216 protein-coding genes, 5 tRNA genes and 1 riboswitch (2 of these 222 cut by a window edge) are annotated in these 227,019 nt (G+C 60.4%); of the genes, 131 read left to right on the top strand and 90 right to left on the bottom strand.

Annotated features, from left to right (window positions below):
* The 3 genes in view from C4J83_RS23685 to C4J83_RS23675 are tightly spaced (at most 59 nt apart) and all read right to left on the bottom strand, a layout consistent with a single transcriptional unit that may run on beyond the window.
* Positions 1–359, bottom strand: the 5' end (the start) of a protein-coding gene (locus tag C4J83_RS23685) for an NAD-dependent epimerase/dehydratase family protein (protein WP_106578472.1). The gene continues 379 nt to the left of window position 1, outside the view; 359 of the gene's 738 nt are visible here — the first part of the coding sequence; its start codon is at positions 357–359; its stop codon lies off the left edge, out of view.
* Positions 360–374: 15 nt separating this feature from the next.
* Positions 375–1,007: a glutathione S-transferase family protein gene (locus tag C4J83_RS23680; RefSeq protein WP_106578473.1), complete on the bottom strand. Its 633-nt coding sequence runs from the start codon at positions 1,005–1,007 to the stop codon at positions 375–377.
* Positions 1,008–1,066: 59 nt separating this feature from the next.
* On the bottom strand, positions 1,067–1,501 hold the full coding sequence (locus C4J83_RS23675) for a PACE efflux transporter (RefSeq protein ID WP_124418321.1): 435 nt from the start codon (positions 1,499–1,501) through the stop codon (positions 1,067–1,069).
* 109 nt (positions 1,502–1,610) lie between these two features.
* Here C4J83_RS23675 and C4J83_RS23670 point away from each other — a divergent pair, with 109 nt between their 5' ends.
* Positions 1,611–2,486: a LysR family transcriptional regulator gene (locus C4J83_RS23670; protein ID WP_119741524.1), complete on the top strand. Its 876-nt coding sequence runs from the start codon at positions 1,611–1,613 to the stop codon at positions 2,484–2,486.
* A 135-nt stretch (positions 2,487–2,621) separates the two neighbouring features.
* Here the strand turns inward: C4J83_RS23670 and C4J83_RS23665 are convergent, their stop codons facing one another.
* Positions 2,622–2,861 carry a DUF6124 family protein gene (locus tag C4J83_RS23665; RefSeq protein WP_124418320.1) on the bottom strand — a complete coding sequence of 80 codons (240 nt, stop codon included), beginning with the start codon at positions 2,859–2,861 and terminating at the stop codon, positions 2,622–2,624.
* 460 nt (positions 2,862–3,321) lie between these two features.
* Entirely contained in the window at positions 3,322–4,353 is a 1,032-nt protein-coding gene (gntR, locus tag C4J83_RS23660; protein WP_164487999.1) for an HTH-type transcriptional regulator GntR, read from the bottom strand.
* 212 nt (positions 4,354–4,565) lie between these two features.
* Here gntR and C4J83_RS23655 point away from each other — a divergent pair, with 212 nt between their 5' ends.
* Both C4J83_RS23655 and C4J83_RS23650 read left to right on the top strand, forming a co-directional pair.
* Positions 4,566–5,099 (top strand): gluconokinase, encoded by a 534-nt coding sequence (locus tag C4J83_RS23655; protein ID WP_017139216.1) that lies wholly within the window; start codon positions 4,566–4,568, stop codon positions 5,097–5,099.
* Positions 5,100–5,183: 84 nt separating this feature from the next.
* The gene (locus tag C4J83_RS23650) at positions 5,184–6,536 is read left to right on the top strand and encodes a GntP family permease (RefSeq protein WP_106578477.1); all 1,353 of its coding nucleotides are present in this window, start codon (positions 5,184–5,186) and stop codon (positions 6,534–6,536) included.
* 122 nt (positions 6,537–6,658) lie between these two features.
* Here the strand turns inward: C4J83_RS23650 and alaC are convergent, their stop codons facing one another.
* Complete coding sequence (gene alaC / locus C4J83_RS23645; protein ID WP_106578478.1) at positions 6,659–7,876, bottom strand: alanine transaminase; 1,218 nt, start codon at positions 7,874–7,876, stop codon at positions 6,659–6,661.
* Between the two features lie 197 nt (positions 7,877–8,073).
* Between alaC and C4J83_RS23640 the strand changes: the two genes are divergently transcribed.
* Entirely contained in the window at positions 8,074–8,556 is a 483-nt protein-coding gene (locus C4J83_RS23640; protein WP_106578479.1) for a GyrI-like domain-containing protein, read from the top strand.
* A 38-nt stretch (positions 8,557–8,594) separates the two neighbouring features.
* Here C4J83_RS23640 and C4J83_RS23635 read toward each other — a convergent pair whose 3' ends face one another.
* Positions 8,595–9,200 carry a pyridoxamine 5'-phosphate oxidase family protein gene (locus tag C4J83_RS23635; RefSeq protein WP_119741528.1) on the bottom strand — a complete coding sequence of 202 codons (606 nt, stop codon included), beginning with the start codon at positions 9,198–9,200 and terminating at the stop codon, positions 8,595–8,597.
* A 21-nt stretch (positions 9,201–9,221) separates the two neighbouring features.
* A complete protein-coding gene (locus C4J83_RS23630) occupies positions 9,222–9,710 on the bottom strand; it encodes a GNAT family N-acetyltransferase (RefSeq protein WP_124418319.1) in 489 nt (162 codons plus the stop codon).
* A 147-nt stretch (positions 9,711–9,857) separates the two neighbouring features.
* Here C4J83_RS23630 and C4J83_RS23625 point away from each other — a divergent pair, with 147 nt between their 5' ends.
* From C4J83_RS23625 to C4J83_RS23610, 4 genes are read left to right on the top strand one after another with little or no spacing between them, the layout of a single operon-like run.
* Complete coding sequence (locus tag C4J83_RS23625) at positions 9,858–10,277, top strand: YybH family protein (protein WP_124418318.1); 420 nt, start codon at positions 9,858–9,860, stop codon at positions 10,275–10,277.
* 42 nt (positions 10,278–10,319) lie between these two features.
* Positions 10,320–10,664 carry a YciI family protein gene (locus tag C4J83_RS23620; RefSeq protein WP_106578483.1) on the top strand — a complete coding sequence of 115 codons (345 nt, stop codon included), beginning with the start codon at positions 10,320–10,322 and terminating at the stop codon, positions 10,662–10,664.
* Between the two features lie 27 nt (positions 10,665–10,691).
* On the top strand, positions 10,692–11,168 hold the full coding sequence (locus C4J83_RS23615; RefSeq protein WP_106578484.1) for an SRPBCC family protein: 477 nt from the start codon (positions 10,692–10,694) through the stop codon (positions 11,166–11,168).
* Positions 11,165–12,388: an RNA polymerase sigma factor gene (locus tag C4J83_RS23610; protein ID WP_124418317.1), complete on the top strand. Its 1,224-nt coding sequence runs from the start codon at positions 11,165–11,167 to the stop codon at positions 12,386–12,388. The genes C4J83_RS23615 and C4J83_RS23610 overlap by 4 nt, the downstream gene beginning before the upstream one ends.
* A gap of 129 nt (positions 12,389–12,517) precedes the next feature.
* Here the strand turns inward: C4J83_RS23610 and C4J83_RS23605 are convergent, their stop codons facing one another.
* Positions 12,518–13,243 (bottom strand): SDR family oxidoreductase, encoded by a 726-nt coding sequence (locus tag C4J83_RS23605; protein WP_106578486.1) that lies wholly within the window; start codon positions 13,241–13,243, stop codon positions 12,518–12,520.
* A 111-nt stretch (positions 13,244–13,354) separates the two neighbouring features.
* On the opposite strand from C4J83_RS23605, the gene C4J83_RS23600 reads away from it, so the two are divergent.
* Positions 13,355–14,197: a LysR family transcriptional regulator gene (locus C4J83_RS23600; RefSeq protein WP_124418316.1), complete on the top strand. Its 843-nt coding sequence runs from the start codon at positions 13,355–13,357 to the stop codon at positions 14,195–14,197.
* A 144-nt stretch (positions 14,198–14,341) separates the two neighbouring features.
* On the opposite strand, the gene C4J83_RS23595 is transcribed toward C4J83_RS23600, so the two are convergent.
* Entirely contained in the window at positions 14,342–15,196 is an 855-nt protein-coding gene (locus C4J83_RS23595; RefSeq protein ID WP_119741536.1) for a LysR family transcriptional regulator, read from the bottom strand.
* A gap of 88 nt (positions 15,197–15,284) precedes the next feature.
* On the opposite strand from C4J83_RS23595, the gene C4J83_RS23590 reads away from it, so the two are divergent.
* Positions 15,285–15,725 (top strand): multidrug/biocide efflux PACE transporter, encoded by a 441-nt coding sequence (locus tag C4J83_RS23590; protein WP_106578489.1) that lies wholly within the window; start codon positions 15,285–15,287, stop codon positions 15,723–15,725.
* Here C4J83_RS23590 and C4J83_RS23585 read toward each other — a convergent pair.
* Both C4J83_RS23585 and C4J83_RS23580 read right to left on the bottom strand, forming a co-directional pair.
* Positions 15,712–16,617, bottom strand: coding sequence for a LysR family transcriptional regulator (locus C4J83_RS23585; protein WP_106578490.1), 906 nt, complete (start codon positions 16,615–16,617; stop codon positions 15,712–15,714). The two genes, C4J83_RS23590 and C4J83_RS23585, sit on opposite strands and share 14 nt — an antisense overlap.
* A 50-nt stretch (positions 16,618–16,667) precedes the next feature.
* Positions 16,668–17,426 carry an SDR family NAD(P)-dependent oxidoreductase gene (locus tag C4J83_RS23580; RefSeq protein WP_124418315.1) on the bottom strand — a complete coding sequence of 253 codons (759 nt, stop codon included), beginning with the start codon at positions 17,424–17,426 and terminating at the stop codon, positions 16,668–16,670.
* A 106-nt stretch (positions 17,427–17,532) separates the two neighbouring features.
* On the opposite strand from C4J83_RS23580, the gene C4J83_RS23575 reads away from it, so the two are divergent.
* A complete protein-coding gene (locus C4J83_RS23575) occupies positions 17,533–18,429 on the top strand; it encodes a LysR family transcriptional regulator (protein ID WP_119741538.1) in 897 nt (298 codons plus the stop codon).
* Here the strand turns inward: C4J83_RS23575 and C4J83_RS23570 are convergent.
* Complete coding sequence (locus C4J83_RS23570; protein ID WP_124418314.1) at positions 18,426–19,343, bottom strand: LysR family transcriptional regulator; 918 nt, start codon at positions 19,341–19,343, stop codon at positions 18,426–18,428. The two genes, C4J83_RS23575 and C4J83_RS23570, sit on opposite strands and share 4 nt — an antisense overlap.
* Positions 19,344–19,447: 104 nt before the next feature.
* Here C4J83_RS23570 and C4J83_RS23565 point away from each other — a divergent pair, with 104 nt between their 5' ends.
* The 3 genes from C4J83_RS23565 (at position 19,448) to C4J83_RS23555 (ending at position 22,483) form a co-directional block, all read left to right on the top strand.
* Positions 19,448–20,251, top strand: a complete 804-nt coding sequence (locus C4J83_RS23565; RefSeq protein ID WP_124418313.1) for a 5-oxoprolinase subunit PxpA — start codon at positions 19,448–19,450, stop codon at positions 20,249–20,251.
* Positions 20,252–20,633: 382 nt separating this feature from the next.
* The gene (locus C4J83_RS23560) at positions 20,634–21,512 is read left to right on the top strand and encodes a 5-oxoprolinase subunit B family protein (RefSeq protein ID WP_124418312.1); all 879 of its coding nucleotides are present in this window, start codon (positions 20,634–20,636) and stop codon (positions 21,510–21,512) included.
* Positions 21,509–22,483, top strand: a complete 975-nt coding sequence (locus C4J83_RS23555) for a 5-oxoprolinase subunit C family protein (RefSeq protein ID WP_124418311.1) — start codon at positions 21,509–21,511, stop codon at positions 22,481–22,483. Before C4J83_RS23560 ends, C4J83_RS23555 begins: the two co-directional genes overlap by 4 nt.
* A 123-nt stretch (positions 22,484–22,606) precedes the next feature.
* Here C4J83_RS23555 and C4J83_RS23550 read toward each other — a convergent pair whose 3' ends face one another.
* The 5 genes from C4J83_RS23550 to C4J83_RS23530 form a co-directional block, all read right to left on the bottom strand.
* Positions 22,607–24,223 carry an inorganic phosphate transporter gene (locus tag C4J83_RS23550; RefSeq protein WP_119741548.1) on the bottom strand — a complete coding sequence of 539 codons (1,617 nt, stop codon included), beginning with the start codon at positions 24,221–24,223 and terminating at the stop codon, positions 22,607–22,609.
* Between the two features lie 261 nt (positions 24,224–24,484).
* On the bottom strand, positions 24,485–25,507 hold the full coding sequence (locus tag C4J83_RS23545; RefSeq protein ID WP_106576083.1) for a transporter: 1,023 nt from the start codon (positions 25,505–25,507) through the stop codon (positions 24,485–24,487).
* 100 nt (positions 25,508–25,607) lie between these two features.
* Entirely contained in the window at positions 25,608–26,780 is a 1,173-nt protein-coding gene (locus C4J83_RS23540; protein ID WP_106576084.1) for a GAF domain-containing sensor histidine kinase, read from the bottom strand.
* A 184-nt stretch (positions 26,781–26,964) separates the two neighbouring features.
* On the bottom strand, positions 26,965–27,270 hold the full coding sequence (locus C4J83_RS23535; RefSeq protein WP_106576085.1) for a PepSY domain-containing protein: 306 nt from the start codon (positions 27,268–27,270) through the stop codon (positions 26,965–26,967).
* Positions 27,271–27,369: 99 nt separating this feature from the next.
* On the bottom strand, positions 27,370–28,497 hold the full coding sequence (locus C4J83_RS23530; protein WP_106576086.1) for a glycerophosphodiester phosphodiesterase: 1,128 nt from the start codon (positions 28,495–28,497) through the stop codon (positions 27,370–27,372).
* A 232-nt stretch (positions 28,498–28,729) separates the two neighbouring features.
* Between C4J83_RS23530 and C4J83_RS23525 the strand changes: the two genes are divergently transcribed.
* Positions 28,730–29,053: a DUF2025 family protein gene (locus C4J83_RS23525; RefSeq protein ID WP_119741550.1), complete on the top strand. Its 324-nt coding sequence runs from the start codon at positions 28,730–28,732 to the stop codon at positions 29,051–29,053.
* A 132-nt stretch (positions 29,054–29,185) separates the two neighbouring features.
* Here C4J83_RS23525 and C4J83_RS23520 read toward each other — a convergent pair whose 3' ends face one another.
* Positions 29,186–29,506, bottom strand: coding sequence for an antibiotic biosynthesis monooxygenase family protein (locus tag C4J83_RS23520; protein WP_124418310.1), 321 nt, complete (start codon positions 29,504–29,506; stop codon positions 29,186–29,188).
* Entirely contained in the window at positions 29,503–30,210 is a 708-nt protein-coding gene (locus C4J83_RS23515) for a CTP synthase C-terminal region-related (seleno)protein (RefSeq protein ID WP_124418309.1), read from the bottom strand. The genes C4J83_RS23520 and C4J83_RS23515 overlap by 4 nt, the downstream gene beginning before the upstream one ends.
* Before the next feature lie 80 nt (positions 30,211–30,290).
* Here C4J83_RS23515 and C4J83_RS23510 point away from each other — a divergent pair, with 80 nt between their 5' ends.
* On the top strand, positions 30,291–31,169 hold the full coding sequence (locus C4J83_RS23510) for a LysR family transcriptional regulator (RefSeq protein WP_119741556.1): 879 nt from the start codon (positions 30,291–30,293) through the stop codon (positions 31,167–31,169).
* Positions 31,170–31,446: 277 nt separating this feature from the next.
* On the opposite strand, the gene C4J83_RS23505 is transcribed toward C4J83_RS23510, so the two are convergent.
* The 4 genes from C4J83_RS23505 to C4J83_RS23490 all read right to left on the bottom strand — a co-directional run bounded on the left by C4J83_RS23505 (position 31,447) and on the right by C4J83_RS23490 (position 35,501).
* Positions 31,447–31,965: a DUF1003 domain-containing protein gene (locus tag C4J83_RS23505; RefSeq protein WP_119741558.1), complete on the bottom strand. Its 519-nt coding sequence runs from the start codon at positions 31,963–31,965 to the stop codon at positions 31,447–31,449.
* Between the two features lie 76 nt (positions 31,966–32,041).
* A complete protein-coding gene (locus tag C4J83_RS23500) occupies positions 32,042–33,361 on the bottom strand; it encodes a methyl-accepting chemotaxis protein (RefSeq protein ID WP_106576092.1) in 1,320 nt (439 codons plus the stop codon).
* 264 nt (positions 33,362–33,625) lie between these two features.
* Positions 33,626–34,684, bottom strand: a complete 1,059-nt coding sequence (locus C4J83_RS23495; protein WP_106576093.1) for a diguanylate cyclase — start codon at positions 34,682–34,684, stop codon at positions 33,626–33,628.
* Between the two features lie 193 nt (positions 34,685–34,877).
* Positions 34,878–35,501 (bottom strand): TetR/AcrR family transcriptional regulator, encoded by a 624-nt coding sequence (locus C4J83_RS23490; RefSeq protein WP_106576094.1) that lies wholly within the window; start codon positions 35,499–35,501, stop codon positions 34,878–34,880.
* 122 nt (positions 35,502–35,623) lie between these two features.
* Between C4J83_RS23490 and C4J83_RS23485 the strand changes: the two genes are divergently transcribed.
* Together C4J83_RS23485 and C4J83_RS30550 are read left to right on the top strand one after the other, a co-directional pair.
* Positions 35,624–36,682 (top strand): MBL fold metallo-hydrolase, encoded by a 1,059-nt coding sequence (locus C4J83_RS23485; protein ID WP_119741564.1) that lies wholly within the window; start codon positions 35,624–35,626, stop codon positions 36,680–36,682.
* Between the two features lie 167 nt (positions 36,683–36,849).
* Complete coding sequence (locus tag C4J83_RS30550) at positions 36,850–37,524, top strand: hypothetical protein (RefSeq protein WP_256660624.1); 675 nt, start codon at positions 36,850–36,852, stop codon at positions 37,522–37,524.
* Positions 37,525–37,548: 24 nt separating this feature from the next.
* Here the strand turns inward: C4J83_RS30550 and C4J83_RS23475 are convergent, their stop codons facing one another.
* Positions 37,549–38,340 carry an SDR family NAD(P)-dependent oxidoreductase gene (locus C4J83_RS23475; RefSeq protein WP_124418308.1) on the bottom strand — a complete coding sequence of 264 codons (792 nt, stop codon included), beginning with the start codon at positions 38,338–38,340 and terminating at the stop codon, positions 37,549–37,551.
* 114 nt (positions 38,341–38,454) lie between these two features.
* Between C4J83_RS23475 and C4J83_RS23470 the strand changes: the two genes are divergently transcribed.
* Together C4J83_RS23470 and C4J83_RS23465 are read left to right on the top strand one after the other, a co-directional pair.
* A complete protein-coding gene (locus C4J83_RS23470) occupies positions 38,455–39,387 on the top strand; it encodes a GlxA family transcriptional regulator (RefSeq protein ID WP_124418307.1) in 933 nt (310 codons plus the stop codon).
* A gap of 38 nt (positions 39,388–39,425) precedes the next feature.
* Entirely contained in the window at positions 39,426–39,983 is a 558-nt protein-coding gene (locus tag C4J83_RS23465; RefSeq protein ID WP_124418306.1) for an AAA family ATPase, read from the top strand.
* Here the strand turns inward: C4J83_RS23465 and C4J83_RS23460 are convergent.
* The 7 genes from C4J83_RS23460 to argH all read right to left on the bottom strand — a co-directional run bounded on the left by C4J83_RS23460 (position 39,913) and on the right by argH (position 46,893).
* Positions 39,913–40,293, bottom strand: a complete 381-nt coding sequence (locus tag C4J83_RS23460) for a helix-turn-helix domain-containing protein (RefSeq protein WP_106576099.1) — start codon at positions 40,291–40,293, stop codon at positions 39,913–39,915. The genes C4J83_RS23465 and C4J83_RS23460 overlap by 71 nt on opposite strands.
* 107 nt (positions 40,294–40,400) lie before the next feature.
* On the bottom strand, positions 40,401–41,348 hold the full coding sequence (locus C4J83_RS23455) for a hypothetical protein (protein ID WP_124418305.1): 948 nt from the start codon (positions 41,346–41,348) through the stop codon (positions 40,401–40,403).
* Between the two features lie 173 nt (positions 41,349–41,521).
* Positions 41,522–42,697, bottom strand: a complete 1,176-nt coding sequence (locus tag C4J83_RS23450; protein WP_119741577.1) for an MFS transporter — start codon at positions 42,695–42,697, stop codon at positions 41,522–41,524.
* A gap of 147 nt (positions 42,698–42,844) precedes the next feature.
* A complete protein-coding gene (locus C4J83_RS23445; RefSeq protein ID WP_124418304.1) occupies positions 42,845–43,666 on the bottom strand; it encodes an ABC transporter substrate-binding protein in 822 nt (273 codons plus the stop codon).
* A 25-nt stretch (positions 43,667–43,691) separates the two neighbouring features.
* Positions 43,692–44,456 carry an amino acid ABC transporter ATP-binding protein gene (locus tag C4J83_RS23440; protein WP_124418303.1) on the bottom strand — a complete coding sequence of 255 codons (765 nt, stop codon included), beginning with the start codon at positions 44,454–44,456 and terminating at the stop codon, positions 43,692–43,694.
* Positions 44,457–44,480: 24 nt separating this feature from the next.
* Positions 44,481–45,359, bottom strand: a complete 879-nt coding sequence (locus C4J83_RS23435) for an amino acid ABC transporter permease (protein ID WP_017134649.1) — start codon at positions 45,357–45,359, stop codon at positions 44,481–44,483.
* A gap of 106 nt (positions 45,360–45,465) precedes the next feature.
* Positions 45,466–46,893, bottom strand: coding sequence for an argininosuccinate lyase (gene argH, locus C4J83_RS23430; RefSeq protein WP_124418302.1), 1,428 nt, complete (start codon positions 46,891–46,893; stop codon positions 45,466–45,468).
* 228 nt (positions 46,894–47,121) lie between these two features.
* Between argH and C4J83_RS23425 the strand changes: the two genes are divergently transcribed.
* Positions 47,122–48,081: a LysR family transcriptional regulator gene (locus tag C4J83_RS23425; protein ID WP_124418301.1), complete on the top strand. Its 960-nt coding sequence runs from the start codon at positions 47,122–47,124 to the stop codon at positions 48,079–48,081.
* Positions 48,082–48,572: 491 nt separating this feature from the next.
* Here the strand turns inward: C4J83_RS23425 and C4J83_RS23420 are convergent, their stop codons facing one another.
* From C4J83_RS23420 to C4J83_RS23405, 4 genes are all read right to left on the bottom strand, one after another.
* Positions 48,573–49,217 (bottom strand): HAD-IB family hydrolase, encoded by a 645-nt coding sequence (locus C4J83_RS23420; protein WP_124418911.1) that lies wholly within the window; start codon positions 49,215–49,217, stop codon positions 48,573–48,575.
* 72 nt (positions 49,218–49,289) lie between these two features.
* Entirely contained in the window at positions 49,290–50,003 is a 714-nt protein-coding gene (locus C4J83_RS23415; RefSeq protein ID WP_124418300.1) for an HNH endonuclease, read from the bottom strand.
* A 174-nt stretch (positions 50,004–50,177) separates the two neighbouring features.
* Positions 50,178–51,428, bottom strand: a complete 1,251-nt coding sequence (locus C4J83_RS23410) for a ribonucleotide-diphosphate reductase subunit beta (protein WP_032879817.1) — start codon at positions 51,426–51,428, stop codon at positions 50,178–50,180.
* Positions 51,429–52,006: 578 nt separating this feature from the next.
* Positions 52,007–52,276, bottom strand: a complete 270-nt coding sequence (locus C4J83_RS23405; RefSeq protein ID WP_124418299.1) for a DUF2790 domain-containing protein — start codon at positions 52,274–52,276, stop codon at positions 52,007–52,009.
* A gap of 397 nt (positions 52,277–52,673) precedes the next feature.
* On the opposite strand from C4J83_RS23405, the gene acs reads away from it, so the two are divergent.
* The 7 genes from acs to argR all read left to right on the top strand — a co-directional run bounded on the left by acs (position 52,674) and on the right by argR (position 60,714).
* The gene (gene acs / locus C4J83_RS23400; protein WP_106576109.1) at positions 52,674–54,629 is read left to right on the top strand and encodes an acetate--CoA ligase; all 1,956 of its coding nucleotides are present in this window, start codon (positions 52,674–52,676) and stop codon (positions 54,627–54,629) included.
* A 693-nt stretch (positions 54,630–55,322) separates the two neighbouring features.
* Positions 55,323–56,108 (top strand): ABC transporter substrate-binding protein, encoded by a 786-nt coding sequence (locus tag C4J83_RS23395; RefSeq protein WP_106576110.1) that lies wholly within the window; start codon positions 55,323–55,325, stop codon positions 56,106–56,108.
* A 91-nt stretch (positions 56,109–56,199) separates the two neighbouring features.
* Positions 56,200–56,889, top strand: coding sequence for an ABC transporter permease (locus C4J83_RS23390; RefSeq protein WP_032886746.1), 690 nt, complete (start codon positions 56,200–56,202; stop codon positions 56,887–56,889).
* Positions 56,886–57,584, top strand: a complete 699-nt coding sequence (locus C4J83_RS23385) for an ABC transporter permease (RefSeq protein ID WP_124418298.1) — start codon at positions 56,886–56,888, stop codon at positions 57,582–57,584. Before C4J83_RS23390 ends, C4J83_RS23385 begins: the two co-directional genes overlap by 4 nt.
* A 1-nt stretch (position 57,585) precedes the next feature.
* A complete protein-coding gene (locus C4J83_RS23380) occupies positions 57,586–58,698 on the top strand; it encodes a succinylglutamate desuccinylase/aspartoacylase family protein (protein ID WP_124418297.1) in 1,113 nt (370 codons plus the stop codon).
* 27 nt (positions 58,699–58,725) lie between these two features.
* Positions 58,726–59,490, top strand: a complete 765-nt coding sequence (locus tag C4J83_RS23375; RefSeq protein WP_003214336.1) for an ABC transporter ATP-binding protein — start codon at positions 58,726–58,728, stop codon at positions 59,488–59,490.
* Positions 59,491–59,733: 243 nt separating this feature from the next.
* Complete coding sequence (gene argR / locus C4J83_RS23370; RefSeq protein WP_106576113.1) at positions 59,734–60,714, top strand: transcriptional regulator ArgR; 981 nt, start codon at positions 59,734–59,736, stop codon at positions 60,712–60,714.
* Between the two features lie 6 nt (positions 60,715–60,720).
* Here the strand turns inward: argR and C4J83_RS30830 are convergent, their stop codons facing one another.
* Both C4J83_RS30830 and C4J83_RS23365 read right to left on the bottom strand, forming a co-directional pair.
* Positions 60,721–62,241, bottom strand: a complete 1,521-nt coding sequence (locus C4J83_RS30830) for a leucine-rich repeat domain-containing protein (RefSeq protein WP_256660623.1) — start codon at positions 62,239–62,241, stop codon at positions 60,721–60,723.
* A gap of 38 nt (positions 62,242–62,279) precedes the next feature.
* Positions 62,280–66,644, bottom strand: a complete 4,365-nt coding sequence (locus C4J83_RS23365) for a leucine-rich repeat domain-containing protein (protein ID WP_256660622.1) — start codon at positions 66,642–66,644, stop codon at positions 62,280–62,282.
* Positions 66,645–66,930: 286 nt separating this feature from the next.
* On the opposite strand from C4J83_RS23365, the gene C4J83_RS23360 reads away from it, so the two are divergent.
* The 7 genes from C4J83_RS23360 to astE all read left to right on the top strand — a co-directional run bounded on the left by C4J83_RS23360 (position 66,931) and on the right by astE (position 74,795).
* Positions 66,931–68,151: an aspartate aminotransferase family protein gene (locus tag C4J83_RS23360; RefSeq protein WP_106576115.1), complete on the top strand. Its 1,221-nt coding sequence runs from the start codon at positions 66,931–66,933 to the stop codon at positions 68,149–68,151.
* A gap of 200 nt (positions 68,152–68,351) precedes the next feature.
* Positions 68,352–69,371 carry an arginine/ornithine succinyltransferase subunit alpha gene (gene aruF / locus C4J83_RS23355; protein WP_106576116.1) on the top strand — a complete coding sequence of 340 codons (1,020 nt, stop codon included), beginning with the start codon at positions 68,352–68,354 and terminating at the stop codon, positions 69,369–69,371.
* A 51-nt stretch (positions 69,372–69,422) separates the two neighbouring features.
* Entirely contained in the window at positions 69,423–70,448 is a 1,026-nt protein-coding gene (gene astA, locus C4J83_RS23350) for an arginine N-succinyltransferase (RefSeq protein WP_106576117.1), read from the top strand.
* Entirely contained in the window at positions 70,445–71,914 is a 1,470-nt protein-coding gene (astD, locus tag C4J83_RS23345; RefSeq protein WP_164487997.1) for a succinylglutamate-semialdehyde dehydrogenase, read from the top strand. The genes astA and astD overlap by 4 nt, the downstream gene beginning before the upstream one ends.
* A gap of 191 nt (positions 71,915–72,105) precedes the next feature.
* The gene (gene astB, locus C4J83_RS23340) at positions 72,106–73,452 is read left to right on the top strand and encodes an N-succinylarginine dihydrolase (RefSeq protein ID WP_124418295.1); all 1,347 of its coding nucleotides are present in this window, start codon (positions 72,106–72,108) and stop codon (positions 73,450–73,452) included.
* Between the two features lie 36 nt (positions 73,453–73,488).
* Positions 73,489–73,779: a hypothetical protein gene (locus tag C4J83_RS23335; RefSeq protein WP_003214319.1), complete on the top strand. Its 291-nt coding sequence runs from the start codon at positions 73,489–73,491 to the stop codon at positions 73,777–73,779.
* Between the two features lie 11 nt (positions 73,780–73,790).
* The gene (gene astE / locus C4J83_RS23330; protein WP_124418294.1) at positions 73,791–74,795 is read left to right on the top strand and encodes a succinylglutamate desuccinylase; all 1,005 of its coding nucleotides are present in this window, start codon (positions 73,791–73,793) and stop codon (positions 74,793–74,795) included.
* 5 nt (positions 74,796–74,800) lie between these two features.
* Here astE and C4J83_RS23325 read toward each other — a convergent pair whose 3' ends face one another.
* Both C4J83_RS23325 and C4J83_RS23320 read right to left on the bottom strand, forming a co-directional pair.
* On the bottom strand, positions 74,801–76,315 hold the full coding sequence (locus C4J83_RS23325; RefSeq protein ID WP_124418293.1) for a M91 family zinc metallopeptidase: 1,515 nt from the start codon (positions 76,313–76,315) through the stop codon (positions 74,801–74,803).
* A 147-nt stretch (positions 76,316–76,462) separates the two neighbouring features.
* A complete protein-coding gene (locus C4J83_RS23320; RefSeq protein ID WP_119741967.1) occupies positions 76,463–76,969 on the bottom strand; it encodes a 6,7-dimethyl-8-ribityllumazine synthase in 507 nt (168 codons plus the stop codon).
* Between the two features lie 113 nt (positions 76,970–77,082).
* Positions 77,083–77,252: riboswitch (FMN riboswitch) on the bottom strand.
* Between the two features lie 192 nt (positions 77,253–77,444).
* On the opposite strand from C4J83_RS23320, the gene ltaE reads away from it, so the two are divergent.
* The 8 genes from ltaE to mgtE all read left to right on the top strand — a co-directional run bounded on the left by ltaE (position 77,445) and on the right by mgtE (position 85,186).
* Complete coding sequence (ltaE, locus tag C4J83_RS23315; RefSeq protein WP_124418292.1) at positions 77,445–78,449, top strand: low-specificity L-threonine aldolase; 1,005 nt, start codon at positions 77,445–77,447, stop codon at positions 78,447–78,449.
* A gap of 146 nt (positions 78,450–78,595) precedes the next feature.
* Positions 78,596–81,214 carry an alanine--tRNA ligase gene (gene alaS, locus C4J83_RS23310; protein ID WP_106576124.1) on the top strand — a complete coding sequence of 873 codons (2,619 nt, stop codon included), beginning with the start codon at positions 78,596–78,598 and terminating at the stop codon, positions 81,212–81,214.
* A 97-nt stretch (positions 81,215–81,311) separates the two neighbouring features.
* Positions 81,312–82,553 (top strand): aspartate kinase, encoded by a 1,242-nt coding sequence (locus tag C4J83_RS23305; protein ID WP_056861669.1) that lies wholly within the window; start codon positions 81,312–81,314, stop codon positions 82,551–82,553.
* A gap of 175 nt (positions 82,554–82,728) precedes the next feature.
* A complete protein-coding gene (gene csrA / locus C4J83_RS23300) occupies positions 82,729–82,917 on the top strand; it encodes a carbon storage regulator CsrA (protein WP_003175645.1) in 189 nt (62 codons plus the stop codon).
* Positions 82,918–82,979: 62 nt separating this feature from the next.
* A tRNA-Ser gene (locus C4J83_RS23295) sits at positions 82,980–83,070 on the top strand.
* A 108-nt stretch (positions 83,071–83,178) separates the two neighbouring features.
* Positions 83,179–83,255 (top strand) — tRNA-Arg (locus tag C4J83_RS23290).
* Positions 83,256–83,327: 72 nt separating this feature from the next.
* Positions 83,328–83,404 (top strand) — tRNA-Arg (locus C4J83_RS23285).
* A 339-nt stretch (positions 83,405–83,743) separates the two neighbouring features.
* Entirely contained in the window at positions 83,744–85,186 is a 1,443-nt protein-coding gene (gene mgtE / locus C4J83_RS23280; protein WP_053257609.1) for a magnesium transporter, read from the top strand.
* 117 nt (positions 85,187–85,303) lie between these two features.
* Here mgtE and C4J83_RS23275 read toward each other — a convergent pair whose 3' ends face one another.
* From C4J83_RS23275 to C4J83_RS23265, 3 genes are all read right to left on the bottom strand, one after another.
* On the bottom strand, positions 85,304–85,630 hold the full coding sequence (locus tag C4J83_RS23275; RefSeq protein ID WP_003193592.1) for an Arc family DNA-binding protein: 327 nt from the start codon (positions 85,628–85,630) through the stop codon (positions 85,304–85,306).
* A 392-nt stretch (positions 85,631–86,022) separates the two neighbouring features.
* Complete coding sequence (locus C4J83_RS23270) at positions 86,023–86,202, bottom strand: PA3371 family protein (protein ID WP_106576125.1); 180 nt, start codon at positions 86,200–86,202, stop codon at positions 86,023–86,025.
* A 10-nt stretch (positions 86,203–86,212) separates the two neighbouring features.
* Positions 86,213–86,440: a hypothetical protein gene (locus C4J83_RS23265; RefSeq protein ID WP_106576126.1), complete on the bottom strand. Its 228-nt coding sequence runs from the start codon at positions 86,438–86,440 to the stop codon at positions 86,213–86,215.
* Positions 86,441–86,767: 327 nt separating this feature from the next.
* Here C4J83_RS23265 and C4J83_RS23255 point away from each other — a divergent pair.
* Positions 86,768–86,844, top strand: a tRNA-Arg gene (locus tag C4J83_RS23255).
* A 280-nt stretch (positions 86,845–87,124) separates the two neighbouring features.
* The gene (locus tag C4J83_RS23250; RefSeq protein ID WP_106576127.1) at positions 87,125–88,510 is read left to right on the top strand and encodes an MFS transporter; all 1,386 of its coding nucleotides are present in this window, start codon (positions 87,125–87,127) and stop codon (positions 88,508–88,510) included.
* Positions 88,511–88,571: 61 nt separating this feature from the next.
* Here C4J83_RS23250 and C4J83_RS23245 read toward each other — a convergent pair whose 3' ends face one another.
* From C4J83_RS23245 to flgA, 4 genes are all read right to left on the bottom strand, one after another.
* Complete coding sequence (locus C4J83_RS23245; RefSeq protein ID WP_119741971.1) at positions 88,572–89,321, bottom strand: flagellar brake protein; 750 nt, start codon at positions 89,319–89,321, stop codon at positions 88,572–88,574.
* A 96-nt stretch (positions 89,322–89,417) separates the two neighbouring features.
* Entirely contained in the window at positions 89,418–89,888 is a 471-nt protein-coding gene (locus C4J83_RS23240; protein WP_106576129.1) for a flagella synthesis protein FlgN, read from the bottom strand.
* Positions 89,889–89,936: 48 nt separating this feature from the next.
* Positions 89,937–90,260, bottom strand: a complete 324-nt coding sequence (flgM, locus tag C4J83_RS23235; RefSeq protein WP_106576130.1) for a flagellar biosynthesis anti-sigma factor FlgM — start codon at positions 90,258–90,260, stop codon at positions 89,937–89,939.
* 142 nt (positions 90,261–90,402) lie between these two features.
* Positions 90,403–91,161 (bottom strand): flagellar basal body P-ring formation chaperone FlgA, encoded by a 759-nt coding sequence (flgA, locus tag C4J83_RS23230; RefSeq protein WP_106576131.1) that lies wholly within the window; start codon positions 91,159–91,161, stop codon positions 90,403–90,405.
* A gap of 81 nt (positions 91,162–91,242) precedes the next feature.
* Between flgA and C4J83_RS23225 the strand changes: the two genes are divergently transcribed.
* The 7 genes from C4J83_RS23225 (at position 91,243) to C4J83_RS23195 (ending at position 97,717) form a co-directional block, all read left to right on the top strand.
* Positions 91,243–92,175: a chemotaxis protein CheV gene (locus tag C4J83_RS23225; protein ID WP_106576132.1), complete on the top strand. Its 933-nt coding sequence runs from the start codon at positions 91,243–91,245 to the stop codon at positions 92,173–92,175.
* Positions 92,176–92,218: 43 nt separating this feature from the next.
* On the top strand, positions 92,219–93,046 hold the full coding sequence (gene cheR, locus C4J83_RS23220) for a protein-glutamate O-methyltransferase CheR (RefSeq protein WP_119741973.1): 828 nt from the start codon (positions 92,219–92,221) through the stop codon (positions 93,044–93,046).
* A gap of 433 nt (positions 93,047–93,479) precedes the next feature.
* Positions 93,480–93,887, top strand: a complete 408-nt coding sequence (flgB, locus tag C4J83_RS23215) for a flagellar basal body rod protein FlgB (protein ID WP_010208346.1) — start codon at positions 93,480–93,482, stop codon at positions 93,885–93,887.
* 3 nt (positions 93,888–93,890) lie between these two features.
* Positions 93,891–94,343 carry a flagellar basal body rod protein FlgC gene (gene flgC, locus C4J83_RS23210; protein WP_106576134.1) on the top strand — a complete coding sequence of 151 codons (453 nt, stop codon included), beginning with the start codon at positions 93,891–93,893 and terminating at the stop codon, positions 94,341–94,343.
* A gap of 16 nt (positions 94,344–94,359) precedes the next feature.
* On the top strand, positions 94,360–95,094 hold the full coding sequence (gene flgD / locus C4J83_RS23205; protein WP_106576135.1) for a flagellar hook assembly protein FlgD: 735 nt from the start codon (positions 94,360–94,362) through the stop codon (positions 95,092–95,094).
* A 31-nt stretch (positions 95,095–95,125) separates the two neighbouring features.
* Positions 95,126–96,436, top strand: a complete 1,311-nt coding sequence (gene flgE / locus C4J83_RS23200) for a flagellar hook protein FlgE (RefSeq protein WP_106576136.1) — start codon at positions 95,126–95,128, stop codon at positions 96,434–96,436.
* A gap of 189 nt (positions 96,437–96,625) precedes the next feature.
* The gene (locus C4J83_RS23195) at positions 96,626–97,717 is read left to right on the top strand and encodes a hypothetical protein (RefSeq protein ID WP_177416159.1); all 1,092 of its coding nucleotides are present in this window, start codon (positions 96,626–96,628) and stop codon (positions 97,715–97,717) included.
* 89 nt (positions 97,718–97,806) lie between these two features.
* Here the strand turns inward: C4J83_RS23195 and C4J83_RS23190 are convergent, their stop codons facing one another.
* Positions 97,807–100,704 (bottom strand): ribonucleoside-diphosphate reductase subunit alpha, encoded by a 2,898-nt coding sequence (locus C4J83_RS23190; protein ID WP_106576137.1) that lies wholly within the window; start codon positions 100,702–100,704, stop codon positions 97,807–97,809.
* A gap of 716 nt (positions 100,705–101,420) precedes the next feature.
* Here C4J83_RS23190 and C4J83_RS23185 point away from each other — a divergent pair.
* Complete coding sequence (locus C4J83_RS23185; protein WP_106576138.1) at positions 101,421–102,146, top strand: response regulator; 726 nt, start codon at positions 101,421–101,423, stop codon at positions 102,144–102,146.
* Positions 102,143–103,753, top strand: a complete 1,611-nt coding sequence (locus tag C4J83_RS23180; protein WP_124418291.1) for an ATP-binding protein — start codon at positions 102,143–102,145, stop codon at positions 103,751–103,753. The genes C4J83_RS23185 and C4J83_RS23180 overlap by 4 nt, the downstream gene beginning before the upstream one ends.
* 83 nt (positions 103,754–103,836) lie before the next feature.
* On the opposite strand, the gene C4J83_RS23175 is transcribed toward C4J83_RS23180, so the two are convergent.
* Complete coding sequence (locus tag C4J83_RS23175; RefSeq protein ID WP_119741977.1) at positions 103,837–104,553, bottom strand: 4'-phosphopantetheinyl transferase family protein; 717 nt, start codon at positions 104,551–104,553, stop codon at positions 103,837–103,839.
* Between the two features lie 138 nt (positions 104,554–104,691).
* Between C4J83_RS23175 and C4J83_RS23170 the strand changes: the two genes are divergently transcribed.
* The 3 genes from C4J83_RS23170 to C4J83_RS23160 are packed head-to-tail and all read left to right on the top strand — an operon-like array spanning position 104,692 to position 107,039.
* Positions 104,692–105,000: a hypothetical protein gene (locus tag C4J83_RS23170; RefSeq protein ID WP_119741979.1), complete on the top strand. Its 309-nt coding sequence runs from the start codon at positions 104,692–104,694 to the stop codon at positions 104,998–105,000.
* A gap of 18 nt (positions 105,001–105,018) precedes the next feature.
* Positions 105,019–105,696 (top strand): response regulator, encoded by a 678-nt coding sequence (locus C4J83_RS23165; protein WP_017138377.1) that lies wholly within the window; start codon positions 105,019–105,021, stop codon positions 105,694–105,696.
* The gene (locus C4J83_RS23160) at positions 105,693–107,039 is read left to right on the top strand and encodes an ATP-binding protein (RefSeq protein WP_106576142.1); all 1,347 of its coding nucleotides are present in this window, start codon (positions 105,693–105,695) and stop codon (positions 107,037–107,039) included. Before C4J83_RS23165 ends, C4J83_RS23160 begins: the two co-directional genes overlap by 4 nt.
* Positions 107,040–107,169: 130 nt before the next feature.
* On the opposite strand, the gene C4J83_RS23155 is transcribed toward C4J83_RS23160, so the two are convergent.
* Positions 107,170–108,168 carry an AraC family transcriptional regulator gene (locus C4J83_RS23155; protein WP_119741981.1) on the bottom strand — a complete coding sequence of 333 codons (999 nt, stop codon included), beginning with the start codon at positions 108,166–108,168 and terminating at the stop codon, positions 107,170–107,172.
* A gap of 339 nt (positions 108,169–108,507) precedes the next feature.
* Here C4J83_RS23155 and C4J83_RS23150 point away from each other — a divergent pair, with 339 nt between their 5' ends.
* From C4J83_RS23150 to C4J83_RS23140, 3 genes are all read left to right on the top strand, one after another.
* Positions 108,508–109,839, top strand: a complete 1,332-nt coding sequence (locus C4J83_RS23150) for a dicarboxylate/amino acid:cation symporter (protein ID WP_124418290.1) — start codon at positions 108,508–108,510, stop codon at positions 109,837–109,839.
* 258 nt (positions 109,840–110,097) lie between these two features.
* The gene (locus tag C4J83_RS23145; protein ID WP_124418289.1) at positions 110,098–111,084 is read left to right on the top strand and encodes an XdhC family protein; all 987 of its coding nucleotides are present in this window, start codon (positions 110,098–110,100) and stop codon (positions 111,082–111,084) included.
* Entirely contained in the window at positions 111,081–111,671 is a 591-nt protein-coding gene (locus tag C4J83_RS23140) for a nucleotidyltransferase family protein (RefSeq protein ID WP_106576146.1), read from the top strand. Before C4J83_RS23145 ends, C4J83_RS23140 begins: the two co-directional genes overlap by 4 nt.
* A 122-nt stretch (positions 111,672–111,793) precedes the next feature.
* Here the strand turns inward: C4J83_RS23140 and rne are convergent, their stop codons facing one another.
* A complete protein-coding gene (gene rne, locus C4J83_RS23135) occupies positions 111,794–115,006 on the bottom strand; it encodes a ribonuclease E (protein WP_124418288.1) in 3,213 nt (1,070 codons plus the stop codon).
* A 759-nt stretch (positions 115,007–115,765) separates the two neighbouring features.
* Here rne and rluC point away from each other — a divergent pair.
* The 3 genes from rluC to C4J83_RS23120 are packed head-to-tail and all read left to right on the top strand — an operon-like array spanning position 115,766 to position 118,379.
* On the top strand, positions 115,766–116,725 hold the full coding sequence (gene rluC, locus C4J83_RS23130) for a 23S rRNA pseudouridine(955/2504/2580) synthase RluC (protein ID WP_058427510.1): 960 nt from the start codon (positions 115,766–115,768) through the stop codon (positions 116,723–116,725).
* On the top strand, positions 116,712–117,374 hold the full coding sequence (locus C4J83_RS23125; protein ID WP_124418287.1) for an HAD-IA family hydrolase: 663 nt from the start codon (positions 116,712–116,714) through the stop codon (positions 117,372–117,374). The genes rluC and C4J83_RS23125 overlap by 14 nt, the downstream gene beginning before the upstream one ends.
* Before the next feature lie 21 nt (positions 117,375–117,395).
* Positions 117,396–118,379, top strand: a complete 984-nt coding sequence (locus tag C4J83_RS23120) for a S49 family peptidase (RefSeq protein WP_106576151.1) — start codon at positions 117,396–117,398, stop codon at positions 118,377–118,379.
* 129 nt (positions 118,380–118,508) lie between these two features.
* Here C4J83_RS23120 and C4J83_RS23115 read toward each other — a convergent pair whose 3' ends face one another.
* Complete coding sequence (locus C4J83_RS23115; RefSeq protein ID WP_106576152.1) at positions 118,509–119,087, bottom strand: Maf family protein; 579 nt, start codon at positions 119,085–119,087, stop codon at positions 118,509–118,511.
* A 105-nt stretch (positions 119,088–119,192) separates the two neighbouring features.
* On the opposite strand from C4J83_RS23115, the gene C4J83_RS23110 reads away from it, so the two are divergent.
* The 21 genes from C4J83_RS23110 to C4J83_RS23010 all read left to right on the top strand — a co-directional run bounded on the left by C4J83_RS23110 (position 119,193) and on the right by C4J83_RS23010 (position 137,676).
* A complete protein-coding gene (locus C4J83_RS23110) occupies positions 119,193–119,723 on the top strand; it encodes a YceD family protein (protein ID WP_032886799.1) in 531 nt (176 codons plus the stop codon).
* A gap of 13 nt (positions 119,724–119,736) precedes the next feature.
* A complete protein-coding gene (rpmF, locus tag C4J83_RS23105) occupies positions 119,737–119,919 on the top strand; it encodes a 50S ribosomal protein L32 (protein WP_008152339.1) in 183 nt (60 codons plus the stop codon).
* A gap of 4 nt (positions 119,920–119,923) precedes the next feature.
* Positions 119,924–120,934 carry a phosphate acyltransferase PlsX gene (plsX, locus tag C4J83_RS23100; protein WP_124418286.1) on the top strand — a complete coding sequence of 337 codons (1,011 nt, stop codon included), beginning with the start codon at positions 119,924–119,926 and terminating at the stop codon, positions 120,932–120,934.
* Positions 120,935–121,078: 144 nt separating this feature from the next.
* Positions 121,079–122,017, top strand: coding sequence for an ACP S-malonyltransferase (fabD, locus tag C4J83_RS23095; RefSeq protein WP_106576154.1), 939 nt, complete (start codon positions 121,079–121,081; stop codon positions 122,015–122,017).
* 32 nt (positions 122,018–122,049) lie between these two features.
* On the top strand, positions 122,050–122,793 hold the full coding sequence (gene fabG, locus C4J83_RS23090) for a 3-oxoacyl-ACP reductase FabG (protein ID WP_106576155.1): 744 nt from the start codon (positions 122,050–122,052) through the stop codon (positions 122,791–122,793).
* A 192-nt stretch (positions 122,794–122,985) separates the two neighbouring features.
* Positions 122,986–123,222 carry an acyl carrier protein gene (gene acpP, locus C4J83_RS23085; RefSeq protein WP_016973676.1) on the top strand — a complete coding sequence of 79 codons (237 nt, stop codon included), beginning with the start codon at positions 122,986–122,988 and terminating at the stop codon, positions 123,220–123,222.
* Between the two features lie 144 nt (positions 123,223–123,366).
* A complete protein-coding gene (fabF, locus tag C4J83_RS23080) occupies positions 123,367–124,611 on the top strand; it encodes a beta-ketoacyl-ACP synthase II (protein ID WP_106576156.1) in 1,245 nt (414 codons plus the stop codon).
* Complete coding sequence (pabC, locus tag C4J83_RS23075; RefSeq protein WP_106576157.1) at positions 124,611–125,426, top strand: aminodeoxychorismate lyase; 816 nt, start codon at positions 124,611–124,613, stop codon at positions 125,424–125,426. The genes fabF and pabC overlap by 1 nt, the downstream gene beginning before the upstream one ends.
* Before the next feature lies 1 nt (position 125,427).
* The gene (gene mltG / locus C4J83_RS23070; protein WP_124418285.1) at positions 125,428–126,573 is read left to right on the top strand and encodes an endolytic transglycosylase MltG; all 1,146 of its coding nucleotides are present in this window, start codon (positions 125,428–125,430) and stop codon (positions 126,571–126,573) included.
* A 19-nt stretch (positions 126,574–126,592) separates the two neighbouring features.
* Positions 126,593–127,225 carry a dTMP kinase gene (gene tmk / locus C4J83_RS23065; RefSeq protein ID WP_119741997.1) on the top strand — a complete coding sequence of 211 codons (633 nt, stop codon included), beginning with the start codon at positions 126,593–126,595 and terminating at the stop codon, positions 127,223–127,225.
* Positions 127,218–128,207, top strand: a complete 990-nt coding sequence (locus C4J83_RS23060) for a DNA polymerase III subunit delta' (protein WP_124418284.1) — start codon at positions 127,218–127,220, stop codon at positions 128,205–128,207. Before tmk ends, C4J83_RS23060 begins: the two co-directional genes overlap by 8 nt.
* Before the next feature lie 63 nt (positions 128,208–128,270).
* Positions 128,271–129,056: a TatD family hydrolase gene (locus C4J83_RS23055; RefSeq protein WP_119741999.1), complete on the top strand. Its 786-nt coding sequence runs from the start codon at positions 128,271–128,273 to the stop codon at positions 129,054–129,056.
* Between the two features lie 443 nt (positions 129,057–129,499).
* Positions 129,500–130,168: a TetR/AcrR family transcriptional regulator gene (locus C4J83_RS23050; protein ID WP_106576163.1), complete on the top strand. Its 669-nt coding sequence runs from the start codon at positions 129,500–129,502 to the stop codon at positions 130,166–130,168.
* Between the two features lie 139 nt (positions 130,169–130,307).
* Entirely contained in the window at positions 130,308–131,276 is a 969-nt protein-coding gene (locus C4J83_RS23045) for a GTP 3',8-cyclase MoaA (RefSeq protein WP_124418283.1), read from the top strand.
* A 107-nt stretch (positions 131,277–131,383) separates the two neighbouring features.
* On the top strand, positions 131,384–131,989 hold the full coding sequence (locus C4J83_RS23040; RefSeq protein WP_106576165.1) for a DUF4823 domain-containing protein: 606 nt from the start codon (positions 131,384–131,386) through the stop codon (positions 131,987–131,989).
* 18 nt (positions 131,990–132,007) lie between these two features.
* Complete coding sequence (locus C4J83_RS23035; RefSeq protein WP_124418282.1) at positions 132,008–132,568, top strand: DUF1285 domain-containing protein; 561 nt, start codon at positions 132,008–132,010, stop codon at positions 132,566–132,568.
* 70 nt (positions 132,569–132,638) lie between these two features.
* Positions 132,639–133,352: a GntR family transcriptional regulator gene (locus tag C4J83_RS23030; RefSeq protein WP_106576167.1), complete on the top strand. Its 714-nt coding sequence runs from the start codon at positions 132,639–132,641 to the stop codon at positions 133,350–133,352.
* Positions 133,349–134,350 carry an ADP-ribosylglycohydrolase family protein gene (locus C4J83_RS23025; RefSeq protein WP_119742008.1) on the top strand — a complete coding sequence of 334 codons (1,002 nt, stop codon included), beginning with the start codon at positions 133,349–133,351 and terminating at the stop codon, positions 134,348–134,350. The genes C4J83_RS23030 and C4J83_RS23025 overlap by 4 nt, the downstream gene beginning before the upstream one ends.
* Before the next feature lie 195 nt (positions 134,351–134,545).
* Positions 134,546–136,012 carry a purine-cytosine permease family protein gene (locus tag C4J83_RS23020; protein ID WP_119742010.1) on the top strand — a complete coding sequence of 489 codons (1,467 nt, stop codon included), beginning with the start codon at positions 134,546–134,548 and terminating at the stop codon, positions 136,010–136,012.
* Positions 136,005–136,922: a PfkB family carbohydrate kinase gene (locus C4J83_RS23015; RefSeq protein WP_124418281.1), complete on the top strand. Its 918-nt coding sequence runs from the start codon at positions 136,005–136,007 to the stop codon at positions 136,920–136,922. Before C4J83_RS23020 ends, C4J83_RS23015 begins: the two co-directional genes overlap by 8 nt.
* 25 nt (positions 136,923–136,947) lie before the next feature.
* Positions 136,948–137,676, top strand: a complete 729-nt coding sequence (locus tag C4J83_RS23010) for a class I SAM-dependent methyltransferase (protein ID WP_119742014.1) — start codon at positions 136,948–136,950, stop codon at positions 137,674–137,676.
* 145 nt (positions 137,677–137,821) lie between these two features.
* Here the strand turns inward: C4J83_RS23010 and C4J83_RS23005 are convergent, their stop codons facing one another.
* From C4J83_RS23005 to C4J83_RS22990, 4 genes are all read right to left on the bottom strand, one after another.
* Entirely contained in the window at positions 137,822–138,202 is a 381-nt protein-coding gene (locus tag C4J83_RS23005) for a Rho termination factor N-terminal domain-containing protein (protein WP_119742016.1), read from the bottom strand.
* 50 nt (positions 138,203–138,252) lie between these two features.
* Positions 138,253–138,519, bottom strand: coding sequence for a hypothetical protein (locus tag C4J83_RS23000; protein WP_106576174.1), 267 nt, complete (start codon positions 138,517–138,519; stop codon positions 138,253–138,255).
* A gap of 50 nt (positions 138,520–138,569) precedes the next feature.
* Positions 138,570–138,923 (bottom strand): hypothetical protein, encoded by a 354-nt coding sequence (locus tag C4J83_RS22995; RefSeq protein WP_119742020.1) that lies wholly within the window; start codon positions 138,921–138,923, stop codon positions 138,570–138,572.
* An 84-nt stretch (positions 138,924–139,007) separates the two neighbouring features.
* A complete protein-coding gene (locus C4J83_RS22990) occupies positions 139,008–140,213 on the bottom strand; it encodes an MFS transporter (RefSeq protein WP_124418280.1) in 1,206 nt (401 codons plus the stop codon).
* A 191-nt stretch (positions 140,214–140,404) separates the two neighbouring features.
* Here C4J83_RS22990 and C4J83_RS22985 point away from each other — a divergent pair, with 191 nt between their 5' ends.
* The 6 genes from C4J83_RS22985 (at position 140,405) to C4J83_RS22960 (ending at position 147,522) form a co-directional block, all read left to right on the top strand.
* Positions 140,405–140,884, top strand: coding sequence for a GNAT family N-acetyltransferase (locus C4J83_RS22985; RefSeq protein ID WP_119742815.1), 480 nt, complete (start codon positions 140,405–140,407; stop codon positions 140,882–140,884).
* 1,337 nt (positions 140,885–142,221) lie between these two features.
* The gene (locus C4J83_RS22980) at positions 142,222–143,043 is read left to right on the top strand and encodes an SDR family oxidoreductase (protein ID WP_106576178.1); all 822 of its coding nucleotides are present in this window, start codon (positions 142,222–142,224) and stop codon (positions 143,041–143,043) included.
* 29 nt (positions 143,044–143,072) lie between these two features.
* Positions 143,073–144,053: a substrate-binding domain-containing protein gene (locus C4J83_RS22975; RefSeq protein ID WP_106576180.1), complete on the top strand. Its 981-nt coding sequence runs from the start codon at positions 143,073–143,075 to the stop codon at positions 144,051–144,053.
* Entirely contained in the window at positions 144,050–145,549 is a 1,500-nt protein-coding gene (gene araG, locus C4J83_RS22970; RefSeq protein WP_119742026.1) for an L-arabinose ABC transporter ATP-binding protein AraG, read from the top strand. The genes C4J83_RS22975 and araG overlap by 4 nt, the downstream gene beginning before the upstream one ends.
* Before the next feature lie 17 nt (positions 145,550–145,566).
* On the top strand, positions 145,567–146,532 hold the full coding sequence (gene araH / locus C4J83_RS22965; protein WP_106576704.1) for an L-arabinose ABC transporter permease AraH: 966 nt from the start codon (positions 145,567–145,569) through the stop codon (positions 146,530–146,532).
* A 186-nt stretch (positions 146,533–146,718) separates the two neighbouring features.
* A complete protein-coding gene (locus tag C4J83_RS22960) occupies positions 146,719–147,522 on the top strand; it encodes an IclR family transcriptional regulator (protein ID WP_106576182.1) in 804 nt (267 codons plus the stop codon).
* On the opposite strand, the gene C4J83_RS22955 is transcribed toward C4J83_RS22960, so the two are convergent.
* Entirely contained in the window at positions 147,523–148,575 is a 1,053-nt protein-coding gene (locus tag C4J83_RS22955; protein WP_124418279.1) for an NAD(P)-dependent alcohol dehydrogenase, read from the bottom strand. It lies immediately after the preceding gene.
* Positions 148,576–148,756: 181 nt separating this feature from the next.
* Here C4J83_RS22955 and C4J83_RS22950 point away from each other — a divergent pair, with 181 nt between their 5' ends.
* A complete protein-coding gene (locus C4J83_RS22950) occupies positions 148,757–149,647 on the top strand; it encodes an AraC family transcriptional regulator (protein ID WP_106576185.1) in 891 nt (296 codons plus the stop codon).
* A 177-nt stretch (positions 149,648–149,824) separates the two neighbouring features.
* On the opposite strand, the gene C4J83_RS22940 is transcribed toward C4J83_RS22950, so the two are convergent.
* Positions 149,825–151,489 carry an electron transfer flavoprotein-ubiquinone oxidoreductase gene (locus tag C4J83_RS22940; protein WP_106576188.1) on the bottom strand — a complete coding sequence of 555 codons (1,665 nt, stop codon included), beginning with the start codon at positions 151,487–151,489 and terminating at the stop codon, positions 149,825–149,827.
* Positions 151,490–152,021: 532 nt separating this feature from the next.
* Here C4J83_RS22940 and C4J83_RS22935 point away from each other — a divergent pair.
* The 14 genes from C4J83_RS22935 to C4J83_RS22870 all read left to right on the top strand — a co-directional run bounded on the left by C4J83_RS22935 (position 152,022) and on the right by C4J83_RS22870 (position 163,701).
* Positions 152,022–152,771, top strand: coding sequence for an electron transfer flavoprotein subunit beta/FixA family protein (locus C4J83_RS22935; RefSeq protein ID WP_124418278.1), 750 nt, complete (start codon positions 152,022–152,024; stop codon positions 152,769–152,771).
* 2 nt (positions 152,772–152,773) lie between these two features.
* Complete coding sequence (locus C4J83_RS22930; protein ID WP_053257535.1) at positions 152,774–153,703, top strand: electron transfer flavoprotein subunit alpha/FixB family protein; 930 nt, start codon at positions 152,774–152,776, stop codon at positions 153,701–153,703.
* 82 nt (positions 153,704–153,785) lie between these two features.
* Complete coding sequence (locus C4J83_RS22925; RefSeq protein ID WP_124418277.1) at positions 153,786–154,607, top strand: substrate-binding periplasmic protein; 822 nt, start codon at positions 153,786–153,788, stop codon at positions 154,605–154,607.
* Between the two features lie 9 nt (positions 154,608–154,616).
* The gene (locus C4J83_RS22920) at positions 154,617–154,979 is read left to right on the top strand and encodes a DUF4398 domain-containing protein (protein ID WP_119742034.1); all 363 of its coding nucleotides are present in this window, start codon (positions 154,617–154,619) and stop codon (positions 154,977–154,979) included.
* A complete protein-coding gene (locus tag C4J83_RS22915) occupies positions 154,976–155,791 on the top strand; it encodes an OmpA family protein (RefSeq protein WP_106576191.1) in 816 nt (271 codons plus the stop codon). The genes C4J83_RS22920 and C4J83_RS22915 overlap by 4 nt, the downstream gene beginning before the upstream one ends.
* A gap of 252 nt (positions 155,792–156,043) precedes the next feature.
* Complete coding sequence (locus tag C4J83_RS22910) at positions 156,044–157,483, top strand: aminotransferase-like domain-containing protein (protein ID WP_106576193.1); 1,440 nt, start codon at positions 156,044–156,046, stop codon at positions 157,481–157,483.
* Between the two features lie 117 nt (positions 157,484–157,600).
* Entirely contained in the window at positions 157,601–158,095 is a 495-nt protein-coding gene (locus tag C4J83_RS22905; protein ID WP_124418276.1) for a translation initiation factor 2, read from the top strand.
* A gap of 161 nt (positions 158,096–158,256) precedes the next feature.
* The gene (locus C4J83_RS22900) at positions 158,257–158,511 is read left to right on the top strand and encodes a YkgJ family cysteine cluster protein (protein WP_083357231.1); all 255 of its coding nucleotides are present in this window, start codon (positions 158,257–158,259) and stop codon (positions 158,509–158,511) included.
* Between the two features lie 41 nt (positions 158,512–158,552).
* A complete protein-coding gene (locus C4J83_RS22895) occupies positions 158,553–159,158 on the top strand; it encodes an START domain-containing protein (protein WP_106576195.1) in 606 nt (201 codons plus the stop codon).
* A 103-nt stretch (positions 159,159–159,261) separates the two neighbouring features.
* The gene (locus tag C4J83_RS22890) at positions 159,262–159,498 is read left to right on the top strand and encodes a hypothetical protein (RefSeq protein WP_124418275.1); all 237 of its coding nucleotides are present in this window, start codon (positions 159,262–159,264) and stop codon (positions 159,496–159,498) included.
* 213 nt (positions 159,499–159,711) lie between these two features.
* The gene (locus C4J83_RS22885; RefSeq protein WP_003193463.1) at positions 159,712–160,053 is read left to right on the top strand and encodes a ribonuclease E inhibitor RraB; all 342 of its coding nucleotides are present in this window, start codon (positions 159,712–159,714) and stop codon (positions 160,051–160,053) included.
* Positions 160,054–160,536: 483 nt separating this feature from the next.
* Positions 160,537–161,946: a circularly permuted type 2 ATP-grasp protein gene (locus tag C4J83_RS22880; RefSeq protein ID WP_124418274.1), complete on the top strand. Its 1,410-nt coding sequence runs from the start codon at positions 160,537–160,539 to the stop codon at positions 161,944–161,946.
* A 4-nt stretch (positions 161,947–161,950) separates the two neighbouring features.
* Positions 161,951–162,901 carry an alpha-E domain-containing protein gene (locus C4J83_RS22875; RefSeq protein ID WP_106576198.1) on the top strand — a complete coding sequence of 317 codons (951 nt, stop codon included), beginning with the start codon at positions 161,951–161,953 and terminating at the stop codon, positions 162,899–162,901.
* On the top strand, positions 162,898–163,701 hold the full coding sequence (locus C4J83_RS22870; protein ID WP_124418273.1) for a transglutaminase family protein: 804 nt from the start codon (positions 162,898–162,900) through the stop codon (positions 163,699–163,701). Before C4J83_RS22875 ends, C4J83_RS22870 begins: the two co-directional genes overlap by 4 nt.
* Before the next feature lie 145 nt (positions 163,702–163,846).
* Here the strand turns inward: C4J83_RS22870 and C4J83_RS22865 are convergent, their stop codons facing one another.
* Positions 163,847–164,653 (bottom strand): c-type cytochrome, encoded by an 807-nt coding sequence (locus tag C4J83_RS22865; RefSeq protein WP_124418909.1) that lies wholly within the window; start codon positions 164,651–164,653, stop codon positions 163,847–163,849.
* Between the two features lie 647 nt (positions 164,654–165,300).
* Between C4J83_RS22865 and C4J83_RS22860 the strand changes: the two genes are divergently transcribed.
* From C4J83_RS22860 to C4J83_RS22850, 3 genes are all read left to right on the top strand, one after another.
* On the top strand, positions 165,301–166,506 hold the full coding sequence (locus tag C4J83_RS22860; RefSeq protein WP_119742044.1) for an acetyl-CoA C-acetyltransferase: 1,206 nt from the start codon (positions 165,301–165,303) through the stop codon (positions 166,504–166,506).
* 16 nt (positions 166,507–166,522) lie between these two features.
* Positions 166,523–168,670: a 3-hydroxyacyl-CoA dehydrogenase NAD-binding domain-containing protein gene (locus C4J83_RS22855; RefSeq protein WP_124418272.1), complete on the top strand. Its 2,148-nt coding sequence runs from the start codon at positions 166,523–166,525 to the stop codon at positions 168,668–168,670.
* 215 nt (positions 168,671–168,885) lie between these two features.
* Positions 168,886–169,614 (top strand): amidotransferase, encoded by a 729-nt coding sequence (locus tag C4J83_RS22850; protein WP_124418271.1) that lies wholly within the window; start codon positions 168,886–168,888, stop codon positions 169,612–169,614.
* A 38-nt stretch (positions 169,615–169,652) separates the two neighbouring features.
* Here C4J83_RS22850 and C4J83_RS22845 read toward each other — a convergent pair whose 3' ends face one another.
* The 3 genes from C4J83_RS22845 to C4J83_RS22835 form a co-directional block, all read right to left on the bottom strand.
* The gene (locus tag C4J83_RS22845) at positions 169,653–170,624 is read right to left on the bottom strand and encodes a magnesium and cobalt transport protein CorA (RefSeq protein ID WP_058420797.1); all 972 of its coding nucleotides are present in this window, start codon (positions 170,622–170,624) and stop codon (positions 169,653–169,655) included.
* Between the two features lie 136 nt (positions 170,625–170,760).
* Complete coding sequence (locus tag C4J83_RS22840) at positions 170,761–171,501, bottom strand: lysophospholipid acyltransferase family protein (RefSeq protein ID WP_124418270.1); 741 nt, start codon at positions 171,499–171,501, stop codon at positions 170,761–170,763.
* Positions 171,502–171,714: 213 nt separating this feature from the next.
* Complete coding sequence (locus C4J83_RS22835) at positions 171,715–172,407, bottom strand: crotonase/enoyl-CoA hydratase family protein (protein WP_119742052.1); 693 nt, start codon at positions 172,405–172,407, stop codon at positions 171,715–171,717.
* Between the two features lie 336 nt (positions 172,408–172,743).
* On the opposite strand from C4J83_RS22835, the gene C4J83_RS22830 reads away from it, so the two are divergent.
* Together C4J83_RS22830 and C4J83_RS22825 are read left to right on the top strand one after the other, a co-directional pair.
* Positions 172,744–172,833: transfer RNA gene (locus tag C4J83_RS22830), tRNA-Ser, on the top strand.
* Positions 172,834–173,131: 298 nt separating this feature from the next.
* Positions 173,132–173,500 (top strand): hypothetical protein, encoded by a 369-nt coding sequence (locus C4J83_RS22825; protein ID WP_124418269.1) that lies wholly within the window; start codon positions 173,132–173,134, stop codon positions 173,498–173,500.
* Between the two features lie 256 nt (positions 173,501–173,756).
* Here C4J83_RS22825 and C4J83_RS22820 read toward each other — a convergent pair whose 3' ends face one another.
* The 8 genes from C4J83_RS22820 to C4J83_RS22785 form a co-directional block, all read right to left on the bottom strand.
* Positions 173,757–174,131 (bottom strand): c-type cytochrome, encoded by a 375-nt coding sequence (locus tag C4J83_RS22820; RefSeq protein WP_124418268.1) that lies wholly within the window; start codon positions 174,129–174,131, stop codon positions 173,757–173,759.
* A 192-nt stretch (positions 174,132–174,323) separates the two neighbouring features.
* On the bottom strand, positions 174,324–174,593 hold the full coding sequence (locus C4J83_RS22815; RefSeq protein ID WP_124418267.1) for a short-chain dehydrogenase: 270 nt from the start codon (positions 174,591–174,593) through the stop codon (positions 174,324–174,326).
* Between the two features lie 222 nt (positions 174,594–174,815).
* Entirely contained in the window at positions 174,816–175,856 is a 1,041-nt protein-coding gene (locus C4J83_RS22810; RefSeq protein WP_124418266.1) for a DMT family transporter, read from the bottom strand.
* Positions 175,857–175,924: 68 nt separating this feature from the next.
* Positions 175,925–176,260: a hypothetical protein gene (locus C4J83_RS22805; protein ID WP_106576263.1), complete on the bottom strand. Its 336-nt coding sequence runs from the start codon at positions 176,258–176,260 to the stop codon at positions 175,925–175,927.
* A gap of 100 nt (positions 176,261–176,360) precedes the next feature.
* The gene (locus C4J83_RS22800) at positions 176,361–176,714 is read right to left on the bottom strand and encodes a gamma-glutamylcyclotransferase family protein (RefSeq protein WP_106576264.1); all 354 of its coding nucleotides are present in this window, start codon (positions 176,712–176,714) and stop codon (positions 176,361–176,363) included.
* Positions 176,715–176,723: 9 nt separating this feature from the next.
* Positions 176,724–177,383 (bottom strand): M24 family metallopeptidase, encoded by a 660-nt coding sequence (locus tag C4J83_RS22795; protein ID WP_124418265.1) that lies wholly within the window; start codon positions 177,381–177,383, stop codon positions 176,724–176,726.
* A gap of 206 nt (positions 177,384–177,589) precedes the next feature.
* A complete protein-coding gene (locus tag C4J83_RS22790) occupies positions 177,590–178,168 on the bottom strand; it encodes a DUF4337 domain-containing protein (protein WP_119742060.1) in 579 nt (192 codons plus the stop codon).
* Positions 178,169–178,222: 54 nt separating this feature from the next.
* Positions 178,223–179,107: a LysR family transcriptional regulator gene (locus tag C4J83_RS22785; RefSeq protein ID WP_124418264.1), complete on the bottom strand. Its 885-nt coding sequence runs from the start codon at positions 179,105–179,107 to the stop codon at positions 178,223–178,225.
* A gap of 92 nt (positions 179,108–179,199) precedes the next feature.
* On the opposite strand from C4J83_RS22785, the gene C4J83_RS22780 reads away from it, so the two are divergent.
* A complete protein-coding gene (locus tag C4J83_RS22780; protein ID WP_124418263.1) occupies positions 179,200–180,168 on the top strand; it encodes an NAD-dependent epimerase/dehydratase family protein in 969 nt (322 codons plus the stop codon).
* Here C4J83_RS22780 and C4J83_RS22775 read toward each other — a convergent pair.
* Positions 180,155–180,511, bottom strand: coding sequence for a DUF2784 domain-containing protein (locus C4J83_RS22775; RefSeq protein ID WP_106576272.1), 357 nt, complete (start codon positions 180,509–180,511; stop codon positions 180,155–180,157). The genes C4J83_RS22780 and C4J83_RS22775 overlap by 14 nt on opposite strands.
* Before the next feature lie 30 nt (positions 180,512–180,541).
* On the bottom strand, positions 180,542–181,438 hold the full coding sequence (locus tag C4J83_RS22770) for a LysR family transcriptional regulator (protein WP_124418262.1): 897 nt from the start codon (positions 181,436–181,438) through the stop codon (positions 180,542–180,544).
* A gap of 97 nt (positions 181,439–181,535) precedes the next feature.
* Between C4J83_RS22770 and C4J83_RS22765 the strand changes: the two genes are divergently transcribed.
* Positions 181,536–182,384, top strand: coding sequence for an oxidoreductase (locus tag C4J83_RS22765; protein WP_124418261.1), 849 nt, complete (start codon positions 181,536–181,538; stop codon positions 182,382–182,384).
* 104 nt (positions 182,385–182,488) lie between these two features.
* Positions 182,489–183,178, top strand: a complete 690-nt coding sequence (locus C4J83_RS22760) for an HAD-IA family hydrolase (RefSeq protein ID WP_106576275.1) — start codon at positions 182,489–182,491, stop codon at positions 183,176–183,178.
* A gap of 108 nt (positions 183,179–183,286) precedes the next feature.
* On the opposite strand, the gene C4J83_RS22755 is transcribed toward C4J83_RS22760, so the two are convergent.
* Positions 183,287–184,033, bottom strand: a complete 747-nt coding sequence (locus C4J83_RS22755) for a 3-oxoacyl-ACP reductase family protein (RefSeq protein ID WP_106576276.1) — start codon at positions 184,031–184,033, stop codon at positions 183,287–183,289.
* A 106-nt stretch (positions 184,034–184,139) separates the two neighbouring features.
* Between C4J83_RS22755 and C4J83_RS22750 the strand changes: the two genes are divergently transcribed.
* Positions 184,140–185,063 carry a LysR family transcriptional regulator gene (locus C4J83_RS22750; protein ID WP_106576278.1) on the top strand — a complete coding sequence of 308 codons (924 nt, stop codon included), beginning with the start codon at positions 184,140–184,142 and terminating at the stop codon, positions 185,061–185,063.
* 106 nt (positions 185,064–185,169) lie between these two features.
* On the opposite strand, the gene C4J83_RS22745 is transcribed toward C4J83_RS22750, so the two are convergent.
* The 3 genes from C4J83_RS22745 to C4J83_RS22735 form a co-directional block, all read right to left on the bottom strand.
* On the bottom strand, positions 185,170–185,898 hold the full coding sequence (locus tag C4J83_RS22745) for an aspartate/glutamate racemase family protein (protein WP_106576279.1): 729 nt from the start codon (positions 185,896–185,898) through the stop codon (positions 185,170–185,172).
* 13 nt (positions 185,899–185,911) lie between these two features.
* Positions 185,912–187,441, bottom strand: coding sequence for an NCS1 family nucleobase:cation symporter-1 (locus C4J83_RS22740; protein ID WP_124418260.1), 1,530 nt, complete (start codon positions 187,439–187,441; stop codon positions 185,912–185,914).
* 468 nt (positions 187,442–187,909) lie between these two features.
* Positions 187,910–188,644 carry a phosphoadenylyl-sulfate reductase gene (locus C4J83_RS22735; RefSeq protein WP_124418259.1) on the bottom strand — a complete coding sequence of 245 codons (735 nt, stop codon included), beginning with the start codon at positions 188,642–188,644 and terminating at the stop codon, positions 187,910–187,912.
* Between the two features lie 152 nt (positions 188,645–188,796).
* Between C4J83_RS22735 and thrH the strand changes: the two genes are divergently transcribed.
* Positions 188,797–189,414: a bifunctional phosphoserine phosphatase/homoserine phosphotransferase ThrH gene (thrH, locus tag C4J83_RS22730; protein WP_124418258.1), complete on the top strand. Its 618-nt coding sequence runs from the start codon at positions 188,797–188,799 to the stop codon at positions 189,412–189,414.
* Between the two features lie 219 nt (positions 189,415–189,633).
* Here the strand turns inward: thrH and pabB are convergent, their stop codons facing one another.
* The 4 genes from pabB to rloA all read right to left on the bottom strand — a co-directional run bounded on the left by pabB (position 189,634) and on the right by rloA (position 194,215).
* Positions 189,634–190,977, bottom strand: a complete 1,344-nt coding sequence (gene pabB / locus C4J83_RS22725) for an aminodeoxychorismate synthase component I (protein WP_124418257.1) — start codon at positions 190,975–190,977, stop codon at positions 189,634–189,636.
* A gap of 177 nt (positions 190,978–191,154) precedes the next feature.
* Positions 191,155–192,141 carry an alpha-L-glutamate ligase-like protein gene (locus tag C4J83_RS22720; protein WP_106576284.1) on the bottom strand — a complete coding sequence of 329 codons (987 nt, stop codon included), beginning with the start codon at positions 192,139–192,141 and terminating at the stop codon, positions 191,155–191,157.
* The gene (rloB, locus tag C4J83_RS22715; RefSeq protein WP_106576285.1) at positions 192,141–193,673 is read right to left on the bottom strand and encodes an osmotic stress tolerance membrane protein RloB; all 1,533 of its coding nucleotides are present in this window, start codon (positions 193,671–193,673) and stop codon (positions 192,141–192,143) included. The genes C4J83_RS22720 and rloB overlap by 1 nt, the downstream gene beginning before the upstream one ends.
* A gap of 5 nt (positions 193,674–193,678) precedes the next feature.
* Entirely contained in the window at positions 193,679–194,215 is a 537-nt protein-coding gene (rloA, locus tag C4J83_RS22710) for a retropepsin-like aspartic peptidase RloA (RefSeq protein WP_119742081.1), read from the bottom strand.
* 270 nt (positions 194,216–194,485) lie between these two features.
* Here rloA and C4J83_RS22705 point away from each other — a divergent pair, with 270 nt between their 5' ends.
* From C4J83_RS22705 to prpD, 6 genes are all read left to right on the top strand, one after another.
* On the top strand, positions 194,486–195,181 hold the full coding sequence (locus tag C4J83_RS22705) for a GntR family transcriptional regulator (RefSeq protein WP_119742083.1): 696 nt from the start codon (positions 194,486–194,488) through the stop codon (positions 195,179–195,181).
* A gap of 11 nt (positions 195,182–195,192) precedes the next feature.
* Complete coding sequence (prpB, locus tag C4J83_RS22700; protein ID WP_025854214.1) at positions 195,193–196,086, top strand: methylisocitrate lyase; 894 nt, start codon at positions 195,193–195,195, stop codon at positions 196,084–196,086.
* 67 nt (positions 196,087–196,153) lie between these two features.
* Positions 196,154–197,281, top strand: a complete 1,128-nt coding sequence (prpC, locus tag C4J83_RS22695) for a bifunctional 2-methylcitrate synthase/citrate synthase (protein WP_106576288.1) — start codon at positions 196,154–196,156, stop codon at positions 197,279–197,281.
* Positions 197,282–197,480: 199 nt separating this feature from the next.
* A complete protein-coding gene (acnD, locus tag C4J83_RS22690) occupies positions 197,481–200,075 on the top strand; it encodes a Fe/S-dependent 2-methylisocitrate dehydratase AcnD (RefSeq protein WP_124418256.1) in 2,595 nt (864 codons plus the stop codon).
* A 10-nt stretch (positions 200,076–200,085) separates the two neighbouring features.
* Complete coding sequence (prpF, locus tag C4J83_RS22685; RefSeq protein WP_124418255.1) at positions 200,086–201,276, top strand: 2-methylaconitate cis-trans isomerase PrpF; 1,191 nt, start codon at positions 200,086–200,088, stop codon at positions 201,274–201,276.
* Between the two features lie 231 nt (positions 201,277–201,507).
* Positions 201,508–202,992 carry a 2-methylcitrate dehydratase gene (gene prpD / locus C4J83_RS22680; RefSeq protein WP_106576291.1) on the top strand — a complete coding sequence of 495 codons (1,485 nt, stop codon included), beginning with the start codon at positions 201,508–201,510 and terminating at the stop codon, positions 202,990–202,992.
* Between the two features lie 149 nt (positions 202,993–203,141).
* On the opposite strand, the gene C4J83_RS22675 is transcribed toward prpD, so the two are convergent.
* Both C4J83_RS22675 and C4J83_RS22670 read right to left on the bottom strand, forming a co-directional pair.
* Entirely contained in the window at positions 203,142–204,461 is a 1,320-nt protein-coding gene (locus tag C4J83_RS22675; RefSeq protein ID WP_106576292.1) for an ABC transporter ATP-binding protein, read from the bottom strand.
* 14 nt (positions 204,462–204,475) lie between these two features.
* The gene (locus C4J83_RS22670) at positions 204,476–206,221 is read right to left on the bottom strand and encodes an ABC transporter permease (RefSeq protein WP_124418254.1); all 1,746 of its coding nucleotides are present in this window, start codon (positions 206,219–206,221) and stop codon (positions 204,476–204,478) included.
* Positions 206,222–206,551: 330 nt separating this feature from the next.
* Here C4J83_RS22670 and C4J83_RS22665 point away from each other — a divergent pair, with 330 nt between their 5' ends.
* Positions 206,552–207,505, top strand: a complete 954-nt coding sequence (locus tag C4J83_RS22665; protein ID WP_124418253.1) for a hypothetical protein — start codon at positions 206,552–206,554, stop codon at positions 207,503–207,505.
* A gap of 59 nt (positions 207,506–207,564) precedes the next feature.
* Here the strand turns inward: C4J83_RS22665 and C4J83_RS22660 are convergent, their stop codons facing one another.
* Genes C4J83_RS22660 through C4J83_RS22640 form a run of 5 tightly spaced genes read right to left on the bottom strand, consistent with a single transcriptional unit; the run spans position 207,565 to position 213,053 of the window.
* Positions 207,565–208,296, bottom strand: a complete 732-nt coding sequence (locus C4J83_RS22660; RefSeq protein WP_106576295.1) for an alanyl-tRNA editing protein — start codon at positions 208,294–208,296, stop codon at positions 207,565–207,567.
* 2 nt (positions 208,297–208,298) lie between these two features.
* Positions 208,299–209,291, bottom strand: coding sequence for a serine O-acetyltransferase (locus C4J83_RS22655; protein WP_106576296.1), 993 nt, complete (start codon positions 209,289–209,291; stop codon positions 208,299–208,301).
* A gap of 37 nt (positions 209,292–209,328) precedes the next feature.
* Positions 209,329–210,243 (bottom strand): PLP-dependent cysteine synthase family protein, encoded by a 915-nt coding sequence (locus C4J83_RS22650; protein ID WP_119742096.1) that lies wholly within the window; start codon positions 210,241–210,243, stop codon positions 209,329–209,331.
* 15 nt (positions 210,244–210,258) lie between these two features.
* Entirely contained in the window at positions 210,259–212,121 is a 1,863-nt protein-coding gene (moeB, locus tag C4J83_RS22645) for a molybdopterin-synthase adenylyltransferase MoeB (RefSeq protein WP_124418252.1), read from the bottom strand.
* Between the two features lie 38 nt (positions 212,122–212,159).
* Complete coding sequence (locus tag C4J83_RS22640) at positions 212,160–213,053, bottom strand: DMT family transporter (RefSeq protein ID WP_164487959.1); 894 nt, start codon at positions 213,051–213,053, stop codon at positions 212,160–212,162.
* A gap of 160 nt (positions 213,054–213,213) precedes the next feature.
* Between C4J83_RS22640 and C4J83_RS22635 the strand changes: the two genes are divergently transcribed.
* The gene (locus tag C4J83_RS22635) at positions 213,214–214,638 is read left to right on the top strand and encodes an aminotransferase-like domain-containing protein (RefSeq protein WP_124418251.1); all 1,425 of its coding nucleotides are present in this window, start codon (positions 213,214–213,216) and stop codon (positions 214,636–214,638) included.
* Between the two features lie 39 nt (positions 214,639–214,677).
* On the opposite strand, the gene ppsR is transcribed toward C4J83_RS22635, so the two are convergent.
* Positions 214,678–215,496 carry a posphoenolpyruvate synthetase regulatory kinase/phosphorylase PpsR gene (gene ppsR, locus C4J83_RS22630; protein ID WP_058412273.1) on the bottom strand — a complete coding sequence of 273 codons (819 nt, stop codon included), beginning with the start codon at positions 215,494–215,496 and terminating at the stop codon, positions 214,678–214,680.
* 178 nt (positions 215,497–215,674) lie between these two features.
* Between ppsR and ppsA the strand changes: the two genes are divergently transcribed.
* The 8 genes from ppsA (at position 215,675) to C4J83_RS22590 (ending at position 223,817) form a co-directional block, all read left to right on the top strand.
* Complete coding sequence (ppsA, locus tag C4J83_RS22625; RefSeq protein ID WP_106576300.1) at positions 215,675–218,050, top strand: phosphoenolpyruvate synthase; 2,376 nt, start codon at positions 215,675–215,677, stop codon at positions 218,048–218,050.
* A gap of 106 nt (positions 218,051–218,156) precedes the next feature.
* Positions 218,157–219,146: an alpha/beta fold hydrolase gene (locus C4J83_RS22620; protein ID WP_124418250.1), complete on the top strand. Its 990-nt coding sequence runs from the start codon at positions 218,157–218,159 to the stop codon at positions 219,144–219,146.
* A gap of 230 nt (positions 219,147–219,376) precedes the next feature.
* The gene (gene rraA, locus C4J83_RS22615; RefSeq protein WP_106576302.1) at positions 219,377–219,868 is read left to right on the top strand and encodes a ribonuclease E activity regulator RraA; all 492 of its coding nucleotides are present in this window, start codon (positions 219,377–219,379) and stop codon (positions 219,866–219,868) included.
* 25 nt (positions 219,869–219,893) lie between these two features.
* Positions 219,894–220,889 (top strand): zinc transporter ZntB, encoded by a 996-nt coding sequence (locus tag C4J83_RS22610; protein WP_124418249.1) that lies wholly within the window; start codon positions 219,894–219,896, stop codon positions 220,887–220,889.
* An 86-nt stretch (positions 220,890–220,975) separates the two neighbouring features.
* A complete protein-coding gene (locus C4J83_RS22605; RefSeq protein ID WP_005790375.1) occupies positions 220,976–221,221 on the top strand; it encodes a hypothetical protein in 246 nt (81 codons plus the stop codon).
* A gap of 2 nt (positions 221,222–221,223) precedes the next feature.
* Positions 221,224–222,048, top strand: a complete 825-nt coding sequence (locus C4J83_RS22600; protein WP_003193288.1) for a mechanosensitive ion channel family protein — start codon at positions 221,224–221,226, stop codon at positions 222,046–222,048.
* 87 nt (positions 222,049–222,135) lie between these two features.
* Positions 222,136–222,726 (top strand): RNA polymerase sigma factor SigX, encoded by a 591-nt coding sequence (gene sigX, locus C4J83_RS22595; RefSeq protein ID WP_034120675.1) that lies wholly within the window; start codon positions 222,136–222,138, stop codon positions 222,724–222,726.
* Positions 222,727–222,833: 107 nt separating this feature from the next.
* Positions 222,834–223,817 (top strand): OmpA family protein, encoded by a 984-nt coding sequence (locus C4J83_RS22590; protein WP_124418248.1) that lies wholly within the window; start codon positions 222,834–222,836, stop codon positions 223,815–223,817.
* 60 nt (positions 223,818–223,877) lie between these two features.
* Here the strand turns inward: C4J83_RS22590 and cobA are convergent, their stop codons facing one another.
* The gene (cobA, locus tag C4J83_RS22585; protein WP_124418247.1) at positions 223,878–224,621 is read right to left on the bottom strand and encodes a uroporphyrinogen-III C-methyltransferase; all 744 of its coding nucleotides are present in this window, start codon (positions 224,619–224,621) and stop codon (positions 223,878–223,880) included.
* A 9-nt stretch (positions 224,622–224,630) separates the two neighbouring features.
* Positions 224,631–227,019 carry the 3' portion of a nitrate reductase gene (locus C4J83_RS22580; RefSeq protein WP_124418246.1) on the bottom strand. It continues 320 nt past the right edge of the window, so 2,389 of the gene's 2,709 nt are visible here — the last part of the coding sequence; the start codon falls outside the window, past its right edge — the gene reads right to left on this strand; its stop codon occupies positions 224,631–224,633.

Raw genomic sequence — 227,019 nt, 5'->3', positions numbered from 1 at the left:
ACCGGGTAGCCCTCGATGGCTTGCGCGCTGCTGGCGTACACCAGGCGTGTTACGCCCGCGGCCACGGCGGCTTCGAACAGGTAGGTGGTGGCGAGGATGTTGTTGGGCAGCAGGTCCTCGAACGCGGCGCTGGCGTCGGGGATGCCTGACAGGTGCACGATCACGTCGATGCCGTTGAGCAGGCCGGCCAGGCTGGCTTTGTCGCTGAGGTCGGCTTTTATGTAACGGTGCTCGCCCAGGTCGAAGTCCGGTGCGATGCGGTCAGTAAGGGTGAAGCGGTAGCGGTCTTTCGAGGCTTCGAAAAACACCTTGCCGATTCTGCCGCAGGCGCCGGTGAGCAATACGTTGAGTCCTTTCACGGTGGTGTCCTTGTTTCAGTTATGACCGCCAAGGGCGAAGGTCTGAAAGCCCGGGCGTTGGCTGAGGCGCTGGTAGTAGGCCGCCACTGCGGGGTAGGGCGGGCGCTCCATCGGGGTGTTCTGCCAGCGATGCACCGAGAGGCCGATGAGGATATCGGCGAGGGTGAATTCGTCGCCAGCCACGTAGGCGCCGGTCTTGGCCAGCTGTTGCTCCAGCAGGCCCATCTTGTCGTTCCATACCCGCACGGCGGCGACTATCTGCGCCGGGTCGAGACCGTCCGGGTTGTTGCGCACCAGAGCGGTGAACGCATCGCCCCAGGCGCGGTTGAGTTCGGTGGCTTGCCAGTCCATCCACTGCTCGACCCGAGCGCGTGGCGCCGGTTCGGCGGGCAACAGGTCGTGGCGCTGGTAAAGGCCTATCAGGTAGCGGCAGATGGTGTTGGATTCCCACAGCACGCCGTGGTCGTCGATCAGCACCGGCACCTGGGCGTTGGGGTTCAGGGCGAGGAATTCGGCCGACTGGGTGGGTTTGAAACCGATGCCCCAGTCTTCGCGCACGTAGTCGATGCCCAGTTCCTGGCAGGTCCAGAGCACTTTGCGCACGTTGATGGAGGACGTGCGGCCGAGGATTTTCAGTGAGTGTCCCATGGTACTTCCCTGACGATGGAGATGACCCATGGGAATCTATCAGGGGTAAACCTTCGACGCTACGCGGTTGTGACCGGCAACGCCGACGCGGGCAAACCGAAGGTGCGGTCGAACAGCCAGTTGAAGGCAAACGTGTAGCAGGGAATGAACAGGATCAACGCCAGGTCCAGCACAAACGCCTGGACCAGGCTGACCTTCATCCACCAGGCGATCAGCGGAATCAGGAAGACGATCAGCGTCAGTTGAAACCCGACCGCGTGGGCAATCCGCCGTTTGACGGTGCGCGTGCGGTCGGCTTGACGGCTTTCCCAGCGCTCGAACAGTGAGGTGTAGATGAAATTCCAGGTGACCGCGATGGTCGTGATGACCACAGCCAACGGCCCTGTGCTGGACGGGTGAGTGCCCGACAGCAGCGCCAGCCCTAGCGCCGAGAAGGTCATGCCGATCAGCTCATAGAGCGACACATACACCAATTTGCGTTTCACGCCTTGCATAGCACTTCCTCTTTTTTACGTGACAGGAACGTCAGAGGGCGCAGACGATAGCGTCAGTTTGGCTGATACTAAAAGTCAGAAGATTTCAGTTTTATTGATAGGTGGCGCGATGAGTTTTACCAGTGACAGTGTCCAGTTGTTCCTGGCGGTGGTGGAGCGTGGCTCGTTTTCGGCGGCGGCGCGGGCGTTGGGCAAAGTGCCTTCAGCGGTGAGCATGGGCATTGCCAACCTTGAAGCTGAGCTGGGTTACCCGTTGTTCGATCGCAGCCACCGCGAGCCGGTGCCCACCGACCTGGCGCTGGCGTTGATTCCCCATGCACGGCTGATGGCCGAGCAACTCAAACAGTTGCAGGTGCATGCGTTGCAGCTGTCCCAAGGGCTGGAGAGCAAGCTGTCGATTGGCGTGGGGGCCGACATCAATACGCGCCGCCTGCTGGCCGCCATTGGCGAGCTCAGTGAGCAATTCCCGTTGCTTGATATCGAAGTGCTGACCGCCCCGCAAGATGACGCTTTGCAGCTGCTGCACAGCGGCCGGGTACAGCTGTGCCTGGCCTATGCGGGCTTGAGCGTGAATGTGCTGGAGCGGTTTCAGTTTGTCGGCAGCGAGCAACTGATGGCCTGTATCAGCCCGCGCCACCCCCAGGCGGGCGGTGAGCCGTTTTTGGAAGACTTGGTGCGGGTGCGACAGATTCTGGTGGCCGGCCGGGACTTGCCTCTCAGCGATTGTCGACCCCTGGTGGGGCAATCCTATTGGCGGACCGACACCCTGGGCATGGCGCTGGAAATGGTGGAAGCCGGGCTGGGTTGGGGCAACTTCCCGCAGTCGGTGGTGGCGCCGTTGTTGGCGGCGGGGCGCTTGCGGCGCTTGAACTTCAAGAACATCGAGAACGGGCTGGCCATGGTGGTGAATGCGGTGTGGTTGAAAAATCAGCCGTTGCATAAGGGGGCGTCGGCATTGGTGAACATGCTGGCTTCAGCGGATTAACCTCGCCCTCAAGTGGGCACGGTAAAGGTGGGAGCGGGCTTGCCCGCGAAGGCGGCGGGTCAGTCAGCCCATTTATAGCTGACCCGCCGCCATCGCAGGCAAGCCAGCTCCCACATTTTTAAACCGAGCTAGGCGTTAGGTGCGCGGTGTGTGCTGGTCCATGGCTTTGCCTACCATGAGCACTGATAGCTCGCTCAATTGGTGAATGGCGAGGGCTATGTCGCGGTGCTTGCCGGTGAGGTCATCGGACAGGTCGAGCAACAAGGCGCTGACGGAACACACGGTTTCGTAGCTGTTGATCAGTAGGGACTCGATGGGTGTATCGGGCGTGATGGTGAAAAGAGTAGTTACCGGTTTTTCAGTTTCTTTGATCATTTGAGCGTCCTGGAAACAGGCCGCCGCCGGATCGCTACTAAACGAGGGGTGGCAGCTGTACGCAGGTTAGTAGACCGGTGGACACTCAAAGCCGGCGCACCCGAAGATGCCCTACGCACAGCCGCCATCAAACTCAGATGAGGCTCATGCACTAAGAGTGTCCAAAAGTAGGGCTACTAAACCCGATCACCGAGAAATTCAGCGACCGGCAAACCTTAAAGACCACCACCCAAGCGCACAAGCCGGCGGATTCTGACGTAAGCGTAGGCAGCCGGGCAAGGCGCTGACCGCAATGTCAGCCGCGTCCTACAGGCGTCCTACATCTCAAGCGGGCACGGTAAAAAAGGTGGGAGCTGGCTTGCCTGCGATAGCGGTGAGTCCGTCAACACATCGTTGCCTGACACTCCACCATCGCCGGCAAGCCAGCTCCCACACGTTGAGTGTGTCTGGCCTTCAACAATCAGGTGCTCTCGCGCACTTGCAACTCAAAGCCCATGTCCACCACCGGCTTGGCGATCTTGTTGCCGGCCATGATCGTCAACAGGTGCTCCGCCGAGCGCCGGCCAATCGCTTCACGCGGTGTGCTGATGCTGCTCAAGCGCGGCACCATGAAAGAAGAGGCGGGCAAGTCGTTGAAACCCAACACGGCCACGCGCTCCGGCACGTTGATGCCGTGGCGCAGGGCTTCGAGCAGTGCGCCCTGGGCCAGGTCGTCGTTGCCGAAGAAAATCGCATCCACCTCCGGATGCGCCGCCAGCAACTGTAGAAACAACTCGCCACCCAAACCCACGGAGGAGGGGCGCGGCGTCAGCAATTCCAGCGCCGGGTCATACATGCCGGCCTGTTGCAGCGCGCGGCGGAAACCTTCGCCGCGCAGCAACGTGCGCTGGTCCAATTGCGCGCCGATGTAGGCCAGGCGCTTGCGCCCACGCGAGATCAGATGCGCCGCCGCCGTTTCACCCGCGGCCAATTGCGAGAAGCCCACACAGTTCACGCCGGCATTCGGGTCCAGGTCCATCATGTACACACACGGCACATTGCTCGCCTCGACCATCCGGCGCGCGCTTTCGGTGCGGTCAAAGCCGGTCAGCAGCAACCCGCGTGGCTGGTAGGCCATGTAGTTGCGCAACAGGTTTTCTTCTTCGTCGCGCGAATAGTGAGAGTTGCCGATCAGCACTTCAAAGCCCTTGGGCCGCAGCACTTGGTGGATGGCTTCCAGGGTTTCGATAAACAGCAGGTTGGACAGCGACGGCACGATGACCACCACCGAGTGGCTTTGCGCCGAGGCCAGGGCGCGGGCGGCGGGGTTGACCACGTAGTTGAGTTCGGCGGCGGCCAATTGCACTTTTTCCACCAGCTCGGTGGCCACGGTGCTGATGCCACGCAGGGCGCGGGAGGCGGTGATCGGGCTGACGCCGGCCAGGCGGGCTACTTCATTGAGGGTCGGGCGACCGGTGGTGCGGGTATTTTTATCGTTCTTGGAGGTCATCAGGCGGTTGCCAAACAAAAATCGAGGCACTAAGGTAGCGCTGTCTCCAAAAGGCTGCAAATTCTTGAACGCAGGGTTGCCTGATCCGGTTCAACGGTGTTGGAGAGGATGCACGCGTCACTCCATAAAAATGACAAGTCGGCGCGGGAAAAGCCTGTTTTTGCACTAGCCTTACAGCGTGCGAAGGTAGCGCTATCTGCGTCCTGAGGTGTTTCATGAGTCAACCTGTTACCGCCCTGGTCATCATGGGTGTTTCTGGCTGTGGCAAGTCCAGCGTCAGCGAAGCCCTGTGCCGCCTGAACGGCGCCACCGCCATCGAAGGCGACAGCTTTCACCCCGCCGCGAACATCGAAAAGATGAGCGCCGGCCATCCCCTCAACGACGACGACCGCGCCGGCTGGCTCGACATCCTGTGCGATGAACTGCGTCGCTCGCTCAAAGCCGGCGAGCATCCGGTGCTGACCTGTTCGGCGCTGAAGAAAAAATACCGCGACCACCTGCGCGAAGCCGCGCCGGGCCTGGGCTTTGTATTCCTGGAGCTGACCCGCGCCGTGGCCGCCGACCGCGTGTCCCATCGCCCCGGCCATTTCATGCCGGCCAGCCTGATCGACAGCCAGTTCGCCACCCTTGAATCGCCCGTGGGCGAGCCGCTGACCCTGGCGCTCAACGCCAGCGAAGACAGCGTCGAGGACCTGGCCGAGCAAACCAATGCCTGGTGGCTGCAACACGGCTTTGAACCAACCCATTAATTTTTTGCCGGAAAAGATAGCGCTATCCCCGGCAGGAAATTCAACACCCGCTTTAATAACAACAACAAACAGGAGAGACCCCCCATGTTTGGCATGTCCCACGAGTCTTACCTGCTGCTAGATGCAGTGGTCACTATCATCGGGCTGATCTTTTTGATCACCAAGTTCAAGGTGCACCCGTTCATTGCACTGATCATCGCGGCCGGCTTTCTCGGCCTGACCTCGGGCATGCCCGTGGACAAGATCATCAAGGCGTTCCAGGACGGCTTTGGCGGCGTGCTCGGCTTTGTCGGCATCATCCTCGCGCTGGGCACGATGCTCGGCAAAATGATGGCCGAGTCCGGCGGCGCCGATCAGATCGCGCAGACCTTGATCCGCGCCTTCGGCAAAGAGAAAGTGCAGTGGGCGATGATGTTCGCCGCGTTCCTGGTGGGCATCCCGCTGTTTTTCGAGATCGGTTTTGTGTTGCTGATCCCGCTGGTGTTTATCGTCGCGCGCCGCACCGGCGTGTCGTTGATCAAAATCGGCATCCCGCTGCTCGCCGGCCTGTCGGCCGTGCACGGCCTGGTGCCACCGCACCCGGGCCCGCTGTTGGCCATCGGCGTGTTTGGCGCGGACATCGGCAAGACCATCCTGTACGGCCTGATCGTCGCACTGCCGACCGCCATCATTGCCGGGCCGATTTTCGGTACGTTTATCGCCAAGTACATTCCGGGCAATCCGTCCCAGGAGCTGGTCGATCAACTGGCCCGCGAGCCGGAGTCCAAAGACCTGCCGAGCTTCAGCATTACCCTGATCACCGTGCTGCTGCCGGTGTTCCTGATGCTGCTCAAAACCTTCGCTGACGTCGCGCTGCCGGACGGCCACGCCATTCGTAACTGGATGGACATGATCGGTCACCCGATCACCGCGTTGCTGCTGGCGTTGCTGTTGTCGCTGTACACCTTTGGCCATCGCCAGGGCATTCATTCCAAGCAGATCCTCAAGCTGCTCGACGCCAGCCTGGCGCCGACCGCTGCGATCATTTTGATCATCGGCGCCGGCGGCGGTTTCAAGCAGATGCTGGTGACCAGCGGCGTGGGTGATGTGATCGGCCACATGGCCGTGAACGCGCAGATCAACCCGATTTTGCTGGCGTGGCTGGTGGCGGCAGTGATTCGCGTGGCGACTGGCTCCGCGACCGTGGCGACCATCACCGGCGCAGGCATCGTGGTGCCGGTGGTGGGCATGATCCCAGGGGTTAACCGTGAGCTGCTGGTGTTGGCGACGGGCGCAGGCTCGCTGGTGTTGTCTCACGTCAACGATGCGGGTTTCTGGCTGGTGAAGCAGTACTTCAACATGACCGTGGTCGAGACGTTCAAGACCTGGACAGCGATGGAGACCATCCTGTCGGTGGTGGCGCTGATCTTTATCATGTTGCTGTCGATGGTGGTGTAACAGGTTCACCGCAAAACAAATGTGGGAGGGGGCTTGCCCCCGATGGCAGTGGACCAGTCACCCGATGCAGTGACTGACACTCCGCTATCGGGGGCAAGCCCCCTCCCACAGTGTTGACCAAGTTATGACCCGGTTTTGGCTACCAACCCATCCGCGCGGAACATCCCGCGAATCCCGCGCACCGCCTGGCGAATGCGGTCCTGGTTTTCGATCAGCGCAAAGCGCACATGATCGTCCCCATACTCACCAAAGCCGATGCCCGGCGACACACACACCTTGGCTTCCAGCAGCAGTTTCTTGGCAAATTCCAGCGAGCCCATGGCGGCATACGCGTCGGGAATCTTGGCCCAGACGTACATCGACGCCTTCGGGTTCTCAACCATCCAGCCCAGTTCATGCAGGCCCTTGACCAGCACATTGCGGCGCTGGCGGTATTGCTCGGCGATGTCTTTGACGCACTGCTGATCGCCTTCGAGCGCCGCAATCGCTGCCACCTGCAGCGGGGTGAAGGTGCCGTAGTCGTGGTAGCTCTTGATGCGCGCCAGCGCGTTGACCAGCTCCGGGTTGCCGACCATGAAGCCGATGCGCCAGCCGGCCATGTTGTAGCTCTTGGACAGGGTGAAAAACTCCACCGCAATGTCCTTGGCGCCCGGCACCTGCATGATCGACGGGGCTTTCCAGCCGTCGTAGACGATGTCGGCGTAGGCCAGGTCGTGCACCACCAGTACGTCGTACTGCTTGGCCAGGGCGATCACCCGTTCGAAGAAGTCCAGCTCCACGCACTGCGCGGTGGGGTTGGACGGGAAGCCGAGGATCATCATCTTCGGCTTGGGGATCGAGCCACGAATGGCGCGTTCCAGTTCAGCGAAAAAATCCACCCCCGGAATCAGCGGCACCGAGCGCACCTGGGCACCGGCAATCACGGCACCGTAGATGTGAATCGGGTAGCTCGGGTTGGGCACCAGCACGGTGTCGCCCTGGTCGAGGGTGGCGAGCATCAAGTGCGCCAGGCCTTCTTTGGAGCCGATGGTGACGATGGCTTCCGTTTCCGGGTCGATGTCCACTTCATAGCGGTCCTTGTACCAGCGCGAGATCGCCCGGCGCAGACGCGGAATGCCTTTGGAGGTGGAGTAGCCGTGGGTGTCTTCACGCTGGGCGACGGTGACCATTTTTTCCACGATGTGTGCAGGCGTGGCGCCGTCAGGGTTACCCATGCTCAAGTCGATGATGTCTTCGCCGCGCCGACGCGCAGCCATCTTCAGCTCGGCAGTGATATTGAAAACGTAAGGGGGGAGTCGATCTATGCGCGCAAAGCGGCGCGGCGAACCTTGGTCTGCCATTGTTGCCTCAAGAGTACGTAAGCGCCCGGAACCGTCCGAGCGACGTCGGCCACTGCGGTGGCCTGCGGGGCAGACAATACGGTCGATGATGGCCAGTTGTCCAGATGGCGCAGGAAAAATTTCTGATTGGGGTGAGGCGTCAATAAGCCCCTATACTCGATGCGGGTTTGTGCCCTCACAAGAAGGAGACTGTTCAGATGGATCAGCAGACAAAATTACCGTTGCAGCCACGCCTGGAAGAGGGCAAAGCCCTGGTGATTGCCGGGCTCAAGGGCCATTACGACAAAGCCACCGTGGGGGACATTCCCAAGTTGTGGGAAGTGCTCGACAACAACATCAAAGACATCAGCAAGCGCGTTGACCGCCAGACATACGGCGTGTGCTACAACGCCAAGCAAGGCGAGTTCGACTATCTGGCCGGCGTTGAAGTGCCGGCCAAAAGCGATGTACCCAGCAATTTCCAGTCGGTTGAATTGCCTGCCCGTCATTACGCAGTATTTGCGCACCACGGCCCGGTGCAAGCGCTTGAGCAGACCTACGAGCGCATCATGTTCGAGTGGTTGCCACACTCGGGCTACAAAGTGGCCGGGGCGGATTTCGAGCGCTACAGCGCGGATTTTGATGCACGCAAAGGCACGGGTTCCGTCGAGATCTGGATGCCGGTCGAAAAGAAAGCCTGATGAATCACAGGGGCCGGCGCTCCGGCCCCACAGATCCTTCAATACAGCGTGGCCTTGACCCGCTCCGGCATCTCCCGGTCATACGCCTCGGCGTCAAACTGCCCATCATTGAGCCGCTTGTGAAACGCCCCGGCCGACGGTAATGCCGAACGGTCCAGGTGCTTCTCGGGGTTCCAGCAGTCCGAGCGCACAAACGCTTTTGAGCAATGGAAATACGCGGCTTGCACCTGCACCAGAATCACCGAGCGCGCAGGCTTGCCATTCACCGCAAAACTCTCCAGCAACTCGGGCTCGATGCAAATTTGCGCTCGGCCATTCACGCGCAAGGTCTCGCCAATGCCCGGGATGATGAACAGCAATGCGATGCGGGGGTCCTGCACCAGGTTGCGCAGGGTATCGAGGCGGTTATTGCCCGGCCGATCCGGGATCGCCAGGGTGCGCTCATCCACAATCCGCACAAACCCCGGCACATCGCCGCGCGGCGAGCCATCGATGCCCTCCGGCCCGGATGAACTGACCACCACCAGCGGCGACGCCCGCACCATGGCCTGGTAATCCTCGTTGAGAAACGGGATCTCCTTGCGCACTGCCCGCTCGTGGGGGAGGCCGTAGAGGGTTTCGAGTTGTTCCAGGGTTGTCAGCATGTTCACCACCTCCTTATCGTTTCAAAACACTAACGCCAGCCGGCGCTCGTGGCCAATCCGGCCCTTGTACGCCTCGCCGCTGTCGACCCAGCCCGCCGCCAGATACAGGCCCATCGCCGCCACATTCTGCGCGTCCACCGACAACTCCAACGCTTTGATCTGCGGCCACGCTTGCAGGGCCGCCGCCGGCAGCGCCTGCAAACAGGCTTTGCCGAACCCACGCCCCTGCTGATGCCGATCAACCTGCAACGCATGCAGTGTGGCGCTGTGTTCATCGGCCCAATGAGGCAGGCAGGGCGGGCGTTTAAGCAGCAGGAAAGCGACGGGAACGTCATCGGCGAGCAGGGCGAAGCCTTTGATGGCGTTGGGGTTGGGATTGACCAACAGGCTGTTCAGCGCGCAGTAGATATCGCCTGAATACGCCAGTTGCTCGGGATGCACTTGCAGGGTGTCGAGTTGCTGTTTTTGCACAAGGCTCAGCGTCTCATAGGGCACGAGGCGAGTTTCCATCGAGGGCGCATACCAAATCCTACAAAGAGGCGTGGATTCTAGCGGGTTTGCGCGTGGCGAAATTATTTTTCAGCGCGTTGTCGATTTACCCAAAGCGCGTTCGACTAAGGGTGTCCCTCGTGATTTTCCACCCTCAGGAGTATCGCCATGAGCACTGCAATCACCCGTCTGATCGATGAATGGCAGCAGGCCGTGCTGGCCCGTGATATCGATAAAATTGTCAGCTTTTACGCCGACGATATCGTCGCGTTCGACGCCGTCACCGCGTTGCAATTCAAGGGCAGGGCGGCCTACCGCACGCATTGGGAAGACTGCATGAAGCATTGCCCCGGCCCCGGTATTTTCGAGTTTCATGAGCTGCATATCGTCGAGGCCCCAGAGAGTGCGTTTGCCCATTGGCTGGCCCATTGCGGCGGCGCCGGGCCCGATGGCGTGGTAAAGGCGTGCTGGATGCGGGTGACCGCCGGTTACCAGCGCATCGAGGGTCAATGGCGCGTGGTGCATGAGCATTGGTCGGCGCCCTTCGACATGGGCAGCGGCAGCGCATTGTTCGACCTGAAACCCTGACCGCCACCAACTATAGTCAGTAGTCCGAAAACGGAGACGCCCATGAAGTACCTCTGCCTGATCTACAGCGACGAGCAGGTGTTGCACACCTCGCCGGACAGCCCTGCGGACCCCGAGTGTTTTGCCTACGCCGAGGCAATCCAGGCCAGTGGGCGCATGCTCGCCGCCGAGCCACTGGAGTCAGTGAGCACCGCCACCACCGTGCGCATGCGCCATGGCAAGTTGTCGATCACCGACGGGCCGTTTGCCGAAACCAAGGAGCAGCTTGCCGGGTTTTACCTGATCGAGGCCAAGGACTTGAACGAAGCGATCCAGGTGGCCGGTGGCATACCGGCAGCCAGGGTCGGCAGTGTGGAAGTACGCCCCGTGCGTGAATTGAATCTCTGAAAACAACAAGCACAAGAGGTTTATCCCATGACAACGCCAATTGCCGAATTTGAACTGTCCATCAGCCGCTTGATCGACGCCCCGCGTAACCGTGTGTTTCGCGCCTGGACCGAACCTGCCTTGTTGCAACAATGGTGGGGACCCCACGGCATGACCACGCCCGAGTGCGAAATGAACCTGTGGGTCGGTGGCCTGTTTCGTACCCTGATGCGCGCACCGGATGGCGCCGAGTACCCGACCCAAGGCGTGTTCCTGGAGATCCAGGCGCCGAGCCGGCTGGTGTTTACCGATGCTTACGCGCCAGGCTGGGTGCCGTCGGGCAAGCCGTTCATGACCGCCGAAGTGACCTTCGAAGAGGTCGAAGGCAAGACGCTGTACACCGCTCGCGCGATGCACTGGAGCGAAGCCGATAAACAGGCGCACGAAGCCATGGGGTTTCATGACGGCTGGGGCCAGAGCCTCGATCGCCTGGTGACGCTGGTGACCCAGGGCATGCCCGATTGACGCCTGAACTCGAGGCGATCTACCGCAGCGAGTCACGCCGCGTGCTCGCCACGCTGATCCGTTTGCTCGGTGATTTCGACCTCGCCGAAGAAGCCCTGCACGAGGCGTTCTTCGTCGCGGTCGAGCGCTGGCAGCGCGACGGTGTGCCGAGCAATCCACGCGCCTGGCTGGTCTCGACCGGTCGTTTCAAAGCCATCGACCGCCTGCGCCGCCAGGCCCGTTTTACCCCCTTGTTGCAGGAGCAGGCCGACGCGCTGGAGGCGGCCGAGTGGAATGAGGACGACGTGGAAGACGACCGCCTGCGCCTGATGTTCACCTGCTGCCACCCGGCGCTGGCGCCTGACGCCCAGGCGGCGCTGACCTTGCGTGAGATCTGCGCCCTCACCACCGAAGAAATCGCCCGCGCCTTTCTCGCCACGCCCACCACCATCGCCCAGCGCATCGTGCGCGCCAAGGCCAAGATTCGCGAAGCAGGGATTCCCTATCAGGTGCCGTCCCGCGACGAATTGCCCGAGCGCCTGGACAGCGTGTTACGCGTGGTTTACCTGGTGTTCAACGAGGGCTATTCGGCGTCCATGGGCGCGAACCTTACGCGGGAGGACCTGACCCGCGAAGCCATTCGGCTGGGACGCCTGCTGGTGGAACTGCTGCCAGAGCCGGAAGTCATCGGCCTGCTGGCGCTGATGCTATTGCACGAGTCACGCCGAGCGGCGCGCACCTCGGCCGACGGCGAGCTGGTGTTGCTGGATGAACAGGACCGTGGGTTGTGGGACGCGTCCTTGATTGCTGAAGGCTGCGCGCTGGTGGAGCAGGCGTTGAGCACACGGCGTTTTGGCCCGTATTGCCTGCAAGCCGCCATTGCGGCGGTGCACGCCGAAGCGTCGAGCGCGGGGGCAACGGACTGGCCGCAGATTGTCGGGCTCTACGACGTGTTGCTCAGGGCTGTGCCGTCGCCGGTGATCGAGTTGAACCGCGCGGTGGCGCTGGCCATGCGCGATGGACCGTGGGCAGGCCTGCAGGCAGTGGAAGCGATTTTTGCGCGAGGCGAGTTGCTGGATTACCACTGGGCACATTCGGCGCGCGGGGAGTTTTGTCGGCAGTTGGGGCGTACCGAGCAAGCCTGTGCTTCGTACGAAAAAGCCCTGTCACTGACTCAGCAAACCCCAGAAAAGCGCTTTTTAGAGCGGCGCCTGGCCGAACTCAAAACCATCAGACGGTAAGGATCAACACTGTGGGCGCTGGCAAGTCTGCGATAGCGGTGTATCAGCCAACAGATTGACAGCCTGATATACCGACATCGCCGGCAAGCCTGCGCCCACATTCAACAGGGGTGTTTGCAGTTTTTTCGGTTAAGGCTGCTGACGAGTAGCCGCCAACACAATCTCACGAATGCACACATGCTGCGGCTGCTGGTAGGCGTAGGCAATCGCCGAAGCCACATCATCGGCGCTCAACACGGTGCCGCCCATGTCCTGTTTCCAGGCTTGGTAGCCGGTCTTGATCGCCTCATCAGTGGTGTGGCTGAGCAGTTCAGTTTCCACCGCACCCGGCGCAATGGTGATTACCCGCACGTTGCTTGGCGACAATTCCTCGCGCAGGTTTTCCGAAATCCCATGCACCGCGAACTTGGTGCCGACATACGCGACATGGTTCGGGAAGGTCTTGCGCCCGGCCACCGAGCTGACGTTGATGATCGTGCCGCCCTTGCGCGCGACCATGCTGCCGGCCACCGCATGGATACCGTTGAGCAAGCCTTTCACGTTGACGTCGAGCATCTGCTCCCATTGCTGCGGGTCTTGCTCGCTGACGGCGCCCAGCAGCATGACCCCGGCGTTGTTGATCAGCGCGTCGGCCGGGCCGAATTGCGCCTCGGCTTCTTTAACGGCGGCAACCAGCGCGGCGCGGTCGGTGATGTCGACGCCGCGGTTCAAGGTGTTTGGCAGCGCCAGGTCGTTCAGGCGCTCTATGCGCCGCGCCAGCAACAGCAGTGGGTGGCCGGCGGCCGACAACAGGCGGGCGGTGGCTTCGCCAATACCGGAACTGGCACCGGTGATGATGATCAGTGGCTTGCTCATGAATGCACTCCTGGAATAAGAAATATCGATAACTGAACGGTCGGCGCAGTATATTTACCGCCGCCGAGGCTGAAAAATGCCTTATTCCTCTGTCTGCCATCGGATAAAGCTATGGATGTGCGTCACCTCAGGGCCTTTCTCGCGGTGTTTGAAGAACGCAACATCACCGCGGCCGCCCAGCGTTTGTTTATCAGCCAACCGACGCTGTCGGTGACCATCAAGCAGCTGGAAGACGAACTCGGTGTGGCGTTATTTGTGCGCCAACCGCGGGGTGTAGAAGTCAGTGCCGAGGCCCGGGTGCTGTACCCGCAGGCGCGGCGCATGGTCGCTGAAGCGGACGCCTTGAGCGGTTTGTTTCGCGGGCGCGAAAACCGCATCGCCCTGGAGCTGGGCGTGGAGTGCGATATTGCCGACAGCCAGATCGAGACTTTCCTGCGTATGGCGCACCACGGCCTGCCGGGTTTGCTGCTGACCTTGCAGGAAGGTTGCGAAGGCGACGGGCGCTTGGCCGTGGAGGAAATGTGCTGCGAGGACGAGCTGTTCCTGCCGCTTTGGGAGGAGTCCTACGTGATGGCATTGCCCGAGGCACACCCGATGGCACACGCCGGTAAAGCACAGGCCTGGGCGCCGATTGAAGACTGGATCACCTGCCCACAACACGATTCGCACCAACGCTTGATGGCGCTGTACGGCCGTTCGCCGCATGCAGTGGCCGGGCATGCCGGTTCGTTGACCCAGGCACTGCACATGGTCGCGGCGGGTGTGGGCGTGGCGATGTTGCCGCAGTCGATGGCCGCCGAGCGGGCCGGGGTGGTGATTCGCGAATGGCACCTGCCGGCACCGACGCGGCGCGTGGGGTTGTGCTTTGCCGCGCAGGCGTTGGAGCTGCCTGCATTGCGCGCCTTGCATGAATATTTCCAGAACAATCGGCCGCCACAGCTCTCTGCGGCGTGACACAAATCTCCTGTTCGAAGCAGTTCCAATGTGGGAGCGGGCTTGCTCGCGAAAGCGGTGTGCCAGTCAGCGCATTTTTTACTGACCCACCGCCTTCGCGAGCAAGCCCGCTCCCACATTTGGATCTCTATCGCCTGCAATTAATCACTCCAACATCTGCCCCAACATCCAACTCCCCGCCGGCCCCGGCGGGTGCTGGCGTGACCACAGCGCATCCACCGCCACCGAACGTGGCCAACTGCGCACCTCAAGTTCCACCAGCCCGGCATTCCCAAATCGCTCCACCAGCCAGCGCGGCAGCGCCGCCCAGCCGAAACCGAGCTGGGCCATTTCCATCAGCATCAGAAAACTCGGCGCCGACCACACACGGCCGGTCGGGCGGGTTTCGTTGGGGTTGATGATGCTGGCCAGACGCAATTCGCGGTGTTGCTGCAAGGCCTGCGGGTCAAGGTTTTGCACGTTGGCCAAAGGATGAGTGGGGGCCACGAACACGGCGATTTCCGTACGCTCTGCCACGGGCGCGCGGGTCAGGTCGGGCGGGTAAACCTCCTGGGCTTCGATCAAGGCAATCTGCGCGCGGCCGCTTTGCACCAGGGCGATCAGGTCTTCGCATTCGGCGATCAGCCATTCCAGCTCCAGGTCCGGGTAGCGTTGTTCAAACGCTTTAAGCGCGAGCTCGAAACGCTCCGACTGATACGTATCGGACATGGCGATACTCAACTTCGGCTCCAAACCCATTGCCAACTGGCTCGCCGCCAGCTCCAGGCGGCTGCTGGCTTCCAACACCTGCTCGGCCCGTTGCAATAACACATGGCCGGCGGGCGTGAGCGTTGGCTTGCGGCTGCTGCGATCAAACAGCACCACGTCCAGGTCAATCTCCAGACTCGCGACCGCCGCGCTTACGGTGGACTGGCTCTTGCCTAACTTGCGCGCCGCGGCGGAAAACGAGCCTTGGGTGGCCGCCTGGACAAACGCCTGCAGCACTTCATGAGAGGCCATGACTATCGCCTTGATCGATGGTTATTAGTTATGAAGTATCGATTCAAAGGGTAATCATGGCAACCGTCGTCACTCACGGAGCCGGGTCATGAACCCTACCAAGTCGATTACTGAACGTGTTTGCCAGGCCATTGGTTTTGAAGGTTTGGCGTTGTTGATCTGTACCCCGTTGCTGGCATGGATCATGGACAAGCCCGCCCTGGAGATGGGCATGGTCACCCTGGCAATCAGCCTGATGGCGCTGACCTGGAACGTGATTTTCAATGGCCTGTTCGATCGCCTCAAGGCACGCTGCAAGCTCGCCAACAACGGCTGGACGCGTGTGCTGCACGCGCTGATGTTCGAGGGCGGCCTGATTCTGGTGTGCGTGCCGTTGATCGCCGCGTGGCTGAACATCAGCCTGATGCAGGCGTTTATTCTCGACATCGGCGTGCTGCTGTTCTTCCTGCCGTACACCTATGTGTATCACTGGGGCTATGACGTGCTGCGGGAAAAGTTCTTACAGCGGCGGCTGGTCAGCCAAGCTTGAGCGAGGCGACAAACTCCAGAAACGCCCGCACCTTGGCGGCGGGCAAATGCCGCGACGGGTAGTAGGCGTACAGCGGAAAACGCTCGTCCGGCCAGTCGGGAAACAACTCCACCAGGCTGCCGGCATCGAGCGCCGGCGTCAGGCCCAGGTCGAGCATTTGCGCCACCGCATGCCCGTGTTCACACACGCTGTACAAGGTGCTGGCGTCGTTGACCACCAAGCGACCGTCGGTGCGCACGATCACTTGCTCGCCCTTGCGGTGGAACTCCCAGGCAAACGGGCGCCCGGTTTGCGAGTCGCGAAAGTCCAGGCACATATGCCCGGTTTCCAGGTCTTGTGGCGTGGCCGGTCGGCCGTATTGCTCAAGGTAAGCGGGAGAGGCCACGGTGAGCACGCGCACTTCCATCAATTTGCGCGCGATCAGCGAGGAGGATTGTGGGATGCCGAAGCGAATTGCCACGTCAAAACCGTCGGCGACCAGGTCGCCGAGTTGGTCGCGGGTGTGCAAGTCCAACTGCAGTTGCGGGTAGCGCCGCATGAAATCGCCCAGCACCGGGCCCAATACCAGGCGCGAGAAGTACGGGTCGATGTTCACCCGCAAGCGCCCGCGCACGGTCAATGCACTGTCGGCGGCGGAGCTGGCGGCTTCTTCAAGACCGGCCAGCAACGGCGCGATTTGCTGATAAAAACGTCGGCCTTCGTCGGTCAGTTGCACCGAGCGCGTGGTGCGGTCGAACAGGCGAATCCCCAGGCGCTTTTCCAGGCGCGAAATCGCCCGGCTGACCCCCGAAGGCGTCATGTCCAGGCTGTCGGCGGCGCGGGCAAAACTGCCGCTGTCGACCACGGCTGCCAATACGCCCATGCCGCCGGCCAAACCTGGATCGAAACTCATCGGTGATTGCCTGTCTGTGACTTGAAGGCATTGATGCTAGCGCACAATGCCTACAGAAACATGCCGCCCGACGCTTCGATGCGCTGCCCGGTGATCCAGTTGCTGCCATCGGCCAGCAAGGTCGAGATCGCGCCGCCGATGTCGTCTGGCAAACCGGCACGGCCCAGCGCGGTGTTGTTGGCGACCATTGCGTTGACGTCCGGGTTATCGCGCACTGCGCCGCCGCTGAAGTCGGTGGCAATGGCGCCCGGTGCCAGGGCGTTGACGGTAATGCCGCGCGGGCCCAACTCTTTGGCCTGGTAGCGCGACAGCACTTCAACCGCGCCCTTCATCGAGGCATACGCCGAATACCCTGGCAGGCTGAACCGCGCCAGGCCGCTGGAGATATTGATGATGCGCCCGCCATCGCTGATCAGCGGCAGCAACTTTTGCGTGAGGAAAAACGGCGCCTTGAAGTGGATGGCCACCAGGCGGTCAAACTGTTCTTCGGTGGTTTCAGCGAAGCTGGCGTGAGCGCCGATGCCGGCGTTGTTGATCAGAAAATTGAAGTGATCCTGTGCGAAAACATCCTTGAGTACTGTGCTGACCTCGCCGACGAAGTCATTGAAGGTGCCGCTTTGGCTGACATCCAGTTGCAACATGGCAGCACGGCCACCCAGCGCTTGAATCTGTTCCACCACCGCTTGGGCTTCGGCTGCGGCGCTGTGGTAGGTGCCGATGATGTCGACGCCCTGTGCCGCCAGGTGCAGCGCCGCGCTTTTGCCCAGGCCGCGGCTGGCGCCAGTGATGAGTGCGATTTTACGGGTCATGGTGCAGTCCTCGTGTGTGATCAGTGGGACTGAGTGTATTTGTCCGCTCGTAACGTGATAAACAAGGCGCTATCGGAATCACTGGCCGGATAAGGCGAACAATCCCATGAACAAGCTTGAGCTGTTGCGCACCTTCGTGCGGGTCACCGAACTGTCGAGTTTCACCCAGGCGGGCGAGAGCCTGGGGCTGCCGCGCTCCACGGTGTCCGAGCACGTGCAGGCACTCGAAGAATTACTCGGCGCGCGCCTGTTGCAGCGCACCACGCGCAAGGTCCAGGCCACTCAGGACGGGCGCGTGCTGTATGAGCGCAGCAAGGATTTGCTGTCGCACATGGAAGAACTTGAAGGCCTGTTTCGTCAGGATGAAGCGCAACTGACCGGGCGCATTCGCGTGGACATGCCCAACGTCATGGCGCGGGACCTGATCCTGCCGCGCCTGCCCGAATTCATGCACGCCCACCCCTTGATCGAGTTGGAAATCAGCACCACCGACCGTCAGGTAGACCTGCTCGCCGAAGGTTTCGACTGCGTGTTGCGCGTCGGCGCGCAGCCTGATCAGTCGGTGGTGGCGCGCCTGCTGTGCAGCATGCCGATGATCAACTGCGTCAGCGCCGAGTATGTTCGGCGCCATGGCAAGCCCGAGACCCTGGCCGACCTGGCGCATCACCAATTGGTGCATTACGTGCGGCCATTGGGTTCGCGTTCGCCGGGGTTCGAATACCAGCAGGGCAACAAAGTGCACCGCGTGCCGATGGCCGGGCGCGTCACGGTCAACAGCACCGATGCCTACAAGTCGGCGTGCCTGGGCGGTTTTGGCATCACGCAGGTGCCGGTCCTGGGAATTCGCGATTTACTCGAGCGCGGTGAACTGGTGGCCGTGTTGCCTGACTACCCCGCGCCGGCGTTGGACGTGTCGTTGCTCTATGCCGGGCAGCGGCATTTGCCACAGCGCGTGCGGGTGTTCATGGATTGGCTCGCCGCCACCGTGCAAGCCCAGATTTAACGCCGCGCCGACAACTGCTGCGGTGCCAGGAAAGCATCGTGGAAGTAATCCCGAAACGCCTGCATCGCCGGTGTGAACGCGCGCTCGCGGTGCCAGGCCAGGCCGACGCTCATGGGCGTCACTGGGTCGGTCACGGTCAGCGTCTCGATGCGCTTGCCTTCCAGGGACCAGGGCCGGTGCACCAGGTCCGACAGAATCGCCACGCCGCTGCCATTGGCAACCATGCTGCGCACCGCCTCCACCGAGCTGGTGCGCAGCCGCACCTTGGGCGTTTGTCCGGCCTGTTCCCAGTAGCGCATGGCGCTGTGTTCGGCCTCGTCGACGGTGAGCAGGATGTAAGGTTCCTGCGCCACATCGGCCAGGCTCACGGCGCCGCGTTCGCACAACGGGTGGTGGCTGGGCAGCCACAGGCGGCGTTCCGAATTGAACAGGATCTCGGAGACGATATCCGGGTGAGTGAGGTTGGCGGTGAGCACCACGGCCATGTCGAATTGACCGTCGAGCAGGCCGTGTTCGATGGCTTGGCGCTCCTGCTCGAACACCTCGATGGTCACGTCCGGGTGCCAGTGTTCCATGCGTTGCAAGTGATGCGGCAGGAAATAGCCGAGCACCGTGTAACTGGCCGCCACGCGCAGCACGCCGCTGGCGCGGTAATCCGGCAGCGGGCTGTTCAGCGCGTCGTCCACGCTGCGCACAATCACATAGGCACGGTTGAGAAAGTGCCGTCCGGCATCGGTCAGGTTCATGCCTTGAGCCGAACGCACAAACAGCTGCACGCCGAGCATGGCTTCCAGTTCCTTGATCGCCGTGGTCACCGCCGACTGGGAGATGTTCAAGTGAATGGCCGCCTGGGAAATCTGGCCGATCTCGGCAGTGGCGACGAAGTAGCGAACTTGGCGCAAGGTCAAGGACATGGCTTTATCTGATTTTCAGAAGATGGGCCATCTGATAATAGATCTTCCCAAGGGGTCAAGCGCCAGCCTACTTTCCTGGCATCACCTTTGGCGGAGCGACACCGATGCAGGCAGTGGATTTCAATTCAGACATGGGCGAAGGCTTCGGCCCCTGGACCATCGGCGATGGCGTGGATGCTGAACTGATGGCTTACATCAGCTCAGCCAACATCGCCACCGGCTTCCACGCCGGCGACCCCGGTACCATGCGCCGCACCGTTGCGCGCGCCAAGCAACTCGGCGTGGCCATCGGCGCGCACCCAGGCTTTCGTGACTTGGTGGGGTTTGGCCGTCGGCATATCAACGCACCGGCGCAGGAACTGGTGGACGACATGCTCTACCAGCTCGGCGCCCTGCGCGAAATCGCCCGCGCCCAAGGCGTGCCCCTGCAACACATCAAGCCCCACGGCGCGCTCTACATGCACCTGGCTCGCGACGAAGAGGCCGCGCGCTTGCTGGTGCAAAACCTGCAACTGATCGAACCGACATTGTTGCTGTACTGCATGCCCAACTCGGTGATCTGGCGCGTTGCCAAGGAACTCGGGCAGCCTGTGGTGCGCGAGTTTTACGCTGACCGTGAATACGACCTGACCGGCTCCATCGTGTTTACCCGCCATGTGCGGGCGCTTGACCCTGCAACGGTCGCGGCGCGGGTCTTGCGGGCTTGTCAGACGGGGTTGGTGCGTACGGTAGAGGGCGAAGACCTGCCTATCGCATTCGACTCCATCTGCCTGCACAGCGACACGCCCGGCGCGCTGGAGTTGGTCGAGGCCACCCGCGAAGCGTTGGACCGGGCGGGCATCATAGTCACAGCGGCGAGTGGACGTGTTGGGGCGAGAGGACTCTCTGAGGGCGAGCGGGCTTGCTGAGACAACCGGGCTTACTAAGACGACCGGGCTTACTGAGGCAACCGGGCTTACTGTGGTAGCCGGGCTTACTGTGGCGAGCGGGCTTGCCCCGCGTTGGGCGGCGAAGCCGCCCCAATAAACGCCGCGTCGTGTCAGGTAGCACCCGGTCGCCTGATTTAAGGACTGCTGCGCAGCCCAACGCGGGGCAAGCCCGCTCGCCACAGTAAGCCTACTGACCACAGTAAGCCTACTGACCACAGTAAGCCCACTGACCACAGTAAACCCACTGGCAACAGTAAGCCCGCTCGCCACAACAACATGCGCTCACCCCAACAAAAAGCATGCACACACACACACATGATTTTTTGCCTGCCTTTCTACAATGATTCCAAGAGGAACAGACATGGCTGAAACGTCCCCCATCCGCTACAGCTTCGGCGGTGATGAACACTTGTTTGCCGAGGTCAGCGACAGCATGTCCCTGCAGGCCTTTTTCAAAGGCATGGCCGTGACCCGCGCCGTGGAGCGTCTGGCGCTGGACGGCGTATTGGATGTGTGCCTGGCCAATGCGTCGTTTCAGATTCGCTTCGACCCCGACCGCATCGCGCCACACGTGCTGCTCGACGCCGTGCAAAGCGCCGAAGCCCAGGCCGTGGCCGAGCGCACGTTGCACACGCGCATCATTGAAATCCCGGTGCTCTACAACGACCCCTGGACCCACGAAACGCTGATGCGTTTTCGCGACCGTCACCAAGACCCCACGGGCACAGACCTGGAATACGCTGCGCGCATCAACGGCCTGGCCGATGTCGACGCGTTTATCGCCGCCCACAGTGGCGCGCCGTGGTTTGTGTCGATGGTGGGCTTTGTCGCAGGCCTGCCGTTCATGTTCCAGATGGTTGAGCGCGAACGGCAATTGCAGGTGCCCAAGTACCTGCGCCCGCGCACCGACACACCCAAATTGACCCTCGGGCATGGCGGCTGCTTTGGCTGTATTTACTCGGTACGCGGCGCCGGGGGTTACCAGATGTTCGGCGTGACCCCGGCGCCCATCTACGACCCGGCGCAGCAGTTGGCGTACCTCAAGGAGCACATGGTGTTCTTCCGCCCCGGAGACATCGTGCAGTTCAAACCGCTGGACCGCGACGCCTATGACCTGGCGGTCGCCGAGGTGGACGCGGGGCGTTTCGACTTGCGCATCCGTCCGGTGGAATTTTCCCTCGACGCCTTTATTGCCGACCCCGTTGGCTATCCGAAAACCCTGCAGGAGGCGCTGACATGATCAAAGTCATCAAACCCGGCCTCGCCACCTCTGTGCAGGACCTTGGTCGTGAAGGCTATTACCACTTGGGCATCCCGCCCTCGGGTGCGCTGGACCAATACGCCTTGAGCGCGGCCAACCACCTGGTGGGCAACCCGATGGGTGCGGCCGGCCTGGAATGCACCTTGATCGGGCCTGAGCTGCTGTTTCAACAGGACGCGTTGGTGGCGCTCAGCGGTGCGCTGATGGCGCCACGCCTGGACGGTGATGTGGTGCATCAGGACACCGCGTTCCAGGTGCGCGCCGGGCAGGTGCTGCGCTTTGAATTTCCCAAGGCGGGCGCGCGCACCTACCTGGCAGTGGCGGGCGGCATTGATGTGCCATTGGTGCTCGGCAGCCGCTCGACGTACACCCTCGGCGCGCTTGGCGGGTTTCAGGGACGGCGCTTGCAGGCGGGCGATGAACTGCCGATCGGCCAGGCCTGCGGGCTGGGGCGTGCGGGCAACAGTTTGCCGATGGCGCTGCGTCGCTCAGTCGGCGGCGATGTGACCTTGCGTGTGGTACCGGGGCTGTATTACGACCGGCTGACTGACGGCGCGAAAAGCAGCTTTTTTGCCGAACCGTGGACAGTGGGCTCCGAGGCGGATCGCATCGGCTATCGCTTCAAGGGCGGCAGCGCGTTGAGTTTTCAGCCGCGTGAGCAGCCGTTTGGCGCGGGCTCGGACCCGTCGAATATCGTCGACAGTTGCTACCCCATTGGCTCGATCCAGGTGCCGGCGGGGTTGGAGCCGATTGTGCTGCACAGGGATGCGGTCTCGGGCGGTGGCTACGCGATGATTGGCACGGTGATCAGTGCGGATCTGGATTTGATCGGGCAGATGCAGCCGAACCAGCGGGCGGGGTTTGTGGCGGTGACGCTTGAGGAGGCATTGGAGGCGCGGCGGGTGTACAAGAAGCGGCTGAAAATAATGGGCGGTTTATTCACTCCCTGAAAACACATAGGACCTATGTGGGAGCGGGCTTGCTCGCGAAGGTGGTGTGTCAGCCAGCCTATTCGGTACTGACACACCGCCTTCGCGAGCAAGCCCGCTCCCACAGTTTTTAACAGTGTTGTGTCAGAACAGTTGGGTGAACAGCCAGTACAAACTGCCCGACAACAGAATCGCCGCCGGCAACGTTAGCACCCAGGCCATCAGCAAATTGCGGATGGTCTTCATCTGCAACCCCCCGCCATTGGCCACCATGGTCCCGGCCACACCGGACGACAGCACATGGGTGGTCGACACCGGCAACCCGAACATGTCCGCTGCGCCAATCGTCAGCATCGCCACTGTCTCGGCCGAGGCGCCTTGGGCATAGGTCAGGTGGGTCTTGCCAATTTTCTCGCCCACCGTTACCACGATGCGCTTCCAGCCAACCATGGTGCCCAGGCCGAGAGCGATGGCCACGGCGATCTTCACCCACAGCGGAATAAAGCGCGTGGAATTGTCGATCTGTTCCTTGAACAGCTTCAGCTTGCCTTGGGTGTCGGCGTCGAAGCTGCCGACCTTGTCCTTGTCCATCAGGCGAATGGTTTCGCTGGTCAAGTACATGTCGTTGCGCACGTTGCCTACCGCTTCGGCGGGGACTTTGGCCAGGGAGCCGTAGCCTTTGACTTCGTCACCTATCTGGCCTGCCAGGGCGGCGAGGGCGGGTATCAGTTGCGGTGTGGCTTCCTTGGTGCGCACGTAGGTCGACAGGATCGGCCGTGGGTCGCCCGGCAGTGCTTGCGGTGCGCTTTTCATCAAGGCGACCTGGGTCACCTCGGCCACTGCCGCAAACTGCAACGACTGCTCGGCCGGCATGGTGCGGTTCAGCGCGTAAGCCATTGGCAGGGTGCCGACCAGGATCAGCATGATCAGGCCCATGCCTTTCTGGCCGTCGTTTGAACCGTGAGCGAAGGACACGCCGGTGCAGGTGGCGATCAGCATGCCGCGAATCCACCACGGCGGCGGGGTGTCGCCCTTGGGCGCCTTGTACAGCGAGCGGTTTTTTACAAAGGCGCGAAGCGCCAGCAACAGCAAGGCGGCAAACGCGAAGCCGATCAGCGGTGACAGCAGCAGCGCATAACCAATCTTGATCGCCTGGCTCCAATCGACGCCGCTGGTACCGTCACGCCCGTGCATCAAGGCGTTCGCCACTCCGACGCCGATGATCGAGCCGATCAGGGTGTGCGAAGACGAGGCCGGCAGGCCCAGCCACCAGGTGCCGAGGTTCCACAGGATCGCGGCGATCAGCAAGGCGAAGATCATCGCGAAACCGGCCGAGGAGCCCACTTGCAAAATCAGCTCGACCGGCAGCAGGGCAATGATGCCGAACGCCACGGCGCCGCTGGACAGCAGCACGCCGAGGAAGTTGAAAAAGCCCGACCACACCACTGCAAAGTGTGGCGGCAGCGAGTTGGTGTAGATCACCGTCGCCACTGCGTTGGCGGTGTCGTGGAAGCCGTTGACGAATTCGAAGCCCAGGGCGATCAACAGCGCCACGCCGAGCAGCAGAAACGGTGTCCAGGTGGTGACCACCGTGCCCAGCTCGTGCATGTCGTGCATCAGGCTGTAGGCGGTAAACAGCAGGCCCATGGCGAGCACGGCGAAGAAGATGATCACCGTCACCAGGCCGGGTTTCTTGTCCAGCCGGGGTTTGGGGTCTGCGTGTGAGGCGGTGGTGGAGGCAGTCAGGGAAGGGGTGGCCATGCCGGAGCATCCAGTGTGGGGAGGATGTCGTTGATGATCATTGCAGAATGTTACAGAGATGCTGCGGTAAGTCAGTGTTTAGGGAATTGGGCGTGCCACTGGTCTACAAACGTCCACAAAAGTAATGTCAGAGTGCAATCAATGTGGGCGCTGGCTTGTGTGGGAGCCGGGCTTGCCCGCGATGCAGGCACCTCGGTATTTCACAGACACCGGGGTGATGCTATCGCAGGCAAGCCCCCACCGTTTTGTAGCATTCCACGGTCAGTAGTCTTTGCGCTTTCTAAAGGCCCAGCGCCCGGCTATCAAGGTGAACGTGGCCACCAACGCCACCAGAATCCAGAAGCCTTCCGGGTCAGTGGAGAGCGGCACGCCGCCCACGTTCATGCCAAAAAAACCGGCAATGATGTTGATCGGCAACGCCAGCACTGTCACCACCGTAAGGGTGAACAGCGTGCGGTTGCTTTGTTCATTGAGGTTGGCGGCGATCTCTTCCTGCAACAATTTGATCCGCTCACCCAGGGCCATCAGGTCGTTGATGATCAGCGCAAACTCCTCGGTGGATTTGCGCAATTCCTTCACGTCCTCCTTTTGCAGCCACTGCGGCGGGCGATTGAGCAGGCGCAGCAACGAGCCCGGTTCCAGCGCCAGCAGGCGTTGCAGGCGCACCAGCACCCGGCGTGCGGCACCCAGTTCGGCGCGGTTGGTAGACAGGCGCGAAGACAGCAATTGGTCTTCGATGTGGTCGACGCTGAGGCTGGTCTTGCGCACGATCTGGGTCAGCACCTCGCCCTGGTCGCGCAACAAATGCACCAGCAGCTCCAGCGGCGAGCGAAAGCGTTCACCGGCTTTCACCGACGAGCGCAATTTGTCCACCGAATGCAACGGTTGCAGGCGCGCACTCACCAGCAAGTGGCTGCGGGCGCACACCCACAGCGTGGAAATATCCGAGGAAACCATGCTGCTGAAGTTGAACACCACGTCGTTGACCACCGCCAGCAAGGCCGAGTCAACGTGTTCGATGCGCGTAGAACGTGAACCTTCGTGCAAGGCTTCGAAAAACTCTTCCGGCAGCGCCAGATGCGTCTGCATCCAGCGCTCGCACGCGGCGTGCGCCAGGTTCAGGTGCAGCCAGAGAAATTCATCCGGGTTGTGCGGCGCCTGCAAGGCTGCGAGCGCCGTGGCCGAATCAATCTGCTCGCCCTTTTCGCCGGGTCGAAAACGAAAACCGTAAAGCAGGCCAAACAGATCGGGATCCTGATGGCCGTGGTCGATGCTGTGGTTCATGGAGGCTCGCAGAGAAAGCGCCTGTAGGACGTTTCACAGGTTCGCGTGGGCGAATCATTGCAAGGCCGGATGACGATTTTGTGACGGTATGAAAACGAGTTCAGCGGGTTTTCAGTGTGAAGGTGAAGCGCGTGCCATTTTCTGCGCAGGACGATACCTGCAGCTGTCCGCCGTGGGCATCGGCAATCTGCTTGACGATATACAAACCCAGGCCGAGGCCGGCTTGTGGCGTGTCCCTGAGCGGCCGCGAGTAGGGCTGAAAGAGCCGAGGCAACGCCAGTTCGTCGATCTGGCCGGGGTTCTTCACGGTCAGCGTGAAGTGGTCATGCTCAATCCGCGCCGTGACCTCCACCGGGCCGTCGTGGCTACCATGATGGATGGCGTTGGCCACCAGGTTGGAGAGCAATTGCGCCAGCCGATCGCGGTCGCCGTAGACGCCACGCAGGTCGCCGATATCGGCCTTGATCAAGCGTTGCGGGTGCACGCTTTGCACTTCGAAGACCACGTGTCGAAAAGCGTCCTGCAAATCCAGGCAATCATTGAGGTGCAGCGGAATGCCGCTGCCCATGCGCCCGCGAGCGAAATCCAGTACATCTTCGACCAGTTGCGACGCGCGCCGGCCACTGGCGAGGATGTGCCGTACGAGCGGGTCGGTCGCCGCGTTGGGGTGTTTGCGCAGTAGCCGCTCGGCACCGAAGTTGATGGCGAACAGCGGGTTGCGCAGGTCATGGCCGAGCACGGCGATGAATTGCTCGCGCAGTTCGGCCGTGCCGCGTTCTTCCTGCAATTGCGCCTGGGTATCCTGCAAATCCTCCTCGGCTTCGATCTGCAAGGACAGCACCCGGGCGAACGACTCCATGGTCGATTGGATCGTGCTGCTGCGCAGCTGCGCCGGGTTGGGGTCCAACGCGCAAATAGTGCCGAAAAAGCGCCCGTCAGTGCGGAACACCGGCACCGAGATGTAGCTTTCAAACTGGTACATGCGCGGGGTGTGGTGGTCGTGGTAGCGCGGGTCTTCACTGGCCTTGTCGATCACCACGGAGACGTGGGAACCCCGGATTTCGTGACAGATAGTCGTGGAAAGGTCCAGCTCGCCACCCACACCGAGGCCGAACTCCAATTGATCGAGCACAGCGCAGGCGGTCCAGGTGTCCTCGGTCACGCGCGCCACGGCGGCAAAACGCAGGCCGGTCATGTCGCTGATGACTTTGAGCATCGCAGGTACGGCACTGATACGGCCAATAGTGGCGATGTCGGCGGCTTTCTGCCCCATTCAGCGGTCTCTATAGGGAGGAGGGTGGGCGTTGTACCCACGTTAATAAGTGGGATTCTAGCGACCTTGCGCGTTGTAGGTGTAATTTCATTAACTATGTGGGTACTTTTCCTGCCTCTGGCTTTCCAGCGCGCATAAAAAACCGCGCCACTTAAAAAGTGGCGCGGTTTTTTTGGCGGTTGACTCAAGTGTCTTGCTTGTTTTCCAGCACCGCGCCGGTCTTGGCGTCGAGCTTGACTTCAAAGCGCTTGCCAGCGGTGTCGGTCACGTCAACTTCGTAAACCAGTACACCGTTTTTGTGGTCCAGCTCGGTGTCGGTGATGCTGGCGCCGGGGTGAGTGGCCACGGCGGCGGCGTTGAGTTTCTCGAACGGCATGACTGCGCCGGATTTGAGCAGGCCTTCAATATGGTCCGGACGAACGTCCGCCTGGGCCAGGCCGGCAGTCAGGGTCAGGGCGGTAGCGGCAAACAGGGCGGTCAGGGTTTTCATGGTGTGTCCTTCTGGGTGAGCTGTTTAAGTGGCGCCAGATTAACCAGCGCAACTTAATTCATCCTTAATGGCGAACCGACACCTATTGCGGCCTGACGCTTAGTACCCGTTGTCCTTAAGCAGGTCCTGCACACTCGACGACGGCCAGCGCTTGTAGAACTTCAGCAGTTCGGCGGCGCGGTTGGTGAAGATGCCATCGACGCCAGCGGCCATCACTTTCTCGAAGTCCACCGGTTCATCGACGGTATAGACGTGCACCAGCAAGCCTTTGTCGTGGGTCAGCTTGTTCATTTGTGGCTTCACCAGGTCGGTGTAGCTCTGGTCGCCATGGTTGGTCAGTTCGGCCGATGGGCCGGTGCCGATGGCGCCGAGGCTCTTGGCTTCGTCGACCCACTTTTCAAACTCGGCAGCGTCTTTCGGCTCTTGCTTGGCGTAGTAGGCCGCTTTGGTGGTCTCGCCGGATTCGGCGAATGTCTGCGCGGACTTCGGCTCGATGCTGCCTGGGCCGACCCACAGCAGCAGGATTTTCGGGGTGTTGGGCATTTCTTTCTGCAGCTCTTTCAAGCTGTCTTTTTCAAACGTTTGCAGCACCACGCGGCCCTTGCCCTGGCCGACGCCCGTGTTGCTCTTGCCCAGCTTGGAGCCGGCAGAGCTCAACCAGCCCTTGTCCAGCAGCTTGTTTTTCAGGTCGGCTTCGATGCCCGGAAATTGCTTGGGCTCTTTGGTTTCGATGTACAGGCCGGGTTTGTGCTGCGGGTTGCCTTCGGCGATCTTGATGATTTCGTCCAGGCTCTGGATTTTCAGGCCGACGAACGCTGGGCGCGCACGATCCGGGTAGGCGGCGTTGAACCAGCTGCCAGCGTCCAGGGTGCGCAGCTCGGCCCAGGTGAACTCGTTGGCCGGGGCGTCTTTGCGCTCGGGGAACTTGGTCGCCACGTCGGTGGTGCGCTGCAGGTTGTTGTCGTGCAGGGCGAACAGCACGCCATCTTTACTGCGCTGCAGGTCCATTTCCAGGTAGTCGGCGCCCAGGTCGCGAGCGAGCTTGTAGGAAGCCGCGGTGGATTCGGGAGCGTCGTAGGAAGCGCCACGGTGCGCAATGACGGCCGGGTACGGAATGCCTTCGTTTGTTGCCAATTCAGCCGGGCTGATCGGGTCGGCAGCCTGTGCCTGGCCAAGGCCGAGCATCAGAGCGAGCAGCAAGGCGCTCTTGGTAAACGTGACAGGCATATGCGAAGTCCTTTCATGGAGGTAACTTTGAGAAGGCGTCCTTTTTAACAATTGATTGCGAAAGGCGCTATCACCAAACCGACATTAAGGTGCTCAGGCGCCATTTTTCGGGTTTTTTTTGTGCTGTAGTGCAGTATTCTTGGCCGCAGCTGCCCCGTCAGAGGGCCGTAATTTCTGCCACGCGTGTAAACCATCTTTCCAGTCCCAGTGGGACTTTTCAGTGAGGTTTACCATGCGCATCACTTCAGAACTCATCTGCCAGGCCGCCGACCAACTCCACGGTTTTGTCGGCCTGAACCGCAAAACCGGCCAGTACATTGTGCGTTTCAGCGAAGATGCCTTCGGCATGGACGTGGCCGATGACGGCATCATTCCTACTGCTGAATTTGTCTGGCTACCGGCCGCCGACCACGCCATGACCCTGTCGCGCGAACGCCTGCAGTTGCTGCTGGACCAGAACATCGACGACCGCATCAACATCTCCGAGCCGTTGCGCGTGTACATGCGCCGGGTCGAAATCCCGCAGATCAGTGCGTTGCGCAGTTTGGTCAGCTAAGCACCTGTTGTTTTGCAGGCAATCAAGATCAGAGGTGGGAGCTGGCTTGCCTGCGATGCAGACGACGCGGTCTTTGGGTGGAACCGAGTTGATGCCATCGCAGGCAAGCCAGCTCCCACCGGGGCACGCATTTCACTTCTGGAAGGTGTAGGCCCGCTCCACCTTGCACACCCGCGTGTGAAACGCCGAGTACCAGGTGGCGCGGCCTTGCTCGCGCACTTCGCGGTGCTCGGCCTGCTGTTTCCAGGCCAGGATCGCCGCCTCGCTTTCCCAGTAGGACACTGTGATCCCCAAGCCGTCCTCGCGCGCCGATTCCACCCCGAGAAACCCCGGTTGTTCACGCGCCAGTTCCAGCATGCGGGCGGCGGCCTGGCCGTAGCCTTGATCGCCCTCGGTGCGCACTGAGCTGAAAATCACTGCGTAGTAGGGCGTGGCGGGAGTGTTGGCGATCATCGTGACAACTCCAGACAGGCCTTGAGCAGAGCGATCGCCAAGGGTGGCGTGACGTGTTTGAGCGCGGCACGTTCCGGTTGGAACAGCGTGGCGACAAAAAACGGATGGTCGAGCAATTCGATGGCACGCAGATCGCCGGCCGAGTCGTGGCCGCTGGGGATCAGGTCGCTTTCCAACAGAGCGTTGGCGAACTCGGGGTTGATACCGTAGCGGCAGCGATAACCCTCGTGGATATCCAGCGTGCCATAGGCCTCGGCGATACGGGTGTAGGGCGCCAGACGCACGGTGTCCGTGGCCTCTACCAGCGCGCAACTGAGCGGTGTGATCACCGCACGCTTGGCGTGCGGGGCCAGCTCGCCGTGTTCGGCATCCGCCCAACCCAGCACGTTGCGGGCATATTCCAGCACCGCATGCTGAAAACCGCCGCACGTGCCGAGGAAAGGGCGCTTATGTTCGCGGGCAAACCGGATCGCCCGCAATGCGCCGTCGGTGTCGCGGTAGGGGCTGGCGGGCACACACCAGAAACCGTCGAACGCATGCAATTGAGGGGTGGGCGTGATCGAGTCCGTGTCGAGCCATTGCACGTGAACGTTCAGGTTCAAGGCGTCGGCCGCCTGTTGCAGCGCCACGGGGATGGCCTGGTGCGCGGTGACGTCGGGGTTGTAGTCGCCGATCAGGGCAAGGTGCAAGGTGCTGGCTTTCATCGGGTACGCCTCATGGCTTGTTGTGTCCTGGTGCCCACTATAGATTGGCGCTCACGCAATCAAAATTGGCGTTCGCCCACATGCTCAATGCAGCCACGCACTATCAAATCGACTATCCCGACCTTTCGCTGATCCTCGCCCTGGTACGCGGCGGCACCCTGGCGCGCGCGGCGGCGCTGTTGCGGGTGGATGTGTCCACGGTGTTCCGCGCGGTGCGCCGGCTGGAGGCCGCCTTGGGCCAGACCCTGTTTGAAAAAAGCCGCGCCGGTTACCTGCCTACCAGCCTGGCCAGCAACCTGGCGCAGCAGGCCGAGCACGCCGAACAAGCATTGGAGGCGGCGCGCATTGGCGTGGAGCAGGGCGGCGAAGTGATCAGCGGCACTGTGCGCCTGACCTGTACCGACTCGGTGCTGCAAGGTTTGCTGCTGCCGGCGCTGGCGCGGTTCATGCCCGACTACCCGGCGTTGACCCTGGAGTTGAGCACATCGAATGATTTCGCCAACCTCAGCCGCCGCGATGCCGACATTGCCCTGCGCCTGACCAAGACGCCGCCGGAGCACCTTGTCGGTCGTTGCCTGGGCACGGTCGCATATCAAGTGTGTGCCAGTGCCGATTTTGCTCGCCAGCACGCAGGCCGCGAGTTGGCCGACCTGCCGTGGATCGCCCCGGACGACTTCCTGCCCGATCACCCCACCGTCGCCTGGCGCCGCGAGCATTTGCCGGGTGTGCGTCCCAGCTATCGCTGCAACAGCATGTTGTCGGTCACCGAGTTGGTACGTGCAGGCCTGGGCGTGGCGGCGCTGCCGGATTTTCTCTTGGGCGATGGTGTGCAACCACTGGGGCCGGCGTTGGCCGCACGGAACACCGCACTGTGGCTGCTGACGCGTCCGGATTGCCGGGCGTTGCGTTCGGTGGTCACGTTGTTTGATGAGCTGGGGCGGCATGTGCGGTTGCCGTGAACGGCATCTTTTGTGACTGGCGAGCTGCTGTGGCGGGCTTGTTGCGGCGAGCGGGCTGCTGTGGCGAGCGGGCTTGTTGTGGCGAGCGGGCTTGCCCCGCGTTGGGGCGCGAAGCGGCCCCAGATAGGCCAACGCGATGCTTCAGGTAAACCGCGGTGTCAGGTTTTGGGCCTGCTTTGCAGCCCAACGCGGGGCAAGCCCGCTCGCCACAGCAGCTCGCTCGCTACAACAAGCCCGCTCGCCATAACAGGCTTTCCTTAAGGCAACTGCCTTGCCCTCAGGGTTTACGCATGAACTGCTCATGCATCTCGCAGGTCAGGGTCTCGATACGCTCGGTCAGTTGCTTGGTCATTTCTGTCAGGCGGGTGTTCTGCTCCAGCAGTTCCAGCAACTGCTTGGTGGTTTGTTCGGCTTGGGCCTGGCGCTCGGTGTTGGCGATGGCCAGCGCTTCGCGGTGCTGCGCATCGGCGTCGGACTGGGCTTTGTCGCGGGCGGCCTGGCGTGTCTGGGCCAGCAGGATCAGCGGCGCGGCATAGGCCGATTGCAGGCTGAAGGCCAGGTTGAGCAGGATGAACGGGTACACGTCGAAGTGGGTGATGCCGGTCATGTTCAGCACCACCCACAAGATCACGATCGCGGTTTGCGCGCCCAGAAAGGTGGGCGTACCAAAGAAGCGCGCGAACGCTTCGGCCTTGAGCGCAAAGGTGTCGTTGCCGAAGGTCGGCGCCAGGTGGGCGTGGCCTCGGTGGAAACGCAGGTGATCGACGGGGGCTGCTTCTGGCTTGTCTGGGGTCATGGCGGGCTCGAATCCTTGGCGTAAAGACTAGTCAGCACTATAGACCGAGCCCCCGGGCAGACACATGAAGATCAGGTCAGTTGTTGCCCCGCTCATTGGCAAACGCGCTCACCGCCTGCACAGCCTCGCCCGTGCCTTCGCGAATCTGCAGGATCACCGTGCCGGCCTGGTTGGCCAACTCCACACCTTGAGCGGCGCGGTCGCGAGTCCCTTCCATGCTGTCGATGGCTTGGCGGGTTTCCTCCTGGATCATCGCGATCATGCTGGAGATTTCCGCCGTCGAGCCGCTGGTGCGTGCCGCCAGTTGCCGCACTTCGTCGGCCACCACGGCAAAGCCCCGGCCTTGTTCGCCAGCGCGCGCCGCTTCGATGGCGGCGTTGAGGGCCAGCAGGTTGGTCTGGTCGGCGATGCCGCGGATGGTGTTGACGATGGCCGTGATCTGCTGCGAACGCTCGCCCAGCTTGGCGATCAGTTGCGAGGAGCCATCGATGTCGGCAGCAATCTCGCGCATGCCGCTGGCGGTTTGCTGGATCACATCGGCGCCCTTTTCGGCGATATCCCGAGTGTTCAGCGAGATGTGATAAGCCTGGGCAGCGCTGGCGGCGTCGGCGGCATGCTGTTGCACTCTGGCGGTGATGTCGGAGGCAAACTTCACCACTTTGCACAGGCGCCCGCTGGCGTCGTACACCGGGTTGTAGTTGGCCTCCAGCCACACCGTCTGGCCGTTTTTGTCGATGCGTTCAAACTGGCCGTTGAACAGTTCGCCCTGGTTCAAGCGCTTCCAGAACTCACTGTAGGTCGAGCTGTTGGCCAGGTCCGGCTTGCAGAACAGGCGGTGATGCTTGCCCTGAATCTGCGCCAGGCTGTAGCCCATGCGCTGCAGGAAATTTGCATTGGCGGTAATGATGGTGCCGTCGAGGTTGAACTCGATCACCGCCATGGCCCGGTCGATGGCACCCAACTTGGCGTTGGCTTCACTTTCGGCCTGCAGGCGCGGGGTGACGTCCATGGCGTATTTCACCACTTTGATGACCTGGCCGGTGTGATCGCGCACCGGGTTGTAGCTGGCTTCCAGCCATACCGATTGGCCGTCGCCGCCGACGCGTTCAAAGGTGCCCGACTGAAATTGGCCATTACGCAGCTGCGTCCACAACTGGTTGTACTCGGCACTGCGCGTGAACGCGGGGGTGCAGAACATCCGGTGGGGCTGGCCCTCGATCTGTTCGGCGCGGTAGCTCATGGTCTTGAGGAAATTCTCATTGGCCCGCAGGACGGTACCTTGCAGATCGAATTCGATCACCGCCATGGAGCGCTCGATGGCATCCAGCAAGCTGGCTTGTTGGGCGTTGGTGTGTTGCAGGGTGTTGATAGTTTTTTTGTGGGCGTTGAATAGCATGTTCGAGAGCTCGGGGAAGCACGCGTCAGAGGTATCCATGAATATGCGCCTGCCCCCGTAGGGCACCAGGCCTTACGGTTGACTTGCTCATTGTCAGCTTCCTTGTGCTGACAGAGGGGGGTTGAACAACGGGTTCAGAGTGATCGGCCGGCCAAGAAGTTCGCCTTCAGGGCGGTGGCATCAATGAGTAGGCGACCAATGGTGGCATTATGCTTCTGCAGCAGTGCGGCGGAAGAGAAATCAGACGAGGTGTTGTAGGACGACTTAGGCGGAGTGGGCGACGACACAGTGGCTGACATTCACCCGGTTGCGGCCGGTGTCCTTGGCGGCATAGAGCGCGCGATCCGCGGCGTTGAGCCACATTGCCGCATCGCTGAAGACGGGTTGGAAGTCTGCCAGACCAATGCTCAGGCTCACGCGCAACGCTGGGATCTGCGAATTGCGATAGTTACTAAAGGTTTCTCGCATGTGTTCCATGACCAGCGCGGCTTCTTCCAGTGGCATTTGCGGAAGAATCACGCAGAACTCATCGCCGCCGTAACGGCCGGCCAAGTCATTTTCCCTCAGGTGTTGACGCAACTCCTGACTCAGCTGGCGCAACACCTGATCACCGACGATATGGCCGTAGGTGTCGTTGATCTGTTTGAAATGGTCGATATCGATCAAGGCAATGGTGGCGTGGCCTTGTTGCTGCTGGCATTTGTGGAACTTGAGATTGAGCAGGTCTTTCCACGAGCCATGATTGAGCAGGCCGGTGAGGCTGTCGACGCGGCTGAGGGCGCTGAGGGCGCGTTTGTGTTCCGAGAGTTTGATTGCCAACTGATAGCAGACCATGCCGATCGCCATCGGGTACAGCGTCAGCATCGGCAGGCAGGTATACACCTGGGCAAGGCTGACGTTGGGATTGAACTTGATCCCCAGCAGCGCCCACGCCACGCCGATACCGCCCGCCTGTGCCACCAGCCCGCGCAGAAACAGGCGCTTGCCCCCGGCCGCGACGTTGTTCATGGTCATCATCGACAGGATGGTCACGGTCGTCAGCGGTGTGAATTGCGTGGCCGCCGCCCAGAAACCGCCGAGCAGCGAGTCATAGAGCAAGTTGCGTTGTTCGGCCTGGTAGGGAAATTGCGAGCGCGTGGAGAGCTGGTACGCCACATGGGCCCAGGCATAACCGTTGAATATCAGTAGCGCCCATACCCAGCCCGGCATGGCCAACGGGTAAAGGGCGCCGATGACGCTGATACAGCCGATACCCAGGCCGATAATCCTTGGCTTGTAGATACGCCTGGCAAATGACAGCCCTTTGCCTCGTCTGTTTTCCATAGTGTTCCGGGTCAGCTCTTTTTTGCAGATACGACAGCGTGCGTCAGCGGCTTGGACCGTTGATCGGATATTAGGTGGGAATATTGTCAGTTATTCACGTGGGAATAATCAGTGTCCTTCCAAGCCATTTGCGCAGCACACCGGGTGAATGCGCTAAAAACGACCTGGAATGTCGCTCATGCAACAGGCTTTATTACGAACGGGCAGGGCTGACTTCGTAGCCGGCCAGGAACAGGTCGATGGCCGATTCGATCACGCTGGCCTGTGTGGCAGCGTCGAGGGTAGGTTGGCCCAGCGTAATTTGCGGCCAAAAGGCGAACGCCTTGAGCAGGCTCTGGATCTGATGGGCCGCAAAGGCCGGGTCGGTGCAGGCCAGGCGGCCATCTTCCTGGGCCGCGCGTACCCACTGGGTGAAGCCTTCCTCGCGTTTGCTCAAGCGGTTGACCATGTCTTGCGCGCGTTCGGGCGAATGAATGGTGGCGGCGATCGCGACACGGGCCAGGTCGAGGAAGTTGGCGTCCGACATCATCTGCATCTTCGCCTGCAGCAAACCGCGCAATTGCTCGCGCAGGGGGCGGTCACTGGCGTAGCTGGCGTCCAGTTGGGCAACGCTGCTGGCCCACAACTGGTGCAGAATTTCTGCAAACAACTCTTCCTTGCTGGGAAAGTGGTTGTACACCGTGCGCTTGGAGACTCCGGCGGTGGCCGCAATTTTGTCCATGCTGGTGACCTCGAACCCGTTAGCCCGAAACTCGGTGATGGCCGCTGCCACGATGGCTTCGCGTTTGCGGTCGGTGAGGCGTTGGGGAGCAGTCATGGAGGGCGTTCGGCTCTTGGATGAAATTACACTCGGTAGTTTACTTGCTCCGGGTTTTGTTGCAATCTAGAAACTACACTGTGCAGTGTAATTTATGAGCGGACCCCAGGAGTCACTCTGTAATGGCCACGATTTCAAGCCGTCTCGACCCTTCGCCTGAAGCACTCAAGCCTGCCGAGCAGGAGCAAGGGCATTTCACCAACGATGCCCCAGTGCAACATGGCGGCTTTGGCAAGACGTTGCGGATTTTCTGGAACATGCTTTTCAACAAGCCGCGCAGCACGCGCCCTGTGGGCAAGATCCCGGTGCAACCGCTGACACGCGAGCAACTGCTGGCCGCTCCCGATCACAGCGTGTTCCGTCTGGGGCATTCCACCGTGTTGCTGAAAATGCGCGGTAAGTTCTGGCTAACCGACCCGGTGTTTGCCGAGCGCGCTTCACCGTTCAGTTGGGCCGGGCCCAAACGCTTCCATCAGCCGCCCATCAGCCTTGAAGACTTGCCGCCGCTGGAAGCGGTGATTCTTTCGCACAATCACTATGACCACCTGGACCATAAGGCCGTGGTCCAGCTGGCCGACAAAACCCGCTACTTTCTCGCCCCGCTGGGTGTGGGCGACACCCTGGTGAAATGGGGTGTGGACGCCAGCAAAGTCAGGCAACTGGATTGGTGGCAAGGCACCGAGGTCGATGGCATTCGCTTTATCGCCACGCCGGCCCAGCACTTTTCCGGGCGCGGTCTGTTTGACGGCAACCAGACCCTGTGGTGTTCCTGGGTGATGATCGACGGTGCGCGGCGGGTCTTTTTCAGTGGCGACACGGGTTATTTCGACGGTTTCAAACGCATCGGCGAACAATACGGCCCGTTTGATCTGACGCTGATGGAAACAGGTGCTTACAACGTCGACTGGCCCCATGTGCACATGCAGCCGGAGCAAACCTTGCAGGCGCATATCGACCTTAAAGGCCGTTGGCTGCTGCCGATTCATAACGGCACGTTCGACCTGGCGTTCCATGCCTGGCACGAGCCGTTTGACCGCATCATGGCCCTGGCCTGGGAGCGCAACGTTTCGATTACCACGCCGGCGATGGGGCAAGCGTTCAATCTGAACCAGCCTGAGCGTGGGCATGCGTGGTGGTTGGACGTGGAAACTCAAGGTGCGAAAGAGCACGCGGCGGGCTGAAGTTTGGGGCCGTAGGAAAATGAGTTTTCAAGGTATTTCAGCCCTGCGACAACCATCAGGTCCGAGTGCGATGATCCCGCACGGTCATTGTCGGGGTGCGGGTTCTGATGGAAAAAAACTGTAGGGAGCATTGGCGATTGGGCTTGCCTTGTCGACTTGGGCCTTCCTTGCCGGAAGCGGGTGAAGCGGGCGGCTCAAACGCTGCGCCGGCCCAGGCCCAACCCGATAAAGCCAACCCGGGCGGTATCGTCTTCGGCGCTGATTATCCAAAGGGTGTCGCACTCATTCCCGGCTACAACGCCGTGGCTGCGCCGATAAAACCCGTGCGGGATCCTGCGCTGTCACTCGTCGCTTTGAGTGGTATCGAGCCCACTGGGCCTGTGATGGTTGAAGTGCCTCTGGTACGCAATAACAGCACTTTTACCGCTTCCAAGGTGCTCGCAGGGTGGCGCATCGGGTTCGCTGACCGGTATGTGCACGGGGCTCATTACGAACCCGTTGAACACAGTGCAGCCTTGCGCCGAGCGTTCGACATCCTGCAACTGGCCGGTGCGCAATTGGTACCGGTAGATGCACGACGTGAAGACCACAGCCTTCAATTCTCTTTGCGGACGCGTGAAATCGACGATCTGGTGACCAGGCATCGGCTTGATGCCTTGGTGTCTGATGATCAATCTGCGGCGTTTCATGGTGCGTGCATAAGCGGGTATCCCGCCGTGTGCGAGCCGTTGGCAGAGGGGGCGAAACTCTGGTTTTATGGCGCTCGGTGGTCCCGCGATGCTTTGCACGCGTTGCTCTACGCCTATCGACAGAACAACGCCGGCGGCCCAGGCGGCCACTGACCTGGGCTTCAGTCTATTAGCTGACTACACGCCGTAACGTGGGGCCGGGCTGCTGCGTGACAGGTTTGGCCCCAAGGCCAGGCGCGCGGTTTCGTAAGCGTCCCAATCCAGGCTATCGGGCAGTGACGGGATCGTGACTTTTTCACCTTGTGCGAGCCCTGCCAGCGCGGCATCTACCAGGTTTTGCGTGGTCATGACCATTGTCTCGGGCAGGTTGCTCACCGGCAGGCCGGCAACGTCCCAGAACTCGGTGGCGATGGCACCGGGCAACACCACTTGAACCCGTACTCCCTTGTCGCTCAGCTCATGCTCGAGTGATTCAGTAAACGCCTGCACAAACGCCTTGGTGCCTCCGTAAACGCCATTCAGCAGCTTGGGTGCGACCGCCACGATCGAACCGATGTTGATCAGGGTGCCGCGACCCTGGGCGACAAAGTTGGTTGCTGCGGCTTTGGCCAGGCGGGTGAGGGCCAGCACATTGAGCAGGATCATCGCCTCCATCTTGTCCGCATCGCTGTCCAGCAAGGACGCGGTGGCACCGATGCCGGCGTTGTTCACCAACAGGCTGATGCGCCTGTCGTCGTGCAGGATCTGTTCAACACGGGCCAGATCGGCCGGCAGGTTCAGGTCGGCCACCACCACGTGAATATCCCGTTGGGTGTTGGCGTTGAGCTGAGTCGCCAGTCGCTCCAGCCGGTGCTGGTTACGTGCCACCAATATCAGGTCGTAACCCTGGCGAGCCAGGCGATCGGCGTAGGTGGCGCCAATACCTGAAGAAGCGCCGGTAATCAGCGCATAACCTTTGGATTGAGTCATTGCAGTTGCTCCAGGAGGGCCGAGGAAGGAGGGCCTTGTTGCAACCAAGATTATGGGTGTAATGTCATGGCTGCAATGTCGTATATCCCTCCTTTAGAGACATGAGGTTTGACCATGGTGTCTGTCGGTATTTTGCTGTTTCCGGGTTTTCAGATGCTCAGCCTGAGCACCAGTACGGTGTTTGAATTCGCCAACCTGGAGGTGCAACGGCCGTTCTATCGGGTAGACCTGGTATCCGAGGAAGGCGGGCCGATCAAAAGCTCCATGGGTTTTGCCATTGATACCGTGCCTTTTGGTCCATACGACACGGTGTTGGTGGTGGGCGATAACGAAGTGCTCGACGCCACGCCTGGCCTGCTCAGCTACTTGCAGCAGGCAGTGGTGACGTCGCGTCGTGTGACGTCTGCCTGCACCGGCTCTTTCCACCTGGCGGCCGCCGGACTGCTGGAAGACCGCAAGGCAACCACTCACTGGTACCACGCCCGTGCCTTTCGTCAGGCTTATCCCACTGTGAGGCTTGAAGAAGACCGCATCTTCACTGTCGACGGCCCACTCTGGACTTCTGCCGGCATGACCGCCTGCCTTGACCTGGCCCTGGCCCTTGTCGAAAACGACCTGGGTATAGAGGTGGCCCGCGAGGTCGCGCGCAAGTTGGTGATCTACCATCGCCGTGCGGGCGGCCAGTCGCAATTTTCCGCGCTGCTGGACATCGACCCCAAGTCCGACCGCGTGCAAACCGCCCTGGTCTACGCCCGCCAGCATTTACAGGAAGAGCTCTCGGTTGAACGGCTGGCCGACGTCGCGCACCTTAGTCCGCGCCAGTTCAGCCGTCTGTTTCGCAGCGAAACCGGCCACACCCCGGCCAAGGCGATCGAACGCCTGCGCATTGAAGCGGCGCGCCTGATGCTTGAATCCGGCGACCACCCTATCGACATCATTGCCCGCGACACCGGCTTCGATGACCCGGAGCGCATGCGTCGCGCCTTCCTGCGTGCCTTCGGCCAGCCGCCACAAATGATGCGCCGTGCGCTGCAATTGCAGGCCTGATGCCCCAACGGCTTACACTCAGGTTAAGGGGGAAAGTTATGCGCCATAAAATTCACATCCTCGGCGCTGCGGGCGCAGGCACCACGACACTGGGCAAAGCCTTGGCCGAACGCTTGAAGGTGGTTTATTTCGACTCCGACGACTTCTTCTGGCAGCAAACTCCGGAACCGTTCACCGTTGCTCGGTTACGGGATGAACGCACGCGTCTGTTACAGGAACAGAGTGCCGGCCTCGAAGGCTGGGTGCTGTCCGGCTCGGTGTGCGGATGGGGCGATGCCATGATCCCACAGTTCACCCAAGTGGTGTTTCTGCGCGTAGACCCGCCAGTTCGCCTGCACCGGCTGCAACTGCGCGAAGAGCAGCGCTATGGTGACCGAATTCTGGAGGGCGGCAGCCGCCATGAAAACAGCGTCGCGTTTCTCGCCTGGGCTGCTCGTTACGATGATGGTAACCACAGCCTACGCAGCCTGCGTCGGCATGAAAGCTGGCTGAAACCACTGAGCTGCCCGGTGATCCGGCTGGACGCTACGCACCATTCGGTTGAGGCGTTGGTGAATCAATTGATGCCGCTGTTGAGCCCATCAGCCGCGAAATGATGCCTTGTGCAGCGGGCTCGGCCGGGGCCTTGTCGAACTTGCGCGCACTCATGCCCCAACCCGGCGCAAACCCCGGGAAAAACACCAGCCCCTCAGCTTCCAGCCGAAAGGCCAATACTAGGCGGGTTTCATCGTCTACATCGCCCTGGCTTTCAAAGCGTTGCACCGTTTCGACCGCCAGCCCGGCTTGGCGGGCCAGTTCTTCCCGGCTCCAGCCAAGCATTGCGCGGGCCTGCACACTGTGCTTGGCGGTGAATTGGTGCAGGACGATCTGCTGTTCTACAAAAGAGCTCATTGCCAGAGAGGACATGGGGGTTTCTCCAGGTTCGACGGGGGAAGGCAAACTATACTGTGTTTTTGTACAGTTGTTTTGACCGCTCATCAACTGGATTTTTTTAATGGCGTTTGGGCCGCGCGTTATTCCACGCCCGGCGCTTCTCGAATGATCAGGTGATCCAGGTTCTCGATATTCGCGCTGAAGACCCCGAATGTCTGCTCGGGGTTTTTCTTGCTCGGCACCTGTTTCAATTGCGGCGTGACCCCATAAAAGAAGCAATACAGCGCCTTTTTACTGTCTGCTGCCGCCTTGATCTGTTCCAGGAACGCCGTGCGCTTGCGGTAGTTTTCGATGAGTTTTTTGCTCAGGTAGACGTTGACCGAGTAGGGCTTCTTGTCGAGCCACACTTTCTTTTCGAAATCGATGCGAAAGCTGGCCGTGTAATCCTTGATCTCCTTGATTTTCCCCCAGTAGATCAGGCCGTTGTTGTCCTGCAGGTACTCGATCTTCTTGAAAAACGTCCAATAGGTTGCCGTGTGATCGCCGATCTTCAGCGGCATGCTCTTGAGCTTGTCTTTATCGTCGATATTCGACACATAGCATTCCACCGGGTGGGCGAACACGCTGGTTTTGTCTGGGGTAGAGTCGCTGGCGCTGGGGGACGAACCGGTACGAGTAGACGCAACCTTCGTGGGATCGCGTGGGACGCCGGCTTCGGTGCCGGTCATGGCCAGCTTGCGCTCGTACTGGCGTCGCGTCAGTACCCATTCTGATGGGAAACTGTCCTCGCGCTCATCATCAGTTTCGCCGGTCGCAGTCTTGTGCGTGCTGGCGTAGCGGCAGCCGTCAATGTGCTGGGTACTGGCCTTGTTCTTAAAATGCGGCGTGCGCTGATAGTTGACGTTTTTTGCGTTGAAGGTGCTGAGGGCGATGCCCGCATCGAACGCTGCGCGGCACTCATCGTTGGGGCACAGGAAGCTGTCCTTGTCGGAGTCGAAAGGACTGGTTTCGTCGAAATTCAGGTCCCGTACGTCGTAGATCGATAGCTTGTCATCGAGACTCAGGCTGTAGGCCGTGTCGAATTTCATAGGGCTCGGGTCCGTGAGATGAATGACTGGATATTACGCAAAACTTCGCCGTTACGGAGATCAAAAAATCTGGGAGCGGGATTGTGTGGGAGCGGGCTTGCTCGCGAAGGCGGTGTGTCAGTTCCGAGTGCATTGGTTGATCCACCGCGTTCGCGAGCAAGCCCGCTCCCACATTAGATAGGCGGTGTTCCGGCCACCCGCCGTCCACTCAGGAAACACAAGGTGCCACCCACGGCGGTCAACGCGCCGAGTGCGTAGAACATGCTGACCGGCGCCGCATTGATCAGCAGGTACCCGCAAATGACCGGGCTCATCGCCCCGCCAAACGCCGCCAGGTTTTGCGCGCCGTAATAACTGCCGCGCAGTGCATCCGGGGCGATGGTGTCGATGAACAGGAATTCCGAGGGGTAAATGATCATCTCGCCCAAGGTGAACACGAACATCGCCAGGCACCAGGTCACCAGGCTGTCCGCCAGACTGAAACCGATCAGCCCGACAATGAACAGCAACGTGCCCAGCACAATCCAGTAGCGCAATTGCTCGCGTTTCAGAAATCGCCCGATCTGGTACTGCATCAAAATCACGGTGATGGCGTTGCAGGCCAGCACCGCCGACAGAATCTTCAGCGCCTCGGCGGGTTTGTAGGCCACCAGCAGAAACTGTGACAGATAAAGCGTATAGCGCCCGTGGACAATGGTGCTCAACAGACTGCCGCTGGTGAACAGGATCAGTGTGCGGTCGCTGCGCAGTGTGCGCAGGGTCGTGAGAAAACTCAGGGGTTTATTGCTGTTGTCGCGTTGGGTCGGCGCAATGCCGATCATCAGGAACACACTGCCCAAGGCGATGGCGCTGGCGATCAGGAACGGCGCCCAGGGGATCTGCCCGGCGATCACCACACCCACCATCGGGCCGGTGGCATAGCCGACGTTGGTCAGGGTGTAGCGCAGGGAAAATACTTTGGCGCGGTCGCCCACCGGCAGGTTTTCGCTGATGATGGCCTTGGAGCCGATCAGGAACAGTGCCGACGCGGCTTCGGTAATCACCAAGGTCAAGGTGGTGAGGTAGAGGTTGCTGGCAAAGGTCAGTAACAGAAATCCGATGGCGCTGGAAAGCATGGCCAGGATCAGCAGCTTGCGCTTTTCCAGGCGGTCGATGACGTAGCCGCCATAGAGGCCGAGCAGCGTGGCGATGAACACGGCGATGCCCATCAGCAAGCCGATGTCCTGCTGGTTGAGGCCCAGGCGCGTGCTCAGCCAAAGGGCCAGCAGCGGACTGGTCATCGCGCGGCTGACGACGATGGTCACCGAGCAGATCATCAGGCGGCGGATTACCAGGGAGTAGGTGGCCACGGTGGGGCGGATGTCCTTATTATTTTTCCAATACAACACAATTCAAATGTGGGAGCGGGCTTGCTCGCGAATGCGGTGGATCAGTCGGTAAATTTGTCACTGACACATCGCATTCGCGAGCAAGCCCGCTCCCACATTTAGATTAAGTTACTGCCCGGCATTGATGCTGATTTTTTCCACCGCACCCTGTTCCAGATCCCACTTCTTGAGGATCTTGCCGTACGTGCCATCATCAATCATGCCCTGCAGCGCCTCACTGATCGCCGTGACCAGCTCGGTGTTGCTCTTCTCAATCCCCAGCCCCGTGAACTGCTTGGAAATGGCCAGGCCCACCGGCTTGTACTTGCCCTTGTCCAACGACATCAAATAAGGAATCGTCTCGCTGCCTTGCATCGCCGCATCCAAACGGTTCTGCTGCAACTGGGCGCGCGCGTCCGCTGAGCCTTCAGTGCCGATCACCACGATTGCCGGCTTACCCGCCGCTTCGCAGTTTTCCTTGCTCCACGCGGCAATTTCCGACGGCCAGGTAGTCCGGCGGCTGGTGCCGACTTTTTTACCGCACAGGTCAGTCAATTCCTTGAGGTCTTCACGTTTGGCCAGGGTGTACAGCTGCGGGCCGCTGGTGAAGTAGTCGATGAAGGTCACGGCTTTCTGGCGCTCGGCGGTGTCGGTCATGCCTGACAGTACGATGTCGACGCGCTTGGTGGTCAGGCCGCTGAGCATCTGCTCGAAGCCGGTTTCCTGCCACTTGATCTTCACGCCCAGGCGCTCGGCCAGGGCGTTGCCCAGGTCGAAGTCCAGGCCGGTGAGTTTATTGGTGGCGGTGTCCTTGAAATCCATCGGCGGGTAGTTCGGCACGATGGCCGCGCTGATCTCACCCTTGTCCTTGATTGCCGCCGGCAATGCCGCGAATACACACGAGGAGGCCATCAGGCCTGCGAGCAACGTTGGGATAAACAATTTTTTCATGGGGGCGTTCTCGTTAGTTTTTTAGTTAAGTGCGAACGGCAGAAATAAAGCTTTGGGTACGTGGGTTTTGTGGGCTTATTAGAATTTCTTCGGGGCTGCCGGCTTCCACAATCTGGCCGGCGTCCATAAACACCATGCGGTTGGACACTTCGCGGGCGAAGCCCAACTCATGGGTGACCACGATCATGGTCATGCCGGTGGTGGCCAAATCGCGCATCACCGACAGCACTTCGCCTACCAGCTCCGGGTCGAGGGCTGACGTGGGTTCGTCAAATAACATCAACTTGGGGCGCATCGCCAACGCACGCGCAATCGCCACACGCTGTTGCTGGCCGCCGGACAATTCCACTGGGTAGGCATTGCGCTTGTCCGCCAGGCCGACGCGGGCCAGCAACTCCATCGCATCTTCGATGGCTTCCTTGGGCGAGCGCTTGAGCACCTGCACCGGGCCTTCGATGATGTTTTGCAACACGGTCATGTGCGGGAACAGATTGAAGCGCTGAAACACCATGCCGGTCGCCAGGCGCTGGCGGGCAATCTGCGATTCATTCATTTCATGCAGCTTGTTACCGACGACGCGGTAACCCACCAGTTCGCCGTCGACCCAAAGGCCGCCCTTGTCGATTTTTTCCAGCTGGTTGACGCAGCGCAGCAGCGTGCTTTTGCCCGAGCCGGACGGGCCGATGATGCACATGACTTCGCCTTGCTCGACCTCGATATTGATGTCGCGCAGCGCGTGATACTCGTCGTAATACTTGTTCAGGTTGACGGCCTTGACGATGCTTCTCATGGGGCAAATCTCCTCAACCCAGACTTACGAACGCTTGCCGGCGCCGCGGGCAAAACGACGCTCAAGGCGGCTTTGACCAAATGAAAGAACAGTCACCACCGCCAGGTACCAGATGCCGGCCACAATCAGCAGCTCCATGACGCGGGCGTTGGCGTAGTAGATGTTTTGCGCGTTGTGCAGCAGCTCCGAGTACTGGATCACACTGGCCAGGCTGGTCATTTTCACCATGCTGATGAACTCGTTGCCTACCGGCGGAATGATCACCCGCATCGCCTGCGGCAGAATCACCCTACGCAGCGCTTGCAGGCTCGGCATGCCGATGGACTTGGCGGCCTCGTACTGGCCGGTGTCGACCGACAGCAAGCCGGCGCGCACCACTTCGGCGGTGTAGGCACCCTGGTTGATGCTGAGGCCGAGCAGGGCGGCCACGAACGGCGTCATCAGGTCGACGGTGTCGATGCTGAACAGGCCGGGGATCGCGATGACCGGGAAAATCAGCGCCAGGTTGAACCACAGCAACAGCTGCAGAATCAGCGGCGTACCGCGGAACAGCCAGGTGTAAGTGATGGCCACGTAGCGCAGGATCGGGTTGGCCGACATGCGCATGATCGCCGTGATCACCCCGATGACCACGCCCAGTGCCATTGCCAGAATCGACATGACGATGGTGTTGACCAGGCCCCACAGAATGGCCTCAGACGTGAGGAACTGCCCGATGTAGGACCATTCGATCTGGCCATTGGCAAAGGCGCGCAACAACGCGGCCAGTGCGATCACGATCAACGTGGCAAAAAACATCCGCCCGTAATAACGACGCGGCACATGCTCGTACTGCGTGATATCGAACTGGTTCTCGGACAACTTGCGCTCAGCTTCCAAGCGCTCCGCCGGGGTTTGGTTCATGGTGTTACTCCACTGCTGTACTCGATCCAACTGTTAAAACACAGTCCAAATGTGGGAGCTGGCTTGCCTGCGAAAGCGCCAGCAAACTCACCACAAAGGCCCAGGTTTAAATCCGAAACCCCTGATAACTCTCAGCCCATTTTTGCTGAGCCGCCAACGCCACCTTCAACCGCCCAATCTGCTCCCGAACCCGCTCCGGCGCCGTCCCACCCCAACCACTGCGCGCCGCAATTGCCGCTTCCAGGGTCAAGCAGTCCCGCACCTCAGGCAGCAACCGCGCGTCCACCTCCGCCAACATCGCCGGCGAGGCTTCCCACAACTCAATCTCGTGTTTCTCACAGGCCTGCACCAACGCGCCGGTAATCTCATGCGCCTCTTTAAACGGCACGCCACGGGTGGCCAACCAATCCGCCACCTCAGTCGCCAAAGTGAAGCCCATCGGCGCCTGACGCCGCAGCTCTTCCACTTGCACCTTCATGGTCGCAACCATCCCGGCCATCGCTGGCAGCACCAGCAGCAAGGTGTCCACACTGTCCAACACGCTGTGCTTGTCTTCACTCAAGTCGCGGTTGTACGACAGCGGCAACGACTTGAGCATCGACATCAGCCCGGTCAGGTTGCCAATCAAACGCCCGGCCTTGCCCCGCGCCAGTTCGGCAATGTCCGGGTTCTTTTTCTGCGGCATGATCGAGCTGCCGGTGGCGTAGGCATCGTCCAGCACCACCCAGCGAAACTGGCGCGACGACCACAGGCAAAACTCCTCCGACAGCCGCGAAATATTCACCCCGAGCATGCCCGCCACAAACAGGAACTCCGCCACATGGTCACGGCTGGCGACGGCGTCGATCGAGTTTTCGCACGGTCCGGTGTAGCCCATTTCCTTGGCCGAATGCTCTGGCTGACGCGCAATCGCCGAGCCTGCCATCGCGGCAGCACCCAACGGTGACAATGCCGTGCGCGCATCCCAATCCACCAAGCGCTGCACATCACGCAGCATCGACTGCGCATGAGCGAGCAAGTGATGGGCAAACACAATCGGTTGCGCCTGCTGCAAGTGGGTGAAGCCCGGGCAGATGCTCTCGATATGCTGCTCGGCCTGGTCCACCAGCGCCTGCTGCAAACCCAACACCTCGGTGGTGATGGTGCGCGCATGGTCGCGTAGGAAAAGGCGCAGGTCATTGGCCGTCTGATCGTTACGCGAACGCCCGGCGCGCAACTTGCCACCCAAGGCGCCCAGGCGCTCGGTCAATACGCGTTCGATAAAGGTGTGCACGTCCTCGTCATCCAGGGTTGGATGTAGGCGGCCGGCGGCGAAGTCCTCACCGATTCGGTCCAGGGCCTCGAGGGTGCGCAAAGTCTCCGACTCATCCAGCAAACCGGCGCGCTGCAACTCCCGGGCATGGGCACGGGAGCCGGCCAGGTCGTAGGGCGTCAGGCGAAAATAGCGCTCAGGGCAACGTGACAACGCGGCCAATGCAGCAGATGGGCCGGTCTTGAAACGAGCACCCCAAAGGCGGTCGGTGGGCTGGGACATCGGTATTCCTCACGCTTGTTTTTAGAAGAGTCGGAGGCAGTAAAAAGCTAAAAAGACCTGATCGTAGTGTCAGGTTTTTACGGGTGTTAAATCAGCCTCTGTGTGCTGTTCAACCCGCTATATTCAAGGTTGCCAAGGGCGGATGTTTATGTTCATTATCGCCGCCTGGCTATGTTCAAGGATTGGGTTGAAGCCTGTTGAATATGGCACTTGAGGTCAACGCGTATTATGGAAACCCCACTTTCCACTTCTGGAAACATGCCGCCAAAACCCGGCACACGACCGCCCCTGCAACTGAGCGGGCTGGATTTCAAATTGCTGCGCGTGTTCATGGCGGTGGTCGAAGCCGGCGGCTTCAGCGCCGCGCAAAACGAGCTGAACGTGGGCTTGGCGGCCATCAGCAAACAGATCTCCGACCTCGAAATCCGCATCGGCATGCGCCTGTGTACGCGGGGCAGGGAAGGCTTCGGCCTGACCGAAGAAGGCAAGTTGGTGTATCAGGCGTCCATCGAGTTATTTACCTCGGTGGACAGTTTTCGCGACAAGCTTAGTTCGGCGCAAAACGAGCTTATTGGTGACCTAAGTGTGGGCGTTATTGATAACACCGTCTCCGACGTTAATTCGCCGCTAATTACCGCATTAGGGAAATTACACAGCGAATCGCCAAAAATTAGATTGCGCCTACATGCCTCGCAATTGGACGAAGTTGAGCGCGGCGTAGTGGAAGGGCGGCTGATCGTCGGCATCGTCCCGGTGTATCAACGCCGCGAAGAATTCGACTACTTCCCGCTGTACGAAGAAAAAGCCCACGCCTACTGCGCCGTAGGACACCCACTGTTCAACGCGAGCGACATCACGCCAGAAGTGCTGCGCCAATACGAAGTGGTCAACCACCGGTACGCAATCCACCGCGACAAAGCCAACTTCGTCAACTACGACAGCCAGTCCGCCTCGGCCTCACAGGTTGAAGCCGTCGCCATCCTGATCCTCACCGGCCGCTTCCTAGGCTTCCTGCCCGAACACTACGCCGCGCCACTGGTAAGGGAAGGGCGCCTGCGCGCACTGTGCCCGGAACACGTCCACCTGAGCACCGCCTTCAACCTGATCCTGCGCCACAACGCCCCGCGCAGCCCGATGGTAAAAGCCTTCGCAACAGCCCTGGGCGTCAACCTCAAGGCCGCAACATAAACCGCGCCGAACACCGATCAACAAGCAACAAAGCCCAAATGTAGGAGCTGTCGAGCCCCAGCGAGGCTGCGAGGGGATCACCTCGGTCCACCCGCCGACCCCGCTATGTGTATCGACCCCCAGCCCCCATGCTAGTGCGCTGTCCGGCCTGAAACCGATCAAAATGTGGGAGCTCTCGAGCCCCAGCGAGGCAGCGATGGGATCACCTCGGTCCGCTGCCGAACCCGCTATGTGTATCGACCCTCCAGCACCCCATGCTAGTGCGCTGTCCGGCCTGAAACCGATCAAAAATGTGGGAGCTCTCGAGCCCCAGCGAGGCAGCGAAGGGATCACCTCAGTCCGCTGCCGAACCCGCTATTTGTATCGACCCTCCAGCAACCCATGCTAGTGCGCCGTCCGGCCTGAAACCGATCAAAATGTGGGAGCTCTCGAGCCCCAGCGAGGCAGCGAAGGGATCACCTCGGTCCACCTGCCGACCCCATCCACCCACATCACCGCTGCAACTTGCCCTGCTTCTTCTTCGAATGAAAATGCCGAAAATGCGCATCCTGCGCCGCCGCCAACAACTCCCGATCCCCGCGGGTATCGCCCCAGGCCCTGAGCCGATAATCGCCCAAATCCCCATACACCGCCTCAAGCCGCAGCACCTTATTCTCACAGCGGCAATTATTCCCCGTGAGCTTGCCCGTCAACACCCCGTCGACCACCTCAAGTTCAGTGCCGATCAACTTGATCCCAAGGCGATTCGCAAACGGCTGCAACACTAAAGCCGGCGACGCCGAACACAACGTCACCTCCGCTCCAGACTTCACCTCATCCGCCACTGATTGCAACCCAGTCGGGCGCATCAGCTTGCTCCACGTACGCTGGCAATACGCCTCAGCCTGCTGCTGAACCCACGCCTTCTCCACGCCGGTCATAAAGGTGCGAATCAACTGCGCCTTCAACTCATCCCGACTGATCTGCCGCAGCAAAAAGCGCAGCCCCGGCACCGCCAGCTTGACCATCCGGCCATAGAACTCACCGGTGCCAAAGGCAAACTTGAGGAAGGGCACGAAACTGTCGTGATGGGTCAGGGTGCCGTCGAAGTCAAAGACGGAAAGTACTTTGGCGTCTGCAGGGCCGGCTTCGAGCATGTCTGGGTTCACGGGTTGGCCTCGGTCCTATCTAGTGTTTATTAAGCGTGCATCAGGTGTGACAGCAGGAGTTTACTCCCGTGCCAATCTTCCGATCTTGGCGTAAAGCGACTCGGTGAAAGCCTCCCGGTCACTCGACCGGTGGCAACGCTGATGGCAATTGGGGCACAAGGCTACAGCATTGGTGATGCGATCCGAACCCTTCCGGGCGAGGTGCTTGACGTGATGCACTTCGAGAAATGGCAAACCGTCGACCTCGAAAGGTGCGTTAGAGCCGCAGCCTTCGCAGATGCCGTTGGCTTCTTTCAACACCCAGGCGCGGACCTTTGGATCGCGGACGAAGGCCGTGCTTACGGTCGATACCTTCTGCGGCTGGGCAATACCGTCCGGTAGCTTAGGGAAAGGTTGCTGCTGCAGTTTGGACGCGCGGCGCATCAGCGTTTGCTCGTCTGCTGTTTGGCCAGCATCTTCGGATTCGAACACGCCCTTTGCGGCCAGTGCATTGCGGATGCGTTGCTCTACGCCTGTGCCCACATTCTTGGCGGGCTTATAGCCTTCAATGCGGTCCCAGCCCATACGGACGAGCACGGTAGAGATATTTTGCATGCGAAATTCGATGGAGCCCTTTGCGCGGCCTGCCACAGGGCCTTCGCGCAGAAGGCGGTTTTCGAAGGCTTTGTTAAAAGGCTGGCCGCTCTTTTCCCAGGCCAACATCTTCAAGTACGTCTCGACCGCCGCTGCCAGCTCCGCGTCGTTCCAGTCCGTTTTGTCTATCGCAATATCCATACAGCCGCCAAGGGTAGAAAACCCTCGGACGATACTGAGTAGCCATTATTGCGTCTACGAAATTTCCTACAGTCTGCTGGGATTTGACCGTCTCTGAATTTGGGAATATTCAGATCACTGAGCATAAAAAAGCCCTGAACATGTCAGGGCTTCTCGGTGGGGCCGACTCTAGGATTAATCCCAGCTCAACGCGCCGCCGGTCTGATACTCGATCACGCGGGTTTCGAAGAAGTTCTTCTCTTTCTTCAAGTCCATGATCTCGCTCATCCACGGGAACGGGTTGGTGGTGCCTGGATACTCTTCCTTCAAGCCAATCTGCGACAAACGACGGTTCGCGATGAACTTGAGGTAGTCCTCCATCATCGCCGCGTTCATGCCCAACACGCCGCGCGGCATGGTATCGCGGGCGTACTCGATCTCCAGCTGAGTCCCTTGCAGGATCATCTGGGTCGCTTCTTCTTTCATCTCGGCATCCCACAAGTGTGGGTTTTCGATTTTGATCTGGTTGATCACATCGATACCGAAGTTCAGATGCATCGACTCGTCGCGCAGGATGTACTGGAACTGCTCAGCCACGCCGGTCATTTTATTGCGACGGCCCATGGACAAAATCTGGGTGAAGCCGCAGTAGAAGAAGATGCCTTCCAGGACGCAGTAGTAGGCGACCAGGTTGCGCAGCAACTCTTTATCAGTCTCGACGGTACCGGTTTCGAACTTCGGATCGGAGATCGAGCGGGTGTATTTCAAACCCCAGGCGGCCTTTTTGGCCACCGATGGAATCTCGTGGTACATGTTGAAGATCTCGCCTTCATCCATGGCCAGCGATTCGATGCAGTACTGGTAGGCGTGGGTGTGGATCGCTTCTTCGAAGGCCTGGCGCAGGATGTACTGGCGGCACTCCGGGTTGGTGATCAGGCGGTACACGGCCAGCACCAGGTTGTTGGCAACCAGGGAGTCGGCGGTGGAGAAGAAGCCGAGGTTGCGCATGACGATGCGACGCTCGTCGTCGGTCAGGCCTTCGGGGTTTTTCCACAAGGCGATGTCGGCGGTCATGTTGACCTCTTGCGGCATCCAGTGGTTGGCGCAGCCGTCGAGGTACTTCTGCCAGGCCCAGTCGTACTTGAAGGGCACGAGTTGGTTGAGGTCGGCGCGGCAGTTGATCATGCGCTTTTCGTCTACGGCGACGCGGGCGGCGGAGCCTTCCAGCTCGGCGAGGCCTTCGGCGACGTCGAGTTTGTCCAGGGCGGCCTTGGCGCGCACGATGGCGGCGGAGTCACTGGCGGTGACGGCGCGGGCTTCGATGGCGGCGGCGGCGCCGGCACCGTCGAGGCGGTCCATGTTGGCTTCGGTGGCGTGGCCGGCGTTGGCGCCTTTAGCGGCTACTTCGCCTTCTTCTTCTTTGTCGAATTCGTCCCAGCTCAGCATGACGTGTCGTCTCCTGCGTGAGGGCTCAAAGGTGCCCGTGTGAAACCGGATGGTTGGGTGTTCACACGGCCCAGAGGCCGCGGTGGATCTTAAGAAATCGTTTGTTGCAACAGCTCGCGCAGGCATTAAACGGAATTGGGTAACGGGTGCTCTGCGTGAGGCTGAGGGGCGGAGCGACTGGTGCATGCTCCAGCGGGAGGCCTCAGGTCTGGCTCTTCATCCCAGTGTAAAGGGATATTGCAGGCCCGATTTACCCGCGCATTATAGGGAAAAAATCGGCTTTGTGTTGCGGCGGATGGTCACGAGGGAGGGCCAAAATGGCGCGCTTTTCGGCCAAAGCGTGTGTTTGCAAGGCTTTGCCGGGATAGGAATTTTTTGACGGGCGGTGGGATAGTTTTTGTGGGGGCAGGAGAGGCGGGTAGGTGGCGGGCTTTGGGAGGTGGGTAAGGCTGAAATTGCCATCGCAGGCAAGCCAGCTCCCACATTTGTTTCATGGTGGGTTCGAAATAGGTTCTTGGCCGCAAGAACGATTACTTGCGGTGACCAAGATCCGGGTTTAAACCTGACTCAATAACCTGTTACCCGTTAGAACAACCGTTGCCCATTACTTGGTAATTAAGAATATGACGTTGACCTTGGGAGTCTTCATATTCCATTTGTACCGGTACAACTTGGCATACTTCCGGAACAGTGCTCATGGACAAGACTTTGGCCACATCCAAGTGAGTGCTGTAAGTGTAATCCTCAACGAGCGGGGCGTTCTGGCCGGCCAGCTCGGTCGGGGCCTCATCGGCCAGGGCGGCGGTGGCGCACAAGCTGCTGAGGGCCATAACTACGAGAGCTTTCATTTCTTTACTTACCTTCTTCAGGGCGAAAGGGGTCACGGGGCCCTTGTGAGGCCACGTGTGTAACTTAAGAGTTGGGAAGTTCGGATTAACGTTGCCTTCGTGGGGGCTGTTACGTTGTTAATCACAGTGTCTTGTTGACGGCGTTGATTTTAGGCCCGCGAGTTATATTCATATACCCGTGCTTTTGATAAACACTATTGGCGGTTTTTGTAACAATCCCCTGATAAAGGTTTTTTCACCCAGCCGGAAAGCCACGCAGGGCGCGGGCCAGAGCCATAAACGGGCATAGCAGGGCAATTTGTAGGGGCTTGTTACTACCATCGTCGAATGGTTCTATGGGGGCGCCCCGGCTACAACAGGGCATACAAAAACAACTATTGTCACCGAGGTAAGAAAGATGAGTGCGGCTTCCCTGTACCCCGTTCGCCCCGAAGTAGCAGCCAACACGCTGACCGACGAGGCGACCTACAAGGCCATGTACCAGCAGTCGGTGGTCAACCCCGATGGCTTCTGGCGCGAGCAAGCCAAGCGCCTTGACTGGGTCAAGCCTTTCACCGCGGTCAAGCAGACCTCTTTCGACGACCACCATGTCGACATCAAATGGTTCGCCGATGGCACCCTCAACGTTTCCTACAACTGCCTGGACCGTCACCTCGCCGAGCGTGGCGACCAGGCGGCGATCATCTGGGAAGGCGATGACCCTTCCGAAAGCCGCACCATCACCTACCGCGAGCTGCATGAAGAAGTCTGCAAGTTCGCCAACGCCTTGCGTGGCCAGGATGTGCACCGCGGTGACGTGGTGACTATCTATATGCCGATGATCCCCGAAGCTGTGGTCGCCATGTTGGCCTGTACCCGCATCGGTGCGATCCACTCCGTGGTGTTTGGCGGTTTTTCGCCGGAGGCGCTGGCCGGTCGCATCATCGACTGTAAGTCGAAGGTGGTGATCACCGCCGACGAAGGTATCCGCGCCGGTAAGAAAATTCCGCTGAAGGCCAACGTCGACGACGCGCTGACCAACCCGGAAACCAGCAGCATCCAGAAGGTCATTGTGTGCAAGCGCACCAATGGCAACATCAAGTGGAACCAGCATCGCGACATCTGGTACGAAGACCTGATGAAAGTGGCGGGCACCGTGTGTGCGCCCAAAGAGATGGGCGCCGAAGAAGCGCTGTTCATCCTCTACACCTCCGGCTCCACCGGCAAACCCAAAGGCGTGCAGCACACCACCGGCGGCTACCTGCTGTATGCGGCCCTGACCCACGAGCGCGTGTTCGACTACCGCCCCGGCGAAATCTACTGGTGCACCGCCGACGTCGGTTGGGTCACCGGCCACACTTATATCGTGTACGGCCCATTGGCCAATGGCGCGACCACGCTGCTGTTCGAAGGCGTGCCGAACTACCCGGACATCACCCGTGTCGGCAAGATCGTCGACAAGCACAAGGTCAATATCCTCTACACCGCGCCCACTGCGATCCGCGCGATGATGGCATCCGGCACCGCCGCCTGCGAAGGCGTGGACGGCAGCAGCTTGCGTCTGCTCGGTTCAGTCGGTGAGCCGATTAACCCGGAAGCGTGGGACTGGTACTACAAGAACGTCGGACAATCCCGTTGCCCGATCGTCGACACCTGGTGGCAGACCGAAACCGGCGCCACCCTGATGAGCCCGCTGCCGGGTGCGCACGCGCTCAAGCCGGGCTCGGCGGCGCGGCCATTCTTCGGTGTGGTGCCGGCGTTGGTGGACAACCTGGGCAACATCATCGAGGGCGCTGCCGAAGGCAACCTGGTGATTCTCGATTCGTGGCCTGGCCAGGCGCGTACGCTGTACGGCGACCATGACCGCTTCGTCGACACCTACTTCAAGACCTTCCGTGGCATGTACTTCACCGGTGACGGCGCGCGTCGCGATGAGGATGGCTACTGGTGGATCACCGGCCGTGTAGACGACGTGTTGAACGTGTCCGGCCACCGCATGGGCACTGCCGAGATCGAAAGCGCGATGGTTGCACACCCGAAAGTCGCCGAAGCGGCGGTGGTGGGCGTGCCCCATGACATCAAGGGGCAGGGCATCTATGTGTATGTCACGCTCAAAAATGGTGAAGAGCCGAACGAAGCGCTGCGCCTGGAACTGAAAAACTGGGTGCGCAAAGAGATCGGGCCGATTGCGTCGCCGGATGTGATCCAGTGGGCACCGGGCTTGCCGAAGACGCGCTCGGGGAAAATCATGCGGCGGATTTTGCGCAAGATCGCCACGGCTGAATATGACGGGTTGGGGGATATCTCCACCTTGGCTGATCCGGGGGTGGTGGCGCATTTGATTGAAACGCACAAGACCATGAACGCCGCGTAAGGCGGGGTTTGTGGGACAGGGCCCCATTTGGCGTGAGCCGGGTGGGGCTTTTTTGCAGGATCTCGAAGCCAATGCAAATCCCCTGTGGGAGCGGGCTTGCTCGCGAATGCGGTGCACCAGCTAGCAGATGTGCAGCTGACCCAGCGTATTCGCGAGCAAGCCCGCTCCCACATTTGGAATGTATTTCATGGACAAGGCGGTGTAGGTCTGACAGACCGGCATAACCACCAAGCCAATAAATATCGACTTCGCTCGTAGGACGTATCTGAATGTTACCGAGCAAGCCAAATGTGTAACCCTGTGCCCAAACCTGAGGCAAAGTGCTACGCCCGTGCCCCGAAAAGCCCCGTTTTAGACACCCTCTGAAATAAGATTAAACGCCAGACTTGCCGTGCTAGAAGGGTTTGCGAATAATAGGCCCGCAATTTGCAGCATCAACAGGTTTAATATCTTTTGTCTCTGCATAAAATTCAGAGGCTGTCAATGTGCTGGAACCGCTTTCTCAGTGCTTCTGTAAATTGTTGTCGCATTGAGGAAATATCGGCTTCCGGCCTGTCGTTAGAATGCCGATCACTCGCTCGTCGTCTCCAATGCTGAACCGGGGTAGGACGCAGCACCGCTATTCGGTTTCACTTAAGTCGCATCGTGGGCCACGGCTCATTCTGCTTTTTGCCCTACCGATGGAGTCCCAAGATGAAGAAACTTGTGCTGTTGGGCGCCCTGGCGCTGTCCGTGCTGTCGATGCAGGCCTTCGCTGATGAAAAGCCCCTGAAGATTGGTATCGAAGCGGCTTACCCTCCGTTTGCCTCGAAGGCGCCGGATGGCAGCATCGTCGGTTTTGACTACGACATCGGCAATGCCCTGTGCGCCGAGATGAAGGTCAAGTGCGTCTGGGTCGAGCAAGAATTCGACGGCCTGATCCCTGCGCTCAAAGTGCGCAAGATCGACGCGATCCTGTCGTCCATGTCCATCACCGAAGACCGCAAGAAATCCGTGGACTTCACCAACCGCTACTACCTGAGCCCAGCGCAGCTGGTGATGAAGGAAGGCACCACGGTCAGCGACAGCCTGGATGAATTGAAAGGCAAGAAAATCGGCGTGCAACGCGGTTCGATCCACGATCGCTTCGCCAAGGAAGTCCTGGCCCCTAAAGGCGCCACGGTCGTGCCTTACAGCTCGCAGAACGAAATCTACCTGGACGTGGAAGCCGGTCGCCTCGACGGCACCGTGGCTGACGCCACCCTGCTGCAAGATGGCTTCCTGAAAACCCCGGCCGGTAAAGGCTACGCGTTCGTGGGCCCACAGTTCACCGACGCCAAGTACTTCGGCGACGGCATTGGCATCGCTGTACGTAAAGGCGACAAGGCCGAGCTGGACAAGATCAACGCGGCCATCGCAGCGATCCGTGCCAACGGCGAATACAAGAAAATCCAGGACAAATACTTCGACTTCGATATTTACGGCGCTGACCCTAAGTAACTCGTCCTAGCTGTCTGTCCAGAATGGCGCAAGCAACAGAATTCCTGCGGTTTGCGCCATTTTTTCATCCCCCTTTTCGAGGACCTGAATCATGTTGAAAGGCTACGGGGCCGTCATCCTCGATGGCGCATGGTTGACGCTTCAGCTCGCCTTGTCGTCCATGGCCTTGGCCATTGTTCTGGGTCTGATCGGGGTCGCGTTACGCCTGTCGCCGGTGCGCTGGTTGGCCTGGCTGGGTGACTTGTACTCCACGGTGATCCGCGGGATCCCCGACCTGGTGCTGATCCTGCTGATTTTCTACGGCGGTCAGGACTTGCTGAACCGCGTCGCGCCGATGCTCGGCTACGACGACTATATCGACTTGAACCCCTTGGCCGCCGGTATCGGCACCCTGGGTTTCATCTTTGGCGCCTACCTGTCGGAAACTTTCCGCGGCGCCTTCATGGCCATTCCCAAGGGCCAGGCCGAGGCCGGCCTTGCGTATGGCATGAGCAGTTTCCAGGTGTTTTTCCGGGTGATGGTGCCGCAGATGATTCGGCTGGCGATCCCTGGTTTTACCAACAACTGGCTGGTACTGACCAAAGCCACCGCGCTGATTTCGGTGGTGGGCCTGCAAGACATGATGTTCAAGGCCAAGCAGGCGGCAGACGCCACCCGCGAGCCTTTTACCTTCTTCCTCGCAGTGGCGGCGATGTACCTGGTGATCACCAGCGTGTCGTTGCTGGCCCTGCGCTATCTTGAGAAGCGCTACTCGGTAGGCGTAAGGGCGGCTGATCTATGATCTTCGACTACAACGTCATCTGGGAGGCCATGCCGCTGTACCTCGGCGGTTTGGTGACCACCCTGAAATTGCTCGCCATCTCGCTGTTCTTCGGCTTGCTCGCCGCCTTGCCCCTGGGCTTGATGCGCGTGTCCAAGCAGCCGATCGTCAATGGTGCGGCCTGGCTCTACACCTACGTGATTCGCGGCACGCCGATGCTGGTGCAGCTGTTTTTGATCTACTACGGTCTGGCGCAATTCGAAGCCGTGCGCGAAAGCTTCCTGTGGCCGCTGCTGTCCAGCGCCACGTTCTGCGCGTGCCTGGCCTTTGCGATCAACACCAGCGCGTACACCGCCGAGATCATCGCCGGTAGCCTCAAGGCCACGCCGAACGGTGAGATCGAAGCGGCCAAGGCCATGGGCATGTCGCGCTACAAGCTGTACCGCCGCATTCTGCTGCCGTCGGCCCTGCGCCGTGCGCTGCCGCAGTACAGCAACGAAGTGATCATGATGCTGCAAACCACGAGCCTGGCGTCCATCGTCACCTTGATCGACATCACCGGTGCCGCGCGCACAGTGAACGCCCAGTTCTACTTGCCGTTCGAAGCCTACATCACGGCCGGCGTGTTCTACCTGTGCCTGACCTTTATCCTGGTACGCCTGTTCAAGTTGGCCGAGCGCCGCTGGCTCAGCTACCTGGCGCCACGGAAGCACTGATATGGAACGTATCGATCACCTGTTGCCCTGGGGCCACCTGGGCTGCGAGCGCCAGCTGAGCGTGTTTCGTTTTGGCAGCGGCGAGCGCAAGGCCTACATCCAGGCCAGCCTGCACGCCGATGAATTGCCCGGCATGCGCGCGGCCTGGGAACTGAAAAAACGCCTCACCGAACTGGAACAGCACGGTGCGCTCAATGGCGTGATCGAGCTGGTGCCCGTGGCCAACCCGATGGGCCTGGGCCAGCTGTTGCAAGGCAGCCACCAAGGGCGTTTCGAAGTCGGCAGCGGCAAGAATTTCAACCGTGATTTCGTCGAGTTGAGCGAGCCGGTCGCCGCGTTGCTCCAGGGCAAGCTGGGCGATGACCCACACGCCAATGTGCGCATGATCCGCCAGGCAATGAGCGATGCACTCAATGCGTTGCCCGAGCCGAGCAGCCAGCTGCAAGGCATGCAGCGCGTTTTGCTCAGCCACGCGTGCACCGCCGATATCGTCCTCGACCTGCATTGCGATGCCGAAGCCGCGCTGCACATGTACGCGTTGCCGCAACACTGGCCGCAATGGCGTTCGCTGTCGGCGCACTTGAATGTAAAAGTCGGCCTGCTGGCGGAAGACTCCGGCGGCAGCTCGTTTGATGAAGCCTGTTCGCTGCCCTGGCTGCGTCTGTCCCGGGCGTTCCCCGAGGCGCAGATTCCGCTGGCGTGCCTGGCGACGACGCTGGAGCTGGGCGGCCAGGCCGACACCGGCCGCGACGAGGCGATCTTCCACGCTGAAGGCATCCTCGCGTTCCTGGCCGAACAAGGCCTGATCAAGGGCGAATGGCCCGCGCCGCAGCACGCGCCGTGCGAAGGCCTGCCGTTCGAGGGGACCGAGCTGTTGTTTGCGCCCCATGCCGGCGTGATCAGTTACCTGCGTAAAGCCGGTGACTGGGTGGAGACCGGCGAGCCGATTTTTGAAGTGATTGATCCCTTGACCGACCGCGTCAGCATTGTGTGTGCGGGCACGTCCGGGGTGTTGTTTGCCGTTGAACGGCTACGTTATGCCCAAGCGGGTTTCTGGCTGGCCAAGGTGGCGGGGCGCGAAGCGCTGCGTCACGGGCGCTTGCTCAACGACTGACCACCTGTTTTTGTGAGAACCGACCGCATGTACAAACTTGAAGTCCAAGACCTGCATAAACGCTATGGCAGTCATGAAGTGCTCAAAGGTGTGTCCCTGGCCGCCGCGGCCGGTGATGTGATCAGCATCATCGGTTCCAGTGGTTCAGGCAAAAGTACCTTTTTGCGCTGCATCAACCTGCTCGAGCAACCTCACGCCGGCAAGATTCTGCTCAACAACGAAGAGCTGAAACTGGTGGCCAACAAGGACGGCGCCATGAAGGCTGCCGACCCGAAACAACTGCAACGCATGCGTTCGCGCCTGTCGATGGTGTTCCAGCATTTCAACCTGTGGTCGCACATGACCGCGCTTGAAAACGTGATGGAAGCGCCAGTGCACGTGCTGGGCATGTCGAAAAAAGACGCGCGTGAAAAAGCCGAGCATTACCTGGCCAAAGTCGGCGTGGGCCATCGTAAGGATGCGTTCCCCGGCCACATGTCCGGCGGCGAGCAGCAACGTGTGGCGATTGCCCGCGCCCTGGCGATGGAGCCTGAGGTGATGCTGTTCGACGAACCGACCTCGGCGCTCGACCCTGAACTGGTCGGCGAAGTACTCAAGGTCATGCAGGACCTGGCCCAGGAAGGCCGCACCATGGTGGTGGTGACCCACGAAATGGGCTTTGCCCGTGAGGTGTCGAACCAGCTGGTGTTCTTGCACAAAGGCATCGTTGAAGAGCGTGGCAACCCGCGTGAAGTGCTGGTAAACCCGCAGTCTGAGCGGTTGCAGCAGTTCCTTTCGGGCAGCCTGAAATAATCAAGACTGCTTTTGTGCACTGAATTAGTGCAAGCTGCGCAGCTTAAGGCTGGCCTCGATCCCCTGTGGGAGCTGGCTTGCCTGCGATGGCGGCGTGTCTGTGCCAGAGAGGCAAGCTGACCCACCGCTATCGCAGGCAAGCCAGCTCCCCATTAGATCTCATATGTTTTGAGATTTGTGTTGGTTTCCGGGCTAGCATTGGCCCTTGTCTTCATTACCGTTCTTCGTTTCGGATAGCATTCCATGACCGCCCACAAAATTGGTTTCCTGATTTGGCCCAGCACAAAAGCACTGACGCTTGCGCTGGCTGAGGAGGCCTTGCGCGTTGCTCAGCGGGTGCATCCGGACGTGGTCTACGAGTTGTCGTTCCTGCTCGCCGAGCCTGCCACCGAAGGCGCCTGGCAATTGCCGGGCGAGCCGTGGGCCGGCAAGCTTGAAGGCTTCCAGAAACTCTTCCTGCTGGCGGACGAGCCGCCGACCGTCATCGCCTCTCAACTCAGCGCTGCGCTCAAGCAGCTTGTGCGGGCGGGTTGCGTGATCGGGGGCTTGTCGGCGGGTGTGTATCCGCTGGCGCAACTCGGTCTGCTCGACGGCTACCGCGCCGCCGTGCATTGGCGCTGGCAGGACGATTTCGCCGAGCGCTTCCCCAAGGTCATCGCCACCAGCCATCTGTTCGATTGGGACCGTGATCGCCTGACCGCCTGCGGCGGCATGTCGGTACTCGACCTGTTGCTGGCCGTGCTGGCCCGTGATCATGGCGCCGAACTGGCCGGCGCGGTCTCCGAAGAACTGGTGGTCGAACGCATCCGCGAAGGCGGCGAGCGCCAGCGCATTCCATTGCAGAACCGCCTGGGCTCCAGCCATCCGAAGTTGACCCAGGCCGTGCTGCTGATGGAAGCCAACATCGAAGAGCCGCTGACCACCGACGAAATCGCCCAGCACGTATGTGTGTCGCGACGACAGCTTGAACGCATCTTCAAGCAATACCTCAATCGCGTTCCCAGCCAGTACTACCTGGAATTGCGCCTGAACAAGGCGCGCCAGATGCTCATGCAAACCAGCAAGTCGATCATCCAGATCGGCTTGTCGTGCGGTTTCTCTTCGGGCCCGCACTTCTCCAGCGCCTACCGCAACTTTTTCGGCGCTACCCCGCGTGAAGACCGCAACCAGCGACGCAGCAGCAGCCCGTTCGAGTTGTCGTCGGTGCCGTCCGAGCGCGGCTGACCGCTGTTATTCCTCCATGGGTTCGGGTGTGGACGCTGGCGTCAGGGGCGCGCCCTGGGCGTTCAGGCCGGCTTCATCCACCTGCAGATCATTGCCTGTCTGGCGAAAATACTGCCGAAGGCGGTCCAGGCTGTCCTCAGACAGCGGGTTGCCGCTGAGGTCGGACTCGTCGTCCCACGGCTGGCGCATGCTTAGAATGTCGTCCGGGACCTGGGTGATCAGGTTGTCGCTCAAGTCCACGGTGCGCAAATAAGGGCGGTCAAACACCCCGAACGGTACTTCGCTGAGCTCGCAGTTTTGCAGGTAGAGGCATTCCAGCTTGGGCATATTGTCCAGCTCGGGCGCCCGGCCCAGCGGGTTGTCACTCAAGTCCAGGTACTCCAGGTTACGCAGGTCTCGCAACTGGGCGCGGGCCCGCGGGCTGAGGCGAAGCCGACTCTGCGTCAACGTCAGGCTGGTCAGCCTTGGCAGGTTGAAGATCAGCTCGGGGACCTCGTCCAGGGCGTATTTATCCAGCGCCAGCGTGCTCAGGTTAGGGAAGGCACGCACCAGGCCTTCAACGTTGGTGGTGGTTCCTTCGCCGATGAGCTCCAGATGCGACACATGTTCGAACCGTGCGCTCAAGGTGGGCAGCTCGCCAAAAATCGACGTATGGCACGTCAGTTTATGGGTCACGGCATACCCGCCATTGAAATCGTCGATCTCGCTCTCGCGGCGCCAGCCTTCTTCCAGCGTTGCCTTGATGGCAAGGCGCCGGATTTGCTCCTCGGCCGCCGTCTGTTCATCCAGTGCTACATCAAGGATGGGGTGCCGTTCGGGCACGGTCAGTGCCCAGACGGTGAGGTCTGCACTGAGGCGCGCGTATTCGCTTTCCAGGCGCCGGATGGCGCCCTCGATCGCATCCAGATCGCCGGGCAGGCTGAAGATAAAGGCGTTGACCTCCGCAGCGGTGAACGTCGGGTACAAGGCTGCGATGCGGGCGTTATAGCCGCCAGGCGCATCGACCTGGAGGTGCTCGCCGCGGGTTTGGCAATAGCGCTTGAGCTGTTCCAGGGTCGCTCGTGACAACGGATTGGCAGACAAGTCAAACGCGCTGGTAACCGAGGCCGGCCTTTGCAGCAGCGGTTCGGGGATCTGCGTGATCAGGTTGTGGCTCAGGTCGACGAGGTTGCGTTCTCGGGCAGTGAGCAGGCTGCGCGGAATCTCTGTGAGGTGGGTGTTGCGCAGTCCCAGGCTGTCCAGCGATGTCATCGAAGTAAAGTCCGGGAGTTGCTCCAGAGGGTTATGGCTCAGGTTCAGCCGTGTCAGGTTGCGCTGGGTCTCCAAGGCTTTGACGGTTTTCGCTGACAGTCGCAGGTTGCAGCGTTCAAGGCTGAGGGCCGTGAGCTGTGGCAGCTGGAAAACCGGCTCGGGGATATCCTCCAGCGCGTAGTCTTCAATGATCAGATGCTGCACGTGCGAAAAGCTCGCCAGCCAGTTTCCTACGTCCAACGGCTGAGCATCGCCACTGAGCCTGAGGGTCGACACGTGAGTGAACCGGCTGCTGAGTGTGGGCAATTTGCCGCTTATGGGGCAGAGATGTCCAGCGCGTAGGTGGGATGAATGTCGTTGCCGTGTTCGTCCTGCTTCAGTTGCCGACGCCATCCAGCGAGCAACGCTTGTTTGAACGCCTCGCGCTGATAGTGGGCGGTTTCGCCGAAGCCGGGGCTGTTCACCCAGGCGTCCAGCTCGTGGTTCAGCTGCTTGTAGTCAAGGTCTCGCCGCGCCAGTTCGATTTTGCCCATTTCCAGGTTACCCGGCAGACCGAAAATCAGGCGGTTGATTTCGTCACTGCTCAAGGTGGGGTAAAGCATCTTCGCGCTGGCAATGTCCACCGGGGCCGCATTGGCCTCCCAGTAACTGCCGGTGCGCTGGAAGTAGGTTTTGACCTGCTCAAGGGTCTGCGCAGACAGCGGGTTGCCGGAAAAATCGAACGAATGGCTGGTTGCCACGGGCAGCTCGAAAAGTGCGTCGGGCAATGCAGCAATGCGGTTGTCCCGAAACAGCGCGGTCTCCAGCTGGGGGCGCTGCAAAATCCCGGCAGGCAATTGCGTGATACCCGTGTTGCTCAAGTCGAGGAAGTGCAGGCCAGGCATGTTCTCGACACTGGGCAGGAGCCCCAGCGGGTTGTTGAAGAGGTCGAGGGTCTTGAGCTGGGTCATGTTTTCAAGCGCGGTGCGGGTCTGCGCTGTCAGGGTAATGTTGCAATCGCTGAGTACCAGTTCATTGAGGCTGGGTATTGCGGTGACGCCATCGGGCAGTCTGTCGAGGTTGAAGTTGCGCACGGTCAGGCGACGCAGGAACGGGAACATCGACAAGAACGTGTTGATCTCCAGCGGCCCTTGCTCGCCCTGCAGCGACAGGCTGGAGATATGACCGAAACGCCCGGGCAGCACGGGAGGATTGCCGGAAATCGGCCAGTTCAAGTGCAGTTGATAGCCATTGGGGGCAGGCGGCTCGTAGTACGCGTCGAGCGGGGTTTCCAGGCGCCAGGCCCGGCGCAGTTCATCGGCCCAGGCCGTGCGGTTGCGCCGGGCATAGGCAAGTTCCTGGCGACTGATGCGCACTTGTGGGTCAGCGCTCAGGCGCGGCGTGGCAGTGATCCAGGCCTGCAAGTCGCGCTCAAGTTGCTGGTATTCGTTGCGCATGGTGCTCAGCGCCGTCGTCACCCCGCCGGGCGCTTGTTCCAGGCTGCGCACAATGTTGTCGATATGTGCGCGGGGCAGCGCCGGGAACAGGTATTGGGCGTGTTCATGCGCCGTCAGTTCGTGCTGCGCACCGGGCGCGGGTGCTGCTCGATAGCGCGGCATGCCGCCGCGCAGGCGCATGGTGCTTGGGTCGTAGGCGGGTTTGCCGACGGGGGCGTCCGCGAGCAACTCGCGCAGATGCCAGTGGTGCAGGGCATGACGAGCAAGCGCCTGGCGCAGGGCCGGGCCCTGGCCGATATGAATGCCCAGCGCAGCGCGCGCCTGGTCGGGCAGCGCCTGGAGCAGGGCGGTGTAGAAGTCGGTTTCGCCAAACAGCGGGCCGCTGCTGTCGGTGGGCACATAGCCGCCGTTGGCGGTGTAAACCAACGTGCGTTGAACGCGGGCGCGGTCATCACCGATCACGTCGCGCAACGGCCCATCAGCGGTGTCGTTTCTGACGCTAATGCGCAGCCCCGCGGGCCAGTTCGGCAAATCGGGCAGGGAGTGCAGGGCCAGGCGGTAAGTGTCCAGGTTGTCGATGCTGTCCAGGTACAGCCCTTCGTAGGCACGGCAGGCGCGTATTTCTCGCTGGGCTTCGCGCGCCAACTCGATCAGGCGCCGGGGCACCCGGCCCTGATCGAGGGCGCGCAGCTCCTCCGGGCTGGCGATGGCACGCAGGGTTTCGGCGGCGCTCACCGGCAAGCCCGGCGACGCGTCGACAAGCGCGCTCAGCTGCGCATCGTCGGTACGTTGCAGGGCGCGATATGCCGACTCGAACAGCGCCCAGCGTTTTTCCCGAGCCAGCTGGGCAAGTGTTTGCCTGAGGACACCCGTACGTGCTTGAAGCGAGGCTGTGGGATGGCCGGACGCTTCCCCAAGCAACGTCCTTCTCTGCGGTTCGTCCAGCGCTTCGAGCAGGGTCTGGAGCAAGTCGCCATTGTTGAGTTGGTGTTCATGAATCTGGGTGACGCTGGCGTCTTTGGCGCCCGGGATTTCCCAGTGCGTGCGTCCCTGGCTGTCGATCAGGCGCAAGGTTCTGGTGGTGGGCCACAGCCCGTAGTTGGTCAAGAGCAGCAGTTGGGTCTGGGCATCGGCCAACGCCTGAACACCGGGGTCATCACTGTTCATTTGGTCGATGAAGGTTTGCAGGTCCTGGTCGATTTTGAAGCGCTTGAAGGTGTCGGCCAGCAGCGGTGGCAGGGGTTCACGGGCCATGTAGAGCTTGCGCAGCGCCGCGTCTTCGACGCCGCTGACGTGGCGAATCTGTGCCAGTTGCAGGTCGCTGAAGCTTTGCGCCTGATGGCCCAGACGGCGCATCAACTGGGCGCTGTCCCAACTCAGCGGTTGGTCCAGCTCACTTACCCAGGCGCCTTGGCCATTGCTGTATGCCGTTGGGCGGTAGGCATTGGTGCGGGTGGGATGCTTGAAGTAATGCGTATGGGTGCCGGGGTCGAGGCCCAGCGCGTAATGCGCGCCGGACAGGGGCAGGATGTCTTGCTCGCCATGCGCGTGCAGGCCGAGCGGGTTGGCGCGCGAGCCTTCGGGCAGCGTCACCGCATGGGCGTAAGGCGCAAGGTCCGGTCGCCACAGCCGGGACTGGCCATCGGGCAAGGTGACGGGTTTGAGTCGGTCGAAAAACTGCCAGAGTTCAGCGGGCAAGTGCTGGCGCAACAACCCTTCGGCAAGCGGCGGGCCGAGGGCGAACATGCCCAGTTGGACCATCTGCTCCAGCACTGACATCAGGTGCCCGAACGCCTGGGTTTTAAGGCCTTCGGCCCAGTCGACGATACCCTCGAACGTGTCATCCAGCAGCTGATACGCGGTGTAACCCAGCATCAGTAAACCCACCGGCGGTACGAACGGCGCCGCGACCAGCGCGGCAATCTGCAGCAGGGCCGAGCCGATCTTTTCGAACAGGCTCCAGCGCTGCCAGCGGGTTTTCTGGTCGGCGTTGGCAGTGGACACAGCTTGAGCGCGTGCGTCGTTGAAGAGTTTGCTCAGGGTGGTCTGGTAAAGGTGTTCGAGCACCGAGCCGCTGATCGGTGTGACGGCAAACTGCAGCCCCGGCTTGTCCACCGGTGTATCCCGCCAGGCCGGGCGCGGGTCGCCGCGGGTGTGCGCATGCCAGGTGACGCGGGACAGGCGCTGGCCGAGGTCGGCGAAAAAATGCCCGCGTTCGTCGTGGTTCACGAAACGGCTGAAGAATTGCTGGTACGCAGGCTGGCGCAGGTCGGCGGTCAGGGCCTGCATGAACTGCACGCTGGAGCGGTACTCCTTGAGCGGGTGTTGCGGGTCGTGCGGAATATAGGCAATGACGGGCACCACGTGATTTGCCCGCTCAAGGTCCGCGTGGGCAAACAGCACAATGCCTGTCAGCGGGCTGGACAGCATGCTCAGGGCGTGACAACGCAGTGCGTTGCAGCCCCCCGGGTTGCTCAACAATTGTTGCAGGCGCTGCGAGCTGGCGTGCGACAGGTCGCCCCGCAGGCGCGCCATGTGCAGGGCGAGTTTCAGGTTGGCGACCTGGCTGGCATCGAAGCGGTGTTGCAGGTGTGCAGTGGCGACGGGGTTGTTGAGGTCCAGGGAGTGCTCGAGGTAGGTGCTGTATTGGCCGCCAATGTCCAGTTCGCGACACAGGCGGGTAAAGGCCGGCACGCTGATACGTGTGTCTATGTCGGGCAGGGTATCGAAATGCCCGGTGGCGGTGGGCGGGGTGATAAAACCGGATGGAGGCTCGTAGGCGTCGTCAGCGGTTTCGCCGGCTTCAAAGTTATGCAAGGCGGCGTCCAGCAGCGACACGGTCCAGGTTCGCACTGCGCCGGAGCGCACGGGGAACCAAGGAATGGTCGCCGGTATAGACAGGCGCAGGAAGGTGTTGCGCACATCGCACTCCACACCGAAGCGCTGTTTGAGCGCCTGCTGCAGCACGGGCGCGGCGAAGTCGGCGGGTGACTTGAGTGCGTCCATGGCCTTGTCGAGCAGGTTTTGGGTGACCCAGGCCTCACGGATCAGGCCTTTGAGCGCCGTGTCCTGCTCGGCTGAGGGCTGGGCGTACCCTGCCGGTGCGCTGGTTTTAAGGGCGTTGCGACGTGCGGCCGACGCGTCGCCCAGCCAGTCGGGGATCGCGTTTTTGAGCGTTTCATGATGAACGTCGCGCGCAGGGATCAGCCGGTCGAAAGCGGGCACGCTGGGTTGCTGGCTCATTGCAAAGCTTCCTGAGGATCAAATGATGCCCTCAGCAGAACAGTTCGCCGTCGCCGATCCGTGTTAGATAATTAAGCGCGAGCCGTAAATCGGTGCCGCTGGGCGAGCCCACGGTTTAAACTGCGCCATTGCGATGCTATTTGTCGCATTGGCGTAAACCCGCTGAAAACGCGGGTTGGCGCTATAAGAAGTTGTCGCTTGGCGGCAAGGCCGCACTGAAAACTGTCCTTACAATCCCTGCATCGCCCGCCAGTTCCAGGCAGGCGTTCCTCTTCAGGAGACTCCGATGTCCGTTGAGCAAGCCCCGGTGCAACGTGCCGATTTCGACCAGGTCATGGTTCCCAACTACGCACCTGCCGCATTCATCCCTGTGCGTGGCGCGGGTTCGCGCGTTTGGGACCAGGCGGGTCGCGAGCTGATCGACTTTGCCGGCGGCATCGCGGTTAACGTATTGGGCCACGCCCACCCGGCGCTGGTCGGTGCACTGACCGAACAAGCCAACAAGCTGTGGCACGTCTCCAACGTCTTCACCAATGAGCCGGCCCTGCGCCTGGCGCATAAGCTGATCGACGCCACCTTTGCCGAGCGCGTGTTCTTCTGCAACTCCGGCGCCGAAGCCAACGAGGCCGCGTTCAAGCTGGCCCGCCGTGTGGCGTTCGACCGTTTCGGTACCGAGAAGTACGAGATCATCGCCGCGCTGAACAGCTTCCACGGCCGTACCCTGTTCACCGTTAACGTCGGTGGCCAGTCGAAGTACTCCGACGGTTTCGGGCCTAAGATCACCGGCATCACTCACGTGCCTTACAACGACCTGGACGCGCTGAAAGCCGCCGTGTCGGACAAGACCTGCGCCGTGGTGCTCGAACCGGTTCAGGGCGAAGGCGGCGTTTTGCCGGCTGAGCTGGCGTACCTGCAAGGCGCCCGCGAGCTGTGCGATGCGAATAACGCGCTGCTGGTGTTCGACGAAGTGCAAACCGGCATGGGCCGCAGCGGTCACCTGTTCGCCTACCAGCATTACGGCGTGACGCCGGACATCCTCACCAGCGCCAAGAGCCTGGGCGGCGGTTTCCCGATTGCAGCCATGCTCACCCGTGAAGACCTGGCCAAGCACCTGGTGGTCGGCACCCACGGCACCACGTACGGCGGCAACCCGCTGGCGTGTGCAGTGGCGGAAGCGGTCATCGACGTGATCAACACCCCAGAAGTGCTGGCCGGCGTGAACGCCAAGCACGAGCTGTTCAAGGCACGCCTGCAACAGATCGGCGAGAAATACGGCATCTTCACCGAAGTGCGCGGCATGGGCCTGCTGATTGGTTGCGTGCTCAGCGACGCGTTCAAAGGCAAGGCCAAGGACGTGTTCAACGCGGCCGAAAAAGAAAACCTGATGATCCTGCAAGCCGGGCCCGACGTGGTGCGTTTCGCCCCGAGCCTGGTGGTCGAAGATGCAGACATCAACGAAGGCCTGGACCGTTTTGAACGTGCAGTGAAGACGCTGACGCAAGCCTGATAGCGACACATTTTGCTGGTTGGACTGGTCAAAAATGTGAGAGGGGGCTTGCCCCCGATAGCGGTGGATCAGTCACTGGATTTATCAACTGACAGACTGCTATCGGGGGCAAGCCCCCTCCCACATTGGATCTGTGTGAGCTCAGATCCCGTGTCCGGCATTTTTCCCTCTATGAGTTTTTCGAGTTAAGGAGTGACACCATGCTGGTGATGCGCCCCGCGCAAATGGCTGATCTGGGCGAGGTACAGCGTCTGGCTGCGGACAGCCCGATTGGTGTCACCTCCTTGCCGGATGATGTGGAACGCCTGAGCGACAAGATCGCCGCCAGCGAAGCGTCCTTCGCGGCCGAGGTCAGTTTCAACGGCGAAGAAAGCTATTTCTTCGTGCTTGAAGACACCGAGACCGGCGAGCTGGCTGGCTGCTCGGCCATCGTCGCGTCGGCCGGTTACTCGGAGCCGTTCTACAGCTTCCGTAACGAAACCTTCGTGCACGCGTCCCGCGAGCTGAAGATCCACAACAAGATTCACGTGCTTTCCCAATGCCACGACCTGACCGGCAACAGCCTGCTCACCAGTTTCTACGTGAAGCCTGCGCTGGTCGGTTCGCCGTGGTCGGAACTCAATTCACGTGGCCGCCTGTTGTTCGTCGCCAGCCACCCCGAGCGCTTTGCCGACTCGGTGGTGACCGAGATTGTCGGCTACAGCGACGAGAACGGTGATTCGCCGTTCTGGGACGCCATTGGCCGCAACTTCTTCGACCTCAACTACGCCGCTGCCGAACGCCTGTGCGGGCTCAAAAGCCGCACCTTCCTCGCCGAGCTGATGCCGCATTACCCGATCTACGTGCCGCTGCTGCCCGACGAAGCCCAGGAAGCCATGGGCCAGGTGCACCCGCGTGCGCAGATCACCTTCGACATCCTGATGCGTGAAGGCTTCGAGACCGACCATTACATCGACATCTTCGACGGCGGCCCGACGCTGCACGCGCGGGTCTCGGGCATTCGCTCGATTGCCCAAAGCCGCGTGGTGCCGGTGAAGATCGGTGAAATGGTCAAGGGGGCTGGCCGCCAGTACCTGGTCAGCAACGCGCAGTTGCAGGATTACCGCGCGGTGATGCTGGAGCTGGACTACGCGCCCGGCAAACCGGTGACCCTGGACCTGGCCGCGGCCGAAGCCCTGGGTGTCGGCGAAGGTGCCAGCGTGCGCCTGGTCGCTGTTTAAAGCAGAGTTTTGCGGGTGGCCTGGAGCAGGCGGCCCGTCTGAGGAGATAGCATGATCGTTCGTCCCGTACGCAGCAGCGATTTACCGGCCCTGATTGATCTGGCGCGCAGCACCGGCACCGGCCTCACTACCTTGCCGGCCAACGAAGAGCGCCTGACCCACCGGGTTGGCTGGGCGGAAAAAACCTTTCGCGGCGAAGCCGGGCGCGGCGATGCCGACTACCTGTTTGTGCTGGAAAACGACGAAGGCCGCGTGGTGGGTATTTCCGCCATTGCCGGCGCCGTCGGCCTGCGCGAGCCGTGGTACAACTTCCGGGTCGGCCTGACCGTCAGCGCCTCCCAGGAACTGAATATCTACCGCGAGATTCCGACGCTGTTTTTGGCCAACGACCTCACCGGCAACTCCGAATTGTGCTCGTTGTTCCTGCACGCCGATTACCGCAACGGCCTCAACGGCCGCATGCTGGCCAAGGCGCGCATGCTGTTTATCGCTGAATTCCCGCAGCTGTTCGGTAACAAGATCATTGCCGAGATGCGCGGGGTGTCCAACGAGGCTGGGCGCTCGCCGTTCTGGGAAAGCCTGGGCCGGCATTTCTTCAAGATGGAATTCAGTCAGGCCGATTACCTGACCGGCGTGGGCAACAAGGCGTTTATCGCTGAGCTGATGCCCAAGTTTCCGCTGTACAGCTGCTTCCTCTCTGAAGATGCGCGCAATGTCATCGGCAAAGTCCACCCGGACACCGAGCCGGCGCTGAGCATGCTCAAGAGTGAGGGCTTCAGCTACCAGGGCTATGTCGATATCTTCGACGCCGGCCCGGCGGTGGAATGTGAAACCAGCAAAATCCGTGCGGTGCGCGACAGCCAGTCACTGGTGTTGGCCATCGGCACCCCAGGGGACGACGCCACGCCGTTCCTGATTCATAACCGCAAGCGTGAGGAGTGCCGCATCACGGCCGCTCCGGCCCGTCTGGCGGCAGGCACGCTGGTGGTCGATCCTCAGACTGCCAAACGCCTGCAACTGGTGGTGGGTGATCAAGTGCGCGCTGTTGCGTTGTCTGCTGCTCGGGAGTCGAAATAATGAATTCGCTGTATATCGCAGGTAGCTGGCTGGCGGGCCAGGGTGAACTGTTCGAGTCGCGCAACCCGGTGACCCAGCAGGTGCTGTGGGCCGGCAATGGCGCCACCGTCGAACAGGTTGAATCCGCCGTGCAGGCCGCGCGCCAGGCGTTTCCAGGCTGGGCCCGGCGCCCGCTGGAAGAACGTATCAGCGTGCTGGAAACCTTTGCCGCCACGCTGAAAAGCCGCGCCGACGAAATCGCCCGTTGCATCGGCGAAGAAACCGGCAAACCACTGTGGGAATCGGCCACTGAAGTCACCAGCATGGCCAACAAGATTGCCATCTCGGTGCAAAGCTACCGTGAGCGCACCGGCGAGAAGAGCGGCCCGCTGGGCGACGCCACCGCCGTGTTGCGCCACAAGCCGCACGGCGTGGTGGCGGTGTTTGGCCCTTACAATTTCCCTGGCCACTTGCCGAACGGGCACATCGTCCCGGCGTTGCTGGCGGGCAATACCGTGCTGTTCAAGCCGAGCGAGCTGACCCCCAAAGTCGCCGAGCTGACCGTGCAATGCTGGATCGACGCCGGCTTGCCGGCGGGCGTGTTGAACCTGCTGCAAGGCGCGCGGGAAACCGGTATCGCGTTGGCGGCCAACCCCGGTATCGACGGGTTGTTCTTCACCGGTTCCAGCCGCACCGGCAATCACCTGCACCAGCAGTTTTCCGGGCGCCCGGACAAGATCCTCGCGCTGGAAATGGGCGGCAACAACCCGCTGGTGGTCGACGAAGTGGCCGACGTGGATGCGGCGGTCTACACCATTATCCAGTCGGCGTTTATCTCGGCCGGTCAGCGTTGCACCTGCGCGCGTCGCTTGCTGGTGCCCGAAGGTGCCTGGGGCGATGCGTTGCTGGCGCGCCTGGTGGCGGTCAGCGCGACGATTGAAGTGGGTGCGTTTGATCAGCAGCCAGCGCCGTTCATGGGCTCGGTGATTTCCCTCGGCGCGGCCAAGGCCTTGATGGACGCCCAGGAGTTGATGTTGGCCAATGGCGCCGTGGCGCTGTTGGAAATGACTCAGCCGCAGGATCAGGCCGCGTTGCTCACGCCTGGCATTATCGACGTGACCGGCGTGACCGAGCGCGAAGATGAAGAGCTGTTCGGCCCGCTGCTGCAGGTGATCCGCTACGCTGATTTTGCCGCTGCGATCACTGAGGCCAACAACACCCAGTACGGTTTGGCCGCGGGCTTGTTGTCGGATTCCGAAGCACGCTACCAGCAGTTCTGGCTGGAAAGCCGCGCCGGCATCGTCAACTGGAACAAGCAGCTGACCGGTGCTGCCAGCACCGCGCCGTTCGGTGGGGTAGGGGCGTCGGGCAACCATCGCGCCAGCGCCTATTACGCGGCGGATTATTGCGCGTACCCGGTGGCGTCTCTGGAAACGCCAAGCCTGGTGGTCCCGGCAACGCTGACCCCAGGTATTACGCTGATCTAAAGGTGGGAGCGGGCTTGTGGGGGAGCTGATTTGCCTGCGATGCGGGCAACTCGGTCCTTTAGTCAAACCGCGCCGCTGCCATCGCAGTCAAGCCAGCTCCCACAGTTGATCGGGTTTACAGATAGAGAGTAGCGGTGGTGTGAAGACTGCTATTGATGCCTATAAAAACAGATGTTCGTGGAGCCTCGCCGATGAAATCCTGTGAAGTCAATTTTGACGGTCTCGTGGGGCCGACCCATAACTACGGCGGTTTGTCCTACGGCAACGTCGCGTCCCAGAGCAACAGCCAGCAGTCTTCGAACCCGAAGGAAGCGGCGTTGCAGGGGCTGCAGAAAATGAAAGCCCTGATGGACATGGGCTTTGTGCAAGGTGTGCTGGCGCCGCAGGAACGTCCTGACGTGGCCGCGTTGCGCAACCTTGGTTTCAGCGGCACCGACGCGCAGGTGATTCAGCAGGCGGCCAAGCAGGCCATGCCGCTGCTGGTTGCCAGCTGCTCGGCCTCCAGCATGTGGGTAGCCAACGCCGCCACTGTCAGCCCGAGTGCCGACACGGCGGACGGCCGCGTGCATTTCACTGCCGCCAACCTCAACTGCAAATACCACCGCAGCATCGAACACCCGACCACCAGCCGCGTGCTGGGTGCGATGTTCGCCGACCAAAAGCACTTCGCCCACCACGCCGCGTTGCCGGCGGTGGCGCAGTTCGGCGACGAAGGCGCGGCCAACCACACGCGTTTCTGCCGTGATTATGGCAAGGCCGGCGTCGAGTTCTTCGTGTTTGGCCGTAGCGCGTTCGACACCCGTTACCCCGCGCCGCAGAAGTACCCGGCGCGCCAGACCCTTGAAGCCTCCCAGGCCGTCGCGCGCCTGCATGGCCTGAAGGATGACGGCGTGGTCTACGCCCAGCAGAACCCGTCTGTGATCGATGCCGGCGTGTTCCACAACGACGTGATCGCGGTGGGCAACGGCGAGGTGCTGTTCTACCACGAGGACGCGTTTCTCAATACCGAGCAGATGCTCGCCGAGCTGCAAGGCAAGTTGGGCAAACTGGGCGGCAACTTCCAGTCAGTGTGCGTGCCGCGCGCCCAGGTCAGCGTCGAGGACGCCGTGCGGTCCTACTTGTTCAACAGCCAGTTGCTGACCCGCACCGACGGTTCGATGCTGCTGATTGTGCCGGAAGAGTGCCGCGCCAACGAGCGCGTCTGGCAGTACCTGCAAGGCCTGACGGCCTCCGGCGGGCTGATCCGTGAAGTGAAGGTGTTTGACCTCAAGCAAAGCATGCAGAACGGCGGTGGCCCGGCGTGCCTGCGCTTGCGCGTGGCGTTGAATGAAACTGAGCTGGCGGCGGTGAACCCAGGGGTTATCATGACCGCGCCGTTGTATGACACGCTGACCCAGTGGGTCGACAAGCACTACCGCGACAGCCTGCGTGAAACCGACCTGGCTGATCCGCAATTGCTGCTTGAGTGCCGGACGGCACTGGATGAACTGACGCAAATCCTTAAACTGGGCTCGGTTTATCCTTTCCAGATCAACTAACGCCACTTTTTTACACCCTATGGCTGAGAACTTTTTATGACCACCGACACCCTGAAACTGATTCTTGAAGACACCGACGGCACCCAGCTGGAAACCTCCTGCACCCGCGTCGCCGTGGTCTGGCAGGGCAAGGAAATCTGGATCCAGCACGACGGCCGTGGCCAGTTGCTGATTGGTGTGGACGTGGAAGAAGGCGACGCTGAGTACGCCAACCTGCTGATGCGTCCACTGGCCACCAACCTGATGAGCCTGCAACTGGAAATGGAACCGGCCGACGTTGAAGGCGATGACGACGATCACGTTCACGGCCCTGGCTGCAACCACTAAGGAAGCTGCTTATGCTCGCCCTCGGCAAATTGCTTGAACTGACCCTCGCCGGTCGCGAACCGGCGCAAAAAATTCAACTGACTGTCGACGGCGTGCAGATGCGCTGGCTCAGCGAGGGCGCGCTCGAAGTGCGCCCGCCGCAAGCGCTGGACAACGGCAGCGACCTGCTGCTGTCGTCCGGCATCCATGGCAACGAAACCGCGCCGATCGAATTGCTCGACCGCCTGTTGCATGGCATTGCCCGTGGGGAAATCAAACCCCGCACCCGCATTCTGTTCCTGTTCGGTAACCCCGAGGCCATGCGCCGCGGCGAGCGTTACCTCGAGCTGGACGTCAACCGGCTGTTCAATGGCCGCCACGAACAAAACATTGGCCCTGAGGCCATGCGCGCCGCTGAGCTTGAGCAGTTGGCCCGCACGTTCTTCAGCCTGCCTGATCGCTCGCGCCTGCATTACGACCTGCACACGGCCATTCGCGGCTCGAAGATCGAGCAATTCGCGCTGTACCCGTGGAAAGAAGGTCGCCAGCATTCACGTCACGAGCTGGCGCGCCTGTGTGCTGCCGGCATGCAAGCGGTGCTGTTGCAGAACAAGACGTCGATCACCTTCACCGCGTTCACCTATGAGCAACTGAACGCCGAGGCTTTCACCCTGGAACTGGGCAAGGCGCGGCCGTTCGGCCAGAACCAGGGCGTGGATGTTTCCCGCCTGGAGACGCGCCTGACGCAGATCATCGAAGGCAGCGAGCCGGCCACTGACAGCCTGGACGGCCTGCAACTGTTTGCGGTATCGCGTGAAGTGATCAAGCACAGTGATGCCTTCCTGCTGCACTTGCCGGCGGACGTGGAAAACTTCTCGCCGTTGGCCAAGGGCTACCTGCTGGCCGAAGACGTTGCCAAGACCCGCTGGGTAATCGAGGAGGAGGGCGCACGCATTATCTTCCCGAACCCGAAAGTGAAGAATGGTTTGCGGGCCGGGATTCTGATTGTGCCCACCACCGACGCGGCGCTGGTCTAGTTCCCTCAAGGCTTCGCCAGGTACGCGTCGCGAGCCGGCAACCCGAATTCCTTGCGCAGCGCATTTTCCGTAAAGGCCTCGGGGTTGGTCCGCGTGGGCGGGGTGTCGGGGTTCAGATCGAAGTCAAAAGGCGCCAGATCAATGGGCAGGCCCAGGGCTTGCCGCTCCACGTTTTTGATCGCAACGGTTTTGCCTGCGTGATTTTCATCGGTGGTGCCGGGCGCCACGGTACCGGTAACGGCGTTATAGGCGTGACACAGCTCGTGATAGAGCCCGATGATCGGCAGCGAGCCCGGTGGGCTGAAAAAGGGGTTGTACTCGATCAGCCCGCCGTAGGCCGGCGTGCCGGGCTGGCCGTCGCGGATCATCAACGTGTCGGCGTCGGTGGAGGGCGTGAACCTGGCATTGTTTTCGTCACCCGGTTCAATGCTGACGGGTTGCCCACTGCGTTGTGCCGCCATATCCAGTGCGTGGAGCAGTTTTTGCCCATTGGGTGATACGCGCAGCACGCTGAGATCGGATTCGACGCGCATAACAAACTGCCTGTTTCCCCCAATCGACAGACCCGTTTTACCGGCCTCGTCGGACGCCATGAGCGGTGGGTGGACTGTGTCGAGGTCGGTGGGGAACAGCACCGCCATCACCTGGTCGAGCGATGGGGTTGGCAGGCTGGCGAGTTTTTCAAGCAACCACGCGTAGCGTTCGTCGTTGGTCATGGCGACCAGGGTGTCGCCGGGCAGGCCATAAACCCGGTCTGTCGTCTTGAGTTTGCTGACATGGTCATGGCCGTTACCCGGATAGATGACGTTAGTGCCGCTGCCGGCCTTGATGGTGTCATTGCCGTCGCCGCCGCTGAGTAGGTGATGGCCGCTGCCACCGACAATCACGTCGTCGCCCGGGCCGCCATCGATAAAGTTGAGCCCGGCGCCGCCGTGAATGCTGTCGGCGCCGTCACCCGCGTAGATACGGGCGGTGCCGGCGCCGATGATCTGCGTGCTGTCATTACCGGGGCCGCTGTCGACGGTGCAGTCCTCGGCGCTGATCCGTAGCGTGTCATCGCCCTCGCCGGACAGGATCGTCGAGTGACGGCCGCCGACCCGCAGGTAGTCGTCGCCAGCGCCTGCATCAATGCTGACGGGGTTCTGGAGGCTGTCATCGACATGGATGCAGTCGGCGCCATGGCCGGTGACTAGCTCGATGATTTGCGTCGGCGAAGATGGCGTTATCTGATAGAGCGCCGTGCCGACGTACAGGTGCAGGTGATCGCTCGCCGCGCTGAGCCAGAGCTCGCGTTGATCGGCGGTGAATGCAAACCTCAAGGTATCTCTGCGCGGCGCTTTATCCTGGCGGGTCTGCTGCCTGAGTCGTTCGACCCGAACGACCGTGTCCCGATAGACCTGCGCACGCGCTGGGGCACCGCCCAGGTTGGCGGTTTTTTCTGCGTCGGTGGGCGTCAGGTTTCCCCCGTGCACGGTGTGAATGGCGCTGGGGGTGTCGGGTACAAAAAGAGGGCGGTGCATGGCGTGATGGCTCTCGGTCAGGTGAGAAGGCGGGCGGTTGCCCGGCGTGTGGCTCACTAGACCGCAGATACGTCATGGTGCGGTGGTAGATGCTTGAACGAAAAACGCCCCGCTCACCAGGGTGGGCGGGGCGTTTTCGGGGGCGACTTACACCGCCAGTTTCTGCTCGCTGCGACGGATTGCACGCACTTTGTGCAAGGTGTCGGCGCAGGTGCGCGCGGCTTCCTGGCCCTTGTGGACGAAGTGCTCGTAGAAGAAGGTGTGGTGTTCGCTGCCCGCGTGGAAGTGATGCGGCGTCAGGGACACCGAGAACACCGGCACTTCGGTTTCCAGCTGCACTTGCATCAGGCCACTGACCACCGATTGGGCGACGAATTCGTGACGGTAGATGCCGCCGTCCACCACCAGTGCGGCTGCGACGATGCCAGCGTAGCGGCCGGTCTTGGCCAGCAGCTTGGCGTGCAGGGGCAGTTCAAAGGCGCCGCCGACTTCGAAGAAATCGATGTCCGATTCCTGGTAACCCTGGGCGATCATTTCGGCGAGGAAGCCTTTACGCGATTGGTCGACAATATCCTTGTGCCAGCAGGCCTGGATAAACGCGACGCGCTCGCCGTGATGGTTCTTGAGTTTGCTGTCGATTGCGGTGGGTTGCATGTTCTGACTCCTGTTTAAGAAAAAAACAGGGCGTTATGAATCGAATGGGATTTAAGGGTACGAACCACTGCCTCATGCAAGCATGAACACAGCGCGCGGCCCTTAGGTGCCAATCCCGTTCTCTCTTCATCCGGACTATGACCGTCGGCCCCGGGATCACACCGGGTCTGCTGACCTTGTCGCCGTCCTGCGTGAGCAGTTCGAGGCGCCAAGCGCTCGCGGGCTATGCACATTGCGTGCAATTACCGCCGGTGGGGAATTACACCCCGCCCTGAGAACGTTGCCACCAGAACCCTGGCGGCGGAGAGTTTTTAACATGGTTTTTCAAAAACTGCACGAGCGCCGTATTGATAACCTATATCGGTTTGTTTGGTTGGTATTCGATTGAAGCCAATTGGGGCTTGATATTCCGTGGCTTTGCCCGCAGTAATCACCCACAAGAGCACATCACATTACCCCGTTAGAGGCCTGTTTCATGTCTGTGATCGACCTGCGTAGCGACACCGTGACCCAACCCAGCCCCGGCATGCTCGACGCGATGGCCAGCGCCGTCAGTGGTGATGACGTCTACGGCGAAGACCCCAGCGTCAATCTGCTGGAGGCCGAGATGGCCAAGCGTCTGGGGTTCGAAGCTGCGCTGTTCGTGCCCACCGGCACCATGAGCAACCTGCTGGCGTTGATGGCTCACTGTGAGCGTGGCGAGGAATACATCGTTGGCCAACAGGCCCACACCTACAAATACGAAGGCGGTGGCGCGGCGGTACTCGGTTCGATCCAGCCGCAGCCGCTGGAGGTGCAGGCGGACGGCTCGCTGGACCTGGACCATGTGCTGGCGGCGATCAAACCGGATGACTTCCACTTTGCCCGCACCCGCCTGCTGGCGCTGGAAAACACCATGCAAGGCAAGGTACTGGGGCTGGACTACCTGGCGAAAGCGCGGGCGTTTACCCGTGAGCATGGGCTGTCGCTGCACCTGGATGGCGCGCGGATCTACAACGCCGCGGTCAAGCTTGGGGTGGACGCGCGGGAAATTGCTCAGCACTTCGACTCGGTTTCGGTGTGCCTGTCCAAGGGCCTTGGTGCACCGATTGGCTCGGTGTTGTGCGGCTCGCGCGCGTTGATCGCCAAGGCGCGTCGTCTGCGCAAGATGGTCGGCGGCGGTATGCGCCAGGCCGGCTCGCTGGCGGCGGCCGGGCTGTATGCCCTTGATCATCAGGTGCAGCGCCTGGCCGATGACCACGCCAACGCCCAGTGGCTGGGCGATGAACTGCGCAAGATCGGTTATGCGGTGGAGCCGGTGCAGACCAACATGGTCTACGTACAGATCGGTGACCGCGCCGACGCGTTGAAAGCCTTTGCTGCCGAGTGCGGCATCAAGTTGAGCGCTGCGCCGCGTCTGCGCATGGTCACTCACCTGGATGTCAGCCCGGCACAGATCGAGCAAGTCGTGCAGACATTTGCCGAGTTTTCACGCAAATGACGGTGCAGACCGTCTAATTGACTGTTTCTATCACATAAACACGCTGTACCACCGGCAAAGGGCCGATATAATGCGGCCCTTTGCCGTCGCTCCGTCTGATGATGTTGCGCACTGGCCTTTGGCCGCAGACTCCGTGGAAGAACCTAATGAAAAGCGCAGAAATCCGTGAAGCCTTCCTTCGCTTCTTCGAAGAGCAAGGCCACACCCGTGTAGCCTCCAGCTCCTTGATCCCAGGCAATGACCCCACCCTGCTGTTCACTAACGCGGGGATGAACCAGTTCAAGGACTGCTTCCTGGGCCAGGAAAAGCGCGCCTACACCCGCGCGACCAGCAGCCAGAAGTGCGTGCGCGCCGGCGGCAAGAACAGCGACCTGGAAAACGTCGGTTACACCGCCCGTCACCACACTTTTTTCGAGATGCTGGGTAACTTCAGCTTCGGCGACTATTTCAAGAAAGATGCGATTACTTTCGCCTGGACCTTCCTGACCGGCGTGTTGAAGCTGCCAAAGGAAAAACTCTGGGTCACCGTCTACGCCACGGACGACGAAGCGTATGACATCTGGACCAAAGAAGTCGGCGTGCCGGTCGAGCGCATGATTCGCATCGGCGACAACAAGGGCGCGCCTTACGCCTCCGATAACTTCTGGACCATGGGCGATACCGGTCCATGCGGCCCGTGCACCGAGATTTTCTACGATCACGGCGCCGACATCTGGGGCGGCCCACCGGGCTCGCCGGAAGAAGACGGTGACCGTTACATCGAGATCTGGAACAACGTGTTCATGCAGTTCAACCGCACCGCCGATGGCGTGTTGCATCCGCTGCCAGCCCCGTCGGTCGACACCGGCATGGGCCTGGAGCGGATCAGTGCGGTGATGCAGCACGTTCACTCCAACTATGAAATCGACCTGTTCACCAACCTGCTGAGCGCTTCGGCCGCCGCCATCGGCTGCGCCAACGAAGGTCAGTCTTCGCTCAAGGTGGTGTCTGACCACATCCGCTCCTGCAGCTTCCTGATCGCCGACGGCGTACTGCCATCGAACGAAGGCCGCGGCTACGTGCTGCGCCGGATCATCCGTCGCGCCTGCCGTCACGGTAACAAGTTGGGTGCCAGCGGCAGCTTCTTCTACAAGATCGTTGCCGCGCTGGTGGCCGAGATGGGCGATGCCTTCCCGGAACTCAAGCAGCAGCAGTCCAACATCGAGCGCGTGCTCAAGGCTGAAGAAGAGCAGTTCTCCAAGACCCTGGAACACGGCTTGAAGATTCTGGAGCAGGACCTGGCCGAGCTCAAAGGCACCGTGGTGCCGGGCGACGTGGTGTTCAAGTTGTACGACACCTACGGTTTCCCTATGGACCTGACTGCCGACATCGCCCGCGAGCGCGAGCTGACCGTCGATGAAGCGGGTTTTGAGCGTGAGATGGAAGCCCAGCGCGTGCGCGCTCGCTCTGCCAGCTCCTTTGGTCTGGACTACAACACGCTGGTCAAGGTTGATGTGCCTACCGAGTTCATCGGCTACAAGGCAACCGTTGGCGCGGCGAAGATCGTGGCCATCTATAAAGACGGCAAATCGGTCGACGTGCTCAATGAAGGTGAAGAGGCTGTTGTGGTCCTGGACCAGACGCCGTTCTACGCCGAATCCGGTGGTCAGGTGGGCGATTGCGGCTACCTGAGCTCGACGTCCGGTCGTTTTGAGGTGCGCGACACTACCAAGACCGGCGGCGCATTCCTGCACCACGGCGTGTTGGTGTTGGGCAACTTGACCGTCGGCGCGCCGGTAGACACTCAAGTGGATGCCGACGTGCGGCATGCAACTGCTTTGAACCACTCCGCCACTCACTTGCTGCACGCCGCCTTGCGTCAGGTGCTGGGTGAGCACGTGCAGCAGAAGGGTTCGTTGGTTGATAGCCAGCGCCTGCGTTTCGACTTCAGCCACTTTGAAGCGATCAAGCCTGAGCAGATCAAGGCGCTGGAAGACATCGTCAACGCCGAAATTCGCAAGAATACCCCGGTGGAAACCGAAGAAACCGACATCGAAACCGCCAAAAACAAAGGCGCCATGGCGCTGTTTGGCGAGAAGTACGGCGACGAAGTACGCGTACTGAGCATGGGCGGCAGCTTCTCGGTGGAGCTGTGTGGCGGTATCCACGCCAACCGTACCGGCGACATCGGTCTGCTGAAAATCATCAGCGAGGGCGGTGTGGCCTCGGGTGTACGGCGTATTGAAGCGGTCACCGGTGCTGCGGCACTGGCCTACCTCAATGCGGCCGAAGAACAACTCAAGGAAGCGGCCAGCCTGGTCAAGGGCAGCCGCGACAACCTGATCGACAAGCTCTCTGGGGTACTGGAGCGCAACCGCCAGCTGGAAAAACAGCTGGAGCAGTTGCAGGCCAAGGCTGCCAGTGCAGCGGGCGATGATCTGTCGGCCTCTGCCCTGGACGTCAAGGGCGTGAAGGTCCTGGCCGTGCGCCTGGATGGTCAGGACGGCAAGGCGCTGTTGGCCTTGGTCGATCAGTTGAAGAACAAGCTCGGCCGCGCAGTGATCCTGCTCGGCAGTGTCCATGAGGATAAGGTCGTTCTGGTTGCCGGTGTAACCAAAGACCTGACTGGCCAACTCAAGGCTGGTGATTTGATGAAGCAAGCCGCTGCGGCAGTGGGCGGGAAGGGCGGCGGTCGTCCGGACATGGCGCAAGGCGGTGGTGTAGACGCCGGTGCCCTGGACGCGGCCCTGGCCCTGACTGTGCCGTTTGTCGAGGCCGGTATTTAAGGCGCTGTTAATGAGCCCATGGTCTAGTCATGGGCTTGTTCAGTTGCTGGAAGATTTGTTTATTGGGCGCCCCTTTACGGGCTGAGGCGGCTTAGAAATGGCTTTGATCGTACAGAAATTCGGAGGCACCTCGGTCGGTTCTGTCGAAAGAATCGAGCAGGTCGCCGACAAGGTTAAGAAATTCCGCGACGCCGGCGACGACCTGGTGGTGGTGCTGTCGGCCATGAGCGGCGAGACCAATCGCCTGATCGATCTGGCCAAGGCGATCAGCGGTGATCAACAGCCGCTGCCGCGTGAGCTGGATGTGATCGTGTCCACCGGTGAACAGGTCACTATTGCCCTGTTGGCCATGGCGCTGAACAAGCGTGGTGTACCGGCGGTGTCCTACACTGGCAGCCAGGTGCGCATCCTGACCGACAGTGCACATACCAAGGCGCGCATCCTGCAGATTGATGATCAGAAAATCCGCACAGATCTGAAAGCCGGGCGCGTAGTAGTTGTAGCCGGTTTCCAGGGTGTGGACGAGCAGGGCAATATCACGACCCTGGGGCGTGGCGGTTCAGACACCACTGGCGTGGCGCTGGCAGCGGCCCTCAAGGCTGACGAATGCCAGATCTATACCGATGTGGACGGCGTCTACACCACCGACCCACGTGTGGTGTCCGTGGCCCAGCGTCTGGACAAGATCACCTTTGAAGAGATGCTGGAAATGGCCAGTCTCGGTTCCAAGGTGCTGCAGATCCGCGCGGTGGAGTTCGCCGGCAAGTACAACGTTCCGCTGCGCGTATTGCACAGCTTCAAAGAGGGTCCGGGCACCCTCATTACTATTGATGAAGAGGAATCCATGGAACAGCCGATCATTTCCGGCATCGCTTTCAACCGCGATGAAGCCAAGCTGACGATCCGTGGCGTGCCGGATACTCCGGGCGTGGCCTTCAAGATCCTCGGTCCTATCAGTGGCGCGAACATTGAAGTCGACATGATCGTGCAAAACGTTTCGCACGATAACACCACCGATTTCACCTTCACCGTGCACCGTAACGAGTACGATGCGGCGGAGCGGATCCTGCAGAACACGGCGAGCGAGATTGGCGCCCGTGAAGTAGTCGGCGATACCAAGATTGCCAAAGTGTCGATCGTGGGCGTGGGCATGCGTTCTCATGCCGGCGTTGCCAGCCGCATGTTTGAGGCGCTGGCCAAGGAAAGCATCAATATCCAGATGATCTCCACCTCGGAAATCAAAGTCTCGGTGGTGATCGAAGAGAAGTACCTGGAACTGGCTGTACGCGCGCTGCATACCGCTTTTGAGCTGGACGCTCCGGCCCGACAGGGCGAGTGATGCGATGCCAGGAAGGCGCGGTTTACCGCGCCTTTCATTTTTTTGTGGGGCGCATGGTCTTTTGCGTGTGCTCGACAATACTTAGGCCGTTAGGGCTACGGCTTTCACGTCGTAGGTCGAACGCCTTTTTTTTGCAGACTGTTGTTCCTGAACTGAAATGCGTGAGGAGAAAGGTATGCTGATTCTGACTCGTCGGTGCGCAGAAAGCCTGATTATCGGTGATGGCGAAATCACCGTGACCGTGCTCGGCGTCAAAGGCAATCAAGTACGTATCGGGGTTAACGCTCCGAAAGAGGTAGCGGTCCACCGCGAGGAAATTTACCTGCGGATCAAGAAAGAGAAGGACGAAGAACCAAGCCTTTAATTTTTATCGTTTTTTATGTTTGCAAACGGGGATGAACGTGGTTAATATACGCCCCGTGTTGCGGAGAGCTGGCCGAGTGGCCGAAGGCGCTCCCCTGCTAAGGGAGTACACCTCAAAAGGGTGTCGGGGGTTCGAATCCCCCGTTCTCCGCCATTATTTGCTTAGTACGTTGCGATCTGGTTTTTTCGGTAAGTTGTTGAAATTACTCGAAAAAATAGCTTTACATAGAGATTGAACGGCCTATAATGCGCGGCAACAAATGCACTCGTAGCTCAGCTGGATAGAGTACTCGGCTACGAACCGAGCGGTCACAGGTTCGAATCCTGTCGAGTGCACCATTTAAGAGTCAGTTGCAGCAATGCAGGTGACTCGGCTTCAACCAGTTGTGATCTGGTCTAAAAACACAATCTGCACTCGTAGCTCAGCTGGATAGAGTACTCGGCTACGAACCGAGCGGTCACAGGTTCGAATCCTGTCGAGTGCACCATACAAACAAAAAGCCCGCCTAGTGCGGGCTTTTTGCCGTCTGGGGTTTGTGTGGGATTTTATCTTTTTCTCCTGCGCCATGTGTTTTCCTTATCCGCCGTGTCGTCGCAGTTCATAGATGCAGCCAATGCTCAGCTTTGGCTCGCAAGCGCTTGTTCTTTCCAGTTTTTTAACGTTTAAACCGGACGCACGGTGTATCATTGCGCCCGTCAGCCCCGCCGGGGCTTGTGGAATACCTCCATGGACTTACCCAGTAGTTACTTAGTACCCCGTTTTACCAATCATGAATTGACTGATTGATCCTTCCGGCGTGCCCCGCTGCTGGGAGTGGAGTTCGCCTATGACCGAAGTAGAAGTAAAGAAAACACAAGACAGCCTGCAGGATCGCCTGGCTCAAGTTATTGAGCTGCTGCAGCGCCAGCGCGTGGTCGAAGACCTCACGCACCGCCAGGAAGGTCCGCATCACGACCGCGTCGAAAACCTGGTGCACCGGCAGAACCTCGTCGAGCTGCAACGCAAGCTCGATGACCTGCACTCCGCCGACGTTGCTTATATCCTCGAAGCCTTGCCGCTGGATGATCGACTGACCCTCTGGCAGTTGGTCAAGGCCGACCGCGACGGCGATATTCTCCTCGAGGTATCCGACTCGGTTCGTGAAACCCTGATCGCCGACATGGACGATCATGAGCTCCTGGCTGCAGCCAAGGAGATGGACGCCGACGAACTGGCCGACCTGGCTCCTGAGCTGCCCCGTGATGTTGTCCATGAGCTGATGGAAGCGCTCGACAGCCAGCAGCGTGAGCGTGTGCGCTCCGCGCTGTCCTACGACGAGGACCAGGTCGGCGCGTTGATGGACTTCGAGATGGTCACCATCCGCGAAGACGTCAGCCTGGAAGTAGTGCTGCGTTATCTGCGTCGCCTGAAAGAGTTGCCCGGTCACACCGACAAATTGTTTGTGGTCGACTACGAAGGCATTCTCAAGGGCGTGCTGCCAATCAAGCGTCTGCTGGTAAATGATCCGGACAAGAAAGTTGCGGATTTGATGGCCAGCGACACCGTGAGCTTTCACCCGGATGAGGATGCCTACGAGGCGGCGCAGGCGTTTGAGCGTTACGACTTGATCTCGGCGCCGGTGGTCGACAAGAACGGCAAGCTGATTGGCCGTTTGACCATCGACGAAATGGTCGACCTGATTCGTGAAGAGAGTGAAACCGAAGTCCTCAACATGGCCGGTTTGCGCGAAGAGGAAGACATTTTTGCGTCGGTCTGGCGCTCTCTGCACAACCGTTGGGCCTGGCTGGCGATCAACCTGATCACAGCCTTCATCGCCTCGCGCGTGATCGGGCTGTTCGAAGGTTCGATCGAGAAGCTGGTGGCCTTGGCGGCGCTGATGCCGATTGTGGCGGGTATCGGCGGCAACTCCGGTAACCAGACGATCACGATGATTGTGCGTGCGATGGCATTGGACCAAGTGAGTACGGCCAATTCCTCGCGACTGTTGCGCAAAGAGTTGGCCGTGGGCCTGATTAATGGCCTGGTGTGGGGTGGCGTGATCGGCGTGGTGGCTTACTTGCTGTATGGCAGTTGGTCGCTTGGCGTTGTGATGACCGCCGCGATGACCCTCAACCTGCTACTGGCGGCGTTGATGGGGGTGTTGATCCCCATGACCCTGGCGCGCCTTGGGCGTGATCCGGCGATGGGTGCCAGTGTGATGATCACTGCCATGACCGACAGCGGCGGCTTCTTCATCTTCCTGGGCCTGGCGACGATCTTTCTGCTCTGATCCCCCTCGGCGGGAGCACCTCTGCTCCCGCTTTACCGTCTGTTCTCGGCATTCCTTTTATCAAATCGCAGGCAAAAAAAAGCCAGCACATGGCTGGCTTCGGCTTTCAACTGCAGATCAATTGGCTTCTGCGGCCGCCTCGACGTCGTGCGCAATAAGCGAGACGAGAGCATTTTGCTGGCGGTGGGAGAGCTGACGAAAACGCTGCAGCAGTTCGCGTTCGTGCAGTGACAGCTCGGGGCTGTCCAGGCGCATGCTCAACTCTTCGCCCAGCGCACCTTCCTGAATAAGGCTCTGTTCCAGGCGCGCGATGATTTCGGAGTTCATACTGCGGTGATGATTGCGAGCCACCTCGGCAATGCGTTCCCGCATTCCGTCTGGCAGACGTACGACGAACTTGTCAGCCGTACGGCTGGAATAAATTGCCTGTTTCAATGGGCGCATATATTTAACCGGTTAGTTCAGGGGAGCGGTTTTTGGAATTGGCCGCAAGATGAGTGTTAAGACAAGGCTCACGACCAAAGTTCAACCCGAATTGCAAAGAGGCCGCATCATGCCTCAGATTTGACATTTCCTTGGCGTCAATTCTGTGACAAATATTGAACTGCCTAAAGGCTTTATGCCAGCACTCATTTGCATTTTTGCGGACTGGTTTGAAAACTTTTCAATGAGTAATTCCGCAAAGGAACTTCTCGCAAGTCCAGGCCGCGACGGGGTTTGAGGCCGCACATCCTATAGCAATATGGCCTTTTGCCCTCGTGTTTAAGACTAGTGGCAATTTGCCGATTTTCTAGCACGAGGCGACATAAGGTAGGGGGATAAGCAGGAGGGAAGGATCAGCGCAAGACGGGGTCGAATTTGATTCTGCGGCCCACGATGAGCGTCAGCAGCAGGAGGCTTGCACATACACCGGCAGCAACAAAAGCAGTGGTTTGCGCATCTTGGGCGTCGGCGCCAAGGCCTGCGATGCCGGTTGCAACGGTCAGGCATAAAAACAGCCAGGCAGATTTAGTCATTCACGATCCCTCAGAAAACCCAGTGTTCAGATGCTGGCGCGGCCTGACTGCCCTGGGTCAGGTGTACCGGCGATTGTGCGTTGGGCGTCATCACCGCCAATTGTGGGCGTTGTTGCAAGTGGTGCGGCACCGCCTGGCTGATCTGTGCAGGATCATTGCTGCCAGTCGATTGAAAATGGAAGGTCACCAGTGCAGCGAGGGCTACGGTGTTGAGGGCTAACAGAAGGGCACTGTTCATGGTCATGTTCTCCGCTTAACGCCGTGGCCGATTAGGTTTTGTAGGAGAAGTATTGCAGGTCTCGTGCCAAACTATTATTTCAATAAAATCAGTGCCTTAAGTCTACTTTAATGGCCCGTAAGGTTGCAATTTGCAATGCTGGCATTTTGGGGGAGTGCATTTTGCACGACGGAGACGAATCCCCCGGTTTTACGGACTCAGACGGCGCTCTGCAGAACAAGGACAGGCCTACGCGCAAAAAGCCAACGGACGACATGACAAAACCTACCTCGGCCGTTAACATGCACGCCGTCCGTCGCCGCGCCCCTGGTCCGGTGGCTGTCATTTGTCCCAGTAGCTCAATTGGATAGAGCATCCCCCTCCTAAGGGGAAGGTTGGCCGTTCGAACCGGCCCTGGGACACCAGATTCAGCACCTGTGAAAAAGCCCCGCCCAGAGCGCTCTGGCGGGGCTTTTTTGTGCGCGCTTGGTGAACACCGGTCGAACCTTGCCGCCGTTGAGGGTTCACAGCAGGTGCGCGGTGTATTTATCGCAAACTGTGTACCTTGCACACGGCCAGGCAGCGTCTGAGCCATATGCAAAATATTCCCCGGATACAGCCGATATCGCCTGTCCGGACCCGGCAACCCCGGACTATCATGCCGATAGCCCTGACTCTCACTGCAAGGAGCCGCTCGGAACGCCGATGCGCCAGATCTGGAAATCTTTTCGAGCCCTTTATTTCGCCTCCTTGATGATGTTGATCGGGTCCGGCCTGCTCAGCACCTACCTTGCCTTGCGCCTGGCAGCCGACCACGTCGACAGCCTGTGGGTGGGTGCGCTGATGGCGGCTAACTACTTTGGCCTGGTGCTGGGCGGCAAGATCGGGCACCGCCTGATCGCTCGCGTCGGGCACATTCGCGCCTATGCCACCTGCGCCGGGATTGTCGGGGCGGCCGTTTTGGGCCATGGCCTGATCAACTGGCTGCCCGCCTGGATCGTACTGCGGATGATCGTGGGCCTGGGGATGATGTGCCAGTACATGGTCATCGAGAGCTGGCTCAACGAGCAGGCGGACGCCAAGCAGCGTGGCGTGGTGTTCAGCGGCTATATGATTGCCTCCTACCTCGGGCTGGTGCTGGGTCAACTGATCCTGGTGATGCACCCGGAGCTCGGCCTCGAGCTGCTGATGTTGGTCGCGCTGTGCTTCGCCCTGTGCCTGGTGCCTGTCGCCATGACCCGGCGCATTCACCCGGCGCCTTTGCATCCTGCGCCAATGGAGCCGCGCTTCTTTATAAAGCGCGTGCCTCAGTCACTTAGTACCGTATTGGGCGCGGGGCTGATCGTCGGTTCGTTCTATGGTCTGGCGCCGCTCTATGCTTCGCAGCAAGGCCTGACTACCGAGCAAGTGGGTCTGTTCATGGGTAGCTGCATTTTCGCCGGGCTGGTGGTGCAGTGGCCTTTGGGCTGGCTGTCGGACCGTTATGACCGCGCCTTGCTGATTCGGTGTTTTGCCTTGTGCCTGGCAGTGGCAGCGTTGCCGCTGGCGCTGCTGACCAAGGTGCCTTTGGAAGTGCTGTTCGTGGCCGGGTTCTTGTGTTCCCTGGTGCAGTTCTGCCTTTATCCGTTGGCGGTGGCGTTTTCCAATGACCACGTCGAGGGCGATCGGCGGGTGTCGTTGACCGCGATGTTGCTGGTCACCTACGGCATCGGCGCCAGTGTCGGACCGTTGCTGGCGGGCGTGGTCATGAAGCTCTTCGGCAGCCATATGTTGTATGCGTTTTTCAGCCTGTGTGCGTTGATTCTGGTGTGGCGTATCCGGCCGAAGGCGGTGACCAACCTGCACCAAGTGGACGATGCGCCGCTGCACCACGTGGCGATGCCTGACAGCATGTCCAGCTCGCCGCTGGTGGCATGCCTGGATCCCCGGGTAGATGAGGCGGTGGTGCAGGAGCAAATGCAGACTACCGTGCCCGATCCTGAGCCTGACGCTGATCCACAGCCGCCCGCAGACGAGCCAGCCTTCGAAGGCCCGCCGGAACCTCTGGGGCCGGAGGAGCATCCTCACGATTTGAGCAGGGCGCGCCCCTGAATGCAAAAACGGGCAGATCCCATCAGGATCTGCCCGTTTTTTTTGCCGTAATCATTAACGCTTAAAGATCGTCGTCCTTGTCAAAGCGTCGCGCTTCGCGCTGCAGTTGGTACACAAACCGCTCCACCTGGCGCTGCACCAGTCCGCTCATGTTGTGAAAGCGCACACCGGCGAAGGTGGTGTTGATCTTGTCTTCGAAGTGCAGGTAACGCAGCTCGACAGAGGTGGTCATGCTGCCAAAGGGCAGGGCGGCAATAAAACGGTCATAGACCTGGCCCAGTTGCAGGCGCTCGGAAATGTCGCCTTCAAAGCGCAATTTGCAGCCGGTGGCGGAAATGTCCAGGAGCTTGCCGCTGATCGGCGCCTTGAGCTTCTCGCCGCCCAATTCGATGCTGACCAGTTGTGCCAGCTTCAACGCCGCGCGAAAGGCATTGCGGCGTTGGTGGTAGACCACCTCGTCGGGCATGCTGCCGGTGTAGATGCGGTGGCCGTCTTTTTCACTGATGGTCAGTGTGCCGTTGCTTTCCCAGGCGACGCGTACGCCATCGTGGAAGCCTTCGATGCGGAAAGGTTCGCCATTCTCGAGGTAGCGTTCACCGTCACGCGGAATCATTTCGTCCAGGATCAGCGTCTTGCTGTCCCGGTCAACGTCCACCAGGTAGCTCTGAAAGCGCTGGCTGCGTTCATGGAATGTAATGATCAGTGGATCATGGCTTTCTTGCAGCATCCGCAATGTGCTGGCGATTTCCAGAGGCGTGGTGAGCACCTTGGGTGGCTGCGGAGCATCTTCCGCATTAAGGGCGTTGAACACGGTTCTTCCATCTCCAGACAAAATACGACTACACGCAAGAACCGGCATTTTGCCAGCATGTAGCGCGCCTTGGATAGGGCGCGCTGTAAACCACTGTCAGGCTTGGCTGCGGGTGCTTGGCTTGACCAGGCGCGAGGTGGAACCCTGGGCGTTGTACAGCGCCGGGGGTTCTCCGCCGTGAAGTATGCGCAACTGGTTGGCAGTCGTCGCTTGCTGCAGCTGGATCGACTGACCGTTGAGCAGGTTGGCTTCCTGGCACTGGGCAAGCAATTGATTAAGTGCGGTGCTCTGCGCCAGCAACTGATCGCCCACCGAAGAGTGGCTGGCCAGTTGTGCGAGGCCGTCGTGATCAGCCGGGAGGCCCAGGCTGACAAGAATTTCGCTACGCTTTTTGCCATGCTGTTCAAGCAGCACAATCAGCGACTGCTTGCGCGCCAGGATTTCTTCCAGCAAGCGCATGTCCCGGCCATACAGGGCCAGGGATTCTTCCTTTAGCAGCTCGAGCAGATGTTGCGTCGGCGCCAGATCATCAATGATCAGTTGAAGCAAATGTTCGTCGTGGTGCATGGCTGGCCTTGGGTTTTAAGCGTCCAAAAGCCCTGCGCAGGCCTTTGCCTAGCGCTCGGCTTCGAAGTTGAGCAGCTTGCTGGCTACACGGTTGCTGTCGACTTTATAGCTGCCATCGGCGATGGCCTGTTTCAACTCGGCCACACGGGCTTTATTGACAACCGGCTGGTCGCGCAGCGAGTCAGTGACCTTTTGCAACTGTTGAGCCTCATTGCTCAGGTGAACCGATTCCCCGCTCTGGCTGGCGCCGGCCTGTTCGGTCTTGGCGGGCGCTGGCTGGGCCTTGGCTTCTACGCTGTCCTTGGCACCGCTGGTGCGCGTATTGCCGGGCAATGCCGGGGTGTTATTCAAACGACTGAAATCGATGACCATGATAAAAAAACCTCTGGGTATTTGGACGCTTGCCATGTTTTCGGCCATACCCGGACAAACTTTAGGCTCGATTGACAATAAACCTGTACAGGTCGACATCCAACGCACAGTGTAGGAAAAGCTGGCGCTTGATACCAGTGATCTATAAAGCGACCTCGACTTGGCCTGGCGCCATCACCTGTGCCTTGATCACGCGATTGGAATTGAGGTTTTTGACCCGAATCTGTTCGCTCATGCCGCCATTGGACAGCGCCTCGCCCGGCATCTTTACCGTCAGCCCGCCACTGCTGGCGGAAATCACCACCTGGTCGCCCTTGCGAATCACCTCGGCCTGTTCCAGATGCACCAGCGTAATCACTTGGTCGGTGACCATTGGTCGGGTAAGTTTTTGCCCGACGGCCTGGTCCACCGAGGTGAGATAACCCTGATTGATCGAGCTGATATCCCGTTCACGCAGCGCAACGTCTTCAAACCCGATGATGCCCGTCCGTTTGAGCGGGCGTGTGACAACCACTACATCACGAAACAGTTTGACCTGCGCCGGGACGAACACGGTCCAGGGCGAGGCGCCGTCGCAGCGCACTTTGACCGTCACGCGGCCGATGGGCTGGGCGGGGCTTTCCAGCGTGGCTGTCAATTCCTTGTCGCACATGGGCATGCGCAGGCGCGGGTCCAGCGGGTTCACCTGAATTTCATAACGCCCCGGCGCCTGCGTGGTCGCCAGATAATCTTCTACAGTGAATTCAAGAAAGCCTTGAGTGACGCCGATAAGGAGATCAGGCAAGGTGACATTATCTGCACGGGCCGTGGTGCCTGCGCCCAAGGCAAGCAATGCCAGCCAGACGCAGACAACTCTGCGGTAGCGTGGGATGCGTCGGGAAACTGTCGTTTTAAGGTTCATAAATCAATAAATAGCAAAGCTCGTGCCGTTTAGTGTTGGGTACGCGTCGTACCCCTAAGGTTTTTGCGTAGGAGTCTGGGCATGGCAGGAGTAATGGATTCAGTAAACCAGCGCACACAGCTGGTAGGGCAGAATCGCCTGGAGTTGTTGCTTTTTCGCCTGGACGGCAAGCAGCTGTATGGCATCAACGTGTTTAAAGTGCGGGAAGTGTTGCAGTGTCCCAAGCTGACGATCATGCCCAAGTCCAGTCCGGTGGTGTGTGGCGTGGCCAACATCCGTGGTGCGACCATCCCCATTCTTGACCTGGCCTTGGCCACCGGCTCTGCGGGGCTGCAGGACCGCCAGAACCCGTTCGTGATCATTACCGAATACAACACCAAGACCCAGGGTTTCCTGGTGCGCTCGGTGGAACGCATCGTCAACATGAACTGGGAAGAAATCCACCCGCCGCCCAAGGGCACGGGGCGCGATCACTACCTGACGGCGGTGACTCGGGTCGATAACCAGTTGGTGGAAATCATCGACGTGGAGAAGATCCTCGCGGAAGTGGCACCGACCTCCGAATCGATTTCGGTGGGCGTCGTCGACGCCGAAACGGCGCACAAGGCAATCTCGCTGCGCGTGCTGACCGTGGACGATTCCTCGGTTGCGCGCAAACAGGTGAGCCGTTGCCTGCAAACCGTCGGCGTGGAAGTGGTGGCCCTCAACGATGGTCGCCAGGCCCTGGATTACCTGCGCAAGCTGGTGGACGAAGGCAAGAAGCCGGAAGAAGAATTTTTGATGATGATCTCCGACATCGAGATGCCGGAAATGGATGGCTACACGCTCACGGCCGAGATACGCAACGATCCACGCATGCAAAAACTGCATATCATCCTGCATACTTCGTTGTCGGGCGTATTCAATCAGGCGATGGTCAAGAAGGTCGGTGCCGATGACTTTCTGGCCAAATTCCGCCCTGATGACCTGGCATCCCGGGTAGTCGACCGGATCAAGGCAGCAGATCACGGCTAAGGGGAGTTCCCCTGGCGGTCACACGATTTAAGAGGCGGTATCATTGTCTACGGGTAATTTGGATTTCGAACAGTTCCGGGTCTTCCTGGAAAAAGCCTGTGGCATATTGCTCGGTGAAAACAAGCAGTACCTGGTATCCAGCCGTCTCAACAAACTGATGGAGCAGCAGGGCATCAAGTCCCTGGGCGAGTTGGTCCAGCGCATTCAGGGCCAGCCGCGCAGTGGGCTCAAGGAAATGGTGGTGGATGCCATGACCACCAACGAAACCCTGTGGTTTCGGGATACCTACCCCTTCGAAGTGCTCAAGAACAAAGTGCTGCCGGAGGCCATCAAGGCCAGTCCGGGCCAGCGCTTGCGTATCTGGTCGGCCGCTTGCTCCTCGGGGCAGGAACCGTACTCGATCTCGATGTCCATCGACGAGTTCGAGCGCACTAACATGGGCCAGTTGAAGGCCGGGGCGCAGATTGTCGCCACTGACTTGTCCGGCACCATGCTCACCAATTGCAAGACCGGTGAGTACGACAGCCTGGCCTTGGGCCGCGGTTTGTCTCAGGAGCGCCTGCAACGTTACTTCGACCCCAAAGGGGCGGGACGCTGGGCGGTCAAGGCACCGATCAAGAGCCGGGTAGAGTTTCGTTCGTTCAACCTGCTCGACAGCTACGCCAGCCTGGGCAAGTTCGACATGGTGTTCTGCCGCAACGTGCTGATCTATTTCTCGGCCGAAGTGAAGAAAGACATCCTGTTGCGCATCCACGGCACGCTCAAGCGTGGTGGGTACCTGTTCCTCGGTGCGTCCGAGGCGCTGAACGGGTTGCCGGACCATTACCAGATGGTGCAGTGCAGTCCCGGTATCATTTACCAGGCCAAGTGATCGGCCCATGAGCATTAAAAAACGGGAGGCCCCCAAAGGCCTCCCGTTTTTTATGTGCGCGATTCGGCAGGGTTCATGTCGATGACTGCCTGAGCGCTGGCGTCGCCGGCCCTAAACAGGTGTTCAGCCGCAAAGCGCTTCGCCGAATCCTGTTCGAACCCAGGTGACGCAATGATCAGTGTTCAGGCCGCTGTATTGAAGGGCTGCCTGCTGAGCCTGGCGTTCAAGCAGCCGTGTCACTACCGGCAGTCTGCATAAAAGCGGCAACTGGTATTGCCGCTTTACTGGCGCCACGCGGAAGGCCGTTGCCGCTTTTCTGGCATTGCCACCGGCAAACTCCCCGCAAACCCTTGAATTACGGGCCCCGAAGGAATTGGCATGCACCTTGCTATAACCCTGTTACGAAAAGCAGGTCAGCCTAAAGGTTTCCGCCATGAGCATCAGCTTCGATAAAGCGCTCGGTATCCACGAACAAGCCCTGGGCTTCCGCGCCCAGCGTGCCGAAGTCCTGGCCAACAACATTGCCAACGCCGACACCCCGAACTACAAGGCTCGGGACCTGGACTTCTCTGCCGTGCTCGCCGCACAGCAGGACAAGACCAAGAACGGCACCTTCGCCTTGAACATGACCAACAGCCGTCATATCGAAGCGCAAGGCTTGAGCAATGGTGACGAGTCGTTGCTGTATCGCACGCCGATGCAGCCATCGATCGACCAGAACACCGTCGACGCCCAGCTGGAGCAATCGGCCTACGCCGAAAACTCGGTGAACTTCCAGGCCAGCTTCACCCTGCTCAACAGCAAATTCAAAGGGCTGATGTCAGCCCTGCGTGGAGAGTAAGCCATGTCCTTAGCCAGTGTTTTCAATATTGCCGGCAGTGGCATGAGCGCGCAGACCACGCGCCTGAACACCGTCGCCAGTAACATCGCCAACGCCGAGACCGTGTCTTCGAGCATTGACCAGACCTACCGTGCCCGTCACCCGGTGTTCGCCACCATGTTTCAGGACGGCCAGAGTGGCCAGAGCGGTAGTGGCGACTCGCTGTTCCAGAACCAGGATGCCGCAGGCCAGGGCGTGCAGGTGCTTGGCGTGGTCGAAGACCAAAGCAATCTGGAAGCCCGCTACGAACCCAACCATCCCGCCGCGAACGAAAAGGGTTACGTGTACTACCCCAACGTCAACGTGGTCGAGGAAATGGCCGACATGATTTCCGCCAGCCGCTCGTTCCAAACCAACGCGGAAATGATGAACACCGCCAAAACCATGATGCAGAAGGTCCTGACCCTGGGTCAGTGATAAGGGGCGCCAAATAATGGCCATTGTTGATACCACTTCTACGACACCCAACACGCCGGTTCAGGACCTTTTCAACTCCAAGGTCAAGACCGCGACAGACAACAGCGGCCTCGCTTCGGCGGCCAGCGCGGCCACCGGTAACCAGGCGCTGGGTAAAGATGCATTCCTGCAGCTGCTGGTCACCCAGCTGAAAAACCAGAACCCGCTGTCGCCACAGGACAACGGCGCGTTTGTGGCCCAGCTGGCTCAGTTCAGCAGCCTGGAAGGCATCAATACCCTGAACGACTCGGTAAATGCGATTTCCAGCAACTTCAGTTCCTCGCAAGCGCTGCAGGCATCGTCGCTGGTCGGGCGTTCGATCATCACCCAGACCGACAAGGCCATGGTTGATACCAGCAAGAGCATGACCGGCTCGGTGGCGGTGACCGCGGCGACGGGCAACGTCTCCGTGAAGATCACCGACAAAGACGGCAATGTGGTCCGCACCCTCGACATGGGCGCCCAAAGCGCCGGTGATTCCAGCTTTATCTGGGATGGCAAGGACGACAAAGGCGAGGTCGCCCCCGCCGGGACTTATACCTTCGCGGCCAGCACCAAAAATGATACGGGCGACTCGGTTGCCTTGTTGACCTCGCTGCCGGCAACAGTGACCAGCGTGACGTTGAGCAAGACCGGCGGCGAAATGCTGCTCAACCTTGCCGGCGGCATGGGCAGCGTCAAGCTGTCGCAAATTCAGACTATCGGTACATAGAGCCGGCTAAATACGGCAGAAGGAGAGAAACATGTCTTTTAACATCGGCCTTAGCGGCCTCTATGCGGCCAACAAACAGCTGGACGTGACCGGCAACAACATCGCCAACGTCGCGACCACGGGCTTCAAATCGTCCCGTGCCGAGTTCTCGGACATCTACGCCGCGTCCAAGCTGGGCACCGGCCAGAACAGTGTCGGCAGTGGTGTGAACCTGGCGGCCGTTTCCCAGCAGTTCACCCAGGGCGACGTCAACAATACCGGCGGTCTGCTGGACATGGCGATCCAGGGCGGCGGCTTCTTCGTTCAGAAGGGCAGTGACGGCTCGCTGGAATACACCCGCAGCGGTGCCTTCCGTTCGGATAAAGACGGCTACGTCACCAACAACACCGGCACCTCGCGCCTGCAAGGCTACGCGGCGGACGCCGACGGCAATATCATCAAGGGTGCGCTGACCGACCTGCAATTGAACCTGTCGAACCTGCCGCCCAAGGCTTCCACCAAAGTCGACTCCACCAGCAACCTGAACTCCTCGTCGCCGGTGATTGATCAGACGACCAAGCCGTTTGATCCAACTGACTCCACCACGTTCAGCACTCAATACAACACCACCTTGTATGACACCCAGGGCAACGCCCACCCAATGGTGCAATACCTGGTGAAAACGGATTCCAACACCTGGAAATCCTACACCCTGATCGATGGCCGTAACCCTGACGGTTCGGCGCCTACCGGCACAGGCTCGACGCCGCCGGTCGCCTCGACGTTGAGCTTCGACGGTTCCGGCAAGCTCACCGGGATTGTTACGGGCACCACTTCCAGCACCACCTTGCAGCTGACCGGCTGGGTGCCGGGCACAGTGACCAACGGCGTGTGGACCAAAAACGGTGCGAACGCCAACCCTGGCGGGATTGCCATCAACATGAGCAACATCACCCAGTACAACTCGGCCACCTACCGTAACCCACCGGTCACCGATGGCTACGCTACCGGCCAGATCACCGGTCTGAACATTGACGGTAACGGCGTGTTGTTCGCGACCTTCAGCAACCAGCAGAGCAAGGCCATCGGCCAGCTTTCCCTGGCCAGCTTCAACAACGAACAAGGCCTGCAGCCGGCGGGCGGCACCACTTGGAAAGAAACCTATGCGTCGGGTCAGCCGGGTTACGACACCCCGCAAGCCGGCACCCTGGGTTCGATCGTGTCCAAATCCCTGGAGAACTCCAACGTCAACCTGACCAACGAGCTGGTGGACCTGATCAAGGCCCAGAGCAACTATCAGGCGAACGCCAAGACCATCTCCACTCAGAGCACCATCATGCAGACCATCATTCAGATGACCTGATGCTGTTGGCCTGACGCGCACGCGCAACGAAAGCCCCTCGATCGAGGGGCTTTTTTTTGCCTGCCATTTGGCATCGGGGAATATTCCCACCTCTGGCCTGATCACAGCCGACAGGCCCATGTTGGAACCGGCCACACGGTTCTTCCCACTCATCAAGCCTCAACGTGTTCGATCACAAGGTGGCTCGGTATGGGAAGTTCGTCGATGTCCGGCCAAGGGGCTGGAGGTGTGCGTTATGGCGTGGGGTGGGCGGGGCAGTACCTGAGTGGAGTCAGCCGGTCAGAGGGCAGCCGGGATGCGGTCGATGCCGATAAAGACGCGGTCACGCAGCTTCTCAGGCAGTTGGATGACGCCGAAAAAACCGCCAAAAACCAGACTGTCCAGGACCTGCGCGACAAGCTCAATGAAAAGCGAAACGCGCTGGGAGAGGAAAAATTCAAAGCGATCCTTGAGCAGTTGAAGCGGGAGGCGGTTACAGATTTTCTTGCGCTGTTGAAGAGGCTGTTTCCAGAGCTGTTTGCAGATGAGCCAACTCCGTCTCCAGCACCTTCACCAACACCCTCGCCAGACCGCGGTGGTGGCGGCGGTGGCGGTGATGGCGGTCGGGTTAGTCCAAGCGATTTTGGCGGCAGTGAGCCCATGAGTAATCTGCCGATTACCGAAGGCTCCAAGCATTTCAACTACAAGCCGGACGCAAGTAACCCGGGCAAGAAACCGGACAATATCTGGAGTGGATTCAGCCAGGGGCCCGATGGTAATTGCGTCACGGTTGCCGCGATAAAGGGGGCGATGATGAAGTTTGGGCAGAAGCCCACTGATGTTTTCGCTGAGGTGCATGAGACCGCTGGTGGCTATCACGTCAAGATGCGCGATGGCTTCGAACTGGATTTATCCAAAGCTGAACTGAGGCACGCCGCCAGTTACGCACAGTTCAAGGGGGATAACCCCTCGATGATGACCGACGCCAACTTCATGTACGCCGTAAGTGCCAAGCGTGCACAGATGGAAGGGAATGGTTTTGATGACAATCCCGAGGTCGCCAGGCAGAGTTTCGCGCATGCGATGCAAAGCTTGAACAATGGCGAGATGGGGCGAGAGGCGCTGGACCGGCTTGGATTGAATGGTCTCTATAAAGACTCTTCGAGTTCAGCGCTGGCAAGCGGCGCACTGGGCGTGGTGGATTACGGCGGCCATTCAATGGCGGTGATTGGCGGTCGCGTAGAGTTGTGGGGAGGGCGAGGCGGCGCTCCCCAGGAAGGCAACGCCTACGAATTCGTTTAGCGTAAAAACAAAAAAACCGATAAACCCATTGCAGCAGGGTCTATCGGTTTTTTTCAATCCCGGGCAATCAAGCCCGGGATCAGCTCAGCTTATTGGCAAGCTTCGCAATCCGGCTCATCAATCGCGCAGGCCTTAGGCACTGGCGCTGGACCGGCTGGTGCCGCAAGAACCGAATCATCACCGTGGTTGCCGCCGCTGGAAACAGCGTTCAGCTTACCGGTGTTGATGGTCGACTTCTCGGTGCTGGTCGCGGCCAGGGCACGGAGGTAGTAAGTGGTTTTCAGACCACGGTACCAGGCCATGCGGTAGGTCACGTCCAGCTTCTTGCCCGAAGCGCCGGCGATGTACAGGTTCAGCGACTGCGCCTGGTCGATCCACTTCTGACGACGGCTGGCCGCGTCAACGATCCACTTGGTGTCCACTTCGAACGCAGTTGCGTAGAGCTCTTTGAGTTCTTGCGGGATGCGCTCGATCTGCTGCACGGAACCGTCGTAGTACTTCAGGTCGTTGATCATGACCGAGTCCCACAGGCCGCGAGCTTTCAGGTCGCGAACCAGGTACGGGTTGATCACGGTGAATTCGCCCGACAGGTTCGATTTCACATAGAGGTTCTGGTAGGTCGGTTCGATCGACTGCGACACGCCAGTGATGTTGGCGATGGTGGCGGTCGGTGCGATGGCCATGATGTTGGAGTTACGAATGCCTTTCTGCACACGGGCACGTACCGGCGCCCAGTCCAGGGATTCGTTCAGGTCAACGTCGATGTACTTCTGGCCACGCTGCTCGATCAGGATCTGTTGCGAATCCAGCGGCAGGATGCCTTTGGACCACAGCGAACCCTGGAACGTCTCGTAGGCACCGCGCTCGTCGGCCAGGTCGCAGGAAGCCTGGATCGCGTAGTAGCTGACCGCTTCCATCGACTTGTCGGCGAACTCGACCGCAGCGTCCGAACCGTAAGGAATGTGCTGCAGGTACAGCGCGTCCTGGAAGCCCATGATGCCCAGGCCGACCGGACGGTGCTTGAAGTTGGAGTTCTGAGCCTGTGGTACCGAGTAGTAGTTGATGTCGATAACGTTATCGAGCATGCGAACGGCGGTGTTCACGGTGCGTTCCAGCTTGGCGGTGTCCAGCTTGCCGTTGACGATGTGGTTCGGCAGGTTGATCGAGCCCAGGTTGCAAACGGCGATCTCATCCTTGTTGGTGTTCAAGGTGATCTCGGTGCACAGGTTCGAGCTGTGGACCACGCCCACGTGCTGCTGCGGGCTGCGCAGGTTGCACGGGTCTTTGAAGGTCAGCCATGGGTGGCCGGTTTCAAACAGCATGGACAGCATTTTGCGCCACAGGTCTTTGGCCTGGATGGTCTTGAACAGCTTGATCTTGCCTGGGTACTGGGACAAGGCTTCGTAGTACTCGTAACGCTCTTCGAAGGCCTTGCCGGTCAGGTCGTGCAGGTCTGGCACTTCGGATGGCGAGAACAGGGTCCACGGGCCGTCATCGAAGACACGCTTCATGAACAGGTCAGGGATCCAGTTGGCGGTGTTCATGTCGTGGGTACGACGACGGTCATCACCGGTGTTCTTGCGCAGCTCGATGAACTCTTCAATGTCCATGTGCCAGGTTTCCAGGTAGGCACACACAGCGCCTTTGCGCTTGCCACCCTGGTTCACGGCTACAGCGGTGTCGTTCACCACTTTCAGGAACGGTACAACGCCCTGGGACTTGCCGTTGGTGCCCTTGATGTACGAACCCAGTGCACGCACAGGGGTCCAGTCGTTGCCCAGGCCGCCGGCGAATTTGGACAACATGGCGTTGTCGTGGATCGCGTGGTAGATGCCCGACAGGTCATCCGGCACGGTGGTCAGGTAGCAGCTCGACAGCTGTGGACGCAGGGTGCCGGCGTTGAACAGGGTTGGGGTCGACGACATGTAGTCGAAGGACGACAACAGGTTGTAGAACTCGATGGCGCGGTCTTCTTTGTGCTTCTCTTCGATCGCCAGGCCCATGGCCACGCGCATGAAGAACACTTGCGGCAGTTCGAAACGGATACCGTCCTTGTGGATGAAGTAACGGTCGTACAGGGTCTGCAGGCCCAGGTAGGTGAACTGCTGATCGCGCTCGTGGTTGATCGCCTTGCCGAGTTTTTCCAGGTCGAAGGTGGCCAGGATCGGGTTCAGCAATTCGAATTCGATACCCTTGGCGATGTAGGCAGGCAGGGCCTTGGCGTACAGGTCAGCCATCTCGTGGTGGGTGGCGCTGTCGGCGACTTTCAGGAAGCCCAGGCCTTCGGCACGCAGGGTGTCCATCAGCAGGCGCGCGGTCACGAACGAGTAGTTCGGCTCACGTTCAACCAGGGTACGGGCGGTCATCACCAGGGCGGTGTTGACGTCGGTCAGGGCCACGCCGTCGTACAGGTTCTTCAGGGTCTCGCGCTGGATCAGGTCACCGTCGACTTCTTCCAGGCCTTCGCAGGCCTCGGTGATGATGGTGTTCAGGCGGCCCAGGTCCAGCGGTGCAAATGTGCCGTCAGCCAGGGTGATGCGGATCGAGGGGTGAGCTTGCACGGCAGCTTCTTCAGCCGGGGTGCGTACCGCGCGTTCCTTGGCGCGCGAGTCACGGTAGATCACGTAGTCGCGGGCAACTTTCTGCTCGCCGGCGCGCATCAGGGCCAGTTCGACCTGGTCCTGGATTTCTTCGATGTGGATGGTGCCGCCCGAGGGCATGCGACGCTTGAAGGTTGCGGTGACTTGTTCGGTCAGGCGGGCAACGGTGTCATGGATGCGCGACGAGGCAGCAGCGGTGCCGCCTTCAACTGCAAGAAACGCTTTGGTGATGGCGACGGTGATTTTGTCATCGGTGTAAGGAACGACAGTGCCGTTACGCTTGATCACTCGCAGTTGGCCAGGTGCAGTGGCGGACAGATCCATATTCGAATCAGCGGCCTGCGGCACGGAGCCCTGCGGGTTCTCGCGAGTTGTGTCGGTTTGCATGGGGGGTTGTCTCCACATTCTATATTTATTTGGGCACCATCACGGTGCCCACCGTTCCGTCCTGAAGCACTTACAGCAGGCCTGGGCCTGGCATAACAACTTCGGGACAGGAGGAAGGGAGCTCATCGCGCCGCTTCCATGCCGAAGTCTTCGGTTCGGGCCTTGAGGCGCCCTTCGCCGTATTCCTGGTGGGTGACAGTTGCTCGCTTCAAGCACTGCAACACCCGTACCGCTTTCTGCCCTGGAGGCTGGAAAACGGCTGCCATCCGCGTGCGCGGTTTGGGCTTTTAAAAAATGCGTTGGTTCCAACCAAACGGGAGCAAGAAAGCGCTTGAGTTTCTTGTCTGATCTGTGTTTGGTTTTTTCGCTTAAAACCCTACATGTAGGGTTTTTTTAGCGCCGAGGTACAAGATAATGCGTTTTGGGGGGCTTAGCAACGCACTACCTGTGGATAACGCTGTGGGTAAAATGTGTATGAAACGTAGAACGCCCGTGTAGGCCGCAGTACTACTGGATCGCGCCGTTTGTCACCGAATATTCCAAGGTAAAAACAGCCGATTGGAATTTTGAGGGCGCGAACCCTACCACAAAAAAACGTGATCACCGAATGGATTTCCCGGCTTGTGCCAGAGGGCTGGCGCATGGCTACAATCGGCCTTCAATAGAGGCAGTAGTGTGTGCCCCGTAGATGACAATAATTAGAACCGAGGTAGCGCATGGAGCAAGAAGCCTGGCAGATATTGATCGTCGAGGACGACGAGCGATTAGCCGAGTTGACCCGTGATTATTTGGAGAGCAACGGCCTGCGGGTGGCGGTGGAAAGCGACGGCGCCCTGGCGGCGGCACGCATCATTGCCGAACAGCCCGACCTGGTGATCCTCGACCTGATGCTGCCCGGCGAAGATGGCCTGAGCATCTGCCGCAGCGTGCGCGAGCGCTATGACGGTGTGATCCTGATGCTCACTGCACGCACCGATGACATGGACCAGGTGCAGGGCCTGGACATGGGCGCCGATGATTACGTGTGCAAACCCGTGCGCCCGCGACTGTTGCTGGCGCGTATCCAGGCCCTGCTGCGGCGCAGTGAGCCGGCCTTGCCGATTGCCGTGGAAAACCAGCGTCGCCTGCAATTTGGCCCCTTGGTGGTGGACAATGCCCTGCGCGAAGCCTGGCTGCACGAAGGCGGTATCGAATTGACCAGTGCCGAATTCGACCTGTTATGGCTACTGGTGGCGAATGCCGGGCGCATCCTGTCGCGCGAAGAAATCTTCATCGCCTTGCGCGGCATCGGCTATGACGGCCAGGACCGCTCCATCGATGTGCGCATCTCACGCATTCGCCCCAAAATCGGCGACGACCCGATCCACCCGCGCCTGATCAAGACCATCCGCAGCAAAGGCTACCTGTTCGTCCCCGAAGCCGCTGCCGATATGCCGCTGTGAACTCGATCTTCCTGCGCATCTATGGCGGCATGTGCGCGGCGCTGATCCTGGTCGCGCTGCTGGGCGTGCTGGCCCTGCACCTGCTCAATGAAGTGCGCAGCGGTCAATACCGTGAACGCCTGGCCCACGGCACCTTCGCGTTGATGGGCGACAACCTGCAGCCCATGAGCGCCATCGAACGCCAGCGCGCCCTGGCGGTGTGGGAGCGTTTGCTGGGCATTCCCCTGGAGTTGCGCACACTCACCGACGCGCAACTGGACCTGAGCCAACGCAACCGCCTGCAACGCGGCCAGGTGCTGGTCGAGCAGACCGGGCCGCATGCCGCGCGGGTGCTGCGCCTGGTCAGCGAGCAGGAACAGCTGGTACTCACCGGCGAAGTGCAACAGATCAGCGAGCAACTGGCCCGCGCGACGATTTACCTGTTGGCGGACGAACTGGTGCGCTTCCCGGTCGCCGAGCAACCGCAAAAGCTGGCCGACATCAAGCAAGCCAAAGGTTTTGGTTTTGACATGCACCTGATGACCCTGGATCAAGCGGACATGGACGACGATCAGCGTCGCCGGGTGTCGGAAGGCGATACGGTGATGGCCTTGGGCAAGGGCGGCGATTCGATCCGCGTGTTTGCCGGCATGGTCGGGACGCCATGGGTACTGGAAATCGGCCCGCTGTACCAAATGAACCCTTACCCGCCGCAGTGGCTGATCCTGATCGCCTTGATCAGCCTGACCCTGATCGGCTTGATCGTGTATTTATTGGTGCGCCAGCTCGAGCGGCGGCTCAAGGGGCTGGAAGCGGCGGCTACACGTATCGCTAAAGGCAATCTGGAGGTCCGCGTGCCGGCACGCGGCGCGGACTCGGTGGGGCGGCTGGCGGCGGCCTTTAATGGCATGGCCGAGCACTTGCAGCAGTTACTGGCGATTCAGCGTGAGCTGGTGCGGGCGGTGTCCCACGAATTGCGCACTCCGGTGGCACGCCTGCGCTTTGGCCTGGAGATGATCGGCGGCGCCGCCAGCCCCGAGGCGCGGCGCAAATACATGGATGGCATGGACAGCGACATTCAAGACCTGGATGGCCTGGTTGACGAAATGCTCACCTACGCGCGCCTGGAGCAGGGCGCGCCGGAGCTGAATTTCCAGCGCGTCGACCTCAGTGCGTTGCTCGATCAGGTGATCGGCGAATTGTCGCCACTGCGCCCTCAGGTTAACGTGGCCCGCGGTATTTGCTTGTCGTCGGCGCATTGGGACGATGCCTGGGTCGATGCCGAACCGCGCTACCTGCACCGCGCCGTGCAAAACCTGGTGAGCAATGCGATGCGCCACGCCCAGGGCGAGGTGTTGATCAGCTACCAGGTCGGCCAGGTGCGGTGCCGCATCGATGTGGAAGACGACGGCCCCGGTGTGCCGGAAAGCGCCTGGGAGCGCATTTTCACGCCGTTTCTGCGCCTGGACGACAGCCGCACCCGCGCCTCGGGCGGGCACGGCCTGGGGTTGTCGATTGTGCGGCGGATCATCTATTGGCACGGCGGGCGGGCGTTGATCAGCAAGAGCAACAACCTGGGCGGGGCGTGTTTCAGTTTGAGCTGGCCACGGGATCAGGAGAAGGCTTGAGATCGCTATCGCAGGCAAGCCAGCTCTCACAGGGGGAATGCATGCAAAAAAGTGGGAGCTGGTTTGCCTGCGATGGCGGTAGATCAGGCCCGGATGGCCACCAGGCTCAACAACTGCTCCCCGTCCACCCCAAACTGCCCCTCCAGCTCTGTGCCGTGGCACCACTCAGCCGACAGGTCGGTTAGCAACCGCAACCGCACATGCCCGGCTGCTGACCACTCCACCACCTCGGCATGTTCGAAGTAAAAGCGCTTCTGCACGATCGGGTAGAGCGCCTTGAACAGGCTTTCCTTGGCCGAAAACGTCAGCGTCACCAACAAGGCAACCTGCTCGCGCGGCACGCTTGCCATGCGCTGCATTTCTTCAGCCGTCAGAATCTCCCCGGCCAGGCGTTCGGCCCGGTCCAGGGCCAGCACATTCTCCAGATCCATCCCCAGCCCACGCCATTGCGCCTTGTGCCCGACAATCGCCGCAGCGTGCCCGGTGCTGTGGGTGATTGAGCCGCTGATGTGTTCAGGCCACACCGGCGCACGGTCTTCGCCGATGGGCGGCACGCAATCGAGGTGATCGAGTTGTTGCAGTGCCGCGCGGGCGCACAGGCGGCCGGCGAGAAACTCCGCCTGGCGCTTGGCCACCGAGCGCTGGATGCTGGCCGGAGGCGGCACCGCGCAACGCTGGAAATCACCGGCAGCTAATAAGGCCGGATCGAAACGGGTGCTCAGAAACACCGTGCCCGGCAACGGAGCGGGCAGCGGCCAATGGGCATCAAGTGGGGTGCAGCAAGCGGGTAGAGGCGTCATGCGCGCTATTTTGCGTCAGTTGGCGCGCCAGTGGATAGCCCGTCACGGTTCAGGCGCGGTTCAGAGCCCGTTCAGGGGGAGTTCAGGGGCGCCTGCGTAGTCTGGGCTCAACAGCCAAAACGCGTAGAGGTAAGCACCATGACTGCGATCAAAAAGCTGATGTTGGCGTTAACCATGCTCAGTGCCACTGCCGGCGTCCAGGCGTCGGACGGTGCATTTGCGGCATTTGGTGGCGAGAAAACCAAAAAGTCCAGCAACCTGATCCATCGTGTCAGCTTCGAAGACGCGGGCACCCAGGCCGCGCCGTGGGGCCAGTCCCTGGGCCTGAGCGCCGCGCAACCTGCCTACCGCACCGGTTACGAACACCTGACGGGCCAATACAATGGCATTAAACTGCGCCCGCAAGACTTGCAGGGCCGCTATGATATCCCCCTGTCGGACAGTTGAATTGCCTTGGAGAGCCTTATGAAATTGCTGGTCGTGGAAGATGAGGCGCTGTTGCGTCATCACCTGTTCACCCGCCTGACCGACAGCGGGCACGTGGTCGAGGCCGTGGCCAATGCCGAGGAAGCCCTGTACCAGACCGGGCAATTCAACCATGACCTGGCCATCATCGACCTGGGCCTGCCTGGCATGGGCGGCCTGGACCTGATCCGCCAACTGCGCAGCCAGGCCAAGACCTTCCCGATCCTGATCCTCACCGCCCGCGGCAACTGGCAGGACAAGGTCGAAGGCTTGGCGGCCGGCGCTGACGACTATGTGGTCAAGCCATTCCAGTTCGAAGAGCTGGAGGCGCGGATGAACGCCTTGCTGCGCCGCTCCAGCGGGTTCACCCAGTCGACCATTGTTGCCGGGCCCTTGCTGCTGGACCTCAATCGCAAGCAAGCGTCCCTGGATGAGCAGCCGCTGGCGCTGACCGCCTATGAGTATCGGATTCTGGAATACTTGATGCGCCACCATCAGCAAGTCGTCGCCAAGGACCGCTTGATGGAGCAGCTTTATCCCGATGACGACGAGCGCGATCCGAACGTGATCGAAGTGCTGGTCGGCCGCCTGCGCCGCAAGCTGGAAGGGCCGGCGGGGTTCAAGCCGATCGACACCGTGCGGGGCCTGGGTTACCTGTTTAATGAGCGCTGCCGTTGATACGCTCGTTACGTGTGCGCTTGATGCTGGCGGCCACCACCCTGGCCGTGTTGTTTATGCTGGGCTTATTGCCCGCCATGCAAGGGGCGTTCAGCCTGGCGCTGCAGGATTCCATCGAGCAGCGCCTGGCGTCGGACGTCACCACTCTGATTTCCGCTGCGCGCGTCGAAAACAACCGCCTGCTGATGCCGGCGCAGTTGCCGGACGAGCGTTTCAACCTCACCGATAGCCGTCTGCTTGGCTATATCTACGACCGTGAAGGCCATCTGGTATGGCGCTCGCGCGCTACCCAGGAAGAAAACATCAACTACAAGCCGCGCTACGACGGGCGCGGTAACGAGTTCGCGCGCATTCGCGAAGCCAATGGTCAGGAATTTTTCGTGTATGACGTCGAGGTCAAGCTGCTGGGCGGCAAGAGCGCGGCGTTCAGTATCGTGGCCCTGCAGCCGGTGCGCGAATACCAGCTGACCCTTGAAGGCCTGCGGGAAAACCTTTATTTGGGGTTCGGCGCGGCCTTGCTGGTGTTGCTGACGTTGCTGTGGCTGGGCCTGACGTGGGGCCTGCAGGCGCTGCGGCGCCTGAGCCAGGAACTTGACCAGATCGAAGGCGGCACCCGCGAAAGCCTTTCCGAGGAGCATCCCCGTGAATTGCTGCGTCTGACGGGCTCTCTCAACCGGTTGCTGCACAGCGAGCGTGAACAACGGGCGCGCTACCGCGATTCCCTCGACGACTTGGCCCATAGCCTGAAAACGCCGCTGGCCGTGTTGCAGGGTGTGAGTGAGGACATGGCCCAGCGCCCGGAAGATCGCGGCCAGGCCTGGGTATTGCAATCGCAGATCGAACGGATGAGCCAGCAGATCGGCTACCAGCTGCAGCGTGCCAGCCTGCGTAAAAGCGGCCTGGTGCGCCACCAGGTGCGCCTTGAGCCGGTATTGCAAAGCCTGTGCGACACGCTGGACAAGGTCTATCGCGATAAACGCGTGACGGTGACCTTTGAGTTGCCGGCCGAATGCGATGTGCCGATCGAGAAGGGCGCGTTGCTCGAAATGCTCGGCAACTTGCTGGAAAACGCCTATCGCCTGTGCCTGAGCGAAGTGCGCATCAGCCTGACAGAAAGCCTCGAAGGCACCGAGCTGTGCATTGAAGATGACGGGCCTGGCGTGCCACCTGATCAGCGTGCGCGGATCCTGCAAAGGGGCGAGCGGCTGGACCGCCAGCATCCGGGGCAGGGCATCGGTCTGGCGGTGGTCAAGGACATTATCGAAAGCTACAGCGCGCGGCTGACCTTGGGCGACTCACCATTGGGCGGCGCGGCGTTCAAGATTCACTTTCCGGCCTTGTGATCTCTGTTGACTCCACTGGCCTCTTCGCGAGCAAGCCCGCTTCTACATTTAACCGCGTTTATCCTGTAGGAATGCGGTCGAATGCGGGAGCGGGCTTGCTCGCGAAGGGGCCGGCAATGGCACCACACTGCTAACTCTCCTGCGCCCGATACGCCCCAGGCGTCAAGCCCGTCCACTTCTTGAACGCCCGATGAAACGCCGACGGCTCAGAAAACCCCAGCTGCTCGGCAATCTCCTGCAAAGACAAATCCGCCCGTCCCAAGTGATAGATGGCAATGTCCCGGCGCAATTCATCCTTGAGCGCCTGAAAGCTGGTGCCTTCCTCACGTAAATGCCTGCGCAGGGTTTGAGGACTGATGTGCAAGTGCTGCGCGACCGCTTCCAGGTCCGGCCAGGGCGTGCGGTCACGGCTCAACAAGCGGCGCAGCTGGCTGCTCAGGCTGTCGCCTTCATCCGGCCGCGACAGCAGGTCGGCGGGGGAGCGCTCAAGAAAATGCTTGAGGGTGCGTTCGTCCTGCAGCAGCGGCAAGCTCAGGTAGCGGCTGGGAAACACCAGGCTGCTGTGTGGCGCGCCGAATACTTGAGGGCAGGGAAAGAGCAGGTCGTATTCGCCGGCATGGGCCGGCATCGGGTAACTGAACGTTGCCTGTTGCAGGCGGATACGCTGGCCGATCAACCAACTGCCCAGGCGATGCCAGATCACCAGCAGGCATTCACTGAGGAAGTGATCCGGGTCCCACAACTGCGAATCGTCCAGGCTCAGCCGGGCCATGTCGCCTTCTCTCGTCAGCTGCCAGCGCGGACCCTGTGGGAATAGGCTATAAAATAATAAGCCGCGTTCCAGAGCCTTCTCCAGGGTGCGGCAGTGAATCAGCGCGTGGCACATCATGGCGAAGGTGCCGCGCTTGCTCGGACCTTCGGCGAACCCCAGGTATTCGTCGTCCAGCGCCAGCCACAACATCTGCAACAGCCGGGTAAATTGCTCGGGGGCGATGCGGGCGCGGGGTTCGGTCAACAGCTCTGGGGTGATGCCCACCTGCAGCAGCAGGCCCGAGCAGTCGTAGCCCGCCCGGCGCGCACCACCGAGGGCGGCTCGGGCGTAGTGGCTGGCGATGGTACGTTCACGCATGTGAGGGCCTCGTCCATGGAGTGGCGGATGTTAGCCATCACCGGGAGGGGCGACAAGGCGGATATCCGCCAAATTGTAGGACGAGACCGGGTGGCCTGGCGGAATTCCGCCATATCTCCCAAGGTGTGCAAGGCCGTCGTCGTGCCCTCAGCCCTGATGTCTAAAGGCCTTCAGCGTTTTTAAGCGATGTGGCACGGCGTTTGCGATACAGAGAACAGCGCAGGCCGGTTTCAACGGACCTCGCAAACAACAAATCCCTCCAGTGCAGGAGGGTTCGCAATTCAAGTGTCGTGGGCAATGGCGGATATTTGCCACACGGTGCGATTGAGGAACTTTGCAATGACGACTCGTCAGCCACTGTACAAATCCCTGTATTTCCAGGTGATCGTTGCAATCGTTATCGGTATTTTGCTCGGTCACTTCTACCCGCAGACCGGCGTGGCGCTCAAGCCACTGGGTGACGGCTTCATCAAGCTGATCAAAATGGTCATCGCCCCGATCATCTTCTGCACCGTTGTCAGCGGCATCGCTGGCATGCAAAGCATGAAATCGGTTGGCAAAACCGGTGGCTACGCGCTGCTGTACTTCGAAGTTGTTTCCACCATCGCCCTGTTGATCGGTCTGGTCGTGGTTAACGTCGTGCAACCGGGCGCCGGCATGCACATCGACGTGGCTACCCTGGACGCCTCCAAAGTCGCGGCCTACGTGACTGCCGGTGCAGACCAGAGCGTGGTTGGCTTCATCCTTAACGTGATCCCGAACACCATCGTCGGCGCTTTCGCCAACGGCGATATCCTGCAAGTGCTGATGTTCTCGGTGATCTTCGGTTTCGCCCTGCACCGCCTGGGTGCCTACGGCAAGCCGGTGCTGGACTTCATCGATCGCTTCGCGCACGTGATGTTCAACATCATCAACATGATCATGAAGCTCGCGCCACTGGGTGCCCTGGGCGCCATGGCGTTCACCATCGGTGCCTACGGTGTAGGCTCGCTGGTTCAGCTGGGTCAGCTGATGATCTGCTTCTACATCACCTGCGTCCTGTTTGTGGTCGTGGTGCTGGGCGCCATCTGCCGCGCACACGGTTTCAGCGTGTTGAAGCTGGTTCGCTACATCCGTGAAGAGCTGTTGATCGTACTGGGGACTTCCTCTTCGGAATCGGCACTGCCACGCATGCTGATCAAGATGGAGCGTCTGGGCGCGAAGAAATCCGTAGTAGGCCTGGTGATTCCGACCGGCTACTCCTTCAACCTCGACGGTACCTCGATCTACCTGACCATGGCGGCCGTGTTCATCGCTCAGGCGACCGACACCCACATGGACATCACCCACCAGATCACCTTGCTGCTGGTGCTGCTGCTGTCCTCCAAAGGCGCTGCAGGCGTGACCGGTTCGGGCTTCATCGTGCTGGCGGCCACCCTGTCGGCTGTTGGCCATCTGCCGGTTGCCGGCCTGGCGCTGATCCTGGGTATCGACCGCTTCATGTCCGAAGCCCGCGCACTGACCAACCTGGTCGGTAACGCCGTTGCCACCATCGTTGTGGCCAAGTGGGTCAAGGAACTGGACACCGACAAGCTGCACAGGGAGCTGGCGTCCGGCGGCACTGGCATCTCCGACACCCGTCCGGAAGATGACCTGGGCGTGGCTGAAGGCCCTGCTCCTGCGGTCAAGTAACATGCCGAAGGCGTGAATCGCGTCAGACGCTCTGCAAACGCCCCGACTTGATCGGGGCGTTTGCGTTTCTGCGGGGTCACTTTTCGGTCCTTTTGATTTACAGTCAGCAATCACTTCATCAAACCGCGATGAGGCGGGTATCTACCGGCGTTTGTTGGCCCTGGCCGGACTATGCTGATGAAACTCGCGCCGGGGTGTCCGCTCTAAAACCCATTAGCCAGCCGCATGTTTGCGCTGCAATCGCTTGCAGGAGTTTCGATGGACAGTGTGGATCTGAATGTCTTGCGCAGCGTGCTCGATTGGCGCCGCGCTGGGCACCGAGTGGTGCTTTACAGCGTGGTCCAGACCTGGGGCAGTGCGCCGCGCCCGCCAGGGGCGATGTTGGCCTTGCGAGGCGACGGTGTCGTGATTGGATCGGTGTCCGGTGGCTGCATCGAAGATGACTTGATCGCGCGCCTGCAGGACGGGCGCTTGCCGGACGATGGGCCACCGGTGCAACTGGTGACCTACGGCGTCACCCGGGATGAGGCTGCGCGTTTTGGCTTGCCTTGCGGCGGGACATTACGCCTGACAGAAGAGCGCGTGGACAGCTGGGCTTGGGTCGCCGAATTGCTGGCGCGGTGTGAGGCGCATGAAATCGTTGCGCGCGAGTTGGACCTGGCCACTGGCGCGGTGAACTTGAGCGGTGCGAGCAAGACCGATGCCGTGACCTTCGATGGCGAACGCCTGCGTGCAATCTATGGCCCCCGTTGGCGTTTGTTGCTGATCGGTGCGGGCCAGTTGTCACGCTACGTGGCTGAGATGGCACGGTTGCTGGATTTCGAAGTGCTGATCTGCGACCCGCGTGAAGAATTCGTCTATGGCTGGGAAGAGCAGCACGGCCGCTTTGTGCCGGGCATGCCGGATGAAGCGGTGCTCAATATCCAGACCGATGAACGCACTGCCATCGTCTGTCTGACCCACGATCCACGCCTGGATGACATGGCGCTGCTGACGGCGCTCAATTCCACAGCGTTCTACATTGGCGCCCTTGGTTCGCGGGTCAACAGCCAGAAGCGCCGAGAGAACCTGGCGGCGCTGGGCCTCTCGACGCAAGCCATTGCCCGCTTGCATGGGCCGATCGGTTTGCATATCGGCAGTCATACACCGTCGGAAATTGCGTTGTCGTTGATGGCCGAAATCGTTGCGATCAAGAACGGCGTGGCAACACTGCAGAAAAAGCCGTTGCCGGTAGCGGCCCCATGACGGTTGTCGCGATTGTGCTGGCGGCAGGGCAGGGCAGTCGTTTCCGCGCTGAGGCGGGGCCAGATAAAGACAAGTTGCTGGCCGATTGCGTGGGCCGCGATGGTGTGACACGGCCGGTGATCGAGCAGGTGCTTGTGAATTTGCCTGCGCGTGTTGTAAAGCGCTGGGTGGTGACTTCGCCGGACCGGTTGGAGGTGATTCGCCTGGCACAGGCTTACGGCTGTGAAGTCCTGTTGCTGCATTCCGCCGGCATGGGCGACAGCCTTGCTGCGGTGGTTGCGGCCAGTGGCGCGGCAGACGGCTGGTTGGTGGTATTGGGCGACATGCCGTTTATTCAAGCATCGAGCATCGAGCAGGTGCTGGACGCGCTGCAGGAGGAGGGTATCAGCGTGCCGGTGCATGCGGGAACGTGCGGCCATCCTGTGGCGTTTGGTCGTGCGTTCGGGCCAGGCCTGATGGCGTTGACTGGGGATCGTGGCGCCAAGCCTCTGTTCGCTCAGGCCAAGGTGGCGCAGGTTCACGTCAATGATCCGGGTGTGCTTTGGGATGTGGACCTGCCACAGAGGCTGAATTTCAACGCCGACTGAATGTGGGAGCGGGCTTGCTGGCGAATGCTGGATGTCAGTCAATCTGCGCAGGTCTCAAATCAATCGCCCATAAAAAAGCCCCGCCTGATCACTCAGGCGGGGCTTTTTAGTGGCTGATGGAATCAGACGAGAGGTTTAGGCTCGTGTTCTGCTTCCAACGCCTTTGGGGCGTGCTCCGCGGCAGCCGGGGCTGGCGCCTCGACTACTTCAGCAGCAGCCGGTTCGGCAGCGGCTGCAGCGGCGGCGGCCTCAGCTTCCTTGCGGCGGCGACGCACTTCACGTGGGTCGTTCGGCGCGCGGCCATTTTCGGTCAGTGCGCTGGCAGGGGCTGCTTCAACCACCGGGGCGGCAACTTCGGCAACCACTGGCGCTTCAACCACTGGCGCAGGCTCGGCAACCACAACCGGAGCGGCTTCAACCACTTCGGCAACCGGTGCTGGCGCTTCTTCTGCCACAGGGGCAGGGGTTGGCGCTTCAACCGGAGCGGCTGGCTCGGCAGTCCACTGGAAGGCGGTCTGTTCTTCGCGAACTTCACGCACTGCCGGGGCGGCCTCTTCGACAGCCGGCGCTTCAACCACGGCTTCAACCGCTGGCTGAGGCTCAACTACCGGTGCAGGCTCGACCGCGGTGACATCCACTGCTGGTTGAGCTTCGCGAACCGGTGCAACTTCCACTTCCGGCACCACTGGGGCTTCGATCGGGGTCGTTGCTTCGACGACTGGAGCTTCAACTACCGGCGTTTGAACTGCCGGGGCCTCAACCACTGGCGCTTCAACCGCTGGCGTTTCAGCGACTGGCGCTTCTACAACAGAGGTGTCTTCGACGGCGGCAGTAGCGCGTTCAGCTTGCTCGTGAGCCTGGGCCTCAGCAGGTGCGCTGATGACCGAGGTGGCCACGGCGGCTGTCACAGCCAGGCCGGCAGCCAGTTCGGCGCCAGTCGGTTCGGCGGTGGCGGCTTCTGCGTTTTCGCCAGACTCTTCCGAGCCTTCGATGACATTGCCGTTGGCGTCACGTTGACGCTCGCGACGGTTGCTGCGACGACGCTGGCCACGAGAGCGGCGACGTGGACGATCGCCTTCGGCGTTGTCCTGGCCGTCTTCCTGCAGTTGCTCTTCGCTCGTCAGCACTTCTTCTTCGCTGGCGGCAGCGGCTTGCTCGGCGCGTGGTTGACGCTCTTCACGCGGTGGGCGCGGCTGGCGCTCCTCACGTGGGGCGCGTTCTTCACGCGGCTGGCGAGCCGGGCGTTCTTCGCTGGCCGCTTCGGCAGCCACGGCTGGAGCTGCGTCCAGTGGCTCGCGCAGTTCACGCACACGTTCTTCACGCTCGCCACGCGGCTTGCGGTCTTCACGAGGGGCGCGTGGGGTACGTGGTGCGCGCTCTTCACGCGGTGCACGTTCTTCACGGGCTACGGCTGGGGTTTCTTCGCGGGCTTCGCGAGGTGCACGCTCTTCACGTGGCGCGCGTTCTTCACGCGGAGCACGTTCCTCGCGAGGCTTGCGCTCTTCATCACGGCGACCGTTGCGGTTACGGCTTTGCTGACGACCGTTGCGACGTTCTTCGTTACGGGCCGGGCGCTCGGTGGCAGGTTTTTCAACCACTACCGGAGCAACTGGCTCTTCCTTGGTGGCGAACAGGCTGACCAGCGACTTCACCAGGCCTTTGAACAGGCTTGGCTCAGGCAGGGCGGCCGGCGCGGCAACTGGGGCGGCTACTTCGGCAGGTACCGGTGCGTTGGCACGAGCCGGTGCGGTCTTCACGGCAGCTTCCTGGCGAACCAGGGTGCGGGTTGCGGCAGCTGGCTGGACTTCTTCCACTTCAGCCGCGGCAGCAGCGATTTCGTAGCTGGACTGGCCGCTGTGTGCTTCCGGGCTGTCATCACGCAGGCGCTGCACTTCGAAGTGCGGCGTTTCGAGGTGATCGTTCGGCAGGATGACGATACGGGCACGGGTACGCAGTTCGATCTTGGTGATCGAGTTGCGTTTTTCGTTGAGCAGGAACGCTGCAACCGGGATCGGCACTTGCGCGCGGACTTCGGCGGTGCGGTCTTTCAGGGCTTCTTCTTCGATCAGGCGCAAGATCGCCAGGGACAGCGATTCAACGTCACGGATGATGCCGGTGCCGTTGCAACGCGGGCAGACGATGCCGCTGCTTTCGCCCAGGGATGGGCGCAGGCGCTGACGGGACATTTCCAGCAGGCCGAAGCGCGAGATGCGGCCGACCTGTACGCGGGCGCGGTCAGCTTCCAGGCATTCGCGGACTTTTTCTTCCACGGCGCGCTGGTTCTTGGCCGGGGTCATGTCGATGAAGTCGATCACGATCAGGCCGCCGATGTCACGCAGGCGCAGTTGGCGGGCGATTTCTTCAGCCGCTTCCAGGTTGGTCTGCAGGGCGGTTTCTTCGATGTCGCTGCCTTTGGTCGCACGCGCCGAGTTGATGTCGATGGACACCAGGGCTTCGGTCGGGTCGATCACAATGGAGCCACCGGAAGGCAGTTCGACTACGCGCTGGAAGGCGGTCTCGATCTGGCTTTCGATCTGGAAGCGGTTGAACAGCGGAACGCTGTCTTCGTACAGCTTGATCTTGCTGGCGTACTGCGGCATTACCTGGCGGATGAAGGTCAGGGCTTCGTCCTGGGCTTCAACGCTGTCGATCAGCACTTCGCCGATGTCCTGGCGCAGGTAATCGCGGATGGCGCGGATGATCACGTTGCTTTCCTGGTAGATCAGGAACGGCGCGGAACGATCCAGGGACGCTTCTTTAATAGCGGTCCACAGTTGCAGCAGGTAGTCGAGGTCCCACTGCATTTCTTCGCTGCTGCGGCCAAGGCCGGCAGTGCGCACGATCAGGCCCATGTCGGCTGGTGCAATCAAGCCGTTCAGCGCTTCACGCAGTTCGTTGCGCTCTTCGCCTTCGATGCGACGGGAAATACCGCCGGCACGTGGGTTGTTCGGCATCAGCACCAGGTAACGGCCGGCCAGGCTGATGAAAGTGGTCAGGGCGGCGCCCTTGTTGCCACGTTCTTCTTTTTCGACCTGAACGATGACTTCCTGGCCTTCGCTCAGGACGTCCTTGATGTTCACGCGGCCTTCTGGGGCTTTCTTGAAGTATTCGCGGGAGATTTCTTTGAGGGGCAGGAAGCCGTGGCGCTCGGAGCCGAAATCGACAAAGGCAGCCTCAAGGCTTGGTTCGATGCGAGTAATACGGCCTTTATAGATGTTGGCCTTCTTTTGCTCGCGTGCACCGGATTCGATGTCCAGGTCGTAGAGGCGTTGGCCATCTACCAGTGCAACACGCAACTCTTCGGGTTGAGTTGCGTTAATCAGCATTCTTTTCATGTTGTACCGTCGGTTTCCGGGCTGCCGGAAACGGCGTTCGGCACACACGACTTCTCACGGTCGGTGTCAGGTGCGTCAAGAGTGGTTGGCCACTCCAGTGTCCAGCAATAACGAGCCAATTGGGCCGGTATCGCGACGGACGCGTCCTGCTTGTTAGCGGTGGTGACAAAGGCACCACTTCAACAAAAGCTAAGGTCAGGAGGAGGAATCAACCGGCGACTGTGGACGGGATGAAGCGTCTAAATATAAGCCTAGTGCTACACGGTCCGACGGTTGTGCATCTCCACCCTACACGTATCCCTGATAATTCGGGTGCTGCCGCGCGCAGAATCCGCAGCGGGTTGGCATTTACCGTGTTCTCCAATGGGGAGTCCACGCTCATGGCTAAACAAGACTAGGTGTGGGCGACTGCGCTCTCACTCAGCTCTTAACAGGCGTTGTTTCCGAAGCTTTCGCCATGGTCTGGCTCAAGACTGACTGCACTTTGTGAACTGGCCGTAAATATCGGCGCAGAACGCGAGTATTCACTCTGCTTTCTGCACTCGCTTCAGGCCTCATGTCACCTGCGCTTGTTACAATCTCGAGCCTTCCAAGGTGGCAAAAGCCCCGTAGGACGGCCTCGCGTCCTGATGAATTGCGATGGTCAGGGCCGGCAGTTTGCCGCAAGTCCTCTGTCCAGGCCGCTTTTGACGGCGTTCGCGACTATAGCAGCAATGATTAAGTGCTTCAATTCCATAAAAAATTGTTATCATCGCCGCCATGACGACTACCGCCCCCCAGACCCCCAGCGTCCAGCTGCTCGAGGTCTCGCCGGAATATGCCGGCCAACGCATCGACAATTTTCTCCTGGCCAGGCTCAAAGGCGTGCCCAAGACCTTGATTTACCGCATCTTGCGTAAAGGCGAAGTGCGCGTGAACAAGGGCCGCATCAAGCCCGAGTACAAGCTGCAGGCGGGCGACATCGTCCGTGTGCCGCCGGTTCGCGTGCCTGAGCGTGACGAGCCCGTGCCGCTGGCCCAAGGCCTGCTGCAGCGCCTTGAGGCTTCAATTGTCTTCGAAGACAGCAAGTTGATCGTGATCAACAAACCGTGCGGCATTGCGGTGCACGGCGGCAGCGGCCTGAATTTCGGCGTGATCGAAGCGTTCCGTCAGTTGCGCCCGGATGCCAAGGAACTGGAGTTGGTCCACCGCCTGGACCGCGACACTTCTGGTCTGCTGATGATCGCCAAAAAACGCAGCATGTTGCGCCACCTGCACACCGCCCTGCGTGGCGATGGTGTCGACAAGCGCTATATGGCGCTGGTGCGTGGCAACTGGGCGAGCTCGATCAAAAGCGTTCGTGCGCCGCTGCAGAAGAGCAACCTGCGCTCCGGCGAGCGTATGGTCGAAGTGGACGAGGAGGGCAAAGAAGCCCTGACCCTGTTCAAAGTGCTGCGCCGTTTCGGTGACTTCGCCACCATGGTCGAGGCCAAGCCGGTGACCGGGCGTACTCACCAGATTCGTGTGCATACCCTGCACGCAGGCCACTGTATCGCCGGCGACACCAAGTACGGCGACGAGGATTTCTCCAAGGAAATTCGCGACCTGGGCGGCAAGCGCCTGTTCCTTCACGCCTACATGCTGACAGTTCCGCTGCCTGACGGCGGTGAGCTGAAGCTGCAGGCGCCGGTCGACGAAATGTGGGCCAAGACCGTGGAGCGTTTGAGTGTCGCACCTTGATTACAAGCTGCTGATCTTTGACTGGGACGGCACCCTGTGCGATTCCATTGGGCGGATCGTGGAATCAATGCACGCAGCTTCAACCCGCTCGGGCTTTGCGTTGTGCACCGATCTCGCGGTCAAAGGCATCATCGGCCTGGGCTTGCCTGAAGCCATCCGTACCTTGTACCCGCAGATCAGTGACGCTGAGCTGGTGACGTTTCGCGACCACTACGCCGACCACTACATCGCGCTGGAGGCCACGCCTTCGCCGCTGTTCGACGGTGTGGTGCAATCGCTTGAGGCCTTTCGTGCCCAGGGTTATCACTTGGCAGTCGCCACCGGCAAAGCCCGTCGCGGGTTGGATCGGGTCCTTAAGGCGCACAATTTCGAAAATTATTTCGACATCACCCGGGCGGCGGATGAAACCGCCAGCAAGCCTCATCCTCTGATGCTTGAGCAGATCCTTGCCCATTGCGGTGTGTCGCCGCGCCAGGCGTTGATGGTGGGTGACGCCTCCTTCGACCTGATGATGGCGCGCAAGGCGGGCATGGACAGTGTGGCGGTCAGCTACGGCGCTCAGGCTGCCGAGACATTGCAGCAGTACGAGCCGAGGCTGACGATTGATCATTTTTCCGAACTGCAGGCCTGGCTCAGCCGGGCCCAATAAGTCTTTGCTGGGGTTAATGGCATGAGTGACGAGTGGAAGGCGCCGGAAAAGGCGGATAGCAGTGATGATAAAAGCTGGAAGCTGCTGGAGAAGACTCTCCTGGCCAGCGTTCAGGAGCAGCGCCGTGCGCGGCGTTGGGGGATTTTCTTCAAGCTGCTGACCTTTATCTGGCTGCTCGCGATGCTGGTGCTGTTCAGTCCACTGATGGACATGGAAAAAAGCGCTACCCGCGGCAGCAATTACACCGCCTTGATCGAAGTGCGTGGCGTGATCGCCGACAAAGAGTCCGCCAGCGCCGACAACATTGTCAGCAGCCTGCGCGCGGCGTTTGAAGACCCGAAGGTCAAGGGTGTGATCCTGCGCATCAACAGCCCAGGTGGCAGCCCGGTGCAGTCGGGTTATGTGTATGACGAAATTCGCCGTCTGCGCGGCCTGCACCCGGATATCAAGTTGTATGCGGTGATTTCCGACCTGGGCGCCTCGGGCGCCTATTACATCGCCAGCGCCGCTGACCAGATCTACGCCGACAAGGCCAGCCTGGTCGGCTCCATTGGCGTGACGGCCGCCGGTTACGGCTTCGTCGGCACCATGGAGAAGCTGGGGGTTGAGCGTCGCACTTACACCTCGGGTGAGCACAAAGCGTTCCTCGACCCGTTCCAGCCGCAAAAAGCCGATGAGACTCAGTTCTGGCAGGGCGTGCTCGATACCACTCACCGTCAGTTCATTGCCAGCGTGAAGCAGGGGCGTGGCGATCGTCTGAAGGACAAAGACCATCCGGAGCTGTTCTCCGGGCTGGTGTGGTCGGGTGAGCAGGCGTTGCCGCTGGGCTTGATCGATGGGCTGGGCAGTGCCAGTTCGGTGGCGCGGGATGTGATTGGCGAGAAGGAATTGGTGGATTTCACCGTTGAGGAATCGCCGTTTGATCGCTTCTCCAAGAAACTGGGTGCCAGCGTGGCCGAGAAGCTGGCGATGTACATGGGCTTCCAGGGCCCGACGCTGCGCTGATACCTCGAAAGCGACAGGTTCAATATGTGGGAGCTGGCTTGCCCGCGATAGCGTCACCTCGGTGCGACTGATGTTCCGAGGTGTCTGCATCGCAGGCAAGCCCGCTCCCACATTGGTTTTGTGCTGGGCTTAAGGGATGTGCACGCCTTCAGCCAGCAGCATATCCACCAGGCGAATCAGTGGCAGGCCGATCAGGCTGGTCGCATCCGGCCCTTCGGTGCTTTGGAACAAGCTCACGCCCAGCCCTTCGGCCTTGAAGCTGCCGGCGCAGTCATAAGGTTGCTCGATCCGAAGGTAGCGCTCGATGCGTTCAGCGCTCAGTTCGCGCATGTGCACCGTAAACGGTACGCAGTCGACCTGGCAGTGCCCGGTCTGGCTGTTCAGCAGCGCCAGCCCGGTAAGGAAGCTGACTCGCTTGCCGCTCGCTGCCAGCAGTTGTGCGCGCGCGTTCTCGAAGGTATGGGGCTTGCCGATGATGCGGCCTTCCAGAGCGGCGACCTGATCGGAACCAATGATCAAATGCCCTGGATGGCTGCCGGCGAGGGCGCGAGCTTTCTGTTCGGCCAGGCGCTTGACCAGCTCGATGGCGGATTCATTTTCACGGTGGCTTTCGTCGATATCAGGCGAGCTGCAGATGAACGGCAGGTGCAGGCGGCTCAGCAATTCCCGGCGATAAACCGAGCTGGATGCAAGTAATAAAGGCAGCATAGGCGTCTCCTCAGAGCAGCCGGGGATTCTAGCGGGGTGACCGGCTGACGCACAGGGCTGAATTTCCTTTGACATGGCTGGGTGCATCCCTATAATGCTGCGCCTATGTTGAATGACCCGATTCCACCTCACGTTGACCCGCGCAAATTGGCAGATCGTGGCACTTCCCTTCAAGGTGAATTGCTGCTGGCCGATTTGGAGAGACTCTGCGACCCGCTTTCCGACACTGTCGGTACGGTGCAGGCCAAATTTGTTTTTGAACGAGATGAACGTAAGTCTGTGGTAATCCACAGTTTTATCGACACCGAAGTCAAAATGGTTTGCCAGCGTTGTCTTGAGCTGGTCACCCTGCCGATTCACAGCGAATGCAGTTACGCTGTGGTGAAGGAGGGTGCGAATACCCAGTCGTTGCCGAAAGGTTATGACGTGCTGGAACTGGGCGAAGATCCTTTGGATCTGCATGCACTGATCGAGGAGGAGCTTTTGCTCGCCTTGCCCATTGTGCCTGCTCATCATCCGGAAGAATGCCAGCAGCCGGAGGGTCTCGATGACGAGGCCGAGCCGAGCGAGGACGAGGTAACGCGGTCCAACCCGTTCAGTGTATTGGCGCAGTTAAAGCGTGACCCAAACGTTTAGGAGTTAATCAATTATGGCTGTTCAGCAGAACAAAAAATCCCGCTCTGCCCGTGACATGCGTCGTTCGCACGATGCCCTGACGGCAAGCACTCTGTCTGTAGAAAAAACCACCGGTGAAATTCACCTGCGTCACCACGTATCGCCAGAAGGCGTATACCGTGGTCGTAAAGTGATCGACAAGGGCGCTGACGAGTAATCACTTGTCTGCTCAAGTCATCGCGATTGACGCAATGGGCGGGGACTTCGGTCCCCGCAGCATTGTTCAGGCTTGCATTGCCAGCCTGTCTGCTACGCCCTCGCTGCACCTGACCCTCGTCGGTCAACCCTCCCTTCTTGAAGAATTGATTGCCAGCCATCCGGCAGTGGATCGCGCGCGCCTGACGATTACGCCAGCCAGCGAAACCATCAGCATGGATGACAAGCCGGCGGCAGCCCTGCGTGGCAAGCCCGACTCTTCGATGCGGGTGGCCCTTGAGCTGTTGCGTGATGCCAGGGTGCAAGCCTGTGTCAGTGCCGGCAATACCGGAGCCTTGATGGCGTTGTCGCGGCATGTGCTCAAGACATTGCCCGGAATCGATCGCCCGGCGATGGTCGCGGCCATCCCTACGCAAGAAGGCTACTGCCAGTTGCTGGACCTGGGCGCGAACGTCGATTGCAGTGCCGAGCACCTGTTCCAGTTCGCGGTGATGGGCTCGGTGGCCGCTGAGGCGTTGGGCGTGACTCGGCCGCGGGTGGCGTTGCTGAATATCGGCACTGAAGACATCAAGGGCAATCAGCAGGTCAAGCTCGCCGCCACCTTGCTGCAAAATGCGCGAGGGGTGAACTACATCGGCTTCGTCGAAGGTGACGGTGTGTACCGTGGCGAAGCCGACGTGGTGGTATGCGACGGGTTTGTCGGCAATATCCTGCTCAAGTCCAGCGAAGGCCTGGCAACCATGATCGCTACGCGTATCGAGGCGTTGTTCAAGCAGAACCTGGCCTCGCGCATCGTAGGCGCCCTGGCGCTGCCGTTGATGCGCCGCTTGCAGGCCGATCTGGCACCGGCGCGGCACAACGGTGCGAGCTTTCTGGGGTTGCAGGGCATTGTGGTGAAAAGCCATGGCTCGGCGGGGGTACAAGGTTTTCAAAGTGCGATTGCGCGGGCGCTGATCGAGATCCAGGAAAACCTGCCGCAACGTTTGCACGGCCGTCTTGAGGACTTGTTGCCTTAGGCGAATCGGCCCGGGAATGCTTAAATGTGACCGGCCAGTTCAATTGACCATCCAATCTGTCAGTTTCGTGCGCTCCCACCTGGGGATTCATCTCAAAATCGGGAGCGTTCATTTTTGACGACCAGATCATTAGGGGCTTGTTACATGTCTACATCCCTCGCATTCGTCTTTCCAGGGCAGGGTTCGCAGTCCCTCGGCATGTTGGCCGAGCTGGGCGCGCAACATCCGTTGATCCTGGACACCTTCAAGGAAGCTTCCGACGCCCTGGGTTACGACCTGTGGGCGCTGACCCAGCAAGGGCCGGAAGAGCAACTCAATCAAACCGATAAAACCCAGCCGGCGATCCTCACCGCGTCGATCGCGCTGTGGCGCCTCTGGCTGGCTGAAGGCGGCGCGCGCCCGGCTTACGTGGCCGGTCACAGCCTGGGCGAATACAGCGCCCTGGTGGCGGCGGGCAGCCTGACCCTGGGCGAAGCGGTCAAGTTGGTCGAGCGTCGTGGTCAACTGATGCAAGAAGCCGTTCCGGCCGGACAGGGCGGCATGGCCGCTATCCTGGGTCTGGACGACGCCGTGGTGATCCAAGCCTGTGCCGAAGCGGCCGAGGGCGAGGTCGTCAGCGCAGTGAACTTCAATTCCCCTGGCCAGGTGGTGATCGCCGGTGCCAAGGCTGCCGTTGAACGTGCCATCGAGGGTTGCAAGGCCCGAGGCGCCAAGCGCGCCTTGCCATTGCCGGTCAGCGTGCCGTCCCACTGTGAGCTGATGCGCCCGGCTGCCGAGCGGTTTGCCGAGTCCATCGCCGCCATCAATTGGCAGGCGCCGCAGATTCCGCTGGTGCAGAACGTCAGTGCGGCCGTTGCCGCCGACCTCGAGACCCTCAAGCGCGACCTGCTGGAGCAACTCTACAAGCCTGTGCGCTGGGTTGAGTCGGTTCAGACCCTGGCGGCCAAAGGTGCCACCGAGCTTGTCGAGTGCGGCCCGGGCAAAGTCCTGGCTGGCCTGAACAAGCGCTGCGCCGAGGGCGTCTCGACTGCCAACCTCAATACCCCGGATGCCTTCGCTGCCGCCCGCGCGGCACTGGCCTGAATCCCTGATCCCCGAACTTAGGAGAAGCTTGCATGAGTCTGCAAGGTAAAGTTGCACTGGTTACCGGCGCGAGCCGTGGCATTGGCCAGGCGATCGCCCTGGAACTGGGCCGTCAGGGCGCCGTAGTCATCGGCACCGCGACATCCGCCTCGGGTGCCGAGCGTATCGCCGCCACCTTGAAGGAAAACGGCGTTCAGGGCACTGGCCTTGAGCTGAACGTGACCAACGATGAGTCGGTTGCCGCTGTGCTGGCTCAAATCACTGCACAATTTGGCGCACCGGCTATTCTGGTGAACAACGCCGGTATCACCCGCGACAACCTGATGATGCGCATGAAAGACGACGAGTGGTACGACGTGGTCGATACCAACTTGAACAGTCTGTTTCGCCTGTCCAAGGGTGTTTTGCGTGGCATGACCAAGGCGCGTTGGGGCCGAATTATCAATATTGGCTCCGTAGTGGGTGCCATGGGCAACGCAGGCCAAGTAAACTACGCGGCGGCCAAAGCCGGTCTGGAAGGTTTCAGCCGTGCATTGGCGCGTGAAGTCGGTTCGCGGTCGATTACGGTCAACTCGGTGGCCCCAGGGTTCATCGACACCGATATGACCCGCGAACTGCCGGAAGCACAGCGTGAAGCGTTGCTGACGCAGATTCCGCTGGGCCGTCTGGGCCAGGCTCAAGAGATCGCAAATGTGGTCACTTTCCTGGCATCCGACGGTGCGGCATACGTGACTGGGGCTACAATCCCGGTGAACGGCGGGATGTACATGAGTTAAATTGTGACGGATCGCTTCAAAAAAATGTCATACGAGCTGTCTAAAATCCGTTATAAAGCTGCAACTTAATTTATAGGCTGGTGGCCGACCGGGTACAGGGTGAAGCTTTCAGTTGAAAAGCTGAAATGGCTTTCTATACACTTACCCACTGGCCAGCTGCCTGAATTTGTCCATTAGGAGTGAAAACAAGGTATGAGCACCATCGAAGAGCGCGTCAAGAAAATCGTTGCCGAGCAACTGGGCGTTAAAGAAGAAGAAGTGACCAACTCCGCTTCCTTCGTTGAAGACCTGGGTGCCGACTCCCTTGACACCGTTGAGCTGGTGATGGCTCTGGAAGAGGAATTCGAGACCGAAATCCCGGACGAAGAAGCTGAAAAAATCACTACTGTTCAAGCTGCTATCGACTACGTTACTGCCCACCAGGCGTAATAGTTTGTAGTCGTCGCTTGCTGTTAGGGAAAAACCGCACTGCTGTAACGGCGTGCGGTTTTTTCTTTAGCTCTGATGAAACTTCAGCGCTGATAAAATGCGTGCTGGAGCGAAGTGTCGCCATCAAGAAAAAAGGAGAGTGCTGTGTCGCGTAGACGCGTCGTAGTCACCGGTATGGGTATGTTGTCGCCACTGGGTACGGATGTGCCAAGCAGTTGGCAGGGCATTCTGGCTGGCCACAGTGGTATCGGTCTGATCGAGCACACGGACCTTTCTGCCTATTCCACCCGTTTTGGCGGCTCGGTAAAGGGCTTCAATGTCGAGGAATATCTCTCGATCAAAGAGTCCCGCAAACTCGACCTGTTCATTCAGTACGGCCTGGCAGCCGGTTTTCAGGCGGTGCGTAACGCCGGCCTGGAAGTCACCGACGCCAACCGTGACCGCATCGGCGTGGCCATGGGTTCGGGTATTGGCGGTTTGACCAATATCGAAGAAACCAGCCGCACGCTGCACGATTCCGGCCCCCGTCGAATTTCACCATTCTTCGTACCGGGCTCGATCATCAATATGATTTCCGGTTTCCTGTCCATCCACTTGGGTGCGCAGGGGCCTAACTACGCCATTGCTACGGCGTGCACCACGGGCACTCACTGCATCGGCATGGCGGCGCGCAACATCGCCTATGACGAGGCGGACGTGATGATCGCCGGTGGCGCCGAGATGGCCGCCTGCGGACTGGGCATGGGCGGCTTCGGCGCGTCCCGTGCGCTTTCCACGCGCAATGACGAACCGACCCGTGCCAGCCGTCCGTGGGACAAGGGCCGTGACGGTTTTGTACTGTCTGACGGCGCCGGTGCCCTGGTACTGGAAGAGTTGGAGCACGCTAAAGCGCGTGGCGCCACCATCTACGCCGAGCTGATCGGCTTTGGCATGAGCGGCGATGCGTATCACATGACGTCGCCACCGTCTGACGGTGCCGGCGCTGCGCGTTGCATCACCAACGCGTTGCGCGACGCGAAGGTGAATCCCGACCAGGTGCAGTACATCAATGCCCACGGCACCTCGACCCCGGCCGGCGACCTGGCGGAAGCCGAAGCCATCAAGTCGGTGTTTGGCGAGCACGCCTACAAGCTGGCGGTCAGCTCCACCAAGTCCATGACCGGCCACCTGTTGGGTGCGGCGGGCGCGGTCGAGGCGATTTTCAGCGTGATGGCCATCAAGGATCAGGTCGCTCCGCCGACCATCAACCTTGATGAGCCGGACGAAGGCTGCGACCTGAACTTCGTGCCTCACGAAGCCCAGCCGATGCCAATTGACGTGGTGATCTCCAACTCCTTCGGGTTTGGTGGCACCAACGGCTCCCTGGTGTTCCGCCGGTTCGCCGAGTGATGCACAGCTGGGTCGACGGTCAGCCAGCGGACAGCGTGCCCCTGAAAGATCGCGGCCTGGCGTACGGTGATGGGCTGTTTGAAACCATCGCCGTCAAGGCCGGGCAGCCCGTGCTGCTCGACCGCCACCTGCAACGCCTTGAGGAGGGTTGCCGGCGCCTTGCGTTGATCACGGATCACGCACTGATCCGCAATGAAGTCTTGGCTTACGCCGCCGCTCTTGGCGACGCAGTGCTCAAGTTGATCCTCACCCGCGGCGACAGCCAGCGCGGTTATGGCATCAACCCCGGCGCCCCGGTGCGCCGTATCTTGCAGGGCAATCCGCCCGCTACCTATCCCCACGCTCACGCAACCGACGGCATCCGCCTGTTTGCGTGCGCTACCCGTTTGGCCGAGCAGCCGTTGCTCGCCGGTCTCAAGCACCTTAATCGTCTGGAACAAGTGATTGCCCGCGCCGAGTGGCAGGATGCCGAGCATGCCGAAGGTTTAATGCTGGATATGTCTGGTCGCGTTATCGAGGGCGTGTTCAGCAACCTGTTCGTGGTGCGCAATGGCGTGTTACTGACCGCTGATCTGAATCGTTGTGGCGTTGCCGGGGTCATGCGCGCCGAGATTCTGGCCCAGGCGCACGCACTGGGTATCCCGCTGGCCGTGGCCGACATCAGCCTTGAGCAGTTACAGCAGGCCGATGAAGTCTTCGTGTGCAACAGCGTTTATGGCATTTGGCCGGTGCGCAGTTGCGCTGCGATGAGCTGGTCGGTTGGGCCGCTCACCCGTAAACTGCAGGGCATTGTTCGCGCGCTATTGGATATTTGAGTTGATACGAAAACTGGTTTTACTGCTGCAGATCGGCCTGGTCTCGGCAGGCTTGCTGCTGGGCTTCTCGGCCTGGAAGCTCGATTCTGCCTTGAAGCAGCCCCTGAATCTGACCCAGGAACAATTGCTCGATGTGCCTGCCGGGTCGACCCCGACGGGCACCTTCAATCGCCTCGAAGCCGAGGGCGTGCTGGATGATGCTTTCTGGTTGCGCCTGTACTGGCGCTTCAACCTCGACGGCCAGCCATTGCACAGCGGCGAATACCGCATGACTCCAGGCCTCACCGCCGAAGGCTTGATCGGCCTGTGGCAGCGCGGCGAAGTGGTGCAATACAGCCTGACACTGGTCGAAGGCTGGAACTTCCGTCAGGTGCGGTCGGCCCTGGCCAAGCATGAAAAGATCGTGCAGACCCTGTCGGGCCTGAGTGACAGTGAAGTGATGGACAAGCTGGGTCACCCCGGTGTGTTCCCCGAAGGGCGGTTCTTTCCTGACACTTACCGCTTCGTGCGCGGCATGACCGACGTCGAGTTCCTCAAAAAAGCCTACAACCGCCTGGATGATGTACTTGCCCAGGAGTGGAGCAAACGCGCTGCCGATGCGCCCTACACCGACCCTTACCAAGCGCTGATCATGGCTTCGCTGGTCGAGAAGGAGACCGGCGTGCCGGAAGAGCGCGGGCAAATCGCCGGCGTGTTCGTGCGGCGCATGAAGATCGGCATGCTGCTGCAAACCGACCCGACAGTGATTTACGGCCTGGGCGAGCGCTACAACGGCAAGTTGACCCGTGCGCATCTCAAGGAAGCCAACCCTTACAACACCTACCTGATTGCCGGCCTGCCGCCGACACCGATCGCGATGGTCGGCCGCGAGGCGATTCATGCTGCGTTGAACCCGGTGCCGGGCAGCAGCCTGTATTTCGTCGCCCGTGGCGATGGCAGCCATATTTTCTCCGATGACCTGGATGCGCATAATGCCGCCGTGCGCGAGTTTCAGCTCAAGCGCCGTGCCGATTACCGTTCCAGCCCTGCGCCGGCGGTGAAACCGCTGCAAGACGCGGCGCCACCTGCCGACACGCCGATTGAAGCGCCGGTTGAAAAGCCTGTCGAGGCTGCGCCGGATACCGCCGCGCCGCAAAGCCCGCAATGACTCTGACTAAGGACTGCCTGTGACTGGCTTGTTTATTACCCTGGAAGGCCCGGAAGGCGCCGGCAAAAGCACCAACCGCGATTACCTGGCCGAACGCCTGCGCTCGGAGGGCATCGAGGTGGTATTGACCCGCGAGCCCGGCGGCACGCCACTCGCCGAGCGCATCCGTGAAGTATTGCTGGCCCCGGGTGAAGAACCGATGAACGCGGACACCGAGCTGCTGCTGGTGTTTGCTGCACGCGCTCAGCATCTGGCCGAGGTGATTCGCCCAGCCCTCGCGCGTGGCGCAGTGGTGATTTGCGACCGTTTTACCGATTCGACCTACGCCTACCAGGGCGGCGGGCGCGGCTTGTGCCTGGCGCGTATCGCTACGTTGGAAACTTTCGTTCAGGGCGATTTGCGTCCGGACCTGACCCTGCTGTTCGATCTGCCGGTGGAGGTGGGGATGGCCCGCGCCAGTGCCCGGGGTCGTCTGGACCGCTTCGAGCTCGAAGGCCACGTGTTTTTCGATGCGGTGCGCAGTGCATTCCTGCTACGCGCCAAGGCGGAGCCCGCGCGCTACCACCTGCTGGACGCGGCTCAGCCGCTGACGCAGGTACAGCAAGCCATCGACGCCTTGGTGCCGACGCTGCTGGAGCGCGCCCGTGGCTGAGGCCTATCCGTGGCAGGACGGCCTCTGGCAGCAACTGGCCGGGCGTGCCCAGCATGCGCACGCCTATTTGCTGCATGGGCCAGCGGGTATCGGCAAGCGTGCGTTGGCTGAGCGCTTGATGGCCAGCCTGTTATGCCAGCGCCCGGTCAATCTGGAGGCTTGCGGTGAGTGCAAATCCTGCCTGCTGCTCAAGGCCGGCAGCCACCCCGACAATTACCTGCTGGAGCCTGAGGAAGCCGACAAGGCGATCAAGGTCGACCAGGTGCGTGACCTCGTCAGCTTCGTGGTGCAGACCGCGCAGATGGGCGGGCGCAAAGTGGTGCTGATCGAGCCGGTGGAGGCGATGAACATCAACGCCGCCAACGCCTTGCTCAAGAGCCTGGAAGAACCGTCGGGCGATACGGTGCTGTTGCTGGTGAGTCACCAGTCCAGTCGCCTGTTGCCGACCATTCGCAGTCGTTGTGTGCAGCAGGCCTGCCCACTGCCGAGTGAAGCGATGAGCCTGCAGTGGCTGGCGCAGGCGCTGCCCGAGTGCGGCGAAGACGAACGCGTCGAGTTGCTGACCCTGGCCGCGGGTTCTCCCTTGGCGGCCGTCAAGCTGCACGCCCAAGGCGTGCGTGAGCAACGTGCGCTGGTGGTCGAAGGCGTTAAGAAGCTGCTCAAGCAGGAGCTGTCCGCGACGCAACTGGCCGAAAGCGCCTGGAAGGATATTCCGTTATTGCTGCTGTTCGACTGGTTCTGTGACTGGTCGAGCCTCATCCTGCGCTACCAGTTGACCCAGGATGAAACCGGCCTGGGCCTGCCGGACATGCGCAAAGTGGTGCAGTACCTGGCGCAGAAAAGCGCGCAGGACAAGGTGCTGAATATCCAGGACTGGATTCTGGCCCAGCGCCAGAAGGTGCTCGGCAAAGCCAACCTCAACCGCGTGCTGTTACTCGAAGCACTGCTGGTGCAGTGGGTCGGCTTGCTCGGCCGGCGTTAATTTCCGCGGCCGACGGGTGTATCGTCGGCCAGACACTTTCCGTGACTCAAGTTGTAAATTCCTATGCTCGTAGATTCCCATTGCCACCTTGATCGCCTCGACCTTGCCCAACATGGTGGCTCCCTCGACGCTGCCCTTGAAGCTGCGCGCCAGCGTGGAGTAGGGCACTTCCTGTGCATTGGTGTCAGCGCTGAAAATGCCGCCGACGTCAAAGCGCTGGCTGATCGTTATGCCGATGTCGATTGTTCGGTGGGCATCCACCCGCTGGACCTCAAGCCCGGCGAAGCCCCCGCCCTCGATTGGCTGCTGGGCGAACTCAATCACCCACGCGTGGTGGCGATTGGCGAAACCGGCCTGGATTACCACTACGAGCCCGAGGCCGCTGAGTTGCAGCAGGCGTCGTTCCGCCTGCACCTGCAGGCCGCCCGGCAAACCGGCAAGCCGGTGATCGTTCACACCCGTGGCGCCCGCGCAGACACCCTGACGCTGCTGCGCGAGGCTGCGTTGCCCCAGGCCGGCGTGCTGCATTGCTTCACCGAAGACTGGGACATGGCCAAGGCCGCACTGGACCTGGGCTTTTATATTTCCCTGTCGGGCATCGTCACCTTCCGCAATGCCGACGCCCTGCGCGATGTGGCGCGCCAAGTGCCGGCCGATCGCCTGCTGGTGGAAACCGATTCGCCGTATCTGGCGCCCATCCCCCATCGTGGCAAGCCGAACCTGCCGGAATACGTGCGCGATGTGGCGGATTACCTGGCAATGCTGCGGGGTGAGTCGTACGAACGCTTCGCCGAGCAGACCACCGAAAACTTCAAGCGCCTGTTCCCGCTGGCCCACGTCGCCGGCTGATGGAGCCAAATTGCAGGCAAAAAAAACCCGGGTTCTGGGGGGTGAATCCGGGCTAAGACCATTAGGAGTAAACAAGGGTACACAGTCCGTCGGTACCCAGGTCGACGCGTCACTTGGGGGAGACGCCACGCCGACAGTTCAAGTATTGATCAGGATCCCATTCAGTCCAGTCGCATCTGATCGTTTTTTAAACAGATTTGGAATACGCGCGCTTCGCTTGAGTTCTCATTGCGCAGGTGCACGGGTGTCAATATTGCGTATTGTTTCTGACTGATAACGGCGAAAACGTTGGCGCGCTGAAAGTTAAGTGCATAACGGGTTCACATAGGCGTTGCCCAACGACTGTTCAGTCGGGATAATCCCTCGCACTGGGTAAATCGTATCGCCACGTATCACTGGCCCTGCGCAACCCTCCCACTTTGACCTCTGCAGACTTCTCCCTCATGCAAAAAGAACCCCGTAAGGTCCGTGAGTTTCGCCGCCGTGAGCAGGAAATTCTCGACACTGCACTCAAGCTGTTCCTCGAACAAGGTGAAGACAGCGTCACCGTCGAGATGATTGCGGATGCCGTGGGTATCGGCAAAGGCACGATCTACAAGCACTTCAAGTCAAAGGCCGAGATCTACCTGCGCCTGATGCTCGACTACGAGCGCGACTTGAACGAGCTGCTGCACTCGGCCGATGTCGACAAAGACAAGGAAGCCTTGTCCCGCGCCTATTTCGAGTTCCGCATGCGTGATCCGCAGCGCTACCGTCTGTTCGATCGGCTCGAAGAGAAAGTGGTCAAGGGCAATCAGGTCCCGGAAATGGTCGAGGAGCTGCACAAGATTCGCGCCTCGAACTTTGAGCGCCTGACCCTGCTGATCAAAGGTCGTATCAGCGAAGGCAAGCTTGAAGATGTGCCGCCTTATTTCCACTACTGCGCCGCCTGGGCGTTGGTGCACGGCGCCGTGGCGCTGTACCACTCGCCGTTCTGGAGCAACGTGCTGGAAGATCAGGAAGGTTTCTTCCAGTTCCTGATGGACATCGGCGTGCGCATGGGCAACAAACGCAAGCACAGCGCTGAACTGCCGGGCGCTGAGCCCAAGAGCGGTGAAACCCCCGCTGCTTGAGCTATTCCCGACAGTGATGGCGCAATGATTTACTGCCAGTTGCAGTACCCCAGGAATATACTCAGGCAAGGACCTTGCTAAAAGTTGATTTATAAGTCAGCTTTTAGCGCGCCCGAATCATCCTCTGCCGGAGTGATCCATGATCGTTGATCGTCAAGGCAGGCGATTTCGCAACTTGCGAATCAGCCTGACCTCAGCCTGCAACTACGCGTGTACCTACTGCGTGCCTAATGGCAAGCGGTTGGTGGCTGCCCAGGACGAACTCTCGGCCGAGGCGATGGCCCGTGGGGTGGCGTACCTGATTGAAGCGGCGGGTATCGACCGCCTGCGCATCACGGGCGGCGAACCGCTGGTGAGCCCCAAGCTGGAGGCCTTCATGAGCGCGGTCGGCGGAATGGGCCTCAGTGATATCAGCCTGACCACCAACGGCCAATTGCTGGCGCGCAAACTGCCATTGCTGGTGGAGGCCGGCATTCGCCGCATCAACGTTTCCCTCGACACCCTGGACGCCGACGCCTTCCGCAGCATCGCCCGTGGCGGCGACTTGGCCACCGTGCTTGATGGCATGGAACAGGCCCGCGCCGCGGGGATCAAGATCAAAGTGAACATGGTGCCGTTGCGCGGGCAGAACCTGGACCAGGTGATGCCGCTGCTCGACTATTGCCTTGAGCGTGGCTACGAGCTGCGCTTTATCGAACTGATGCGCATGGGCCATCTGGCCAAGGATTCCAACGCGTTCCTGCAGCAATTCGTCAGCCTGCAGCAACTGCTCAGCCTGATCGGTGAACACCACGAATACCTGCAAGCCAACGCGCCAGTAGACGCTACCGCGGTGCGCTACGAGGTGCCGGGCCAAGGCTTCTTTGGTGTTATCGCCAATGAAAGCGTGCCGTTTTGCCGTACGTGTTCGCGTCTGCGTTTGTCGTCTACCGGGTGGCTGCATGGCTGCCTGTCGTCGAGCAACCGTCATTACGTCGGCGACCTGCTCGACCTGCCGCGCCATCAGGCGCTGCCAGCCTTGCAAGGCCTGCTGATGAAGGCCCTGGGCGACAAACAGGAAGTGGCCTTCTCCGGCGGTGCCACCATCATGAAGATCATCGGCGGCTAGCGACACACGCTCTTCCCACATTTCATTTTCCCCGCTGCTGAATGGCGCGGATTCTGCATCTCACGCCCATTCGCCGGTTTTCCGTCACCGGCTTTTGGAGGATTAGGATGCGTAGTCTGGTTTTGTTGCTGGCGTCGTTGACGCTGAGTGGTTGCATGACCGTCAGCGATATGGCCGAAGGCACCCGCTATCAGATGAGCGACGCCGGCTTGCTGGACCACAGTGATACCCGCCGCACTGCGTCGATTCGCATACAGCCGGACTCTTTTGTCTTTATCGCCCAAGGTGCGTTTGTGCCGCCGGGCAGCGCTTATCCGCGACCCAACGTGGTGGCCGAAGAGGCCTTCAACGGCTTTGTCGAATACTTCCCGATGGTGCGCCGTGCGCGCAAGCCAGAAGGCCTGGAACAGGCGATGGCCGAAGCCCGTGGGGCGGGTGCGCATTACCTGTTGTATTGCCGCTTCGCTGCAGCCGATGACCGCATCGGCAATGCCGATGAATGGACGGATCAACAGGCGCTGGACCGCGTCGGGCTGGACAGCGGCGTCATCCAGATCATGTTGATCGAGACCAGCACCCAGTATTTGATTGATACTGCACGTATTCGCAGTCGTGGCGGTTTACTGACGTTTCACGACAACAAGCCAGAAGATCTGATTGCCCGCCCCCTGGCGCAGTACGCCCGCGGCCTGCTGGGCATGGGGGATCAGTAAAAACTCAAGGAGAACTGCATGTCCGATTCCGCCAAGGCCAATGACCTGTTGGCTCAACTGCCCAAAGGCAAGGGGCCGGCACCGGTGCACCTGTGGAATCCGGATTTCTGCGGCAACATCGACATGCGCATCGCCCGCGATGGCACCTGGTTCTACCAGGGCACGCCGATCGGGCGCAAGCCGATGGTCAAGTTGTTCTCCAACATCATTCGCCGCGACGGTGATGATTATTTTCTGGTGACACCGGTAGAGAAGGTCGGCATCACTGTCGATGACGCACCGTTTGTGGCAGTAACCCTTGAGGTGCAAGGGCAGGGCGAAAGCCAGGTGCTGCACTTCACCACCAACGTCGACGAGCAAATCGAGGCCAGCCTCGAACACCCGCTGCGCGTCGAAATCGACCCCGTCACCCAGGAGCCCGCGCCCTATTTGCGTGTGCGCACCAACCTCGAAGCCCTCGTGCATCGCAATGTTTTTTACCAACTGGTCGAGTTGGCGGTGAGCCGTCCGATCAACGGTCAGAACTGGCTTGGCGTGTGGAGCGCCGGGGAGTTTTTCCGCATTGGCCTGGAGCCCTGAGGCCAGCTTTTTCATCTGCCTGAAATAATTCGCTTGCTGTAATCGGGCGCTATCGGTTATCAATTTGTACATGATTAGACATGTCCGATTTGATAAGAAAAAACGCGTCGTCGACGAGCTTATCCGCCGTATCGAGGCGGGCGTCATGGCCGACGGTTTCCTGCTGCCAGGCGAGCACCAGTTGGCCGAAGAGTTCGCGGTCAGCCGTGGCACGTTGCGCGAAGCCCTGGCTGAGCTCAAACGCCGCAACTACATCGCCACCCAGAGCGGCGTCGGCTCCATCGTCACCTTTGACGGCATGGTGCTCGACCAACGCAGCGGCTGGGCCCAGGCCCTGGCGGACACGGGGGCGCTGGTTACCACCGACATCCTGCGCCTGGAAGCCGTGACCCGCCCCGACCTGCTCAGCCGTTTCGGCAGCGACCAATTCATCGCCCTCGACCGTCGTCGGCGTACCACCGATGGTACGGCGGTGTCGCTGGAGCGCTCGCTGATGCCCGCCTCTGGTGGCCTGGAAGGCCTGCCCCGCGTAGGCCTGATCGACAATTCCCTGACCATCACCCTGGCCGCCTACGGCTACGTTGGCGCCGAAGGTGACCAATGGATCGGCGCCGAGCCCCTCAGCGACGAAGACGCCGAGTTGCTTGGCCGCCCCGCCGGCACGGTGTTTCTCAAGGCCTCGCGCACCACCTACGACCGCCGCGAGCGCTTCATGGAGTACGTCGAAAGTTTGCTCGACCCTCTGCACTTTCGCCTGCACCTGCAGTTTGGAGCGTCAAAATGACCCCGCAAAACCGCGCCCTCGGCGCCTTCTACGGCCTGGCATTGGGCGACGCATTGGGCATGCCCACCCAGTCCTTGAGCCGCGAACAGGTGCAACAGCGCTTCGGTGCCATCACGGGTTTGGAAGACGCCGATGCCGACCAACCGATTGCGCCAAACATGCCGGCCGGTTCGATTACCGATGACACTGAACAGGCGATCCTGGTCGGCGAGTTGCTGGTTGAAGGAAACGGCAAGATCGAACCGACCGTGCTCGCCCAGCGCTTGATCGACTGGGAGGCGGCGATGCGTGCCAAGGGCTCCCAGGATTTGCTCGGGCCATCGACCAAGCGCGCCATCGACATGATCCTCGCCGGCCACACCCCGGAAGAATCCGGGCGCTTTGGCACCACCAACGGCGCCGCCATGCGGATCACGCCCGTGGGGATCGCCGCCGATGTCAGCGACCCGGCGCCGTTCATCCAGGCGGTGATCCAGGCCTGCCAGGTCACCCACAACACCACGTTGGGCATCTCCAGCGCGGCTGCTGTTGCAGCGGTGGTCTCGGCCGGCATCAACGGCGTGGACCTGGGCGAAGCGCTCAACATCGGCACGCAGATCGCCCAGCAGGCGGAAAACCATGGTCACTGGATTGCCGGTGGGCGTATTTCCACGCGCATCAGCTGGGCGCGCACCTTGAGCGTCGGCAGCGGCGACAACGCCCTGTTTGCCGACCTGCTTTACGAACTGATTGGTACCTCCGTGGCCTCCCAGGAGTCGGTGGTGGTGTCGTTTGCCCTCGCGCAGCAAGTGGCGGTGGGCGCGATGAGTGCTTTGGAAGCCGTGTGCCTGGCCGCCAGCCTTGGCGGCGACACCGACACCATCGCCGCGATGCTCGGCGCGATGTTGGGCGCGTGTCTGGGCATGCAGTGCTGGCCGCCGGTGATGATTGAACAGGTCAAGCAGGTCAATGGCCTGGACTTGCAGCCGCTGGTGCAGGGGCTGCTGCAAATTCGATAAGCGCAGCAGGCAAACAGGTGGGAGCGGGCTTGCTCGCGAAAGCGGTGTATCAGGTGGCACATCAGTTGACTGTCCCACCGCTTTCGCGAGCAAGCCCGCTCCCCCATTGAACTCGCAGAGTCAGGAAGACCGAGAGTCGATTCACCTTGAGTATCTGCCACAACCACAACAATACAGGCACCAGGAGCACCCCTCATGAGCACCCCTTCTACCGGCCAAAGTGCCGGGCAATTGGAAACACGCGGTATCGAACCGGTCCCTGAAGGCGAGTGCAACGGTCATCCGCTGCAACTGTTCTGGGTGTGGTTCGCGGCCAACATCAGCATTCTCGGTTTGCCGCTGGGCGCGACCCTCGTGGCGTTCCGTGGCCTGGCGATCTGGCAGGCGATCATCGTTGCAATCCTCGGCGCCGCCGGCTCTTTCGCCGTGGTGGGCATCATCTCGATTGCCGGCCGCCGCGGGCGTGCGCCGAGCCTGACGCTGTCCCGGGCGATCTTTGGCGTGCGCGGCAATATCGGCCCGACCCTTGTGTCGCTGATGTCGCGACTGGGCTGGGAAACCGTCAACACCACCACCGCGGCATTCGTGTTGCTGTCGTTGTGTTCGATCCTGTTTCACTCGCCGGTCGAAGCGAAAAGCGCGCCCGTGCTGACACTGATCTTTATCGCTATTTTCGTGCTGCTGACCCTGTCCGTCTCCGGCCTCGGCCACGCGACCTTGCTGGTGATCCAGAAGTGGGCCACCTATGTATTTGGCGCCTTGAACATCCTGGTGGGCGGCTTCCTCTGCGCCACCATCGACTGGAGTGCGGTGTTCAACGCCACGCCGGCGCCGCTGAGCGCGATGATCATCGGCGTCGGCACCATGGCCGCCGGCACCGGTATCGGCTGGGCCAACGCCGGCGCCGATATGTCGCGTTACCAGCACCGCAGCGTCAAGGCCGTGCGCCTGGTGGCCTCTGCCGCGTTTGGTGCGGGGATTCCGCTGGTGTTGCTGATTACCCTCGGTGGCTTGCTGTCGGTGGGCAACAATGATCTGGCCTCGGCCACTGACCCGATCATCGCGATCCGCGACATGCTGCCCACCTGGATGGCCGTGCCGTACCTGATCACCGCGTTTGGCGGGCTGCTGCTGTCCAACAACCTGTCGGTGTACTCGGCGGGCCTGACCACCTTGACCCTGGGCTTGAAGGTCAAGCGCGTGCACGCGGTGATCGTCGACATCGTCGCGATCTTCGCCGGTTCGATCTACTTCATGCTGATTGCCGACAGTTTCTACGGCCCGTTCATCACGTTCATCTCGCTGTTGGCGGTGCCGATTACGGCGTGGGTCGGGATCTTCGTGGTCGACTTGCTTCATCGCCACTACTACAGCCCCAAAGACTTGCTGGACGTAAGCCCAAGCAGTGCCTACTGGTATCGCGGCGGCGTGGAATGGCGTGCATTCGGTGCCTGGGCCGTGGCCATCGTGCTGGGCTTCAGCTTCACCACCATCGGCACCACAGCCGAAAACATCTGGTTCGCCGGGCCGCTGTCCGACTCGTGGCTGGGTCACAACGGGCTGGGCTGGATCGTCACCTTCCTGGTGGCCGGCGGAATTTACGCAGTACTGGGCGGCGCAGCTGACCGTCGTCCGGCTTTAGTAGAGAGCCCCAATGTCTAGATTGCTGCACACCGGCCAGGTCATCGTCGACCTGGTCATGGCCCTCGACACCTTGCCTGCAACCGGCGGCGACGTGCTGGCGCGGTCTGCCAGCTTCGAAGCCGGCGGCGGTTTCAACGTGATGGCTGCCGCCCGGCGCAATGGTCTGCCGGTGGTTTACCTCGGCCGCCATGGCAAGGGCCGCTTCGGCGACCTGGCGCGCGCGGCCATGCAAGCCGAGGGCGTAGAGATGGCCCAGTCGACCAGCCACGGCAAGGACACCGGTTTATGCGTGTCGCTGACCGAAGCCACCACCGAACGCACCTTCATTTCGCATATCGGCGCAGAAGGGGATTTGAGCGCCGAGGACTTGGCGAACGTCGTGCCGCGCGCGGACGATTACGTGTACGTCAGCGGCTACAGCCTGTTGCTCGAAGGCAAGGCCCAGGCATTGCTCGATTGGCTGCTGGCGCTGCCGCGTGACATCACGGTGGTGTTCGACCCGGGGCCGCTGGTCAAGGCCCCGGACTCGGCGCTGATGGTCGCCTTGTTGCCGCGCATCGACATCTGGACCAGCAACGGCCCGGAAGCCCTGGCGTTTACCGGCGCCGACACTCTGGCCAAGGCATTGCTCGAACTCGAACGGCACTTGCCTGCCGACGCGTTGCTGGTGGTGCGCGATGGGCCGAACGGGTGCTGGGTCAGTCTTCAAGGCGAGGCCAGGCATGTGCCCGGCTTCAAGGTGACCGCCGTGGACAGTAACGGCGCGGGCGATGCCCATGCCGGGGTGTTTCTTGCGGGGTTGGCTCAGGGCTTGGAACCGGCTGACGCGGCACGCCGCGCCAATGCGGCCGCCGCGTTGGCGGTCACGCGCTGGGGGCCGGCAACCTCACCCGGGGCTGCCGAAGTGGATGCCTTGTTGGCACAATAGGCGCCACTCAGCACGGAGCGACGCCATGACCCAGAATATCTACGACACGCCAGCCTTCTTCGAGGGCTACAGCAAAATGGGCCGCTCGGTCGAAGGCCTGGCTGGCGCGCCGGAGTGGCCTGCCTTACAGGCAATGTTGCCGCCGATGGCTGGTTTGAATGCAGTTGACCTGGGCTGTGGCTATGGCTGGTTCAGCCGCTGGGCGCAGGAGCAGGGCGCGGCTCATGTGCTGGGGTTGGACGTGTCGCAAAAGATGCTGGCGCGGGCCAAACAGATGACCTCTGCGACGACCATTACCTATGCCATCGCTGACCTGGAACAACTCGACCTGCCTGCTGCCTCGTTCGATCTGGCCTACAGCTCGCTGGCTTTTCATTACATCGTCGATCTGAAGGGGCTGTTCGAGCGTATTCACCACGCCCTGGTGCCCGGTGGCCGACTGGTGTTTTCCATCGAGCACCCGATCTTCATGGCACCCCGCAACCCGGGGTGGCTGGTCGATGATCAAGGCCGCAAAAGCTGGCCGGTGGATGGCTATCAGTTGGAAGGGCCGCGGGTGACCCACTGGTTGGCCGAAGGCGTAATCAAGCAGCACCGTACGCTGGGCACGTTGCTTACTCTTATGATTCAGGCGGGGTTCACCCTCAGTCACGTGGAGGAGTGGGGGCCAAGCGAAGCGGACCTCATTGCTCGGCCAGCATTGGCCGAAGAACAAGAGCGCCCCATGATGCTGCTGGTATCGGCTCACCGCTGATTTTGGGTGTGCGACGCAAAACAAAATGTGGGAACGGGCTTGCTCGCGAATGTTGTGGAACAGTCGATAGGTTGAGTGACTGTTCTACCGTATTCGCGAGCAAGCCCGCTCCCACATTGGGTTTGGTGTGTCGGCAAGGCCGGCGTCAGCCAGCCTTGCGCAGCGCTTCGATCAGCTCATCCTTGCGCATGCTCGACCTGCCCGGAATATCCTTCGCCCGCGCTTCCTTCAGCAGGCTTTCCTTGGTCTGCGTCGCCAGCGAAGTGCGACCGGTGCGAGGGTGACCCTCGCGGCTGGCGGCAGCTCGCTTGGCCGAATCACTGCGTGCCTCGGCTTTTTTCTGCGGCGCTTTGCGTTGGCCCGAACCGCCGGCTTTGTCACCGCCGCCGGACTGCTTGTTGACGGTGGCCCAGGCGCGGGCTTCGGCTTCTTCCTTGGACACGCCTTTGTGCTCGTAACTGTGTTCGATACGGGCGGCTTTGCGCTTCTGTGCGGCGGTGTATTTAGCTTTGCTTCCAAGAGGCATTGCGATACTCCAACTGGCCCTGTTGCCAGGGCCAGACCAGACAAAATGGATTACTGGGTGCTTTCGCCTTCCAGCTTGCGCGCCTCGTCAACGCCTGACGCGGTCAACTTGATCGGCAGGTTCAACGAGTATTCACCGGCGTCGTCGGTGGTCACATGCCCATCCTTGATAAATCCACGGTCCTGCAGGAACGCCAAGACACTGGCAACCTCCTTCCCGCCGCGGTAGTTATCCAGCACCTCCTTGCCCAGACCGTTCGGGTGGGCGTGCAGCAGGCGGGTGAGGACTTCTTTTTCAAGGTTTCTATCGACGTTCATGCGTACCTCTTCACTGGGAATGATCGGGTGTCGGTGTCGTTATGGATGCTTCAAGGCGCAGGTTGTTTTGGGGCGCCAGGGATGTTCGAGTCGTCGCCTTTATTGACCTTTGGCTCATTGCTGATGCCAGGGCCCATTTTGCCGTTGCCGACCGCAGCCGGTGCCTGGCGTTGGGTATCGTTGCCCTTGGTGCGAGGGTCAGCGCCAGCGCCGTTGTCGATGATCGCGCCGCCATTGGTGTCCAGGCCGGTGCCCATCGAATCCTGGGATTCCTGGGTGGCAGGGCTTGGCGGGTTGCCGACCGGGTCGGTCTTGCCGGTCGAGGAAGTGGCGGCAAAGGCGTTAAGCGATGCGGCAGACAGCAGGCCGGTGAGGGCGAGGGCGGCAAACTTGGAATTCTTCATGGGGTGTCTCCATATGATTAATGTCCTTACCCTTTATTGGTCCGCCCCCGCTGACGGTTCGTGCCTTGATGGCGACGAACGGTCTTAGCTCACCTGTAAGATTTTGTGTGCAGAGGCTTTGCGCCACACCAGCCGCGCCACCGTGATCAGCCAATTCAACGACGCCACACCCACGACAATTGCCAGCAATGTCGGCAGGCCGTAATCGACGATGATCCTGCCCGCCAGCCAGGGAAACCCGAACACGCCGACAAAGTACGCCAGGCTGAACAGCAGCAATGCCTGGGACGTGGTGCCGGGCGGTGCTTCGTTGGCCACCAGCCCGTTGATCACCGAATACGTCAGGCCGTAACCCACGCCCAGCGTGGCAGCGGCCAGCAAGTAACTGAGGTTTGCGCTCACGCCCACTGCAAACAGCACGATCGACCCGAGCATGATCCCGGACAACACACACGCCGCCCGGTAGGCATCGCGTTTGACCACGTGGCCTGCGATCAACAGACGGCTGGTGATCGCAGCACTCAGGAACCCGGCGAAGAACAGCGAGTAGTCCAAGCCATGCGCGGCCGCATAGCTGGTTTGAAACGACGAAAGCCCGCCAAACACACACCCTCCCAGGCCGACCATGAGGATTGCGAACCCGGCCTTGGATGACAGCACGCGACGGCTGGCGGCCCATGAAATCCTCGCGGCCGGCACGTTCGCGTGTTGTTTGAGGCGGGCGCCCATGCGCCAGAACATCAGCACCCCGGCAACGCTGGCCAACCCGGCAATATAGAAGGCCGTCGTCAGGGGCAGGTCCAGCGCACTGGCGGCTCGACCGAGCAATGGGCCGGCGCCGATCCCGCTCAACATGCTGCCCGACAGCAGGGCAAAGTATTTGGCTCGCTGCTGGGGCTCCACCAGCAGGCTCACGATGATCGGGCCCAAGGTGTAGAACACGCCCCAACCCAAGCCAAGGGCCAGCCCGAACACCATCAAGCCTTGGCCGAACCCCGGCGTCAGGGCAAAGCCCAGGCAGGCCACCACCAGCAACACGCCCATCCCCGCAATAGCCCGCGCGGCCCCGACCGCATCGGCCAGGTGCCCGGAAAACACCACGGCCACAAAGGTACTGAGCATCGCCGCGGAGATCACACTGCCCGCATCATGCTCGTTGCCACCGCGAGAGTGGATCAGCAGTGACAGCAGAAACGTCGAGCCGTAGGACAGCGACAACAGGAAGCTGGCCAGGCAGAACAGGGCGAAGAGCGTCGCGCCTTGCTTTGTCGCAGGTGCAGTGGCGTGCATGGGGTAAGCCTTGGAATAGTTGGAGTTGTGGCCAACTTTTACCACGCACGCTGCGACCGATTGTTCTGTGCTTGGTGGTGCTTGCTTTAGCATCCGATGAAGTAACGCGCCCCGGCCTCCACGAAAATGCGCTGCAATCAGTCATGAAAGCGCCTTAGTATGTGGCCTTTAACATTGCCCAAGGCCCGCCCATGACCATCGAGATTCGCCCTGCCGTGCCCAGCGATGCTGCGCAGATCCTGACCTTCATCACCGAGCTTGCCGAATACGAAAAGGCCCGGCATGAAGTGATCGCCAGTGTGGCGGATATCGAGCGCAGTCTGTTCAGCGAGGGCGCCACCGCCCATGGCCTGATCTGCTCGCGGGACGGCCTGCCGATTGGCTTTGCGGTGTTCTTTTTCAGCTATTCCACATGGTTGGGCAGCAATTGCCTGTACCTCGAAGACCTCTACATCAACCCCGAACAGCGCGGCGGCGGGGCGGGCAAGAAATTGCTGCGCCACCTGGCAAAAATTGCCTGCGACAACGGCTGCGGACGTTTCGAATGGAGCGTGCTGGACTGGAACGAGCCGGCGATCGCCTTCTACAAGTCCATCGGCGCGCAACCGCAGGAAGAATGGGTGCGTTACCGCATGGAAGGCGACGCACTGCGCGATTTCGCCCAAGGCTGAAGCCTGCTCCCACACTTACTGTACGACTGCGCAAAATTCCGCACCCACCTCAATCCAAAGGTGGGAGCGGGCTTGCCCGCGAAGGCGGTGTATCAGTAACAACCAAGCCGCCTGACCCACCGCCATCGCAGGCAAGCCAGCTCCCACATTAATGAGCGGCAGACCAAAATCTCCGCACCCAGCGCAATCCAAATGTGGGAGCGGGCTTGCTCGCGAAGGCGGTGTATCTGCACCAACCAGGCCGCCTGACCCACCGCCATCGCAGGCAAGCCAGCTCCCACCTTTATGGGTGACAGACCAAAATCTCCGCACCCAGCGCAATCCAAATGTGGGAGCGGGCTTGCCCGCGAAGGCGGTGTATCAGTAACAACCAAGCCGCCCGACCCACCGCCATCGCAGGCAAGCCAGCTCCCACACTTACTGTGCGACTGCGCAAAATTCCACACCCACCGCAATCCAAATGTGGGAGCGGGCTTGCCCGCGAAGGCGGTGTATCAGCAACAACCAAGCCGCCTGACCCACCGCCATCGCAGGCAAGCCAGCTCCCACCTTTATGGGTGACAGACCAAAATCTCCGCACCCAGCGCAATCCAAATGTGGGAGCGGGCTTGCCCGCGAAGGCGGTGTATCAGTAACAACCAAGCCGCCTGACCCACCGCCATCGCAGGCAAGCCAGCTCCCACCTTTATGGGTGACAGACCAAAATCTACGCACCCAGCGCAATCCAAATGTGGGAGCGGGCTTGCTCGCGAAGGCGGTGTATCAGTAACAACCAAGCCGCCTGACCCACCGCCATCGCAGGCAAGCCAGCTCCCACACTAATGAGCGGCAGACCAAAATCTCCGCACCCACCGCAATCCAAATGTGGGAGCGGGCTTGCCCGCGAAGGCGGTGTATCTGCCCCAACCAAGCCGACTGACCCACCGCCATCGCAGTCAAGCCCGCTCCCACCTTTATGGGTGACAGACCAAAATCTCCGCACCCAGCGCAATCCAAAGGTGGGAGCGGGCTTGCCCGCGAAGGCGGTGTATCAGTAACAACCAGGCCGCCTGACCCACCGCCATCGCAGGCAAGCCAGCTCCCCCACTAATGAGCGCCAGAGCAAAATTCCGCACCCACCGCAATCCAATTGTGGGAGCCGGGCTTGCCCGCGATGGCACTCCTTCAGCCAGCCATCCACCTCTGGACGCACCGCATTACCAAGCACCCGCACGCCCGCATTTTTCAGGTTTGGTTCCAATATATGGGATGCAAATTTATATATTGAGATATTTCAAAAGATGGGTTTATAGTCGCCTGCATCAGCACTCACTACCAAAAATAAAACAGGTGAAGCGATGCAGCCCCAACCGTTGTCATTACCCGCCGTGCCGGAACCCACCTACGGTGAGCGGCTGAAAAACAAAGTGGTGATCATCACCGGCGCCGCTCAAGGCATTGGCGAGGCGATCGTCGCCTGCTTCCAGGCCCAGCAGGCCCGTCTGGTGATCGCGGATATCCAGGCTGAAAAGGTTCAGAGTGTCGCCGCCCACTGGCGCGAACGCGGTGCCGACATTGTCGCGCAGGCCGTCGACATCACGTCCAAAGAGCAATGGCAGTCGCTGGTCAACCTGGCCATCGAGCGCTTTGGCCGTGTGGATGTGTTGGTCAACTGCGCCGGCGTCAATGTGTTCCGTGACCCGCTGGAGATGACCGACGAAGACTGGCGCCGCTGCTTTGCCATCGACCTCGACGGCGCCTGGTACGGTTGCCGTACGGTGCTGCCGCACATGATCGAGCAGGGCATCGGCAACATCATCAACATCGCCTCCACCCATTCCAGCCACATCATCCCCGGCTGCTTTCCCTACCCGGTCGCCAAGCACGGCCTGCTCGGCCTGACCCGCGCGCTCGGCATCGAATACGCGCCCAAGGGCATTCGCGTGAATGCCATCGCGCCGGGCTATATCGAAACCCAGCTCAATGTTGATTACTGGAACGGTTTCCCCGACCCGCATGCCGAGCGCCAGCGTGCCTTCGATTTGCACCCGCCCAAGCGCATCGGCCAGCCGGTCGAAGTGGCGATGACGGCGCTGTTCCTGGCGACTGACGAGGCGCCCTTTATCAACGCAACCTGCCTGATGATCGATGGCGGGCGTTCTGTGATGTACCACGACTAAAATTTTTCGATAACAAGAAGAGGTGGTTCATGTTCAAGAAAACACTCGGCGCCCTGGCGCTCGCCGCAGCCTTCAGCGGCTTCGTGTCTGCCGAAGAGGTAAAGATTGGCTTTTTGGTCAAGCAGGCAGAAGAACCCTGGTTCCAGACCGAATGGGCCTTCGCCGAAAAGGCCGGCAAGGACCAGGGCTTCACCGTGATCAAGATCGCCGTGCCCGATGGCGAGAAAACCCTGTCGGCCATCGACACCCTCGCCGCCAACGGCGCCAAGGGCTTTGTGATCTGCCCGCCGGACGTGTCACTGGGCCCGGCGATCATGGCCAAGGCCAAGCTCAACGGCTTGAAAGTGCTGGCGGTGGATGACCGTTTCGTCGACGCCAAAGGCAAGCCCATGGAAGACGTGCCTTACGTCGGCCTTGACGCCTACAAGATCGGCCAGAAACAAGGCGAGGCCATGGCCACCGAAGCCAAGCACCGCAACTGGGACTGGAAGGAAACCTACGCCGTCATCAACACCTTTGATGAGCTGGAAACCGGCAAGAAACGCACCGACGGTTCGGTAGAAGGCCTCAAGGCCGCCGGCTTGCCCGCCGACCACATCCTGTTCAGCGCACAGAAAACCCTCGACGTGCCGGGCAGTATGGATTCGACCAACTCGGCACTGGTGAAGCTGCCGGGCACCGCGAAAAACCTGATCATCGGCGGCATGAACGACAGCACCGTGCTCGGCGGCGTGCGCGCCACCGAAAGCGCCGGGTTCAAGGCGGCCAACGTGATTGGCGTGGGCATCAATGGCACCGATGCCATCGAAGAACTCAAGAAATCAGACACCGGTTTCTACGGCTCGATGCTGCTGAGCCCGGACGCTTCCGGCTACAAAACCGCCACGGCGATGTTCGAGTGGGTGACCAAAGGCACTGAGCCGGCCAAGTTCACCGCCCTGGACAACGTGACCCTGATCACCCGCGCCAACTTCAAGGAAGAGTTGAGCAAAATCGGTCTGTGGAAATGACCGGCGCGGCCTTGCGCTTCAACGGCATCGGCAAGGAATTTCCCGGGGTCAAAGCCTTGGCGCAGATCAGCTTTGAAGCGCGGCCGCACTCGGTGCACGCGCTAATGGGCGAGAACGGCGCGGGCAAATCGACCCTGCTGAAAATCCTCGGAGGCGCCTACATTCCGAGCAGCGGCACGGTGCAGATCGGCGAGCAGACCATGGACTTCAAGTCTGCCGCCGACAGCATTGCCAACGGCGTCGCGGTGATCCACCAGGAGTTGCACCTGGTGCCGGAAATGACCGTGGCCGAGAACCTGTTCCTCGGGCATTTGCCGTCGCGTTTTGGCGTGGTCAATGGCGGGCTGCTGCGCAAGCAGGCGCTGGCGTGTCTCAAAGGCCTGGCCGATGAGATCGACCCGCAGGAGAAGCTCGGCCGGCTGTCGCTGGGCCAGCGTCAGCTGGTGGAAATCGCCAAGGCATTGTCGCGTGGCGCCCATGTGATTGCCTTCGACGAACCCACCAGCAGTCTGTCGGCGCGCGAGATCGACCGTTTGATGGCGATCATCACGCGCCTGCGCGACGAGGGCAAAGTGGTGCTCTACGTGTCGCACCGTATGGAGGAGGTGTTTCGCATCTGCGACGCGGTGACGGTGTTCAAGGACGGCCGCTTTGTGCGCACCTTTGACGACATGGCCACGCTGACCCACGACCAATTGGTGACGTGCATGGTCGGCCGGGATATTCAGGACATCTACGACTACCGCCCGCGTGAGCGCGGCGAGGTGGCGCTCAGGGTCGAGGGGCTGCTGGGCCCGGGCCTGCGCGAAGCGGTCAGCCTTGAGGTGCACAAGGGCGAGATTCTCGGCCTGTTCGGGTTGGTTGGCGCGGGGCGTACCGAGTTGTTTCGGCTGCTGAGCGGATTAACGCGCTCCACCGCCGGTCAGCTGCAGCTCTTTGGTGAAACCCTGCACCTGCGCTCGCCGCGTGATGCCATCGATGCGGGCGTGCTGCTGTGCCCGGAAGACCGTAAAAAGGAAGGCATCATCCCGCTGTCCAGCGTCGCCGAGAACATCAACATCAGCGCACGCGGCGCCCATGCCACCTTTGGCTGGCTGCTGCGCGAGGGCTGGGAGAAGGGCAACGCCGACCAGCAAATCAAGGCAATGAAAGTCAAAACGCCAAACGCCGAGCAGAAAATCATGTACCTGTCCGGCGGTAACCAGCAGAAGGCCATTCTCGGCCGCTGGCTGTCGATGCCGATGAAGGTGCTGCTGCTCGATGAGCCGACGCGCGGCATCGACATCGGCGCCAAGTCGGAGATCTACCAGATCATCCACAACCTGGCCGCCAGCGGCATCGCGGTGATCGTGGTGTCCAGCGACTTGATGGAAGTCATGGGCATCTCCGACCGCATCCTGGTGATGAGCGAAGGCGTGCTGACCGGCGAGTTGAACCGCGATCAGGCGGACGAAGCACAGCTATTGCAACTGGCACTTCCGCGTACGCGGGCTTGAAGAATTCGAGGTGAATGATGTCGCAAATAAAAACTGCAAAGAGCTTCTGGCCGGGTTTTAACCAGCGCAAGTTTCTTGATGATTGGGTGATGCTGCTCGCCGCGTTGAGCATCTTTGTGCTCAGCGCGTTGTTTATCGATAACTTCCTCTCGCCGCTGAACATGCGCGGCCTGGGCCTGGCGATTTCCACGGTGGGCATCGCTGCGTGCACCATGTTGTTCTGCCTGGCGTCGGGGCACTTCGACTTGTCGGTGGGTTCGGTGATTGCCTGCGCCGGCGTCGTGGCGGGGATTGTGATTCGTGACACCGACAGCGTGGTGCTCGGCGTGTCGGCGGCGTTGGCCATGGGCCTGGTGGTGGGGCTGATCAACGGCATTGTCATCGCCAAGCTGCGTATTAACGCCTTGATTGCCACGTTGGCGACCATGCAGATCGTGCGCGGCCTGGCCTACATCTTTTCCAACGGCAAAGCCGTTGGCGTAATGGACGAGCGCTTTTTCGTGTTCGGCAATGGCCAATTGATGGGCGTGCCGGTGCCGATCATCATCACCGTACTGTGCTTTGTGTTCTTCGGCTGGCTGCTCAACTACACCACCTACGGGCGCAACACCATGGCCATCGGCGGCAACCAGGAAGCGGCGTTGCTGGCCGGGGTGAATGTCGATCGCACCAAGATCATCATCTTTGCCGTGCACGGTTTGATCGGTGCCCTGGCTGGGGTGATCCTCGCCTCGCGCATGACCTCGGGCCAGCCGATGATCGGGCAGGGCTTTGAGCTGACGGTGATTTCCGCCTGTGTACTGGGCGGCGTGTCGCTGAGCGGCGGCATCGGCATGATCCGGCACGTGATTGCCGGGGTGCTGATTTTGGCGATCATCGAGAATGCGATGAACCTGAAGAACATCGACACCTTTTACCAGTACGTGATCCGCGGTTCGATCCTGTTGCTGGCGGTGATCATCGACCGCATGAAGCAACGCTAAAGTCGTGCCCTGTGAAGATCAAAATGTGGGGGCTGGCTTGCCTGCGATAGCGGGTGTCAGCCTGCACATTTACTGGCTGACACGCCCTCATCGCAGGCAAGCCAGCTCCCACAGTGGATCTCCTCTGTTCAGGAGGGCTGCATTTGCCATAATGGCGCCGTTTTCGTACTTCCCAATAGGCCCGATATGCAGGAAAACGCCCACATCCCCGTCAAAGACGCCGCGCCCACCGGCACCCAGACTCTGTTGCGTGGCCTGGGCGTGGTACAGGCAGTGGCGGCCGGTGCGCGGGATCTGAAAGAGATCGCCCGGCGCATCGGCACCACCCGCAGCACCACCCACCGCCTGGCCAGTTGCCTGGTGGAGGAGCGTTACCTGCGCGTGGTGCCGCAAGTCGGTTACCTGTTGGGGCCCAAGCTGATCGAGTTGGGCTTCCAGGCCCGTGAAGAATTGCCGTTGGTGAGCCTGGCGGTGCCGTATCTGGATGAGTTGTCGGCGCTGACCGGCGACACCATCCACCTGGCGATTCGCGAATACGACGACGTGCTTTACCTGCACAAGAATCCCGGCCGTAACGGTCCGGAAATGCGCTCGCGGGTGGGCCATCGCATGCCACTGGCGCGCACGGGTGTGGGCAAGGCAATGTTGCTGGACGACTCGGTGCAGGAGTGGCAGCGCCTGTATGAAGCCAGCCTTCCGGCCGGTGGCAAGAGCCAGCAGTGGCCGCAGCACCCGGAGCAATCCTGGGCGCAGTTCGAGCAGCGCATGCGTGAATACGTGGCGGGGGGTTATGCGTTCGATCTGGAAGACAACGAACCGTCGATCCGTTGTGTGGCGGCACCGGTGCGCGATGCCAGCCGGCGAATCGTCGCCGGCATCAGCATCGCCAGTACCGTGCCCTACATGCCGCTGGAAAAAATGGCCGAGCTGATCCCTGTGATCAAACAGGTCGCAGCGCGGCTGTCAGCGGAGTTGGGCGCGAAGGCCTGATCAGGCCTTCAAGGTCGCCATGTCGATGACAAAGCGGTATTTCACATCACCGGCGATCATGCGGGTGTAAGCCTCATTGATCTGGCGGATGTCGAGCATTTCGATGTCGCAGGTGATGTTGTGCTCGGCGCAGAAATCCAGGACTTCCTGGGTTTCGGCAATACCGCCGATCAACGAACCGGCCAGCACTTTACGGCCCAACACCAGCTTGGCGGCGTTGACCGGCGGATCGACCGGTTCGATCAGGCCGACCAGAATGTGCACGCCGTCAAAGCGCAGCACGTCCAGGTAGGGGTTCAGGTCGTGCTGCACGGGAATGGTGTCGAGCAGGAAGTCGAAGCTGCCGGCAGCGGCTTTCATTTGCTCGGCGTCGGTGGACACGATCACGTGATCGGCACCCTGGCGACGGCCTTCTTCAGCCTTGCTCGCGGAGCGAGTGAACAGCGTGACTTCTGCGCCCATCGCCTTGGCGAACTTGATGCCCATGTGGCCCAGGCCACCCATGCCCAGCACGCCGACTTTGTCGCCCGCTTTCACGCCGTAGTGCTTGAGTGGCGAGTAGGTGGTGATGCCGGCACACAGGATCGGTGCGGCGCTGGCCAGGTCGAGCTTGGCCGGGATTTTCACCACGAAGTGCTCGCTGACCACGATGCTGTCGGAGTAGCCGCCCATGGTGTTGCTGCCGTCGACCCGGTCCGGGGTGGCGTAGGTCATGGTCGGGCCTTCGAGGCAGTATTGCTCCAGGTCCGCGTGGCAGGCGTCGCAGTGACGGCACGAATCAACCATGCAGCCTACGCCGACTAGGTCGCCGACTTTGTGCGCGGTGACGCTGGCGCCGACGGCGGTGACTTTGCCGATGATCTCGTGGCCCGGCATCAGCGGGTAAACGGCAATGCCCCACTCGTTGCGCGCCTGGTGGATATCGGAGTGGCACACGCCGCAGTAGAGAATCTCGATGGCCACGTCATCGGCGCGCGGGCTGCGGCGCTCGAAGGACATCGGGGCGAGGGGAGTGGTCGGCGACTGGGCGGCATAACCGATGGCGGTATACATGAGGAAACCTCGCAGCAGGAATAACTAGGGAGGCGGCGCATTCTCCGCGCCGCGCCTGAATGCGGCCATGGCGATTGCTCCGAGTCTCATGCCTATTCGTCCGGGAGTGCCCCTTGTTTGGATCCATGTGCCCTCAGACCTGCGATGATGCTCTCATCCCTTTTTCGCGAAGTTTTTTGCCATGTTGTTGACCCGCCATCTCGACGCCAACGCCACGTTGGTGGCCTTGATAAAAGGGCTTACGCCCTGCGACGGATTTTCGCCGACGAACCTTCCCGGCGTGCAGGTCTTGCGCGCCAGTTGCGACGTGGCGCGCGGCCCGCAGATCTACGAGCCGAGCCTGATGATCGTCGCCCAGGGCAGCAAGGTCGCCTACCTGGGCCCGCGTACGCTGGAGTATGGCGCCGGGCATTATTTGATCCAGGCGATGCCGGTGCCGTTTGAATGCGAGACCTTTGCCCTGCCGAACGCGCCGTTGTATGGCGTGACGGTGGGTATTGATCGGGTGGTGCTGGGCGAGTTGGTCATGGCCATGGGCATTCAGGCCGGGCCGCCGCCGGCAGCGCAGACGCTGGAATCGATGAGTTCGGTGGTGCTCGATGATGCGATGCGTGGGTGCGTCGAGCGGCTGTTGCAGTGCCTGCACGATCCGCTGGAAAGCCGGATCATGGGCCCGGCGCGGGTGCGCGAATTGTTGTTCACCGCGTTGCGTGGGCCGCAGGCCGATGTGTTGCGGGCGTTGGTGGAGCAGCAGGGGCAGTTTTCGCGCATCGCCACGTCGTTGAATCACCTGCATGCCCATTACGCCGAGCCGCTGAATATCGAGACGTTGGCAGGTTATGCGCACATGAGCGCGTCGACGTTTCACGAGCATTTCAAGCGCTGTACGTTGTTGTCGCCGGTGCAGTATTTGAAGCGGTTGCGGTTGCTCAAGGCGCAGCAGTTGCTGCTGGTGGAGGGCATGGGTGTGGCGCAGGCGGCACACAATGTGGGGTATCAGAGTACGTCGCAGTTCAGTCGCGAATATAAGCGCTATTTTCTGCGCAACCCCGGTGAAGAGCGGGCTGCATAACTCCACAAGGTACACCACCGTAAAGGTGGGAGCGGGCTTGCTCGCGAAAGCGGCCTGTCAGTTGATGAATGTGTTAGCTGACCCACCGTATTCGCGAGCAAGCCCGCTCCCACATTTGATCGGTGTTGGGCATAAAAAAGGCCCCCGTCTGGGAGCCTTTTTGGTCAAGCCAATGACTTACATATTCGGATAAGTCGGCCCGCCCGCGCCTTCCGGCGTCACCCACGTAATGTTCTGCGAAGGGTCCTTGATGTCACAGGTCTTGCAGTGCACGCAGTTCTGGGCATTGATCTGGAAGCGCTTCTCGCCGTCTTCCTTGGTGATCACTTCATACACGCCGGCCGGGCAGTAGCGCTGCGCCGGTTCATCGTAGAGCGGCAGGTTGGTGCCGATCGGGATGCTTGGGTCTTTGAGCTTCAAGTGGCACGGCTGTTCTTCTTCGTGGTTGGTACCGGAGATGAACACCGAGCTCAGCTTGTCGAAGCTCAGCTTGCCGTCGGGTTTTGGGTAGTCGATCTTCTTGCTGTCCTTGGCGAGCTTCAGGCAGGCGTAGTCCGGCTTGGTGTCGTGCAAGGTGAACGGCATTTTGCCGCCGAGGATGTTCTGGTCGAACCAGTTGAAGCCGGCACCCAGGATCGGGCCGAACTTGTGCATCGCCGGGCCGAAGTTGCGGCTGGCGAACAGTTCTTCGTAGAGCCAGCTGGCTTTGAAGCTGTCGACGTAGTTGGTCAGTTCGTCGCCGCCTTCAGACTCGGCGAACAGGCGTTCGGCCACCGCGTCGGCGGCGAGCATGCCGGACTTCATCGCGGTGTGGCTGCCCTTGATCTTGGCCACGTTCATGGTGCCCAGGTCGCAGCCGATCAAGGCGCCGCCTTTGAAGACCATCTTCGGCAACGAGTTGATGCCGCCTTTGGCCAAGGCACGCGCGCCGTAGCTGACGCGCTTGCCGCCTTCCAGGTACTGGGCCAGCACCGGGTGATGCTTGAGGCGCTGGAACTCATCGAATGGCGACAGGAACGTGTTGCTGTAGGACAGGTCGACGATCAGACCCACGACCACCTGGTTGTTTTCCAGGTGATAGAGGAAAGAACCGCCCGTGTTCTCGTTGCTCATGATGTCCAGCGGCCAACCGGCGGTGTGTACCACCAGGCCAGGCTGGTGCTTGGCAGGGTCGATTTCCCAGATTTCTTTCAAGCCGATGCCGTAGTGCTGGGCGTCGGCGTCGCTGTCCAGGTTGAAGCGCTGGATCAGTTGCTTGCCGATGTGGCCACGGCAGCCTTCGGCGAACAGCGTGTACTTGCCACGCAGCTCCATGCCTGGGGTATAGACGCCTTCTTTTGGATGGCCTTCACGGTCGACGCCGAGGTCGCCGGTGATGATCCCGCGGACCACGCCGTTTTCGTCGAACAGTGCTTCTTGAGCGGCGAAGCCTGGGTAGACTTCCACACCCAGGTTCTCAGCCTGCTGGGCCAGCCAGCGGCACAGGTTGCCCAGGGAGATGATGTAGTTGCCTTCGTTGTGCATGGTCTTGGGCACAAAGAAGTCGGGAACCTTGGTGGCGGCTTCCGGGCTGCGCAGTACATAGATGTCATCGCGCACCACGGGCGTGTTGAGCGGGGCGCCAAGTGCTTTCCAGTCCGGGAACAGTTCGTTCAGGGCGCGGGGTTCAAACACCGCACCGGAAAGGATGTGTGCGCCGACTTCGGAGCCTTTCTCGACCACGCAGACGCTGATTTCTTTACCGGCTTCGGCGGCCTTCTGCTTCAGTCGGCAGGCGGCAGACAGGCCTGCCGGGCCAGCGCCGACGATGACCACGTCGAATTCCATGTATTCGCGTTCCACAGGCTATCTCCTACTCAAGGCTCAACAGGCTTTTTTTTTAATGGGTGGAGGTTCGGTGTCGCATCCGTCATCACTGCATTCGGAGCACGCGATGACCCACCTTTCTCTCTAGGTGGCGCATTATATCTACACCACTGGCAGCGTCCAATACAAACGTTTGTTTGAATTGCTTGGAAGCTAGGTAAATCAAAGCAACGCGGCTTATGACTGGCTATTTTGGCGTATTGACCAGAATAGGCGTTCCGGTCAATATACGGTCGGTTTTGCGCATACCGTAGGCATACCGCAGGTTTCAAGAGCACGTCCAAAAGCAGGGCCAAGGCAAAACAGGTGACGCGCGTTTCATTGATGGCGCGCAGTTTACACGCCGCGATAAAGAATGACCTCTCAGTCACCACTGACGAACGGTCATCATTTCCCGTGAGCAAGGTCATCCGCCGACGTTTTTGGAGGTGCCCTTGTGTGCCGATGAGCATCAACCGCCAGGTTCGCCTAGGCGACTTTCTTTTCACCGGAGAGTAACGAGGAATCCATGAAGGTTCTTGTAGCTGTCAAACGCGTTGTCGATTACAACGTGAAAGTTCGCGTCAAGGCGGACAATTCCGGCGTCGACCTCGCTAACGTCAAGATGTCGATGAACCCTTTCTGCGAAATCGCTGTGGAAGAAGCCGTACGCCTGAAAGAGAAAGGCGTGGCGACTGAAATCGTCGTGGTTTCCATCGGTCCTACCACTGCCCAAGAGCAGTTGCGTACCGCCCTGGCACTGGGCGCCGACCGCGCCATCCTGGTTGAATCGGCTGAAGAGCTGACCTCCCTGGCCGTTGCCAAGTTGCTCAAAGCCGTTGTCGACAAGGAACAGCCTCAGCTGGTGATCCTCGGCAAACAAGCCATCGACAGCGACAACAACCAGGCGGGCCAGATGCTGGCTGCGCTGACCGGTTATGGCCAGGGCACTTTCGCCTCCAAAGTCGAAGTGAGCGGCGACAGCGTTGCTGTTACCCGTGAAATCGACGGCGGCGCACAGACCGTTTCGTTGAAACTGCCGGCCATCGTCACCACCGACCTGCGTTTGAACGAGCCGCGCTATGCGTCCCTGCCAAACATTATGAAAGCCAAGAAGAAGCCGCTTGAGTCGCTGACTCCAGAGGCTTTGGGCGTTTCCACCGCCTCCACCAACAAGACCGTCAAGGTTGAAGCGCCGGCTGCACGCAGCGCGGGCATCAAGGTCAAGTCGGTGGCCGAACTGGTCGAGAAACTGAAAAACGAAGCGAAGGTAATCTAATAATGACTATCTTGGTAATCGCAGAACACGACAACAAGGTGCTGGCCCCGGCCACCCTGAACACCGTGGCTGCCGCTGCGAAAATCGGTGGCGACATTCACGTGCTGGTCGCAGGTCAGGGCGCTGGCGCCGTGGCTGAAGCCGCAGCGAAAATCGCTGGCGTGAGCAAAGTACTGCTGGCCGACAACGCCGCTTACGCGCATCAGCTGCCGGAAAACGTTGCCCCTCTGGTTGCAGAGCTGGGCGCTGGCTACAGCCACATCCTGGCTGCCGCTACTTCCAACGGCAAAAACATCCTGCCACGCGTTGCCGCGCAGCTGGACGTTGACCAGATCTCCGAGATCATCTCGGTTGAAAGCGCTGATACCTTCAAGCGCCCGATCTACGCCGGTAACGCCATTGCCACCGTGCAGTCCAACGCGTCGGTAAAAGTCATCACCGTGCGTGCTACCGGTTTCGACCCGGTGGCTGCTGAAGGGGGTTCGGCTGCCGTTGAAGCCGTCTCCGCTGCCCACGACGCCGGTACTTCCAGCTTTGTTGGTGAAGAGCTGGCCAAGTCGGATCGTCCTGAGCTGACCGCTGCCAAGATCGTCGTTTCCGGCGGGCGTGGTATGCAGAACGGTGACAACTTCAAGCACCTGTACGCCCTGGCCGACAAGCTGGGCGCTGCGGTCGGCGCTTCCCGCGCGGCCGTCGACGCAGGTTTTGTACCCAACGACATGCAGGTCGGCCAGACCGGCAAAATCGTTGCGCCACAGCTGTACATCGCCGTCGGTATCTCCGGCGCGATCCAGCACTTGGCCGGTATGAAAGACTCCAAAGTGATCGTTGCGATCAACAAGGACGAAGAAGCGCCGATCTTCCAGGTGGCTGATTACGGCCTGGTGGCAGACTTGTTCGAAGCCGTACCCGAGTTGGAGAAGCTGGTCTAATCCAGCCGCTTCACTTATAAAGAGCCCGGTCTTTGGACCGGGCTTTTTTTTTGCGCGCCCCTTTTTATTCTGGAGAACCGCCATGGATTCGCGTCCCGTAGTGCTGGCACTGACCCTTGGATTGGCGTTACTGCCAAGCCTGGCGCTGGCCGCCGGCAAATGTGAGCGCCTGGTGATCACCGGCAGCCCGGACGCACCGCCGTTGTTATGGCGCGACCCACAAGACCCGACGCACCTGATCGGCGCCACCGCCGATGTGTTGCAACAAGTGGCCAAAGAGCTGGGGCTTAAAGTCGACCTGCTCTATGGCGGCAAACGCGCCCTGGCCCTGGACGAAGTGCGCAGTGGGCGCATGGATATTCTTGCCGATGCACCGTTGAACCTGGGTGAGTTGGAAAGCCTTGATTACATCCACCCAGCCTTGATGCAGATCGACTACCTGGTCTGGACCCGCAAGGATTCGGCGCTGGTCTATGCCACGGCGGCCGACCTGCACGGCCAAAAGGGCGCAGTCTCGGAACGCGCGCGCTTGAGTGCCGATTTCGACACCTTCGCCGGCCAACAGCTCAACCTGCAACGCTTTCCCACCTTGACGCCGGCCTTTCAAAAACTGCTGCTGGGGGAAGTGGACTACGTGCTCGCCGGGCGTTATTCGGGCATGGCCATGGCCCAGACTCTGGGCATGAGCAATGACCTGATCGCACGTGAAGTGCCTGTCGATCAGCCCGGCTTGTACCTGGCGATTTCCCACAACTCGGCCTGCAATGATCCGTGGCTGCGCGGACAGCTGGCCAAAAAGATGACAGAATTGCCCGCGTCCGGTGTGGTGCAAGCAGCAATGCAGCGCAACCTCGAGCGCTGGAAAGCGCAATTGCAGCAACCCGTCGGCACCCCAGCAAAGTAAGGATTTACAGTGACTATTCGACCTCTTTTCGCGGCCCTCGCCGTTGTTGCTTTGGCGGGATGTGCAGCCGATCCTGCGCCGAATGAGCAAATACGCCTCACCCAGCAAGCCCTGGAGCAAGCCAGCGCCGTGGGGGCCAGCGCCGACGATTCGCCTGAGCTGAAGCTGGCCGAAGACAAATTCGCCAGGGCCAAGGCCGACATGGCCGATGAGTCCTACAAGCATGCGCGCATGCGGGCCGAACAAGCCGAGTTGGACGCGCGTCTGGCCGAAGCCAAGATTCTGACCCAAAAGAGCCAAGAGCAACTGAGCGTGCTCAACACCCGCATCACCCGCCTGCGCAAGCAATTGCAGTTGGGAGAAGCCCAATGAGCCCGATGATCCGTGGTTTGAGTTGTGTCGTGCTGCTGGGCAGCGCCGCCCTGGGTGGTTGCGCCAGCCAACCGAACAGCGAGCAGGCCTTGCAACAGGCCGGCACTGATTTCCAGAAGGTCAAGGAAGACGCCAATGTGCTGCGCTTTGCACCCAAGGACGTCATTCGCGCCGGTGAGTCCCTGGCGCGCGCCGATCGTTTGTCCAGCTACTGGGGCAGCGGTGCCGACGTGGTGCATTACGCTTACCTGAGCCAGCGTTACAGTGCGATCGCCCGCGAACACACCGAACAGGGCCTCAACGCCGAGCGCGGCACCAAGCTCGAATTGGAACGCCAGCGCCTGCAGCTGGCGCTGCGCGAAAACAAACTTGCCAGCGTGCAGCAACAGGGCAAGTGGCTCGAAGAGCAAATCGCCAGCCTGACCACCACCCAGACTGATCGCGGCCTGGTGATGACCCTCGGCGATGTGTTGTTCGACACCGGCGAAGCGCAATTGGAAAACTCGGCCAACCGCACGGTGTTGAAGATTGTGCAGTTCCTGCAACTGAACCCCAAGCGCGTGGTGCGCATCGAGGGCTACACCGACAACACCGGTGGCGAGCAGGAAAACCTGAAGCTGTCGCGCGACCGTGCGCAATCGGTGGCCGACGTGCTGATGGACCTGGGGATCGATGAAAAGCGTATCCAGGTCGAAGGCTATGGCGACCAGTACCCGGTCGAAGCCAACGCCTCCGAACGTGGCCGCGCGCAGAACCGTCGGGTGGAAATTGTGTTCTCCGATGAAAAGGGCCAGCTGGGCGCTGCCCGCTAACGCCTGACGCCGATCAACCTGTGGGAGCGGGTTTGCTCGCGAATGCGGTGTTTCAGTCAACATTTCAGTGGCTGACACGCCGCATTCGCGAGCAAGCCCGCTCCCACATTTTTGTTCGGGGTCCACCCTTACAGTTTTTTCTATCACTGCCGCCCGCGCTCGACTATTCTCGCAACTGTCCCCGTACACTTCTAAACTGTGCCGGTATGTTTCACACAAAAATAAAATACCCGTGAAATCGAGTGCTGCGTCATGACCAATCTGTTGCTCTACCAACGTATCGCCCAGCAACTGGCTGAGGACATCCGCCGTGGCGTCTATCAGCCCGGTGAGCGTGTGCCCTCGGTGCGCAAAATGAGCTCCCAGCTCAACGTCAGCCACGCCACGGTGTTACAGGCCTATGCCAATCTGGAAGACCAGGGGCTGATCCGGGCGCGGCCGCAGTCGGGCTATTACGTGCACCAGACACCTGCGTTGACGGCGCCCACGCCGGACATCGCGCGGGTCGAGCGCCCGGGGTTGGTCACCCGCAGCAGCATCATCCAGCAAGTCTTGGTCGAGTCGCGCCGCGAAGGTGTGTTCCCATTGGGCGCCGCCGTGCCGAGTGTGGATTACCTTCCTGTGCGGGCGCTGCACCAGCAATTGGCCAAAGTCACCCGCTTCCAAAGCCCGCGCGCATTCAGTTACATGTTCAGCCCGGGCTTTGAGCCATTGCGCCGCCAAGTGGCGATTCGCATGCGCGACGCCGGCGTAGTGGTGGACCCCTCCGAAGTGGTGATCACCCACGGTTGTGTCGATGCGTTGCAGATGTCGTTGCGCGTGCTGACCCGCCCGGGCGACCTGATCGCCGCCGAATCGCCCACCTATTACGGTTTGCTGCAATTGGCCGATCTGCTGGGCCTCAAAGTCATCGAGATCCCCAGCGATCCGTCCACCGGCATGAGCCTTGAGGCCTTGCAACTGGCGGCCAACCAATGGTCGATCAAGGCCCTGGTGCTGACCACGCGCCTGAGCAATCCCCTGGGCGCGACCATGCCTGAGGAACGCCAGAAACAGTTGCTGCGCCTGGCCTCGGATTTCGATATCCAGATCGTCGAGGACGATATTTACGGCGAACTGATGTTCGAACTGGGCCGCACCAAGGCGCTGAAAGCCTACGACCGCCTCGACCGGGTGATCTACTGCTCGAGCTTTTCCAAGACCTTGTCTCCCGGCGTGCGCATCGGCTGGATGATTGCCGGCAAATACCAGCAGGAAATCCAGCGGCTGCAGATGTTCAGCACCCACTCGGCCTGCAGCGTGACCCAGATGGGCGTTGCGGCCTACCTGGAAAACGGCGGGTATGACCGCCACCTGCGTTATATCCGCCAGGAGTACCGCAAGAACCTCAGCGCGTTTCAGCTGGCGGTGCAGCAGTATTTCCCGGAAGGCACGCAAATGACGCGCCCCAACGGCGGCTTTATCCTGTGGGTCAGTTTGCCGGGGCGGGTCAATACCCAGGAACTGCACGTGCGCGCACTGCAGCAGGGCATCAGCATTGCGCCGGGGGTAATTTTCAGTAATACGGAACAGTTCAACCACTGTATTCGCCTCAACTGCGGCACGCCGTGGAACCGCGAAGCAGAGCGGGCGCTGATGACCTTGGGGATGCTCGCCAGCCAGCTGTGCCAGGAAACCGCAGCCGGGCTTTGAGGCCGGTGGCTGAGGCGTGTAATGGGGACAGTACCGATAGCTGGCTAATCACCAGACTTGTCATGCCGCGCACAACAAGCGAGCATATGGCCCTCTGCCGTTAATGCTGTTGGCGATATGACATCTATTTTTCGCGCTGCTGTAGTGGTTGGCCTGTTAAGCCTGTGTAACGTCGGCACCGTGCTGGCGGCAACGCCTGTGGTGTCTGAAAGCAAGCCCGCCGCCAGTACCGAGCAGGACACCCCCGCGAAAAAACCGGCGCCTGCTAAAAAAGCCCCGGCGGCCAAAAAGAAAGCCGCCACGGTGAGAAAGCGCGCACCCGTCGCGAGCAAGTCCAAGTCAGCCCATGAAGTAGCGCAGACCAAACTGCCACCGGCACAGTTGGACCTGACACTGCCTAATGAGATGGTCAGGCACTTGCAGCCCATTGGCACCCTGCCCAAGCCCAAGAGCGTGCCCTTGCTGCCGCCGATGTTTGGCGAGAAACCCTCCGACAACAGCGCGTTCCAGATCAACGGCCGCTTGCTCAGCAACGAGATGAAGCTGCAGTTGCGTAACGACGAACGTCGCGACATCGAAGGCGCGGCGCTGGATTTCGAATTCAAGCAATAAATGTCCGCGCAAAGGTGACGCCACCCATCGACCATCTGTCGCAGACTGGTCAGTCACTTTTGTTTTGTGCGAAAAACCCCTGTTAGACCATTTTAAAACGTCTGTTTAAGGGCGTACTCTAGCCCGGCCATCCACATTGAGTCGTCGAGGACCTGTTGGTCATGAAATGCCGTGAAGGCTGTGGCGCATGCTGCATTGCCCCCTCCATCAGTTCGCCATTGCCGGGAATGCCTCACGGCAAACCCGCGGGCGAACGCTGCCTGCACCTGTCGGTCGAACAGCTATGCCTGCTGTTCGGCCAACCGGAACGCCCAGCGGTGTGCAGTGATTTCAAGGCAGATCTGGATGTCTGTGGCAACGACCAGGCCGATGCGATCCGGTTGATCGGCTGGTGGGAGCAGATGACGGCGGCTTGATGGGCTTTACTATCGGAACTTCGACAATAAGGAATACAACAATGGGTTCGCTGAAACGAGTGGCTGTGTTGTGCGGTTTTACGGTGTTGTTCGCTGCCACGGCGCAGGCTGAGGACTGGCAGGTCGCCAAGGACGAGGACGGTATCAAGGTGTCCCTGAGCGAAATTGCCGGCTCCAAATACAAGGCCTACCGCGGTGTGACGCTGATCAAGGCGCCTGTCGCCAAGATCCAGGCCCTGCAGGAAGACGTGGCCGGCGCCTGCTCCTGGATCCACGAATGCAAATCGCAAAAACTGCTCAAGACCGAAGGCGACAAGAGCTGGACCTACACCCAGTTCAAGGCACCGTTCCCGGTGACCGACCGCGATTCGATCCTCGAAATCACCACGTCCAAGGCCGCCGATGGCACCGTGACCCGCAAATTGCTGGAAGTGCCGACTTACCAGCCGGAAGTAAAAGGTTACGTGCGCGTTGCCCAGGTAGACGGCTACTGGAAGCTTGTGCCAAAAGGCGACAACCAGACCGAAGTGACCTACCAGGTGCACACCGAACCAGGCGGCAGCGTGCCATCGTGGCTGGCCAACAAGTTTGTGGTGGACGCGCCGTTCAACACCTTGAAAGCCTTGAAAGAACACGCTGAAAAATAAGTGTCATTAATCAGGTGCCTCCTGACTTGAGTGGAACGTTTGCCGAGCCCTCAAGGTCCAGATAGTTGTAAGCCCACACACGGGTTTTATCGAGGAGGCACCGATGCAAAAGTGGCAGATTACCTTCGTTGATGATCACGGCGTTCAGTCCGTCGAGCAGTTCAGCTGCGACCAGAAGCCCAGCCTCGAAGACGCGGCACACATGATTCGTAACAAGCTGGTGCCAGTGGCCGCCGAACTTGACCTGAATGATTTGGAAGGGCGCAAACCCCAGCCTACGGTCAAGATTCTGAAAGACCAGAACAGTATTCAAATCCTCGACATTTCGCCCGCCGCCTGAACATTGCCTGTATGCCCTTCAAGCGCCTCTGGTGGAGGTGATAGCTTCGCGCTACTCTGCAACCGAGATCAGCGAATGAATCGCTAAGGTCTGGTCTTGTCAGCTACATGCTTGTTTTCCCGCGGTGTCGTTAATGCCGTAGCACCCGCGCCAGCAGGGCGCGGTCTTCGGGAAGCACGGAAAGTCTATCCATCAGTTTGAGGAGGACGTTTCATGAGCACAGCCTATCAAGAAGACATCAGCACCAACGTACTGCGCCGCATGAAAGAAGGCGGTTTCGACTTCTCACGGTTTCACCCCATCGAGTTCTACGCCATTTTCCCGGATGAGGAACGGGCGCGCAGGGCTGCGGGTCGATTTCGTGGGGAATCCCTGAATGCCCAGGTCAGCGCGCGCGATGATGGCGCCTGGTACCTGGAACTGAGCAAAATCATGTTCGCCACCTACGACGGCATAGGAGACTTCGAGCAAGACTTTGAAGCGGTGGTCGAGCCTTTGGGCGGGATCATCGAGGGATGGGGCGTCAAGCAGGAGGTGCGTGGGTTACCCATGTAGCGGCATTCGATGAGCAACACAGCGTATCGGCTGACCCTTGGGTCGGCCGATTTTGTTTGTGCACGCCTCACAACCGCATCCTCAATATAGCCACCCACTACGAGCCCGGCCTGCCGCCGACAGCGTCTTTAACGTCGCGATCCCCGGCAAGTCGGGCTTTTGGCTTTCTACCGCGCAAAAAAAACCACCCAGACAGGGTGGCCTAAAGGGAAGAGCGGTTCGCTGACATCTCAGGAAACATCCTGGTCAGCCGGTGTGAGGATTATCCGCAAGCGTGACCGGGCAGTGAAATCAACTCTGACTATGCTGTTGATAGTCAAAGCCCGCATTGCGATGAAGCGTGGTACGGGACAGCGGGCGTTCTGCGCACCAGGACGGTGCGCGCGGAACCCGTAGGTTATTCAACTCACTGATTTATAAGTGTTTATGCCGCTGGCACGGGCCTTGCGACGGTTCTCGCGCCCGGGTGACAAGGAGTACGGCATGATCCGCACTTATTACGATGAAATGTACGACGGGGCAGGGCAGGTCCGCCCCCATTACCGCGAGTTCGCCCGCTGGTTAGCTGAAACCCCCGCCGAACTGCTGGCCCAGCGCCGGCGTGAAGCCGATTTGCTGTTCCACCGCGCCGGGATCACCTTCACCCTTTACGGGGACGAGCAGGGCACCGAGCGCCTGATTCCTTTCGACACCATCCCGCGCAGCATTCCGGCGAGTGAGTGGCGGATTGTCGAGCGCGGCTGCATTCAACGGGTCAAGGCGCTGAACCTGTTTCTCGCCGACCTCTACCACGAGCAACGCATCATCAAGGCTGGAATCATCCCCGCCGAACAGGTGCTGGCCAACGAGCAGTACCAGTTGGCCATGCAGGGCCTGGACCTGCACCGCGGTCTGTATTCCCACATCTCCGGTGTCGACCTCGTACGCGATGGCGACGGCACTTACTACGTATTGGAAGACAACCTGCGCACACCAAGCGGTGTCAGTTACATGCTCGAAGACCGCAAAATGATGATGCGCCTGTTCCCCGAGTTGTTCGCCGCCCAGCGCATCGCGCCCATCGACCATTACCCCAACCTGTTGCTCGACACGCTGAAAAGCTCGAGCCCCCTGGATAACCCCAGCGTGGTGGTGCTGACCCCGGGGCGCTTTAACAGCGCGTTCTTCGAGCACGCCTTTCTGGCGCGGGAAATGGGTGTGGAATTGGTGGAAGGCGCCGACTTGTTCGTGCGCGATGACCGCGTATTCATGCGCACCACAGACGGCCCCAAGGCCGTGGATGTGATCTACCGTCGCCTCGATGATGCCTTTCTCGACCCACTGGCCTTCAACCCGGACTCCATGCTCGGCGTGCCCGGCCTGCTCGCGGCGTATCGCTCGGGCAATGTGGTGTTGGCCAATGCGATTGGCACCGGGGTGGCGGATGACAAGTCGGTGTATCCCTTCGTCACCGAGATGATCCGTTTTTACCTGGATGAAGAGCCGATTCTGAAGAACGTGCCTACGTTTCAATGCCGTAAGCCCGACGAATTGTCCCACGTGCTGGCCAACCTTCCGGACCTGGTCGTCAAGGAAACCCAAGGTTCCGGCGGCTACGGCATGCTGGTGGGCCCGGCGTCGACAAAAGCGGAAATCGAAGCCTTCCGTGCCCGCATCAAAGCCAAGCCCCACGCCTATATCGCGCAGCCGACGCTGTGTTTATCCACGTGTCCGACTTTTGTCGAAAACGGCATCGCGCCGCGCCATATCGACCTGCGGCCGTTCGTGTTGTCCGGCAAGGAAACCCGCGTGGTGCCCGGCGGCTTGACCCGCGTGGCCCTGCGCGAAGGCTCGCTGGTGGTCAATTCGTCCCAGGGCGGCGGCACCAAAGACACCTGGGTGGTCGAGGACTGATGCCATGTTGAGTAGAACTGCCTCGGATTTGTACTGGATGTCGCGTTACCTGGAACGCGCGGAAAACCTCGCGCGCATGCTTGATGTCAGCTATTCGCTGTCGCTGATGCCTCAGGACGGGCGCGGTGATGGCCTGCACGAATTGGCCATGCCGCTGCTGATCACCGGCACCTTGGAGGATTACCACGAGCGCCACGGCGAACTGCATGCCGAGCGCCTGCTGCACTTCTTTGCGTTGGACGCGGCCAACCCGGCGAGCATCTACAGTTGCCTCGGCGCCGCGCGCGCCAGCGCCCATGCAGTGCGTGGGCGAATTACCGCCGACATGTGGGAAAACATCAACGCCACTTGGCTGGATATTCGTGACATCGCCCAGCAAGGGCTGAGCCGCTACGGCATGAGCCGGTTCTGTGAGTGGGTCAAGGAGCGGTCGCACCTGTTCCGTGGCGCCACCTACGGCACCATCATGCGTAATGATGCGTTTCGTTTTATTCGGCTGGGCACCTTCATCGAGCGTGCCGACAACACCCTGCGCCTGCTGGATGCGCGCTACGAAATGGCCGGCGACCAAGCCGCTGCGGTCAGCGACGGCACGGCTCATGCCTACTATCAGTGGAGTGCCTTGCTGCGCGCGCTGTCATCGTTTGAGGCTTACACCGAAATCTACCGTGACGCCCCCGGCGCCCGGCAGGTGGCCGAACTGCTGTTGTTGCGCGCCGATGTCCCACGCTCGCTGCGTGCCTGCAGCGAGGAAATCGACCAGATCCTTGCCAGCCTGCCCGGCCTCAATGGCCGCCCGGCCCAGCGCCTGGCCGCCGAGATGGACGCGCGCCTGCGCTTTACTGCCATCGACGAAATTCTCGAGGAAGGCCTGCATGCCTGGCTGACCGACTTCATCCCTTTGGTCCGCCAGTTGGGCGACGCCATCTACAGTTCCTACCTGGAGGCGGCATGAGACTTTCCATCAGCCACGAAACCACCTACCACTACGAAGACATGGTGCGCGCCAGCATCCAGTACCTGCGCCTCACGCCCCACGACAGCGAACGCCAGCACGTGCTCAGCTGGCAGCTCGATCTGCCGCGCCCGGTGCGCGCGCAGGTCGACCCGTTTGGCAACATCCTGCATGTGCTGACCCTTGATGAGCCCCACGACGCCATCATCATCGGCGCGCGTGGCCAAGTGGACATCGATGAATTGCGCGAGGCTGAGCACGAAAGCCAGTCGGCGTTTCCGTTTCTACGCAGCACGCGGCTGACCGAGCCGGACGACGCGTTGCGCGGTTTTGCCCACCAGCATTGCCGTCAACGCCGCGACCGCTCTGCGTTGATCGACCTGATGCATGCGCTCAACCAGTCAATGGTTTACACGCCCGGCGCCACTGAAGTCGACACCTGCGCCGCCACGGCGTTTGCGGGGCGCGCAGGCGTGTGCCAGGACCACACCCATGCATTCCTGGCCTGCGCGCGCAGCCTGGGCATTCCAGCGCGATATGTGTCGGGGTATTTGTACACCGAAGACAGCACGCACCTGGCCAGCCACGCCTGGGCCGAAGCCTGGCTGGATGACGCGTGGTACAGCTTTGATGTGACCAACCAATTGGCGCGGCCCGAGCGACATTTAAAGTTGGCGGTGGGCCTGGATTACCTGGATGCCTGCCCGGTACGCGGCATGCGCCGAGGCGGCGGGCATGAGCAGATGCACGCCAAGGTGTTCGTGGCGCCGACGCCGGTGATTTTGGTGCAGCAGCAGTAATCTTCAGAACGCAGCAGATTAGATGTGGGAGCTGGCTGGCCTGCGAAAGCGGCGGGTCAGCTGTAAATGGGTTACTGACCGACCGCCATCGCAGGCCAGCCAGCTCCCACAGTGAGCGGTGGTGTTTTCAGAGTCTTTGCCAGGCTCAAGGCTGCTGCTTACGCCCCGCCATGTGCTTCAAATACCCCACCAGCAAATCCAGCTCACCGTCCGGCAACACACTGGCCGCGAACGCTGGCATCTTCGCCTGGGGCCAATGCCGCAGGCTCTGCGGATCACGGATATAACGCTTGAGGAAATCCCCGCTGAAATATTCCGTAGGGTTGTAGGGAATATTCAGGTCCGGCCCCACCTGCGCATCGCCGGCGCCGTTGAGGCGGTGACAGGCCAGGCAGTTTTTCTGGAACACCGCAAACCCCTGGTTGATCGGGTCATTCGCGGCGAGTTTCGGGTCAGGCAACAACGCCGGGAAACGCTCGGCCACCGTCTTCAATTGCTTGATCCCGGAGATCTGGAAAGGCCACTGCTCAGGGCTGATGTTGCCGGCTTGCGGGTCGGTCCACACCAGATAGAACGGCCCGGCACTCGGCTTGCCTTCGGCCAGCGCGGGCCAAGGATGAGCCGGGTCTTCGACCGCCAGCCAGGCACGTGCACCGTGTTTTTGCAGCAATGGCGCCGCCGTCAGCTCGGCGGCGAACCCGTCGAGGGCGACGGCTTGCAGATGATTTTCCTGCGAGAGGCCGGGCAACAGAGCCGCCAGCGGCACCGCGCGATAAGTCATCTCGCGCTTGTAGGAAACGTCATCGACGATATGCACCGTCTGCGCATCCGGATGCTTGAGCAGATCTTCGGTCTGCCAGGTTTTGCTGGCGTGGTCCAAGTCGATGGTCAACTGGGCAGCCGCAGCGGGAAGGGCCAACAGCGCGGTGAGAAAGGCGAGGATCAGTTTCAAGTGTGAGCCCGGTTTGAAGTGGCGATAGCGCCCACGATACCGGAAATCGGCACGCAAAAAGACAGCCCCTGCAACAGGACCGCTATACGCAATGCCCCGGCAGGTGCTGCCAAACGCTGCAGTCCTGATGCAATGTGTGCACGGAATGTGAGGATCGAGTCGTCACCCAATAACCTTGGTTAAATTGGGCAAGATCAGAATCAGTGTGGTGGCGAACAGAATAAGTCCCGCCTGACGTACTTTCGAATGTTTGAACATGGCTGACTGCCTTTTGTTGTTATTCCTGAGCGTCAAATGCGTGCCGGTCAATTTCAGTATCGCAACGTGACGTGTCGCTTTTCTTACAGCTGCTCCAGCAAAACCCGGCAGCAACTTCTTACTGATTGAACCTTAGAGCCCTCGTTCTGCGTGGCTTAGATCCATTTAATATCAGCTAATCAGCATTTCTACTTAAAAAGGCATGAGGCATATCGCCATCTTGGCGCCAATGCCTTGGCTAGACCGCTAAAACGATTAACCCACGCTTTCCCATAGCACCCTACCGTTCGTCCGAGCGTGAGGGTCAAAAGCAATGAGCGCATCCGTCATTGAAACCGTGTCAATCGGGCCTAAGGTAGGGGCACACACGCACTGCGTTCGAGGATGTCATGACCCAAGCTTTGATCTTTGATGCGATACGCACGCCCCGGGGCAAAGGCAAGGCCGACGGCGCCCTGCACAGCGTCAAGCCGGTAAACCTGGTGGCGGGTCTGCTCACCGCGCTGGCACAGCGCAGCGACCTCGACACACGCCAGGTGGACGACATCGTGCTCGGTTGCGTTACCCCGGTGGGCGACCAGGGCGCCGACATCGCCAAGACCGCCGCACTGGTGGCGGACTGGGACATCAGCGTCGCTGGCGTACAAATCAACCGTTTCTGTGCTTCGGGCCTTGAAGCGGTGAACCTGGGCGCGATGAAAGTGCGTTCCGGCTTTGAGGACCTGGTGGTGGTCGGCGGCGTCGAATCCATGTCGCGCGTGCCCATGGGCAGCGATGGCGGCGCCTGGGTGCTCGACCCGCAGACGAACATGCACAGTCACTTCACACCTCAAGGCATCGGCGCGGACTTGATCGCGACCCTGGAAGGCTTCACCCGCCAGGACGTCGACGCCTTCGCCCTACATTCCCAGCAGAAAGCGGCCAGGGCGCGTGCGGACGGTTCTTTCAACAAGTCGCTGATCGCGGTGCAGGACCAAAACGGCATTGTGCTGCTGGACCACGACGAGTTCATTCGCGGCGACTCCAGCCTTGAAGGCCTCGGCAAGCTCAAGCCGAGCTTCGAGATGATGGGCCAGATGGGCTTCGATGCCACCGCCTTGCGCGTTTACAGCCATGTGGAACGCATCCATCACGTGCACACGCCAGGTAACAGTTCCGGCATCGTCGACGGTGCCGCGCTGATGTTGATCGGCTCCGAGGCCAAAGGCCGCGAACTGGGCTTGCAACCGCGGGCGCGCATCGTCGCCACGGCGGTCACCAGCACCGACCCGACCATCATGCTCACCGGCCCGGCGCCGGCCACGCGCAAAGCTCTGGCCAAGGCCGGTTTGCGCGTGGAAGACATCGACCTGTTCGAAGTCAACGAGGCGTTTGCCTCGGTCGTCCTCAAGTTCATCAAAGACATGGGCATCGACGCTGCGCGGGTCAACGTCAACGGCGGCTCCATTGCCATGGGCCACCCGCTCGGCGCCACGGGCTGCGCGATCCTCGGCACCCTGCTCGACGAACTGGAAGTGCGCCAGCAGCGCTACGGCCTGGCCACCCTGTGTGTCGGCGGTGGCATGGGTATCGCCACCATCCTCGAACGCCTCTGAGCCCAAGGAACCTGTCATGACCGACGCCATTCGTTACGAAAAAGGCCAGGACCAGATCGTGGTGCTGACCCTCGACATGCCCGGCCAGAGCGCCAACACCATGAACGGCGTGTACCGCGAGGCCATGGCGGCCACAGTCGCGCGCCTGGAGGCAGAAAAGGACGGCATCGCCGGGGTGGTGATCACCTCGGCGAAGAAAACCTTTTTTGCCGGCGGTGACCTCAATGAATTGATCAAAGTCGACAAGGCCCACGCCAAGGAATTTTACGACGGCGTGGTGGTGTTGAAGGCCCAACTGCGCCGTCTGGAAACCCTCGGCAGGCCAGTGGTGGCCGCCATCAACGGTGCGGCGTTGGGCGGCGGCTGGGAGATTTGCCTGGCGTGCCATTACCGTGTTGCGCTGGACGACAACGCGACACAACTTGGCCTGCCGGAAGTCACCTTGGGATTGCTGCCGGGCGGCGGCGGGGTAGTGCGCATGGTGCGCATGCTGGGGTTGGAAAAGGCCCTGCCGTATTTGCTGGAAGGCAAGAAGGTGCGGCCGCAGCAGGCGCTGCAGGCCGGGTTGATCAATGCGCTGGCGAGGGGTCGCGATGAGTTGCTGGCCAAATCCCGCGCCTGGATTCTGGCCAATCCCGAGGCCAGACAACCATGGGACAACAAGGCTTATCAGATCCCGGGCGGCACGCCGTCGAACCCGAAAGTGGCGCAAATGCTGGCGATTGCACCGTCGATTTTGCGCAGCAAAACCCATGGCTGCTTCCCGGCCCCGGAGAAAATCCTCTGCGCCGCCGTGGAGGGCGCCCAAGTGGATTTCGACACGGCGCACCTGATCGAAACGCGCTACTTCACCGAACTCGTCACCGGCCAGGTGGCGAAAAACATGATCGGTACCTTGTGGTTCCAGCTTAATGAAATCAACGCCGGCAGCTCACGGCCACAAGGTTTTGCGCCGCACGTCACGCGCAAAGTCGGCGTACTGGGCGCGGGGATGATGGGCGCGGGCATCGCCTATGTCAGCGCCAGTGCGGGCATCGAAGTGGTGCTCAAGGACATCAGCCTGGCCGCGGCTGAAAAGGGCAAGGCGCATTCGGCTGCGCTGCTGGACAAGAAGATCAGCCGTGGGCAACTGACCGCCGAACAGCGCGACATCACCCTAGCGCGGATCCATCCTACGCAAGACGACGCCGACCTGGCCGGCTGCGACCTGATCATCGAAGCGGTGTTCGAAGACCGTGAACTCAAGGCCAAGGTCTCGGCCGCCGCGCAACGTGTGGTCGGCAGCGATGCGGTCATCGCCTCCAACACCTCGACCTTGCCCATCAGCGGCCTGGCCAACGCCGTGCCCGATCAAGGCAAGTTCATGGGTCTGCATTTTTTCAGTCCGGTCGACAAGATGCCGCTGGTGGAAATCATCAAGGGCGCCCACACCCGCGACGAAACCCTGGCCCGAGGTTTTGATTTCGTTCTGCAAATCAAGAAAACTCCGATCGTGGTCAACGACAGTCGTGGTTTTTTCACCTCGCGGGTGTTCGGCACCTTCACCAACGAAGGCATTGCCATGCTCGGCGAAGGCGTGGCTGCGCCGATGATCGAAACCGAAGCGCGCAAGGCCGGCATGCCGGTGGGGCCGTTGGCGGTGTCGGATGAGGTGTCGCTGAGCTTGATGAGCCACATCCGCCAGCAAACCGCGAAAGATCTACAGGCTGAAGGCAAGGCGCCGCCGACGCATCCCGCGACCCAGGTGATCGACCTGTTGGTGAATGAGTACAAACGCGCGGGCAAGGCGGCGGGCGGTGGTTTTTACGACTACCCCCAAGGGGCGCAGAAACACCTGTGGCCGGAGCTGAAAGCGCGCTTTGAACAGCCCGACAACCAAATTTCGCCACAGGATGTGCGCGACCGTTTGCTGTTTATCCAGGCCATCGAAACCGTGCGTTGTGTGGAGGAGGGTGTGTTGAGGTCGACGGCTGACGCCAACGTCGGCTCAATCTTCGGCATTGGCTTTGCCGCGTGGAGCGGCGGCGCGCTGCAGTTTATCAACCAGTACGGCCTGAACGATTTTATCGCCCGGGCGCGCTACCTGGCCGAGCAGTATGGGGAGCGCTTCTCGCCCCCGGCTCTGCTGCTGGAAAAAGCAGCGCAGGGAGACATATTCGCCTGACCTAAACGCCCTACCCTGAATCATGGAAAACCAAGGTGGGAGCGGGCTTGTCCGCGACAGCAGTGTGTCAGCCACTGCAAATTTCGGCCGATATAACGCCATCGCGGGCAAGCCCGCTCCCACATTGAGGCACTTGGCGAGACTTGCTTTGCAGGGGTGTTTCGAGGCAGGCTCTGGGGTGTGCATTATTCCCATCACCGTGTCAGGTATTTTTTATGTCGCTACGCGTCTGTATCCTGGAAACCGATATCCTGCGTCCAGGCTTGATCGATCAATACCAAGGGTACGGGCAGATGTTCAAGCGCCTGTTCTCCCAGCAGCCAATTGCTGCCGAGTTTGTGGTGTACAACGTGGTTCAGGGTGAATACCCGCCGGATGACGAGGCGTTTGACGCCTACCTGATCACCGGCAGCAAGGCCGATTCCTTTGGCACCGACCCGTGGATCCAGACCCTCAAAACCTACCTGCTTGAACGCTATGAACGCGGCGACAAGTTGCTGGGCGTGTGCTTCGGCCACCAATTGCTCGCGCTGCTGTTGGGCGGCAAGACGGAGCGCGCCAGCAAGGGCTGGGGCATGGGCATCCACGACTACAAGCTCAATGCCAAGGCGCCGTGGATGAGCCCGGTGGTGGAAGAGCTGACCTTGTTGATCAGCCATCAGGATCAGGTCACCAGCCTGCCGGAAAACGCTACCGTGATTGCCTCCAGCGATTTCTGCCCGTACGCCGCTTACCACATTGAAGACCAGGTGCTGTGTTTCCAGGGCCACCCGGAATTCATCCACGATTATTCCCGCGAGCTGCTGGAAATTCTTCAGACAACGTTGGGCGAAAAGATCTACACCAACGGCGTGGCCAGTCTGGCGCGTGACCACCACGGCGCAACCGTGGCGGAATGGATGATGCGTTTTGTGGCGCACAAGCCAGAAGCCGACGTGGCCTGAATCACGCTTGAGGCGGGGGCCGGCTGGCCGGCGGTGATTTACAACCAGCCCGACCGCTTGAAGCTGGCCCACAAACTGGTGCAGCCCACCGCAATAAACCCGAGCACCGCAAAGTAGCCGTAATGCCATTGCAGCTCGGGCATGTTCTGGAAGTTCATCCCATAAATCCCCGCCACCGCGGTGGGGAACGCCAGGATCGCCGCCCACGCGGCGAACTTGCGCTGCACCACGCTCTGGCGCGACGCTTCGAGCAATACACCAATCTCAATCGTCTGGCTGGCGATATCGCGCAAGGTGGTGAGGTCTTCCATCTGCCGTGTCACGTGGATCTGCACGTCACGAAAATACGGGCGCATGTTCTTGTCGATAAATGGGAAGCTCAGCTTTTGCAGTTCCTGACTGATCTCCACCATCGGCGCCACGTAGCGTTTAAGCCGCAGCACGTCGCGGCGCAGGCCGTGGAGGTTCTGGATATCACGCTCGCTCAGCGAGCTGCACAGCACGTTGCGCTCCAGCTCATCAATTTCGGCGTGGATCGCTTCGCTCACCGGCTGGTAATTCTCGGTGACGAAATCCAGCAGCGCATAGAGTACAAAATCTTCCCCGTGCTCCAGCAACAGCGGCCGCGCCTCACAGCGCTGGCGCACAAAGCCGTAGGACGCCGAGTGGCCGTTGCGGGCGGTGATGATGTAGCCGTTGCCGGCAAAAATATGGGTTTCGATAAACTCCAGCTTGCCGTTCTCGCGCACCGGTGAGTAGGTGACGATAAACAGCGCATCACCGAAGGTTTCAAGCTTGGGGCGGCTATGTTTTTCGAGGGCGTCTTCGATGGCCAGTTCGTGCAGGTTGAACTGGCGTTGCAAGTTGGCCAGCTCTTGGGCGCTGGGCTCTTCCAGGCCGATCCACACAAAGTGATCGGGCTTGGCGGCCCAGGCTGCGCCTTCATCGAGGGTGATATCAGTGACTTTCTTTCCGGCGCTGTAGACGGCCGCCGCAACAACTCTACCCATGGTGCTGATCGCTTCTTATTGGGAGGACAGGTGTTGGGCAGCTTAGCGTGAATGGCGTTCCCTTGTTGCTCATGCAGGCACGCTTTTTGTGGCGAGCACGCTTGCTTATGCGCAGGTGCCAAGTGCCCGCAAAAAATCACAAAGGCGCGGGTGCCCAAGCGGTCTGCAGTTCACGGTCCATCTGTGCAATACACGCATCCATCTGCTTCTGACACGCCTGCATCAACGCCGGGATGTCATCCGAAGTCAGTCCTACGGTAGGAATCGGCGGCAGCGAGCGAATGAGCACATCACCGCTGTCCCAGCGATTAAGCTGCATGTGCGTGACGTAGTTGCTGACACACACCTGCACGATTGGCACACCCGCCGCAATCGCCATATGAAACGCGCCTTTCTTGAACGGCAGCAGCCCTTTGCCCAAGTTGCGTGTACCTTCCGGGAACACCCAGATCGATGTGTCTTCATGCTGCAAAGTGCGCGTCGTGGTGAGCATCGCGCGCCGCGCCTTGTGCGCGTTGCCCCGGTCGATCAGCACATTGCCCGCCAACCAGAACAACTGGCCGAACAGCGGCACCCATTTCAGGCTTTTTTTGGCAATGCACACCGTGCGATGCGGCACCACCGTGCCCAGCACAAACAGGTCGTAGTTGGACTGATGGTTGGCGATGATCACGCACGTGCCGGGCTTATTACGCAGCGAGTCAACGTCCGCCCTCACGTTCAGTCGCAATATCCACATCGCAGGCAACCCATACAGGCGAGCGCACAAGCGACTGTTATCCGGGTTGAACGGCCGACAGATACCCAGCAGTACGCCCAGCACACCGGCAACCATAAAGTGCAGGCCCATCAACAACATACGTAACAGAAAAAGCATCGACACGGCCCATCGGGACAAAAGGTGGCGCAGTGTACGGATGTGCACTGTATTCGGCAATTGCCCCTACAGACGTAGGAGATAGGCGATGTTTAAGCACATGTTTCAACGTGTGCCGGCAACGCCCAGCTAGAGCGGTTTAAGAAGTGTCCGCTTTTTTTGTAAGAAAAAGCCCGACTCAAGGTCGGGCTTTGGCACAACTTGGGTAAGGCATCAGATCAGGTTATGGCCCTGATCCTGAATGATCGCGTCATCCAAGGCTTCCAGCAGTGCCTTGCGCACCTTCAACTTGGTGTGCTTATGGGCGTTCATGTTGATCTTCTTCAATTGGCGCGCCGCTTCCAGGGCCGCCGCGTGCAACTCTTCTGGCGCAACCACTTTATCCAGGAAGCCGGCTCCCAAGGCACCTTGCGGGTCAAACATTTCGGCATTGATGACCGACCGGTGAAACGCCGACTTGCGCAGACGATCCCGCGCCAACTCGATACCGGCGTGGTGCATGGTCATGCCGATCGCCACTTCATTCAGGCCAATGCTGAACGGGCCTTCCACACCAATGCGGTAATCGGCCGACAACAGCAGGAATGCACCTTTGGCCACCGCGTGCCCAGGGCACGCCACAATCACCGGGAACGGGTGCGACAGCAGGCGACGCGCCAACGTCGAGCCCGACGTCACCAGGCTGATGGCCTCTTTAGGTCCGGCCGTCATCACCTTCAAATCATAACCGCCCGACAGAATCCCCGGCGTGCCGGTGATGATCACCACCGCGCGATCCTTCTCGGCCTGATCCAGTGCCGCATTAAACTCACTGACCACCGCCGGAGAAATGGCATTCACCTTGCCGTTGCTCAAGGTCAGGGTCGCGATACCGTCTTCGAGGTGGTAGGCAATCAACTCACTCATGACGCGGTTCCTTGTAGGATTTGTTATAGATAGGCTGTTTATAGAAGCGCATGCGCAGACGTTACCCACCACGCCCGCCCCGGTAAAGCGCCGTGACTGACTACCCAGTCAGACTTTTCCCGCATCCCCAAGGGTAGACGGCCCGGAGCAGGGCGCAGCAGCCCCACCAAACGCGTACCGCAGATGCCCGAGAATGGCAGATTCACCGTCCCTCGCTGGGTGGGTAACGGCATAACCGTCTAAGCGCATGAAAATTCTGAAAAAAACCTTTGCCATCAGAAAGGCTTTCGACTACATTAGCGCGCCTCGACAGACTGAACTGGTTTGACGAGATACGGTGAAGTGTCCGAGTGGCTTAAGGAGCACGCCTGGAAAGTGTGTATACAAGAAATTGTATCGAGAGTTCGAATCTCTCCTTCACCGCCACATTAAGTAAACACAAACCCCTGATTTTCCTAGAGAAAGTCGGGGGTTTGTGGTTTCTGGTGTCTGGAAATTATCTCCATGGGACGGTGTGCTAGGTGGGTACATAAGTACAGCCAATAACTGAATTGGCAGGGCCGATCCATCTGCCGCTGACGACTTTGTCTATGTGTGACTGATCCCACCCAAGCGGCTATTCAGCTATCACAAGTCAGCGGCGTTCAGTCCTCAGTGCCCTTGCCCCCGGTGCGTCGTAAACCTACAACTACACTTTGTGCATCGAGCACTCTCAGGACAGCGCATGGATATCACAATTCATCGCAAGAAAGGCCTGTTTGATAGCGCTTATGGTCAAGCTATTGCGCTGGCAATCTTGTTTGACGGTAAGGTCGTAGGGCGCCTGGAAACGGGTGAAACATTATCTCTAGTCCTTCCGGATGCTTGCGGGACGTTGCAAGTCGGTCTGCTTGACCCCGCAAATTCGCCTTATGTAGGAAGCATGTCTGGTGCGCTCATATCGATCAGCAATGCTCAGAGCCTTACCCCGGGGCAAGCCGTTCAGGCTTTTTCGGTACGAACTCGCAAATGGGTGTTTTTTGATGTGCTGGGTTTGGCGGGCATAGCACCCTTTAAGCGCTGGGCGCTGGCGCTTGAGATAGATCGAAGTTAGAACGCTTCTGACAAACCGCAATTGACGGCAGTAGACCTTGGCCATGCGCCGCTTCGATTTGTAAACGGCAGGCCGTTATCAGCAAGGCGATAAAAGAACTTTATAGTGGCTGAACGCTGAATTCGAATAAGGCCGCTTATTTAATACAGGCCCTCACACGCTCGCTCGGTGAGAGAGCTTGTTTTGCGAGGGTTATCCCCATCTGCTTGGCAAATGACAAAGTCATTGATACTTGGATTGCTGTTTAAAAAAAACATCATTTTTTTAAAATAGCGCCACTCATATATTGATTCAAATCGCGAAAATCATTAACCGTCCAGGCATGGGGCGGCACCTTCACACCATTGTCCCGCAACGTTCTCGGAATCAAGTCTCCATTCGGCCGAAGTATTACCGACGATACAATAACGCCCGGATAATCACTCAGTCGTTTCTTGAAAGCAGGCGTTGTCAAATCAGGCGTAGGCGGATTGCTCTTATGCGCTAATGGTCCTGTTCCCTTGAGATCAGCGCCGTGGCACATGGCGCATCGCTGTAAGAACAGGTTTTTCCCATTGGTATTTTCCGCGAAGGACAGGGGCGTTTGGATGAGCGATAACATTCCCAGCGTAGCGATGAACACTATTTTCATTTTTATAAGGTCTTGTTGTTTGAGTCAGGGCTGAATCGAGGGGAATCCCGCAGGTGCCATTGCAGCTCAGTGTATAGGCGAGCCCTTGAATTCTAAAGCGAGGGACATGGCGTCAAATACGAGACAAACAAAACCCCCAGGTTTCTGCAGAGACCTGGGGGTTGTGGAGTTTGAAAGCGTAGCGTTCTTAGATTATGCGCGCGGCATGTCCATCCGCTGCGCAATGACATCCAGCAAGTCGCACCCGTCGCGCAGCGGAATTGAGCAGAGCAACGCAAAATCGCTGAGCACCACTGCATCACTACTTATCTCACTACGTAGTGCAAGGTTCTCAAGCACTTGGGTGACGGCCTGCAGCCGATAACTCGCGGCGTCGAGGAGTACTTCCAGCGGTGCAGTGGTATCGACAAAAAGTGCCGGTGTGGCGCTGTCGTTGCTGGTAAGGGCCATGTATTGGTTCATGAGTGACTCCATTAAGACAAAGATAAATAACCACGACGCTTTTTCACCCGCTACGGCCAAAAACGGCCGTTGCCTGGCATAGCGTTGTTTGCATTCCGTCTTGTAGTCGAGTCGCCAAACCCGGCCGCTCACACAGCGACCGAGCGACTATAAGGTTGGTCTTTGAAAAACAGGAGCGAGCTGCTTCCGAATGGGCTGTAGGACGTTGCTCAAATCGGTGCCTCAATGCCGATGCCGATGATGCACATCCGGAAAGTGCGCATGGCTATGCTTCATCACGCTGTGAACATGCACGTGACTATGTGGCTGCGCCGGGTCCCACTCCAACCCATGCTCATGCTGATGATGCTCATCATGCACGTGCCGATGCCCGTGTTCCGTCGCGTCATGCAGATGTTCGTGCGCATGCCGCTCTGTCAGGTGCAACCACACGCCCACGGCCATCAGCGCCGACGCAATCCAGAACGCCACCGTCACCGACTCCCCGAATGCCAACAGGGCAACCGCCGCCCCAAGGAACGGCGCCGTCGAGAAGTACGCTCCGGTGCGCGCACTGCCCAGCCCGCGCAAGGCCAGGACAAACATGACCAGGCTGATGCCGTACCCGAGAAACCCCACCAGCAAGATCGGCGCCAGCTGCGCCACACCCGGCATCTGCGCCCCGAGGTACAGCGCGAGGCTGCAGTTCACCGCCCCGGCAATCAAACCTTTGGCGCCGGCGATGAACAATGCGTCCGCCGCAGACACCTTGCGCGTCAGGTTGTTATCGATGCCCCAGCACAAACAGGCGACTGCCACGGCCACCGGCCCGAGCCAATCGTGGCTGGCGCCGCCGGCGTCGGACCAGGACAGCACCACGCCGCCCAGCACAATGGCGATCATCCCGAACACAATGCGCCGGTCGGCATTTTCTCTGAACACCCGCCAGGCGATGACGGCGGTCAACACCGATTCAAGGTTGAGCATCAGCGAGGCGGTCGTGCCGGCGGTGCGGGTCAGGCCGAACATCAGTGCCACCGGCCCGAGGATACCGCCGAACGCGATGGCGCCGATCAGCCACGGCCATTCCGCCGGGGTGAGCCCGGTGGGTTTCCAGCCATGATCACGGATCAGGCGCACGCCTGCGAGGCCGACGCCGCTGCCGAGGTAGAGCAGGCCGGCGAGCAGTATGGGCGAGAGGCCCAGGCCGAGGGTTTTGGCGAGCGGGGTGCTGGCGCCGAACAGCGCGGCAGCGGCGAGTGCGTAAAAGATACTGAGGTTCATGGGCCGTCCTCGAAGGTCTGGCCCATGATACGTCGCTTGTCGGGCTCAAGGCCCTGACAACTTCCTGCTTATTGCGCGGTTTTCAGCTTGATCACATCACCGGAGATTTTGGTGGTGTAACCGCTCAGCACCCAGGCCCAGAACCAGTTTTCCTGCACTTGGGTGTTGATCAGCGCGTCGCCGCCTTTGGCCTTGATGGCCGCAGTCTGGGCGCGCACGAAGCGGCTGTTCTGGCCGATCGGGATGACGCCGAACAACATGATGCCGGTAGCGCTGGCTTCACTGTGGCCCAAAACGGTGTATTGGCTGCTGTCGTACTGCGGGGATTTGATGGCGGTGCCGGTGCAGCCTGCGAGGGTAAAACCGAGAACAGCTGCTGCAACCACTTTACTGACGTACTTCACTGTGTAACTCCATGGACTGACCCTCGAGATTCAATTCTCGAGGGGGCGCCACTTTAATCTGCACAGTGGCAGATTGAAATCAATTGCCCGCAATTTCATCTCAGGCTTGCACGTAGACCCACGCTGTCAGGCCCGAAGCCAATGCCACTGATACACGCTTGTAGTCCGACACCTCGTAGGCATCGGCTGCCGCCAGTTCCTGCTCGTTGATCTGAAACACCATGCCTTCAACGCTGGCAGCCTGTTCTTCGGTCGGCGCGACAATCGGGTGGTGCGTCTTGCCGCTGGTGGCCAGCACTTCGGGGTCGGTGATTTCGACCCAGCTTTGCGAATAGCCGAGCATCGCGTCGTGCTGGCCGACCAGTTCCCGGCCAAAGTTGGCCAGTTGCACGGCCTTGTCTTGCAAGGTGCCGTAGGAAAACAACAGCACGGGGAATTGGGTGGAGTGTTCCATGGGTATTCCTTAAGCGAGTAGGTCTTCGTAAAAAGCGCCGTAGGGCTTGCTCGGGTGGGCAATCTGAATTTCCAGGATCCACAGCCCGGCGTTCGGGCAATGCTCGAAATCTCCCAGGTCACCGCCACGGTGGATCGCGTGAGGAAAGTCGCTGACGCGGTGGCCCTTGATGTCCAGGTTCAGTTGCCAGCCCATGGCCTTGGCGTGTTCCTCGGCGTAGCGGTACAGCTCAAGGCCTACGACCTGGTCATTTTTCCAGCGCGATTGTACGCGCTCGAACAGTACTTTGGCGGCGCTGGCGCAGGCGATCATTTCAGGGTCGTTGCCGGTGGTGAAGGTAGCGCCGGCGTCACCTTCGTGGCCTTGCCAGACGGCGCCCATGTCGATAAAGAAGATATCGTTTTCACCCAGCACCGGGTCGCCGTCCGAGCGCTGGTTGAAAGCCTTGAGGGTATTGGCGCCAAACCGCACCAGCAGCGGATGCCAGATGCGTTGCATGTCGAGCTCGGCAAGTACCTGTTTGCCCAGCTCACGCGCTTGGGATTCAAGCATGCCGGGGCGAATGCGTTGGGCGAGGTGGTCGATGGCTTGCCACGTCATGGCTTGGGCGTAGCTCATGGAGTCGATACTGTAGGCGGCGCCCACGGCTTCTTTGGGTTGTGCAGTCACCGGTTTCCCCTCGCATTGAACAGCATCAGGCGTTATGCGTTTTACTATATAGCGATGTGATGGCTGAACCCAACTCCGAAAACACCGCAGAGCCCATGTGGGAGCTGGCTTGCCTGCGACAGCGGTGGCACAGCAACATTAATGCTGCGTGACCCACCGCCATCGCAGGCAAGCCAGCTCCCACATTTTTGACTGTGTTCAGTCTGTCAGAGGTGCAACCACGCCAGGCCACCCAGCACCACGGCGACCCCGCCAGCGGTATAGGACATGCGTTTGAGCCACTCCTTGCGCGTCAGCAACGTAATCGCCGCCAACGAAATCGCGATCTGAATCGCCGTCATCGCCTGCGCCCAACGGTGATGCTGGTGCAGCGCCTCTTCGGATTTCTGATCCCATTCCTTGGAGGTCGCCTCAAGCTTTTCGGCCTGTTTGCGCACGTCTTCCTTCTGGCTCTTGTAACGCTCGATCTCATCCTTGTAATGCGCAGCGTCCACGCCGGGAATATGCGTGGCCAGTTCGGCCAGGTTCTGCCGGCTGGATTTGGCCTGGTAGTAGTTCCACTGGTTGGCGGCTTCGGTCTTGATGATGGCGGCGTTGTTCTTGTCCATCGCCGCCTCGCTTTCGGTGGAGCCGGCCTGGTAGCTGAGCATGGCGCCGAGGGTGGCCATCAGCGCGGTCATCACGGCGATGCGGCTGGCGAAATTGTCACCGCGCCCGTGCGCATGTTCGGTGGTGTGTTCGATGTGTTTTTCGTGGGGGCTGGGAACTTCGAAGGCTTCGGACATGGGGGCGTCTACGAACGGAATGAGGGAGACTGATTCTTTACCAACCAAGCTGTCTCAAGCCTGTACGTAATGCTGCAAACCTGCGACCAGCGCATCAAAGGTCACCCGGCAGCGCGGGCTGTTGCGCAGGTCTTCGTGCATGGTCACCCAGGTGTCCATCTTGAACGCGAAACCTTCAGGCAGCACCCGGTGCAGGCGTGGGTTCTGCTTGGCCAGTTGCACCTGGCAGCCGCCGATACCGGCACCCGCGCGGATCAGCGCCAGTTGCGCCAGGTCGCTGTCGCTGCTGATGGCGAAGGCGCTGCGTTCAAAGCCCTTGATGGCCAGGCTGCGGATAAACGCGTTCTCTTGGTCGAAACCGATCACGGAATGGCTGACCAAGTCCTGCATTTGAAGTGGGGTGCCGCGTTCTTGCAGGTAATCATCGCGGGCGTGCAGGCCCACTTCGATCAAGCCGACACGCCGCGCCAGCAATTGCTCCTGGCTGGGGCGGACCATGCGCACGGCGATGTCGGCCTCCAGTTGCAGCAGGTCGATCAGGCGGTTGGTCAGGATCAGTTCAACCCGCAGGTGCGGGTGCTGGCGGCGCAGCGCGGTGATGATCGGCGGCAGCACTTCCACGCCGATCACTTCACTGGCCGAGACCCGCACCACCCCGCGCACTTCATCGCCTTGAGAAGACGCCGCGCGTTCCAGGGCGGCGGCGGTGCGCTCCATGGTTTCAGCATGGGCGCGCAGGGTGTGCGCCACCGCAGTTGGCAACAGCCCCGTCGGTGAACGGGTAAAAAGCACCACGCCCAGCGCCGTTTCAAGCGCGGCAATGTGCCGACCGACCGTGGGCTGTGTGATGCCAAGCTGCCGTGCGGCCCCCGACAACGAACCTTCCTTGAGTACACCAAGGAACGATCGGTAAAGCTCCCAACCAATATTTGCGGCCATGCATAAATGTATAGCGGCTGGATGCTCTTCGGCAATTTATCTATAGCCACGCTGCACACAATATGGCCTCACCAACAACGTGGGAGAAGGTCATGGGAAAGGTTCTGGTACTGGGTGCAACGGGCGGAATTGGCGGCGAAGTGGCGCGGCAGATGCGTGCGGCGGGCTGGGAGGTGTGTGCGTTGACCCGGGATGTGGACAAGGCGCGGCGTGAGAACGCGGGCTTTTCCTGGATCAAGGGCGACGCGCTCAATCGTCAGGAAGTCCTCGCTGCCGCCCATGGCTGTGCGGTGATCGTGCATGCGGTCAACCCGCCGGGCTATCGCAACTGGGCTGAATTAGTGATGCCGATGATCGACAACACCGTGGCGGCGGCCATCGCCGAGGGCGCGACCATCGTGTTGCCCGGCACGGTCTACAACTTCGGTCCGGACGCATTTCCCGTGCTGCACGAAGACTCGCCGCAACACCCGCAAACCCGCAAGGGCGCGATCCGGGTGCAATTGGAGCAGCGTTTGCAGCAGGCTTCCCGCCAGGGCGCGCGGGTGTTGATCGTGCGGGCCGGGGACTTTTTCGGTGCCCGCGTGGCCAACAACTGGTTTGCCCAAGGCCTGGTCAAACCCGGCGAGCCGGTGCACGCCGTGAGTTATCCGGGCGCGCCGGGTGTGGCGCACCAATGGGCGTACTTGCCGGATGTGGCGCGCACCATGCTCGAGTTGATTGAGCGCCGCGAAACCCTCGAGGCGTTCGAGCGTTTTCATATGGCGGGGCACGTGGACACCGATGGCACGCAGATGACCCAGGCGATCCAGCGTGTGGTGCTGCGCAGGACGGGTCATCAACCCCGCGTAGGCCGCTTCCCGTGGTGGTTGATGAAACTCATCGCGCCCTTTGTCGTCACCGTCCGCGAGATGCTGGAGATGCGTTACCTGTGGCAAACCCCGCTGCTGCTCGATAACAGGCGACTGGTTGCGGCACTGGGGCAGGAGCCGCACACGCCGCTGGAACAAGCGGTGGAAGCCACATTGGCCGAGCTTGGCTGCCTGCCTACGCCCGTCTGATCAGGCGCACATACACCGCGAGGTTGATCAGCAACACCAGCGCGCCAAGCACCAGTTGAATGTTCGGAGTCAGCCCGGCCGGGTAGATCAGCGTGACGATGTAATGCTCGATAAACCCGCCGCCATAACCGTCCTGCCCGGCGAGGTGGCGAAACAGGTTTTCCCAGCGAGTCAGCGGGCAGGGCAGGTGAAACACTTCCACGGCCACGCCCCAGGCGGCAGCGGGCAAGTGCAGCCACATGACTGGCCGCCACTTGAGCGCCAGCAGCCCGCCGAACAGCACGAAGAGGATGAAACACAGGTGAAACAGCACCAGGCTGTCGGCGGCAACGCGATAGAACATGTGTGGGTTCGCTTTTAAGGTGGGCCCGTCTCAGGCGCCGAGTTGTGCTTGCAGGTAGTCGATAAACACGCGCAGTTTTTTCGGCGTATTAGTGCGGTTGAAGTAGTACAAATACAACGCGCTGTGCGTGATCCAGTCGCCCAATACTTCCACCAATTCACCGCTGCGCAAATATGGCTCGACGCTGGAGCGCGCCACATACGCGAAGCCGAAGCCGTCCAGTGCGCCCTTGATCATCAGTTCGATGTCATTGGTGGCCAGCCGGCCTTTGACCGTGACGCGCATCGGCTTGCCGTCTTTTTCGAAATCCCAGCGGTGCATCAAACCGGTCTGGGCACTGCGGTAGTTGACGCAGTCGTGCTCAAGTAAGTCGTGCGGATGGGTCGGGGTTTTGCGCCCCTGCAAGTAACCCGGCGTGGCGACGATGACAAAGCGCAGCTGCCGGGCGACCGGTATGACCACCATGTCCTCGGCGAGCACGTGGTCATAGCGGATGCCCGCGTCAAAGCCTTGGGCGACGATATCCACCAGGGCATTGTCCACGGCCACTTCCAGGTTGATCCCCGGGTGCGCGCGCAAGAAACCCTGCAGCAACGGTTGCAGCACCATCCGGCTGGCGGTGGAGGGCACGTTCAGGCGCAGGGTGCCACTGGCCTCGACGGTGGCGGCGGCGACGCTGTGCAAACTGGTTTCCAGCTCTTCGAGCAGCGGTGTGATTTTTTCCAGCAACTGCGCACCGGCTTCAGTGAGGCTGACACTGCGAGTGGTGCGATTGAGCAGGCGCACGCCCAGCTGTTTTTCCAGGGCGCCGACGCGCTGGCTGACGGTCGACACCGACAGGCTCACCGCATCGGCGGCCTGGGTAAAGCTTCTGGCGCGTGCAACCTGCAGGAACAGGCGCAATTGCTGAAAATCAGGCGTGTCCATTGTGTGGTTTTTCCGTAAGGGTCTTGTGGATTATGCATCTTTTTCACAAGAACGCTGGCGCGCATACTTTTTCTACACCCACGAGGAAGGCCCCTTCATGACCGATTCAACTGCAAAACCTGTCTGGTTTATCACCGGTTGTTCCACCGGTTTCGGCCGCCAATTGGCGCTGCACACCTTGAGTCTGGGTTACCCGACGGTGGTCACCGCGCGCAACCCGCAACAGGTACAAGATATTGTTGCCGGGCATGAAGACAAGGCACTGGTGCTGGCGCTGGACGTGACAGACCAGGCCCAGGTCGAGGCGGCCGTGCAGGCGGCTCAGGCCCGCTTCGGGCATATCGACGTGTTGGTCAACAATGCCGGTATCGGCTATTTCGGCGCGTTTGAAGAAAGCGACCTGGATGAAGTGCGCCGCATGTTCGAGATCAACGTCTGGGGCCTCAGCGCCATGACCCGTGCCGTGTTGCCGGGCATGCGCGCCCGTCGCTCGGGCACGGTGGTGAATATTTCCTCGGTAGGCGGGATTGCTGCGTTCCCGTCCTTGAGTTTCTATAACGCCACCAAGTTCGCGGTGGAAGGCTTGTCCGAGGCGCTCTCCCAGGAAGTCGCCCCGTTGGGCATCAAGGTGCTGCTGGTCGAGCCGGGCCCCTTCCGGACTGACTGGGCCGGGCGTTCAGCCAATGAGGCGCCTCACGCCATCGATGACTACCGCGACACAGCCGCGGCGCGTACCAGCCGCGTGCGTAACTACAGCGGCAAGCAGCCCGGTGACCCGGTGCGCGCAGCCCATGCCATCGTCAAGGCGGTGGAAGCCGAGCAACCGCCCTTGCGCTTGTTGTTGGGCAAGGCCGCGCTGGGTTTTGCGCGCACCAAGGTCGAGGCGTTGAGTGCTGATTTTGACGCCTGGGCCGCGGTCACTGAGGGCGCGGATTTCCCTGAGTAAGGCCTGAGGGGGAAGGGCTGTGGCGGTCGCAACGGTTGCTTGCAGGCAACCATGACCGATATTGTGCTGAATCCTTTTAGTCCTTCCCCCAAGGTTCTGTTGTGATGAATGCACCGCGTATTGCAGTCGGTCCAATCAAGGCCGTGATTTTCGATATGGACGGGTTGTTGCTGGACACTGAAGGCATCTACACCGAAGTCACGCAGATCATCGCCGAACGTTACGGTCGCACCTATGACTGGGGGATCAAGCAGCACATCATCGGCCGAGGTGCGCAGGACCTGGCCGACTATGTGGTGAAAGCGTTGGACTTGCCGATCACGCCGGCGGAGTTTCTGAAAATTCGCGAACCGCTGATGAGCGAACGTTTCCCCAAGGCCCTGGGCATGCCCGGCGCCGAAGCGCTGGTGCGGCACTTGAACGCGCATAACATCCCGATTGCGGTGGGCACCAGCTCGTCGCGTCATTCGTTTGGCCACAAAACCACGTTGCACCGTGAATGGTTTGGCCTGTTCGGCACCATCGTCACCGCTGACGACCCGGAAGTCGGCGCCGCCAAACCGTCACCGGATATCTTCCTCACCGCTGCGCGCCGCTTGGGCGTAGCCCCAGAAGATTGCCTGGTGTTCGAAGATTCACCGTTTGGCGTAACGGCCGCAAAAGCGGCCAATATGACGGCCATCGCCGTGCCGGATGAAGCCATGGCCGACAGCAAGTACGCGCATGCCGACCAGATCATCCGCAAACTCGCAGACTTTGACCTGGCCGCCTACGGCCTCCCACCCATGCGCTGACTCAACACCGTCAAAAAATGTGGGCGCTGACGGGCCTGCGATGGCGACCTGAGGACGCCATCGCAGGCCAGCCAGCGCCCACATTGGGTTGTGCTGTTCTCCAACCCCTTAGGCGCTGAAGCCACCATCGATGGTCAAGCTGGCACCCGTGATATACCCGGCTTCCGGCCCCGCCAGATACGCCACGAAACTGGCAATTTCCTCCACGTGGCCATAACGTCCCACTGCCATCAACCCGATCAATGTTTCGGCAAATTCGCCATTCGCCGGGTTCATATCGGTGTCCACCGGCCCAGGCTGCACGTTGTTAATCGTGATGCCACGCGGCCCCAGGTCCCGCGCCAAGCCCTTGGTCAGCCCCACCAGCGCCGCCTTGCTCATTGCGTACGGCCCGCCGCCGCCGAACGGCATGCGCTCGGCATTGGTGCTGCCGATGTTGATCACGCGGCCGCCTTCGCTCATATGTTTGGCCGCTTCCTGCGTGGCAATGAACACGCTGCGCACATTGATCGCCAGGGTCTGGTCGAAGTCTTCCAGCTTGAAGTCTTCCAGTGGCGCGATGGCCAGGACTCCGGCGTTGTTGACCAGGATATCCAGGCGCCCGAAAGCGTCGACGGTGGCGTTGACGGCGGCGCGAATCGCTGTGGCATCGGCGCTGTCGGCCTGTATCGCCAGGGCTTGGCCGCCTGCGCTGATCACGCTGTTCTGCAACGCTTCGGCTTTTGCGGCCGAGCTGACGTAGGTAAAGGCGACGGCTGCGCCCTGCGCGGCCAGGCGTTTGACGATGGCGGCACCGATGCCGCGGGAACCGCCTTGAATCAAGGCGACTTTGCCAGTGAGGTTGTGTGCAGTCATGTCGATCTCCAAGTAGTTGATGGGGTGAGTATCGACCTCGTCCCGCCGCCCCGGTAGACCGTGATTGCTATAGTCTGTGTAAACCAAAAGTTTGCAATGGGGCGATATGGAAAGCTTTGGCAGTATCGAATGTTTTGTGCGCAGCGCCGAAGGCGGCAGCTTTGCCGAGGCCGCCAGGCACTTGAGCCTGACGCCGGCGGCGGTGGGTAAAAGCGTCGCCAAACTGGAGGCACGCCTGGGTGTGCGGCTGTTCCAGCGCAGCACCCGACGCCTGACCCTGACCGAGGCCGGCAAGCTGTTCCTCGAAGAGGTCAGTGGCAGCCTCACCACCATCCAGAACGCCGTGGCCAACCTGGCCAGCGCCGAAGGGCGGCCGGTGGGCACGCTTAAAGTCAGCATGGGCACGGTGTTCGGCAATCGTTATGTGGTGCCGCTGCTGGCGGAGTTTATGCGGCGCTTTCCGGACATCAGCCCGGATTGGCATTTCGATAACCGTCAGGTCGACCTGATCGGTCAAGGCTTCGACGCTGCCATCGGCGGTGGTTTTGAACTGCCCCAGGGCGTGGTGGCGCGCAAGCTGAGCCCCGCGCATCGAGTGCTGGTGGCCTCGCCGGATTACCTGGCGCGACGCCTGCCGGTGCACGCGCCCGAAGATTTATCGCGGTGCCTGGGCATCCTGATCCGCTCGCCGCAAACCGGCCGCGTGCGCACCTGGCAACTCACCGGCCCGGACCGTGAACAACGCCCGCTGGTGCTCAAACCGCGCATGACCATGAGCGACTCCGAAGCCGCCTGCTGCGCCAGCGCTCAAGGCCTGGGCATTGCGCTGGTGAGCATGCCGATGGCCGTGCCGTTTCTGGACAGCGGTGCGGTGGTGCGGGTGTTGCCCGACTGGTACGTCGACGACGGCAACATCTCCCTGTACTACGCCGAGCACAAACTGCTGCCCGGCAAGACCCGGGTGTTTGTGGATTTCATCATTGAGCAGTTTGCCGAGCAGCAACTGGGGCGACGGTTCAGCGCCATTTGATCACGGCGGCCTACCGAGGCGCGGCCATCGCGGGCAAGCCCGGCGCCCACTTTTAATCGCATTCCCCTGTGGGCGCCGGGCTTGCCCGCGATGCAGGCGGAGCGGTCTACCGGCCGAATTGACCCGGCCAGCCAATCACTTTCTTCGGCCTCGGCGTGGCATACGTCCTGATCTTCGACGTCGACAACCCCAGCCGCACCAGCGATTCGGCAATGGTCACCGCGGCCGTCACCCCATCCACCACCGGCACGCCGGTGCGCTGGCGAATCTGTTCATCCAGCCCGGCCATGCCGCCGCAGCCCAGGCAGATCACCTCCGCCTTGTCTTCGTGAATGGCCCGTTCCGCCTGACGCACGATGGCTTCCATCGCCGCCAGCGGGTCTTCTTCCAGTTCCAGGACTGCCATGCCACTGGCGCGTACCGAGGCGCAGCGCTGGTACAGGCCGGCGAGTTTCAGGCGGTCTTCAATCAGGGGCACGGTGCGATCCAGGGTGGTGACTACTGAATAGGCATGTCCCAGGAACATTGCTGTGCTGGCGGCTGCTTCCGTGATGTCCACCACTGGCACGTTCAACAGCTCCTGCAACCCTTCACGGCCATGTTCGCCATAGCCGGCCTGGATCACCGCATCAAACGGCTGGTCGTAGGCCATCACGCGGTCCATCACCGCGATGGCGGCCAGGTAGCTTTCGAAATTGCCTTCCACTGATTCGGCGCCGAAGTACGGCGTGAGCCCGACAATCTCAGTGCCTGGCGAGGCGACGGCCCGCGCCTGCTGGGCAATGGTTTCAGTGATGGATTCGGTGGTGTTGACGTTGACCACGAGGATACGCATGGAATGTCCTTGATTAATGACTGACGTTATCGACTGCAATGCTTTCGCCGCTGACATCGGCGTAGTGCGGCCGACGCTTGGCGATCAAGAGGTACAACAGCCCTGCAATACCGGCGCCAAACAGCCAGGAAAACGGGGCGACGCTGGCAAAACCGGGCAACAGCGCCAGCAGAATTGCGATCACCGCTGCGGGAATAAATGCCGCGACCGCACGTAAATTGACTCCGCGGCTGTAGTAATAAACGCCATTGGGGTCTTCGCTATACAGCTGCAATACGTCCACCTGGCTTTTACGGATCAGCCAGTAATCGACCATGATCACCCCGTAAAGCGGCCCCAGCAGTGCGCCCAGGCCCGAGAGGAAATACACGATCACCAGCGGGCTGTTGTAGAGGTTCCACGGCAGGATCAGCACTGCCAGCGTGGCGCTGATCAACCCGGCGCGCCGAAAGTTCAGGTACTTGGGCGCCAGGTTGCTGAGCACAAACGCGGGGGCGACGAAGTTGGCCATGATGTTGACGGCCACGGTAACGATCAGGAAGGCCAGGCAGCCGAGCACCAGGAAGAAGGTATTGGGAATGGCTGCGATGATTTCGGTCGGGCTTTCGATCACCCGGCCATTGAGCTGGAACTGCCCGCCGCAGAGCAGCACGGTGATTGCGGCAAACACCAGGATATTCACCGGCAAGCCCCAGAAGTTGCCGACCAGAATGGTCTTGCGGCAGGGAGAGGAGCGGGCGAAGTCGCAGAAATTGAGGATCAGCGTGCCGTAGATCGTCAGCCACAACGCGCCACCGGCAAAGATATTGCGCCACATCTCGCCGCCGCTCAGCGGCTCGCGGATCGACCAGGCAATATTGCCGCCGACCTGGAAGTACATCCAACCGGCGAGCGAGGCCACCGTCACCAGAATCACCGGCCCGGCGAACGCCTCGTAGCGGCGCACCATTTCCATGCCGTAAGCCAGGATCACCAGCTGCACAAACCAGATCGCCACGAAACAGGCCCAACCGAGGGTCGACAGGCCGAGGATGGAGTTGTGGTCATAGTCGGCAAATCCTGGATGAATGGCCGACAGCAGCACGCGGAAAACCACCGAGGCCAGGTAGGTCTGGATACCAAACCAGGCAATCGCAATGACCGCACGAATCAGCGCCGGAATCTGTGCACCGTGGATGCCGAAACTGATGCGGCTGATCACCGGGAAGGGCACTCCGGTCTTCTGGCCCATAAACCCCGACAAGTTCATGAAGAAATACACCAGCGCTGCGCCGATCCCCAGCGACATCAGAATCTGCCAGCCGCCAAGGCCCAAGGCATACAGGCCGATGGCAAACGAATAGTTGGCGATGTTGTGCACGTCATTGGTCCACAGCGCAAAGATGCTGTAGCGGCCCCAACGTCGGCCTTCAACCTTGGTGGGCGTCAGGTCTTTGTTGTGCAAGCGCGGGCTGAGCACGAGCGGGCCGGGGCTTGCGGCCACAGGGTTCAGGACGGAGGAGGGCAGATCCAGTGCGATGTTATTCGAGAGGCTTGTACGCATTCCGGCAGGCTCCGGCGCATCTGCTGCAACGTCGCAGATGGCAAAGTGTATGTAGGTTTTGTATTTATTGTATACAAAGCGTAATTCACCTTAAGCCACATGCGTGCCAGTTTTCGATCTATAAAAACGGTGTTTAATTTCGTTTTTAGTGATTATTAAAATAACTATCTGAATTTAAAGCGATATAAATTGACCGTTTGAACAGGTATTTATTTTTAAATGGGGAGGCGCGCTATTGGATAGGCAAACAGCACGCGGGGAGGGGTGTTACGTTTTGGTGCGGTGAAATATGAATTGCACACATAAATGGCACCGATAGTTACATAGGTGTGTACAAAATTTTGTCCCTCATAAAGCAAATGTGGGAGCGGGCTTGCCCGCGATAGCGATCTATCAGCCAACAATTCATTGACTGACACACCCTCATCGCGAGCAAGCCCACTCCCACATTTTTTTCTGCGACAGACCTCAGGCCTTGCTGATGATATTCCCGGCGTGCAGCCCGCATTCCTTCTGCGTGGCTTCTTCCCACCACCAGCGGCCTTCACGCTCATGCTGGTTCGGCAATACTGGCCGGGTGCACGGCTCGCAGCCGATGCTGATAAACCCGCGCTCATGCAGGCTGTTGTACGGCAGCTCAAGCATGCGGATGTAACCCCAGACTTCCTCGCTGGTCATTTGCGCCAGCGGGTTGAATTTGTACAGGGTGCGCTCGGGTGTAGAGAACGCCGTGTCAATTTCCAGCGCCGCCACCTGGCTGCGGGTGCCGGGGCTCTGGTCACGGCGTTGGCCGGTGGCCCAGGCGCTCACGCCGGACAGTTTGCGCCGCAGCGGTTCGATTTTGCGCACACCGCAGCACTCGCCATGGCCATCCTTGTAGAAACTGAACAGGCCCTTTTCCTTGACGAAGGGTTCCAGTTTGCTCTGGTCCGGCGAGATCAGTTCGATGTCGATCTTGTAGAAATCGCGCACCTGTTCGATGAACCGGTAGGTTTCCGGGTGCAGGCGCCCGGTGTCGAGGCTGAACACCTTGACGTTCTTGTTCAGCTTCCAAGCCATGTCTAGCAGCACCACGTCCTCGGCGCCGCTGAAGGAAATCCACAGGTCGTCACCGAACTGGCTGAACGCCAGTTTGAGAATGTCCTGGGCGGATTTGTTGGCGTAAGTCGTGGCGAGTTCAACGACGTCGAAGGCTTGGTTCATCAGGACGGTTCCTACAGGTCAGTGGCGCTGAGCGCTCTATAGGGAAGCGATGGTACCAAAATCCGCCCTGCGTTGCGGCGCAGAGCTTGAGTCGCTAGAGTTCGGCAGTCCTTTTGCTCGCTCAACTAACAACATCTAAATGGGAGTGTCTTGTGGAAATTGCCTGTCTTGACCTGGAAGGGGTGCTGGTTCCGGAAATCTGGATCGCCTTCGCCGAAAAAACCGGTATTGAATCCCTGCGCGCCACGACCCGCGACATTCCCGACTACGACGTGCTGATGAAGCAACGCCTGCGCATCCTCGACGAGCATGGGCTCAAGCTTGCCGACATCCAGGAAGTGATTGCCACCCTTGAGCCGCTGGACGGTGCCATCGAGTTCGTCAACTGGCTGCGCGAGCGTTTCCAGGTGGTGATCCTGTCCGACACTTTCTACGAATTCTCCCAACCGCTGATGCGCCAGCTGGGCTTTCCGACCTTGCTGTGCCACCGCTTGATCACCGACGAAAACGACCGGGTGGTGAGTTACCAACTGCGTCAAAAGGACCCGAAGCGCCAATCCGTGCTGGCATTCAAGACCCTCTACTACCGCGTGATCGCCGCCGGCGATTCCTACAACGACACCACGATGCTGGGCGAAGCTGACCGTGGGATTCTGTTCCATGCGCCACAGAATGTGATTCGCGAGTTCCCGCAATTTCCGGCGGTGCATACGTTTGAGGATTTGAAGAAAGCGTTCATCAAGGCGTCAAATCGGGCGTTGAGCCTGTAAGTTTTTCAGCGCTGCTGATGGCCCCTTCGCAGGCAAGCCCGCTCCCACATGTGATCGGGTTCACACAGTTGAATGTGTGGTGGCTGGCTTGCCTGCGACAGGGCCGGTACAGCCAGGTCAGGCCCCTGCGAGCAACCGACCATAAGGAATACTCAAGCCCTCATGCAGGCTTTTTCGGCAGCGCGGCTCTGCGTCTGAGCCTCAGGCAGGGCCGGGCTGCTACAAGCCTTCCAACGTTTGTAACAACACCCGCACTTTCGTCAGCGACTCCTGATACTCCGCCTCCCACTGCGAGTCCGCCACGATCCCGCCACCGCCCCAGCAGCACACCTGCCCATCCTTGACCAGCAAGCTGCGAATCGCGATAGAGCTGTCCATCTCGCCGCGCACATCCAGGTACACCAACGAGCCGCAGTACAGCCCGCGCCGCGTGGGTTCAAGCTCGTCGATGATCTGCATGGCACGAATCTTCGGTGCGCCGGTGATGGAGCCACCGGGGAAGCTGCCGGCGATCAGGTCGAGGGCGTCTTTGTCGTCGGCCAAGGTGCCAGTGACGCTGCTCACCAAGTGATGCACGTTGGGGTAGCTTTCCAGGCTGAACAATTCCGGCACTTTCACCGAGCCCGTCCGGCAGGTGCGGCCAAGGTCGTTGCGCAGCAGGTCAACGATCATCAGGTTTTCGGCGCGATCCTTGGGGCTGGCCATCAGCTCGGCGGCGTGGGCTGCGTCCTCTTCGGGTGTCAGGCCACGCGGGCGGGTGCCTTTGATCGGGCGGGTTTCGACGCGGCGCTCGCTGATGTGCACAAAGCGCTCCGGCGACAGGCTCAGCACGGCGCCGTCGTCCGGCAGGCTCTGGAACCCGGAAAACGGGGTAGGGCACGCCTCACGCAAGGCGCAGTAAGCCGCCCACGGATCGCCGACGCACGGCGCGCGAAAACGCTGGGCAAAGTTGACCTGGTAGCAGTCGCCGGCCTGGATGTAGTCCTGAATGCGCACGATGGCCTGCCGGTAAGCGTCGGCGGTCAGGTCCGCAACCATGGGCCCGTGCAGTTTGAAGCTGGCCTGGCTGTCGATTGCGTCAACGTTGAACAGCGCAATCAAGCGTCGTCGCTCGCTGTCGATCAGCGAAGGGTGGAAGACCAGCTGACTGCTCTGCACCTGGTGATCGCTGATCAGCGCCCAGGCATACAGCCCAAAGCGCGCGTCCGGCAGGTGCAGGTCGTCCACCGCCAAGTGCGGCATGTGTTCCAGGTGGCGGCCGAAGTCGTAGCTCAGGTAACCGATCAAGCCGCCAGCGAACGGCAACTCATAACCCGCAGGCAACCCCGCCTTACCCAACTGCGTGAGGTTTTCGCGCAAGCGTTGCAGGAAATCACTGCCGTTTTCGTCAGGCCGTACCGTCAGCGTTTCCACTGGCCAGGCGCTGAGCAGGTCATAGCGCCCGCGTTCGGCAGCCGGGCGGCCGCTGTCGAGCAACACTGCGCCGGGAGCGTGACGAATCGCCGCGAAGTAGTCGGCGGGGTTGGCCCGGTAGGGCAGCGGGTGTACAGAACAGGTCGACATGCGGGGTGGATCAGCTGTTGGCTTGGGGGAGGCGATTGTAGTCCCCCGAAGGGTTTGGTCCTAGAGCGCGCTTTAAATGGGGCAGCGGGTTTGCTCGCGACGGCGGCGTATCAGTCCCGGTTGTGTTGAATGGCACTCCGCTTTCGCGAGCAAGCCCGCTTCCACAGTTGAGTGGCGTCAGCCTTCAACGGCGGGAATATGCCCGAACATCTCCTGCACGAATTTAACCCGCTCTTCCGGCGTTTCCGTCACGCCTGCAGCTTTCAGTTCTTCCAACCGCGCTTCCACCGCATGGGTGCGCAACGTCAGGCCGCAGTCGTTGGCAATCTGGATATTGAGCCCCGGCCGCGCGTTCAGTTCGAGGATCAGCGGGCCTTTTTCCTGGTCCAGCACCATGTCCACGCCGATGTAACCCAGCCCGCACAGCTCATAACAGCTGGCCGCCAACTTCATGAAACCGTCCCAGTTGGGCAGTTGCACGCCATCCACCGCGTTGGTGGTGTCGGGGTGTTTGGTGATGATGTTGTTCAGCCAGGTGCCGCGCAGCGTCAAGCCCGTGGCCAGGTCGACACCCACGCCAATCGCGCCCTGGTGCAGGTTGGCCTTGCCGCCGGACTGGCGCGTCGGCAAGCGCAGCATGGCCATTACCGGGTAACCCATCAGCACAATAATGCGGATGTCCGGCACGCCTTCGTAACTGATGCTCTTGAAGATCTGGTCGGGCACCACGCGGTACTCGATCAGCGCGCGGTCACGGTGGCCGCCCAGGGAATACAGGCCGGTGAGGATGCTGGAAATCTGGTGTTCGATTTCTTCATGGCTGATGATCTTGCCGGACACCGTGCGATAGCGCCCTTCAAACCGGTCGGCCACCACCAGGATGCCATCGCCGCCGGCACCCTGGGCCGGCTTGATCACGAAGTCGCTGCGCCCGCCGATGATCTCGTCGAGCTTGTCGATTTCTTTCTCGGTGGAAATGATCCCGTACATTTCCGGCACGTGAATGCCGGCCGCCATCGCCCGCTCCTTGGTGATGATCTTGTCATCCACAATCGGGTACAGGCTGCGCTTGTTGTACTTGAGCACGTAGTCGGCGTTGCGCCGGTTGATGCCCATGATGCCCCGCGCTTCCAGGGCCTTCCAGGTCTTCCAGAAGCCGAACATTACGAATCAGCCTTGAGGAAGGCCTTGAAACGCACCAGTTCGGTCAGGCGGTAGCCGCGATAACGACCCATGGCCAGCATGAAGCCCACCAGGATCAACAGGACTGCCGGGAAGGTGAACACAAAGTAGATCAGCTCCGGCACGCTCATGATGATGTGCGCCAGCGAGGCGGCGAACAGCGTACCGATCGCCACTTTCAGCGCATGGTTGGCGCCGCGTTCTTCCCAGGTGATCGACAGGCGTTCGATGGTCATGGTCAGAATCACCATCGGGAACAGCGCCACCGACAGCCCGCGCTCAAGGCCCAGCTTGTGGCTGAACAAACTGATGGCCGCAATCAGCACCACCACGAAGGTCAGTACCACCGACAGCCTCGGCAGCATCTGCAGCTTCAAGTGTTCCAGGTACGACCTGAGCGACAAGCCCAGCGCGGTAATAATGGTGAACAGCACAATGCCAAAGCCCAACTGCGTCTCGCGGAACGCCAGGGCAATCAATACCGGCGTGAAGGTGCCCAGCGTCTGCAGGCCGATCAGGTTGCGCAGGATCAGAATCACCAGCACGCCAATCGGGATCATCACCATGATCATGAAGGTCTGCTGGGTTTGCAGCGGCAGGCCGTACAGCGAGTATTCGAGGAAGTTGGCGTCGGTGTTCTCGTCGGTCAGCTTGGCCAGGCGAATCGCGTTCATTTCGCTGTTGTTCAGGCTGAAGGTCACCATGGCTTTCTTGCCGCCATCGACCGTGATCAGGTTTTCATCGCCGGTCCACCACAGCAGGCGGTCAGCGGGCAGGCCCTGCTCGCCGGTTTCCGGGTTGAAATACAGCCAGTCATTGCCGTTGAAGCTGCGCAGCCATAGTTCCGGGGTTTGCGGCTGGTCGGCGACGAGGCGGATGGTGTGGACTTTTTCCACCGGCACATGGGCGATGGACAGCAATAACTCGACGATCTTGGCCTTGTGCGGCGTCGACGGGTCGCCCGCCAGCAGCAGCTTCACATTGTCGTCGTTGAGGTTGTTGGTGCGCTTGATCGCTTCGGTAATAAAGGTTTCGACGTCGGCCGAATGCTGGCGGATCGGCGCCAGCAAGGCTTCGGCGGCGATTTTTTCCGGGCCTTCCACGGCAATGCTGTCGCGGAAGGTCGGACCTTTGACCTTGACCTTTTCGCCGCTGTAACGCTTGGTCAGCACCAGGCGGTAATACAGCGTCTGGTTGCCCTTGGCGCGGCGCGCCGACCAGGTGACCTTGCGGTTGCCGTCGGTGCGGTTGACGCTCACGCCGTAGTTATTGGAGATGAAACTCTCGTTGAGGCTGACGAAGTCGCGGCTCAGGGGCGGCACGAACATCGAGATCTTCACCGGGTCTTTGGGGCTGGCGACAAACTCGACCTTGGCGTCGATGTTCCACAGGTCGTCGGTGGCGTCCTCGGTGACGGGAATCCCCAGCACGAAAATCTGGTAGGCGGTGACCGAAATACCCAACACCACCAAAATGGTGATGAGGATTTTCAGGTGCAGGGTCAGAGAGCGCATTCGGTTTACTCGGCGGTAGGAGCGTCAGCGGCGCAGGCAGGTTTGCCCGCTGCGTATTTAAGACTGGGGTCGACCAGCGCATCAAAGCGTTTCAAGGCTTCGGAGCCGATCAGCAGCGGGTATTGGAATGCGCTGCGGTCAGTCAAGTTCACTTCGATGCTGCGTAAAGCAGTGCCCATGCAGATGTCCAGGGCAATCACTGGGCGGGCGGTGTAGTTCTTGTCCTCATCGGGGTCGTAGTCACCGGCGCGGCGTTTGATTTTGCTGACGCGGGCCAGGGGGCGTTCGATGGGGTGGGAATGGGCGGTGTCGATGGCCAGGTAGAAACGTACCCAGGATTCACCGTTGCGTTTGAAGCGCTTGATGTCGCGGGCGCTCAACGAGGCGGTCTTGGCGCCGGTGTCGAGTTTGGCCGCCACTTCCAGGTCTATGCCCGCCAGTTTCGCGTATTCATTCAGGCCATACACGGTCTTCTCGGCGGCGCCGCCAAGGCTCGGTATGCACGCTAGGCAAAACATTAAAAGGAAGGGCTTGAGTCTCATAGATCCTGAGGCGCTGCAGTGCGATGTTTAATTCAAGGCGACTGGCATTGCTGCGCAATCTCGGGTGCGCCGTTTCATCAAGTGATGTCAGGCAAAAGCGGCGGGCATTCTAACATGATGCTTTTTTGGCGCCAGCGCTGGCAGGCGGCCATGCCCCTATTCAGCGCACACGAGGTTATTAGACGATTGTCGACAATGTTGATTTATTCTTTGACTATTTGGGTCTGAGTGGCTAGTTTTTGCGGCATTGCTTTTAAAGGTGTCGACAATATGCTGGATCAACTGGAAACCCCAGTGGTGGCGCAAGACGATTCCCAGACCATGTCCGAGAACGTCTTCCGGCGCATCCAGGCCGCCATCGTCAAAGGCGAAATCGCCCCCGGCAGCAAGATTTCCGAGCCGGAACTGGCCCGCACCTACGGCATCAGCCGTGGCCCGTTGCGCGAAGCCATCCACCGCCTGGAAGGCCAGCGCCTGCTGGTGCGCGTGCCTCACGTTGGCGCGCGAGTGGTGTCCTTGAGCCATGCCGAGCTGATCGAACTCTATGAAATCCGCGAGTCCCTGGAAGGCATGGCCTGCCGCCTGGCCGCCGAGCGCATGACCGACGCGGAAATCGAAGAGCTGCGCCAGGTGCTTCATACCCATGAACGCGACGAAGCGTTCCAGGCCGGCCTGGGCTACTACCAGCAGGAAGGCGACTTCGATTTTCATTACCGGATAATTCAAGGCGCCGGCAATCGCACCCTGACCCAAATGCTCTGCGGCGAGCTGTACCAGTTGGTGCGCATGTACCGCATCCAGTTCTCCGCCACGCCCAATCGTCCACGCCAGGCTTTTGCCGAGCACCACCGCATTCTTGACGCGATTGCCGATCGTGACGGTGAACTGGCCGAATTGTTGATGCGCCGGCATATCGGCGCCTCCAAACGCAACATTGCCCGTCACTTCCCCGACGGCACTTCCTGAAGAGGTGAGTCATGAGTTCTAACAATAAAAGTACACCCGGCCAGCGTTTCCGTGACGCGGTTGCCAGCGAACATCCGCTACAGGTCGTTGGCGCGATCAACGCCAACCACGCGCTGCTGGCCAAGCGCGCCGGTTTCAAGGCGATTTACCTGTCGGGTGGCGGCGTGGCGGCGGGCTCTCTGGGTGTGCCAGACCTGGGCATCACGGGCCTGGACGACGTGTTGACCGACGTGCGCCGCATCACCGACGTGTGCGACCTGCCGCTGCTGGTGGACGTGGATACCGGTTTTGGCTCCTCGGCCTTCAATGTGGCGCGCACGGTCAAGTCGATGATCAAGTTCGGCGCCGCCGCCATCCATATCGAAGACCAGGTTGGCGCCAAGCGCTGCGGCCATCGCCCGAACAAAGAAATCGTGTCCCAGCAGGAAATGGTCGACCGTATCAAGGCCGCCGTGGATGCGCGCACCGATGACAGTTTCGTGATCATGGCGCGCACCGACGCCCTCGCCGTCGAAGGTTTGGAATCGGCACTGGAACGCGCCGCCGCCTGCATCGAAGCCGGCGCTGACATGGTGTTCCCCGAAGCCATCACTGAGCTGGAGATGTACAAGCTCTTCGCCTCCCGCGTGAAGGCACCGATCCTGGCCAACATCACCGAATTCGGCGCGACGCCGCTGTACACCACCGAACAGTTGAAATCTGCCGATGTTTCCATCGTGCTGTACCCGCTCTCGGCCTTCCGCGCCATGAACAAGGCCGCCGAGAATGTCTACACCGCGATCCGTCGCGATGGCACTCAACAGAATGTGATCGACACCATGCAAACCCGCATGGAGCTATACGATCGCATCGACTACCACACCTTCGAGCAGAAGCTCGACGCGCTGTTCGCCGCGAAAAAATAAACCCTGTGGGGGCGAGCAAGCCCGCTCCCACACGCTCCCTGAATAACTACAAAATTGGAGAACAACCATGGCTGAAGCAAAAGTATTGAGTGGCGCCGGCCTGCGTGGCCAGGTGGCCGGGCAGACCGCACTGTCCACCGTGGGCCAGGCCGGCGCCGGTTTGACCTATCGCGGCTACGACGTGCGTGAACTGGCCGCCGATGCGCAATTTGAAGAAGTTGCCTACCTGCTGCTGTACGGCGAATTGCCAACCAAAGCCGAGCTGGCGGCCTACACCGCAAAACTCGGCAAGCTGCGCGACCTGCCGCAGGCGCTCAAAGAAGTGCTGGAGCGCATCCCCGCCGACGCCCACCCGATGGACGTGATGCGCACCGGCTGCTCGTTCCTGGGCAATATCGAGCCGGAAAAAGACTTCAGTGTGCAGCGCGATGTCACCGACCGCCTGCTTGCCGCTTTTCCGGCGATCATGTGCTACTGGTATCGCTTCAGCCACGATGGCAAGAAGATTGATTGCGTGACCGACGAGCCGAGCATCGGCGGCCATTTCCTGCACCTGCTGCATGGCAAGAAGCCGAGCGCGTTGCACGAGAAGGTCATGAACGTGTCGCTGATTCTCTACGCCGAGCACGAGTTCAACGCCTCGACCTTTACCGCCCGTGTGTGTGCCTCGACCCTGTCCGACCTGTATTCCTGCGTCACCGCCGCCATCGGTTCGCTGCGCGGCCCGCTGCACGGCGGCGCCAACGAAGCGGCGATGGAAATGATCGAGCGTTTCGGCTCGGCCGAAGAAGCCGTCGAAGGCACCCTCGGCATGCTGGCGCGCAAGGACAAGATCATGGGCTTTGGCCACGCGATCTACAAAGACAGCGACCCGCGTAATGAAGTGATCAAGGGCTGGTCGAAAAAACTCGCTGACGAAGTGGGCGACAAGGTGCTGTTCCCGGTCTCCGAAGCCATCGACAAGACCATGTGGGAGCAGAAGAAATTGTTCCCCAATGCCGACTTCTACCATGCCTCGGCGTACCACTTCATGGGCATCCCGACCAAGCTGTTCACGCCGATTTTCGTCTGCTCACGGCTCACCGGCTGGGCTGCGCATGTGTTCGAGCAGCGCGCCAATAACCGCATCATCCGTCCAAGCGCCGAGTACATCGGCGTTGAGCAGCGCAAGTTCGTGCCAATCGAACGTCGCTGAATGAGGAGACCGACGAGCCGGCAATGGGCATGAGGTCAAACGTGGGAGGGGGCTTGCCCCCGATAGCAGTCTGTCAGTTGATACAGCTGGCACTGAACCACCGCCATCGGGGGCAAGCCCCCTCCCACATTTTGATCACATTCCAATTCTGGATCTGCTTCGGTTCTTCTTTTGTAACTACCGTGACCGAGTCCTGACGATGAACACTGAATTTCGCAAACCGCTCCCTGGCAGCCGCCTGGATTTCTACGACGCCCGTGCGGCTGTCGATGCAATCGCCCCCGGCGCCTACGCCACTTTGCCGTACACCTCCCGCGTGCTCGCGGAGAACCTGGTGCGCCGTTGCGACCCGGCCACGCTCAACGCTTCCTTGAGCCAACTGATCGAACGCAAGCGCGACCTCGACTTCCCCTGGTTCCCGGCGCGTGTGGTGTGCCACGACATCCTCGGCCAGACCGCCCTGGTCGACCTTGCCGGCCTGCGCGACGCCATCGCCCTGCAAGGCGGTGACCCGGCCCAGGTCAACCCGGTGGTGCCCACCCAGCTGATCGTCGACCACTCCCTGGCGGTCGAAGCCGGTGGTTCGGACCCGGACGCGTTCGAGAAAAACCGCGCCATCGAAGACCGCCGCAACGAAGACCGTTTTCACTTTATCGAGTGGACCAAAAAGGCCTTCAAGAACGTCGACGTGATCCCGCCGGGCAACGGCATCATGCACCAGATCAACCTGGAGAAAATGTCTCCGGTGATTCAGGTGCGTGACGGCGTGGCGTTCCCGGATACCTGCGTCGGCACCGACAGCCACACGCCGCACGTGGATGCGCTGGGCGTGATCGCCATCGGCGTTGGTGGCCTGGAGGCCGAGAGCGTGATGCTCGGTCGCGCGTCGTGGATGCGCCTGCCGGAAATCATCGGCGTCGAACTCACCGGCAAGCTGCTGCCTGGCATCACTGCCACCGACATGGTGCTGGCGCTGACCGAATTCCTGCGTAAGCAGAAAGTGGTAGGTGCGTGGCTGGAATTCTTCGGCGAAGGCGCCTCCAGGCTGACCCTGGGCGACCGCGCGACCATCTCCAACATGGCCCCGGAATACGGTGCCACCGCGGCGATGTTCTACATCGACCCGCAGACCATCGCCTACCTGAAACTCACCGGCCGCGAAGACGAACAAGTCACTCTCGTTGAGCAATACGCGCGTCACACCGGCCTGTGGGCGGATGACTTGAAAGGCGCGCAATACGAGCGCGGCCTGACCTTCGACCTGTCCAGCGTGGTGCGCAACATGGCCGGCCCGAGCAACCCGCATGCGCGCGTGGCCACCAGCGATTTGGCGTCCAAGGGCATCTCCGGCCAGTGGGACGAAGTGCCAGGGCAAATGCCCGACGGCGCGGTGATCATTGCTGCTATCACCAGCTGCACCAACACCAGTAACCCGCGCAACGTGATCGCCGCCGGCCTGCTGGCGCGTAACGCCAACAAGCTTGGGCTGACGCGCAAGCCGTGGGTCAAATCCTCGCTGGCGCCCGGCTCGAAAACCGTGGCGATGTACCTCGACGAAGCGGGCTTGACCCACGAATTAGAGCAGCTGGGTTTTGGTGTTGTGGCGTTTGCCTGCACCACCTGCAACGGCATGTCCGGCGCACTCGACCCGGTGATCCAGCAAGAAATCATCGACCGCGACCTGTACGCCACCGCCGTGTTGTCGGGCAACCGCAACTTCGACGGGCGCATTCACCCCTATGCCAAGCAAGCGTTCCTGGCTTCGCCGCCATTGGTCGTGGCTTACGCGATTGCCGGCACCATCCGTTTCGACATTGAAAAGGACGTGCTCGGTCTCGATGCCAACGGCAAGGAAATCCGCCTGCAGGACATCTGGCCGAGCGATGAAGAGATCGACGCAGTGGTCAAGGCCTCGGTCAAGCCGGAGCAGTTCCGCGCGGTTTACATCCCGATGTTTGCGATTCACGAAGACACCGGCCCCAAAGTCGCGCCGCTGTACGACTGGCGCCCGCAAAGCACCTACATCCGCCGCCCGCCATATTGGGAAGGCGCGCTTGCCGGTGCGCGGCCGCTTAAAGGCATGCGCCCGTTGGCGGTGCTGCCGGACAACATCACCACCGATCACCTGTCGCCGTCCAACGCGATCATGCTCGACAGCGCCGCCGGTGAATACCTGGCGAAAATGGGCTTGCCGGAAGTCGACTTCAATTCCTATGCGACCCACCGCGGCGACCACTTGACCGCGCAACGCGCGACCTTTGCCAACCCGAAACTGTTCAACGAAATGGTCCAGGAAAACGGCAAGGTCAAGCAGGGTTCCCTCGCGCGTATCGAGCCGGAAGGCCAGGTCACACGGATGTGGGAAGCCATTGAAACCTACATGGAACGCAAGCAGCCGCTGATCATCATTGCCGGCGCCGACTACGGCCAGGGCTCGTCCCGCGACTGGGCGGCCAAGGGCGTGCGCCTGGCCGGTGTGGAGGCCATTGCCGCCGAAGGCTTCGAGCGTATTCACCGCACCAACCTGGTGGGCATGGGCGTGTTGCCGCTGGAGTTTCTGCCGGGCACCGACCGCCACACCCTGAACATCGATGGCAGCGAAACCTATGACGTGGTTGGCCAGCGCACCCCGCGTGCGCAGCTGACCCTGGTGATCAACCGCAAAAATGGTGAGCGTGTCGAAGTGCCGGTGACGTGCCGCCTGGACACCGCCGAAGAAGTGTCGATCTACGAGGCGGGCGGCGTGTTGCAACGTTTTGCCCAGGACTTCCTGGAATCGGCGGCGACGGCTTAAGGGGATAACCATGGCACACGCAGCGCAAATCAAAATTCCCGCCACCTACATGCGTGGCGGCACCAGCAAGGGCGTGTTTTTCAGCCTCAAGGACCTGCCCGAAGCCGCGCAGGTGCCGGGCGCCGCGCGCGACGCTTTGCTGTTGCGGGTGATCGGTAGCCCCGATCCCTACGACAAGCAAATCGACGGCATGGGTGGCGCCACCTCGAGCACCAGCAAAACCGTAATCCTGGCCAAGAGCACCCGCGCCGATCACGACGTGGACTACCTGTTTGGCCAGGTCTCCATCGACAAGCCTTTTGTCGACTGGAGCGGCAACTGCGGCAACCTGTCGGCGGCGGTGGGTTCGTTCGCCATCAGCGCCGGGCTGGTCGACCCCGCCCGCGTGCCCCGCAACGGCGTGGCCGTGGTGCGGGTCTGGCAGGCCAACATCGGCAAGACCATCATCGCCCATGTGCCGATCACCGACGGCGCGGTGCAGGAAACCGGCGACTTCGAACTCGACGGCGTGACCTTCCCGGCCGCCGAAGTGCAGCTGGAGTTCATGGACCCGGCGGCGGAAGAGGAGGGCGGCGGTGGCTCGATGTTCCCCACCGGCAACCTGATCGACGACTTGGAGGTGCCCGGTGTCGGCACTTTCAAGGCGACGCTGATCAACGCGGGCATTCCGACGATTTTCATCAATGCCGAAGACCTCGGCTACACCGGCACCGAGCTGCAAGGCGCGATCAACAGCGACCCCAAAGCCCTGGCGATGTTTGAAACCGTGCGGGCCTATGGCGCATTGCGCATGGGCCTGATCAAGCATCTTGACGAAGCCGCCCAGCGTCAGCACACGCCGAAGGTCGCCTTTGTGGCCAAGCCTTTGGACTACGTGGCGTCCAGCGGCAAGGCAATCAAGGCCGGTGATGTGGATTTGCTGGTGCGCGCCTTGTCGATGGGCAAGTTGCACCACGCGATGATGGGCACGGCGGCGGTGGCGATTGGCACGGCGGCGGCGATTTCCGGCACCTTGGTCAACCTCGCAGCCGGTGGTGTGGAACGTAACGCGGTGCGCTTCGGGCATCCGTCCGGCACCTTGCGTGTGGGCGCGGAGGCGACCCAGGTGAACGGCGAATGGGTGGTTAAGAAAGCCATCATGAGCCGCAGCGCGCGGGTATTGATGGAAGGTTTCGTACGCGTGCCCGGCGACGCCTTTTAATCCCCGGCACTGAACCCCTGTGGGAGCCGGCTTGTGTGGGAGCGGGCTTGCTCGCGAATACGGTGTGTCAGCTACACATAAGTTGACGGGCCCACTGCATTCGCGAGCAAGCCCGCGCCCACAAGGGCCTGAGCGCTACCCAACACTTATAAGCAGGCACTCAGACCTGCCAACACATGATCAACCCTGACCCTGAGGATGGAACAACCCCTAACTGTTTGGAGAACTGCCATGAGCGCCAACGTCGACCAGAACAACCGCCCCGACTACGACCAGGTCCTGCAGGACATCGCCGATTATGTCCTCGATTACCGCATCGACTCCCAGGCCGCATTGGACACCGCCCGCCACTGCCTGATGGACACCCTCGGCTGTGGCCTGCTGGCCCTGCGTTTTCCCGAGTGCACCAAACACCTGGGGCCACTCGTGGAGGGCACCGTCGTGCCGTTCGGGGCGCGCGTGCCGGGCACCTCGTTCCGCCTGGACCCGGTCAAAGCCGCCTGGGACATCGGCTGCATCGTGCGTTGGCTCGACTACAACGACACCTGGCTCGCCGCCGAATGGGGCCACCCTTCGGATAACCTCGGCGGCATCCTCGCCGTGGCCGACCACCTTTCGCAAAAGCGCGTGGCCAATGGCGACGCGCCGCTGACCGTGCGCGCGGTGCTGGAAGCGATGATCATGGCTCACGAAATCCAGGGCGTGATCGCCCTGGAAAACTCCTTCAACCGTGTCGGCCTCGACCACGTGTTGCTGGTGAAAGTCGCCTCCACGGCGGTCACCGCCAAGCTGATGGGCGCCAACCGCGAGCAGTTGCTCGCGGCGTTGTCCCATGCGTTTGTCGACGGCCAGGCACTGCGCACTTACCGCCACGCGCCAAACGCCGGTTCGCGCAAATCCTGGGCCGCCGGGGATGCGTCGAGCCGTGGCGTGCGCCTGGCCGATATCGCCTTGCGCGGCGAGATGGGCATTCCGGGTGTGTTGAGTGCGCCGCAGTGGGGCTTCTATGACGTGCTGTTCAGTCACACCAACAACGACCTGGCGCTCAAGCCTGAGGACAAACGCGCGTTCCGCCTGTCGCAGCCCTACGGCACTTATGTGATGGAAAACGTACTGTTCAAGATCAGTTTCCCCGCCGAATTCCATGCGCAAACCGCCTGCGAAGCCGCAGTGACATTGCACCCGCAGGTCAAAGCTCGCCTGCATGAAATCGAGCGCATCGTGATCACCACCCACGAGTCGGCGATTCGCATCATCTCCAAGGTCGGCCCGTTGGCCAACGCCGCCGACCGCGACCACTGCCTGCAATACATGACCGCGGTGCCGTTGGCCTTCGGCAATCTGGTGGCCGAGCAGTACGAGGACGCGTTTCACGCGGCCCACCCGATCATCGATGAATTGCGCCAGAAGATGGTGATCGTCGAAGAGCCACGCTACAGCCGCGAATACCTGGAGGCGGACAAGCGCTCCATCGCCAACGCGGTGCAGGTGTTTTTCAAGGATGGTTCCAGCACCGAGCAGGTGGCGGTTGAGTACCCGATTGGCCATCGTCGGCGTCGGGTGGATGGCATTCCACTGCTGGAAGACAAGTTCAAGGCCAACCTGGCCACACGGTTTACCGCGCAGCGCAGTGACGAGATATTTGCGTTGTGCAAGGATCAGGCGCGGCTTGAGGCTACGCCGGTGAATCGATTTGTGGACCTGTTTGTGGTCTAAACACCACCACAACACTCACTGTGTAAACCCAATCAATGTGGGAGCTGGCTTGCCTGCGATAGCATCACCTCGGTGTATCTGAAAGACCGAATTGCCTGCATTGCAGGCAAGCCAGCTCCCACATTTTGATGGGTGTTCGCTTAAGTGCCCTACATACTGCCTTCCACATCATCCAGGCTGAAGGTCTCGGTATGGTCGTCATAGGAGAAAATCTCCGCATACCGGCCCCACGCCACCACGCTTTCCAGGGTTTTCTGCACAAAGGCTTCGGTCATCGAGTCCTCCAGCTCCTGCTCGAAGCGCACCCGTGGCGCGCGGTGCCCGCTGCGCTCAAGCAACACCTGATGAATGCGCGCGGCCAGTGGCACGTGCCGGATCAAATGCTCGGCGAACAGGGTTTTGCGTTCCTGGGTGCCGTAGTCGGCGAACAGTTTGCCGGCGTCGGTAAGGGTGATGTCGGCGCCCTTGAGTTCGGCGAAACCCAAATGCTCGAGCATCTCGGCCACCGGGAATAAATCGTCCACTTCCAGCAAACGGCGCTCGGCCACCGTGGGCAAACCTGCGTGGCCGTTGTAAGGCTCGGCGGCGAGGGTTTCGATCAGGCCGGCCATCAGGTTGGTCGACACTTCCGGCAGCAGGCTGCCCATTTTCAACTCGGGGATGCCTTTGGCGTCGGCGCTGCGCCGGTCGGTCATCAAGGCATAAATGTCGTCGACCATTTGCCGAAAGGTCGGGTCCAGGCGGTTGCGCGGGTGCGCGAATGGCACTTTGATTTCGGCGACCACGCGGCCAGGGTTGGACGACAACACCAGGATGCGGTCGCACATCAGCACCGCTTCTTCGATGTTGTGGGTCACGATCAGGATCGATTTGATCGGCAGTTGCTTGCCGCTCCACAAGTCCAGCAAGTCGGTGCGCAGGGTTTCGGCGGTGAGCACGTCGAGGGCCGAGAACGGTTCGTCCATCAGCAGCAGCGTCGGGTTAACCACCAGGCCACGAGCAAAGCCCACGCGCTGGCGCATGCCGCCGGACAATTCGCGCGGGTAGGCGTTTTCAAACCCGTCCAGGCCGATCAGGTCGATGGCGGCCAGGGCACGGCGGCGGCTTTCCTTGCGCTCGACTTGCAAGGCTTGCAGGCCGGCTTCCACGTTTTCCAGCACGGTCAGCCAGGGGAACAGCGCAAAGGTCTGGAACACCATGGCCACGCCTTCGGCCGGGCCGTTGAGCGGTACGCCGTTGTAGTGAACTTCGCCCGACGACGGCTGAATCAGCCCGGCGATGATGCGCAGCAAGGTGGACTTGCCCGAGCCGGAGCGCCCGAGCATGCCGACGATCTCGCCTTCGTGCAGGCTCAAGTCCACGCCGCTGAGCACTTGCAGCTCGTCTTTGCCCTTGCCGAAAACCCGGTTGACGTTTTTCAGCGAGTAGATTTGCGGGGTATCAGCAGCGTGTTCGGTATTGGTATTCATCACAGCGAATCCCGTCAATTCAAGCGAAGTTTGTTTTCAGCCAGGGCGTACATCGGCCGCCAGACTGCGCGGTTGAAGGCCACCACAAAGATCGACATCACCACCACGCCCAGGGCGATTTTCGGGAAGTCGCCGGCGGCGGTGGTCTGTGCAATGTAGGCGCCCAGCCCGTGGGCGACCACGTTGTCCTGGCCCCAGGACACGTACTCGGAAACGATACTGGCGTTCCACGCGCCGCCCGAAGCGGTAATGGCCCCGGTAACGTAATAGGGGAAGATCCCCGGCAGCATCACCTTGCGCCACCACAACCAGCCGCGGATGCGGAAGTTGGCGGCAGCTTCCTTGAAGTCATTGGGAAACGCGCTGGCCCCGGCGATCACGTTGAACAGGATGTACCACTGGGTGCCCAGCACGATCAGCGGGCTCAGCCAGATGTCCGGGTTGAGCTTGTAGTGCAGGATCACGATGACGAATACCGGGAACAGCAGGTTCGCCGGGAAGGCGGCGAGGAACTGCGCCAGGGGCTGGATTTTCTCCGCCAGGCTGGGGCGCAGGCCGATCATCACGCCCAGCGGCACCCAGATGAGTGATGCGATCAGAATCAGCCCGGTTACCCGCAGCAGCGTGATCAGGCCCAATACGAACACATGGCCGACCTCGGCAAAGGTCACTTCGGTGCCGACGTACTGCACGATGTGATACAGCGCATACGCGGCCAGCAGCGCTATGAGTGTGCCCCACACCCAATCGATCACTTTTGACGCCTTCGGTGTTTCTGCCGGCAATGCCTTGAGCGCACCGCCCGCAAGGCTGAAACGCTTGTTACCGATACGGCTGATGGCACGGATGATCGGGCGCAGGATGCGCTGAACCACGCGCGTACGCTGGATCAGGTTCAACAGCCAGGATTGCGGCGCGGCGCCCTGAGAGGCCGTGGTCTCCATGCGGAACTTGTCGGCCCATGCCACCAGCGGGCGGAACAGAAACTGGTCATACATCAGGATGACCACAATCATCGCCAGGATCACGTAACCCACGGCGTGCAGGTCTTTCTGGGCAATGGCCAGGGCCAGGTAAGAACCCACGCCCGGCAGGGTGATGGTCTTGTCGCCGACGGTAATGGCTTCGGAGGCGACCACAAAAAACCAGCCGCCGGACATGCTCATCATCATGTTCCAGACCAGCCCGGGCATGGCGAAGGGCACGTCGAGCTTCCAGAACTTCTGCCAGCCGGAGAGCCGCAGGTTGGTCGACACTTCAACCAGGTCGTGGGGCAGCATGCGCAGCGACTGGTAGAAACTGAACGTCATGTTCCAGGCCTGGCTGGTGAAAATCGCAAAGATCGCGGCGAACTCGGCGCCCAGTACACGCCCGGGAAACAGCAACAGGAAAAACGTCACGGTGAACGAGATATAGCCGAGCACCGGCACCGATTGCAGGATGTCGAGCACCGGCACCAGCAGTTTCTCGGCACGCCGGCTTTTGGCGGCCAGGGTGCCGTACAACAGGGTGAAGACCAGCGCGGCGACCATCGCCGCCAGCATGCGCAGGGTGGTGCGCATGGCGTATTCCGGCAGGTTGGCCGGGTCGAGGGAGATGACTTCACTTTGCAACGTGGCGATCGGTGCCCAGGTTTCCCGCGCGGTAATTGAGAAAAACAATAAAAAGCCGATCACCAACGGCAAGGCGACCAAATCCCAGCGATTGGGCAGCAAGCGCAGCGTGGACGCCGGTAAATAGTGACGAAACACTCTGTTCATAGGCAGTCAGTCCTGCAGCGTTCAGGGGCGTGATGGGAGTGAGCTTAGCTGCTGCACGAATGACCCACCGAGAAGGGCGGGCGCTGTTTTCGTGAGTCAGGGGCAACGAGGCGTTGCTGGCGGGATTGTACGTTTCTGAATGTTACAAGCACATAAATTTGCTGTCAGTTTCCTGTACGAACTGCGGCTTATGGGGTGGTGCACCGGGCGTGCGCCCTGACGCAACCGCAAGACACCGCTGTTTTTTGCCTGAGATACAAATAGCCACTTACCCGCCCTACGGTTCCGGAACCCTCTTTCAGAGAAACGCCAATCAGGTAACCAGACGGCGTGCGAACGCAGGCCTTCGAATCGGCAATCACCCCTCCACTATCTGAATCCGGGAAGGTCCCTATGACTAGCGTAAACACTCGACCAGCACCCTACACGGTTGGCTATGAACAGCCTCAAAAGCCCTCGCCCATCAGCTACCAGGACAGCGCCCGCGCATCCGAACGCACCAGTACCCCGCCCGATTCGGCGCCGCTGCGTCCCGCGATGACGCCCGAGCAGCGCGGCCAGTTCTCAAGTCATAGCGCCATCGTGAACCCGCCACTTTCACAGGGCTCGGAGGCAACGGACTTGCTGGCAGAACTGACGCAAAAAAATATAGCGCTTCGTGCCAAGTTCCAGGGGTTTGCCGCCGAGGTTGGGCCGCAGATCCAGAGCCTCCAACAGCAAGTCGTCGACCTGACTCAGCAACTCAATACCACTCAACCCTCCTCGAATGAGCCTGAGGCTGCGCCGCAGAACCGTTCTGCAGGTGAGCAGCGCACTGCGCCGCCGCAGGCTACGCCGGTTACACAGGACCCATCGGGGACTGATCCGGGCCAGGCTCAAAGCCTTGAAGCGTTGAACCGTGAGAGCAAAGCGTTTCGTCAGGAAGTCTTAGCGTTTTTCGGGGAGCTCAAGACGGTGATTCAGCAACTGCAAGAGCAAATTCAGGGCTTGGCTCAACGCATTGACGCGATTGGCACGCCTCAGAACGCGGTGCCTTCTGAGCCGGACAATTCCGCTGAGCCGGGTCCGTCACCCGAAGCAACTGCGCCCGCGAATGACTCAACGCCGGTCCCGAGCGATGAGCCAGACGCGACTTCTGCGCGTGACGTCGAAGCACTCATGAGCGAAAACGCCCAGCTCCAGGCTGGGCTTGATCAGATGGAAGCGCAGTTCAAGGCCGTGGTTGCGCAGCTTCAGGCGCAGATCGAAGCCTTGAGCAAGAAAATCAGCGAGCAAAAGCAATAAGGGCTGCACCGCGTCGGCCGTGTATGGGGGCACCCCATACGGGCCGCGTCAGGGTTGATCTATCCCTCGAACCGCAGGATCACCCGGCGGTTGTGCTTGCTCTTCTTCTCGATTTTCTCGCAGAACACCCGGCCGATTTCCTCGGTGTTGATCACATGGGTGCCACCGCATGGCTGGATATCGATGCCGGCGATTTCAATTACCCTCACCGAACCCTGGATCACCGGGGGCGCTACCGCCTGGGTACGGGTGATCTGCAGCAGGGTTGAGTACTCCGAGGCGGGCATCGACAGGGTTTTCACCACGTGTGCCTGCTCAATCAGGGCGTTGAGGTCGCGGGTGATGCTGTCTTTATCGAGGGTCATTTCCGGCAAGTCGAAATCCAGCCGGCCTTTGTCTGCGCTGATGCTGCAACCGGTGACGGGGGCATCAATGATCGAGCACAGCAAATGCAGGCAGGTGTGCATCTTCATATGCTGGTAGCGGCGCTCCCAGTTCAGACCCGCGTCCACCTGGACCCCGGCAGTCAACTGCGGCGGACACTCTTCGACTTGATGCCAGATGATCGAACGCAGCACTGGGTCGCGTACGGTGCCGATCACCTCGACGCGCGTGCCATCGGCCAGTGTCAGGTGCCCGGTGTCGCCCGGCTGGCCGCCGCCGGTGGGGTAGAACAGCGTGTGCTCCAGGGCAATGCCGTGTTCGCTGACAGCAATTACCCGCGCGCTGAAGGCATTCTGGTAGGGCGCGCTGTCGAACAGCGCCAGGGTTTCCATGGTGTGCACAGACATGTTCAACCTCCGACAATCAGTGGGCTGGCTTGCAACAGGTGGCGCACCATCGCACTCAAGCCAGGGGGGGAGAGCAGGGTGATTTCAAATTCCGGCCCGCAGATTTTCAGGTTCAGCGGCAAGCGTGGCAGCTGCTCGCCGACATCCAGGCGGCGCAGGCGAAACTGCAGGTGATGCCGCTCTTTCACGGTGGGCTCCAGCATCAGCCCCTGTAACGGGTGAAAGTCGGCGTCGAGCACCGTGACCTTGTGGCTGGCATTCACTTCGCCGACCACGTGCAAACGCTCGTCCAGGGCAAACGCCCCGAGGTAGTTGCTGTGGTCTGACTCATCGTTTTTCTGCAGTTGAACCTGATTGACCACCTTGACCTTGGTCCCTGCAGGCACGTCCTGGGTGATGACGCACGAAGGGCTGATAAACACGTTGTCGCCGATCAGCACATAACCCAACACGCGGGCGCCGGCGCCGACCTCAACGTTGTTGCCCAGACGTGGGTGGCGTTTGCCATCCGGGTTGTTGGCGATCCCGCGGGCGCCCAGTGTTACGCCGCAGAGGATGTAGCAGTCGTTGCCGATCTCGCAGGTTTCGCCGATCACTGTGCCGTAACCGTGGTCCAGCACGAAGCGCCGGCCTATGCGCGCAGCGGGATGGATCTCGGCTCCAGAGAGAATTTTGCCCTGGTTGCTGAGCTTGAGAGCCATGCGCGAAAACTCGCCATTGGTTTGATCGGGGAAATGCCATACCAGGTGCGCAAGGCGGTAAAACAGCACGGCCTTGAACGAGGCATAGGATTCCAGAATCAACTCGCCGCGCCCGCGTGACGCCGGGTCGCGGTAGGCATAGGCGATCAAGTCTTCGGCCACCGCCTGGGCGGCGTTCTGGATCAGCGGCGCCAGGTGCGGTTCCAGCTGCTTGATCTGCGCAGGCGTCAGGGTCTTGATGAGATGGGTGAGCAACTCATCGTGCAGCTGTTGCATGTCGATAAAGCCCCCCATGGAGGCACCCCCGCGTTCTGGATGGTTGGGAAACCGGTTATTCGAAACTGGGCAGGTAGCTGTCAGCATTGTCGTAGACCATGGTCAACACCACCGTTTCGGGCGGCAGTTCGGGGGCGAGTTGGGCGATGGCGACCATGTTGGCGGCCGAGGACAAGCCCAGGCTGATGGCGTCGGTGCGCATGATGCGTTTGATCATGTCCATGCACGCCTGGTGCGACACCTTGAGCATGCCGTCGATCACGTCCAGGTTGAGAATGCTCGGGATCAAGCCAATCGACAGGCCCTGGATATGGTGCGGCGCGTGCTGGTTTTTCAGCAGGTCGCATTCCTCCGGTTCCACGCCCATGACCCGCAGTGCAGGCCAGGCGGCCTTGAGCGTTTCGCCGATGCCCGTGAGGTGGCCGCCGGTGCCGATGCCGCTGACGAAATAATCCACGCGCCGTTCACCGAACGCGCGAAGGATTTCCGGGGCGGTGGTGTCGCGGTGGGTTTGCGGATTGGCGCCGTTACGCTGCTGATTGAGCATCACGTAGCTGGGGTTTTCCAGCTGCAGCTCCATGCACTTTTCGCCGTGGGAGTTGTTCCCCAGGCGGCTGTCCGACAGCACCACCCTGGCACCGTACAGGCGCAGCAGTTTCTGTTTTTCGGGGCTGTAGTTGTCCGGGATCACCAGCACCACTTTGTAACCCAACACGTTGCCGGCCATCACCAGCCCAATGCCGGTGTTGCCGCCGCTGGGCTCGATGATGGTCTGCCCGGAATCGCGCATCAGCACGCCGCGGCGCTCGGCGTCGAGGATCATGCCCAGGGCGATGCGTGCCTTGTGGCTGCCACCTGGGTTGAGGGATTCCAGCTTGGCGTAGACCTCGATGCCAAGGTCTTCGGAAAACTGCGCCAGACGCACGATCGGCGTGTGGCCGATCACGTCAAGAATGGAGTTATGCAACATCGGTCAGCCCCCGGATCAGTACAAAGGCATGTCGGGTTCGACGTCGCGAACCCAGTGTTTCATGCCGCCCTGCAGGACTTTGGTGTTGGCGAAACCGGCGGCCAGCAAAGTGCTGGCGGCTTGCTCGGCGCGGGAGCCGGCGTAGCAGATCAGGTAATGGGTATTGTCGCGGCTGAGGCTGTGCAGTTGCTCATCCAGTTCGGCCAGGGGGATATGCACCACGCCTGGCAGTTTGCACACCTCCAGCTCAGTGGCGTCACGCACGTCCAGCAGCACATCGGCGCTGCGGTGGTGTTCAAGCACTTGCTTGAGTACTCGCGGCTTGATGTAGCGTTCTTCGGCCAGTGACGGTTGGCTGGGCACGGCATCGGCGCACACTGTCGGCGCCACGGGTTCGCTGCGACGCAGCGCCGAGCAGCACGGGCAGTCGGCGCGACGCTTGAAGCGGATTTCGCTGAATTTCATCGCCAGCGCATCGAAGCGCATCAACCGACCGGACAGCGGCTCGCCAATGCCGATCAGCAACTTGATGGCCTCGGTGGCTTGAATCATGCCGACCACCCCCGGCAAGACGCCGATTACGCCGCCGGCGCTGCAGTTGGGTGCCAGCTCGGCAGGCGGTGCAGAGGGAAACAGGCAGCGGTAGCACGGCCCACCTTTATAGTTGAGCACACTGATCTGCCCGTCGAAGCGGTAGATGGCGCCGTAGACCAGCGGCTTACCCAGCTGCACGCAGGCGTCGTTGACCAGGTAACGCGTGTCGAAATTATCGGTGCCATCGATCACCAGGTCGTAGGCGCCTACCAGCTCCAGGGCGTTGTCGGCGTTGAGGGCGGTGTCGTGCGCGTTGATCTGGATGTGCCGGTTCAGATCCTGCAGGCGCTGCTTGGCCGACTCGACCTTGGCCATGCCCAGTGTGCTGTTGCCGTGAACGATCTGGCGTTGCAGGTTGCTGCTTTCCACCACATCGAAGTCCACCAGGCCCAGGGTGCCAATGCCGGCCGCCGCCAGGTACAGGCTGATGGGCGAGCCGAGGCCGCCGGTGCCGATGATCAATACCTTGGCCTTTTTCAGGTTCAACTGACCTTCGCGCCCGACGCCAGGCAGAGTGATATGGCGCACGTAGCGCTGCACTTCTTCATTGCTTAAAGCCTCCACGTCCATGCCGCCCGAGGTGGCGAGCAGCACTTCGATTCTGGCTTTTTCCGGCAAGGGTGCGTCGGCGTCGATCAGTTCTTCCTCGGCCGTGAACAGGAAGTGTTCCTTGAGCTGATTGTTCTGCTCGTGAAACAGGTGCGGGCGCAGCTGCGGATGGCTGCTGCAGAGGTTTTCAATGACTTCGCGCAATGTCGATCCGGTGCCCTCGAGGGTCGATTCCGGTAGCTTGGCCACGCGAACCAGAATGTCGGGGAAAGAGACAGCGTTCATGGACAACTCCGTGTGCAGGTCGTTGAAGGGTTGAGGGGCGAAATGCTTGCCGTCCCAGGCAAACAGCTTTGAGCCCAGGGCCTTGCCCTGGCGTACATCCACCACCAGGTAGCTCACGGGGTAGATCGGCTCACCCAGGAACAGCGCCTTGTCCTGGTCTTCGTCACTGAAATAGGCGCCGACATCCGGGTGCGAGTGATAGATCACCACCACCGGGTTATCACTGCGCAACGCCTTGTTCATCAACAGGGTGTCGGCCACCGAGAAGGTGTAGCCGTTGGCCGCGCTGCGCGAGTACATCTGGGGGTTCTTGCGGTGCAATTCGTTCTGGATATTGCTGCCCAGGTACACGCTGCCGTCGGCGAAGACAAAACCACAGCATTCCTCTGGGTAGCTGCGGCTGGCGTGGGCATAGATCTGCTCCAGGGCATTGGGGCGGAGGACGTCCATGTTTCTCTCGCGTTGCTGATAGGGGTGGGTCAGGAGGCTCAATTTTTCTTGGCCAGGAGTTTTTCGACAGGCAGCTTGGTGATCGCAAAACCAGCCAGCAGGATGGCGGAATACAGCATCAGGTCACGGGAAATTTCCACGCCTTCGTACCAGGCGCCGATGATCACCGCGAATACCGGGAAGATGATGAACACGAACGACAGAATGATCGGACTCAAGCGCTTGAGCAGCATGAAATACACGATAAACCCGCCCACCGACGCCACCAGCCCCAGGTAGAACAGCGCGCTCCAGGAACGCAGCGTGATGGTTTCAAAGGTTGGAGTTTCAAACCACAGACCGGCCACGAACAGCATCAACCCGGCAATGCCGATGGGCAGTGTGTTGTAGGTGATCACGCTGATGGCGCTGCCTTTTTGCTTGGTAATGACGTAGCACAAGGCATGCATGATCGCGGCGGTCAGAATCGCCAGCACTCCGAAGAACTCGGCGTGGTCCAGGTGCAGGCCCTGGCTCTTGATGATCATGTAGAGGCTGCCGAAACCGATGCCGATGCCGACCACCTGGGAAAAATAGATGCGCTCGCGCAGAAACAGCGCGGAAAAAATCAGGATAAACACCGGCATGCAGCTGAACAGCAGCGCGGTGAGGCCTGAAGAAACATGCATCTCGCCGTAGTTGAGCAGGTAATAGGGAACGCTGAAGTAGGACAGCGTCACGAATACGAAGAACCAGCGGCTTTCACGCGGGAACAGGATGGGCTCGCGGCGCACCAGGGCGAAACACAGGAACAGCGGGAAGGCGATCAGGAAGCGCAAGCCCGCGGAGGTCAGCGGTGGCACGCTTTCGACGGCGATCTTGATCCCCAGCCATGTAGTGCCCCAACTCAGGCACACGATAAGAAACATCACGCTGGTTACCAGGCCGGCCAACCACTGTTTCTGAGTTTTTGTTTTTGTTGTGTTTTCAAGAACGGCGGACATTGGCATCGTTTATTGCTTCCCTGAGCCGGAATTGAACTCTATATTGACTGTGTATTAAGTTGTTTCATTCGGTGATTGAACCCGTAAAAGCACACTATTAGGGCGAATGATGGCTGTCAAAACAAATATTGACATGGTGTCAATTATGCGTGAGGGGTTGTCCAGCGGTCAGGGCGTGAAGTACAAGCGCCTGTCCGATGTGATGGAACGGGGCATCCTTGAAGGCTTGATTGAACCCGGACGAAAACTGCCGCCCCATCGGGTGCTTTCCGACAATCTGGGTGTGACCATCGGCACTATCAGCCGAGCCTACGGCGAACTGGAACGCCTTGGGTTGGTGGTGGCGCGAGTGGGTGACGGCACTTTCGTGCGCAAGCGTGGGATGGAGCGCCAGCGTGATGAAGGTTTTCGCAACGTCAGCGAGGAGCCGCGCCATTACTTCGACATGAGCCGTAACATGCATATTCCTGGTCAGGAGACGGTGTTTCTGGCCCAGAGCTTCCAAACGTTGTCGACCAACGCCAAGTTTCTCCAGGACATCAGCGCCTACACCCCGGATGCCGGTTTGCCGCGCTACCGTGAGGCCGGGGCGCAGTGGCTGGTGCAGCGTGATTTTCATCCGATTCCCGAACAGGTCATCTGCGTCAACGGCGGTCAGCATGGCCTGCTGTGCGCGATGATGGCATTGCTGCGGGCGGGCGATACGGTGGTTACCGAACAGCTGACCTATCCAGGGCTGATCACGGCCGCGCGCATGCTCTGCGTGCGCCTGATCGGCCTGGAGATGGATGAAGAAGGCGTGCTGCCGGGCGCGCTGGATGAAGTCTGTCGTAATCACCGGGTGTCGGCGTTGTATTGCACGCCCACCATCCAGAACCCGACCACGGCGGTATTGTCGGTCGCACGCCGGGAAGCGTTGGTCAAGGTATGTCGCGAGCACAATCTGCTGATTCTGGAAGACGAAGCCCACGGCGTATTGGTAGAAGATCGGCCGCCGCCCCTCAGCCATTTCGCGCCTGAGCGTACGATTTTGATCAGTAGCCTGAGCAAGGCGGTGTCCGCAGGTTTGCGGGTGGGCTATGTGCACGCGCCACCGGCGCTGGTCAGCCGTATTTCGGCGGCCTTGCGCTCGACGTGCTGGATGGCCACGCCAGTCACCCTGGAGCTGGCGACCCAGTGGATCGAAAACGGCACGGCGGAATACCTGCTACGTCAGCAGATCAACGAGATCAGCCGCCGCAAAGCCCTGGTGCGCGACCTGCTGACCGGCCTTGAATACCGCACCCACCTCAACAGTCCGCATTTTTGGATTGAAGTGCCAGAGCCATGGCGCGCGTCGGAAATCGAAGCGGAACTCAAGCAGAATAATTACCTGATCGCCACGGCCGAGGCCTTTGCCGTAGGGCAAACGGCGGTGCCGCAGTTTATTCGGGCGAGTATCTGTAATACGTCGGGTGACGATCAATTGTTGCGGGCGGGGTTTGATGCGCTGGCGACGGCGTTGGGGCAGGGGGGGGGCCGGTTTCACCTGTAGGCCGGTTTACCGCGTTATCGTTCATCGCAGGCACCGCAGTTATTTGAATCGGCGCTCCACGCCTTTTTCCACCAGAATCTTCGCCGAAATTTCTTCCACCGAAAAATGCGTGGAATTGATGTGCGCAATATTCTCGCGACGGAACAGATTTTCCACCTCGCGCACTTCGAACTCGCACTGTGCGTAGCTGGAATAGCGGCTATTGGGCTTGCGTTCGTTACGAATCGCCGTGAGGCGGTCCGGGTCGATGGTTAGACCGAACAGCTTGTGCTGGTGCGCGCGCAGGGCGGCCGGGAGCGTCAGGTGTTCCATGTCGTCTTCGGTCAGCGGGTAATTGGCCGCGCGGATACCGAACTGCATGGCCATATACAGGCACGTCGGGGTTTTACCGCAGCGGGACACACCCACCAGGATCAAATCGGCCTTGTCATAATAATGAGTGCGGGCGCCGTCATCGTTGTCGAGGGCAAAGTTTACCGCCTCGATACGCTCCATATAGTTGGAGTTGTGGCCAATGGAATGGGACTTTCCTACTGAATAGGAGGAGTGTTCACTCAACTCCTGTTCCAGGGGCGCCAGGAACGTGGAGAAGATGTCGATCATGAAACCATTGGAGGTGGCGAGGATCTCACGGATGTCTTGATTGACGATGGTGTCGAAAATGATCGGGCGAAAACCGTCTTTTTCAGCCGCCAGATTGATTTGTTGTACCATGGCCCGCGCTTTATCCACGCTGTCGATATAGGGCCGCGTGAATTTGGCGAAGGTAATGTTTTCGAACTGCGCGAGCAGGCTCTGACCCAATGTTTCGGCTGTGATGCCGGTGCCGTCGGAGATAAAGAAAGCAGATCGTTTCATTTGAGCCCTGGGCCTTAAGCTGATGGCGAATCTTGGATATGATAGGCGCGATTTTGCCGTCCCGCAGTGGGCCGCATTCTCACTTATTTTCCAGGTCCAGGCCACAAGCGCTGGCGTTTGCTCCTACTGAGCCGCCGGCGTCCTGAGCTTTTCCAACACAGAAAGTGGAGAGATCACCTTGGTAGAGTACGTAGTTTCCCTCGATAAGCTCGGCGTCCATGATGTAGAGCATGTGGGGGGCAAGAACGCATCCCTCGGCGAGATGATCAGTAATCTTGCAGGCGCTGGTGTCTCGGTGCCCGGTGGTTTCGCCACCACGGCCCAGGCTTACCGCGACTTCCTCGAGCTGAGCGGCCTCAACGCCCAGATCCACGCCGCGCTGGACGCCCTGGACGTCGATGACGTCAACGCCCTGGCCAAGACCGGTGCCCAGATCCGTCAATGGATCATGGACGCCGAGTTCCCCGAGAAGCTCAACGAAGAAATCCGTACTGCCTTCGCTACATTGTCGGCCGGCAACCCGGACATGGCCGTCGCCGTGCGCTCTTCGGCCACCGCCGAAGATTTGCCAGACGCCTCCTTTGCCGGTCAGCAGGAAACCTTCCTGAATATCCGCGGCGTCGAAAACGTGATCCGCGCGGCCAAGGAAGTATTTGCCTCCCTCTTTAACGATCGCGCCATTTCCTACCGCGTACACCAGGGTTTCGACCACAAGCTGGTGGCCCTGTCTGCCGGTGTGCAGCGCATGGTGCGTTCGGAAACCGGCACCGCCGGCGTGATGTTCACCCTGGACACCGAATCCGGTTTCCGTGACGTGGTGTTCATCACCGGCGCCTACGGCCTGGGCGAAACCGTGGTACAGGGCGCGGTCAACCCGGACGAATTTTACGTACACAAACACACGCTTGAGGCCGGTCGCCCGGCGATCCTGCGCCGCAACCTGGGCAGCAAGGCCATCAAGATGATCTACGGCGACGAGGCCAAGGCCGGTCGCTCGGTAAAAACCGTTGAAGTCGACAAGGCAGAGCGCGCGCGTTTCTGCCTGACCGACGCTGAGGTCAGCGAGTTGGCCAAACAAGCGATGATCATCGAAAAGCACTACAAGTGCCCGATGGACATCGAGTGGGCCAAAGACGGTGATGACGGCAAGCTGTACATCGTGCAGGCGCGTCCTGAAACCGTGAAAAGCCGCACCTCTGCCAACGTCATGGAACGCTACCTGCTGAAAGAAACCGGCACCGTGCTGGTGGAAGGTCGTGCCATCGGCCAGCGCATCGGCGCCGGCAAGGTGCGGATCATCAAGGACGTGTCCGAGATGGACAAAGTCCAGCCGGGCGACGTGCTGGTGTCCGACATGACCGACCCGGACTGGGAGCCGGTGATGAAGCGCGCCAGCGCCATCGTCACCAACCGTGGCGGGCGCACTTGCCACGCGGCGATCATCGCCCGCGAGCTGGGTATTCCGGCAGTGGTGGGCTGCGGCAACGCGACCCAACTGTTGAAAGACGGCCAGGGCGTGACCGTATCCTGCGCTGAAGGCGACACTGGTTTCATCTTTGAAGGTGAGCTGGGCTTCGACATCAAGCAAAACTCCATCGATGCCATGCCGGACCTGCCGTTCAAGATCATGATGAACGTCGGCAACCCGGACCGCGCCTTTGATTTCGCGCAGTTGCCGAACGCCGGTGTGGGCCTGGCCCGCCTGGAGTTCATCATCAACCGCATGATCGGCGTGCATCCCAAGGCTCTGCTGAACTACGACGGCCTGCCGCTGGATATCAAGGAAAGCGTCGACAAGCGCATCGCCGGCTACAACGATCCGGTGGGCTTCTACGTCGAGAAGCTGGTGGAAGGCATCAGCACCCTGGCGGCGGCGTTCTACCCGAAAAAGGTCATCGTGCGGCTGTCGGACTTCAAGTCCAACGAATACGCCAACCTGATCGGCGGCAAGCTCTATGAGCCGGAAGAAGAAAACCCGATGCTGGGCTTCCGTGGTGCCTCGCGCTACATCAGCGAGGCCTTCCGCGATTGCTTCGAGCTTGAGTGCCGTGCTCTCAAGCGCGTGCGCAATGAGATGGGCCTGACCAACGTCGAGATCATGGTGCCGTTCGTGCGTACCTTGGGCGAAGCGAGCCAAGTGGTCGACCTGCTCGCAGAAAACGGCCTGAGCCGTGGTGAAAACGGCCTGCGCGTCATCATGATGTGCGAGCTGCCGTCCAACGCCATTTTGGCCGAAGAGTTCCTGGAGTTCTTCGACGGTTTTTCCATTGGCTCCAACGACCTGACTCAGCTGACCCTGGGCCTGGACCGTGACTCGGGGATCATCGCCCACCTGTTCGATGAGCGTAACCCTGCGGTCAAGAAGCTGCTGGCCAACGCCATCCAGGCCTGTAACAAGGCCGGCAAGTACATCGGCATCTGCGGCCAGGGCCCTTCCGACCACCCGGACCTGGCCAAATGGCTGATGGAACAGGGTATCGAAAGCGTCTCGCTGAACCCCGATTCCGTGCTGGAGACCTGGTTCTTCCTGGCGGAAGGGCAAGCGTCCGCCTAAGGTCGTGACTTAAAAAGTGCCGGTCACTCCCAAAGGGTGACCGGCATTCTTATCTGTGCAGGGCGGAACTCCTTCCGGACGCCGCCCTTTTTTGTGCAAGAGCATTATGCAAAGCAGCAGCAACCTGTTTCCCGTCGCCCTGATCAGTGCTGAACGTCGCGGCGACCTGAGTGAAGACGTGTACCGCCTCAAACCCGGCAACAGCCCCGACGGTACCGTCGAGCTGGCGGTAACGCGTTTGGGCCTGGCCGATGTCCCGGAAAACCGGGGCACGCCGGTAATTTTATTGCACGGTAGTTTTTCCAACCGGCGTTTCTGGTACTCGCCCAAAGGCATCGGTTTGGGCGCCTATCTGGCGCGCCAGGGCTTTGATGTGTGGATTGCGGAAATGCGCGGGCATGGCTTGTCCAAGCGCAACCATGACTACGCGAGCAATCGCGTTGCCGACTACGCGCGTTACGATTTGCCGGCCATCGGCGCGTTTGTGCGTGAGCAAAGTGCACAAATCCCGCACTGGATCGGGCATTCCCTGGGCGGCACCGCACTGGCTGCAGCCCTCGGCGGGCAGTACCTGGGGGCGCCAGCGGTGGCCTCGGTGGCGTTGTTTGGTTGCCAGGTCAGCCGTACCCACTGGCCGTTGAAAATTCCCCCGGTGGAGTGGACCGCTCGTTTGCTCCTGAAACGTTTTGGCGAAGTGTCCGGCGCGCGGCTTAAGCGTGGTCCGGAGGATGAGCCTGCGGGCGTGATGATCGAAGCCATGCGTTGGAACGGCCTGTTCGGTCGCTTTGGCGATGGGAAACAGGATTGGTGGAAGGGCCTCGCGGAAGTCGATGTGCCGTTGTTGGCGGTGAGTGCCGCCGGTGACCAGCAGGACCCGGATTGGGCGTGCCGCAAGTTGTTCGAGCAAGTCGGCTCCGAGCACCGCCAATACTTGTGTCTGGGTCGCCAGCAAGGCTTCAGCGGGGATTTCGGGCATGTCGAGATGCTGGTCAGCAAAGCCGCTCAAGCCGAGGTATGGCCAATGGTAGCGCGGTGGTTGAACGATCCGCTGACACCCTTGGCCGGGGCGCACCCGCAGGTACTGGCAGCTGTTTGATCAAGCGCTCTGCCAAGGGCGTTTCACTCGTGTGTGGTTGCGGCTAAGATATGACGCGTTAAACGCTTCTGGTCATATTCAGTCGCGCAGTCGCTATTGCGTTGCGACGAAGTGAGTCCGATCATGGCCGCCGCCAACCGGTGAACCGTTAAAGATTGCCTGTTGCGACACGTTTTTCTGATGTACACCGTGGGATGTTCGACCTCTTCTTTGATGACAGGAGTTTCTCGATGAACCATTACGTGACGCCCGATCTGTGCGATGCCTACCCGGAGCTGGTGCAGGTGGTTGAGCCGATGTTCAGTAATTTCGGTGGCCGGGATTCCTTTGGCGGCGAGATCGTCACCATCAAATGCTTCGAGGACAACTCCCTGGTCAAGGAACAGGCCGATCAGCCGGGCGCCGGCAAGGTGCTGGTGGTCGACGGTGGTGGTTCGCTGCGTCGCGCGTTGCTCGGTGACATGATTGCCGAGAAAGCCGCAAAGAACGGGTGGGAAGGGCTGGTGATCTACGGCTGCATCCGGGATGTCGATGTCATTGCCCAAACCGATCTGGGCGTGCAGGCGCTGGCAACTCACCCGATGAAGACCGATAAGCGCGGCATTGGCGACCTGAACGTGGCAGTGACCTTCGCCGGTGTGACGTTCCGCCCCGGTGAGTACATCTATGCGGACAATAACGGCGTGATCGTCTCGCCCAGCCCGCTGACAATGCCTGAATAAACTGCTGTAGCCGATAGGGGTGAGGATGTTCGAGGAAGAAAACGCGCAATGGGGGCTGGTGCATGCCCTGGTGCTGGACGGTAAAGGCGGTGCGCGTTCGATTGCCCGGACTGAGCTCGACGACTTGCAATTGCAGCCTCAGGAAAGCCTGTGGCTGCATTGGGATCGCAGCCATCCGCAGACCCAGACCTGGCTGCGTAAATCCAGCGGCTTGAGCGAGTTTGCCTGCGACTTGCTGCTGGAGGAAAATACCCGTCCGCGCCTGTTGCCGCTCCCCGAAGCCCAATTGCTGCTGTTTCTGCGCGGGGTCAACCTGAACCCGGGCGCCGAACCGGAAGACATGGTGTCGGTGCGTATCTTCGCAGCGGCCGATCGCGTGATTTCCTTGCGCCTGCGTCCGCTGCGCGCCACGGATGAGTTGCTGGTGCAACTGGCGGAGGGGAAAGGACCGAAAACTGCTTCGGAACTCATCCTTTATATGGCGCAGTACCTGACCAACAAAGTGCAGGATCTGGTTACCGACCTGTCTGAAGTTGTCGATATCGAAGAAGAAAAACTGGATGCCGACGAACGGTATACTCCGGAACATGGCAGCGTCCTGCAGATCCGTCGGCGCGCGGCGGGGCTCAAACGTTTTCTCGCCCCTCAGCGAGATATTTTTGCCCAACTGACGCGAACCAAATTGCCGTGGTTTTGTGATGACGATGCTGACTACTGGAACGAATTACACAACAGCCTGACGCGCTACCTGGAAGAGCTCGAATTGGCTCGAGAGCGCGTGGGGCTTGTGCTTGAGACCGAAGACCGGCGATTGAGCCGGCGGATGAACCGCACCATGTACCGCTTCGGTATCATTACCGGGATTTTTTTGCCGATGAGTTTTCTCACCGGTTTGCTGGGTATAAATGTGGGCGGTATTCCGTTCTCCGCCAGCCCCTACGGATTCATGATTGCGTGCCTGATGATGGTGGCCGTCGCGTTGGGACAATGGTGGCTGTTTCGACGATTGCGCTGGGTTTGACCTGAATATGACCTGAACGTAGTAGGGGGGACATGTGACCCCAGGAAATTAACCCTCGTCTTTTAAATCACTTGCGAGAGGTCTTTATGCACGATCCGTTCGAACAGTCTTTGCGTGACATGCTTAATGCTTCGCCGTCCAACCGTGACGACGACGCTTGCCTGGGTCGCGTGTTGAAAACCGCCAACCGTCAGGTCGGTGCGGGAGATCTGTTCGGGCTGCTCGGTCGCTGGCTGCCGGCGCTGATGATGGCTTTGAACAATGGTTCGGCCCATGTATCGCCGGTTTCCCGTCGTAAACCTCTTGCTCGCACTGCTGATAAGGCTGATTGAATATGGAACTTGATCTCTGGACCCAGAGCCTGGTCACTGCGATGACTGCATTGTGGACCAAGGTGGCGAATTTCATTCCCAACCTGTTTGGTGCTCTGGTTTTGGTCTTGCTGGGCTTTGTCGTGGCCAAGCTGCTCGACACCCTGCTGTCCAAATTGCTTGCAAAACTGGGCCTGGACCGCTTGATGGCAGGCACGGGCCTGACCAAGCTGTTGGGTCGTGCGGGGCTGCAAGTGCCGATCTCGACCCTCATCGGGAAGATCGTTTACTGGTTCGTTTTACTTATTTTTCTGGTTTCTGCTGCTCAATCCCTTGGACTTGAGCGAGTTTCAGCTACGCTCGACATGCTGGCGCTGTATTTGCCGAAAGTTTTCGGTGGCGCGCTGGTGCTGCTCGTAGGCGTTTTACTGGCACAACTGGCCAATGGGCTGGTGCGCGGAGCCGCTGAAGGCGTGGGGCTGGACTATGCTGCGGGCCTGGGGCGGATCGCTCAGGGGCTGGTGATCATCATCAGTATTTCCGTTGCGATCAGCCAGCTCGAGGTCAAAACTGACCTGCTCAACCATGTGATTGTGATTGTTTTGATTACCGTTGGTCTGGCCGTTGCGCTGGCCATGGGGTTGGGAAGCCGGGAAATTGCCGGTCAGATTCTTGCGGGAATCTATGTGCGTGAGCTGTATCAGGTTGGGCAACAGGTGCGTGTGGGCGAGGTCGAAGGGCAAATCGAGGAGATCGGCACAGTCAAGACGACCGTGCTGACCGATGACGGTGAGCTGGTATCGCTGTCCAATCGGATTCTCCTGGAGCAGCAGGTCAGTAGCCGCTAATCCGGCAAACCCTGCTAATGTACGCCGCCGCAAACCCGGGTAACCGGGCTGCAGCGGACATTGACCTGACTGCCGGCACGACTTGTTTTGAATAAAGCCCAAACGCTGTCCACGCGCTATGACCCCCGTGAGCTCTCTGATGAGGAGTTGGTCGCGCGCGCACACACGGAGCTGTTTCACGTAACACGCGCGTACGAAGAATTGATGCGCAGATATCAACGCACTCTGTTCAACGTTTGTTCAAGGTATTTAGGGAACGATAGAGATGCGGACGATGTCTGTCAGGAAGTGATGCTCAAGGTGCTGTATGGCCTGAAGAACTTCGAGGGCAAATCGAAGTTCAAGACATGGCTCTACAGCATCACGTACAACGAGTGCATCACGCAGTATCGTAAGGAGCGGCGAAAGCGTCGGTTGATGGACGCTTTGAGTCTGGACCCCCTTGAGGAAGCGTCTGAAGAAAAGGCGCCAGCACCCGAGGAAAAGGGCGGACTTGATCGCTGGTTGGTGCATGTGAACCCAATTGACCGCGAAATTTTGGTGCTACGATTTGTCGCAGAGCTGGAGTTTCAGGAAATTGCTGACATCATGCACATGGGTTTGAGTGCTACAAAAATGCGTTACAAGCGTGCTCTTGATAAATTACGTGAGAAATTTGCGGGCGAGACTGAAACTTAGTGCGTGGCAAATATCTCTTACGTGTAGGCAAGTTCTGTTAGACTTGTCGCCGAGTTGTCCCCCGGTTTGTGGGACTGCTTTACAATCACCAGATGGGGATTTAACGGATGAAACTGAAAAACACCTTGGGCTTTGCCATTGGTTCTCTTATTGCTGCCACTTCTTTCGGCGCTCTGGCACAAGGCCAAGGCGCAGTTGAAGGCCAGCTGTTCTACAAGAAGCAGTACAACGATAGCGTTAAGCACATCGAAGACGGCTTCAACCCTGGCGCAAGCATCGGTTACTTCTTGACCGACGACGTGTCGATCAACCTGAACTACGACACCACCAACCACACCCGTTCGAACGACGGTACTGGCAGCCAGAAGATCAAAGGTGACACTGGCAGCGTGACTGCTCAGTACCACTTCGGTCAGGCTGGTGTTGACTCCCTGCGTCCATACGTTGAAGGTGGTTTCGGTCACCAGAGCCGTACCAACGTTGAAGTTGACGGCCACAAAGGTCGCGACCAGTCCACTCTGGCTATCGCTGGCGCTGGTGTGAAGTACTACTTCACCAACAACCTGTTCGCACGTGCCGGTGTTGAGTCCGACTACAACCTGGACAACGGCAAGTGGGATTATTCCGCACTGGTTGGCCTGGGCGTAAACTTCGGCGGTAACGCTGGCGCAGTAGCTCCAGCTCCTACCCCAACACCAGCTCCAGAGCCAACTCCAGAGCCAGAAGCTCCAGTTGCTCAGGTTGTTCGTGTTGAGCTGGACGTGAAGTTCGACTTCGACAAGTCGGTTGTTAAACCTAACAGCTACGGCGACGTGAAAAACCTCGCTGACTTCATGAAACAGTACCCACAAACCACCACCGTTGTTGAAGGTCACACTGACTCCGTCGGTCCTGACGCTTACAACCAGAAGCTGTCCCAGCGTCGTGCTGACGCGGTCAAGCAAGTTCTGGTCAAAGACGGTATTGCTCCTAACCGTGTAAGCTCGGTTGGTTATGGCAAATCCCGCCCAGTTGCTGACAACGCAACTGAAGCTGGCCGTGCTATCAACCGTCGCGTAGAAGCCTCGGTAGAAGCTCAAGCTGCTCAGTAATTACTGAGTGGTAAAAAAAAGCCCGGCTTAGGCCGGGCTTTTTTTCGTCTGGCGTTTGCTTCAAGCGCTGGTGGATACGGCCACGCATGCCGCCTGTGCAGCCGCGGCGACACTGCCGATGACCAGGATTGCCGGGCTCTTCAAGGCGAACGCCTGCGCATCCTTGTGCATCTGCCCCAACGTGCTACAGCATTCTCGCTGTTGAGGCAGCGATGCGTTTTCGATCATCGCGACCGGCATATCCTCTGCCATGGCGCCCTCCAGCAGCTGCTGACGGATCTCCTCCAGCTTCGCCACGCCCATGTACACCACCAACGTCGTCCCGCTTTCGGCCAGTGCACGCCAGTTCAGGCTGCTGTTGTCCTGGGTATGCGCCGTAACGAGCGTTACACCGCGACTGACCCCGCGCAACGTCAGCGGGATATCGCAGTTTGTCGCACCGGCCAGGCCCGCCGTGATCCCGTTGACCAACTCCACGGCCACGCCACGTTCGCGCAACCACATCGCTTCTTCGCCGCCACGCCCGAAAATGCACGGGTCACCACCTTTTAATCGCACCACGCATTTGCCTTGCCGGGCATAACGCAGCATCAGGCGATGGATAAAATCCTGTGGCGTCGAACGGCAGCCACCGCGTTTGCCTACGCTGATAATCCGCGCGTCAAGGCAGTGTTCCAGCACAGCCGGGTTGACCAGGTCATCAATCAACACCACGTCGGCCTCATGGAGGGCCCGCACCGCCTTCAGGGTCAGCAGTTCAGGATCACCGGGCCCCGCACCCACCAGCCAGACTTTTGCGCTCATGTTTTTTCCTCACACACTGATTGCGATTGGCTGCGGGTTGCTGGCCAAAAGACGTTTGATTTCCGGTACGCACGAGCCGCATTGCGTGCCGCAGCCCAGCGCCTGTTTGAGCCCGTTAAGGTCCAGGCCGCGAGTGATGCCTGCGCACACGGCGTTTTCGCTGACGTTCTTGCAGTTGCACACAATCTTGCCGCTGGCTGCCGCACCGCCCGGTGGCGCGCTGAGCGGTGCCAGCAGCCAGCGTCGCAATTGATCGTCAGTGCGGCCTTCCAGCCAAAGGCTTTGCAGCCAATGCCGAGCCAGGGTTTCGCCGGCCAGGCGCAACGCGGTAATCCGGCCTTGTTCGATTTTTACGCGTTTACCGATCGAGCGGCGCGGGTCGTCATACGCCATCACAGGACCGTCGTTGAGCCCCAGCAAGGCGTCGATACGCGTCAGCAGTTGCAGGTCGGGCGCCTCGGTATGTGCCGCGCGCACCACCAGTGCCGGCCGTTCGCGCCCGGCCAGGCTCAGGCTCACGTAGGCAAAGCCCTCGCACAGTGGGCGCAGTGCCTCGACGTGTTGCTGCACATCGCCTTCGATCAACGCAAACAGCTGCCACGGCAGCTGCACAGCCTCCAGGCGCACACCGCTGTGTTTGAGTTCCGGCTGTTTCGACAAAGGGTCGAAGGCTGGCTGGGTCAACGTATTTACGCCCCCCTTGAGAAAACGGTCACCCCAATGCATTGGCAGGAACGCTTGCCCGGGGCGCACGCTGTCATCACTGTTGATGGCAACAATCACGCTGCCGCGACGGCTCTTGAGGTTGACTAGGTCACCGTCCTTGAAGCGATGGCGGCGCAACTCATCCGGGTGCAGGCTCAGCAGTGCTTCGTTCACATGCCCAAACAACTGGGCTGCAGTACCTGTGCGACTCATGCCGTGCCATTGATCACGCAGGCGGCCGGTGATCAGCGTCAGCGGGAAGCGTGCGTCGCGCTGCTCTTTGGCGGCGCGGTAGGGGTCGGCAACAAAATGCGCGCGGCCGCTCTCGGTGGGGAACACGCCGTCGGTGTACAGGCGCGCAGTTCCAGATTGCGCGCCTGTGGGAAACGGCCATTGCTGCGGACCTATCTGATCGAGCAAGGCATGGCTGATGCCCGTCAGGTCAAGGTCGCGGTTGTGGGTCAGCAGTTTGTACTCATCAAAGATCTGCGAGGGGTGTTCAAAGGCGAAAAGACCCGGTTTTCCGGGACAAAGCCGTCGCTCCAGGCGCTGGGCAAAATCCACAGTGATTGCCCAATCCGGACGCGCCTCCCCAGGTGGGGCGATTGCCCGTCGCACGTGGGAAATGCGCCGTTCAGAGTTGGTCACCGTGCCTTCTTTCTCGCCCCAACTGGCCGCTGGTAACAGCAGGTCAGCGAAACGGGCCGTCTCGGTTGTACGAAAAGCCTCCTGTAGCACCACGAAAGGGCACGTCTCCAAGGCCATTCGCACGGTGTTCTGGTCGGGCAAGGATTGGGCCGGGTTGGTGCAGGCGATCCACAAGGCCTTGATCTTGCCGGCCTGTACCTGTTCAAACAGTTCGATGGCTGTCAGCCCGGTGCTGGCTGGCAGTTGTTCAACACCCCAATACGCGGCCACTTCGGCCCGATGTTCCGGGTTCGCCGCCTCGCGATGGCCGGGCAGCAAATTCGACAAACTGCCGGTTTCGCGCCCACCCATCGCATTCGGCTGGCCCGTCAGGGAAAACGGCCCGCATCCTGCTCGGCCAAGCGTGCCGGTGGCCAGGTGCAAATTGATCAGCGCGCTGTTCTTGGCGCTGCCGGCGGTGGATTGGTTGAGCCCCATGCACCACAGCGACAGAAAACTGCTGGAGGTGCCGACCCATTCGGCGCACAGGCGCAGCTGTTCGACGCTGATTCCGCACAGCTGCGTGACCATTTGCGGCGTGTAGTCATGCACCAGCCGTTTCAGCTCGCCCAGCCCATCGGTATGCGCCTGGATGAAGTCTCGGTCGATCCAGTCTTCCCACAGCAACAGATGCAAAATCCCGTGGAATAACGCCACATCCGTCCCAGGCAGGATGGCCAGGTGCAGGTCAGCTAAATCGCAGGTGTCCGTGCGGCGTGGGTCGATCACCAGCACTTTCATCTGCGGGCGCCGCGCTTTGGCTTCCTCAAGGCGTCGGAACAATACCGGGTGGGCGTAGGCCATGTTGCTGCCGACGATCATTACGCAGTCGCTGCACTCCAGGTCTTCATAACTGCACGGCGGCGCATCGGCGCCCAGGCTGCGCTTGTAGCCCACCACTGCCGAGGACATGCACAGCCGCGAGTTGCTGTCGATGTTGTTGGTGCCGACCAGCGCGCGCGCGAGCTTGTTGAAGCTGTAGTAGTCCTCGGTCAGCAATTGCCCG

Source organism: Pseudomonas sp. LBUM920, from assembly GCF_003852315.1.
In the GTDB taxonomy this organism is placed as follows: domain Bacteria; phylum Pseudomonadota; class Gammaproteobacteria; order Pseudomonadales; family Pseudomonadaceae; genus Aquipseudomonas.
Note: the sequence above shows the minus strand (reverse complement) of the source record. Positions and strands in the feature narration are given on the sequence as shown.

Coding starts and splice junctions, on each gene's coding strand:
- C4J83_RS22990 (WP_124418280.1), bottom strand. CDS start 140,213: ATGCACGCCACTGCACCTGCGACAAAGCAAGGCGCGACGCTCTTCGCC.
- aruF (WP_106576116.1), top strand. CDS start 68,352: ATGCTGGTGATGCGCCCCGCGCAAATGGCTGATCTGGGCGAGGTACAG.
- ltaE (WP_124418292.1), top strand. CDS start 77,445: ATGTCTGTGATCGACCTGCGTAGCGACACCGTGACCCAACCCAGCCCC.
- C4J83_RS23515 (WP_124418309.1), bottom strand. CDS start 30,210: ATGAAAGCCAGCACCTTGCACCTTGCCCTGATCGGCGACTACAACCCC.
- C4J83_RS22880 (WP_124418274.1), top strand. CDS start 160,537: ATGATCCGCACTTATTACGATGAAATGTACGACGGGGCAGGGCAGGTC.
- prpC (WP_106576288.1), top strand. CDS start 196,154: ATGGCTGAAGCAAAAGTATTGAGTGGCGCCGGCCTGCGTGGCCAGGTG.
- C4J83_RS23035 (WP_124418282.1), top strand. CDS start 132,008: ATGTCCGATTCCGCCAAGGCCAATGACCTGTTGGCTCAACTGCCCAAA.
- C4J83_RS22745 (WP_106576279.1), bottom strand. CDS start 185,898: ATGCGTATCCTCGTGGTCAACGTCAACACCACCGAATCCATCACTGAA.
- C4J83_RS22855 (WP_124418272.1), top strand. CDS start 166,523: ATGACCGACGCCATTCGTTACGAAAAAGGCCAGGACCAGATCGTGGTG.
- C4J83_RS22845 (WP_058420797.1), bottom strand. CDS start 170,624: ATGGGTAGAGTTGTTGCGGCGGCCGTCTACAGCGCCGGAAAGAAAGTC.
- flgE (WP_106576136.1), top strand. CDS start 95,126: ATGTCTTTTAACATCGGCCTTAGCGGCCTCTATGCGGCCAACAAACAG.
- pabB (WP_124418257.1), bottom strand. CDS start 190,977: ATGTCGACCTGTTCTGTACACCCGCTGCCCTACCGGGCCAACCCCGCC.
- C4J83_RS22635 (WP_124418251.1), top strand. CDS start 213,214: ATGGCTGTCAAAACAAATATTGACATGGTGTCAATTATGCGTGAGGGG.
- C4J83_RS22910 (WP_106576193.1), top strand. CDS start 156,044: ATGACCAATCTGTTGCTCTACCAACGTATCGCCCAGCAACTGGCTGAG.
- C4J83_RS23390 (WP_032886746.1), top strand. CDS start 56,200: ATGTTGAAAGGCTACGGGGCCGTCATCCTCGATGGCGCATGGTTGACG.
- C4J83_RS23040 (WP_106576165.1), top strand. CDS start 131,384: ATGCGTAGTCTGGTTTTGTTGCTGGCGTCGTTGACGCTGAGTGGTTGC.
- C4J83_RS23305 (WP_056861669.1), top strand. CDS start 81,312: ATGGCTTTGATCGTACAGAAATTCGGAGGCACCTCGGTCGGTTCTGTC.
- C4J83_RS23030 (WP_106576167.1), top strand. CDS start 132,639: ATGATTAGACATGTCCGATTTGATAAGAAAAAACGCGTCGTCGACGAG.
- C4J83_RS23520 (WP_124418310.1), bottom strand. CDS start 29,506: ATGATCGCCAACACTCCCGCCACGCCCTACTACGCAGTGATTTTCAGC.
- alaC (WP_106578478.1), bottom strand. CDS start 7,876: ATGGCAGACCAAGGTTCGCCGCGCCGCTTTGCGCGCATAGATCGACTC.
- C4J83_RS23510 (WP_119741556.1), top strand. CDS start 30,291: ATGCTCAATGCAGCCACGCACTATCAAATCGACTATCCCGACCTTTCG.
- araG (WP_119742026.1), top strand. CDS start 144,050: ATGACCGGCGCGGCCTTGCGCTTCAACGGCATCGGCAAGGAATTTCCC.
- rraA (WP_106576302.1), top strand. CDS start 219,377: ATGAACCATTACGTGACGCCCGATCTGTGCGATGCCTACCCGGAGCTG.
- C4J83_RS23630 (WP_124418319.1), bottom strand. CDS start 9,710: ATGGAAACTCGCCTCGTGCCCTATGAGACGCTGAGCCTTGTGCAAAAA.
- C4J83_RS23465 (WP_124418306.1), top strand. CDS start 39,426: ATGCGCCATAAAATTCACATCCTCGGCGCTGCGGGCGCAGGCACCACG.
- C4J83_RS23185 (WP_106576138.1), top strand. CDS start 101,421: ATGGAGCAAGAAGCCTGGCAGATATTGATCGTCGAGGACGACGAGCGA.
- C4J83_RS22775 (WP_106576272.1), bottom strand. CDS start 180,511: ATGTTCTATCGCGTTGCCGCCGACAGCCTGGTGCTGTTTCACCTGTGT.
- flgD (WP_106576135.1), top strand. CDS start 94,360: ATGGCCATTGTTGATACCACTTCTACGACACCCAACACGCCGGTTCAG.
- pabC (WP_106576157.1), top strand. CDS start 124,611: ATGCACAGCTGGGTCGACGGTCAGCCAGCGGACAGCGTGCCCCTGAAA.
- C4J83_RS22860 (WP_119742044.1), top strand. CDS start 165,301: ATGACCCAAGCTTTGATCTTTGATGCGATACGCACGCCCCGGGGCAAA.
- C4J83_RS22750 (WP_106576278.1), top strand. CDS start 184,140: ATGGAAAGCTTTGGCAGTATCGAATGTTTTGTGCGCAGCGCCGAAGGC.
- C4J83_RS23620 (WP_106578483.1), top strand. CDS start 10,320: ATGAAGTACCTCTGCCTGATCTACAGCGACGAGCAGGTGTTGCACACC.
- C4J83_RS22995 (WP_119742020.1), bottom strand. CDS start 138,923: ATGAAGAATTCCAAGTTTGCCGCCCTCGCCCTCACCGGCCTGCTGTCT.
- C4J83_RS23665 (WP_124418320.1), bottom strand. CDS start 2,861: ATGATCAAAGAAACTGAAAAACCGGTAACTACTCTTTTCACCATCACG.
- C4J83_RS23655 (WP_017139216.1), top strand. CDS start 4,566: ATGAGTCAACCTGTTACCGCCCTGGTCATCATGGGTGTTTCTGGCTGT.
- C4J83_RS23440 (WP_124418303.1), bottom strand. CDS start 44,456: ATGAGAAGCATCGTCAAGGCCGTCAACCTGAACAAGTATTACGACGAG.
- C4J83_RS23455 (WP_124418305.1), bottom strand. CDS start 41,348: ATGAAATTCGACACGGCCTACAGCCTGAGTCTCGATGACAAGCTATCG.
- C4J83_RS23535 (WP_106576085.1), bottom strand. CDS start 27,270: ATGAAAACCCTGACCGCCCTGTTTGCCGCTACCGCCCTGACCCTGACT.
- C4J83_RS23335 (WP_003214319.1), top strand. CDS start 73,489: ATGACCACCGACACCCTGAAACTGATTCTTGAAGACACCGACGGCACC.
- C4J83_RS23425 (WP_124418301.1), top strand. CDS start 47,122: ATGGAAACCCCACTTTCCACTTCTGGAAACATGCCGCCAAAACCCGGC.
- C4J83_RS22915 (WP_106576191.1), top strand. CDS start 154,976: ATGAGCCCGATGATCCGTGGTTTGAGTTGTGTCGTGCTGCTGGGCAGC.
- ppsR (WP_058412273.1), bottom strand. CDS start 215,496: ATGAAACGATCTGCTTTCTTTATCTCCGACGGCACCGGCATCACAGCC.
- C4J83_RS23050 (WP_106576163.1), top strand. CDS start 129,500: ATGCAAAAAGAACCCCGTAAGGTCCGTGAGTTTCGCCGCCGTGAGCAG.
- C4J83_RS23275 (WP_003193592.1), bottom strand. CDS start 85,630: ATGCGCCCATTGAAACAGGCAATTTATTCCAGCCGTACGGCTGACAAG.
- C4J83_RS23485 (WP_119741564.1), top strand. CDS start 35,624: ATGGCCACGATTTCAAGCCGTCTCGACCCTTCGCCTGAAGCACTCAAG.
- C4J83_RS23320 (WP_119741967.1), bottom strand. CDS start 76,969: ATGCAACCCACCGCAATCGACAGCAAACTCAAGAACCATCACGGCGAG.
- C4J83_RS22950 (WP_106576185.1), top strand. CDS start 148,757: ATGTTGTTGACCCGCCATCTCGACGCCAACGCCACGTTGGTGGCCTTG.
- C4J83_RS22590 (WP_124418248.1), top strand. CDS start 222,834: ATGAAACTGAAAAACACCTTGGGCTTTGCCATTGGTTCTCTTATTGCT.
- C4J83_RS22790 (WP_119742060.1), bottom strand. CDS start 178,168: ATGTCCGAAGCCTTCGAAGTTCCCAGCCCCCACGAAAAACACATCGAA.
- rne (WP_124418288.1), bottom strand. CDS start 115,006: ATGAAAAGAATGCTGATTAACGCAACTCAACCCGAAGAGTTGCGTGTT.
- C4J83_RS22895 (WP_106576195.1), top strand. CDS start 158,553: ATGGGTTCGCTGAAACGAGTGGCTGTGTTGTGCGGTTTTACGGTGTTG.
- C4J83_RS22840 (WP_124418270.1), bottom strand. CDS start 171,501: ATGCTTTTTCTGTTACGTATGTTGTTGATGGGCCTGCACTTTATGGTT.
- C4J83_RS22935 (WP_124418278.1), top strand. CDS start 152,022: ATGAAGGTTCTTGTAGCTGTCAAACGCGTTGTCGATTACAACGTGAAA.
- C4J83_RS23585 (WP_106578490.1), bottom strand. CDS start 16,617: ATGAGTTTCGATCCAGGTTTGGCCGGCGGCATGGGCGTATTGGCAGCC.
- rpmF (WP_008152339.1), top strand. CDS start 119,737: ATGGCTGTTCAGCAGAACAAAAAATCCCGCTCTGCCCGTGACATGCGT.
- C4J83_RS23650 (WP_106578477.1), top strand. CDS start 5,184: ATGTTTGGCATGTCCCACGAGTCTTACCTGCTGCTAGATGCAGTGGTC.
- araH (WP_106576704.1), top strand. CDS start 145,567: ATGTCGCAAATAAAAACTGCAAAGAGCTTCTGGCCGGGTTTTAACCAG.
- C4J83_RS22760 (WP_106576275.1), top strand. CDS start 182,489: ATGAATGCACCGCGTATTGCAGTCGGTCCAATCAAGGCCGTGATTTTC.
- C4J83_RS23640 (WP_106578479.1), top strand. CDS start 8,074: ATGGATCAGCAGACAAAATTACCGTTGCAGCCACGCCTGGAAGAGGGC.
- alaS (WP_106576124.1), top strand. CDS start 78,596: ATGAAAAGCGCAGAAATCCGTGAAGCCTTCCTTCGCTTCTTCGAAGAG.
- astA (WP_106576117.1), top strand. CDS start 69,423: ATGATCGTTCGTCCCGTACGCAGCAGCGATTTACCGGCCCTGATTGAT.
- C4J83_RS22600 (WP_003193288.1), top strand. CDS start 221,224: ATGGAACTTGATCTCTGGACCCAGAGCCTGGTCACTGCGATGACTGCA.
- C4J83_RS22980 (WP_106576178.1), top strand. CDS start 142,222: ATGCAGCCCCAACCGTTGTCATTACCCGCCGTGCCGGAACCCACCTAC.
- astE (WP_124418294.1), top strand. CDS start 73,791: ATGCTCGCCCTCGGCAAATTGCTTGAACTGACCCTCGCCGGTCGCGAA.
- C4J83_RS23570 (WP_124418314.1), bottom strand. CDS start 19,343: ATGTCCTTGACCTTGCGCCAAGTTCGCTACTTCGTCGCCACTGCCGAG.
- C4J83_RS23495 (WP_106576093.1), bottom strand. CDS start 34,684: ATGGAAAACAGACGAGGCAAAGGGCTGTCATTTGCCAGGCGTATCTAC.
- C4J83_RS23545 (WP_106576083.1), bottom strand. CDS start 25,507: ATGAACCACAGCATCGACCACGGCCATCAGGATCCCGATCTGTTTGGC.
- C4J83_RS23470 (WP_124418307.1), top strand. CDS start 38,455: ATGGTGTCTGTCGGTATTTTGCTGTTTCCGGGTTTTCAGATGCTCAGC.
- C4J83_RS23155 (WP_119741981.1), bottom strand. CDS start 108,168: ATGCGTGAACGTACCATCGCCAGCCACTACGCCCGAGCCGCCCTCGGT.
- argH (WP_124418302.1), bottom strand. CDS start 46,893: ATGTCCCAGCCCACCGACCGCCTTTGGGGTGCTCGTTTCAAGACCGGC.
- C4J83_RS22605 (WP_005790375.1), top strand. CDS start 220,976: ATGCACGATCCGTTCGAACAGTCTTTGCGTGACATGCTTAATGCTTCG.
- C4J83_RS22930 (WP_053257535.1), top strand. CDS start 152,774: ATGACTATCTTGGTAATCGCAGAACACGACAACAAGGTGCTGGCCCCG.
- C4J83_RS22675 (WP_106576292.1), bottom strand. CDS start 204,461: ATGAATACCAATACCGAACACGCTGCTGATACCCCGCAAATCTACTCG.
- C4J83_RS23140 (WP_106576146.1), top strand. CDS start 111,081: ATGACGGTTGTCGCGATTGTGCTGGCGGCAGGGCAGGGCAGTCGTTTC.
- C4J83_RS23670 (WP_119741524.1), top strand. CDS start 1,611: ATGAGTTTTACCAGTGACAGTGTCCAGTTGTTCCTGGCGGTGGTGGAG.
- C4J83_RS22650 (WP_119742096.1), bottom strand. CDS start 210,243: ATGTTGCATAACTCCATTCTTGACGTGATCGGCCACACGCCGATCGTG.
- flgM (WP_106576130.1), bottom strand. CDS start 90,260: ATGGTCATCGATTTCAGTCGTTTGAATAACACCCCGGCATTGCCCGGC.
- C4J83_RS23600 (WP_124418316.1), top strand. CDS start 13,355: ATGGATGTGCGTCACCTCAGGGCCTTTCTCGCGGTGTTTGAAGAACGC.
- C4J83_RS23195 (WP_177416159.1), top strand. CDS start 96,626: ATGGGAAGTTCGTCGATGTCCGGCCAAGGGGCTGGAGGTGTGCGTTAT.
- C4J83_RS22900 (WP_083357231.1), top strand. CDS start 158,257: ATGAAATGCCGTGAAGGCTGTGGCGCATGCTGCATTGCCCCCTCCATC.
- C4J83_RS23005 (WP_119742016.1), bottom strand. CDS start 138,202: ATGCCTCTTGGAAGCAAAGCTAAATACACCGCCGCACAGAAGCGCAAA.
- C4J83_RS23385 (WP_124418298.1), top strand. CDS start 56,886: ATGATCTTCGACTACAACGTCATCTGGGAGGCCATGCCGCTGTACCTC.
- C4J83_RS22820 (WP_124418268.1), bottom strand. CDS start 174,131: ATGAAAATAGTGTTCATCGCTACGCTGGGAATGTTATCGCTCATCCAA.
- rloA (WP_119742081.1), bottom strand. CDS start 194,215: ATGAGACTCAAGCCCTTCCTTTTAATGTTTTGCCTAGCGTGCATACCG.
- C4J83_RS23110 (WP_032886799.1), top strand. CDS start 119,193: ATGTTGAATGACCCGATTCCACCTCACGTTGACCCGCGCAAATTGGCA.
- C4J83_RS23555 (WP_124418311.1), top strand. CDS start 21,509: ATGATCAAAGTCATCAAACCCGGCCTCGCCACCTCTGTGCAGGACCTT.
- C4J83_RS22660 (WP_106576295.1), bottom strand. CDS start 208,296: ATGTCTGTGCACACCATGGAAACCCTGGCGCTGTTCGACAGCGCGCCC.
- C4J83_RS23240 (WP_106576129.1), bottom strand. CDS start 89,888: ATGCACCACGACGAACATTTGCTTCAACTGATCATTGATGATCTGGCG.
- C4J83_RS23145 (WP_124418289.1), top strand. CDS start 110,098: ATGGACAGTGTGGATCTGAATGTCTTGCGCAGCGTGCTCGATTGGCGC.
- cobA (WP_124418247.1), bottom strand. CDS start 224,621: ATGAGCGCAAAAGTCTGGCTGGTGGGTGCGGGGCCCGGTGATCCTGAA.
- C4J83_RS22610 (WP_124418249.1), top strand. CDS start 219,894: ATGTTCGAGGAAGAAAACGCGCAATGGGGGCTGGTGCATGCCCTGGTG.
- flgA (WP_106576131.1), bottom strand. CDS start 91,161: ATGAACCTTAAAACGACAGTTTCCCGACGCATCCCACGCTACCGCAGA.
- C4J83_RS23045 (WP_124418283.1), top strand. CDS start 130,308: ATGATCGTTGATCGTCAAGGCAGGCGATTTCGCAACTTGCGAATCAGC.
- C4J83_RS22960 (WP_106576182.1), top strand. CDS start 146,719: ATGCAGGAAAACGCCCACATCCCCGTCAAAGACGCCGCGCCCACCGGC.
- C4J83_RS23500 (WP_106576092.1), bottom strand. CDS start 33,361: ATGCTATTCAACGCCCACAAAAAAACTATCAACACCCTGCAACACACC.
- C4J83_RS22785 (WP_124418264.1), bottom strand. CDS start 179,107: ATGGCCGCAAATATTGGTTGGGAGCTTTACCGATCGTTCCTTGGTGTA.
- C4J83_RS23170 (WP_119741979.1), top strand. CDS start 104,692: ATGACTGCGATCAAAAAGCTGATGTTGGCGTTAACCATGCTCAGTGCC.
- C4J83_RS23605 (WP_106578486.1), bottom strand. CDS start 13,243: ATGAGCAAGCCACTGATCATCATCACCGGTGCCAGTTCCGGTATTGGC.
- C4J83_RS22815 (WP_124418267.1), bottom strand. CDS start 174,593: ATGAACCAATACATGGCCCTTACCAGCAACGACAGCGCCACACCGGCA.
- C4J83_RS23550 (WP_119741548.1), bottom strand. CDS start 24,223: ATGGCCACCCCTTCCCTGACTGCCTCCACCACCGCCTCACACGCAGAC.
- C4J83_RS22850 (WP_124418271.1), top strand. CDS start 168,886: ATGTCGCTACGCGTCTGTATCCTGGAAACCGATATCCTGCGTCCAGGC.
- C4J83_RS23120 (WP_106576151.1), top strand. CDS start 117,396: ATGAGTGACGAGTGGAAGGCGCCGGAAAAGGCGGATAGCAGTGATGAT.
- fabG (WP_106576155.1), top strand. CDS start 122,050: ATGAGTCTGCAAGGTAAAGTTGCACTGGTTACCGGCGCGAGCCGTGGC.
- C4J83_RS23525 (WP_119741550.1), top strand. CDS start 28,730: ATGCGCATCACTTCAGAACTCATCTGCCAGGCCGCCGACCAACTCCAC.
- fabD (WP_106576154.1), top strand. CDS start 121,079: ATGTCTACATCCCTCGCATTCGTCTTTCCAGGGCAGGGTTCGCAGTCC.
- C4J83_RS23265 (WP_106576126.1), bottom strand. CDS start 86,440: ATGAACAGTGCCCTTCTGTTAGCCCTCAACACCGTAGCCCTCGCTGCA.
- C4J83_RS23405 (WP_124418299.1), bottom strand. CDS start 52,276: ATGAAAGCTCTCGTAGTTATGGCCCTCAGCAGCTTGTGCGCCACCGCC.
- astB (WP_124418295.1), top strand. CDS start 72,106: ATGAAATCCTGTGAAGTCAATTTTGACGGTCTCGTGGGGCCGACCCAT.
- acpP (WP_016973676.1), top strand. CDS start 122,986: ATGAGCACCATCGAAGAGCGCGTCAAGAAAATCGTTGCCGAGCAACTG.
- C4J83_RS23250 (WP_106576127.1), top strand. CDS start 87,125: ATGCGCCAGATCTGGAAATCTTTTCGAGCCCTTTATTTCGCCTCCTTG.
- C4J83_RS23175 (WP_119741977.1), bottom strand. CDS start 104,553: ATGACGCCTCTACCCGCTTGCTGCACCCCACTTGATGCCCATTGGCCG.
- C4J83_RS23475 (WP_124418308.1), bottom strand. CDS start 38,340: ATGACTCAATCCAAAGGTTATGCGCTGATTACCGGCGCTTCTTCAGGT.
- C4J83_RS22735 (WP_124418259.1), bottom strand. CDS start 188,644: ATGAACCAAGCCTTCGACGTCGTTGAACTCGCCACGACTTACGCCAAC.
- C4J83_RS22780 (WP_124418263.1), top strand. CDS start 179,200: ATGGGAAAGGTTCTGGTACTGGGTGCAACGGGCGGAATTGGCGGCGAA.
- C4J83_RS23025 (WP_119742008.1), top strand. CDS start 133,349: ATGACCCCGCAAAACCGCGCCCTCGGCGCCTTCTACGGCCTGGCATTG.
- C4J83_RS23375 (WP_003214336.1), top strand. CDS start 58,726: ATGTACAAACTTGAAGTCCAAGACCTGCATAAACGCTATGGCAGTCAT.
- C4J83_RS23540 (WP_106576084.1), bottom strand. CDS start 26,780: ATGGGGCAGAAAGCCGCCGACATCGCCACTATTGGCCGTATCAGTGCC.
- C4J83_RS23580 (WP_124418315.1), bottom strand. CDS start 17,426: ATGACCCGTAAAATCGCACTCATCACTGGCGCCAGCCGCGGCCTGGGC.
- rloB (WP_106576285.1), bottom strand. CDS start 193,673: ATGCGCTCTCTGACCCTGCACCTGAAAATCCTCATCACCATTTTGGTG.
- C4J83_RS22975 (WP_106576180.1), top strand. CDS start 143,073: ATGTTCAAGAAAACACTCGGCGCCCTGGCGCTCGCCGCAGCCTTCAGC.
- C4J83_RS22825 (WP_124418269.1), top strand. CDS start 173,132: ATGGATATCACAATTCATCGCAAGAAAGGCCTGTTTGATAGCGCTTAT.
- C4J83_RS23625 (WP_124418318.1), top strand. CDS start 9,858: ATGAGCACTGCAATCACCCGTCTGATCGATGAATGGCAGCAGGCCGTG.
- C4J83_RS22885 (WP_003193463.1), top strand. CDS start 159,712: ATGAGCACAGCCTATCAAGAAGACATCAGCACCAACGTACTGCGCCGC.
- C4J83_RS22720 (WP_106576284.1), bottom strand. CDS start 192,141: ATGTTCGGCTTCTGGAAGACCTGGAAGGCCCTGGAAGCGCGGGGCATC.
- C4J83_RS23505 (WP_119741558.1), bottom strand. CDS start 31,965: ATGACCCCAGACAAGCCAGAAGCAGCCCCCGTCGATCACCTGCGTTTC.
- acs (WP_106576109.1), top strand. CDS start 52,674: ATGAGTGCGGCTTCCCTGTACCCCGTTCGCCCCGAAGTAGCAGCCAAC.
- C4J83_RS23150 (WP_124418290.1), top strand. CDS start 108,508: ATGACGACTCGTCAGCCACTGTACAAATCCCTGTATTTCCAGGTGATC.
- C4J83_RS23445 (WP_124418304.1), bottom strand. CDS start 43,666: ATGAAAAAATTGTTTATCCCAACGTTGCTCGCAGGCCTGATGGCCTCC.
- moeB (WP_124418252.1), bottom strand. CDS start 212,121: ATGGACGTCCTCCGCCCCAATGCCCTGGAGCAGATCTATGCCCACGCC.
- C4J83_RS22955 (WP_124418279.1), bottom strand. CDS start 148,575: ATGTATACCGCCATCGGTTATGCCGCCCAGTCGCCGACCACTCCCCTC.
- C4J83_RS23410 (WP_032879817.1), bottom strand. CDS start 51,428: ATGCTGAGCTGGGACGAATTCGACAAAGAAGAAGAAGGCGAAGTAGCC.
- C4J83_RS23010 (WP_119742014.1), top strand. CDS start 136,948: ATGACCCAGAATATCTACGACACGCCAGCCTTCTTCGAGGGCTACAGC.
- C4J83_RS23055 (WP_119741999.1), top strand. CDS start 128,271: ATGCTCGTAGATTCCCATTGCCACCTTGATCGCCTCGACCTTGCCCAA.
- prpF (WP_124418255.1), top strand. CDS start 200,086: ATGGCACACGCAGCGCAAATCAAAATTCCCGCCACCTACATGCGTGGC.
- flgB (WP_010208346.1), top strand. CDS start 93,480: ATGAGCATCAGCTTCGATAAAGCGCTCGGTATCCACGAACAAGCCCTG.
- C4J83_RS23190 (WP_106576137.1), bottom strand. CDS start 100,704: ATGCAAACCGACACAACTCGCGAGAACCCGCAGGGCTCCGTGCCGCAG.
- C4J83_RS23395 (WP_106576110.1), top strand. CDS start 55,323: ATGAAGAAACTTGTGCTGTTGGGCGCCCTGGCGCTGTCCGTGCTGTCG.
- C4J83_RS23460 (WP_106576099.1), bottom strand. CDS start 40,293: ATGTCCTCTCTGGCAATGAGCTCTTTTGTAGAACAGCAGATCGTCCTG.
- C4J83_RS23490 (WP_106576094.1), bottom strand. CDS start 35,501: ATGACTGCTCCCCAACGCCTCACCGACCGCAAACGCGAAGCCATCGTG.
- C4J83_RS22890 (WP_124418275.1), top strand. CDS start 159,262: ATGCAAAAGTGGCAGATTACCTTCGTTGATGATCACGGCGTTCAGTCC.
- C4J83_RS23420 (WP_124418911.1), bottom strand. CDS start 49,217: ATGCTCGAAGCCGGCCCTGCAGACGCCAAAGTACTTTCCGTCTTTGAC.
- C4J83_RS22670 (WP_124418254.1), bottom strand. CDS start 206,221: ATGAACAGAGTGTTTCGTCACTATTTACCGGCGTCCACGCTGCGCTTG.
- rluC (WP_058427510.1), top strand. CDS start 115,766: ATGACGACTACCGCCCCCCAGACCCCCAGCGTCCAGCTGCTCGAGGTC.
- C4J83_RS23415 (WP_124418300.1), bottom strand. CDS start 50,003: ATGGATATTGCGATAGACAAAACGGACTGGAACGACGCGGAGCTGGCA.
- C4J83_RS23680 (WP_106578473.1), bottom strand. CDS start 1,007: ATGGGACACTCACTGAAAATCCTCGGCCGCACGTCCTCCATCAACGTG.
- C4J83_RS23435 (WP_017134649.1), bottom strand. CDS start 45,359: ATGAACCAAACCCCGGCGGAGCGCTTGGAAGCTGAGCGCAAGTTGTCC.
- C4J83_RS23325 (WP_124418293.1), bottom strand. CDS start 76,315: ATGCACCGCCCTCTTTTTGTACCCGACACCCCCAGCGCCATTCACACC.
- C4J83_RS23560 (WP_124418312.1), top strand. CDS start 20,634: ATGGCTGAAACGTCCCCCATCCGCTACAGCTTCGGCGGTGATGAACAC.
- C4J83_RS23595 (WP_119741536.1), bottom strand. CDS start 15,196: ATGGCCTCTCATGAAGTGCTGCAGGCGTTTGTCCAGGCGGCCACCCAA.
- C4J83_RS23590 (WP_106578489.1), top strand. CDS start 15,285: ATGAACCCTACCAAGTCGATTACTGAACGTGTTTGCCAGGCCATTGGT.
- C4J83_RS22765 (WP_124418261.1), top strand. CDS start 181,536: ATGACCGATTCAACTGCAAAACCTGTCTGGTTTATCACCGGTTGTTCC.
- prpB (WP_025854214.1), top strand. CDS start 195,193: ATGAGTTCTAACAATAAAAGTACACCCGGCCAGCGTTTCCGTGACGCG.
- argR (WP_106576113.1), top strand. CDS start 59,734: ATGACCGCCCACAAAATTGGTTTCCTGATTTGGCCCAGCACAAAAGCA.
- C4J83_RS23675 (WP_124418321.1), bottom strand. CDS start 1,501: ATGCAAGGCGTGAAACGCAAATTGGTGTATGTGTCGCTCTATGAGCTG.
- mgtE (WP_053257609.1), top strand. CDS start 83,744: ATGACCGAAGTAGAAGTAAAGAAAACACAAGACAGCCTGCAGGATCGC.
- C4J83_RS22925 (WP_124418277.1), top strand. CDS start 153,786: ATGGATTCGCGTCCCGTAGTGCTGGCACTGACCCTTGGATTGGCGTTA.
- acnD (WP_124418256.1), top strand. CDS start 197,481: ATGAACACTGAATTTCGCAAACCGCTCCCTGGCAGCCGCCTGGATTTC.
- flgC (WP_106576134.1), top strand. CDS start 93,891: ATGTCCTTAGCCAGTGTTTTCAATATTGCCGGCAGTGGCATGAGCGCG.
- C4J83_RS22705 (WP_119742083.1), top strand. CDS start 194,486: ATGCTGGATCAACTGGAAACCCCAGTGGTGGCGCAAGACGATTCCCAG.
- prpD (WP_106576291.1), top strand. CDS start 201,508: ATGAGCGCCAACGTCGACCAGAACAACCGCCCCGACTACGACCAGGTC.
- C4J83_RS22800 (WP_106576264.1), bottom strand. CDS start 176,714: ATGGAACACTCCACCCAATTCCCCGTGCTGTTGTTTTCCTACGGCACC.
- C4J83_RS23000 (WP_106576174.1), bottom strand. CDS start 138,519: ATGAACGTCGATAGAAACCTTGAAAAAGAAGTCCTCACCCGCCTGCTG.
- C4J83_RS22810 (WP_124418266.1), bottom strand. CDS start 175,856: ATGAACCTCAGTATCTTTTACGCACTCGCCGCTGCCGCGCTGTTCGGC.
- csrA (WP_003175645.1), top strand. CDS start 82,729: ATGCTGATTCTGACTCGTCGGTGCGCAGAAAGCCTGATTATCGGTGAT.
- C4J83_RS22870 (WP_124418273.1), top strand. CDS start 162,898: ATGAGACTTTCCATCAGCCACGAAACCACCTACCACTACGAAGACATG.
- C4J83_RS22755 (WP_106576276.1), bottom strand. CDS start 184,033: ATGACTGCACACAACCTCACTGGCAAAGTCGCCTTGATTCAAGGCGGT.
- C4J83_RS22835 (WP_119742052.1), bottom strand. CDS start 172,407: ATGAGTGAGTTGATTGCCTACCACCTCGAAGACGGTATCGCGACCCTG.
- C4J83_RS23530 (WP_106576086.1), bottom strand. CDS start 28,497: ATGCCTGTCACGTTTACCAAGAGCGCCTTGCTGCTCGCTCTGATGCTC.
- C4J83_RS23115 (WP_106576152.1), bottom strand. CDS start 119,087: ATGCTGCCTTTATTACTTGCATCCAGCTCGGTTTATCGCCGGGAATTG.
- C4J83_RS22985 (WP_119742815.1), top strand. CDS start 140,405: ATGACCATCGAGATTCGCCCTGCCGTGCCCAGCGATGCTGCGCAGATC.
- C4J83_RS23565 (WP_124418313.1), top strand. CDS start 19,448: ATGCAGGCAGTGGATTTCAATTCAGACATGGGCGAAGGCTTCGGCCCC.
- C4J83_RS22905 (WP_124418276.1), top strand. CDS start 157,601: ATGACATCTATTTTTCGCGCTGCTGTAGTGGTTGGCCTGTTAAGCCTG.
- C4J83_RS23225 (WP_106576132.1), top strand. CDS start 91,243: ATGGCAGGAGTAATGGATTCAGTAAACCAGCGCACACAGCTGGTAGGG.
- C4J83_RS22620 (WP_124418250.1), top strand. CDS start 218,157: ATGCAAAGCAGCAGCAACCTGTTTCCCGTCGCCCTGATCAGTGCTGAA.
- C4J83_RS23165 (WP_017138377.1), top strand. CDS start 105,019: ATGAAATTGCTGGTCGTGGAAGATGAGGCGCTGTTGCGTCATCACCTG.
- C4J83_RS23020 (WP_119742010.1), top strand. CDS start 134,546: ATGAGCACCCCTTCTACCGGCCAAAGTGCCGGGCAATTGGAAACACGC.
- C4J83_RS23360 (WP_106576115.1), top strand. CDS start 66,931: ATGTCCGTTGAGCAAGCCCCGGTGCAACGTGCCGATTTCGACCAGGTC.
- C4J83_RS23365 (WP_256660622.1), bottom strand. CDS start 66,644: ATGAGCCAGCAACCCAGCGTGCCCGCTTTCGACCGGCTGATCCCTGCG.
- C4J83_RS23270 (WP_106576125.1), bottom strand. CDS start 86,202: ATGACTAAATCTGCCTGGCTGTTTTTATGCCTGACCGTTGCAACCGGC.
- C4J83_RS23575 (WP_119741538.1), top strand. CDS start 17,533: ATGAACAAGCTTGAGCTGTTGCGCACCTTCGTGCGGGTCACCGAACTG.
- C4J83_RS23380 (WP_124418297.1), top strand. CDS start 57,586: ATGGAACGTATCGATCACCTGTTGCCCTGGGGCCACCTGGGCTGCGAG.
- C4J83_RS22770 (WP_124418262.1), bottom strand. CDS start 181,438: ATGGACACGCCTGATTTTCAGCAATTGCGCCTGTTCCTGCAGGTTGCA.
- C4J83_RS22740 (WP_124418260.1), bottom strand. CDS start 187,441: ATGCGTACAAGCCTCTCGAATAACATCGCACTGGATCTGCCCTCCTCC.
- C4J83_RS22655 (WP_106576296.1), bottom strand. CDS start 209,291: ATGGGGGGCTTTATCGACATGCAACAGCTGCACGATGAGTTGCTCACC.
- C4J83_RS23015 (WP_124418281.1), top strand. CDS start 136,005: ATGTCTAGATTGCTGCACACCGGCCAGGTCATCGTCGACCTGGTCATG.
- C4J83_RS22875 (WP_106576198.1), top strand. CDS start 161,951: ATGTTGAGTAGAACTGCCTCGGATTTGTACTGGATGTCGCGTTACCTG.
- C4J83_RS23635 (WP_119741528.1), bottom strand. CDS start 9,200: ATGCTGACAACCCTGGAACAACTCGAAACCCTCTACGGCCTCCCCCAC.
- C4J83_RS23615 (WP_106578484.1), top strand. CDS start 10,692: ATGACAACGCCAATTGCCGAATTTGAACTGTCCATCAGCCGCTTGATC.